Source organism: Microcystis protocystis FBCC-A270, assembly GCF_050500235.1.
Classification (GTDB): domain Bacteria; phylum Cyanobacteriota; class Cyanobacteriia; order Cyanobacteriales; family Microcystaceae; genus Microcystis; species Microcystis ichthyoblabe_A.
Genome location: NZ_CP191407.1, coordinates 745,187 through 973,465 on the forward strand (window position 1 = coordinate 745,187; position 228,279 = coordinate 973,465).

216 protein-coding genes, 4 tRNA genes, 26 pseudogenes and 1 riboswitch (2 of these 247 only partly in view) are annotated in these 228,279 nt (G+C 42.6%); of the genes and pseudogenes, 135 read left to right on the forward strand and 111 right to left on the reverse strand.

The window, feature by feature from the left end; genetic code table 11:
- The 8 genes and pseudogenes from ACQY1X_RS03490 to ACQY1X_RS03525 form a co-directional block, all read left to right on the forward strand.
- Positions 1-85: the end of a DUF4164 domain-containing protein gene (locus tag ACQY1X_RS03490; RefSeq protein WP_430013987.1), read on the forward strand. Its footprint begins 194 nt before the window's first position; only the last 85 of its 279 coding nucleotides appear in the window; the start codon falls outside the window, past its left edge; its stop codon occupies positions 83-85.
- An 86-nt stretch (positions 86-171) separates the two neighbouring features.
- A complete protein-coding gene (locus tag ACQY1X_RS03495; RefSeq protein ID WP_193977215.1) occupies positions 172-516 on the forward strand; it encodes a DUF4164 domain-containing protein in 345 nt (114 codons plus the stop codon).
- Positions 517-602: 86 nt separating this feature from the next.
- The gene (locus ACQY1X_RS03500) at positions 603-989 is read left to right on the forward strand and encodes a DUF4164 domain-containing protein (RefSeq protein WP_430013988.1); all 387 of its coding nucleotides are present in this window, start codon (positions 603-605) and stop codon (positions 987-989) included.
- An 85-nt stretch (positions 990-1,074) separates the two neighbouring features.
- Positions 1,075-1,440, forward strand: a complete 366-nt coding sequence (locus ACQY1X_RS03505; RefSeq protein WP_430015401.1) for a DUF4164 domain-containing protein — start codon at positions 1,075-1,077, stop codon at positions 1,438-1,440.
- Between the two features lie 86 nt (positions 1,441-1,526).
- Complete coding sequence (locus ACQY1X_RS03510) at positions 1,527-1,967, forward strand: DUF4164 family protein (RefSeq protein WP_193977213.1); 441 nt, start codon at positions 1,527-1,529, stop codon at positions 1,965-1,967.
- 135 nt (positions 1,968-2,102) lie between these two features.
- The gene (locus ACQY1X_RS03515) at positions 2,103-2,627 is read left to right on the forward strand and encodes a type IV pilin protein (RefSeq protein WP_430015402.1); all 525 of its coding nucleotides are present in this window, start codon (positions 2,103-2,105) and stop codon (positions 2,625-2,627) included.
- A 723-nt stretch (positions 2,628-3,350) separates the two neighbouring features.
- Positions 3,351-4,442: pseudogene (locus tag ACQY1X_RS03520) on the forward strand (ISAs1 family transposase).
- Between the two features lie 343 nt (positions 4,443-4,785).
- Positions 4,786-6,225: a tetratricopeptide repeat protein gene (locus ACQY1X_RS03525; RefSeq protein WP_430013991.1), complete on the forward strand. Its 1,440-nt coding sequence runs from the start codon at positions 4,786-4,788 to the stop codon at positions 6,223-6,225.
- Between the two features lie 156 nt (positions 6,226-6,381).
- Here the strand turns inward: ACQY1X_RS03525 and ACQY1X_RS03530 are convergent, their stop codons facing one another.
- The 3 genes from ACQY1X_RS03530 to ACQY1X_RS03540 form a co-directional block, all read right to left on the reverse strand.
- Positions 6,382-6,822 carry a DUF4164 domain-containing protein gene (locus ACQY1X_RS03530; protein WP_430013992.1) on the reverse strand — a complete coding sequence of 147 codons (441 nt, stop codon included), beginning with the start codon at positions 6,820-6,822 and terminating at the stop codon, positions 6,382-6,384.
- A gap of 215 nt (positions 6,823-7,037) precedes the next feature.
- On the reverse strand, positions 7,038-7,628 hold the full coding sequence (locus ACQY1X_RS03535) for a PAP/fibrillin family protein (RefSeq protein ID WP_002736482.1): 591 nt from the start codon (positions 7,626-7,628) through the stop codon (positions 7,038-7,040).
- A gap of 179 nt (positions 7,629-7,807) precedes the next feature.
- Positions 7,808-8,371 (reverse strand): phycobilisome family protein, encoded by a 564-nt coding sequence (locus ACQY1X_RS03540; RefSeq protein WP_002737222.1) that lies wholly within the window; start codon positions 8,369-8,371, stop codon positions 7,808-7,810.
- A gap of 149 nt (positions 8,372-8,520) precedes the next feature.
- Here ACQY1X_RS03540 and rseP point away from each other — a divergent pair, with 149 nt between their 5' ends.
- The 3 genes from rseP (at position 8,521) to ACQY1X_RS03555 (ending at position 10,952) form a co-directional block, all read left to right on the forward strand.
- Positions 8,521-9,612, forward strand: a complete 1,092-nt coding sequence (gene rseP, locus ACQY1X_RS03545) for an RIP metalloprotease RseP (RefSeq protein ID WP_002736295.1) — start codon at positions 8,521-8,523, stop codon at positions 9,610-9,612.
- The gene (gene nth / locus ACQY1X_RS03550) at positions 9,612-10,268 is read left to right on the forward strand and encodes an endonuclease III (protein ID WP_430015723.1); all 657 of its coding nucleotides are present in this window, start codon (positions 9,612-9,614) and stop codon (positions 10,266-10,268) included. Before rseP ends, nth begins: the two co-directional genes overlap by 1 nt.
- Positions 10,269-10,343: 75 nt before the next feature.
- Positions 10,344-10,952: a rhomboid family intramembrane serine protease gene (locus ACQY1X_RS03555; protein WP_430013993.1), complete on the forward strand. Its 609-nt coding sequence runs from the start codon at positions 10,344-10,346 to the stop codon at positions 10,950-10,952.
- On the opposite strand, the gene ACQY1X_RS03560 is transcribed toward ACQY1X_RS03555, so the two are convergent.
- Positions 10,949-11,275: a hypothetical protein gene (locus ACQY1X_RS03560; protein ID WP_002735315.1), complete on the reverse strand. Its 327-nt coding sequence runs from the start codon at positions 11,273-11,275 to the stop codon at positions 10,949-10,951. The genes ACQY1X_RS03555 and ACQY1X_RS03560 overlap by 4 nt on opposite strands.
- Positions 11,276-11,435: 160 nt before the next feature.
- On the opposite strand from ACQY1X_RS03560, the gene ACQY1X_RS03565 reads away from it, so the two are divergent.
- The gene (locus ACQY1X_RS03565) at positions 11,436-11,978 is read left to right on the forward strand and encodes an NADPH-dependent FMN reductase (RefSeq protein ID WP_002792588.1); all 543 of its coding nucleotides are present in this window, start codon (positions 11,436-11,438) and stop codon (positions 11,976-11,978) included.
- Here ACQY1X_RS03565 and folB read toward each other — a convergent pair.
- On the reverse strand, positions 11,965-12,321 hold the full coding sequence (gene folB, locus ACQY1X_RS03570; protein ID WP_002735328.1) for a dihydroneopterin aldolase: 357 nt from the start codon (positions 12,319-12,321) through the stop codon (positions 11,965-11,967). The two genes, ACQY1X_RS03565 and folB, sit on opposite strands and share 14 nt — an antisense overlap.
- 159 nt (positions 12,322-12,480) lie before the next feature.
- Here folB and ACQY1X_RS03575 point away from each other — a divergent pair, with 159 nt between their 5' ends.
- The 8 genes from ACQY1X_RS03575 to ACQY1X_RS03610 all read left to right on the forward strand — a co-directional run bounded on the left by ACQY1X_RS03575 (position 12,481) and on the right by ACQY1X_RS03610 (position 19,266).
- A complete protein-coding gene (locus ACQY1X_RS03575; RefSeq protein WP_002735442.1) occupies positions 12,481-13,401 on the forward strand; it encodes a glycosyltransferase family 2 protein in 921 nt (306 codons plus the stop codon).
- 14 nt (positions 13,402-13,415) lie between these two features.
- Positions 13,416-14,375: a GDP-mannose 4,6-dehydratase gene (locus tag ACQY1X_RS03580; RefSeq protein ID WP_430013994.1), complete on the forward strand. Its 960-nt coding sequence runs from the start codon at positions 13,416-13,418 to the stop codon at positions 14,373-14,375.
- Positions 14,376-14,377: 2 nt separating this feature from the next.
- On the forward strand, positions 14,378-15,187 hold the full coding sequence (locus ACQY1X_RS03585) for a glycosyltransferase family 4 protein (protein WP_430013995.1): 810 nt from the start codon (positions 14,378-14,380) through the stop codon (positions 15,185-15,187).
- Between the two features lie 29 nt (positions 15,188-15,216).
- On the forward strand, positions 15,217-16,194 hold the full coding sequence (locus ACQY1X_RS03590) for a glycosyltransferase family 2 protein (RefSeq protein ID WP_430013996.1): 978 nt from the start codon (positions 15,217-15,219) through the stop codon (positions 16,192-16,194).
- A 33-nt stretch (positions 16,195-16,227) separates the two neighbouring features.
- Positions 16,228-16,782: a phycobiliprotein lyase gene (locus ACQY1X_RS03595; RefSeq protein WP_430013997.1), complete on the forward strand. Its 555-nt coding sequence runs from the start codon at positions 16,228-16,230 to the stop codon at positions 16,780-16,782.
- Positions 16,783-16,868: 86 nt separating this feature from the next.
- Positions 16,869-17,261 (forward strand): heavy metal-responsive transcriptional regulator, encoded by a 393-nt coding sequence (locus tag ACQY1X_RS03600; protein WP_430013998.1) that lies wholly within the window; start codon positions 16,869-16,871, stop codon positions 17,259-17,261.
- Between the two features lie 5 nt (positions 17,262-17,266).
- A complete protein-coding gene (locus ACQY1X_RS03605; RefSeq protein WP_004160032.1) occupies positions 17,267-18,487 on the forward strand; it encodes a hypothetical protein in 1,221 nt (406 codons plus the stop codon).
- Positions 18,484-19,266, forward strand: a complete 783-nt coding sequence (locus ACQY1X_RS03610; protein WP_002738026.1) for a hypothetical protein — start codon at positions 18,484-18,486, stop codon at positions 19,264-19,266. Before ACQY1X_RS03605 ends, ACQY1X_RS03610 begins: the two co-directional genes overlap by 4 nt.
- A gap of 161 nt (positions 19,267-19,427) precedes the next feature.
- Here ACQY1X_RS03610 and metK read toward each other — a convergent pair whose 3' ends face one another.
- Entirely contained in the window at positions 19,428-20,678 is a 1,251-nt protein-coding gene (gene metK, locus ACQY1X_RS03615; protein ID WP_002736829.1) for a methionine adenosyltransferase, read from the reverse strand.
- A 325-nt stretch (positions 20,679-21,003) separates the two neighbouring features.
- On the opposite strand from metK, the gene pcrA reads away from it, so the two are divergent.
- The 6 genes from pcrA to ACQY1X_RS03645 all read left to right on the forward strand — a co-directional run bounded on the left by pcrA (position 21,004) and on the right by ACQY1X_RS03645 (position 26,181).
- A complete protein-coding gene (gene pcrA / locus ACQY1X_RS03620) occupies positions 21,004-23,325 on the forward strand; it encodes a DNA helicase PcrA (protein ID WP_430013999.1) in 2,322 nt (773 codons plus the stop codon).
- Positions 23,326-23,702: 377 nt separating this feature from the next.
- Entirely contained in the window at positions 23,703-24,137 is a 435-nt protein-coding gene (locus ACQY1X_RS03625; RefSeq protein WP_024969366.1) for a CAAD domain-containing protein, read from the forward strand.
- An 891-nt stretch (positions 24,138-25,028) separates the two neighbouring features.
- Positions 25,029-25,262 (forward strand): hypothetical protein, encoded by a 234-nt coding sequence (locus ACQY1X_RS03630; protein ID WP_002737131.1) that lies wholly within the window; start codon positions 25,029-25,031, stop codon positions 25,260-25,262.
- A gap of 117 nt (positions 25,263-25,379) precedes the next feature.
- On the forward strand, positions 25,380-25,583 hold the full coding sequence (locus ACQY1X_RS03635) for a type II toxin-antitoxin system HicB family antitoxin (RefSeq protein ID WP_002737783.1): 204 nt from the start codon (positions 25,380-25,382) through the stop codon (positions 25,581-25,583).
- Positions 25,580-25,786, forward strand: a complete 207-nt coding sequence (locus ACQY1X_RS03640; protein ID WP_002737289.1) for a type II toxin-antitoxin system HicA family toxin — start codon at positions 25,580-25,582, stop codon at positions 25,784-25,786. Before ACQY1X_RS03635 ends, ACQY1X_RS03640 begins: the two co-directional genes overlap by 4 nt.
- Before the next feature lie 107 nt (positions 25,787-25,893).
- Complete coding sequence (locus ACQY1X_RS03645; protein WP_430014000.1) at positions 25,894-26,181, forward strand: shikimate dehydrogenase; 288 nt, start codon at positions 25,894-25,896, stop codon at positions 26,179-26,181.
- 174 nt (positions 26,182-26,355) lie between these two features.
- On the opposite strand, the gene ACQY1X_RS03650 is transcribed toward ACQY1X_RS03645, so the two are convergent.
- The 5 genes and pseudogenes from ACQY1X_RS03650 to ACQY1X_RS03670 all read right to left on the reverse strand — a co-directional run bounded on the left by ACQY1X_RS03650 (position 26,356) and on the right by ACQY1X_RS03670 (position 31,493).
- Positions 26,356-26,448, reverse strand: coding sequence for a PEP-CTERM sorting domain-containing protein (locus tag ACQY1X_RS03650; protein WP_157404800.1), 93 nt, complete (start codon positions 26,446-26,448; stop codon positions 26,356-26,358).
- A 27-nt stretch (positions 26,449-26,475) separates the two neighbouring features.
- Positions 26,476-26,934 (reverse strand): annotated as a pseudogene (locus tag ACQY1X_RS03655) (choice-of-anchor R domain-containing protein); the annotation flags it as partial.
- 622 nt (positions 26,935-27,556) lie between these two features.
- Positions 27,557-29,182 carry a chaperonin GroEL gene (groL, locus tag ACQY1X_RS03660; protein WP_002755764.1) on the reverse strand — a complete coding sequence of 542 codons (1,626 nt, stop codon included), beginning with the start codon at positions 29,180-29,182 and terminating at the stop codon, positions 27,557-27,559.
- 46 nt (positions 29,183-29,228) lie between these two features.
- Positions 29,229-29,540 (reverse strand): co-chaperone GroES, encoded by a 312-nt coding sequence (groES, locus tag ACQY1X_RS03665; protein WP_002737272.1) that lies wholly within the window; start codon positions 29,538-29,540, stop codon positions 29,229-29,231.
- A 684-nt stretch (positions 29,541-30,224) separates the two neighbouring features.
- Positions 30,225-31,493: a DNA methyltransferase gene (locus ACQY1X_RS03670; protein WP_430014002.1), complete on the reverse strand. Its 1,269-nt coding sequence runs from the start codon at positions 31,491-31,493 to the stop codon at positions 30,225-30,227.
- Between the two features lie 182 nt (positions 31,494-31,675).
- Between ACQY1X_RS03670 and ACQY1X_RS03675 the strand changes: the two genes are divergently transcribed.
- The 3 genes from ACQY1X_RS03675 (at position 31,676) to ACQY1X_RS03685 (ending at position 34,395) form a co-directional block, all read left to right on the forward strand.
- Positions 31,676-32,947 carry a dihydroorotase gene (locus tag ACQY1X_RS03675; RefSeq protein ID WP_430015403.1) on the forward strand — a complete coding sequence of 424 codons (1,272 nt, stop codon included), beginning with the start codon at positions 31,676-31,678 and terminating at the stop codon, positions 32,945-32,947.
- 84 nt (positions 32,948-33,031) lie between these two features.
- A complete protein-coding gene (locus ACQY1X_RS03680; RefSeq protein WP_002735327.1) occupies positions 33,032-34,204 on the forward strand; it encodes a DNA-methyltransferase in 1,173 nt (390 codons plus the stop codon).
- A gap of 14 nt (positions 34,205-34,218) precedes the next feature.
- Positions 34,219-34,395 (forward strand): hypothetical protein, encoded by a 177-nt coding sequence (locus tag ACQY1X_RS03685; RefSeq protein ID WP_002735115.1) that lies wholly within the window; start codon positions 34,219-34,221, stop codon positions 34,393-34,395.
- Between the two features lie 314 nt (positions 34,396-34,709).
- Here the strand turns inward: ACQY1X_RS03685 and ACQY1X_RS03690 are convergent, their stop codons facing one another.
- Positions 34,710-34,922 carry a DUF2839 domain-containing protein gene (locus ACQY1X_RS03690; protein WP_002737353.1) on the reverse strand — a complete coding sequence of 71 codons (213 nt, stop codon included), beginning with the start codon at positions 34,920-34,922 and terminating at the stop codon, positions 34,710-34,712.
- A gap of 156 nt (positions 34,923-35,078) precedes the next feature.
- Here ACQY1X_RS03690 and ACQY1X_RS03695 point away from each other — a divergent pair, with 156 nt between their 5' ends.
- From ACQY1X_RS03695 to ACQY1X_RS03715, 5 genes are all read left to right on the forward strand, one after another.
- On the forward strand, positions 35,079-36,314 hold the full coding sequence (locus tag ACQY1X_RS03695; RefSeq protein ID WP_430015404.1) for an LL-diaminopimelate aminotransferase: 1,236 nt from the start codon (positions 35,079-35,081) through the stop codon (positions 36,312-36,314).
- A 95-nt stretch (positions 36,315-36,409) separates the two neighbouring features.
- Positions 36,410-37,246: a metallophosphoesterase gene (locus ACQY1X_RS03700; protein ID WP_002735891.1), complete on the forward strand. Its 837-nt coding sequence runs from the start codon at positions 36,410-36,412 to the stop codon at positions 37,244-37,246.
- Between the two features lie 454 nt (positions 37,247-37,700).
- On the forward strand, positions 37,701-39,530 hold the full coding sequence (locus ACQY1X_RS03705) for a tetratricopeptide repeat protein (protein WP_430015405.1): 1,830 nt from the start codon (positions 37,701-37,703) through the stop codon (positions 39,528-39,530).
- Complete coding sequence (locus ACQY1X_RS03710) at positions 39,530-40,627, forward strand: glycosyltransferase family 4 protein (RefSeq protein ID WP_430015406.1); 1,098 nt, start codon at positions 39,530-39,532, stop codon at positions 40,625-40,627. The genes ACQY1X_RS03705 and ACQY1X_RS03710 overlap by 1 nt, the downstream gene beginning before the upstream one ends.
- Positions 40,628-40,846: 219 nt before the next feature.
- Positions 40,847-40,933 (forward strand) — tRNA-Ser (locus ACQY1X_RS03715).
- A gap of 128 nt (positions 40,934-41,061) precedes the next feature.
- On the opposite strand, the gene mfd is transcribed toward ACQY1X_RS03715, so the two are convergent.
- Positions 41,062-44,571: a transcription-repair coupling factor gene (mfd, locus tag ACQY1X_RS03720; RefSeq protein WP_430015407.1), complete on the reverse strand. Its 3,510-nt coding sequence runs from the start codon at positions 44,569-44,571 to the stop codon at positions 41,062-41,064.
- Positions 44,572-45,170: 599 nt separating this feature from the next.
- On the opposite strand from mfd, the gene ACQY1X_RS03725 reads away from it, so the two are divergent.
- From ACQY1X_RS03725 to ACQY1X_RS03740, 4 genes and pseudogenes are all read left to right on the forward strand, one after another.
- Complete coding sequence (locus ACQY1X_RS03725; RefSeq protein ID WP_430014009.1) at positions 45,171-46,094, forward strand: metal ABC transporter solute-binding protein, Zn/Mn family; 924 nt, start codon at positions 45,171-45,173, stop codon at positions 46,092-46,094.
- A 10-nt stretch (positions 46,095-46,104) separates the two neighbouring features.
- On the forward strand, positions 46,105-46,800 hold the full coding sequence (locus tag ACQY1X_RS03730) for a metal ABC transporter ATP-binding protein (RefSeq protein ID WP_288103463.1): 696 nt from the start codon (positions 46,105-46,107) through the stop codon (positions 46,798-46,800).
- 145 nt (positions 46,801-46,945) lie between these two features.
- Positions 46,946-47,044, forward strand: a pseudogene (locus ACQY1X_RS03735) (DUF29 family protein); the annotation flags it as partial.
- Between the two features lie 189 nt (positions 47,045-47,233).
- The gene (locus tag ACQY1X_RS03740) at positions 47,234-47,833 is read left to right on the forward strand and encodes a hypothetical protein (RefSeq protein WP_242034505.1); all 600 of its coding nucleotides are present in this window, start codon (positions 47,234-47,236) and stop codon (positions 47,831-47,833) included.
- Positions 47,834-47,941: 108 nt separating this feature from the next.
- On the opposite strand, the gene ACQY1X_RS03745 is transcribed toward ACQY1X_RS03740, so the two are convergent.
- Together ACQY1X_RS03745 and ACQY1X_RS03750 are read right to left on the reverse strand one after the other, a co-directional pair.
- Positions 47,942-48,358 carry a type II toxin-antitoxin system VapC family toxin gene (locus tag ACQY1X_RS03745; protein ID WP_430015408.1) on the reverse strand — a complete coding sequence of 139 codons (417 nt, stop codon included), beginning with the start codon at positions 48,356-48,358 and terminating at the stop codon, positions 47,942-47,944.
- Positions 48,348-48,581, reverse strand: a complete 234-nt coding sequence (locus ACQY1X_RS03750; protein WP_004163555.1) for a hypothetical protein — start codon at positions 48,579-48,581, stop codon at positions 48,348-48,350. The genes ACQY1X_RS03745 and ACQY1X_RS03750 overlap by 11 nt, the downstream gene beginning before the upstream one ends.
- Positions 48,582-48,799: 218 nt before the next feature.
- Between ACQY1X_RS03750 and ACQY1X_RS03755 the strand changes: the two genes are divergently transcribed.
- Both ACQY1X_RS03755 and ACQY1X_RS03760 read left to right on the forward strand, forming a co-directional pair.
- On the forward strand, positions 48,800-49,000 hold the full coding sequence (locus ACQY1X_RS03755) for a type II toxin-antitoxin system HicB family antitoxin (RefSeq protein ID WP_002735173.1): 201 nt from the start codon (positions 48,800-48,802) through the stop codon (positions 48,998-49,000).
- Positions 48,997-49,206 (forward strand): annotated as a pseudogene (locus tag ACQY1X_RS03760) (type II toxin-antitoxin system HicA family toxin). The gene ACQY1X_RS03755 and the pseudogene ACQY1X_RS03760 overlap by 4 nt, the downstream one beginning before the upstream one ends.
- A gap of 62 nt (positions 49,207-49,268) precedes the next feature.
- On the opposite strand, the gene ACQY1X_RS03765 reads toward ACQY1X_RS03760, so the two are convergent.
- Positions 49,269-49,568 carry a hemolysin XhlA family protein gene (locus tag ACQY1X_RS03765; protein WP_002755782.1) on the reverse strand — a complete coding sequence of 100 codons (300 nt, stop codon included), beginning with the start codon at positions 49,566-49,568 and terminating at the stop codon, positions 49,269-49,271.
- 326 nt (positions 49,569-49,894) lie between these two features.
- On the opposite strand from ACQY1X_RS03765, the gene ACQY1X_RS03770 reads away from it, so the two are divergent.
- The 3 genes from ACQY1X_RS03770 (at position 49,895) to ACQY1X_RS03780 (ending at position 50,911) form a co-directional block, all read left to right on the forward strand.
- Positions 49,895-50,101, forward strand: a complete 207-nt coding sequence (locus ACQY1X_RS03770) for a hypothetical protein (RefSeq protein WP_002736760.1) — start codon at positions 49,895-49,897, stop codon at positions 50,099-50,101.
- 253 nt (positions 50,102-50,354) lie between these two features.
- Positions 50,355-50,597 (forward strand): AbrB/MazE/SpoVT family DNA-binding domain-containing protein, encoded by a 243-nt coding sequence (locus ACQY1X_RS03775; RefSeq protein ID WP_002736094.1) that lies wholly within the window; start codon positions 50,355-50,357, stop codon positions 50,595-50,597.
- Positions 50,591-50,911, forward strand: coding sequence for a type II toxin-antitoxin system PemK/MazF family toxin (locus ACQY1X_RS03780; protein ID WP_002735990.1), 321 nt, complete (start codon positions 50,591-50,593; stop codon positions 50,909-50,911). The genes ACQY1X_RS03775 and ACQY1X_RS03780 overlap by 7 nt, the downstream gene beginning before the upstream one ends.
- Here ACQY1X_RS03780 and ACQY1X_RS03785 read toward each other — a convergent pair.
- Positions 50,905-51,093: a hypothetical protein gene (locus tag ACQY1X_RS03785; RefSeq protein WP_130756655.1), complete on the reverse strand. Its 189-nt coding sequence runs from the start codon at positions 51,091-51,093 to the stop codon at positions 50,905-50,907. The genes ACQY1X_RS03780 and ACQY1X_RS03785 overlap by 7 nt on opposite strands.
- A gap of 39 nt (positions 51,094-51,132) precedes the next feature.
- On the reverse strand, positions 51,133-51,345 hold the full coding sequence (locus tag ACQY1X_RS03790; RefSeq protein WP_002736586.1) for a type II toxin-antitoxin system VapC family toxin: 213 nt from the start codon (positions 51,343-51,345) through the stop codon (positions 51,133-51,135).
- A gap of 441 nt (positions 51,346-51,786) precedes the next feature.
- On the opposite strand from ACQY1X_RS03790, the gene ACQY1X_RS03795 reads away from it, so the two are divergent.
- Positions 51,787-52,029 carry a DUF2283 domain-containing protein gene (locus ACQY1X_RS03795; protein ID WP_002775710.1) on the forward strand — a complete coding sequence of 81 codons (243 nt, stop codon included), beginning with the start codon at positions 51,787-51,789 and terminating at the stop codon, positions 52,027-52,029.
- A gap of 113 nt (positions 52,030-52,142) precedes the next feature.
- Here the strand turns inward: ACQY1X_RS03795 and ACQY1X_RS03800 are convergent, their stop codons facing one another.
- Positions 52,143-52,343, reverse strand: coding sequence for a hypothetical protein (locus ACQY1X_RS03800; RefSeq protein ID WP_149986406.1), 201 nt, complete (start codon positions 52,341-52,343; stop codon positions 52,143-52,145).
- Between the two features lie 115 nt (positions 52,344-52,458).
- Here ACQY1X_RS03800 and ACQY1X_RS03805 point away from each other — a divergent pair, with 115 nt between their 5' ends.
- The 3 genes and pseudogenes from ACQY1X_RS03805 to ACQY1X_RS03815 all read left to right on the forward strand — a co-directional run bounded on the left by ACQY1X_RS03805 (position 52,459) and on the right by ACQY1X_RS03815 (position 55,835).
- Positions 52,459-52,899 carry a DUF29 domain-containing protein gene (locus tag ACQY1X_RS03805; protein ID WP_430015409.1) on the forward strand — a complete coding sequence of 147 codons (441 nt, stop codon included), beginning with the start codon at positions 52,459-52,461 and terminating at the stop codon, positions 52,897-52,899.
- A 404-nt stretch (positions 52,900-53,303) separates the two neighbouring features.
- Positions 53,304-53,417 (forward strand): annotated as a pseudogene (locus tag ACQY1X_RS03810) (DUF4277 domain-containing protein); the annotation flags it as partial.
- 246 nt (positions 53,418-53,663) lie between these two features.
- The gene (locus tag ACQY1X_RS03815; protein ID WP_430014012.1) at positions 53,664-55,835 is read left to right on the forward strand and encodes an EF-hand domain-containing protein; all 2,172 of its coding nucleotides are present in this window, start codon (positions 53,664-53,666) and stop codon (positions 55,833-55,835) included.
- 264 nt (positions 55,836-56,099) lie between these two features.
- Here the strand turns inward: ACQY1X_RS03815 and ACQY1X_RS03820 are convergent, their stop codons facing one another.
- Entirely contained in the window at positions 56,100-57,035 is a 936-nt protein-coding gene (locus ACQY1X_RS03820) for an NAD-dependent epimerase/dehydratase family protein (RefSeq protein WP_016514465.1), read from the reverse strand.
- 220 nt (positions 57,036-57,255) lie between these two features.
- Between ACQY1X_RS03820 and ACQY1X_RS03825 the strand changes: the two genes are divergently transcribed.
- Positions 57,256-57,693: a DUF29 domain-containing protein gene (locus ACQY1X_RS03825; RefSeq protein ID WP_430015410.1), complete on the forward strand. Its 438-nt coding sequence runs from the start codon at positions 57,256-57,258 to the stop codon at positions 57,691-57,693.
- A 113-nt stretch (positions 57,694-57,806) separates the two neighbouring features.
- Positions 57,807-58,274, forward strand: a complete 468-nt coding sequence (locus ACQY1X_RS03830; protein WP_002736517.1) for a DUF29 domain-containing protein — start codon at positions 57,807-57,809, stop codon at positions 58,272-58,274.
- Here ACQY1X_RS03830 and ACQY1X_RS03835 read toward each other — a convergent pair.
- Positions 58,271-59,059, reverse strand: a complete 789-nt coding sequence (locus tag ACQY1X_RS03835) for a hypothetical protein (RefSeq protein ID WP_430015411.1) — start codon at positions 59,057-59,059, stop codon at positions 58,271-58,273. The two genes, ACQY1X_RS03830 and ACQY1X_RS03835, sit on opposite strands and share 4 nt — an antisense overlap.
- A 409-nt stretch (positions 59,060-59,468) precedes the next feature.
- Positions 59,469-59,729 (reverse strand): annotated as a pseudogene (locus tag ACQY1X_RS03840) (IS4 family transposase); the annotation flags it as partial.
- 173 nt (positions 59,730-59,902) lie between these two features.
- Between ACQY1X_RS03840 and ACQY1X_RS03845 the strand changes: the two are divergent.
- The 3 genes and pseudogenes from ACQY1X_RS03845 to ACQY1X_RS03855 all read left to right on the forward strand — a co-directional run.
- Positions 59,903-60,199, forward strand: a pseudogene (locus ACQY1X_RS03845) (transposase family protein); the annotation flags it as partial.
- Positions 60,200-60,355: 156 nt separating this feature from the next.
- Positions 60,356-61,570, forward strand: a complete 1,215-nt coding sequence (locus tag ACQY1X_RS03850) for an ISL3 family transposase (protein WP_193979949.1) — start codon at positions 60,356-60,358, stop codon at positions 61,568-61,570.
- Positions 61,571-61,596: 26 nt separating this feature from the next.
- Positions 61,597-62,547: pseudogene (locus tag ACQY1X_RS03855) on the forward strand (ISL3 family transposase); the annotation flags it as partial.
- 29 nt (positions 62,548-62,576) lie between these two features.
- Here ACQY1X_RS03855 and ACQY1X_RS03860 read toward each other — a convergent pair.
- The 6 genes and pseudogenes from ACQY1X_RS03860 to ACQY1X_RS03885 form a co-directional block, all read right to left on the reverse strand.
- A pseudogene (locus tag ACQY1X_RS03860) lies at positions 62,577-63,737 on the reverse strand (IS4-like element ISMae7 family transposase); the annotation flags it as partial.
- Positions 63,738-64,133: 396 nt separating this feature from the next.
- Positions 64,134-65,147: pseudogene (locus ACQY1X_RS03865) on the reverse strand (ISAs1 family transposase).
- Entirely contained in the window at positions 65,125-65,886 is a 762-nt protein-coding gene (locus ACQY1X_RS03870; protein ID WP_430014720.1) for an ISKra4 family transposase, read from the reverse strand. The pseudogene ACQY1X_RS03865 and the gene ACQY1X_RS03870 overlap by 23 nt, the downstream one beginning before the upstream one ends.
- 80 nt (positions 65,887-65,966) lie before the next feature.
- Positions 65,967-66,176 (reverse strand): hypothetical protein, encoded by a 210-nt coding sequence (locus ACQY1X_RS03875; RefSeq protein ID WP_002734616.1) that lies wholly within the window; start codon positions 66,174-66,176, stop codon positions 65,967-65,969.
- A gap of 41 nt (positions 66,177-66,217) precedes the next feature.
- Positions 66,218-66,412 (reverse strand): annotated as a pseudogene (locus ACQY1X_RS03880) (transposase family protein); the annotation flags it as partial.
- A gap of 144 nt (positions 66,413-66,556) precedes the next feature.
- A pseudogene (locus tag ACQY1X_RS03885) lies at positions 66,557-67,189 on the reverse strand (ATP-binding protein); the annotation flags it as partial.
- Between ACQY1X_RS03885 and ACQY1X_RS03890 the strand changes: the two are divergent.
- Positions 67,172-67,390, forward strand: coding sequence for a hypothetical protein (locus tag ACQY1X_RS03890; RefSeq protein WP_430014014.1), 219 nt, complete (start codon positions 67,172-67,174; stop codon positions 67,388-67,390). The pseudogene ACQY1X_RS03885 and the gene ACQY1X_RS03890 sit on opposite strands and share 18 nt — an antisense overlap.
- Here ACQY1X_RS03890 and ACQY1X_RS03895 read toward each other — a convergent pair.
- Positions 67,330-67,623 (reverse strand): annotated as a pseudogene (locus ACQY1X_RS03895) (ATP-binding protein); the annotation flags it as partial. The gene ACQY1X_RS03890 and the pseudogene ACQY1X_RS03895 overlap by 61 nt on opposite strands.
- A 125-nt stretch (positions 67,624-67,748) precedes the next feature.
- Between ACQY1X_RS03895 and ACQY1X_RS03900 the strand changes: the two are divergent.
- Positions 67,749-68,606, forward strand: a complete 858-nt coding sequence (locus ACQY1X_RS03900; RefSeq protein ID WP_002732125.1) for an IS5-like element ISMae4 family transposase — start codon at positions 67,749-67,751, stop codon at positions 68,604-68,606.
- A gap of 487 nt (positions 68,607-69,093) precedes the next feature.
- Positions 69,094-70,308, forward strand: a pseudogene (locus ACQY1X_RS03905) (ISL3 family transposase).
- On the opposite strand, the gene ACQY1X_RS03910 reads toward ACQY1X_RS03905, so the two are convergent.
- The 3 genes from ACQY1X_RS03910 to ACQY1X_RS03920 all read right to left on the reverse strand — a co-directional run bounded on the left by ACQY1X_RS03910 (position 70,242) and on the right by ACQY1X_RS03920 (position 71,711).
- Positions 70,242-70,643: a hypothetical protein gene (locus ACQY1X_RS03910; protein WP_430014015.1), complete on the reverse strand. Its 402-nt coding sequence runs from the start codon at positions 70,641-70,643 to the stop codon at positions 70,242-70,244. The pseudogene ACQY1X_RS03905 and the gene ACQY1X_RS03910 overlap by 67 nt on opposite strands.
- A 97-nt stretch (positions 70,644-70,740) precedes the next feature.
- Positions 70,741-70,992, reverse strand: coding sequence for a BolA family protein (locus ACQY1X_RS03915; protein WP_002737239.1), 252 nt, complete (start codon positions 70,990-70,992; stop codon positions 70,741-70,743).
- Between the two features lie 71 nt (positions 70,993-71,063).
- On the reverse strand, positions 71,064-71,711 hold the full coding sequence (locus ACQY1X_RS03920; RefSeq protein WP_042790659.1) for a hypothetical protein: 648 nt from the start codon (positions 71,709-71,711) through the stop codon (positions 71,064-71,066).
- Positions 71,712-71,942: 231 nt separating this feature from the next.
- On the opposite strand from ACQY1X_RS03920, the gene ACQY1X_RS03925 reads away from it, so the two are divergent.
- Positions 71,943-72,524 carry a Uma2 family endonuclease gene (locus tag ACQY1X_RS03925; protein ID WP_069475487.1) on the forward strand — a complete coding sequence of 194 codons (582 nt, stop codon included), beginning with the start codon at positions 71,943-71,945 and terminating at the stop codon, positions 72,522-72,524.
- Positions 72,525-72,827: 303 nt separating this feature from the next.
- Here ACQY1X_RS03925 and ACQY1X_RS03930 read toward each other — a convergent pair.
- Positions 72,828-73,292, reverse strand: a pseudogene (locus ACQY1X_RS03930) (IS4 family transposase); the annotation flags it as partial.
- An 81-nt stretch (positions 73,293-73,373) separates the two neighbouring features.
- Here ACQY1X_RS03930 and ACQY1X_RS03935 point away from each other — a divergent pair.
- Positions 73,374-74,372, forward strand: coding sequence for an IS630-like element ISMae24 family transposase (locus tag ACQY1X_RS03935; protein WP_052275630.1), 999 nt, complete (start codon positions 73,374-73,376; stop codon positions 74,370-74,372).
- Here ACQY1X_RS03935 and ACQY1X_RS03940 read toward each other — a convergent pair.
- The 4 genes and pseudogenes from ACQY1X_RS03940 to cbiE all read right to left on the reverse strand — a co-directional run.
- Positions 74,352-74,552: pseudogene (locus ACQY1X_RS03940) on the reverse strand (IS4 family transposase); the annotation flags it as partial. The gene ACQY1X_RS03935 and the pseudogene ACQY1X_RS03940 overlap by 21 nt on opposite strands.
- A 3-nt stretch (positions 74,553-74,555) precedes the next feature.
- On the reverse strand, positions 74,556-75,599 hold the full coding sequence (locus tag ACQY1X_RS03945) for an IS630 family transposase (protein WP_069474877.1): 1,044 nt from the start codon (positions 75,597-75,599) through the stop codon (positions 74,556-74,558).
- A gap of 90 nt (positions 75,600-75,689) precedes the next feature.
- A pseudogene (locus tag ACQY1X_RS03950) lies at positions 75,690-76,463 on the reverse strand (IS4-like element ISMae7 family transposase); the annotation flags it as partial.
- A gap of 472 nt (positions 76,464-76,935) precedes the next feature.
- Positions 76,936-78,204, reverse strand: coding sequence for a precorrin-6y C5,15-methyltransferase (decarboxylating) subunit CbiE (gene cbiE / locus ACQY1X_RS03955; protein ID WP_430014016.1), 1,269 nt, complete (start codon positions 78,202-78,204; stop codon positions 76,936-76,938).
- 63 nt (positions 78,205-78,267) lie between these two features.
- Here cbiE and ACQY1X_RS03960 point away from each other — a divergent pair.
- Positions 78,268-78,537, forward strand: a pseudogene (locus tag ACQY1X_RS03960) (DUF3782 domain-containing protein); the annotation flags it as partial.
- A gap of 8 nt (positions 78,538-78,545) precedes the next feature.
- Here ACQY1X_RS03960 and ACQY1X_RS03965 read toward each other — a convergent pair.
- A complete protein-coding gene (locus ACQY1X_RS03965) occupies positions 78,546-79,532 on the reverse strand; it encodes an IS30-like element ISMae39 family transposase (RefSeq protein ID WP_430012831.1) in 987 nt (328 codons plus the stop codon).
- 90 nt (positions 79,533-79,622) lie between these two features.
- Here ACQY1X_RS03965 and ACQY1X_RS03970 point away from each other — a divergent pair.
- The 7 genes and pseudogenes from ACQY1X_RS03970 to ACQY1X_RS04000 form a co-directional block, all read left to right on the forward strand.
- Positions 79,623-79,955 (forward strand): annotated as a pseudogene (locus tag ACQY1X_RS03970) (DUF3782 domain-containing protein); the annotation flags it as partial.
- 57 nt (positions 79,956-80,012) lie between these two features.
- Positions 80,013-80,648, forward strand: a complete 636-nt coding sequence (locus ACQY1X_RS03975) for a DUF3782 domain-containing protein (protein ID WP_430014017.1) — start codon at positions 80,013-80,015, stop codon at positions 80,646-80,648.
- Positions 80,619-80,777, forward strand: a riboswitch (cobalamin riboswitch). (Overlaps the previous gene by 30 nt.)
- A 57-nt stretch (positions 80,778-80,834) precedes the next feature.
- Positions 80,835-82,259: a precorrin-3B synthase gene (cobG, locus tag ACQY1X_RS03980; protein ID WP_430015412.1), complete on the forward strand. Its 1,425-nt coding sequence runs from the start codon at positions 80,835-80,837 to the stop codon at positions 82,257-82,259.
- A 1-nt stretch (position 82,260) separates the two neighbouring features.
- Positions 82,261-82,887 carry a precorrin-8X methylmutase gene (locus tag ACQY1X_RS03985; RefSeq protein WP_024969884.1) on the forward strand — a complete coding sequence of 209 codons (627 nt, stop codon included), beginning with the start codon at positions 82,261-82,263 and terminating at the stop codon, positions 82,885-82,887.
- A complete protein-coding gene (gene cobI / locus ACQY1X_RS03990; protein ID WP_002755704.1) occupies positions 82,884-83,588 on the forward strand; it encodes a precorrin-2 C(20)-methyltransferase in 705 nt (234 codons plus the stop codon). Before ACQY1X_RS03985 ends, cobI begins: the two co-directional genes overlap by 4 nt.
- A 259-nt stretch (positions 83,589-83,847) precedes the next feature.
- Positions 83,848-84,705, forward strand: coding sequence for an IS5-like element ISMae4 family transposase (locus ACQY1X_RS03995; protein ID WP_430015724.1), 858 nt, complete (start codon positions 83,848-83,850; stop codon positions 84,703-84,705).
- Between the two features lie 237 nt (positions 84,706-84,942).
- A pseudogene (locus tag ACQY1X_RS04000) lies at positions 84,943-85,038 on the forward strand (P-loop NTPase fold protein); the annotation flags it as partial.
- A gap of 229 nt (positions 85,039-85,267) precedes the next feature.
- Here ACQY1X_RS04000 and ACQY1X_RS04005 read toward each other — a convergent pair.
- Positions 85,268-85,834 (reverse strand): Uma2 family endonuclease, encoded by a 567-nt coding sequence (locus ACQY1X_RS04005; protein ID WP_002737616.1) that lies wholly within the window; start codon positions 85,832-85,834, stop codon positions 85,268-85,270.
- A 26-nt stretch (positions 85,835-85,860) separates the two neighbouring features.
- Complete coding sequence (locus tag ACQY1X_RS04010; RefSeq protein WP_430015413.1) at positions 85,861-86,451, reverse strand: Uma2 family endonuclease; 591 nt, start codon at positions 86,449-86,451, stop codon at positions 85,861-85,863.
- 292 nt (positions 86,452-86,743) lie between these two features.
- Here ACQY1X_RS04010 and ACQY1X_RS04015 point away from each other — a divergent pair, with 292 nt between their 5' ends.
- From ACQY1X_RS04015 to ACQY1X_RS04035, 5 genes are all read left to right on the forward strand, one after another.
- Positions 86,744-88,663, forward strand: coding sequence for a long-chain fatty acid--CoA ligase (locus ACQY1X_RS04015; RefSeq protein ID WP_002737027.1), 1,920 nt, complete (start codon positions 86,744-86,746; stop codon positions 88,661-88,663).
- A 61-nt stretch (positions 88,664-88,724) separates the two neighbouring features.
- Complete coding sequence (locus ACQY1X_RS04020; protein WP_430015414.1) at positions 88,725-89,174, forward strand: YlqD family protein; 450 nt, start codon at positions 88,725-88,727, stop codon at positions 89,172-89,174.
- Positions 89,175-89,421: 247 nt separating this feature from the next.
- The gene (locus tag ACQY1X_RS04025; protein ID WP_002737389.1) at positions 89,422-90,786 is read left to right on the forward strand and encodes a DUF3370 domain-containing protein; all 1,365 of its coding nucleotides are present in this window, start codon (positions 89,422-89,424) and stop codon (positions 90,784-90,786) included.
- Between the two features lie 226 nt (positions 90,787-91,012).
- Complete coding sequence (locus tag ACQY1X_RS04030; protein WP_123230979.1) at positions 91,013-91,903, forward strand: hypothetical protein; 891 nt, start codon at positions 91,013-91,015, stop codon at positions 91,901-91,903.
- A gap of 18 nt (positions 91,904-91,921) precedes the next feature.
- Positions 91,922-93,364: a family 10 glycosylhydrolase gene (locus ACQY1X_RS04035; protein ID WP_430014024.1), complete on the forward strand. Its 1,443-nt coding sequence runs from the start codon at positions 91,922-91,924 to the stop codon at positions 93,362-93,364.
- Between the two features lie 12 nt (positions 93,365-93,376).
- Here ACQY1X_RS04035 and ACQY1X_RS04040 read toward each other — a convergent pair whose 3' ends face one another.
- The gene (locus ACQY1X_RS04040; protein WP_430014025.1) at positions 93,377-95,578 is read right to left on the reverse strand and encodes a GumC family protein; all 2,202 of its coding nucleotides are present in this window, start codon (positions 95,576-95,578) and stop codon (positions 93,377-93,379) included.
- 113 nt (positions 95,579-95,691) lie between these two features.
- A complete protein-coding gene (locus ACQY1X_RS04045) occupies positions 95,692-96,909 on the reverse strand; it encodes a polysaccharide biosynthesis/export family protein (protein WP_002773033.1) in 1,218 nt (405 codons plus the stop codon).
- Positions 96,910-97,011: 102 nt separating this feature from the next.
- Between ACQY1X_RS04045 and ACQY1X_RS04050 the strand changes: the two genes are divergently transcribed.
- Complete coding sequence (locus tag ACQY1X_RS04050; protein ID WP_430014026.1) at positions 97,012-98,199, forward strand: RNA-guided endonuclease InsQ/TnpB family protein; 1,188 nt, start codon at positions 97,012-97,014, stop codon at positions 98,197-98,199.
- A gap of 162 nt (positions 98,200-98,361) precedes the next feature.
- Here ACQY1X_RS04050 and ACQY1X_RS04055 read toward each other — a convergent pair whose 3' ends face one another.
- The 3 genes from ACQY1X_RS04055 to ACQY1X_RS04065 are packed head-to-tail and all read right to left on the reverse strand — an operon-like array spanning position 98,362 to position 101,183.
- Positions 98,362-99,108, reverse strand: a complete 747-nt coding sequence (locus tag ACQY1X_RS04055; protein ID WP_002735329.1) for a cyanoexosortase B system-associated protein — start codon at positions 99,106-99,108, stop codon at positions 98,362-98,364.
- Complete coding sequence (crtB, locus tag ACQY1X_RS04060) at positions 99,101-100,006, reverse strand: cyanoexosortase B (protein WP_430015725.1); 906 nt, start codon at positions 100,004-100,006, stop codon at positions 99,101-99,103. The genes ACQY1X_RS04055 and crtB (ACQY1X_RS04060) overlap by 8 nt, the downstream gene beginning before the upstream one ends.
- 37 nt (positions 100,007-100,043) lie before the next feature.
- Positions 100,044-101,183 carry a DegT/DnrJ/EryC1/StrS family aminotransferase gene (locus ACQY1X_RS04065; RefSeq protein ID WP_430015415.1) on the reverse strand — a complete coding sequence of 380 codons (1,140 nt, stop codon included), beginning with the start codon at positions 101,181-101,183 and terminating at the stop codon, positions 100,044-100,046.
- Positions 101,184-101,332: 149 nt separating this feature from the next.
- Between ACQY1X_RS04065 and ACQY1X_RS04070 the strand changes: the two genes are divergently transcribed.
- The gene (locus ACQY1X_RS04070; protein WP_430015416.1) at positions 101,333-101,947 is read left to right on the forward strand and encodes a molybdenum cofactor guanylyltransferase; all 615 of its coding nucleotides are present in this window, start codon (positions 101,333-101,335) and stop codon (positions 101,945-101,947) included.
- Here ACQY1X_RS04070 and ACQY1X_RS04075 read toward each other — a convergent pair.
- On the reverse strand, positions 101,900-103,165 hold the full coding sequence (locus ACQY1X_RS04075) for a J domain-containing protein (protein WP_002773039.1): 1,266 nt from the start codon (positions 103,163-103,165) through the stop codon (positions 101,900-101,902). The two genes, ACQY1X_RS04070 and ACQY1X_RS04075, sit on opposite strands and share 48 nt — an antisense overlap.
- Positions 103,166-103,270: 105 nt before the next feature.
- Here ACQY1X_RS04075 and ACQY1X_RS04080 point away from each other — a divergent pair, with 105 nt between their 5' ends.
- The gene (locus ACQY1X_RS04080) at positions 103,271-103,822 is read left to right on the forward strand and encodes a transcriptional repressor (protein WP_002737956.1); all 552 of its coding nucleotides are present in this window, start codon (positions 103,271-103,273) and stop codon (positions 103,820-103,822) included.
- Between the two features lie 4 nt (positions 103,823-103,826).
- Here the strand turns inward: ACQY1X_RS04080 and ACQY1X_RS04085 are convergent, their stop codons facing one another.
- Entirely contained in the window at positions 103,827-104,249 is a 423-nt protein-coding gene (locus ACQY1X_RS04085) for a SufE family protein (protein WP_069475603.1), read from the reverse strand.
- 329 nt (positions 104,250-104,578) lie between these two features.
- Between ACQY1X_RS04085 and ACQY1X_RS04090 the strand changes: the two genes are divergently transcribed.
- A complete protein-coding gene (locus tag ACQY1X_RS04090) occupies positions 104,579-105,343 on the forward strand; it encodes a DUF3782 domain-containing protein (protein WP_287232694.1) in 765 nt (254 codons plus the stop codon).
- Positions 105,344-105,575: 232 nt separating this feature from the next.
- On the opposite strand, the gene ACQY1X_RS04095 is transcribed toward ACQY1X_RS04090, so the two are convergent.
- Entirely contained in the window at positions 105,576-105,803 is a 228-nt protein-coding gene (locus ACQY1X_RS04095; RefSeq protein ID WP_002737694.1) for a DNA-directed RNA polymerase subunit omega, read from the reverse strand.
- A gap of 1,058 nt (positions 105,804-106,861) precedes the next feature.
- On the opposite strand from ACQY1X_RS04095, the gene ACQY1X_RS04100 reads away from it, so the two are divergent.
- Both ACQY1X_RS04100 and ACQY1X_RS04105 read left to right on the forward strand, forming a co-directional pair.
- Positions 106,862-108,307, forward strand: coding sequence for an Ig-like domain-containing protein (locus ACQY1X_RS04100; protein ID WP_002735311.1), 1,446 nt, complete (start codon positions 106,862-106,864; stop codon positions 108,305-108,307).
- A gap of 208 nt (positions 108,308-108,515) precedes the next feature.
- The gene (locus ACQY1X_RS04105) at positions 108,516-110,753 is read left to right on the forward strand and encodes an FUSC family protein (protein ID WP_430015417.1); all 2,238 of its coding nucleotides are present in this window, start codon (positions 108,516-108,518) and stop codon (positions 110,751-110,753) included.
- A 29-nt stretch (positions 110,754-110,782) separates the two neighbouring features.
- On the opposite strand, the gene ACQY1X_RS04110 is transcribed toward ACQY1X_RS04105, so the two are convergent.
- The 7 genes from ACQY1X_RS04110 to ACQY1X_RS04140 form a co-directional block, all read right to left on the reverse strand.
- Positions 110,783-112,855: an AAA family ATPase gene (locus ACQY1X_RS04110; protein WP_430015418.1), complete on the reverse strand. Its 2,073-nt coding sequence runs from the start codon at positions 112,853-112,855 to the stop codon at positions 110,783-110,785.
- Between the two features lie 72 nt (positions 112,856-112,927).
- Positions 112,928-113,104 (reverse strand): hypothetical protein, encoded by a 177-nt coding sequence (locus tag ACQY1X_RS04115; RefSeq protein ID WP_002737666.1) that lies wholly within the window; start codon positions 113,102-113,104, stop codon positions 112,928-112,930.
- 101 nt (positions 113,105-113,205) lie between these two features.
- Positions 113,206-113,796 (reverse strand): 3-isopropylmalate dehydratase small subunit, encoded by a 591-nt coding sequence (gene leuD, locus ACQY1X_RS04120; RefSeq protein ID WP_002773071.1) that lies wholly within the window; start codon positions 113,794-113,796, stop codon positions 113,206-113,208.
- Between the two features lie 104 nt (positions 113,797-113,900).
- Complete coding sequence (locus ACQY1X_RS04125; RefSeq protein WP_002735100.1) at positions 113,901-114,338, reverse strand: class I SAM-dependent methyltransferase; 438 nt, start codon at positions 114,336-114,338, stop codon at positions 113,901-113,903.
- 5 nt (positions 114,339-114,343) lie between these two features.
- Positions 114,344-114,895, reverse strand: a complete 552-nt coding sequence (cobU, locus tag ACQY1X_RS04130; protein ID WP_430015419.1) for a bifunctional adenosylcobinamide kinase/adenosylcobinamide-phosphate guanylyltransferase — start codon at positions 114,893-114,895, stop codon at positions 114,344-114,346.
- Between the two features lie 48 nt (positions 114,896-114,943).
- A complete protein-coding gene (locus tag ACQY1X_RS04135; RefSeq protein ID WP_016514790.1) occupies positions 114,944-115,321 on the reverse strand; it encodes a phosphomannose isomerase type II C-terminal cupin domain in 378 nt (125 codons plus the stop codon).
- A 204-nt stretch (positions 115,322-115,525) separates the two neighbouring features.
- Complete coding sequence (locus tag ACQY1X_RS04140; RefSeq protein WP_287232684.1) at positions 115,526-116,809, reverse strand: flotillin family protein; 1,284 nt, start codon at positions 116,807-116,809, stop codon at positions 115,526-115,528.
- A 125-nt stretch (positions 116,810-116,934) separates the two neighbouring features.
- Here ACQY1X_RS04140 and ACQY1X_RS04145 point away from each other — a divergent pair, with 125 nt between their 5' ends.
- Complete coding sequence (locus ACQY1X_RS04145) at positions 116,935-118,449, forward strand: SagB/ThcOx family dehydrogenase (protein ID WP_430014034.1); 1,515 nt, start codon at positions 116,935-116,937, stop codon at positions 118,447-118,449.
- An 81-nt stretch (positions 118,450-118,530) separates the two neighbouring features.
- On the opposite strand, the gene dndE is transcribed toward ACQY1X_RS04145, so the two are convergent.
- Positions 118,531-118,929: a DNA sulfur modification protein DndE gene (gene dndE / locus ACQY1X_RS04150; protein WP_002735106.1), complete on the reverse strand. Its 399-nt coding sequence runs from the start codon at positions 118,927-118,929 to the stop codon at positions 118,531-118,533.
- A 214-nt stretch (positions 118,930-119,143) separates the two neighbouring features.
- The gene (locus ACQY1X_RS04155) at positions 119,144-119,401 is read right to left on the reverse strand and encodes a chlororespiratory reduction protein 7 (RefSeq protein WP_430014035.1); all 258 of its coding nucleotides are present in this window, start codon (positions 119,399-119,401) and stop codon (positions 119,144-119,146) included.
- Positions 119,402-119,431: 30 nt separating this feature from the next.
- On the opposite strand from ACQY1X_RS04155, the gene ACQY1X_RS04160 reads away from it, so the two are divergent.
- The 4 genes from ACQY1X_RS04160 (at position 119,432) to ACQY1X_RS04175 (ending at position 122,912) form a co-directional block, all read left to right on the forward strand.
- Positions 119,432-120,907, forward strand: a complete 1,476-nt coding sequence (locus ACQY1X_RS04160) for a protein adenylyltransferase SelO (protein ID WP_430015420.1) — start codon at positions 119,432-119,434, stop codon at positions 120,905-120,907.
- 587 nt (positions 120,908-121,494) lie between these two features.
- Complete coding sequence (locus ACQY1X_RS04165) at positions 121,495-122,118, forward strand: sulfotransferase family 2 domain-containing protein (protein ID WP_430014037.1); 624 nt, start codon at positions 121,495-121,497, stop codon at positions 122,116-122,118.
- Positions 122,119-122,328: 210 nt separating this feature from the next.
- The gene (locus ACQY1X_RS04170; RefSeq protein ID WP_430015421.1) at positions 122,329-122,604 is read left to right on the forward strand and encodes a hypothetical protein; all 276 of its coding nucleotides are present in this window, start codon (positions 122,329-122,331) and stop codon (positions 122,602-122,604) included.
- Entirely contained in the window at positions 122,601-122,912 is a 312-nt protein-coding gene (locus ACQY1X_RS04175; RefSeq protein WP_430015422.1) for a clan AA aspartic protease, read from the forward strand. Before ACQY1X_RS04170 ends, ACQY1X_RS04175 begins: the two co-directional genes overlap by 4 nt.
- Before the next feature lie 148 nt (positions 122,913-123,060).
- On the opposite strand, the gene ACQY1X_RS04180 is transcribed toward ACQY1X_RS04175, so the two are convergent.
- The 4 genes from ACQY1X_RS04180 to ACQY1X_RS04195 all read right to left on the reverse strand — a co-directional run bounded on the left by ACQY1X_RS04180 (position 123,061) and on the right by ACQY1X_RS04195 (position 127,150).
- On the reverse strand, positions 123,061-123,369 hold the full coding sequence (locus ACQY1X_RS04180) for a hypothetical protein (protein ID WP_430015423.1): 309 nt from the start codon (positions 123,367-123,369) through the stop codon (positions 123,061-123,063).
- A gap of 80 nt (positions 123,370-123,449) precedes the next feature.
- Positions 123,450-125,111: a metallophosphoesterase gene (locus tag ACQY1X_RS04185; RefSeq protein WP_430015424.1), complete on the reverse strand. Its 1,662-nt coding sequence runs from the start codon at positions 125,109-125,111 to the stop codon at positions 123,450-123,452.
- A 76-nt stretch (positions 125,112-125,187) separates the two neighbouring features.
- Positions 125,188-126,930, reverse strand: coding sequence for an ABC transporter ATP-binding protein (locus tag ACQY1X_RS04190; protein ID WP_430014041.1), 1,743 nt, complete (start codon positions 126,928-126,930; stop codon positions 125,188-125,190).
- 85 nt (positions 126,931-127,015) lie between these two features.
- Positions 127,016-127,150: a hypothetical protein gene (locus ACQY1X_RS04195; protein WP_016514848.1), complete on the reverse strand. Its 135-nt coding sequence runs from the start codon at positions 127,148-127,150 to the stop codon at positions 127,016-127,018.
- Positions 127,151-127,959: 809 nt separating this feature from the next.
- On the opposite strand from ACQY1X_RS04195, the gene ACQY1X_RS04200 reads away from it, so the two are divergent.
- The 4 genes from ACQY1X_RS04200 to ACQY1X_RS04215 all read left to right on the forward strand — a co-directional run bounded on the left by ACQY1X_RS04200 (position 127,960) and on the right by ACQY1X_RS04215 (position 133,439).
- Positions 127,960-129,282 (forward strand): CmpA/NrtA family ABC transporter substrate-binding protein, encoded by a 1,323-nt coding sequence (locus ACQY1X_RS04200; RefSeq protein WP_430015425.1) that lies wholly within the window; start codon positions 127,960-127,962, stop codon positions 129,280-129,282.
- A 146-nt stretch (positions 129,283-129,428) separates the two neighbouring features.
- Positions 129,429-130,256 (forward strand): nitrate ABC transporter permease, encoded by an 828-nt coding sequence (gene ntrB / locus ACQY1X_RS04205; RefSeq protein WP_194017859.1) that lies wholly within the window; start codon positions 129,429-129,431, stop codon positions 130,254-130,256.
- 131 nt (positions 130,257-130,387) lie between these two features.
- On the forward strand, positions 130,388-132,394 hold the full coding sequence (locus tag ACQY1X_RS04210) for a nitrate ABC transporter ATP-binding protein (protein ID WP_430015426.1): 2,007 nt from the start codon (positions 130,388-130,390) through the stop codon (positions 132,392-132,394).
- Between the two features lie 46 nt (positions 132,395-132,440).
- Positions 132,441-133,439, forward strand: a complete 999-nt coding sequence (locus ACQY1X_RS04215; protein WP_430014045.1) for an ABC transporter ATP-binding protein — start codon at positions 132,441-132,443, stop codon at positions 133,437-133,439.
- A gap of 277 nt (positions 133,440-133,716) precedes the next feature.
- Here ACQY1X_RS04215 and ACQY1X_RS04220 read toward each other — a convergent pair whose 3' ends face one another.
- A complete protein-coding gene (locus tag ACQY1X_RS04220) occupies positions 133,717-134,343 on the reverse strand; it encodes a DUF2301 domain-containing membrane protein (RefSeq protein WP_004159461.1) in 627 nt (208 codons plus the stop codon).
- Positions 134,344-134,491: 148 nt separating this feature from the next.
- Between ACQY1X_RS04220 and thiO the strand changes: the two genes are divergently transcribed.
- The gene (gene thiO / locus ACQY1X_RS04225) at positions 134,492-136,468 is read left to right on the forward strand and encodes a glycine oxidase ThiO (RefSeq protein WP_430015427.1); all 1,977 of its coding nucleotides are present in this window, start codon (positions 134,492-134,494) and stop codon (positions 136,466-136,468) included.
- A gap of 80 nt (positions 136,469-136,548) precedes the next feature.
- Here the strand turns inward: thiO and ACQY1X_RS04230 are convergent, their stop codons facing one another.
- Positions 136,549-138,084 carry a TolC family protein gene (locus ACQY1X_RS04230; RefSeq protein ID WP_430014047.1) on the reverse strand — a complete coding sequence of 512 codons (1,536 nt, stop codon included), beginning with the start codon at positions 138,082-138,084 and terminating at the stop codon, positions 136,549-136,551.
- A 202-nt stretch (positions 138,085-138,286) separates the two neighbouring features.
- On the opposite strand from ACQY1X_RS04230, the gene ACQY1X_RS04235 reads away from it, so the two are divergent.
- On the forward strand, positions 138,287-138,511 hold the full coding sequence (locus ACQY1X_RS04235) for an addiction module antidote protein (protein ID WP_430014048.1): 225 nt from the start codon (positions 138,287-138,289) through the stop codon (positions 138,509-138,511).
- A 178-nt stretch (positions 138,512-138,689) separates the two neighbouring features.
- Here the strand turns inward: ACQY1X_RS04235 and lpxD are convergent, their stop codons facing one another.
- Positions 138,690-139,721, reverse strand: coding sequence for a UDP-3-O-(3-hydroxymyristoyl)glucosamine N-acyltransferase (lpxD, locus tag ACQY1X_RS04240; protein WP_430014049.1), 1,032 nt, complete (start codon positions 139,719-139,721; stop codon positions 138,690-138,692).
- A 191-nt stretch (positions 139,722-139,912) separates the two neighbouring features.
- Positions 139,913-140,797, reverse strand: coding sequence for an all3515 family Zur-repressed PEP-CTERM protein (locus tag ACQY1X_RS04245; protein ID WP_287232655.1), 885 nt, complete (start codon positions 140,795-140,797; stop codon positions 139,913-139,915).
- A 310-nt stretch (positions 140,798-141,107) separates the two neighbouring features.
- Here ACQY1X_RS04245 and ACQY1X_RS04250 point away from each other — a divergent pair, with 310 nt between their 5' ends.
- The 3 genes from ACQY1X_RS04250 (at position 141,108) to plsY (ending at position 143,663) form a co-directional block, all read left to right on the forward strand.
- A complete protein-coding gene (locus ACQY1X_RS04250) occupies positions 141,108-142,133 on the forward strand; it encodes an ABC transporter ATP-binding protein (protein ID WP_272104228.1) in 1,026 nt (341 codons plus the stop codon).
- 82 nt (positions 142,134-142,215) lie between these two features.
- A complete protein-coding gene (fabG, locus tag ACQY1X_RS04255; protein ID WP_430015428.1) occupies positions 142,216-142,911 on the forward strand; it encodes a 3-oxoacyl-ACP reductase FabG in 696 nt (231 codons plus the stop codon).
- Positions 142,912-142,979: 68 nt separating this feature from the next.
- A complete protein-coding gene (gene plsY / locus ACQY1X_RS04260; protein WP_002736324.1) occupies positions 142,980-143,663 on the forward strand; it encodes a glycerol-3-phosphate 1-O-acyltransferase PlsY in 684 nt (227 codons plus the stop codon).
- 452 nt (positions 143,664-144,115) lie between these two features.
- On the opposite strand, the gene ACQY1X_RS04265 is transcribed toward plsY, so the two are convergent.
- Positions 144,116-145,621 (reverse strand): hypothetical protein, encoded by a 1,506-nt coding sequence (locus ACQY1X_RS04265; protein WP_430015429.1) that lies wholly within the window; start codon positions 145,619-145,621, stop codon positions 144,116-144,118.
- A gap of 127 nt (positions 145,622-145,748) precedes the next feature.
- Here ACQY1X_RS04265 and ACQY1X_RS04270 point away from each other — a divergent pair.
- A tRNA-Glu gene (locus tag ACQY1X_RS04270) sits at positions 145,749-145,821 on the forward strand.
- Between the two features lie 18 nt (positions 145,822-145,839).
- Here the strand turns inward: ACQY1X_RS04270 and ACQY1X_RS04275 are convergent.
- Entirely contained in the window at positions 145,840-147,189 is a 1,350-nt protein-coding gene (locus ACQY1X_RS04275; RefSeq protein ID WP_430014051.1) for a sensor histidine kinase, read from the reverse strand.
- A gap of 320 nt (positions 147,190-147,509) precedes the next feature.
- Between ACQY1X_RS04275 and ACQY1X_RS04280 the strand changes: the two genes are divergently transcribed.
- The 4 genes from ACQY1X_RS04280 (at position 147,510) to ACQY1X_RS04295 (ending at position 149,508) form a co-directional block, all read left to right on the forward strand.
- A complete protein-coding gene (locus ACQY1X_RS04280) occupies positions 147,510-147,983 on the forward strand; it encodes an EVE domain-containing protein (protein ID WP_430014052.1) in 474 nt (157 codons plus the stop codon).
- Positions 147,984-147,986: 3 nt separating this feature from the next.
- Positions 147,987-148,841 carry a prohibitin family protein gene (locus ACQY1X_RS04285; protein WP_002736027.1) on the forward strand — a complete coding sequence of 285 codons (855 nt, stop codon included), beginning with the start codon at positions 147,987-147,989 and terminating at the stop codon, positions 148,839-148,841.
- Between the two features lie 174 nt (positions 148,842-149,015).
- Positions 149,016-149,207: a transposase gene (locus tag ACQY1X_RS04290; protein WP_223210997.1), complete on the forward strand. Its 192-nt coding sequence runs from the start codon at positions 149,016-149,018 to the stop codon at positions 149,205-149,207.
- 229 nt (positions 149,208-149,436) lie between these two features.
- Positions 149,437-149,508, forward strand: a tRNA-Gly gene (locus ACQY1X_RS04295).
- A 206-nt stretch (positions 149,509-149,714) separates the two neighbouring features.
- Here ACQY1X_RS04295 and ACQY1X_RS04300 read toward each other — a convergent pair.
- Both ACQY1X_RS04300 and ACQY1X_RS04305 read right to left on the reverse strand, forming a co-directional pair.
- Positions 149,715-150,302 (reverse strand): annotated as a pseudogene (locus ACQY1X_RS04300) (IS200/IS605 family accessory protein TnpB-related protein); the annotation flags it as partial.
- 230 nt (positions 150,303-150,532) lie between these two features.
- Positions 150,533-150,700 (reverse strand): annotated as a pseudogene (locus ACQY1X_RS04305) (enediyne biosynthesis protein UnbU); the annotation flags it as partial.
- Here ACQY1X_RS04305 and ACQY1X_RS04310 point away from each other — a divergent pair.
- On the forward strand, positions 150,699-151,343 hold the full coding sequence (locus ACQY1X_RS04310) for a Uma2 family endonuclease (RefSeq protein ID WP_130756845.1): 645 nt from the start codon (positions 150,699-150,701) through the stop codon (positions 151,341-151,343). The pseudogene ACQY1X_RS04305 and the gene ACQY1X_RS04310 overlap by 2 nt on opposite strands.
- Before the next feature lie 505 nt (positions 151,344-151,848).
- Positions 151,849-152,541, forward strand: coding sequence for a pirin family protein (locus ACQY1X_RS04315; protein ID WP_002737203.1), 693 nt, complete (start codon positions 151,849-151,851; stop codon positions 152,539-152,541).
- A gap of 60 nt (positions 152,542-152,601) precedes the next feature.
- Here the strand turns inward: ACQY1X_RS04315 and ACQY1X_RS04320 are convergent, their stop codons facing one another.
- From ACQY1X_RS04320 to ACQY1X_RS04340, 5 genes are all read right to left on the reverse strand, one after another.
- A complete protein-coding gene (locus ACQY1X_RS04320; protein ID WP_002737723.1) occupies positions 152,602-152,844 on the reverse strand; it encodes a hypothetical protein in 243 nt (80 codons plus the stop codon).
- A 243-nt stretch (positions 152,845-153,087) separates the two neighbouring features.
- Positions 153,088-153,648 carry a hypothetical protein gene (locus tag ACQY1X_RS04325; RefSeq protein ID WP_016516133.1) on the reverse strand — a complete coding sequence of 187 codons (561 nt, stop codon included), beginning with the start codon at positions 153,646-153,648 and terminating at the stop codon, positions 153,088-153,090.
- Between the two features lie 38 nt (positions 153,649-153,686).
- Positions 153,687-154,478, reverse strand: coding sequence for a peptidoglycan recognition protein family protein (locus ACQY1X_RS04330; protein ID WP_430014054.1), 792 nt, complete (start codon positions 154,476-154,478; stop codon positions 153,687-153,689).
- Between the two features lie 68 nt (positions 154,479-154,546).
- Positions 154,547-154,969, reverse strand: coding sequence for a hypothetical protein (locus ACQY1X_RS04335; protein ID WP_002792669.1), 423 nt, complete (start codon positions 154,967-154,969; stop codon positions 154,547-154,549).
- Positions 154,970-155,137: 168 nt separating this feature from the next.
- Positions 155,138-155,842 (reverse strand): phage tail tip lysozyme, encoded by a 705-nt coding sequence (locus ACQY1X_RS04340; RefSeq protein ID WP_430014055.1) that lies wholly within the window; start codon positions 155,840-155,842, stop codon positions 155,138-155,140.
- Positions 155,843-156,413: 571 nt separating this feature from the next.
- On the opposite strand from ACQY1X_RS04340, the gene ACQY1X_RS04345 reads away from it, so the two are divergent.
- Complete coding sequence (locus ACQY1X_RS04345) at positions 156,414-156,890, forward strand: hypothetical protein (RefSeq protein ID WP_002792671.1); 477 nt, start codon at positions 156,414-156,416, stop codon at positions 156,888-156,890.
- 63 nt (positions 156,891-156,953) lie between these two features.
- Here ACQY1X_RS04345 and crtB (ACQY1X_RS04350) read toward each other — a convergent pair whose 3' ends face one another.
- Together crtB (ACQY1X_RS04350) and pds are read right to left on the reverse strand one after the other, a co-directional pair.
- Complete coding sequence (gene crtB / locus ACQY1X_RS04350; RefSeq protein WP_002755588.1) at positions 156,954-157,886, reverse strand: 15-cis-phytoene synthase CrtB; 933 nt, start codon at positions 157,884-157,886, stop codon at positions 156,954-156,956.
- A 105-nt stretch (positions 157,887-157,991) separates the two neighbouring features.
- On the reverse strand, positions 157,992-159,422 hold the full coding sequence (pds, locus tag ACQY1X_RS04355) for a 15-cis-phytoene desaturase (RefSeq protein ID WP_430015430.1): 1,431 nt from the start codon (positions 159,420-159,422) through the stop codon (positions 157,992-157,994).
- Positions 159,423-159,696: 274 nt separating this feature from the next.
- On the opposite strand from pds, the gene ACQY1X_RS04360 reads away from it, so the two are divergent.
- A complete protein-coding gene (locus tag ACQY1X_RS04360) occupies positions 159,697-162,477 on the forward strand; it encodes a cation-translocating P-type ATPase (protein ID WP_430015431.1) in 2,781 nt (926 codons plus the stop codon).
- Between the two features lie 4 nt (positions 162,478-162,481).
- On the forward strand, positions 162,482-164,281 hold the full coding sequence (locus ACQY1X_RS04365; protein ID WP_430015432.1) for an SLC13 family permease: 1,800 nt from the start codon (positions 162,482-162,484) through the stop codon (positions 164,279-164,281).
- Between the two features lie 55 nt (positions 164,282-164,336).
- Here ACQY1X_RS04365 and ACQY1X_RS04370 read toward each other — a convergent pair whose 3' ends face one another.
- From ACQY1X_RS04370 to ACQY1X_RS04380, 3 genes are all read right to left on the reverse strand, one after another.
- On the reverse strand, positions 164,337-164,873 hold the full coding sequence (locus ACQY1X_RS04370) for a tetratricopeptide repeat protein (RefSeq protein ID WP_002735092.1): 537 nt from the start codon (positions 164,871-164,873) through the stop codon (positions 164,337-164,339).
- A 189-nt stretch (positions 164,874-165,062) separates the two neighbouring features.
- Positions 165,063-165,845: a transporter substrate-binding domain-containing protein gene (locus ACQY1X_RS04375; RefSeq protein WP_193979102.1), complete on the reverse strand. Its 783-nt coding sequence runs from the start codon at positions 165,843-165,845 to the stop codon at positions 165,063-165,065.
- A complete protein-coding gene (locus ACQY1X_RS04380) occupies positions 165,842-165,922 on the reverse strand; it encodes a hypothetical protein (RefSeq protein ID WP_223210873.1) in 81 nt (26 codons plus the stop codon). Before ACQY1X_RS04380 ends, ACQY1X_RS04375 begins: the two co-directional genes overlap by 4 nt.
- Before the next feature lie 345 nt (positions 165,923-166,267).
- Between ACQY1X_RS04380 and ACQY1X_RS04385 the strand changes: the two genes are divergently transcribed.
- On the forward strand, positions 166,268-169,195 hold the full coding sequence (locus tag ACQY1X_RS04385) for a DEAD/DEAH box helicase (RefSeq protein WP_430015433.1): 2,928 nt from the start codon (positions 166,268-166,270) through the stop codon (positions 169,193-169,195).
- Positions 169,196-169,209: 14 nt separating this feature from the next.
- Here ACQY1X_RS04385 and ACQY1X_RS04390 read toward each other — a convergent pair whose 3' ends face one another.
- A complete protein-coding gene (locus ACQY1X_RS04390; RefSeq protein WP_430015434.1) occupies positions 169,210-170,163 on the reverse strand; it encodes a tetratricopeptide repeat protein in 954 nt (317 codons plus the stop codon).
- 366 nt (positions 170,164-170,529) lie between these two features.
- On the opposite strand from ACQY1X_RS04390, the gene ACQY1X_RS04395 reads away from it, so the two are divergent.
- Positions 170,530-171,039, forward strand: coding sequence for a YceD family protein (locus ACQY1X_RS04395; RefSeq protein ID WP_130757241.1), 510 nt, complete (start codon positions 170,530-170,532; stop codon positions 171,037-171,039).
- A 62-nt stretch (positions 171,040-171,101) separates the two neighbouring features.
- On the opposite strand, the gene ACQY1X_RS04400 is transcribed toward ACQY1X_RS04395, so the two are convergent.
- A complete protein-coding gene (locus ACQY1X_RS04400; protein ID WP_430015435.1) occupies positions 171,102-172,064 on the reverse strand; it encodes a glycosyltransferase family 9 protein in 963 nt (320 codons plus the stop codon).
- Positions 172,065-172,174: 110 nt separating this feature from the next.
- Positions 172,175-172,777 carry a M23 family metallopeptidase gene (locus tag ACQY1X_RS04405; RefSeq protein WP_002755577.1) on the reverse strand — a complete coding sequence of 201 codons (603 nt, stop codon included), beginning with the start codon at positions 172,775-172,777 and terminating at the stop codon, positions 172,175-172,177.
- A 180-nt stretch (positions 172,778-172,957) separates the two neighbouring features.
- On the opposite strand from ACQY1X_RS04405, the gene serS reads away from it, so the two are divergent.
- Complete coding sequence (serS, locus tag ACQY1X_RS04410) at positions 172,958-174,241, forward strand: serine--tRNA ligase (RefSeq protein WP_002792682.1); 1,284 nt, start codon at positions 172,958-172,960, stop codon at positions 174,239-174,241.
- A gap of 55 nt (positions 174,242-174,296) precedes the next feature.
- Here serS and ACQY1X_RS04415 read toward each other — a convergent pair whose 3' ends face one another.
- On the reverse strand, positions 174,297-175,457 hold the full coding sequence (locus ACQY1X_RS04415) for a 2,3-diketo-5-methylthiopentyl-1-phosphate enolase (RefSeq protein WP_430014060.1): 1,161 nt from the start codon (positions 175,455-175,457) through the stop codon (positions 174,297-174,299).
- A gap of 279 nt (positions 175,458-175,736) precedes the next feature.
- Between ACQY1X_RS04415 and ACQY1X_RS04420 the strand changes: the two genes are divergently transcribed.
- The 4 genes and pseudogenes from ACQY1X_RS04420 to ACQY1X_RS04435 all read left to right on the forward strand — a co-directional run.
- On the forward strand, positions 175,737-176,855 hold the full coding sequence (locus ACQY1X_RS04420) for a peptidylprolyl isomerase (RefSeq protein WP_002735469.1): 1,119 nt from the start codon (positions 175,737-175,739) through the stop codon (positions 176,853-176,855).
- A 541-nt stretch (positions 176,856-177,396) separates the two neighbouring features.
- Positions 177,397-178,989, forward strand: coding sequence for an ArnT family glycosyltransferase (locus tag ACQY1X_RS04425; protein ID WP_002792685.1), 1,593 nt, complete (start codon positions 177,397-177,399; stop codon positions 178,987-178,989).
- 109 nt (positions 178,990-179,098) lie between these two features.
- A complete protein-coding gene (locus tag ACQY1X_RS04430) occupies positions 179,099-179,563 on the forward strand; it encodes a DNA phosphorothioation-associated protein 4 (RefSeq protein ID WP_002738176.1) in 465 nt (154 codons plus the stop codon).
- 127 nt (positions 179,564-179,690) lie between these two features.
- Positions 179,691-180,114: pseudogene (locus tag ACQY1X_RS04435) on the forward strand (transposase); the annotation flags it as partial.
- A gap of 146 nt (positions 180,115-180,260) precedes the next feature.
- Here the strand turns inward: ACQY1X_RS04435 and ACQY1X_RS04440 are convergent.
- Positions 180,261-181,540: pseudogene (locus ACQY1X_RS04440) on the reverse strand (IS1634 family transposase); the annotation flags it as partial.
- A 138-nt stretch (positions 181,541-181,678) separates the two neighbouring features.
- Positions 181,679-182,073, reverse strand: a pseudogene (locus ACQY1X_RS04445) (DUF4277 domain-containing protein); the annotation flags it as partial.
- A gap of 640 nt (positions 182,074-182,713) precedes the next feature.
- Between ACQY1X_RS04445 and ACQY1X_RS04450 the strand changes: the two are divergent.
- Positions 182,714-183,334: a metalloprotease gene (locus tag ACQY1X_RS04450; protein ID WP_104396311.1), complete on the forward strand. Its 621-nt coding sequence runs from the start codon at positions 182,714-182,716 to the stop codon at positions 183,332-183,334.
- 51 nt (positions 183,335-183,385) lie between these two features.
- On the opposite strand, the gene ACQY1X_RS04455 is transcribed toward ACQY1X_RS04450, so the two are convergent.
- From ACQY1X_RS04455 to ACQY1X_RS04495, 9 genes are all read right to left on the reverse strand, one after another.
- On the reverse strand, positions 183,386-183,556 hold the full coding sequence (locus ACQY1X_RS04455; RefSeq protein ID WP_002776166.1) for a hypothetical protein: 171 nt from the start codon (positions 183,554-183,556) through the stop codon (positions 183,386-183,388).
- Positions 183,557-183,644: 88 nt separating this feature from the next.
- On the reverse strand, positions 183,645-184,373 hold the full coding sequence (locus ACQY1X_RS04460) for a Bax inhibitor-1/YccA family protein (protein ID WP_002776167.1): 729 nt from the start codon (positions 184,371-184,373) through the stop codon (positions 183,645-183,647).
- A gap of 413 nt (positions 184,374-184,786) precedes the next feature.
- Complete coding sequence (chlG, locus tag ACQY1X_RS04465; protein WP_287231484.1) at positions 184,787-185,767, reverse strand: chlorophyll synthase ChlG; 981 nt, start codon at positions 185,765-185,767, stop codon at positions 184,787-184,789.
- Positions 185,768-185,773: 6 nt separating this feature from the next.
- Positions 185,774-186,850 (reverse strand): Get3/ArsA fold putative tail anchor-mediating ATPase NosAFP, encoded by a 1,077-nt coding sequence (locus ACQY1X_RS04470; RefSeq protein ID WP_024970494.1) that lies wholly within the window; start codon positions 186,848-186,850, stop codon positions 185,774-185,776.
- A gap of 22 nt (positions 186,851-186,872) precedes the next feature.
- A complete protein-coding gene (petP, locus tag ACQY1X_RS04475) occupies positions 186,873-187,064 on the reverse strand; it encodes a cytochrome b6f subunit PetP (RefSeq protein ID WP_002742483.1) in 192 nt (63 codons plus the stop codon).
- A 200-nt stretch (positions 187,065-187,264) separates the two neighbouring features.
- Complete coding sequence (locus tag ACQY1X_RS04480; protein WP_002776171.1) at positions 187,265-187,597, reverse strand: hypothetical protein; 333 nt, start codon at positions 187,595-187,597, stop codon at positions 187,265-187,267.
- A 94-nt stretch (positions 187,598-187,691) separates the two neighbouring features.
- The gene (locus ACQY1X_RS04485) at positions 187,692-188,588 is read right to left on the reverse strand and encodes an ABC transporter permease (RefSeq protein ID WP_002733759.1); all 897 of its coding nucleotides are present in this window, start codon (positions 188,586-188,588) and stop codon (positions 187,692-187,694) included.
- Positions 188,589-188,814: 226 nt separating this feature from the next.
- Positions 188,815-189,447 (reverse strand): DUF305 domain-containing protein, encoded by a 633-nt coding sequence (locus tag ACQY1X_RS04490; RefSeq protein ID WP_149107200.1) that lies wholly within the window; start codon positions 189,445-189,447, stop codon positions 188,815-188,817.
- 222 nt (positions 189,448-189,669) lie between these two features.
- Positions 189,670-189,837, reverse strand: coding sequence for a hypothetical protein (locus ACQY1X_RS04495; RefSeq protein ID WP_154663928.1), 168 nt, complete (start codon positions 189,835-189,837; stop codon positions 189,670-189,672).
- A 102-nt stretch (positions 189,838-189,939) separates the two neighbouring features.
- Between ACQY1X_RS04495 and ACQY1X_RS04500 the strand changes: the two genes are divergently transcribed.
- The 3 genes from ACQY1X_RS04500 (at position 189,940) to ACQY1X_RS04510 (ending at position 192,288) form a co-directional block, all read left to right on the forward strand.
- Complete coding sequence (locus ACQY1X_RS04500) at positions 189,940-190,875, forward strand: PEP-CTERM sorting domain-containing protein (RefSeq protein WP_002802666.1); 936 nt, start codon at positions 189,940-189,942, stop codon at positions 190,873-190,875.
- 147 nt (positions 190,876-191,022) lie between these two features.
- On the forward strand, positions 191,023-191,232 hold the full coding sequence (locus ACQY1X_RS04505) for a hypothetical protein (RefSeq protein ID WP_430014062.1): 210 nt from the start codon (positions 191,023-191,025) through the stop codon (positions 191,230-191,232).
- 189 nt (positions 191,233-191,421) lie between these two features.
- Positions 191,422-192,288 (forward strand): Rpn family recombination-promoting nuclease/putative transposase, encoded by an 867-nt coding sequence (locus ACQY1X_RS04510; protein WP_430014063.1) that lies wholly within the window; start codon positions 191,422-191,424, stop codon positions 192,286-192,288.
- Positions 192,289-192,416: 128 nt separating this feature from the next.
- Here the strand turns inward: ACQY1X_RS04510 and ACQY1X_RS04515 are convergent.
- Positions 192,417-192,498: transfer RNA gene (locus ACQY1X_RS04515), tRNA-Leu, on the reverse strand.
- A gap of 54 nt (positions 192,499-192,552) precedes the next feature.
- A complete protein-coding gene (locus ACQY1X_RS04520; protein WP_430014064.1) occupies positions 192,553-193,233 on the reverse strand; it encodes a hypothetical protein in 681 nt (226 codons plus the stop codon).
- 123 nt (positions 193,234-193,356) lie between these two features.
- Here ACQY1X_RS04520 and ACQY1X_RS04525 point away from each other — a divergent pair, with 123 nt between their 5' ends.
- Positions 193,357-194,412 carry an ABC transporter ATP-binding protein gene (locus ACQY1X_RS04525; RefSeq protein WP_430014065.1) on the forward strand — a complete coding sequence of 352 codons (1,056 nt, stop codon included), beginning with the start codon at positions 193,357-193,359 and terminating at the stop codon, positions 194,410-194,412.
- Between the two features lie 198 nt (positions 194,413-194,610).
- Here the strand turns inward: ACQY1X_RS04525 and rimK are convergent, their stop codons facing one another.
- Entirely contained in the window at positions 194,611-195,516 is a 906-nt protein-coding gene (gene rimK, locus ACQY1X_RS04530; RefSeq protein ID WP_002734374.1) for a 30S ribosomal protein S6--L-glutamate ligase, read from the reverse strand.
- 478 nt (positions 195,517-195,994) lie between these two features.
- On the opposite strand from rimK, the gene rlmN reads away from it, so the two are divergent.
- From rlmN to ACQY1X_RS04575, 9 genes and pseudogenes are all read left to right on the forward strand, one after another.
- Positions 195,995-197,008, forward strand: a complete 1,014-nt coding sequence (gene rlmN, locus ACQY1X_RS04535; RefSeq protein WP_002733388.1) for a 23S rRNA (adenine(2503)-C(2))-methyltransferase RlmN — start codon at positions 195,995-195,997, stop codon at positions 197,006-197,008.
- A gap of 283 nt (positions 197,009-197,291) precedes the next feature.
- Positions 197,292-197,849: a hypothetical protein gene (locus tag ACQY1X_RS04540; protein WP_002734482.1), complete on the forward strand. Its 558-nt coding sequence runs from the start codon at positions 197,292-197,294 to the stop codon at positions 197,847-197,849.
- Between the two features lie 92 nt (positions 197,850-197,941).
- A pseudogene (locus tag ACQY1X_RS04545) lies at positions 197,942-198,106 on the forward strand (23S rRNA (adenine(2503)-C(2))-methyltransferase RlmN); the annotation flags it as partial.
- A 308-nt stretch (positions 198,107-198,414) separates the two neighbouring features.
- On the forward strand, positions 198,415-198,639 hold the full coding sequence (locus tag ACQY1X_RS04550; RefSeq protein ID WP_002732223.1) for a phycobilisome linker polypeptide: 225 nt from the start codon (positions 198,415-198,417) through the stop codon (positions 198,637-198,639).
- 287 nt (positions 198,640-198,926) lie between these two features.
- Positions 198,927-200,126 carry a ferredoxin--NADP reductase gene (gene petH, locus ACQY1X_RS04555; protein ID WP_002734368.1) on the forward strand — a complete coding sequence of 400 codons (1,200 nt, stop codon included), beginning with the start codon at positions 198,927-198,929 and terminating at the stop codon, positions 200,124-200,126.
- A 216-nt stretch (positions 200,127-200,342) separates the two neighbouring features.
- The gene (locus ACQY1X_RS04560; protein WP_430015436.1) at positions 200,343-201,185 is read left to right on the forward strand and encodes a ChaN family lipoprotein; all 843 of its coding nucleotides are present in this window, start codon (positions 200,343-200,345) and stop codon (positions 201,183-201,185) included.
- 92 nt (positions 201,186-201,277) lie between these two features.
- Entirely contained in the window at positions 201,278-202,153 is an 876-nt protein-coding gene (locus ACQY1X_RS04565; protein ID WP_430015437.1) for a 3'(2'),5'-bisphosphate nucleotidase CysQ family protein, read from the forward strand.
- Entirely contained in the window at positions 202,140-202,319 is a 180-nt protein-coding gene (locus tag ACQY1X_RS04570) for a hypothetical protein (protein ID WP_002776187.1), read from the forward strand. Before ACQY1X_RS04565 ends, ACQY1X_RS04570 begins: the two co-directional genes overlap by 14 nt.
- Before the next feature lie 45 nt (positions 202,320-202,364).
- A complete protein-coding gene (locus tag ACQY1X_RS04575) occupies positions 202,365-204,236 on the forward strand; it encodes a GTPase family protein (protein ID WP_430015438.1) in 1,872 nt (623 codons plus the stop codon).
- A gap of 244 nt (positions 204,237-204,480) precedes the next feature.
- Here the strand turns inward: ACQY1X_RS04575 and ACQY1X_RS04580 are convergent, their stop codons facing one another.
- The 6 genes from ACQY1X_RS04580 to ACQY1X_RS04605 form a co-directional block, all read right to left on the reverse strand.
- Positions 204,481-204,609, reverse strand: coding sequence for a hypothetical protein (locus ACQY1X_RS04580; protein ID WP_430015439.1), 129 nt, complete (start codon positions 204,607-204,609; stop codon positions 204,481-204,483).
- A gap of 99 nt (positions 204,610-204,708) precedes the next feature.
- A complete protein-coding gene (locus ACQY1X_RS04585) occupies positions 204,709-205,575 on the reverse strand; it encodes an alpha/beta fold hydrolase (RefSeq protein WP_430015440.1) in 867 nt (288 codons plus the stop codon).
- Between the two features lie 57 nt (positions 205,576-205,632).
- Entirely contained in the window at positions 205,633-206,454 is an 822-nt protein-coding gene (cysH, locus tag ACQY1X_RS04590; protein WP_016516985.1) for a phosphoadenosine phosphosulfate reductase, read from the reverse strand.
- Between the two features lie 242 nt (positions 206,455-206,696).
- Entirely contained in the window at positions 206,697-207,497 is an 801-nt protein-coding gene (locus ACQY1X_RS04595; RefSeq protein ID WP_430014070.1) for a tetratricopeptide repeat protein, read from the reverse strand.
- A gap of 42 nt (positions 207,498-207,539) precedes the next feature.
- Positions 207,540-208,073 (reverse strand): 5-(carboxyamino)imidazole ribonucleotide mutase, encoded by a 534-nt coding sequence (gene purE / locus ACQY1X_RS04600; protein WP_430014071.1) that lies wholly within the window; start codon positions 208,071-208,073, stop codon positions 207,540-207,542.
- Positions 208,074-208,097: 24 nt separating this feature from the next.
- Entirely contained in the window at positions 208,098-208,820 is a 723-nt protein-coding gene (locus ACQY1X_RS04605) for a Uma2 family endonuclease (protein ID WP_430014072.1), read from the reverse strand.
- A 332-nt stretch (positions 208,821-209,152) separates the two neighbouring features.
- On the opposite strand from ACQY1X_RS04605, the gene ACQY1X_RS04610 reads away from it, so the two are divergent.
- Together ACQY1X_RS04610 and ACQY1X_RS04615 are read left to right on the forward strand one after the other, a co-directional pair.
- Positions 209,153-210,946, forward strand: coding sequence for a fatty acyl-AMP ligase (locus tag ACQY1X_RS04610; protein ID WP_430014073.1), 1,794 nt, complete (start codon positions 209,153-209,155; stop codon positions 210,944-210,946).
- A 175-nt stretch (positions 210,947-211,121) separates the two neighbouring features.
- The gene (locus ACQY1X_RS04615; protein ID WP_002776225.1) at positions 211,122-211,334 is read left to right on the forward strand and encodes a type II toxin-antitoxin system HicB family antitoxin; all 213 of its coding nucleotides are present in this window, start codon (positions 211,122-211,124) and stop codon (positions 211,332-211,334) included.
- 283 nt (positions 211,335-211,617) lie between these two features.
- Here ACQY1X_RS04615 and lspA read toward each other — a convergent pair whose 3' ends face one another.
- From lspA to bioB, 3 genes are read right to left on the reverse strand one after another with little or no spacing between them, the layout of a single operon-like run.
- Positions 211,618-212,085: a signal peptidase II gene (gene lspA / locus ACQY1X_RS04620; protein WP_002776227.1), complete on the reverse strand. Its 468-nt coding sequence runs from the start codon at positions 212,083-212,085 to the stop codon at positions 211,618-211,620.
- Positions 212,086-212,096: 11 nt separating this feature from the next.
- Positions 212,097-212,747: a biotin transporter BioY gene (locus ACQY1X_RS04625; RefSeq protein ID WP_103111903.1), complete on the reverse strand. Its 651-nt coding sequence runs from the start codon at positions 212,745-212,747 to the stop codon at positions 212,097-212,099.
- On the reverse strand, positions 212,719-213,813 hold the full coding sequence (bioB, locus tag ACQY1X_RS04630) for a biotin synthase BioB (RefSeq protein ID WP_430014074.1): 1,095 nt from the start codon (positions 213,811-213,813) through the stop codon (positions 212,719-212,721). Before bioB ends, ACQY1X_RS04625 begins: the two co-directional genes overlap by 29 nt.
- 133 nt (positions 213,814-213,946) lie before the next feature.
- On the opposite strand from bioB, the gene rfbC reads away from it, so the two are divergent.
- The 6 genes from rfbC to uvrC all read left to right on the forward strand — a co-directional run bounded on the left by rfbC (position 213,947) and on the right by uvrC (position 220,084).
- The gene (gene rfbC / locus ACQY1X_RS04635; RefSeq protein ID WP_002732824.1) at positions 213,947-214,492 is read left to right on the forward strand and encodes a dTDP-4-dehydrorhamnose 3,5-epimerase; all 546 of its coding nucleotides are present in this window, start codon (positions 213,947-213,949) and stop codon (positions 214,490-214,492) included.
- Between the two features lie 5 nt (positions 214,493-214,497).
- Positions 214,498-215,373 (forward strand): dTDP-4-dehydrorhamnose reductase, encoded by an 876-nt coding sequence (gene rfbD / locus ACQY1X_RS04640; RefSeq protein WP_430014075.1) that lies wholly within the window; start codon positions 214,498-214,500, stop codon positions 215,371-215,373.
- Between the two features lie 4 nt (positions 215,374-215,377).
- A complete protein-coding gene (locus ACQY1X_RS04645) occupies positions 215,378-216,451 on the forward strand; it encodes a glucose-1-phosphate thymidylyltransferase (protein WP_024968657.1) in 1,074 nt (357 codons plus the stop codon).
- Positions 216,452-216,698: 247 nt separating this feature from the next.
- On the forward strand, positions 216,699-217,784 hold the full coding sequence (gene leuB / locus ACQY1X_RS04650) for a 3-isopropylmalate dehydrogenase (protein ID WP_430014076.1): 1,086 nt from the start codon (positions 216,699-216,701) through the stop codon (positions 217,782-217,784).
- A 79-nt stretch (positions 217,785-217,863) separates the two neighbouring features.
- Positions 217,864-218,124, forward strand: a complete 261-nt coding sequence (locus ACQY1X_RS04655; protein WP_002734814.1) for a hypothetical protein — start codon at positions 217,864-217,866, stop codon at positions 218,122-218,124.
- A gap of 82 nt (positions 218,125-218,206) precedes the next feature.
- Positions 218,207-220,084 carry an excinuclease ABC subunit UvrC gene (uvrC, locus tag ACQY1X_RS04660; protein WP_430015441.1) on the forward strand — a complete coding sequence of 626 codons (1,878 nt, stop codon included), beginning with the start codon at positions 218,207-218,209 and terminating at the stop codon, positions 220,082-220,084.
- Between the two features lie 100 nt (positions 220,085-220,184).
- Here the strand turns inward: uvrC and ACQY1X_RS04665 are convergent, their stop codons facing one another.
- Complete coding sequence (locus tag ACQY1X_RS04665) at positions 220,185-220,469, reverse strand: hypothetical protein (RefSeq protein WP_043995575.1); 285 nt, start codon at positions 220,467-220,469, stop codon at positions 220,185-220,187.
- Positions 220,459-220,755, reverse strand: a complete 297-nt coding sequence (locus ACQY1X_RS04670; RefSeq protein WP_002784536.1) for a BrnT family toxin — start codon at positions 220,753-220,755, stop codon at positions 220,459-220,461. Before ACQY1X_RS04670 ends, ACQY1X_RS04665 begins: the two co-directional genes overlap by 11 nt.
- A gap of 384 nt (positions 220,756-221,139) precedes the next feature.
- Between ACQY1X_RS04670 and ACQY1X_RS04675 the strand changes: the two genes are divergently transcribed.
- The 4 genes from ACQY1X_RS04675 to ACQY1X_RS04690 all read left to right on the forward strand — a co-directional run bounded on the left by ACQY1X_RS04675 (position 221,140) and on the right by ACQY1X_RS04690 (position 224,563).
- On the forward strand, positions 221,140-222,732 hold the full coding sequence (locus ACQY1X_RS04675) for a hypothetical protein (RefSeq protein ID WP_430014078.1): 1,593 nt from the start codon (positions 221,140-221,142) through the stop codon (positions 222,730-222,732).
- A 247-nt stretch (positions 222,733-222,979) separates the two neighbouring features.
- Entirely contained in the window at positions 222,980-223,618 is a 639-nt protein-coding gene (locus ACQY1X_RS04680; RefSeq protein WP_103111894.1) for a DUF2834 domain-containing protein, read from the forward strand.
- A 130-nt stretch (positions 223,619-223,748) separates the two neighbouring features.
- Entirely contained in the window at positions 223,749-224,042 is a 294-nt protein-coding gene (locus ACQY1X_RS04685) for a hypothetical protein (RefSeq protein WP_002752383.1), read from the forward strand.
- A 2-nt stretch (positions 224,043-224,044) separates the two neighbouring features.
- Positions 224,045-224,563, forward strand: a complete 519-nt coding sequence (locus ACQY1X_RS04690) for a low molecular weight protein-tyrosine-phosphatase (protein ID WP_430015726.1) — start codon at positions 224,045-224,047, stop codon at positions 224,561-224,563.
- A 14-nt stretch (positions 224,564-224,577) separates the two neighbouring features.
- Here ACQY1X_RS04690 and ACQY1X_RS04695 read toward each other — a convergent pair whose 3' ends face one another.
- Positions 224,578-225,234 carry a response regulator transcription factor gene (locus ACQY1X_RS04695; RefSeq protein WP_159249237.1) on the reverse strand — a complete coding sequence of 219 codons (657 nt, stop codon included), beginning with the start codon at positions 225,232-225,234 and terminating at the stop codon, positions 224,578-224,580.
- Positions 225,235-225,448: 214 nt separating this feature from the next.
- Between ACQY1X_RS04695 and ACQY1X_RS04700 the strand changes: the two genes are divergently transcribed.
- Together ACQY1X_RS04700 and ACQY1X_RS04705 are read left to right on the forward strand one after the other, a co-directional pair.
- Positions 225,449-226,564, forward strand: coding sequence for a branched-chain amino acid ABC transporter permease (locus tag ACQY1X_RS04700; RefSeq protein WP_002732580.1), 1,116 nt, complete (start codon positions 225,449-225,451; stop codon positions 226,562-226,564).
- Positions 226,565-226,661: 97 nt separating this feature from the next.
- Positions 226,662-227,414 (forward strand): ABC transporter ATP-binding protein, encoded by a 753-nt coding sequence (locus ACQY1X_RS04705; protein WP_069474538.1) that lies wholly within the window; start codon positions 226,662-226,664, stop codon positions 227,412-227,414.
- Here the strand turns inward: ACQY1X_RS04705 and hisH are convergent.
- Both hisH and ACQY1X_RS04715 read right to left on the reverse strand, forming a co-directional pair.
- Positions 227,403-228,041: an imidazole glycerol phosphate synthase subunit HisH gene (hisH, locus tag ACQY1X_RS04710; RefSeq protein ID WP_272103525.1), complete on the reverse strand. Its 639-nt coding sequence runs from the start codon at positions 228,039-228,041 to the stop codon at positions 227,403-227,405. The two genes, ACQY1X_RS04705 and hisH, sit on opposite strands and share 12 nt — an antisense overlap.
- Before the next feature lie 214 nt (positions 228,042-228,255).
- Positions 228,256-228,279: the 3' end of a thioredoxin domain-containing protein gene (locus ACQY1X_RS04715; protein WP_430014079.1), read on the reverse strand. 2,055 nt of this gene lie beyond the right edge of the window; only the last 24 of its 2,079 coding nucleotides appear in the window; the start codon falls outside the window, past its right edge — the gene reads right to left on this strand; its stop codon occupies positions 228,256-228,258.

Below are 228,279 nucleotides of genomic sequence, written 5' to 3' on the forward strand. Positions count from 1 at the left end.
TACCAACCGGGGGATTCTCATCGCTTTGGTGGTGGCCGTCTTGGGAGGTGCTGCTAAACTTTTTGGTTTTTTCCCCAATCCCTAGAACTGGCTCCTAGGCAAGGCTACGAGCTTTATAATCATAATAAATGGCCGCTCAAAAAACCCGAAAACGCCATAGGAGTTTAGCAAATGTCTAACGAAACTGTAACTTATTCCCTAGAAGCTGTCCTAACTAGGATTGAGAGTAAAATCGACTCCCTGGAAAAACGGATGGATGAGAAAATCGACTCCCTAGAAAAACGGATGGATGAGAGATTTGACAAGGTAGAGGACCGGCTAACCAAAGTAGAAATCGGACAGGCCGAACTCAAAGCCGAGTTAAAAGGAGATATTAAAGTATTAGACGAGAAAATCGAGGGATTAACTACACGGGTTGGTTATCAGGAATTTACCAACCGGGGGATTCTGATAGCTTTGGTGGTGGCCGTCCTGGGAGGTGCTGCTAAACTTTTTGGTTTTTTCCCCAATCCCTAGAACTGGCTCCTAGGCAAGGCTACGAGCTTTATAATCATAATAAATGGCCGCTCAAAAAACCCGAAAACGCCATAGGAGTTTAGCAAATGTCTAACGAAACTGTAACTTATTCCCTAGAAGCTGTCCTAACTAGGATTGAGAGTAAAATCGACTCCCTGGAAAAACGGATGGATGAGAAAATCGACTCCCTGGAAAAACGGATGGATGGGAGATTTGACAAAGTAGATGAGAGATTTGACAAAGTAGATGAGAGATTTGACAAGGTAGAGGACCGGCTAACCAAAGTAGAAATCGGACAGGCCGAACTCAAAGCAGAGTTAAAAGGAGATATTAAAGTATTAGACGAGAAAATCGAGGGATTAACTACACGGGTTGGTTATCAGGAATTTACCAACCGGGGGATTCTGATAGCTTTGGTGGTGGCCGTCTTGGGAGGTGCTGCTAAACTTTTTGGTTTTTTCCCCAATCCCTAGAACTGGCTCCTAGGCAAGGCTAGAGGCCTTATGATCATAATAAATGGCCGCTCAAAAACCCGAAAACCCCATAGGAGTTTAGCAAATGTCTAACGAAACTGTAACTTATTCCCTAGAAGCTGTCCTAACTAGGATTGAGAGTAAAATCGACTCCCTGGAAAAACGGATGGATGAGAAAATCGACTCCCTGGAAAAACGGATGGATGGGAGATTTGACAAAGTAGATGAGAGATTTGACAAGGTAGAGGACCGGCTAACCAAAGTAGAAATCGGACAGGCCGAACTCAAAGCCGAGTTAAAAGGCGATATTAAAGTATTAGACGAGAAAATCGAGGGATTAACTACACGGGTTGGTTATCAGGAATTTACCAACCGGGGGATTCTGATAGCTTTGGTGGTTGCCGTCCTGGGAGGTGCTGCTAAACTTTTTGGTTTTTTCCCCAATCCCTAGAACTGGCTACTAGGCAAGGCTAGAGGCCTTATGATCATAATAAATGGCCACTCAAAAACCCGAAAACCCCATAGGAGTATAGCAAAATGTCTAACGAAACTGTGACTTATTCCCTAGAAGCTGTCCTAACTAGGATTGAGAGTAAAATCGACTCCCTGGAAAAACGGATGGATGAGAAAATCGACTCCCTAGAAAAACGGATGGATGGGAGATTTGACAAAGTAGATGAGAGATTTGACAAAGTAGATGAGAGATTTGACAAAGTAGAGGACCGGCTAACCAAAGTAGAAATCGGACAGGCCGAACTCAAAGCAGAGTTAAAAGGCGATATTAAGGTATTAGACGAGAAAATCGAGGGGTTAAAGGGAGAGTTAAAAGGCGATATTAAAGTATTAGACGAGAAAATCGAGGGGTTAACGGCACGGGTTGGTTATCAGGAATTTACCAACCGGGGGATTCTGATAGCTTTGGTGGTTGCCGTCCTGGGAGGTGCCGCTAAACTTTTTGGTTTTTTCCCCAATCCCTAGAACTGGCTCCCAGAAACGACACCAACCCACTTCCCCAAATTCCCAAAAAAATTTTTTCCGACAGTGATAGGTTTTCTCAAACAAGTGGGTAAGTTGTTTATAGAGAACAAAAAACACCCACTCAAGGAGATAGCCATGAACTCTACCTTCAAATCCAAACTCATCCAAACTCTCAACAAAAAGAACGCTAACAAAGGTTTCACCCTCATCGAACTCCTAGTTGTTGTCATCATCATCGGTGTACTCTCCGCTATCGGTCTCCCTGCTCTTCTCAATCAGGTAGGCAAAGCCAGACAAGCTGAAGCTCTCACCAACCTCAGTACCATTAACCACGTTCAACAAGCCTTCCGCTTGGAAAATGGTCGATTCGGTGTTTACTCGAAAACTCCTGCTAATCGTACATTGCCTGTTACTTTACAGGAGCAAAACTACGATTTCCCTGACACCACTCTTAACTCCGATGTCAGTCGCGGAGCCAGAAATAACGCCGACGCCAAAGCTCTTTATACTAATGACGTCCTTGAATACTCGGCTTCTGTTGGTCAAAACGCCGATGGTGTTTTCACTTCACTTATTTGTGAATCCGCCTCCAGTAGTGCTGAGGCTGACGCTGGAGATCTTGGTGGAACTACATGCACTACTGGCAATAAAGTCGATTAGATATTTTTTCCAGATTGCTTAAAAGCTGTCTGGCATAATAACCAAAATTTGATACTTAGCGCAAGGTGGCGGGGAGATCTTCTCTTGAAACCTTTCGCTTTTGATTATTTTGGGGAGAGGATTTTTGGGTCTTCTGGACATTGGGTGAAAAATGTTTCTGTCACCTTTGGACGAACCCAGTTTGTGCCTACATTGTGGAAAAAATCCGTTACTGTAGGGACGCAAGGAACCTGCGCCCTCCGATAGATAAAATTTGCTTATCATCGAAAGTACGGGATACCCTGATTATTGACCTTTATTTCAAGCTAAGTAGGTAGGCGTTAAAAATTATCAGATGCCCCCCTTATCAAGGCTGTCCTTTAGTCACATCTTTCTTAACATTTCAAACCTTTGTAGCACAAGGCTTTCAAGACTCGGTTAACAATTTGTAATATTCCTTGTTGACACCCTTACAAAACAAAGAAAAAACTGAAATCAAGTCAGGATAAGGGTTGGAGTGCTTACTGCAAAAATTGTTAAGAAAGATCCCTATAAGGGATAGCTTATCAAGGGGGGACTAAGGGGGGATCCGCACCCCCCTTATCAAGGGGGTATTAAGGGGGGACTAAGGGGGGATCAAGGGGGGACTAAGGGTAGGGCTGTTTCATTCTCCCATCAGAATATCAAAAGTAAAAGCGATCACTATCAGGTAAAATGAGGAGTGACCGCCAACCTTTCAAATATATGTTGAGCTTAATAGAAAAACTAAAACAAGTCAAGGACTTTCGGAAAGATAAAGGAAAAAGACACCCTTTATGGATAGTATTAGTAGTAATAATACTGGGAACAATGCTAGGATACTCAGGTTATAGAGAGCTAGGAGAGTTTGCTAAAAATAATCGGCACAGGCTGAGTAAAGAATTTAACATAATTCCAGAAAGAGTCCCATCCTATTCAACAATTATAAGGGTAATGATGGGAGTTGAGTGGCAGAGTTTGTTAAAAATATTTAATGAATAGGCATTACAAGAATATGGACAAAGAGATGATATAAATTGGCTAGATATAGATGGAAAAAGTCTCAAAAACACCCTAAAGAATCCTAACAATGAACAACAAAATTTTATTATGTTTGTCTCATTGTTTAGTCAAGAAAGTGGATTAGTATTACACTTAAAAAGAATTGAAAACAAAAAAGGGTCTGAAATCGACGAAGGTCAAGCTATAATTGAGAATTGCTCTCTCCAAAATAAAGTTTTTACTGGCGATGCTTTACACTGTCAGAAAAAAACAATCAGCTTAATAGCCAAGAGTAAAAATGATTATGTTATCACCGTTAAAGGAAATCAGAAAAATCTTTATCAGCGAATACAAGACCTGAGTAATTCCTCAAAGCCAGAAAGTTGCTTTCTTGAACAAGATAATAGTCATGGACGAAAAATATCAAGAAAAATAGAAGTTTTTAAAGTTAGAAAAAATGAAAGACAAGGGTTTGAAAATCTGCGAAGAGTTATTAAAGTAGAAAGAAAGGGTAGTCGCGGGGATAAAACCTATGAAGAAACAGCTTACTATATCAGTAGCCTAACCGAATCCGCTCAAGTATTTGCTAAAATTATTCGAGGACACTGGAAAATAGAAAATCAGTTACATTGGGTAAAAGATGTAATTTTTGAGGAAGATAAAAGCGAGATAAGTGATTTTCAAGCGGCAAGCAATTGGTCAATTCTCACAACCATAGGATTGAATCTTTTCAGAGGTTTGGGTTTTCTCTCAATAACAGAGGGACAGAGGTGGTTAGCTGAACGTTGGGAAAAACTGATAGTTTTATCGACGTAAGAAGCAGAAAAATTAGCTAAATTAACAGGATGTACTCTCAGACAATTTCAAGAGAGATAGGCTTTTAGTGGCTTGGGAACAGGCTTTATCAATCTATTCATAATAAATATTGGCAGAAGATTAAAGATTAGTTATTATGACTAACTCTTCTGATTAGAAAAAGATAAACTTGAGAATCCTCGATCAAATTTATTGACTCAAAATCAGCTATACTTAATTTAAATGAATCAACCCTACCCTTGATAAGGGGGGTGCGGATCACTCCTTGATCCGTAGGGTTGATTCATGAATCAACCCTACCTAATGGGGGTATCTGACAGTTTTTAACAGCTATCCACTTATTATGAATAATGAAACATCTTCAATTACCGACCAAAATGAAAGAGAATACGAAGGTTTAATCGTGTCTCTAGAGGCAAATCAAGAGAGATTAAATATATTAATTTGTGTGTGTGATCAGGAAAAATTGCGAGAAGAAATCATTGATCGCTATAGCAAAGAATTAGAACCAGTAATCCCTTGTTATCGGATTGATTTAGATCAAAAAGAACCGAATTTAAGAGCAGCAATTGCTAGTTTAGTCTCCAGAAAACCAGAGTTATTACAAAGCAAAAATGCCGTGATCACAACCACAGGAGTGGAAAAATTACACTCGATCGAATGGCAACGGGAAAAATCGGAACTAGATAAATTTTTTGGTTATCTGCAATGGACAAGGGAAGGACTGCGAGAATTTCCCTATTCTATCGTTCTTTGGGTAACAAGCACAGTGGAGGTAAATTTACGCAAAAAGTCCCCCGATTTTTGGAGTTGGAGAAAAGGAGTTTTTCGCTTTATTTCTCCTCCAAGTAACTTTTTACCTTGTCAGGAATTTTTACCAATTTTACAATCTTTTGACGAAATTACTATAGATAAAGATATTCCTTTAATCTCTAAGGAAGACTTGTTAGAACTAATCGAGCAAATCGAGGTAAATAAAGGCAAAAAAGAGCCAAGACTAGCGAGTTTATATGCCAGTTTAGCTAAGATTTATAACCTTCGTTTATTAAATCTGCCATTGTCAGATTATCGTCAGGAACAACAGCTTGCGATCGAGTATTATCAAAAGGCGATCGATTTACAAAAAGAGTTAAATCTAGAACTTGATTTAGTTGCGAGTCTCGACTCATTAGCAGGTATTTACTATTTTCTAGGAGAATACCAAAAAGCGATCGAGTTTTATCAACAGTCCTTAGCAATCTTTCAGAAAAGCGGAGATCGCTGGAGAGAAGCAGATTCTTACAATAATTTAGGCAATGCTTATCATTCCCTAGGAGAATACCAAAAAGCGATCGAGTTTTATCAACATTCCTTAGCAATCTTTCAGGAAATTGATGATATAAGGGGAGTAGCGTATTGTTACAATAATTTGGGCAATATTTACAATTACCTAGGAGAATACCAAAAAGCGATCGAGTTTCATCAACAGTCTTTAGCGATCAAACGGGAAATCTCTGATATAACAGGAGAAGCTTATTCCTATCTAGGTTTGGGGAATGTTTACGATTCCCTAGGAGAATACCAAAAAGCGATCGAGTTTTATCAAAAGTCCTTAGAAATCTTTCAGGAAATGGAGTATATCATAGGAGAACCAAAGACTCTGTTGAATCTGGGACTTACCTACTATAAACTCAAACGTATATCGGAAGCGAAAGAAGCAATTCTTCAAGCGCGGAAATTATTTCAAGCATTGGGGTTAGCAGGATATGTTCAATATTGTGATCAGGCAATTCGGCAATTATAAACCCGAAAATATCCCTTAATCGTTGCTTTCTTTCTGGGGGTGGTTAAGTTTCCTTTAGTTGTAAATGGGTTAGACATCCCTTATTTTTAACCTGAGTTTTACATCTGCTAATTTCCCCTCATAACTACCCTAAAGTGAGAAATTATAGTAATATTTCTAAGGATTACCAGAAAAGAAAGAGCGCCACGCTGCCGTTCCGATCGCTCCTCCTAAAAGAATAATTAACGTCCAAACTTGATTTTTTTGGGTTCCTTCCACCTTTTCTAGTCTTCTATCCATCCCATCGACTTTCTCAGTTAGTTTTACTTGTCCTAACTCTAGCTTAGTTAGCCGTTCGTCGATCTTATCAAATTTCTGGTTAAAATCCTTCTGTAGGCTGTCAAATTTCTGGTTAACATCTTGTTGCAAGGTGTCGATTTTTTGGTTAAAATCCTTCTGTAGGCTGTCAAATTTCTGGTTAACTTCCTGTTGCAAGGTGTCGATTTTTTGGGTGACATCTCTTTGTAGGGTATCGATTTTTTGGTTAACCTCCTTGATGCTGTCTTTGATTTCCTTGAGTACAGATTCAAGACTATAAGTAACGGTTTCGTTAGACATTTTGGTAACATACTTGGGAGTAATGATAGTACAATAATTTGATTTTAATCCTAAATCTGGTTATTAAAAACTGATTACCTATTGCCTAGTATTTAGTCTTATGGTAATAAGTAGCTGGTTATAATTAAATTAAAAATGGATTTTAGGTTCGATCCCCCCTTAATCCCCCCTTGATAAGGGGGGAGCTGACAACTTTTAACGCCTACCTACTTAAGTTAGGTTTTTTCCTTAGCCAGAATAAAGACGCTGCCCTCGCTGCCGCGGCCGATGCGGAGATCTTCATCGAGATAGGTGATATCGAGCCAACCTTTTTGTTCGCGATTATTGAAGGAAAAATCGAGGGGAGGAAATTTTTTGCCACTTTCGATCGCTTCGATAAATTCTTGGGGAGAATGATAATTGAGAAAACGTTGCAGACCGAGGATCGAGCGCTCAAATTTGACCATAACCCGACGCTCGGAGGTGGGTTCAAAGGTAGCGGCGACGATCACTGCTCCTTCTAACCAAGGTACGCCCGTAATTTCAGCAATATTGTAGAGTTTGGCCTTGTTCAGGTCAAGATATTGATAAATTTGACCCAATTGAAAAAAAGGTAGGCGATCTAGTCCCAGAATGTCGCGGCTGCTGGTGAATAGTAAACGCCAATTGCCCCCTAATAGTTGTTTAACTTCGAGGGGATGAGGATGGGGATTGTGGTCCTCCAATTGTTCGATCGCCGCTAAAATCCGCACGCGGTCGCTTTCCGTGGCCAGGAGTCCGCGATTTCTACCAGCTATCAATTCTAGTAATTTCGCTTTGGCATCCATAGAATCTCCCTCATTTTATAAAGTACCTCGACCCGCCAGGCACTCGATCGAGGTTTTTGGTGGCCCGAAGAGGCCTACCCGCGCCGATGATTTCATGGGTTCAACGGAGTTTTAACCTCGGTGAGCGGCATTTTTAACTGTTGGCCTCACTATTTTAACACGGATTAAATGCCTCGGTTTTAAAACTTTTTCATAACCGCAATTAAGTGATCAAAATAGGGAGTAATTGCGGTTTTTTCTGAGTCGCTAAAATAATCTAAACTGTATTGTTTTAAGGCTTCTAACCCCGAAATCATCGCCCCTAATGGTACTTGTAATTCTTGGTAAAGAAGACGCATATTTTCCAATCCCTCGGCGCTGGTGTAGGGAATCTGCTGTCCGGCGACACCGTAGGTAATACAACGTAAAAAGTTCCAGAAATCACGCCAACAAGCTTCGGCACGGTGGGGTGGATGAAGATCGCCTCCGGGTTGAAAAATGGTGGGAAATTGGTTTAATACAGTCTGACGAGCGTTATCGACGATGCTATTAGCATTATCCCGCAGTTTTCGAGCTTGCTGACTAGAAACCAGTAAATCAGGCTCTAAATTGACGATAGTATCTAAATCACTATCATCGAGATAGCGAGTTTGATCATCCGCTTGTTGCCAAACAGCGATCGCTGCTTGCTGATAGGGCCAATTAGCGAAACTGATGATTTTCGCTTTTGGGATTAATTGCTGGGCGCGCTCACTCAAAGGCATCGATCGCTCTCCGTTGGGTCAGATTAGGCGGTTAAGATCACTTTTAGCATAAATGATCGAAAAATTAGCGATAACTAAAGATTTTTTGCAATCTGCTTGGGAGGATCGCTTACAATAAACAAAAGCTAAGTCATTATATTTTGATCATCATGTCAGTTTTAATAGCGATCGGTGTACTTGCCCTATTAATTGTCGTTCACGAATTAGGTCATTTTGCCGCTGCTCGTTGGCAATCTATCCATGTTAGTCGCTTTTCCATCGGTTTTGGTCCAGCTTTAGCTAAATATCAAGGTAAAGAAACAGAATACGCTCTCCGCGCCATTCCTTTAGGGGGTTACGTTGGTTTTCCCGATGACGATCCCGATAGTCAAATTCCCAATAACGATCCTGATTTATTACGCAATCGTCCTGTTTTCGATCGAGCTATCGTCATTAGTGCCGGGGTAATTGCTAATTTAATTTTTGCCTATTTTTTGCTTGTTACCCAAGTCGCTACGGTGGGTTTTCCCCAAATTAACTATCAAGAAGGGGTAATTATTCCAGAGGTTTTCACCTCGGAAAATTCCGTCGCTAAACAAGCGGGAATACAAGCAGGGGATATCGTACTTGCTATCAATGATCAGCCCCTTGGTGCTTCTCAGAATGCCATTATTGACTTCCGTGACATTATTCAATCTTCCCCCGATCAACCCCTAAAATTAACCATCAAACGCCCCACAGAAACTCTCGATTTAATTGTTACTCCGGAATTGGGAAGTGATGGTCAGGGTAAAATTGGGGTGAGATTGGCTCCTAACGGTGAAGAAACTCGCCTGAAAGCCGATAGTTTTGGTCAAGCTTTTAGCTTGGGTGCGGGTGAATTTCAACGATTAACCCTATTAACCGTGCAAGGTTTTGGGCAGTTAGTTAGTAACTTTAAAGACAGTGTTCAACAGGTAGCAGGACCGGTTAAAATTGTCGAATATGGAGCAGCAATCGCTCGTAATGATGCGGGTAATCTTTTTCAATTTGCCGCCCTAATTAGTATTAACTTAGCGGTGATTAATATTCTGCCTTTACCTGCTCTTGATGGTGGTCAGTTGGTATTTTTATTAATCGAGGCTTTAGTAGGTAAACCTCTCCCAACTAAACTGCAAGATAACATCATGCAAACAGGTCTAGTTTTACTCTTAGGATTAGGAGTTTTCTTAATCGTGCGCGACACGGCTAACCTAGCAGTTTTTCAGGATTTATTCCAGTGATGGCCCCTCGAAAAAAAACTAAGCTTCAACTGCGCGCCCTAGAGATTTTAAGCAACTTAAAGCAATTATATCCAGAGGCAACCTGTAGCTTAAATTATCAAACTCCCGTGCAGTTATTGGTGGCAGTTATTCTCTCGGCACAATGCACTGATGAGCGTGTAAATAAGGTAACTCCTGCTTTATTCGCCCGTTTTCCCGATGCTAAATCCTTAGCTTTTGCCGAGCGAGAGGAGTTAGAAACCCTGATTCGTTCCACGGGATTCTATCGCAATAAAGCTAAAAATATTCAGGGTGCTTGTCAAAAAATCCTCAAAGATTTTCAGGGGGAAGTACCCAAGACAATGGCGGAATTATTAACTTTACCCGGGGTAGCTAGAAAAACCGCTAATGTGGTACTTGCTCACGCTTACGGGATTATTGAGGGGGTGACAGTAGATACCCACGTTAAGCGCTTAAGTAATCGTTTGGGTTTAACTACTAATAACGATCCGGTGAAAATTGAACGGGATTTAATGGCTTTACTACCTCAACCGGATTGGGAAACTTTTTCTATTAGTATTATTTACCACGGCCGGGCAGTTTGTAAAGCGAGAAATCCCGCTTGTTTTTCCTGTCAATTAGCCTCTCTTTGTCCCACAGCAAACAGTAAACAGTAAACAGTAAACTCACACCTGATAACTGGTAACTGAATCACTGATAACTGATAACTGATAACTGATCTGGGGGCTATAATGGGAAAAAATAGCTCATCCATCAATCTTATGAGTCAAGGATCACGGCAAGAAATAAAAACCCAAGCAATAATCCTCGCTACCTTTGTGGCGATTTTTTGGCTGTTAGAGATTTTAGATCAATTTGTTTTTCGGGGCAGTTTAGACAATTTCGGGATTATGCCCCATCAAGTCATCGGATTGCGGGGTATTCTCTTTGCACCTTTCCTACACGGTAACTTTCCCCATCTTATTGCTAATACGGTTCCTTTTCTGATTCTCGGTTGGTTGGTGATGTTACAGGAAACCAGTGACTTTTTTATTGTGACTGGGTTAACTATGCTGGTGGGGGGGTTAGGAGTCTGGTTATTTGCTGCTCCGGGATCCATCCATATCGGGGCAAGTATCTTGATTTTTGGCTATTTAGGTTTTTTATTACTGCGGGGCTATTTCCAGAGAAATATTCCTTCTATACTCTTGTCAATTCTAGTCTTTTTACTCTACGGTGGCACAATTTGGGGCGTTTTGCCTTCCCGTCCGGGGATTTCTTGGCAAGGACATTTATTTGGCTTTCTAGGCGGGGTTTTAGCCGCCAAATTAATCGCCACCGAAAAGAAACATTATTCCTAAATGGGGGAACCTTCTATCTCGCTACATACTTCGTAAAAATCGGTGACAGGCGGTTTTGCAAATAGAGGAGCCATGGATTTCAGCAATAATTCATGGTCTTCGCTTTTATTTGCCTCCATATCATCGATTTTATCCCAGATGATTACGGCAATTCCTTCATCGGTTCCGGGTTTTTGCAACAGAAAAGCCCCCTGGAATCCCGTAGAATAGGTGGAAACGGCTTTTTCGTAGAGTTTTTGGGCCTCGGAAAAACACCCTGGTTTAAATTCACCAATAGCCACATAGGCATATTTATGTTTGAGAAAATCGAGAAATTCTGGCATGGCAATGAGGGGAAATGGAATAAATCTTTCTTTCTATTCTCATTAAAACTTAGATCGATCGCTCTCCCCGCCCCATCGACATATTTTTTTAACTAAGCTTCCCCAATTGTCTCTTTTTTTGTTAGCTTATATGTAGTCGTTATGAGTTTGTATAAGTTCTATGATCAAAATCGTTGGTATTAATGGCAGTTTACGCAGCGGATCCTATAGTGCGATGGCGTTAGAAGTTGCTATCAGTCGAGTACAGGGGTTAGGGGTAGAAACGGAGATAATTGACCTGAGAAAACTCTCTTTACCCTTCTGTAACGGGGGAGATGACTATTCTGACTATCCCGATGTGGCCAAAATGCAGCAAACGGTTAAATCGGCAGCGGGATTAATTTTGGCGACACCGGAATATCATGGCAGTGTCAGTGGTGTGATGAAGAATGCCTTAGATTTAATGAGTTTTGAGGAGTTATCGGGAAAGGTTGCCGGGTTAATCAGTGTTTTAGGCGGCCAATCCAATAGTAACGCCCTCAATGATTTAAGAATCATTCTCCGTTGGGTTCATGCTTGGGTAATTCCCGAACAAATTAGCTTAGGACAAGCGTGGAAAGTCTTCAACGAAGAAGGAAAAATCCTTGACGAGAAGCTTTCCCAACGTTTTGACGCTTTTGCTGAAAGTTTAGTCGATAATACGCGTAAACTCAAAGGGATCTAGTAATATCGATGGTGATTTTACCGGTGAAATGGGGAATTGGGGCGGCGGGTTTCGATAATTGTACTCTTACCTGTCGCACTCGATCGAGTTGTAGAATATCCTCAGCGATGACTGTGGCCAATTTTTCCACTAGGGCAAATTTGCCGGTTTCAATCTGGTGTTTGACAATTTCGATCGCCTGTCGATAATCTAGGGTATCTTCAATTGCGTCACTTTTGCCAGCAATGCTGATATCAACTTCGAGGGATAAATCTACCTCAAACCATTGACCTAAAACCTGTTCTTCAGCCAGATATCCTGTGTAACCGTAGGCACGAATTCCTGTAACGTGAATAGTATCCATAGATAGTTAAATTAAAAAACTGGTAGCGTTGGTCACAAATTGACGAGAAACTCTATAAGTAAAAAGCAATCTCGGAGTCTCGGAGTCTCCTCAAGCATTTTTACATTTTTGCAAAGGAATGTTAAGTTTTAGGGTATTGAATGAGTAACCTTGATAGCCATGGCTCCTAAAATAGCAGGGATTATCTGTACCCACAACCGCGATCACTACCTAGAAGGAGCGATCGATAGTCTTTTGGCGCAAACCTGCCCAGATTGTGAGATTTTAGTGGTTGATAACGCATCTACCGATAAAACCCGTCAAGTGGCCGAGTCGCGTCTGGGAGATGGGCGGCTAAAATATGTTTACGAACCTATTTTAGGGCTATCTACCGCCAGAAATCGCGGAGCGAAGGAAACTAGAGCGCCGATTTTAGCTTATTTGGATGACGATGCGATCGCTAGTCCTCAATGGTTGCAAATTCTGTTAAATGCCTACGAAAATAACGAAAAACTGGCAGTAGCAGGGGGAAAAGTCACTCTTATTTGGCCGCAAGGCTACAGTCAACCCAATTGGTTATCCGATCAGTTAGCAGGGGGTTTAGGGGCTTTCGATTTGGGCGACAATGTGGTATATATCAGCCAAGCGAATTTAACTCCGCGAGGGGTTAATTACTCAATTCGGCGAGATTTCTTGGGTAAGATTGGCGGTTTTGACCCTAATTTGGGAAGAATTGGCAAAAAACTTCTCTCTAACGAAGAATTATACACTACAGAACTGGCACTGGCCCAGGGATGGCAAGTGGGCTATTTTCCCGCAGCATTGGTGGAACACAATGTGGCCCCAGAAAGAATCAATCGTCAATGGTTTATGAGTCGCAGTTGGTGGCAAGGCATCAGCGAACACTACCGGGAAGAAGTGGCAGGAAGGACGGGATTGGCTCAATTTGGGCGAGGAGGTGAGCGTTTGGTGAGAGGATTGGTTAAATCTGTCAAATTTATCAATGATCCTGCTAAAAGCTTTGATAATCTGCTCTATGCCTATGGACAAATCGGTTATTTAAGCGAAGCCACCAAGGCCATGTTAACCCCTCAAAAGTAAATTATTGTAAATAAATGGGTAAAAAAGCCTTAATTTGTGGTATATCAGGGCAGGATGGAGCCTACCTAGCCGAATTACTGTTAAAAGCAGGCTATACGGTTTCTGGCACCTCCCGGGATGCTCAGATGTCCTCTTTTAGTAACCTGAAACGTTTGGGAATCAAGGAACAGGTAAAACTAGAATCAATGTCACTGAATGACTTTCGCAGTGTCCTACAGGTGTTAATTAAAATTCAGCCGGATGAGGTCTATAATTTGGCTGGACAAAGTTCTGTGGGTTTATCTTTTGAGCAGCCAGTGGAAACCTTAGAAAGTATTGCCACTGGAACCTTAAATCTCTTAGAAGCAATTCGATTTACCAGAGCAAAAATTAAATTATATAATGCCGGATCGAGTGAATGTTTCGGGGATATCGGCGATAATTCTGCCGACGAAAATACCCCTTTTCGTCCTCGCAGTCCCTACGCTGTGGCCAAATCGGCGGCTTTTTGGGAAGTGGCTAATTATCGAGAAGCCTACGGAATTTTTGCCTGTTCAGGCATACTTTTTAATCATGAATCTCCCCTGCGTCCCGAGCGCTTTGTTACCCAAAAAATTATCGCTGCCGTGGCTAGAATTGCTTGGGGAAGTACCGAGACTTTACACTTAGGAAATATGGATATTCAAAGGGATTGGGGTTGGGCGCCAGAGTACGTTGAAGCGATGTATTTAATGCTGCAACAGGAGCAACCCGATGATTACGTCATTGCCACGGGAGAAAGTTCAAAACTGGAGGATTTTGTCGCCACAGCTTTTGCTACTGTTGGTTTAAATTGGCAAGATCATGTAATTTCCGATCGAAGTTTATTAAGACCAACAGATTTAGCCATTAGTCGCGGTAATCCCCGCAAAGCTAAGGAGAAATTAGGTTGGCAAGCACGATACAAAATGACCGATATTGTCCGCATGATGGTAGAAAATCGTTTAGAGAAATAGCTATGAATATCTTAATGATTAGTTCCACCTTTCTCTATCCACCTAGCAAAGGAGGAACTCAGGGCAGAACTTTTAATTTACTCAAGTATCTCAGCAAAAATCATGATATTACTGTCATCGTTCAGTCTAATGCTGATGTTAGGGATGAGGAGGTAGATAAGTTAGGTAAATTTGTTAGTGAATTGGTAGTTTTTACCCGTCCTCGATATGCCAAAACTGGAATAATTGCTAAACTCCAAAGATTAGCTCAATTGCTGCAACAAGAGATGCAAAACTGGATAGATAGGGCAGTTAAGAGTCAAAAATTCTCAGTAATTACCAGTGAACATAGTGTTAATGAAATTTATATTCGTCCCCAAGGACAAATTACTTACCCCGATACTACTTTAACTCTAGTCGGTGGTAATCCATCCCTAGAAGTGCAAGAATTAACTAAGTTAAAAGGAGTAATTGTAACGAGACAAGTACCATTAATGACCACCTATCTTTATCAGGCAACTGTGGTGGTTATTCCCCTAAGAACAGGTTTTGGAATGAATTTCAAAACCCTAGAGTTCATGGCTTCTGGGGTGCCAGTGGTAGCCAGCGATCGAGGTTTAGAAGGATTAACAGTGGCAGTAAATAATGTTCCTTTAGCAGCCTTAATGGCTAATAGTATTGAGCAATATTGTACGGCGATTAGCAGTCTTTTTAAATCGGCAGAGTTGCGAGAAAAATTATCTAGAAATGCTCGCAAATTAATCGAATATAACTATACTTGGCAGCAAGCAGCAGGTAAGTACGAACAAGTTTTGACTGCTGACATTTGTTAGGTAATTTCTCTAGTTTTTTGTCAATTAATATGCTATCAAATCAAATACCAGTGAGAATATCTGTTGTTGTCCCTCTGTATAACGAACAAGAAAATATCGACGCTCTCTTTCGGCGACTTTTAGCGGTTTTAGAGGCACTAAATACCAGTTATGAGGTCATTTGCGTTAATGATGGTAGTCGTGACAATACTCTCAAAAATCTCGTGGAATATCATCAACTTTACCCACAAATTAAAGTGGTTAATTTATCGCGTAATTTTGGTAAAGATACCGCCATGTCAGCAGGAATTGATTATAGTCAAGGAATGGCAGTTATTCCTATTGATGCTGATTTACAAGATCCGCCAGAATTAATTGCCGAAATGATCGAAAAATGGCACGAGGGTTATGATGTGGTTTATGCGTCCCGTCGGGTTAGAATTGGCGAAAGTTGGTTGAAACGTTTCACCGCAGAAGGTTTCTATCAAGTCATAAATAAATTAAGTCGGGTTTCTATTCCTCCTAATACTGGAGATTTCCGTTTAATTGATCGCCGAGTGGTAGAATCAATTAAAAAGATGCCCGAACGTCAAAGATTTATGAAAGGAATATTTGCTTGGGTGGGATATAAACAGACATCAATTTTATTTGATCGAGAACCCCGGTATCAAGGACAAACTAAATGGAATTACTGGAAATTATGGAATTTTGCCATTGATGGTATTACTTCTTTTAGTTTTTTACCTCTGAAAGTCTGGACTTATGTAGGATTGATCATTGCACTTGTTAGTCTTGTTTATGCTAGTTTTTTAATCCTCAGAACTATTATCTTCGGAATCGATGTACCCGGATACGCTTCTCTGATGGTTGCTGTCTTATTTTTAGGAGGAATTCAATTACTCACCCTTGGTATTATTGGCGAATATATTGGCAGGGTTTATGAGGAAGTAAAGGGTAGGCCACTTTATCTGGTTCGAGATTGTTATGGTTTTGAAAATAGGGAACAAATTAGTGATAAAATAACTTAAAATTAAGATACTGACAAGAGGAGAATTAAATCTATGAATACCGAAGTTTTTCAGCAATTTTTTGCCTATTGTGTCGGTAGTTGGCAAACTGAAAGAACCTATCATTATCTAGCTGCTCAAGAAGTGGAACGTTCCCGCACTGAATTTCTCATCCAACCCCTCACCAGGGAGATTAAACAGAAAGTTCTGACAGATAATCACTATGCTGATATTGCTGATTTAGAAACTATCCCCGGGTTTAATTTAGGTTTCTATACCATCTCGGAAAAAGGGGAAGAAGTACGACAAAATCTTAATCTTTTATTTGTGGTTAAAGCAGAAAATAATGGTTATTTAGAAGGGGATTATCTTCGTGATCGCGCCTACGAAGAAGCAAGACCAATTATCTCCGCTTTTCGCTTTGATTCCACCACCAGAGAGTTATTAATGACCACCAATTATACTCGCAGTGTTTCCGTGGATTCAATTACTTTAATCAATCCAGACCTGCGAATTCGCAAAATTATTAACTATCAATGTCCCCAGGAGGGGGAACCCTTGGAAAAAGTTCTCTTGGTCGGTTTTGGAGTTGAGTGTAAAGTCAGTTAAAAAAATATTTCTTCTCCCCCCCCTTGATTCTCCAGTCAAGGGGAGATTTTATCATGGAGAAACGATAGGATTAAGGAGCAAAAATAATGCTCAAAATCGGTCAACTTTCCCTAGAAAGTGGTGTTTCGGTTAAAACAATCCGTTATTACGAGGAATTAGGACTAATTCAGTCCCCTGAGAGGACAGAGGGACAATTTCGCCTATTTACTTCCGATACTGTCCATCGCTTGCTATTTGTCAAGAGATTGCAATCCTTGGGTTTAAGTCTGCAAGAGATCCGCGAATGTTTAGTAATTCATGACCAGGGCGAGTTACCCTGTGGAGATATTCAGGAAAAATTAATTAAACATATTGCTGAGATCGATAAACAAGTGGAACAATTGCTTTTATTGCGTCAACAATTAACCGAAACCCTGCAAGGATGGACGGATACACCAGCAAAAGACGATCAATTTATTTGCCCTAATCTCAAGGTTTAACTATCATGAAAAAGTTAATTTTATTGGTAACTGTAGCACTGATTTCTACTCCTGTCATTGCTCAACATTTACATCTTGATTCACCTCAAACTCAGAATTTACAAGCAATTTCTGACAATATACCAGCTTGGATGTATAACAAGCAACGTAATCATATTTATCCCCAAAGAGGGGTTTATAATAATGCAATTTATAATGTCAGAGATTTAGCTTTAGACTTAAATGCGATCGCTGTTGGTCATGCCTTTGCTTACGAAGATATCGTAACGGGAAAAGCGAAAGATTTAGAAACTAAGACATACCAAAAAATTAATTGGGTTTTAAAAAATCCGCCTAAATTTATGCCCGACGAGGGTAATATTTCCCCAACTTTTGGCAGAAAATACGGTGTTTTAGAACAGGTTTTCGAGTGGGCGCATATTTTCCATGCTCAAACCGTTGATGTTTTAGCCAGCAGCAAATTAACCAACGAGGAAAAAGAAGCAGAAATTGAAAAATTATATCAATTTTACTTGACAAAAGTTCCCTATGCTATTACTGGATTACCGATGAATATGGGTTATCTGGATTCCCAACCCTATTCTAAAGCTTTTCGCCAGAAATATCCGAAAGTTAATGGCTTATTTTGGGGCTACCATTGGCTACAAGGAACCATGTATGACTTGCTTTATGAGAAAACTTTAGAGGAACAAAAACAGGCTTATAAACAGGTGGGTAAACAATACCATAGTCAGGAATTGTATCGCACTGATCGAGCTTTTATGCCCATGTTTGCCGAACTTAGTCCCAAGTTTGCCCGACGTTTTCCCGCAATATCTAACACCTTCGATAACCTGCATATGTTACACGATATGGTTAATGATATTCTGGCATCAGATTGGCTAACTCCCCAACAAAAAGACGAACAAATTACCCGCGCTATTTGGTTAGTAATGGCTGCTAATCATCGGGAAATGGAAGCAGGAAAAAATTATGGTGGTGAAGGACTACATGATCATCGTTTTGAGTCAGGAATTCCGGGTATGGGATTAATGCCAGCAGATATTTCTCACGAAGGTCATAATCACGAAAATCCTGATAATTCTGAGAAAAAACCTGATGATTCTCAAGTAGATGAGGGAGGAGATCACCAACACCATAACCACGAAAATCACTCCCCAGAAAACCCTCCTAATACGGAGAAAAAACCTGACCACAGCAATGCTCAAGAGGAACCGACAAAATGAGAAGATTTTTATTGATTGCCGTGGGTTTAGTTGCCAGTTTTACTAATCCAGTTTTTGCCAACGATCATAATAATCTGGATTCTGGTCGTCCCCTTTCTTTTGATGATGCTGAAAGTATGGGTTTTGGGGAACAATCGATAGAATTTGGTACTGGGTTAGTCTTTCCTGAAAACAGCAATGTCGGTGGTGAATTTGATCTTGAATACCTCAATGGTATTATTCGTAATGGTCATATTATTATCGGTATTGATCCACAAGTGGGAGGACGAGTTAATAGTGATGACACGGATTTTGATGTGGGGAATTTATCCGTAGGTTTTTTCTATAATTTCAATCGCGAATACGATAATGTTCCTGCTTTTGCTATTCGTACCGATGTGGGATTACCGACGGGAAATAATGCTAGTGGATTAGATTTTCGTCTGCGGGGAATTGCCAGTAAAACTCTCGGTCAATTCGATCGCTTGCATCTTAATCTCGATTTAAACATAAAAACTGACCCCGATAATGGCGATCGATCTTTTTTACCCGCTGCAATTCTCGGTTATTCGCGACCGATTGGTTATCCGAAACGCTTCGATCAAACTTTTCTAGCAGAATTGGGCGTAATTACCAGCGATAATAGTAATGGTGGAGTTTTAATTCGCACTGGAATGGGAATTCGTCAGCAAATTAATCGTCAAGGTGTGATCGATTTCGGTATCGAGGGAGATATTGCCACTAATAGCCATGATCAAAGTCAATTAAAGCTAAAAATTGGTTATTCTTTCAGATTTTAGCCTAGCAAACTGAAGATTAATCTTCAGGTTAGAAAATCTGATTATTTATTCCCGCTTTTGCCTCTTCTCATAAGTAGCCTATACTCAACGAATTTAGTATAAAAAAGGAATAGAGCCTTAAACTCTACTCCTCAATCAAAAATTGCAGTTAATTTCTAACCCTATACTACCACAGAAGTCAAAGCTTCTTTGAGGATAGCGGCTTTATCGGTCTTTTCCCAGGGTAAATCGAGATCATTGCGACCAAAATGACCATAAGCGGCCACATCTTGGTAAAAACGCTCGCCTCTTTCACTGGGTAAACCGCGCAGGTTAAAGGTTTGGATAATACCGGCCGGACGGAGTTCAAAGTATTTATTGATTAAGTCCAGAATCACATCATCAGCGACTTTGCCAGTGCCAAAGGTTTCCACGAAGAGACTCACCGGACGAGCTACCCCAATCGCATAACCCACTTGAATCTCGCACTTATCGGCCAAACCAGCAGCGACGATATTTTTGGCCACATAACGGCAAGCATAGGCCGCAGAGCGATCGACTTTGGTAGGATCCTTACCGGAGAAAGCGCCGCCACCGTGACGAGAATAGCCACCGTAGGTATCGACGATAATTTTCCGTCCCGTTAATCCCGCGTCGCCTTGGGGTCCACCAATGACGAATTTTCCGGTGGGATTAACCAGATAACGGGTGTTGGCATCGGGTTTAATCTCTAAATCGCTGAAAACTGGCTCTACTACCGCTTTCCAGAGATCACTTTTAATCTTTTGTTGGACGAGATCATTATCAGTGATATCGCCGATAGTAGCATCGTGTTGGGTAGAAACAAGGATAGTATCGATACCCACGGGACGACCATTTTCATAAATGACCGATACTTGCGTTTTACCGTCGGGACGCAGATAGGACAGTTCACCGGTTTTTCTGACTGCCGCTAGACGGCGAGCGATGCGGTGGGCTAAACTAATCGGTAAGGGCATAAATTCGGGGGTTTCATTGCAAGCGAAACCGAAGACAATACCCTGGTCTCCCGCACCAATTTTATCGAGTTCATCATTGCTGAGAAGTTCGCGATTTTCCTGAGCAGCCGTGACCCCCTGGGAAATATCGGGAGATTGTTCGTCTAGAGCGACTAAAACGGTGCAACTATTCGAGGAAAATCCGTTATCGGCGTTGATATAGCCAATTTCAGCGATTTTCTTGCGAACTAAATCGACGAAATGAACCTGTGCTTTCGAGGTGATTTCACCAGTAATCAAGACTAACCCTGTATTGACAACCACTTCAGCCGCTACACGGCTGTGGTCATCTTGGGATAACAGAGCATCGAGAATGGTATCAGAAATCTGGTCACAAATTTTATCGGGATGTCCCTCTGTAACCGATTCGGAGGTGAACAAATAACGTTTAGACAAGTGATGTCCCTCACATGGTAGTACATTTGAACGCAAAAAGATTCCAAGAAATCTTTGATAATACAGTGTAACAGGGAATTTGTAGAGATCAAGTATTTTCAATAAGAAACCGCCCGAACATTGTCCGGACGGAGTGTGGTGTGAGGAGTGAACGGAAACTTTCGTCTCCGCTAATTCCATTGTAGAGGACAACTTAGAATCTTGAACGACTTGAAACAAACTGGCCCAAAAAATTTTTATCTCTCGAAGGGGTTGACTAATGAGCGATACCTGTCTCGATGATGTAGCCTGAGTAATAGAGGTCGCAGAGCTATATGCCAAGATTATGACAGTCACAGCCGATTATTTAGAACAACTCAATCCTTCTCAGCGCATTGCTGTGGAGCATTTTTGCGGCCCCTTGTTGGTGGTTGCTGGAGCAGGATCGGGAAAAACTAGCACTTTAACCTATCGTATCGCCCATTTGATCCGTCATCACGGGGTCGATCCGGAAAATATTCTCGCGGTCACTTTTACCAATAAGGCGGCCCGGGAAATGAAAACGAGAATTGAAAAAACTTTTGCTCAACAAAAAGCACAGGAAAAATACGGTCAAAGATTAGAACTTTTGGAAGAATACGAACAGAAAAAACTCTTTTCTCAAGTTTATCGGAATTATACTAAAAAACTCTGGATTGGAACTTTTCACAGTCTTTGCGGTCGAATTTTGCGCTATGACATTAATAAATATCAGGATGAATATGGTCATAGTTGGCAAAGGAATTTCTCAATTATGGACGAATCTGATGCCCAAAGTTTGGTAAAAAATATCGTCACTAAACAAATGAATTTAGACGATAAAAAATTTGACGCTCGCAATCTACGTTATGCGATTAGTAATGCCAAAAATTTAGGTTTAACACCCACAGATTACGCCAGAGAAAACCCTCATTTTCGGGGAAAGGTCATTTCTGAGGTTTATCAGGCTTATCAGATGCAATTGGCACAAAATAACGCCCTAGATTTTGATGATTTGATACTGGTTCCAGTTCGTCTTTTTCAGCAAAATGAATCTATTCTCGGTTATTGGCACACGCAATTTAAGCATATTTTAGTCGATGAATACCAGGATACTAACCGGATTCAGTACGAGTTAATTAGGCTTTTGTCCACCAATGGTGAAACGAAAAAAAGTGAGTGGAATTGGACGGATCGATCAATTTTTGTGGTGGGTGATGCCGACCAATCTATCTATAGTTTTCGGATGGCGGATTTTACTATTCTGCTCAATTTTCAAGCGGACTTTGGCGATGGTTTACCCGATGATGATACTCGCACGATGGTGAAATTACAGGAAAACTATCGTTCACGGGAGAATATTCTACAAGCGGCTAATAAATTAATTGAAAAGAATAGTCAAAGAATCGATAAAGTCCTTGTTCCCACTAGAGAAGGGGGCGAGATTATCTATGTTTTTAAAGCCAGGGATGAACAGGAAGAAGCGGCTTTTGTTATCGATAAAATTCGAGAATTTACCCAAGAAAATCCCGAATTAAATTGGGGTAGTTTTGCCATTCTCTACCGAATTAATGCCCAATCTCGTCCCTTTGAAGATGGGTTAATTCGCAATAATATTCCCTATAATATTGTCGGGGGATTTAAATTTTATGATCGACAGGAGATTAAAGATGCGATCGCTTATTTACGAGTGATTGCCAATCCTGCTGATACCGTTAGTTTACTGAGAATTATTAACACTCCCCGACGCGGTATCGGTAAAACCACAATCGATAATTTGCTCAAAGCTGCCCAAGAATTAGGAGTACCTTTATGGGAAATTATCAGCGATGAAACTTCCGTTAATACTCTCGCCGGTCGTGGGACTAAAAGCATCAATAAATTAGCTAAAATTATCCAAAACCTGCAAGAAAAAATCACCGATTTATCTGCTAGTGAAATCCTAGATAAAATCATGGAAGATTCGGGATATATTGATGAATTAAAACAGCAGGGAACCGAGGAAGCTGATACCCGGATCGAGAATATTCAAGAATTGTATAGCGCTGTGGTACAATTCCAAGAGGAAAACGAAGAAACCAATCTCCAGGAATTTCTCGCTAGTGCTAGTTTAGCCTCGGATTTAGATAATCTTCAGGAAGGTCAAGAAAAAGTCTCGTTAATGACCCTTCATTCGGCCAAAGGTTTAGAGTTTCCTGTCGTCTTTTTAGTCGGTTTAGAACAGGGCATTTTTCCCCATAATCGTAGTTTAAACGATCCCATTGCCCTTGAGGAAGAACGCCGTTTGTGTTATGTGGGGGTGACTCGGGCCAAGGAACAATTATTTTTAACCTACGCAAAAGAAAGATACGTCTGGGGGAATAAAGAGATGAAGGTAGCTTCCCAATTTTTGCAGGAATTGCCCCCAGAATTGCTCACAAGCAACCTGAAACCGAAAAAGACCCCAAAAGTGGTTCCTATGGAAAAAACTGTCTCTGATCAAAGAAAATGGCAGGTAGGCGATCGAGTGTTACACTCTACTTTTGGAGAAGGAGAAGTGACCCATATCCTCGGTACGGGCAAAAAAATGAGTCTAGCGGTCAAATTTTCGGGTTTAGGTCAGAAAATCATCGATCCTCGCACCGCACCCATGCAACTTATCCAGGAATAGGTAATCATCTGTAGGGTGGGTTAGGCGAAAAATAAGTTATAATCTCACTAAAAATTGAGTATTCGCCGTAACCCACCGGCTTTTTACTACCTATTTCCTCACTGATAACTGATTACTGTTCACTGATAACTGACATCCCCCCGATTCCTCAACTCCGATCGCTACCTGCTGTTAGAATAGAGAATTGCGGTCAGACTAACGATAAAATTGAGAAGCTAAATCCTTGATTCTTAATAGTTGTTGAGAAACTTTCCGCCTACTATCGCAATTATCCGATAATATGGGCAACAGCGAGTTAGTCTATTCAGTCTGTTAAAATTGACCCCCGTTGGTCGTATTCGCGCACTGTCTAACCTTTATGATGAGGATCAGTTAATATGGAATCAATGCAACCCACCGAAACACAAAATCCGATTAGAACAGATTTACCCGGGTCTCTGAGCAAACCCAGCAGCAGCAGCACCGAACAGATTTGGTCTGAATATGTAGAACCAGTGTGGGATTCGGTAATGTCCTATCTGGCTAATGTCCCCGATTATATCGGTAGTTTCTTCTCTGGATACAAAAAACCTTTAATCGTTCTGGGGGCAATTTTAGCGAGTTTTGTCACCGTGAAAGTTACCCTAGCGGTTTTAGATGCGATCGATGATATTCCCCTCCTTGCTCCTATCCTACAATTAGTTGGGATCGTTTACACTGGTTGGTTTGTCTGGCGCTATCTGCTCAAAGATGAAAATCGTCGCGAGTTATTAGCCGAAATTGATGCACTAAAAGCGCAGGTTTTTGGCAGTCACAATAACACTTTATCTTAAATGTCGGGGTGAAGACCCTCGGTTTTACCGACGGGATGAAACCCCGACCAGTATAGAAACAGCGAAGCACAACTAAAACTCTGCTGTTTTAAGATAATTTGTGCTAAAGTGAAAGCAAGCGGAAAGTCAGATGTGTAGTCGTGGCACGCGAACTGACCGTTGTAAAAAGGCTAGTGTCACCAACTCAAAAAGGTTGACCCAATACCTCACTGCCCTCTAACAAAAAATATGGCATAGGTGGGAGATAAAAATAATCAAATAGGGTAGGGCATACCCGAATTTAAGCTTGGGGAGTAGTCCACAAGAGTGCTTGCCTTATAGGTGTAGTCGGACTAGACATGAAAATGTAAGACCAAAATTAGCATTGCTAGTAGAGGCAAGATTCAGCCCAAGAATCCCTCGGTTTTACCGATGGGAGTGTCAAAGAATCAAGCATAGATAACCAAGGAGTTGAGCGGAAACACTCAACTCTTTTGTTTTTGCACAAGAGCTTATACTATAGCGTTTTTCAGTCTAGTGAGGTACAAAAGTTATGGGTTTTAGGCAAAAGGCAAGAGGCAAAAAGCAATAGGGAGAATAAATAATCAGTTTTTAATAGCCCGATTTAGTATTAGCCACTTTCTCAGGAAATTCAGTTACTTTTGCTTTGATCTATTGATTATTAGTCGAAATATCCACCAACGGCGGGGGCAGTGGGTTTTTCTTTGTTATAAGAGAGAGGAAACGGCAACGATTATCAGCCTACAATAGTACTAGGCGATCGAATGTTCCCCAAAATTCAGATGAGTCAATTAAAATCAATTTCTGGGAAAAGGTTTGCCAAAATTTGAGAACCTCATTGAAAATTCAAGGTAGCCATCACATTTACTGTATTACTCGTTAAGACTGTCTATGAACCATCGTCAACAATTAATTCAAGAACTCGAACAAGCACCTGATGATCTAATAGAAACCGTGTTAGATTTTTTACATCGAGTTCAGGCAACAGGCAACAATCATCCTCTGGCCAAGTTTTCAGGCATTTTAAGCGATTCAGAGGCACAAGAACTACAACAAGCCATTAAAACAGAATGTCGTCAGTTGGTAAGGATTGCATCACCTACAAAAACAGCCTACAATATTTAGACTAAATCCAGTTATTGAAGACTGATTATTTACACAACCCCGTAGAAATGTTAGATTTTAGGGGTGGTGATAATTTATCTATCTATCCCTCCCATTGATCGATCTAGGAGATAAGCAATGAAAATGAAAGTTATCGTTCACGAGGCGGAGGAAGGTGGCTTCTGGGGGGAAGTCCCGGCACTCCCCGGCTGTGCCACCCAAGCAGAAACTTTCGAGGAACTACTAGAGAATTTACACGAGGCGATCGAAGGTTGTCTATCCATAGATGTGGAATCCTTGCCGACCGATCCGAAAACTCGGATTCTAGAGATAGCGATATGAAATCGATTTCTGGGAAAAAGTTCGCCAAAATTTTAGAGCGTCACGGATGGGAATTATTGAGAATTCAAGGTAGCCATCACATTTACTGTCAGCCAGATAATCCCACCCGTATCTCTGTGCCGATTCACGGAAATCAGGATTTAAAAATCGGATTACTCAAGCATTTTTTGAAACAAGCGGGACTTTCTGAAGAAGATATTTGATCAATGCGATCGCTGTAATTCCGTCACTCCCGAAAGATCGCAGAATTACCAATAACGATTATCAGCCTACAATACCACTAGGCGATCGAATATTCCCCGAAATTCAGATGAGTCAATCCCCCGTCACCAATTCCCTAGAAATTATCCTGACAAATATCACGGAAAAATTAGACTCTTTACAGAAAGATTTCACCGATCTAAAAGTAGATATGGCCGAGGTGAAAACCGAACTCAAAAGTATTGATAGGCGATTGGAAAAAGTAGAGGGAACACAGGACGCTTTAATTCAGGATGTATCGGACCTTAAGGGAGCAAAATCGTTGATTATTCCCGTGGTAGTGGCAGTATTAACCAGTATTCTGACTTTACTGGTGCGATCGATCCCTAATCCTTAAAAGTTTCCCCGTTTGTATAGTAAATTCGTAGGTCGGGTTGAGGCAACGAAACCCGACATAAATCCTCGGTGGTTGGGTTTCACTCTGTTCAACCTAACCTACAGCTTAAAAGCTTCCCCCCTGCCCCCCCCGACATCGGGGGGGTTAGGGTAGGTTGATTCATGAATCAACCTACTATCCTTCGTTCCGACGACCTTTAACCCCCAGTAAACCCAATCCGAACAGGGACAACGCCGCGATCGCACTAGGTTCGGGCGTGCTGGCCACTGGGCCGGTTATCTCGGTTGCGTTGATCTGGAAACTGTTGAGAACGGAACTGTTACTGAAACTCCCTCCACTGTTCTCACTAAACCGGTTTCCCGATAGCGTCGCGATGCCCGTCGGGGTTATACCCGGATTAGAAGCGCGCCAGCTGAAACTTCCACTGGTGCTGGTAACGTATAACCAGTATTTAGTACCGGCGGTAAACGTGAGGGGGCCAGTGGGAGTGAAGGTGTAGTTAAAGGTTCCCAATCCTTGAGGGGTGGGATTGGTGAAAGTGGCGAGGACGGTACTGCCCGGATCGCTACCCCCGACATCATTGCGGATCTGGACGAGGGGAGCCTCTCCACTCTCGTAGTTCTGGAGTCGCAGGATGGCGTTGTCGAGGCTGTAATTGTTACCCGCAGGCAGGGTGAAGGCGAGCGCTTTTAAGATGCCGGTGTCAATCCGAGTCTGATTATTATCATTCGTTTGTGGGAGATTCCCGATCAGAACCGCCGCGCGGACAGGGTTTACCCCCCCCCATTAGTACAAGTGAACTACTAATTCCCGCTAACACCAAAGACATAGGTAAGGTTTTCATGATCTCTAAAAAAGTTCAGAAAGATTGCCTTAATTATATGGCAGCCGTCTCTTCTGTACGACCATTGATTATTTATAGTTATCATTTATCGTCTGGTATGATATTTAATCCTATAGGGTGTTGACAAAATGGCTAGAAAGTGGTAAGCAACATCGGGCAGTTTCTGGTCGTGCCAAGTGCGATTCCTTTAGGGAAAGGGTAATAGATCCTCGGTGGTTGGGTTTCACTCCGTATTAACCCGAAGTGATGTTTTTTTATCAAAAAAAACTCGATCGCAATTAAGCGATCGAGTCGAGAAAAAACAGACTAATTAGGGCTTGCTGAATAAAGGTGAAATGTAGGCAAGGTAAGGGTTTTGTGGCTTTTCTCGCGAAACAGGTGCAAGATTTTGAGAGAATCGTGCTTCAAAACCTTGCGTCTTCATCGGCCCGCGTCCTGTAGGGGCGAAGCATTCGGATAAAAAATCTACGGTTTCACCGATAGGTTATTGCCCGAATGCTTCGCCCGTACTTTTTCAGCAAACCCTAATTATTAATAGTCGAAGTCACCACCGCCGGCGGGAGGAGCGGATTTTTCTTTTTCCGGTTTATCCACAACAATACACTCGGTAGTTAAAACCATACCGGCGATAGAAGCGGCATTTTGTAGGGCAGAACGAGTCACTTTCGCGGGGTCAACGATACCCGCCTCAAACATATCGGAGAACTCACCGGTAGCGGCATTATAACCGACATTAAAGGGCTTCTCTTTCACCCGTTCGGCAATAACTGCACCGTTTTGGCCGGCATTTTCAGCGATCCGTTTTAAGGGGGCAGCAATGGCGCGAGAAACGATTAAAGCACCGGTTAATTCTTCATGCTGGAGGGTTTCTTTGGCCCAGGTTTCCAATTGGGGAGCCAAGTGAGCTAAAGTAGTACCACCCCCGGGGACGATACCTTCTTCTACGGCTGCTTTAGTGGCGTTAATTGCGTCTTCTAGGCGCAATTTGCGGTCTTTCATTTCCGTTTCCGTAGCGGCACCGACTTTAATCACTGCCACACCCCCGGCTAATTTAGCCAGACGTTCTTGCAGTTTTTCTTTATCGTAGGAAGAATCAGTTTCCTCGATTTGACGGCGAATTTGCTCACAACGGGTTTTCACTGCCACGTCGTTGCCTTCGGCGACGATGGTGGTGGTATCTTTGTTCATGGTGATACGACGGGCCGTACCTAAGCTGTCAATTTTGGTGGTTTCCAGTTTTAAACCCGCATCTTCGCTGATTACTTGACCACCGGTTAAGACGGCGATATCTTCTAACATCGCTTTTCTGCGATCGCCAAATCCAGGAGCTTTCACCGCAGTGACGTTAAGAACACCGCGCAGACGGTTAACCACTAGGGTTGCCAAAGCTTCTTTTTCGATGTCTTCGGCGATAATTACTAGGGGTTTGCCTTGACGGGCCACTTGTTCGAGAATAGGAACCAAATCCTGTACTAAACCGATTTTTTTGTCGGTAATCAGAATAGCGGGATCCTCAAAAACGCATTCCATGCGCTCGGTGTCGGTGACAAAGTAGGGAGAGATATAACCTTTGTCAAAACGCATCCCTTCGGTGATTTCTAGTTCGGTGGTCATCGATTTCCCTTCTTCTAGGGAAATTACGCCTTCTTTGCCGACTTTATCCATGGCCGAGGCGATCATTTGACCGACTTCATCATCGTTACCGGCAGAGATAGCGCCCACTTGTGCGATCGCTTTGGAATCTTCTACGGGTTTCGCGTGTTTGGCGATTTGACTGACGAGGAAATCGGCAGCTTTATCGATCCCTTTTTTCAGAGAAATCGGGTTAGCACCGGCGGCGACGTTGCGTAAACCTTCTTTAACGATAGCGTGAGCGAGAACGGTGGCGGTAGTAGTACCATCACCCGCTACATCGTTGGTTTTTGAGGCGGCTTGGCGAATTAAAGCCACACCGGTGTTCTCGATATGGTCTTCCAGTTCGATTTCTTTAGCGATGGTGATGCCATCATTGACGATTTGGGGTGCGCCAAATTTCTTTTCGAGGACGACGTTACGACCTTTGGGACCAAGGGTGACGGCTACCGCTTCGGCCAGAAGATCCATGCCTTTTTCTAAGGCGCGACGAGCATCTTCGTTGTAGATAATAGATTTAGCCATAATGTATCGTTATTCGTGCAAAATAGGGGTTTTCAAGGGTAAATGATTAGGAAACGGCGGCGAGAATGTCTTTTTCGGAGAGGAGAACGAATTCTTCGCCACCAAGTTTGATATCGGTTCCGGCATATTTGGAGTAGAGAACTTTGTCACCCACACCTACTTCTACAGGGGTACGGCTACCGTCATCGTTGCGTTTGCCGGGGCCGACGGCCACGACTTCCCCGATTTGGGGTTTTTCTTTAGCGGCGTCGGGAAGGAAAATACCACCGGCGGTTTTTTCTTCGCTGGGACTAACTTTGACGAAAACTCGATCGCCTAGGGGTTTAACAGTAGTTACGTTGATGCTGACTGCAGCCATGGAATATCCTCCGTTTCTTTTGTATTTGGGTAAGTGTCTTTTCCAGATTAGCACTCTTACCTTCCGAGTGCTAATTTACCGAAATACGAGGCCCCCTGACAACTGCTCGATCGGTACGGGTTTCCGAACTATGGTGTTAAGCTAGGGTTTGCGGCAAAAAGTTTGTTGGTGGGTTTAGGAGTCGGTGGTCGGGAGAATTAAGAATAAGCATTAATCGATTAAATGCTTCATTTAGGCATTTTATGCAGTTTTATGTCTATTTTTGTCATTTTTGAACTCTCAAGAATTAATTATGCAAGAACTCTATTATCAAAGCGCAAGTCCCTAAATGTTTACCCAAGCTGCAATCGCCGAACCTCAAGGGCGATCGCTATCTCAACGATCGAAGCCTGTTGTTTACATAAGTAGTCGTGCAAAATTAATTTCCTAGTCGAGACAGGAGACGGGAGACGGGATAAAGCTATTAGGGATCGGATTTGAGTTTTCAGTTCTCTGTTTGCTCACCACCACAGAAGTCTGACGGAGTAGTGGCTTAGATGTGTAATTAATTGTGCTTAGATACATAGTTTTTTACACATAATATAGGGGTTCTCGTACCTGTACGGCACACTTAAAGTTTTGCTGATTAAGCTTTTCAAGATCGAGAATGTACCTTTTGTGAATGGGAAACGCTATAAACTAGACCTACCTTTTCTCTAAGATTAGTAAATATTCGGATTTCATGCCATCAGGATTTTTATTCTTGCGAGATTTGAATAACTGTCTGGTTTTAATTCTATCCTCAAAGACGGTATTAAAAATAAAGCCATTTTCCTGAAAATATTCCCCTAATATTCGCCAAGTTTCTACTTCCACTCCATCCACTTTCGGATTACCCACAAAAATGCAAGCTTTCCCAGCTTGTTTTAATTTTCTGGTGGCATTTTCTAAAGCGTTGATGGTGTGACAAAAATAGGAATCGAGTATTTTATGTAAATTCTCTTTCTCTAAACTTGATCTCACTCGATTTAAGGTTTCAGTTTCGATTAATCTGGTAGCCTGTCGGTAGGGAATTTCTAGCTTAGAGATTTTTTGCACTTCTTTTTCTGTATATCCTAACCAATATAAATCTAGTTTTGCTGTTCTGATATATTCCTGTGCTTGCAGATAGGGGGGGGAACTAATTAAACAATCTAACTCTAGATTTTGCTCGATCTCAAAAGTGGCACTATCTACTCCTCCATAAAAAAGCACCTGATTATAATTGCGCCAAGTTACGGTAATATATTGATTGACGCTAGTTAAAGTTTCAAAACTCATCTCTTTAATCGTTCGTTTTAATTCCTCTTGCCAATCTCTTTGTAATAGTTCTTGTATATCTGATTTTTTGTATTTCGATTGAAATAATTTTGGTTTCGTATGTTCTGCATAGGAAAACTGTTTACTAACTTTCACTAAAACCGCTTGAATGATCTGGGAATACAAATCAGTTTCTAGATTTTTTTGACCTGCCCAAAGTTTCTGTAAAACTACTAAAATATCCTCTGGATACCAATAGTTTAAATTTGACCACTGAGGGATAAATTTATCCTTGCTGGCAAAAACTTCTAAGATTTTTTTATCTAACTCTGAGTAACTCAATGGTTCTTGGTGTTCTGTGATCTTAATCGGGATAATATGGTTTAAAAGATAATTCAGGTCAGTTAAAACTGCATTTCTTTGACAAAGTTTAGCCTCTAAACCCACCGTACCTGAACCCGCAAAAGGATCGATAATCCAATCATCCTTTTTACTGTAATTATCAAGGCAAAATCTCACCACTTGGGGAATAAATTTGGCAGGATAATAATAGATGCTGTGGGTTAGATAACTGGTGCTGGTGATTTCTGGCACTAAATCTCGAAAAGAAACTAATCGCGGGGTTCCCTGATTAATTTCTTCTAAATTATTAGAATCGAAAAGTTCTAGTTGCATGATTCGGCTATCAATTCTCCCTAGGGTAGGCCAGCCAATTAAAATAAAGATTAAAACCGTAGTCGATCAATATTCTAACTTATCGTCCCCCAACCTAACCGACAACTCAGCTTTTTTGCTTTTTACTTTTTACTTAACGTGATATACTGCCAAAGGAAAAAATGACGTTTTAATTAGTCTGCGTGAATAGCCAATCCTCGACAATTATAGAACAGGTTAGAGTCCTTGACCCCCTGACACAAACCGATCGCATTGCCGATGTCTGGATTGAGGAGGGGGTAATTAAAGCGATCGAATCCCAGCTTCCCCCAAGAGAAAATAGTAACTATATTTCTGGTCAAAACTGTATTTTTGCTCCCGGATTAGTCGATCTCTACAGTCATTCCGGGGAACCCGGCCACGAGGACAGAGAAACCCTCGCATCTTTGCTCAAAGCGGCCACGGCCGGAGGCTGCACCCGGGTGGCAATTCTCCCCAATACTCTCCCCCCTCTCGATCACCCCGCACTCATTAGCACATTACAGGAAAAAAGTCAAGGGTTTTTTGACTCAAAATCGACTCGTCTGCATTTTTGGGCAAGTCTCACCCTAGGAAGACAAGGGCAAAAAATGACCGAATTAGCCGATTTAATGCCTGTAGCGGTGGGTTTTACCGATAATCGCAGTCTAGAAGATTTGGGACTGTTGCGGCACTTATTGGAATACCTAAAACCCTTCGGTCAAAATATCGCCCTTTCCCCCGTAAATCAGCAATTAAAGGGTAATGGAGTCATGCGCGAGGGAGAAACCTCGATTCGCTTCGGTTTACCCGGAGATCCTGCTATTTCTGAAACCACTGCTTTAGCCACAATTTTAGAAATCGTCGGCGAAATTAATACACCTGTTCACATCATGCGAATTTCTACCCGTCGAGGAGTGGAATTAATTCGCGAGGCAAAAATGCGGGGATTGCCGATAACCGCTAGTGTGACGTGGTTGCATCTCCTCTTAAATACAGGATCGATCGCCAGCTACCATCCCAGTTTACACCTCGCTCCACCCTTGGGCAACGAAAGCGATCGCAAGGCGTTAATTGCGGCAATTAAAGAGGGAATTATCGACGCAATCGCGATCGATCATCGTCCCTATACCTACGAAGAAAAAACCGTCTCTTTTGCAGAAGCACCCCCCGGCGCGATCGGGTTAGAATTAGCTTTACCGCTACTCTGGGAAAAATTAGTAATAACCGGGCAATTATCAGCTTTACAATTATGGCAAGCGCTTAGTCTCAATCCCTGTCATTGTTTACAACAAAAACCGGCATCTCTCAACCCGGGTAATCCCGCGGAAGCAATTCTTTTTCATCCCCAAGCAAGCTGGAAAGTAACGGCAAATAATCTTCACTCCCTCAGTCATAATACTTTCTGGTTAAATCAAACAATTACGGGAAAAGTCTTAGAAATGTGGAATTTTTAAAGGGTGGCCAATTTCTATCTTGAGACTCTCCTAGTTTTTTGGATAATGATCAGCTAGAATTCTAGAGAGAACTAGAGTAATGACATGGAAAAAGAACTGGTATCGGACAAGCGCGGTTATCTGCTTCGCACGGTGGCAGAAGCTAAAGAAATTGTCCTTAATTGGTTGCGGGAAATAAATTTAGTTAATGCGATTAAATTAGGTTTACCAGAAGTGGATGACAGATATCATATTTGGCGAGTTCCTCTATGTAATGACCAGAAAAAAACCGTTGGGGAAGTGGTGATCGATGCCTACACCACCGAAATTTTAGCCGATAGGACAACCCGGACTGAAATTATTATCGCTCGTCTGTTAAAACAGGATGAATCTAAATTAGAAACCCCCAAGAAAACTAAAAAAGAATATAAGCTTTCCTCTCTGAGAAATACCATCGGATTTGGTGATTGTAGCGAACTTTTGGAGGAAATGCCCGCAGAAAGTGTTGATTTAATCTTTACCTCACCACCCTATTTTAATGCTCGTCCAGAATATTCGGAATTTGAAGAATACGAAAGCTATCTATTGAAGCTGCGACAGGTGATCAGAAAATGTCATCGAGTTTTGAGTGAAGGACGTTTTTTTGTCATTAATATTTCTCCCGTGCTATTGCGTCGTGCTTCGCGTAATCAAGCTTCTAAACGTATTGCTGTTCCCTTTGATTTGCATCGAATTTTTATTGAAGAAGGTTACGATTTTATTGATGATATTATTTGGCTAAAACCAGAGGGAGCAGGGTGGGCAACTGGTAGAGGGCGCAGATTTGCCGCCGATCGAAACCCTCTCCAATACAAAACCGTGCCGGTGACTGAATACGTTTTAGTCTATCGTAAACACACAGATTTACTAATCGATTGGCATATTCGCAATCATCCCGATCAAGAAGTAGTAAAAGCCTCAAAAATTGCCGATGGTTATGAACGCACTAATGTTTGGAAGATTAACCCAGTCACTAACTCAAAACATCCCGCCGCTTTTCCCGTAGAATTGGCAGAAAAAGTGATTAATTATTACTCTTTTAAAGGTGATGTGGTTTTAGATCCCTTTGCTGGTTCAGGAACCGTGGGACTAGCGGCCGCTTCTTTAGATAGACGTTTTGTTTTATTCGAGAGTAATTTTAATTATATTGAACTGATAAGAAAGCTAATTACTGAAGGCAATCCGACTGATTTAGACTCAATTATTTGGCTTAATTGTCCGCTAGAAAACCAACAATAAGCAAGATAAACCCCATGACAGCCAGTAAAAGTCACGCTTATTTTACTCCCAAAGACTATCTAGAAATAGAGAAAATTAGCCCCATTAAACCAGAATATATGCGAGGGCAAATCTTGGCAATGGCTGGGACAAGTAAAGCCCATGTTATCATCACAGGTAATCTTTCAGCCCAATTAATTAGGGCTTGCTGAAAAAGTTTTTCGTGGGGGTAGGGTGTGGGGTGTGGGGTGTGGGGTTTTACCTATTTTCAGGGCGTTCGGCGAAGCTCAGTCGAGCCGTGGTCAATTACCTAATTTTCAGAAAAAAAGTACCTGAATTTTCCCCCCAATCACTCCAAAGGTCGGCACTTTTTGAGGGAAAAAAAGTCTAAAAGCGTTATCCAACAAGGTTTTTAGATTTATTCAGCAAACCCTAATTAACCGTAACCTTTCAGGGGGGAACAGAAGCGCTGTATTGGCTAAAAAAAGAAAAAGCTACCACCATCAAAGCGCAAGTCCCTAACCAGTTATTGGACATTCCACCAACCGAAAGCTGGCCCGACAAAGCGAATAACCACCCAAACCCCGGCTAAAACTCCTATACCAATCCAGGCACCCCTAGTGGTTAACTTGTAAGCTTGGGCTGCTTGACTTTTGGTAATTGGTAGCCAAGGCAGGATATTTTCTTCCTGTCCATACTTATCACCCAGGGCCGATTGACGACGTTTTGATTCACCCATACTAATGTCAGTTATTAAGAGGTTTTTCTCTGATTGTATATCGAAAGACAACAGGCCACACCCAATCCTAGTCCATCAAGGAGGGCGATCGAAACTAACGGCCGATGACCGACTATTATAGAATTAAAGGTTGCGACTGAAACGAGAATAATAATTATGGCAACCATTAACAGTAATTACTTAAAACTAAAAGCGGGTTATCTTTTCCCGGAAATTGCCCGACGAGTCCAAGCTTTTGCGGCAGCCAATCCCGATGCTAATATTATCCGTCTGGGGATTGGGGATGTCACCGAACCTTTGCCCCTAGCTTGTCGCGAGGCCATGATCAAAGCAGTGGAGGAAATGGGCGATCGCTCTAGCTTTAAGGGTTACGGGCCTGAACAGGGTTATGCTTGGTTAAGGGAGAAAATCGCCGTCCATGATTTTCAGGCTCGCGGTTGTGAGATAAGTGCCGATGAAATCTTTATTTCCGACGGTTCTAAGTGCGATACGGGCAATATTCTCGATATTTTTGGGGATAATAACTCGATCGCCGTGACCGACCCAGTATATCCCGTTTACGTCGATACTAACGTTATGGCCGGACACACGGGAGAGGTCAACGAACGCGGCGAATACGAGGGCTTGATTTATCTGCCAATTACCGCCGAAAATAACTTTACTGCCCAGATTCCGACGGAAAAAGTCGATTTAATCTATCTCTGTTTTCCCAACAATCCCACCGGGGCCACAGCTACCAAAGAACACTTGACAGCTTGGGTTAATTATGCTAGGGCCAACGGATCGATTATCTTTTTTGATGCAGCCTACGAGGCCTTTATCACCGATGCCAGTTTACCCCATTCCATCTACGAAATCGAGGGAGCGCGGCAATGTGCGATCGAATTTCGCTCTTTTTCTAAAAATGCTGGTTTTACCGGGACTCGTTGCGCTTTAACTGTGGTTCCCCAAAGTCTTATGGCCAAAGCGGCCGACGGCAGCGATGTGCAACTCTGGAAACTGTGGAATCGTCGGCAATCGACCAAATTTAACGGCGTTTCCTACATTGTCCAACGGGGGGCCGAGGCGGTTTATTCCCCAAAAGGACAGGCACAAGTAGAAGAACTTGTCAAGTTTTATTTACAAAATGCAACAATTATCCGAGAAAAATTAACTGCTGCCGGTTTAGAAGTCCATGGTGGCGTAAATGCGCCCTACGTTTGGGTAAAAACGCCCCAGGGTCTATCAAGTTGGGATTTCTTCGATAAACTGCTACATACCTGTAATGTGGTGGGGACTCCTGGATCTGGCTTTGGGGCTGCCGGAGAGGGTTATTTCCGGCTATCGGCTTTTAATAGTCGTGCCAATGTCGAGGCCGCTATGGAGAGAATTATCAGTAAATTTCCAGGCTAATCCTCAAGAGAGGGATGTTTGCGGAAGCGTCCCCCAGCAACCCCATCGGCAAATAATTGATAGACTGGTAACTACTCACCGACAACGGCTCACCGATGCGACCCTTTTGGTTAGAATCCTTACAGGTAGAAAGATTAACGATCGCAATTGCTGGCCTACCGGCACATCTGCAAGGGATCAAGTTGGTGCAGTGGTCAGATCTGCACTGCGATGAAGAGCATTTGCCTGAAGCTGTCCTGCAAGAAGCGATCGCCATTACTAATCAGGAAAAACCCGATCTCATCTTCCTGACGGGGGACTTTATTACCTATAGTCCCCAGCCAATTTTTGCCCTAGTCGAGAGCATAAAAGCTCTCAAAAGTCAAGGGGGTATTTATGCTTGTTTAGGAAATCATGACAGTTATCTTCCGCAAGCAAGGGAAACGGTCAGATCAGCCTTAACTAGCGTGGGAATTCGGGTACTCTGGAATGAAATCGTCACACCCTACGGCGAAAATTTTCCCATCGTCGGATTGGCCGATTATTGGTCTGGGGAATTTTTACCGCAAATCCTCGAGCAAATTTCCCCCGATATACCCAGACTCGTCCTTTCCCACAATCCCGATACAGCCATGATTTTAAAGGATTGGCGCGTGGATTTGCAGTTATCCGGTCATACCCACGGAGGTCAAGTGACTATACCGGGTATCGGTTCCCTACCGATAATTTTAGAGGAACTTAGGCGATCACTACCCGAACCCTATCGTCCATGGGTTCCCCTTTATCGGGAGTTTAGCAAAGTAGTCCGATACTGGCAATGGTCCGAGGGATTTCATCGAGTCGGGGACAATCAATTATATGTGAATCGAGGCTTAGGAACCTATTTCCCCGGTCGTCTTTTTTGTCCCCCCGAAGTGACAGTAATCACTTTGGTCAACAGGAGTCAGTCTTGAATCAGTTATCAGTTATCAGTTATCAGATTTAAGTTTTAAGTTTTAAGTTTTAAGTGTGCAGCATTAAATCAGCTGTTGACTATCTAAATTACTCGTTAAGACTATCGGTTAATTTTTTTTCCAAAAAGCTTGACAAAACCTCACGACTTGACAGATAATTTCTTATATAATGGGAATCCGTGCCAGCCTGCGACCCCCTCTTTTCAAGTCAAATAAAGCCCAAAAAAATTAACCCCAAAAAGTAGTCGGTGAACTGAAAACTCACATCTGATAACTGATAAGCTGCTGACTATATAAATTACTCGTTAAGACTGTACTGGAGTGCCGGAGTAGGGAGAGGAAGTTTGAGCATTTGTACTAAAATTTCCCCTACGCAGTTTAAATTCAGTACAGCTTAGAAGCTTACTACTGTCTTTTCACTGATTACTGTTTACTGATAACTGAAAAAACACTTATGACAGAAAATAGAGATAACTTCAACGAAACTTATAATGCACTAATTGAGCGCATTGTCAATCTAACTTTAGAAGGAAAAATTAGAGCTAAATCACAGGTTTATAACCTTTTGTCCGAGGGAGTAAAAAATGGCACAGGAGAAATTTTTGAGCGTTGTTTAACTGAAAAAATTATCATTACTCGCTCACAGTTAGAAACAAAAATTAAAGCGACTAGGGTTTTGCGGGCCCTGGAAACGATCGAAAGTGAATGGGAAAAATATCAAAAAACCAATCAGCAAAATTCTCTCACTGCAGCGGCGATCGATAATCTGGTAAAAATCGATCGAGAGGATCGTTTACTAACTTTAGTGAATTTAATTGATCCCAATCAAAGTAATGCTTTAACCCTAGAACAATTACAACAGTTAGCCAAGCATTTACAGGCAGTTTCTCACCAGCGGGGAGAAGCGGATTTATGGCAAATTGCCACGGGGATTAATCTGGGGTTAAATACTTGGTCAAATTTATCGAATGATCTCACCAGTTGGCTCTACGAACAAAATCGCCATCTTGGTTTTACTAATGATAATGAGCGAGTGACTCCCTGGCAAATTTGGGCAAGTAAAGTTAATCCCTCTTGGTTAAAACGAGTCTTAGAAAGTTTAGCTAATCAACAAGCTTTTGATTCTCTCACCCAGGATTTAACTTTAACCGATTGGGTAGAAACTGCCATTGTTTTTCAATATATCCAAAGGGGACTAATTAACTTTTTTGATCAGCGTATCTATAGCGAAAAACTGGGAGCAAAATTATCTATTTCTACCTTTCTCACCTTTGCTTTAATTTGGTCGCTGTTAACCAATAGTTTCGAGCAAGTTAGTAAAAATTCTCTCTATAGTCGCGGCTGTTTTCAGATGGCTTTACAAATTCTGAGAACCTTTGCTCAACGGGATTATTTTCCTTTATACGGAGGAATTTTCGCATCCTTTTCTGGCAGTTATCTCAAGGAGGCCTTAGATTATTTATCAATTCCTCTGCGTTATGTGGAAGGTACGGGAGAAAAGGCGAGAATTTTAACTTTAATTGCCTATTCTAATCGCATTCGCGGCGACTATCTACAGGCTAGAGAATGTCATCAACAAGCTTTAGAAATTGCTCGTCAACAACAGGACTCTGCTTGTGAAATAGCTAATTTAAACCATTTATCGCGTCTCAATGCTATCCAAAAAAACTATACAGAAGCGATTAATTTAAGTCAGAGAGCTTTAATTTTAAGTCGTCAACAGGGTAATAGTTTAGGACAGGCTAACGCTTTAGCTAATTTGGGTTATAGTCAGGTACAGGAAGCACAACAGTTAGAGAGATATGATCCCGAAATTTATCAAACTTCGATCGAGTATTTAAAACAGGGATTAAAGTTAGCGGAAAGTCTCCAAGATTGGCAGAGTAAATCCCTTTGTTGTAGCAGTTTAGGTTTAGCATATCTTGTCCTCGAAAGAACCCAAGATGCGATTAATATTCTCCTACAAGGATTAGAATCTGCCAAATACTACGGAGATGTATATCTGCAAGGTTTATTACTAACTTATTTAGGCGAAGCTTACTATCAAGACAAGAATTTTGAACAGGCAATTTATATGGGTTCTCTAGGAATGTATTGGCTACACGAAATCGGTGCAGTGGAATGGCGACAAGCTGCTAGTCTATTAACAGTTATTCGCGGCAAAAATATCGCAGCTTTTGAGCAGACTTTCAGTCAGGAACGTTCCTCCCTGATTAAATCTATTGGACTGGAAGGCTACCAATATATCTCAGAAATCCTCAGCAAATATCAACAGGGTAATTAGTGAATACAAAGCATAACCTATTAATTAATCTCTCGGTACTTTTTCCCCAACCCACGGGAATCAGTACCTACATTCTTAACCTCTTACCCTACCTGAAAAATTTAGAACCAACCCTACTAACAGCTAATAGTTATCCCGACTTTAACTGTTATTCTATCCCCAAAGGTCTCGGCCCTGATCGAGGAGCGAAAGGTCATTTAAAACGCTTACTCTGGACTCAGTGGCAGTTACCGTCAATTTACCGACAATTAAAGGCCAATTTACTCTTTTCTCCCCTCCCAGAAGCGCCGATAAATTCTCCCTGTCGCTTAGTCGTCATGGTCCACGATTTAATTCCCCTACGGTTTCCCAGTTTTACTTCCCCCTTAACCCAATATTTCCGTTATTATGTGCCGCAGGTATTACAACAGGCAAAACATATTATCTGTAACTCTCAGGCAACGGCCAAAGATATCACTGAATATTATCAAATTCCCGCCGATAAAATTACTTCAATTCCCCTAGCCTACGATCATCATCACTTTCGTCCTATGGAAGATAATAAGCCAGAACATCCCTATTTTCTCTATCTGGGTCGTCCCAATCCCTATAAAAATTTACCGCGTTTAATCGCCGCTTTTGCCCAACTGCCCCCAGATTTAAGCGATTATCATCTTTGGATTGCCGGCAGCTTCGATCGCCGTTATACCCCGAATTTACAACAACAAGCGCGGGAATTAGCAGTCAGCGATCGCATTAAATTTCTCGACTATATCCCCTACGATCACCTACCCAAAGTTATCAGTCAAGCCACTGCTTTAGTCTTCCCTAGTCTCTGGGAAGGCTTTGGATTGCCCGTTTTAGAGGCTATGGCCTGCGGTACACCCGTCATTACCTCAAATTTGTCATCTTTGCCCGAAGTCACGGCAACAGCGGCAATTTTAATCGATCCCTATCGAGTCGAGTCCATAGCCGATGCCCTAAAAATTATCGCTCAAGATCGACAATTACAGTCAAAATTAAGTCATCTAGGCAAAAAACGGGCCGATGAGTTTAGTTGGCAAAAAACTGGTCTAGCTACAGCCGCAATCTTAAATCAATATCTAGGGTATGCTTAGGGACTTGCGTGGGAATAATATCCCAATTGATCGGAGGGCGCAAGCTTTGCGCCCCTACAGTAACGGATTTTGTCCACAATGTAGGGGCGAACTGCGTTCGCCCAAAAGGTACATTATCAAAGCGCAAGTCCCTAACCTGATCGGTCATCGTCGGAAAAAGAAAAATAATTTGACAGATCGGCAGCATTTGCTGTAGGATGGATGATCGTGACCTAAATTGGAGAGATGGCCGAGCGGTTGAAGGCGCAGCACTGGAAATGCTGTTTAGGGGTAACTTTAACGAGGGTTCGAATCCCTCTCTCTCCGTCCCCAAAGCACCTCCTAGATATGAGGTGCTTTTTATAGCAGTTAGAGTATAGGAGTCAGGAGATTACTCTTATTGATTATCTTTTCCCCATCACCCACTCTCCTATACTTTTTAAACAGGATTTAGTCTAATTCCTCGTCGGTAAACCATCTTTACACTTAGCTAACCACTCCAATAAACTATCTAACTGCTGTGGTGGTTTTACCGCTCCTAAACCCCTGACTGTCACCTGTTTGGGACTATAAACAAAGCGTGATTGTATATGTTGGGGTAGGTGTTCTTGTAATAATTTCCACGCCGGTTCCTCCATGGGAGTTTCTAGGATAATATGCTGTTTTCCATCGGGTTTAATGCGCGAAAAACCGAGGGATTTAGCCAGATGTTTTAACTCAATTACCTTAAATAATTGTGCCACTGGGGAAGGAATTGCCCCGTATCTATCCACTAAATCCGCAGCAATTTGTCCTAAAGTTTTCTGAGAATTAGCAGTGGCGATCGCCCGATAGACATCCATTTTCTGCTCCGGATCGGATATATAATCGTTAGGAATAAATGCCGTCAATTTCAGATCGATTTGGGTATCCTCCACTTGGGGAATTTCTTGACCTTGAATTTCCCGCAAAGCTTCCTGTAACATTTCCATATATAGATCAAAACCAATCGCTTCCATTTGTCCCGATTGTTCCGCACCCAATAAGTTACCAGCGCCGCGAATTTCCAGATCTCTAGTCGCTAATTGATACCCCGATCCTAACTGGGTAAATTCTTGAATTGCCTTTAATCTTTCCCGAGCAGTTTCTGTTAGTTCTCCCTTAGCTGGATAAAGTAACCAAGCGTGCGCTTGTACTCCCGATCGCCCCACCCGTCCCCGCAGTTGATAGAGTTGCGCTAAACCGAATTTTTGGGCATCTTCAATGATAATCGTGTTAACTCTGGGAATATCTAACCCCGACTCCACAATAGTCGTACAGACTAAGATATCCGCTTCCCCATTATTAAATGCTAACATGGTGGTCTCTAATTCGGACTCATCCATACGACCGTGACCAATGGAAATTCTAGCACCCGGAATCATCCCTTGAATTGCTGCCGCTTTTTCTTCAATTCCCTCGATTCTGGGTACTACATAAAAAATCTGTCCCCCCCGATCCAATTCATTGCGAATTGCCGTTCTAATCACATCAGAATTATAACTAGAAAGGTGGGTTTGGATGGGACGACGAGAGGGGGGAGGTGTGGTAATTAAACTCATTTCTCGCACCCCAGAAAGGGACATATAAAGAGTCCGGGGAATCGGTGTTGCCGTCAAGGTTAACACATCAATATTACTTTTAAAAGCCTTAATTTTTTCCTTTTGATTGACACCAAAACGCTGTTCTTCATCGATCACCAATAATCCTAAATCTTTAAACTCCACCGCTTTACTTAATAACAACTGCGTCCCCACCACTATATCCAATTCCCCCGTTTTCAAGCGCTGGACGATATCTTTTTTCTCGGAATTGGTGCGAAAACGATTTAATAAACCCACATTAATAGGATAGGGAGCAAAACGTTCTTTCAGGGTGTGATAATGTTGTTGGGTTAAAATCGTTGTTGGTGCTAATAAAGCCACCTGTTTATGACCCGTGGTGACAGCTTTAAAAATAGCACGAATCGCCACTTCTGTCTTACCAAAACCCACATCCCCACAGACTAAGCGATCCATCGGGCGATCGCTTTCTAAATCCCGTTTCACATCCTGTATCGCTTTCAGTTGATCAGCAGTGGGTTGGTAGGGAAAAGAATCCTCTAACTCCCGCTGCCAGGGATTATCCATCGGATAGGCAAAACCCGATTTTTGGGCGCGTTGGGCGTAAATATTGATTAAATCAACCGCTAACTTCTTAACTGACTTCCTGACGCGAGCTTTCGTCGCTTCCCACGCTTTGCCAGAGATTTTATGTAATTCAGGCTCTTGATTACCTGTATGACGATAACGGGAGAGATTATCAACAGAATCGGCAGGAACCCGCAATAATCCATCAGCATACTTAATAACTAGATAATCTCGACCTTGCACTACTCCGCTAATTGTGCTTTCCTGCTTTTCTAGTTTGATAAACTGTCCGATGCCATGGTGTTTATGTACTACAAAATCGAGGGGACGGAGTTTATTCACATCCACCTGTACCGAGGCTGCTTGCCGACGTTTGCGGACGTAACCGGCAGTATTTAAAAGATGTTGCCCGAAGAACTCTCGATCAGTAACGACGACTATGCGATAGGTGGGGAGGATAAAACCTTCTAATTCAGCTAATCCTGAGTATTTTAGGGCTGTAGCGGTGTTTTGAATTATTAACCGCTCGATCGCCCCAAAATCAAGGGGATTGGGGATAAATTGGGCCGGACAGTCGTGTTCCTGTAATAACGAGACTGTACGGGAGGGTTGGGCAGATATTAACCATGTAGCGTACTTATTTACTTTAATACCGCTATAAATCTCTCTTTTTCCCCGTAAAATTTCCGCTAGTTTGGCGAATTGTCCCGGAGTGGTGGGAATCGGACGACTGGAGAGATTAAGGCTATTTTCGGAGAGGTGATCGTCTATTTCTGAGAGGTAGAGATGGGGAAATTTGACCGATATTTGCAGAGATTCGCCAAAAGAACGGTGAATTTTCGGTAAAGCTGGTTCTATCTCTTGCCAGCGTTCCCCAATATATTCTATCCAGCGATCGCTTCTAGCTTGACAGCTTTCCAGTTCATCAAAGGCAATAAGAGTATTTTCGGGGAGATAATCCAATAAAGAGGCAGGTTGACGGAAGGACAAGCCTAAAAATCGCTCAATTCCCTCTGGATAAATGCCATTAGCCAATTTTTCTCGCTCTTCAGCCTCCAAATAATCGGCCACTGTGGGGGGAAGAGAAGGGGCAATGATCGCTGCGAAGCTAGTGGGAGTAAGAAGCAGATTGGGGATAGAATCGAGGGATCTTTGGGTGGCAGGGTCAAATTCTCGCAATTTTTCCAATTCATCGCCGAAAAATTCTAACCTGACCGGTAATTCGGCCGAAACTGGGAAAATATCAACGATATCGCCGCGACGACTCCATTGCCCTTCGGTTTCTACCAGTGAAACCCGTTCATATCCTAATCTAGCTAGGGTTAGATCGAGGTTTTTGGCTTCTATAACCCTTCCTACCGCAAAATTATCGCTATACTGCTCGAAAACCTCTCTAGGGGGTAAATGGGGCTGCAGGGCCTTTTCGGTGGTAACGATCGCAATTCCGGCCTCTTGATGACTGATTAGAGCTTGTCCTGAGCTACGTCGAAGGGCCGATAATACCTGCATCTGTCCCCAAATCATCTCGGATTCCCGATTAAATCTCTCGTAGGGGCAAGCTTCCGAGGTGGGATAAAAGAAAACACCTTTCCACGTCATCGCTTCTAATTGTGCCGCCCAACGTGCCGCTTCCTCCAGATTGGCACAAATAATTAAAAGATTTTTTCCTTGACAACGGGCGAAAGCTGTGCTGATTAATCCTTTCGGTAAGCGGGCAAGGCCAGTTAGGGTTAAATTGCCGTTTTTCTCCAGTTTTTGGATAAGTTCGGCAGTTAATGGCGATTTTTCAATGTTGCGGATAACGGAGGCAAAAGTCATTTTTTAGTGATCGGCACTCGGTTTTTGGTTAGGGTTTGCGGCAAAAAGTTTTTCGTGGGGGTAGGGTGTGGGGTGTAGGGTTTTACCGATTTTGAGGGGGTCAATTACCTAATTTTCAGGGAAAAAGTCCCTGAATTTTCCCCCCGATCACTCCCATGTCCGGTACTTTTTGATTTCCCAAAAAGTCTAAAAGTCTTACCCAACACGGTTTTTAGATTTATTCAGCAAGCTCTAGTTAAGCTCTCCTGAATTTATACTGCCTATTGGGAGTTCTAGTACAAATGCTCAGGCTTCCTCTCCCAACTCCGGCACTCCGGTGCAGTCTTAACGAGTATCAGTTTCCAGTTTACCCACTACTTTTTGGGGTTAATTTTTTTGGGCTTTATTTGACTTGACCAGAGGGGGGTCGCAGGCGCACGGATTTTCCATTATCTATATAATATCATGTCAAGCGTTAGTTAGCAAGAGAAAATTTTTAATTGGGAGCGAAAGATCGAAGGACAAAAAACCAGTACATCTATACCGAAATATTTTCAGAATGATAACGATTCTCACCGACTGTGATAAGATCAGAATCATAATCAGACTCAGTTAATCCGATGGGTAAAAAATTCCAGTTAACAGCGATCGCTTTAACCCTGACTATAGCCAGCTTAACAGCTTGTAGTGGTCCCTCGGTCAAGGAAGAGGAAGCAAAGACACCCTTACAGGTGACAGTGAGTATCGTACCGCAGGAATATTTTGTCAAACGTATCGGCGGTGATAGAGTCAGTGTTAATGCCATGATTCAACCCGGGACAGATCCCCACACCTATGAACCAAAACCCGAACAATTAAAAACCACAGCCCGATCGCAAGCCTATTTTAAAATTGGTGTATCCTTAGAAGATGCCTGGAAAGATCGCTTAAAGAGTGTTAACCAACAGATGTTAATCGTCGATACCAGTCAAGGGGTAGATAAAATCCCTTTGACAGCAGAACATGATCACGATCACGATCACGCTAAGGAAAAAAAACATCAAGCTGGAAAAAACACCCTAGATCCCCATATTTGGTTATCACCAAAACGAGTCAAAGCACAAGCAAAGACTATTTATCAAACCCTAGCACAACTCGATCCGGGTCAGGAAGCTATCTATCGAGCTAACTTGGAAAAATTCAGTCAGGAATTAGACGCATTAGATCAAGAAATTCGGCAAAACTTGGCAGGGATTAAAAACAAAAAATTTATGGTATTTCATCCCGAATGGGGCTATTTTGCCCAAGATTACGGTTTAGAGATGATTGCGATCGAAATCGACGGTAATGAACCCAGTGCTGCCCAGTTAAGTCAACTAATCAAACAGGCCAAAAAAGAGAATATTAAAGTTATTTTTACTCAACCAGAATTTAGTCAGAAAAGTGCCGAAACTATTGCTAGGGAAATTGGGGGACAGGTAATCCCTATCAGTGCCTTTGCTCAAAATTGGAGTGAAAACCTGCGACAAGTTTCCCAAAAAATGGCCACAGTTTTAAATCAGTAATTGTTTGTATATGTCAACGATCATTACCATTAATAATCTCTGGGCCGGCTACGAACAGGAACCCATCCTCGAAGATATTAATTTAACCATTGAAGAATTGGATTTCCTGGGAATTATCGGCCCGAATGGAGGAGGAAAAACTACCCTCCTTAAGGTTTTACTGGGATTAATTAAACCTTGGCGGGGAGAAGTCAGTATTTTGGGGCAAACTGTCCAAAAAGGTCGGGAATTAGTCGGTTATGTGCCGCAGTTTGTCGAATGCGATCGCTCATTTCCCATCACTGTGGGTGAGGTGGTGAAAATGGGGAGATTGAGCAGCAAAAAACTCTGGCAAGGCTATAGTAAAAAAGATGAGTTAAGGGTAGATAAAGCTTTAGATAGTGTGGGAATGTTAGCGTTGAAAAAAAGGTCGATTGCTGAACTTTCGGGGGGACAGCGCCAACGGGTTTATATCGCTCGCGCTTTAGCGGTAGAACCCCGTCTCTTGATTTTAGATGAACCCACTGCTAGTGTCGATCCCCAAATGCGTGCTAGTATTTTTTCCCTGTTGCAAGAATTGAATGAGTGGATGACCATTTTAATTATTTCCCATGATCTGGGAACCCTATCTACCTATGTTAAATCGATCGGTTGTCTCAATCGTCGTCTCTATTATCACGGCCAAAAATCTCTCACTACCGCTATGTTAGAACAAGTGTATTGTTAAAAGGTTTCTCCCTTTCTACTGTCAAAACCCTTGACAAATCCTCGCACTTGACATATGCTTATATATATATAATGGGAATCCGTGCCTGCCTGCGAACCCTCTTTTTTTAGGTTAGATAAGCGTCAAGAAAATAAAAACCTAATACCTGACTAGGGCTAAAGACTTATACGAACAGGACTATCTTGCTTGGTTAGAAGAAACGGCCAAACAACTGCGACAAAGACAGACAGATGTATTGGATTGGGGAACCAACAGAGACAAAAATTATTATTATTAGTTGTAAATTTCATTATGACTAGGCTCAATGTAATCGCTGTTATTTTGTTGATTAAACTTTAAAATTGTCATTGCTGGAACGCCAAGGGCGATCGCACTGCAAGGTCAGAGATCCGTCTATGTTGTAAAATTGATCTGTAAAAGGATGTAAAATCTGATGAACTTAAAACCCAAAATCAAATCAAAATTACTACTACAAACAAGTTATTTGTCTAAGTTATCCGTTCTGATGGTCATAGGTTTTTGTTACGCTATAATTGCCGTCAAAATCTTAGTGTATGATAAAGCTAGTGTCTACGCATTGCCAATCACGATAGATTTAAAGGAAAATAACAAGAAACAAAACACATCAGAAAGACCTCGGTTAGTCTTAACAAGGAATAATAGGGTTGCAGAATATGAAGGTGTCTTAATTGCACCAGGCAACGGACAACAAAATTATGATGTTGTTGATATAGATACTAGAGATTTCACAGAAGGAGGAACTTTAAGAATAGATGTTCAAGTTGGTTCTGGTAAAAGTAATGCGTCTTTTGACATTTTTCCCCAAGATGCGGTTGTCCCTATTGCTGGAAGGCCAACAGAAAGTATTGCCGGTTCTTATGATGTTTCGAGAAATTCAGGTACATCACTAACTTATCAATTTGATAGAGGTGAAATTTTCCAATTTGGGGCGACTGGTAATTGGTTTAGTGAAAAAGGCAGTCGTAATAGTTATAGGATGAAAGCTTATGTTATTCCTAAACAACGTTATTAAGATATTAACGTAGTGCGATCGCCGATCTTGTAGTCCGATCGCTTTTTGGGGAGGAGAAGGGGCGATCGTTTTTTTTGGGATGAGAAGGGGCGATCGCCTGCCCTGAGATTAATCTCTCAACAAAGCTCGAAAACCAGCTTGCTGAAAATGAATATCCGTTGTTAATGCTTCCGTTATTCTACGCTCTTCCATTACAATAAAAGAAATACAGTCAACAATTCCCCAATTTTTATCGTTTCTTTGACAATATAGTTGAAAAGCTTTTTGATAAAGAATTTCCGATAAGGGAATAACTGTCACTGTTCTGTCCTTTTCTAATGAGGACAATAATTTAATTGACTTAGAGCGATATTTTTGTTTAGATAAAGCATTGCCAATCTCTAAAATAATGGCTCTGGTTGTAACTAAAGGTGTTTTTGAAGCTTTTAATTGTTGGGCAATGGCAAGTGCTTTATGATGATAATCATCCATAGATGAAGATAAAGCGATCGCATAACTTGTATCGAGAAATTTCTCAGGGTTCATGCTCTTTTTCTTCACCATATAAATATTTATCTAGATTTTCTGACCAATCAGAGGGGCCGTCTAGTTGTAATGATTCTGCTGTCTCTAAAAAAGAAGTGAGTTCATTATTTTCATCCGATAAGTTATCAACAATAATGCGGACACGAGTATTAGCCTTCAATCTAACGGGTTGCTCTGGATGAAAGACCTTTCCGTCAAATAATGCGTCAATAGAATTAAGCATGATCTGTTGGTGAAATGATTTTTGCTTGAAATATCTATATTATAAATGTAACACACCAAATTGATTGTTATTCGCTGTCATCTTGTTGATTAAACTTTAAAGCTGCCGCTTGGGATAGGAAGGCAAAGGGCGATCGCTTTTTGATGAGGAGGAGGGGCGATCACATATCGTATTTTTCTATTATCATAGTAAAATCAGGCAAATATTTTGAAAATAACATGAAAATTAAAGCTCTAATCTGGCAAGAAGATGGTATTTGGTGCGGTTCCGTACCGGCATTGCCAGGCTGTCATACCTGGGGAGAAAGCTACGAACAATTATTAGAAATGTTGCAAGATGCAGTTCAAGGATGGCTTGAAGTTGCAAGTCAAGAAACAGAAATTGAAGCAGAAAAAGAGCTAGTCGAATTATCATTATGAAATCTATTTCTGGCCAAGCCCTTTGTAAAATTATCGAACGTTATGGTTAGCAGTTAAAACGCATTAGTAGTAGTCATCATATTTATACAAAACAGGGAATGAAAGTTATTTTATCCGTTCCTGTTCATGGCAATAAAGATTTACCAATTGGTACTCTTAAGAGTATTTTGAAAGATGCTGATCTGACCGAAGATGACTTGAGATAACGGTGATCGCTGTTTTCTTGTTGATTAAATCTTAAAAACGCGATCAGGTTTTCTTTTGAAATCTAGGGTAAAGCTGTTAAAACAAAACGGATAGACGTTGCCACTACCGCCGTAAACAAAATCCCAATCAAAGCCCAAACCTGATTGCCCTGATTGCTTTCTACCTTTTCTATCTGTAATTCCATTTTATCGAATCGCTTATCCATTGAATCCAATCGTTTCTCTACATTATCAACTTTGGTTTCTACAGTAGCCAATCGAATCTGTACTTGATTCACATCTTTAGAAATTGTATCTAGCTTCTGATTCATTTCTGCTAGAACTTCGCGCAAATCTGTTTCGATGATAGTCGGTGTTGGCATAACTCATCTTGTTAATCAGGCTGACACACTCATTTTAATCTATTTTTTTGCTGAGAGAACGGCCTCTTCTCAAAATATAGCAATTCTCATTTTAAGGTTTCATGACATTAAAACCCTTGCACCTAGAGGGGTTAATAATTCTTAACGAATCTCTAGATCGCTGAAACAACGCAAAATCGTTTCAAAATGAGAATAGCTGGTACGAATTGCGGTGCAGACAATACCTTACTCAAAAAACCCTGCGCTACTATTAGAACTAGAGGCGATCATTTTAAGGGCAACTGAGCCACCGTATAATGTTCAAATTCATACTGGAGTCCTAACCCATGCAAGTGAAACTTTCGGAGCAAATCTCGTCTGCGGATGCGGAAAATATTTTAAAGTGCTTACCAGACTGGATTCAGGATGCCCTGATTGCTCGCGCTACTGAAATTGATTATCCCGTTGAAGCAATCCTTGAGATGGCGATCGCCAGTTTTCTAGACACAGAGGCATTAAGTTTTGCCGACTGTAAGCCAGGGCGAGGTCAATAAGTGCGATCGCTCTTGTAGTAACGCACTAAATTGATTGTTATTCACCGTAATTATCTGATTTTTTGGATTTTTATTAATGCGATCGCCGAGCTTGTAGCTGATCTTGTAGTGCGATCATTTTTTGATGATGGGGAGGGGCGATGGTTTTTGGGAGGAGCAATTTTTGGGGAATGGCGATTTTGAGGAGGAGGGGCGATCGCTCCCTAATCAGTATAAGTTGATATAATTATCGTATGTTTATCTGGTCGTCAAAATGTTGCTAAAAATCGTACAAATCGGTAATTCTCAAGCAATTACAATTCCTCAAGCAATCATGGAACAGTGTGAACTTCTGGACGAAGTTGAGGCGATAGTTGATGGAAAAAGAATTATTCTGAGTGCTAAAAAGAAGGTAAGGGAAGGCTGGGCTGAGTTATTTGATGATGCTCCTATTGAAGCCGAGTTACAGGATTGGTTAGGGGTGGAAAACGAGTTTGAGCGGCAAAATCAATGGTAGAAAGATTTAGCATCCTGTTGGTGGCACTCGATCCAACTAGGGGGTCTGAACTGCAAAAAACTCGACCTTGTGTTGTTGTTTCTCCTAGTGAAATTAATGCTCGATTAAGAACAGTCGTTATTGCACCAATCACCAGTACTGTCAAAAATTACCCAACAAGAATCCCCATTGATCAAGAAAATGTGCGCGGCAGTATTGCTTTAGATCAAATTAGGGCGATTGACAAAACCCGAATTGTTGCCACAATTGGCAGTCTTGACGAACGGGTAGCAATGGTAGTGGCTGATCGATTGGTTGAATTTTTTCACTACTGATTGTCACCGAATTTGTTCGGTTTTAGTATCGCTTTTTTATAAAACAGGGAGAGGTGATCGCTTTTTAGAGTAAGGGTGAAAGGGCGATCGCTTTTGGGAGGAGCAATTTTTTGGGAATGGCTATCGCTGTTGGGTGATGAGGAGAGGCGATCGTTTTTGGGTGATGTGGGAATGGCGATCACTTTTGGGTGATGTGGAAATGGCGATCGCCTGCCCTGAGATTAATCTCTCAACAAAGCTCGAAAACCAGCTTGCTGAAAATGAATATCCGTTGTTAATGCTTCCGTTATTCTACGCTCTTCCATTACAATAAAAGAAATACAGTCAACAATTCCCCAATTTTTATCGTTTCTTTGACAATATAGATGATAATCGTCCGTAGATGAAGATAAAGCGATCGCATAACTTGTATCGAGAAATTTCTCAGGGTTCATGCTCTTTTTCTTCGCCATATAAAATATGGCTCTTCGGGACTTGGTATGGTTCGATAGGGGGGCATAAATCGACTCAATCCTTATCTGGCAAGAGATTTAATTGATTAGTTCGCTCCAGATCGCCAACAATTGACAAAAATTGCGGCAATGTCTGTCTCTATAAAGGTTTCATTCCTTATAACCCCGTCCATTGCATAAGACAAACCGAAGAACCCGAAATCCTCGTGAACTTTATTTTAAGTCACCATGCCGAATAAAAAATTATTCAACGCCAAATCTCTTTAAAAATATTGCAGGACATCCTCAATTATCCTGAGCAAATTTTAGAAGAAGATGGACTCAAAGTTTATCAAGGTACGTTTGTCGCCATTAACAATAAAACTTATCTTCTGAGAATTTACATTAATGACTTAGTTGAGCCTCAAAAAATTGTTACACTATATGTTACCAGTAAACTTAGAAAATATAGGCAGCTATCAAATGAAAGCTAAATATGATGCTGAAGTTGACGTTTTAACAATTACCTGGCATGACACACCCGTAGAAGAAAGTGAGGCAATCAGTCCGGGGGTTATTCTTGACTATGATCAAGCAGGTAATGTAATCGGGATTGAAATTCTTAATGCTTCTCGAAAAATCGAGAATTTTTCTCCGAATGTGCAGGTAGCTATTTCTTCTCGATAAAGGTGATCGCTGATCCTGTAGTGCGATCGCTGATCTGTAGGTTGGGTTGAGGTAACGAAACCCAACATTACCTTTATTTCTTACCTGAATTTTTTGGGTTTTACTTCTACATTTTATTCCATACCAATATCACTATCAAAGATCAGCTTTTCTGAAGCTCCCCACATCTGATCATAAATTCCTTCTTCAACATAACGGTGAAAACTGGAATATTGCCAATCTTTCGGAGCGTTTACTAATCCATGATGCACGGTATTCGAGATGATTAACAAAATCTCAATAAAAAACCCTTGACAAATCCTCGCACTTGACATACACTTATATATAGAATGGAAATCCGTGCCTGCCTGCGAACCCTCTTTTTTTAGGTTAGATAAGCGTCAAGAAAATAAAAACCTAATACCTGACCAGTGCTAAAGAGGATAGGGTATGACAAATAAAGACTTATACGAACAAGACTATCCTGCTTGGTTAGAAGAAACGGCCAAACAACTGCGACAAAGACAGACAGATGTATTAGATTGGGAACATCTCGAAGAAGAAATCGAAGCATTGGGGAACCAACAGAGACATAAAGTAGATAGTTATCTCCTAAAATTACTCATTCATCTGCTTCTTTACCAATACTGGCCGGAGGAACGAGAAAGATGTGCGCGGGGATGGCAGGACGAAATCGGTAACTTTCGGGTGGAATTAGAACTTTTATTGGAGTCGAAAACCCTTTATAACTATTTTTTAACCAGAATCGCCGTTATTTACCCCAAAGCAGTGAAGCGAGTCCGACAAAAAAGCCAATTACTGGCCGCTATCTTTGCCGAAAGCTGTCCCTATAGTCCCGAACAAATCCTCGATTCCGATTTTTTCCCCTGAAATGCCGGCAGATTTCCTCAAAAAACCCTTGACAAATCCCCGCCCTTGACAGATACTTATATATAGAATGGGAATCCGTACCTGCCTGCGAACCCTCTTTTTTTAGGTCAAATAATGCGATTAAATTTATTTCTGCTCCCTGGGGTTGAACTCTAGCTTCAGCAGTTTTAGGAGATGGGAAATATGGCAGCTTGGATTATCACTATTGTGAGCATAAAATCTTCCTATTTGTAGCCCACATTCCGCACCCTCAACTGTCGCATAAGCTGTCCCCCTCCAGAGACTTGAGTAAAAATAGTTAGCTGGTGAAGGTTTTCTCGGTGGCCGCTAGGGGGAGTATGGAGACCCCTAATTATGAAAAAATAGGAATTATTGGAAAACTTGGGCGAGTGGACTGTTCGACCATGAATCAATCAACAGAAATTGAAGTCAAAAATCTAGACCATCTGGGATTAGTAGCCGGAATTATCGATGAAATAGGAATTGTGGAAGGAACCACAAAGGACACAAAGATTGATAGATCCTATGTAAGTTAAACTGATCACACAGAACCTAGAAGAGCCTGAAATTTTTGGCTGAGTTGGCGGCAGCTTGCCGCCAACTCACTCCTCTAGATAAGTATTTTGACTCACGCTCCTTCCTCTTTTAAGACGTTGTCACACTTAGGGTGCGGAATGTGGATTTATTTTTGCACAAATTCCCGAATGATCGATTGGAAACTTGGATATTAATTTAGCAAAACGACTTGACTCAGATGTATATATATGTTTGCACAAATTCCCGAACGCTCGATGCACTATTTGCGATGGGTTCTGACCATCGCTTGGTTAATTCTGATATTTTCTCTATTTTTTGACCCGATTTCGGCAAAATTAACCGATCCTAACAATCTTTCTAGTCCCCTGAGAGTGGATCCCGATCTGTGCATTAAAGTCCAGGGGGTTTGCCTACCCCAATCCTCCTATCAGTTAGGTGCGCCGATTTTTTGGGGAATAGTGGTTCCTAGTGGTGTTTTTATCTTATTAGTATTAGGTCACGAACTCTGGCGGCGTATCTGTCCTTTATCCTTTCTTTCTCAAATACCGCGTGCTTTGGGTAAACAGCGTCAGAAAAAACAGACCGATAAATCGGGAAAAGTCCGCTCTGAAATCTATAAAGTGCCGAAAAACTCTTGGTTAGCTCGGAATTATCTCTATCTACAATTAAGTCTGTTATTTTTGGGTTTATGCGGACGGATTCTTTTTTATAATTCCGATCGCTTAGTCTTGGGTAGCTTTTTAATCTTTACTATTCTAGCGGCGATCTTTGTGGGTTACTGGTATGGGGGCAAATCTTGGTGTAACTATTTCTGTCCCATGAGTCCAGTTGAAAGGATTTATGGTGAACCTAGGGGTTTGCTGAATAGTACCGCTCACGAAGACAGTCGCAGTGGGATTACTCAATCTATGTGTCGTATTGTCCGAGAAGATGGTAGCGAACAAAGTGCCTGTGTTGCCTGTCAAAGTCCCTGTATCGATATCGATGCGGAAAGATCCTATTGGGATGGGATTAATAACAGCGATCGCCAATGGCTTTATTACGGTTATTTTGGCTTAGTTTTTGGCTATTTTATCTATTATTATCTCTATGCTGGCAATTGGGACTATTATTTCTCTGGAGCTTGGGCGCACGACGAAAATCAGCTAGAATCCCTCTTTAAACCGGGTTTTTATCTTGCGGGTAATCAGATTCCGATTCCGAAGCTGGTAGCTGTTCCCTTAACTTTGGCAATCTGCACTTTTTTGGGTTATTTTCTCGGTAAAAAAGTTGAAAATGCCTATAAAGTCTATAGAATCCGTAAAAAGTCGCCCTTACCAACCGAAATTATCCGTCATCGAGTCTTTACTTTCGGAACTTTTCTGATTTTCAATTTCTTCTTTATTTTCGGTGGTCGTCCTTTTATTAATCTTTTGCCAAAATTTTGGCATTATTTCGCTAGTATTTTAGCGGCTGTTTTGAGTAGTTTATGGTTATATCGCACTTGGATAAGGGATCCGAGTCGTTACCAACGGGAAGGACTCGCAGGAAAATTGCGTAAACAGTTGCGTAAACTGAATCTCGATACGGCTAAATATCTCGATCGGCGATCGCTGGAAACTTTGGACGCAGATGAGGTGTATGTGTTGGCCAAGATACTGCCGGATTTCACGCACCAGAAGTGTTTAAAAGCCTATAAAGCCGTGTTAAAAGAGGCTTTGGAGGAGGGATATAGTGACTTCGGACACAGCCTCGAAATCCTGCAACAAATGCGCTTAGAGTTGACGATTACTGAGGCAGAACATCAGGCGATTTTAACAGAGTTGGGTGTGGAATCGGCCGAACTTCTCGATCCGGAAAAGCAGTATAGTCGCGAGGATTGGTTACGTTTGCAGAGTTATCGCGATGCTTTGTCAGAAAGTCTCTTGGTGACTTGGAAAAAAGACCCCGATCGCCAGGTGGGTTCGGAATTGCTGGAAGTGTTAACCGGTAAGAGTTCCAGGGAGGCGATCGAGCATTTATTAACGGAATTGCCGGCCGCAGAAACCGAAACTGTCGAGTCTTTGCGTCGCCAGTACAGAGTTACTGGTCAGGAGGAGGAAACGATTCTCCATCGTCCTCCGGCCGATCAATTATGGCAAAATATCGCCCGCGCTTTTCAGGTTTTCGATCGTCTATCTTTTAGTAGTGACAGCGATCGTGATCAACAGGAAAGAATTTTATTGGAAAGATTCCAGCTATTCGATAGTGATAGCTCTGGACAAATTAGCCTTGAGGAGTTAAAAGCTTGTCTTCAGGCGATCGAACCGGGGGTGACAGACAAGGAAATCGAAGCTATGTTACAGCAGGCCGATACTGGTCGCGATAATCAGATTAGTTTTCAGGAATTTCGCGATCTACTGCACCAATTCCACAAATAAACTGTCTGCAACTATTGCGTCGGTCATGAATTCCAAGACATTAGCGCAAGTCCCTAACATCTCGAACAGCAATTCTCATTTTGAAAGGATTTTGCGTTGTTTCAGCGATCTAGAGATTCGTTAAGAATTATTAACCCCTCTAGGTGCAAGGGTTTTAATGTCATGAAACCTTAAAATGAGAATTGCTGATAATATGCCATCTGGCTGGTCTGATTCTTCTACAGAGCGATTTTCTGGCTGGGATATTATTCCCACGCAAGTCCCTTATTGGTTGGCCAAGATCTGGTCATCGATCGCCAAGTCTATTTCTTGCCGATCGCGACCGGAAGCGAGATAATCATTCTGGAAGGAGTCTGTTAAACCACTGACGAGATCATATTCAGGCTGCCAGTTTAACTCCCGGGTAGCCTTATTAATATCAGCGTAAAAATGTTGAACCCGCAGGGGGAAAGGTTTCTTTTTGCCGAAGTCAAATTTTTTGGGGTTATAGTTAACAATCTCGATTTCCTCGGCATTTTTCCCCATGGCTGCCGCGCAAGCTTTTGCTAAACCGTTAAAAGTTACATAGCGATCGCCGGAAATATTATACACTTGACCGATAGCCTGAGAATTACCCAATACTGCGGCCATGGCTTGGGCCAGATCGGCAACGTGACCAAATTGGGTAAAATGTTCCCCATGACCAGGTATAGGAATAGGACGATTACGAACCAAACGGTCAAAAAACCAAGCTTCTAGGTCATTATAGTTGCGCGGTCCGTAGATATAGACTGGACGGATGGAAGTCCAGGGTAAACCCATCTCGCTTAAATAGTTTTCTGTCTCGTGTTTTCCCTTGTGGCGACTTTTGGGATCTAGTTTATCCCCTTCTTTATGGGGCATTTGGTCGGATTTTAGATAAACCCCCGCCGAGCTAACATAGACAAAATGCCCAATTCTGTCTCTAAATATCTCGACGAGGGGCTGAGTATCACTTAATTCTCTGCCATTATTGTCGAAAATTGCCTCAAAACTCTCATTTTTAAGCTTTTCTTTCAGTTGCCCTGGGTCAGTGCGATCGCCATGAATCTGTCGTACTCCAGCAACCGGGGCGGGTTTATTGCCACGATTGAATAATACTACCTCATGACCCTGTTCTACTAACACTTTAGTCAGGGAAACGCCGATAAATCGGGTTCCACCCATAATTAAAATTTTCATAAGATGATGGCATAGATATCAAGGTTATATTATCCCTCGATCGGTGCAGTTTGTGGCTTGTTAGTTGTTGGGTTTTCGGGGCTATAATACTAAATCGGTTGAGGAGAGGCACTGTTGCGATAGGGACAATAGTTAATCAGTCTTTAATAACCGGATTTAGTCTGAATTGGCCAAGTTTCGCTAAAATGAAGGCAATTAGTCAACAGAGGAGGTCAAAATTATGACTTTAGCCAAGGTAAAAAATCTCTATGATCAAGATTTTGCTTTGTGGATAGAGAAAACGGTTAAGCAATTAAAATCTGGGGATTTATCTCAGGTTGATTTGGAGAATTTGATTGAGGAGGTGGAGTCTTTGGGAAGACGAGATAAAAGGGAACTTAAAAACCGTTTAATTACATTATTTGAACACGGTTTAAAACGGCGTTATCTTCCTTTGTCTGACTGTTATCGAGGTTGGGAAGTAACAATTAAACGCTGTCAATCGAAGTTAAAAGATATCCTTAAAGATTCCCCTAGTTTATGCAGTTTTTTAACCGATATTTGTGATGATTGTTATCAGGAAGCGGTGGAGAATATGCGAATTAAATATGATGCTATTTTTTCCGATATTTCTCCTTTTTCTAAGGATATTGATAGTTTATTAAACCATAGGTTTTGAGAAAGTTAAACTCTGATGCTAAATCCGTTAAGCGCAATAAATAATCAGTCTTTAATAACCAGATTTAGTGTGATTTTCAAGAAATGAATTTAAGTTTAACAGGGGAAAAAATTATGACTTTAGCCAAGGTAAAAAATCTGTATGATCAAGATTTTGCTTTGTGGATAGAGAAGACGGTTAAGCAATTAAAATCTGGGGATTTATCTCAGGTTGATTTGGAGAATTTGATTGAGGAGGTGGAATCTTTGGGGAAAAGTCAACGCAAAGCGGTCGATAATTTTTTAACTCGTTTATTAGAACATTTATTAAAACGTTGTTATGTGGTTCTTCCCGATTGTTATCGAGGGTGGGAAATTGAAATTAGAAATTTTCGCAAGGAGTTGAAGAAGGAATTTAAGTATTCTCCTAGTTTGAAAAGGTTTATGATAGAGATTTTAGAAGAATGTTATCGAGAAGCTTTAGAAGCGATGAAAGAGGATTATCCAGACTCTAATTTTCCCGATGTTTGTCCCTTTGCTGAGGATATTGATGGCTTATTAAATAATAAGTTTTGGCAGGATGAAAAATATGCTAACTCCTAATCTTTCGGAGGAATTGCCATCACTTGATTATTATTAACCACAACCAATTTACCGCCCAATTTTTCGATATTTTCCTTAGCTAACCTGCGGGTTTCTTCGTCTTGGCTACTTATCCAGACTAACATCCAAGCACCGACTCTAGGGGCGCGACTATCGGGATTAGTTTCTAAAAATTTTACTGTTCCCCTAGCGGATTTTTCGATAAATTCATTACCGGCAATTTTCGCCCAATCGGCGGCCATTTGATTAGATTTTTTTGCCGCAGTAATATCACCTAAAAATAATAGTTCATCCACTCCTTTATATAACCAAACAAAATAGGCATCGGTGACATCAGGACTGAGTTTTGCTAAACCTTTATTCATAATCTCAACGGTTCTTTCGGGTTTGCCAGCATTGACAGAAGAAGCGACGGACATCATCAAATAGGCGCGGACAAATTTTGGGTCATTTTTGGTGACAATCTCCATAAAATCGGGACTTAAACCGTAGCCAGTTTCCCTACGAGCATCCCCATCGCCATAGTATTGAATAAACTGTAACATTGCCCAATTGGCTAACATATTATCAAAGCCAAAAGCTGGCATATTTTTCAATAACTCAACCTGAGCATTTTCTAGGCGAGATTCTTGACTATAATTTCTCTCTAATAATTTTTCTTTGGTCAAGGTTTTCACCTTTTCCTGTTGCATTTCCACCATAGCCATGATTAGTCCACCGATAACGGCGACTAAACCCAGAGTTTTAAGTAAGGATAGATTGAGAGATGTTTTTGCGCCTAGCATAAGTAAGTAGTCGTGCAAAATAAATTTCCTAGTGAAGAAAGGCAAAAGGCAAAAGGCAAAAGGCAAAAGGCAAGAGGTGGTTAGATGTGTGTAATTAATTTTGCTTAGGTACTTAGCTGGTTATAATTAAATTAAAAATGGATTTTAGGGCTCTCCCAGCTTTGGTGGGTAAAATGTATTCTAAGATACATTTCTCCTAGCGAGGGGGTGGAACGAACCACAAAGACACAAAGGACACAAAGATCGATCGATCCTATGTCAATTAAACTTATCACACAGAACCTAGAAGAGCCATTTTAGGTTCGATCCCCCTTTGATCCCCCCTTAGTCCCCCCTTGATAAGGCTATCCATTAGTCACATCTTTCTTAACATAAAATTTGACAAAAAGAGAAAAGTGTGCAAGATGGCTCAAGGGGGTTCTATGGGGGGACTAATTTGATGAGATAGTTTCCAAGTCTGGCTGATATCATGTAACCTTCGCAGTCCCAACCAAATAGTTTTAACACCTGGTTCACCGTCACCTTTTCTACCTAAAAACCCCCCAAGAGAAGCAATCATTCTGACCGCTTCTCGAAAGGAGGGCGGCTTTTCAGGTGGCGGACTCTTTTTATGAATAGTGGCACACAAAGATTGCCATTCATGTTCTTCCAAAAAACTTTCAGGCTCTTCGGGAATTGTTATGCAAATAATTAACTTAAAATAAAATTCGATGAGAGTACCTAAGCTCAAAAGTAGCTGAAATCCATACAGGGAAGGACTTAAGGCACAAACAGGTTAATGCCAAAAGATAGACAATTGAGTTAAGATTTGATATAATTGCCAAAAACGAGATTATTTTACTTATGATACTTGACAAATTTTTGAACCTACAAGGAACCTGTATTCAAGGCTATCGACACCTAGAAAATATCGGTATAGTTTGACCAGTCGAATCGAAAAATCAAAAAGCAATCTGTCCTCGTTGTGGGTTAGAGAGCGATAAACTCCACCAAAATCATCGACATTTAGTCAAAGATTTACCAATCTCAGGTCAACCAGTGTACCTACAAGTTAATCGTCGTCAATTTAAGTGCGGTAATTGTCAGAAACCCTTTAGCGAAGAGTTAGATTTTGTGGCTCTTCGGGAATTGTTATGCAAATAATTAACTTAAAATAAAATTCGATGAGAGCAACTACGCTCAAAAGTAGCTGAAATTCATACAGGAAAGGACTTAAGGCACAAATAGGTTAATACCAAAAGATAGACAATCGAGTTAAGATTTGATATAATAGCCAAAAACGAGATTATTTTACTTATGATACTTGACAAATTTTTGAACCTACAAGGAACCTGTATTCAAGGCTATCGACACCTAGAAAATATAGGTATAGTTTTCCAAATCGAATCGAAAAATAAAAAAGCAGCCTGTCCTCGTTGTGGGTTAGAGAGCGATAAACTTCACCAAAATCATCGACATTTAGTCAAAGATTTACCGCTCTCAGGTCAACCAGTGTACCTACAAGTTAATCGTCGTCAATTTAAGTGCGGTAATTGTCAGAAACCCTTTAGCGAAGAGTTAGATTTTGTCGCCAAGAAACGAACCTATACGAAAAGACTAGCCGAGAATATACTCGAACAATTAAAAGAAGGAGATATTTTAAATGTTAGCCGAAGAAATGACGTAACGGAAGAAGAGATTCAAAGAATGATAGAGGACATAGCTGAAGAAATTACAGAGACAGACCTATCGAAATTAAAAAGACTAGGAATTGATGAAATCGCTCTAGTCAAAGGACAAAAAAATTACTGTGCGGTTTTAGTAAATTTAGATACGGGAAAACTAATAGCTATTCTAGAGAAGCGAACACAAGAAGAATTGAGGGAAACGCTTACGGGGTGGGGAAAAGAGGTGTTAGAGCAAATTGAAGAAGTCAGCATAGACCTTTGGTTGCCCTATAAAAATTTGGTGAAAGAATTGATGCCATCGGCCGAGGTAGTCGCCGATAGATTCCATGTAATGAAACAAATTAATCAAGAGTTAGACGAACAAAGAAAAGCAGAAAAAAGAGCCGTAGAAGCGCAGAGAAATAAAAAACAGAAAGCGGAAAAAGAAGCGAAGCTAGAAGTTTTAAAGCGAAGTAAATATAGCTTGTTAAAAAATGAAAAAGATTTAACGGAAACCCAAAAAATCAAACTAGAAGCTATCAAAGAAAATTTCCCAAATTTGAAAAAGATGCACGAGTTAAAGGAAGAATTTAGAAAGATTTATGAAACCTCAGAGAATCCGACAGAAGGACTGCTATCCATCTCGGACTGGTTGGCAAAATCCTCCAGTGTTTTTACCAAGAGTTGTCAAACAATCCGAAACTGGTTTGGAGAAATCATTAGTTATTTCGAGCGAAGGACAACTAATGGGGTGGTCGAGGGAATCAACAATAAACTTAAACTAATAAAACGGAGAGGCTATGGCTTTAGAAACTTTCGGAATTTTTGGGTTAGAAGTATGTTGTCTTGGCATCTTGTCTGTTGATTTAGCATAAAGGGTAACGAAGAGCCGATTTTGTCGCCAAGAAACGAACCTATACGAAAAGACTAGCCGAGAATATACTCGAACAATTAAAAGAAGGAGATATTTTAAATGTTAGCCGAAGAAATGACGTAACGGAAGAAGAGATTCAAAGAATGATAGAGGACATCGCCGAAGAAATTACAGAGCCAGACCTATCGGAATTAAAAAGACTAGGAATTGATGAAATCGCTCTAGTCAAAGGGCAAAAAAATTACTGTGCAGTTTTAGTAAATTTAGATACGGGAAAACTAATAGCTATTCTAGAGAAGCGAACACAAGAAGAATTGAGGAAAACGCTGACAGGCTGGGGAAAAGAGGTGTTAGAGCAAATTGAAGAAGTCAGCATAGATTTTTGGTTGCCCTATAAAAATTTGGTGAAAGAATTGATGCCATCGGCCGAGGTAGTCGCCGATAGATTTCATGTAATGAAACAAATTAATCAAGAGTTAGACGAACAGAGAAGAGCGGAAAAAAGAGCCGTAGAAGCGCAGAAAAATAAAAAACAGAAAACGGAAAAAGAAGCAAAGCTAGAAGTTTTAAAGCGAAGTAAATATAGTCTGTTAAAAAATGAAGAAGATTTAACGGAAACTCAAAAAATCAAACTAGAAGCTATCAAAGAAAAATTCCCAAATTTGAAAAAGATGCAGGAATTAAAGGAAGAATTTAGAAAGATTTATGAAACCTCAGAGAATCCGACAGAGGGAATGCTATCCATCTCGGAATGGTTGGCAAAATCCTCCAGTGTTTTTACTAAGAGTTGTCAAACAATCCGAAACTGGTTTGGAGAAATCATTAGTTATTTCGAGCGAAGGACAACGAATGGGATGGTCGAGGGAATCAACAATAAACTTAAACTAATAAAACGGAGAGCCTATGGCTTTAGAAACTTTCGGAATTTTTGGGTTAGAAGTATGTTGTCTTGGCATCTTGTATGTTGATTTAGCATAAAGAGTAACGAAGAGCCAACTTCACAACTCTCCTCTCCGTGTAAGCGTGCTTGATAGGTTAACCAGAGTAATCTCCAAGCTACAATTGAATAGGTAGCTAAGGCCATCTCAATTCTACGACCCGTTTCTAATTGCAGTTTTTCTAATCCACAACCACTTTTTAAAACAAAATGATAGCGTTCTATCAACCAGCGATAACTGTACCAGCGCACACAGGTTATCGCTGATTCAAAGCTACTAATGTCTAGGCTAGTTAAGAGGAGCCAACTGATAGGATTAACTCCAGGACGCGGATTTTCTTCTTCAGCTAAAATTACCTGTAATTTGACCGGTTGACGAGGGTTCGCTTTCGAGTGATGCTTAGGTACTTGTATTTCAAAACTGGCAAATCTAACTGTTAGTTTAGCTAGTCTAGCCTCGTGATTAGGATTGCGTTTTACTTGCACATCTAGGCTACCACAGGCTTTTATTTCTCTGATGGATTGATGTAAATATTTAGGCTCTGGATGCCCTGACTTTTGCTTGTCTTCGAGATAGTTAACTTTTCGGTTATGAGTTCCTCGGATTAATAAATGAGAGTTAGGACTTCTTGATTGGGCAAATAAATCAAATATGTCTGCCTCACAATCTCCGATTGTTACTACTTGAATTTCTTCGGGTATTTGTTGTTGTGTTTCTGACAAAGAATCTAACCATCTTTGACTTTCTTTTTCTTCGGTTTCTCTTTTTTTGCGTTGCTTGGCAATCCCTAAATTCTTTTCTTCTCTTGCCCAGACATATTGATTAATCAGTCCTAAAGGTATTCCTTGCGGTGACACTCCTAAGGTGGTATGAACTTTGAGACCAAAGGATTTTTTATAATCTAGATAACCCATTCCTTTTTTGGCTTTTTGCGTCGTAAAGTCTAAACTTGTTGTGTCTTGCACTGCCAAAACTATTGGATGTTCTTTGATTCTTTCTACTGTACTTTTGGCTTGGGCGGCAATTATATCTGAGGGGTGAAAATAGGGGGAATTCCAAAAGTCGTAGGTGGCACTCGCTGCGGCTAGATTTCCCGAAGCTTGTGGCACACTTGTACTAGATTGGCTGGCCAAGTTTTCTACGATACTGATTAACCTTTTCTTTCTTCTGGTGTCCCCTAGGTCTGCATACTGTAATTCTTGGGCTGCCCATTTCTCCATTTTTTTGCTTACCTCCACCTTAATTCCTTCTTTCAAAACTATACCTATCAATCGTTTCCCCTTTTTTTAAGATTCTTCTCTTTTTGTTAAGAAAGATCTGACTAATGGATAGCTTGATAAGGGGGGTGCGGCTCCCCCCTTAATACCCCCTTGATAAAGGTAGGGTTGATTCATTTAAATTAAGTATAGCTGATTTTGAGTCAATAAATTTGATCGAGGATTCTCAAGTTTATCTTTTTCTAATCAAAAGAGTTAGTCATAATAACTAATCTTTAATCTTCTGCCAATATTTATTATGAATAGATTGATAAAGCCTGTTCCCAAGCCACTAAAAGCCTATCTCTCTTGAAATTGTCTGAGAGTACATCCTGTTAATTTAGCTAATTTTTCTGCTTCTTACGTCGATAAAACTATCAGTTTTTCCCAACGTTCAGCTAACCATCTCTGTCCCTCTGTTATTGAGAGAAAACCCAAACCTCTGAAAAGATTCAATCCTATGGTTGTGAGAATTGACCAATTGCTTGCCGCTTGAAAATCACTTATCTCGCTTTTATCTTCCTCAAAAATTACATCTTTTACCCAATGTAACTGATTTTCTATTTTCCAGTGTCCTCGAATAATTTTAGCAAATACTTGAGCGGATTCGGTTAGGCTACTGATATAGTAAGCTGTTTCTTCATAGGTTTTATCCCCGCGACTACCCTTTCTTTCTACTTTAATAACTCTTCGCAGATTTTCAAACCCTTGTCTTTCATTTTTTCTAACTTTAAAAACTTCTATTTTTCTTGATATTTTTCGTCCATGACTATTATCTTGTTCAAGAAAGCAACTTTCTGGCTTTGAGGAATTACTCAGGTCTTGTATTCGCTGATAAAGATTTTTCTGATTTCCTTTAACGGTGATAACATAATCATTTTTACTCTTGGCTATTAAGCTGATTGTTTTTTTCTAACAGTGTAAAGCATCGCCAGTAAAAACCTTATTTTGGAGAGAGCAATGCTTGATTATAGCTTGCCCTTCGTCGATTTCAGACCCTTTTTTGTTTTCGATTCTTTTTAAGTGTAATACTAATCCACTTTCTTGACTAAACAATGAGACAAACATGATGAAATTTTGTTGTTCATTATTAGGATTCTTTAGGGTGTTTTTGAGACTTTTTCCATCCATCCCTAGCCAATTTATATCATCTCTTTGTCCATATTCTTGTAATGCCCATTCGTTAAATATTTTTAACAAACTCTGCCAGTCAACTCCCATCATTACCCTTCTAATTGTTGAATAGGATGGGACTCTTTCTGGAATTATGTTAAATTCTTTACTCAGCCTGTGCCGATTATTTTTAGCAAACTCTCCGGGAGCATCCCAGTTTTGCAATGAGTAAAAATACTCAGGCAATATCGCCGTTGAGATAAGCACAACGTAGCTTCAAATACTGAGGAACATTCTCTGCTTTCCATTGTGCTCCCACAATTTTCATTCTTGCACCTATTTGCTTAATCTTTGACTCTACACTTCCAGAACCGATGCAAATCCCTTGTGATTGATAGAGTTCGTAATTGGGTATTCTTTCTCGATGTTTATCGACATATTTGGTGAAATTTATAGCCTGTTTCTTTTTGCATCCCTCTAATTCCTCTAAAACTCTTTTCACCTCTCCTTTCCATAAATTCTCTTTGATTCTATTCAGACGCTGGTTTGACCCGCCTATTTTATTCATATTCTCTACTAAATGATACCAATCCAATATTTCTCTCCTTTTAACACCGATTTTCTCCATCAGATTCCACACCCCATCATGACCATCTCCTAAACAGGTGACTACCTCTGTTAAGGGCTGACGGTTCACCCATTCCAGTAATTCTTCATTTTGCTGAAAAAATCCCGCACATTCTTGACCATGCAGACTTACTGCTTTGTAATCTCGACCTTGACTCGGTTGTCCTTTGGGCGTTCTGATTCTGACTTTTCCGACCTCTACACTCAATGCTTCTACCGGACTCTTTGCTTCTGCTTCCTCAAATTTATATCTTTGTACAAGCCTCTGTTGACTACTGCCTGAAACTGCCATTCCTGTCGCCATTTTGATATCTTTTTCCGCATCTTCAAAAGAGACTTTAGCCACTGCTCCTAAGCAACATTTCTCCAGCATGGGACTTAATCGATTATTCTTGCTTAATCCTAGTTTATCGGCTTGTTTCTCGCTTATCTTGACTTTCCCTATGATACTGCTTACGCTTTTGGTTCGCCCTGCTTGGGTTCCTGTTGCTGATTCAAAAAAAAATTGCCTATGGCAGGACCCAATGTAGTCAGCCAATGGTCTCGCAGGGCGGTTTCAATGCCCTCAAAGCTACGTAGTTGTTCTTCTGGGGTATTATCGACTAGAATTTGAGCAATGGCTTTTAAATGTTGATCTAGTTGTTCTTTTTGGTCTGTATTCATGATTCTACCGTTTAATTGTTTCTCTTTATTTTGCCTTAGCTAACGTTTTTAGTCTCTAAGCATTTATACTTATTGCAAAATTGGGATGCTCCCAACTCTCCTAGCTCTCTATAACCTGAGTATCCTAGCATTGTTCCCAGTATTATTACTACTAATACTATCCATAAATGGTGTCTTTTTCCTTTATCTTTCCGAAAGTCCTTGACTTGTTTTAGTTTTTCTATTAAGCTCAACATATATTTGAAAGGTTGGCGGTCACTCCTCATTTTACCTGACTGTGATCGCTTTTACTTTTGATATTCTGATGGGAGAATGAAACAGTCCTAGGGATCAAGGGGGGATCCATCTTCAATTTAATTATAACTACTTACTTATCCCATTCAAATTGTTCCTCTTTTTTTCATTAACTCAACCACAATCGGATGCACGTTATACCAGAGATCGCCATTGCGGTATTCCAAAATATATAAACCATGCAGCAGATCTAGAAAATTTTGATCCTTGAGATCCTTCGGTTTTAACTTTTCATAAACAGTTTTAATAATTTCCTCATCTGCTGTACCGATACTTTCAGCAAAATCCAGACTAAGTTCTGTGATTGATTGTTCTAAAACAGCTTGATCAATTTTTAGGGTATTATCATCAGGATAACGACGAACTGATCGCAAACAAACCCGACAGCAATCATTAGTAATGCGAATTAATTCTCGTAACACTCCCCCACTATAAAGACAAATTTTTTCGAGGGTGTCAGGATCGATTAAAGCGGGATCGATGCGCTTAGTGATAATCTCGGTTAAAGTAGCAATAATTTGCGGATCGGGTATAGCATTAGGTGAATTAATGTCTCCCTGTTTAAAGAGTTTATATACAGGCATTTGTACAATCTGATCATTAGTTTCTGTTTGGAGAGTTGCCTTTAAAGCTACCTCTCTTAAAGCAGCGATCGGAATAGTCATAATAATCCGAAAACTGGGCAACATAATCGCTTTAATATGGGATTGAAAAATATCCGGCTCTTCTCGACTTTGTGTGATAATTTTTGCTTATGGAATCGTGAAATGTTGACTGAGAAGGACTTTTACGACTATTTTGCCGAAGAAACTATCAGTATAGGCTTCGTTTCCACACATAAACCAGAAGAGCCAATATCCCTTACCTGTGCTAAGTCAATTTTATCAATGTCATCAACAATTACTAAGATTTTTTTCTGACTTTGGGACTCGATCACACTAGCTATAATGTTAATTTGGGCAACTAAATCGTTAATTATCCGCTCATACTTTTGTTTGATTTCCTCGCGAATAGTCGAATTAATCTTGAGAATGCCTTTAATGTGAGCTAGTAAAGAAGAAAAGTTAAAACCTGTTTCGAGAGTGGCATCTGCTTGATTGGTTTCCGTGCGAATTTGTTCAGCAAACCATTGATAAAAGCTTTTTTTAATAGAATAGACCTCTTGCATAATTTTTTTATGGTATAATATAAGGTTTTGCTTTTTTCTCAATTCTTAGATTGAAGTGGAAAAAAGAATAAAATGTGATCTTAGGTCAGGAAATCATCTATAATTTTGCTATGTTTATTAGCAAAATTATGGATTATCAAAACTTATCAGATGAACAATTCAAACGCCGTTTCGGTGTGTACAAACAAACATATAGAAAGATGGTAGAATCAGTAAAAAGTGTTGAAGCCGACTCTAATTCACCATCTAAAAGGGGACCGAAACCTAAACTATCTATAGAAGAACAAGTTTTAGTAACGTTAGAATATTGGCGAGAATATAGAACATATTTTCACATTGGTACAAGCTGGGAACTATCAGAATCAACTATATGTCGGATTGTAAATAAGACGGAAAAAATGCTTTTACAATCGGGAAACTTCCGTTTAAAAGGAAAAAAAGCTTTACTCAATCAAGCAGAGATACCGGTCATAACGGTAATGGATGTAACGGAAACTCCCATTGAACGCCCCCAAAAGAAACAGAAAGATTTTTTTTCGGGTAAAAGAGGTTATCATACTTTAAAATCCCAATTAGTAGCTGATCAAAATACAGAGGAAATTATCTGTGTCTTCTGTGGGAAAGGTAGAGGTCATGATTTTAGTTTATTTAAAAAAAGTCGAGTTCGTTTTCATCCTTTAACTACCAGCATAGAAGACAGTGGTTATCAGGGAATAGCTGCATACCATAGTAATAGTTATACACCGAAAAAGAAATCGAAAAATAGAAAATTAACAGAGTTAGAAAAAGAGTATAACAAGGCTTTAGCCAAAGAAAGGATTATCATTGAACATATAAATAGGAAACTCAAAATCTTTAAAATCTTATCCTGTAAATATCGGAATCGTCGTCGAAGATATAGTTTAAGAGTTAACTTGTTGGCGGCTATTTATAACTGTGAGTTAGGGATAGGTATAGCAGCTTCTTAAAAGTTGCCTAAAGATTAATCAAGTCAAGGAGAATTTATTCTCAATTTTTATAATTGAGATAGTTTGTGCCGCTTAAATAAAGAGGTTTTGATAACCAAATTAAAGCAGCTCTAAAGAGTTTTGAGTTAAAAGTTAAACTTCAAGTTTTCATTCAGGACGAATGTACTGATTAACTAATTTTTTGGGGAAAATTAGTTAACCCATCATTATAACATATAATTAATTTGCAAGAGTTCTAATCTTTAATAGTTAAATTTTGGGCTTCCGCTTCTGACATCATCTGAACGGCGATCGAGAATAAAATATGGCTCTTCGGGAATTGTTATGCAAATAATTAACTTAAAATAAAATTCGATGAGAGTACCTAAGCTCAAAAGTAGCTGAAATCCATACAGGGAAGGACTTAAGGCACAAACAGGTTAATGCCAAAAGATAGACAATTGAGTTAAGATTTGATATAATTGCCAAAAACGAGATTATTTTACTTATGATACTTGACAAATTTTTGAACCTACAAGGAACCTGTATTCAAGGCTATCGACACCTAGAAAATATCGGTATAGTTTGACCAGTCGAATCGAAAAATCAAAAAGCAGCCTGTCCTCGTTGTGGGTTAGAGAGCGATAAACTTCACCAAAATCATCGACATTTAGTCAAAGATTTACCGCTCTCAGGTCAACCAGTGTACCTACAAGTTAATCGTCGTCAATTTAAGTGCGGTAATTGTCAGAAACCCTTTAGCGAAGAGTTAGATTTTGTCGCCAAGAAACGAACCTATACGAAAAGACTAGCCGAGAATATACTCGAACAATTAAAAGAAGGAGATATTTTAAATGTTAGCCGAAGAAATGACGTAACGGAAGAAGAGATTCAAAGAATGATAGAGGACATAGCTGAAGAAATTACAGAGACAGACCTATCGAAATTAAAAAGACTAGGAATTGATGAAATCGCTCTAGTCAAAGGACAAAAAAATTACTGTGCGGTTTTAGTAAATTTAGATACGGGAAAACTAATAGCTATTCTAGAGAAGCGAACACAAGAAGAATTGAGGGAAACGCTTACAGGGTGGGGAAAAGAGGTGTTAGAGCAAATTGAAGAAGTCAGCATAGACCTTTGGTTGCCCTATAAAAATTTGGTGAAAGAATTGATGCCATCGGCCGAGGTAGTCGCCGATAGATTCCATGTAATGAAACAAATTAATCAAGAGTTAGACGAACAAAGAAAAGCAGAAAAAAGAGCCGTAGAAGCGCAGAGAAATAAAAAACAGAAAGCGGAAAAAGAAGCGAAGCTAGAAGTTTTAAAGCGAAGTAAATATAGCTTGTTAAAAAATGAAAAAGATTTAACGGAAACCCAAAAAATCAAACTAGAAGCTATCAAAGAAAATTTCCCAAATTTGAAAAAGATGCACGAGTTAAAGGAAGAATTTAGAAAGATTTATGAAACCTCAGAGAATCCGACAGAAGGACTGCTATCCATCTCGGACTGGTTGGCAAAATCCTCCAGTGTTTTTACCAAGAGTTGTCAAACAATCCGAAACTGGTTTGGAGAAATCATTAGTTATTTCGAGCGAAGGACAACTAATGGGGTGGTCGAGGGAATCAACAATAAACTTAAACTAATAAAACGGAGAGCCTATGGCTTTAGAAACTTTCGGAATTTTTGGGTTAGAAGTATGTTGTCTTGGCATCTTGTATGTTGATTTAGCATAAAGAGTAACGAAGAGCCAAAAATATTAACATGATTTACGTCTGACATTTCGATCATGTCTGAGATCGAGAAGAAAACAACAAAACAGCGATCATCTAACTTTCTTTTAAATTCATAGAGTAGGGTTGACTTACCACAACCCCGATGTCCTGCTAGAATAATTTTTCCGTCTTCCGAAGGACTATCTTCTATCAATTGTTCTAATTCTTCGATAATTTCTGTGCCGTATTTAACAGCAAAACGCTGTAATTCTTTATCCGATCGCAGGGGTAAAAGTTCCAAATTGCGATAGGCTTCTCGAAAGGGTTCTAGTAAAGGACTAACCATGAGTAATTAAATTAGACTGTGTGTTGTGAAGATAATTAGCCACAAAGAAAACCAGAAAAAAACTAACTAATAACTGATAACTGATAACTGATAACTGTTATTTTTCTGCTGCCCAACTGTCGGGAGTGTAGGTTTTTAATGCCAAAGCATGGATGGCTTCGGTAGCCAGTGCCGATTGTAAAGCGCCATAAACCATTTGATGCTGTTTAACGCGGGTTTTGCCAGCAAATTCGCCAGAAATAACCACCGCTTCCAAATGATCGCCACCTCCCGTCAAATCCCGAATCATCACTTGTGCATCGGGGATTTGTTCTTGAATCATCGCTTCTACTTGGCGAAAGTCAACCATCTTAACTCCTCAAAACAATTAAAGATACTCTGATCCCATTGTTACCGAAAGCTCGTCAATGGGGATAAAATTTACTGCTGTGGGGGGGGATTGCTAGGAGTTGCGGAGGTGGGAGTCGGTGCAGAGATGGGTGTACTGACAAATCCCATCTCGTAGAGTTGTTGATAGCTTTTTTGTCCTAATTCACTGGTGGGGTTTTGGGATTGAATCACCTGAATTAACAAAGGAACCGCCAATTCTGGCTGATTTTGCGCCCTATGAACTAAAGCAAGCTGATAGGTGGCTTCATCCCGCAGTTGTCCGGTGTTTAAAGCACTTTGACGCTGAGAATCGAATACTTTCGGGTCAATTCCTGAGAAACTATTAGCTAATTGCAGATGATAGTTAGATAGTTGGTTAAAAATCCGACGCGCTTGATTGAGTTTATCCACAGCGACATCGTATTTAGCGGCATTAATAGCAGTGTTCGCTTCTTCCACTAAACGTTGTCCCCCCTGAAGACTCAGAACACTATCGGCTTGATTTAAGGGTTTTAATTCGTTAGGATCGCTGGCAGGAGTGTTAGAGTCGGGGGTTTGTGCTTGTCCGTCAGGTGCGATCGCAATCACTAAACCGATCGCCAGACTGAACAGATAAATTAAACTATAAGGCTGTTTTCGCTTAACCATAAAATTTCTCGACTTAATGTTCCAGATGGGAACGGCTATTTTTTTTAACATCGACAACTGACCTATAGTAGCTTTTTTGGGGCAGTTTCGATCCGACCCCAGCTTTCTAGACGTTAGCTCTAGCGGTTTTGTCGCCATGGCAAGTGCTGTTTTTTCCCGAAAAATCAGTACAAGTCCCCAAAAAGTTAGTTTATTCCTCCCGATTAATGGTTTAAATACCGATAATTCACCCGTTGGAAGGCTGTCCAGATAGAATAAAGAGAAAGTAGGAGTTTAGTTAAAATGTCTTTATCACTGATTACGCGTAAGTTTACGGTGGAAGAATACGAAAAAATGGCAACCGAGGGAATAATCAAACCCGATGAAAAAGTGGAATTAATTCGAGGAGAAATTATCAAAATGTCACCGATGGGAACCCGTCATGCTTCTAGTGTAGATAGATTAATACAATTATTCTATCAAAAATTAGGACAGAAAATTATTCTCAGGGTGCAAAATCCGATTAGATTAAATAATAATTCTCAACCAGAACCAGATTTAAGTTTACTAATACCTCGATCGGATTTTTATGTTGCTGCCTATCCTTGTCCTCAAGATATCTATTTAATTATTGAAGTTTCTGATTCTACCATCGATTATGATCGCTATACTAAAATCCCTCTTTATGCAGAGGCAAATATTCAAGAAGTTTGGATCGTTAATCTCAAGGAAGAATGTTTAGAAGTTTATCGCCATCCGCTGCAGGGTAGTTATCAAGCTATTCAGAAATATTATCGAGGTGAAAGTATTTTTATTGAATCCTTTCCAATAATAGAGTTAACTTTAATTGAAATACTTGGTAATAAAAGTGAGATCAAGGGGTAAACTTAGATATCGTCAGGATTAATGCCTAATTCCCGCAGTTTATTCGCTAATCGTTCCGCTCGTTGTTTTCCTGATTATAGCTAGTGAAAGCTTGTCCATCGGGATAAAAAAGCAACATTTCTGGTTCCCCTAACTGAAATTGAATTTATTAATTGATTTTTTTAAAATGGTAAGTAGCTGGTTTTAATTAAATTAAAAATGGATTTTGGGTTCGATCCCCCCAACCCCCCTTGATAAGCTATCCATTAGTCACATCTTTCTTAACATAAAATTTGACAAAAAGAGAAAAGTGTGCAAGATGGCTCAAGGGGGTTCTATGGGGGGACTAATTTGATGAGATAGTTTCCAAGTCTGGCTGATATCATGTAACCTTCGCAGTCCCAACCAAATAGTTTTAACACCTGGTTCACCGTCACCTTTTCTACCTAAAAACCCCCCAAGAGAAGCAATCATTCTGACCGCTTCTCGAAAGGAGGGCGGCTTTTCAGGTGGCGGACTCTTTTTATGAATAGTGGCACACAAAGATTGCCATTCATGTTCTTCCAAAAAACTTTCACAACTCTCCTCTCCGTGTAAGCGTGCTTGATAGGTTAACCAGAGTAATCTCCAAGCTACAATTGAATAGGTAGCTAAGGCCATCTCAATTCTACGACCCGTTTCTAATTGCAGTTTTTCTAATCCACAACCACTTTTTAAAACAAAATGATAGCGTTCTATTAACCAGCGATAACTATACCAGCGCACACAGGTTATCGCTGATTCAAAGCTAAGTAGTCATGCAAAATTAATTACCCAAATAAAAAATTAAGAAGTATAATACATAAAAAAACGAAGCAGCAGGAAAATACAATGAGATTGATTAGAGACCTAAACCCCGAGAGCCAGAAAATGCTAGAGAGAATTTATCGAGCTAGTAAACATCATCAAGTAAGAGAGCGAGCGAAATGTATACTCTTAAGTTTTCAGGGAACCACGATAGAAGAATTGAGCGGAATATTTGGAGTTACGAGAAAGACCATCTATAATTGGTTGACGGCCTGGGAAGATAGAAAACTAATTGGTTTCTATAATCGTCGAGGAAGAGGGAGAAAACCTAAATTGACAGAAGCACAAGGTCAACAAGTTATTGACTGGGTAAAAGAAGAACCGAAAAGCTTAAAAAAAATCCAGATAAAAATTGTAGAAGAATGGAAATTAACCGTAAGCAAAGACACGATAAAAAGACTCATAAAAAAAATCAACATGAGGTGGAAAAGGGTGAGAAGAGGGGTCGCCAAAACCCCTGATGAGTGGGAGCTTGAGGTCAAACTACCTATTTTAGAAGAACTAAAAAAACAGGAAAAAAGAGGAGAGATTGAGATAGGATATTTGGATGAAATGGGATGGGATTCAAAGCCTTGTATTCCTTACGCTTGGCAAGAAGAAAAAACCACGATAAAGTTACCACCAATTGAAGGTAAAAGACTAAATATTTTAGGAATAATGAAACGAGATAATCAATTATTTTATGAGACACAGGTCGGAACGGTTACTAGCGAGATAGTTATTAATTTTCTGGATAAATATTGCCAAAATATACAGAAAAAAACTGTCATAATAATTGACCAAGCTTCCATTCATACCAGCGAGGCATTTATGGAGAAACTTGAGGAATGGGAAAAGAAAAATTTGAAAATATTTTGGTTGCCCACTTATTCACCTCATTTAAATTTAATTGAAATATTATGGAGATTTTTAAAATATGAATGGATTGAATTTAGCGCCTATAAAGACCGAAAGAGCCTCCTCGCTTACGTTAAAAAAGTGCTGGACAATTTTGGAGGCGAGTATGTAATTAATTTTGCCTAGGTACTTACTAATGTCTAGGCTAGTTAAGAGGAGCCAACTGATAGGATTAACTCCAGGACGCGGATTTTCTTCTTCAGCTAAAATTACCTGTAATTTGACCGGTTGACGAGGGTTCGCTTTCGAGTGATGCTTAGGTACTTGTATTTCAAAACTGGCAAATCTAACTGTTAGTTTAGCTATACTTTAGACGTTCATAATCTGAGATTTATTAAACTTCTGAAATCGTAGAGTCAGCAAGGAATCCAGTTCTTTTTTATGTTTCAGATGGGCATCATTCAGACATTCATAAATGGCTGAAGAAAAGTCAGAAAAGTTTTCATAATATTTACCATGTAAACATTTCTTTTTGACAAATTTCCACAGCCTTTCAATTAAATTTAGATTAGGCGAATAAGACGGCAGATAGAGTAGCTCTATTGACAAAGAAAGAGCCAATTCTTCAACAATTTTACATTTCTGATAGCGGGCATTATCTAAGACTAGAGTGATGGGAATCATTAGTCCTAAAGCAGCTATTTTTTCAAGAAGTTCACAGACTTGAGTTGCCGTAATATAAGTGTCATTAGTAACTAGAATAACTTCATGAGTTATTGCATTTAATGCTCCTAAAACATTGAAGCGTTTACGCCCGCTCGGTGACTTAACAAAAAGTCTCTCAAAACACCAAACAAAACCGAGAAATGCTCCCATGACGAAGTGAGCGGCATCAACAAAAAAAACAGCCCTTTTTCCTTCTTTAGCCTCATTTAGTCTGGGTTCTAGCTTTTTTTCTTTGTAGTCTTCTTGTTCATCTGGGTCAGCTTTAGAAGGAAGAGAACCTATTTTTAAACATTTCATTCCCAAGGATTTTAAGAATTTCCTCACTTGGGTAGGACTTCGTTTTATCCCTGTCAATTCTTCTATTCTATATACAGCTTCATTTATTGTGGCTGGTGGATTTTTCTCGAAATATTTTTTGAGTGTTTCTCTTTGAGACTCTAATTCACTTTTAGGGCGATAGAAGTTGATTTCTTTTAATTTTTCTATTCCGCCCTCTTGATAATCTCGAAGATAGGTTAATAAGGTATTTGGCGAGATTCCTGCTAACTGACAAATTTTTTTGTGCGGTATCTTTTGGCTTTTTAACCAGAGAACTTCCATCTTCAGTTGAACCCGGGGATGAGGATGATGAAATCTTTCATAATACAGTGAGTTCTTTTCTTCTTCCGTGAATTCTAGGTTAATCATGTTTTTAATGAGTGCTTTGCTTCTAATTATGACTCTTGAACTATATTATTGTCTTTGAGTAAAAAATGCAAGTTATAACCGTGCAAAGTATAGTCTAGCCTCGTGATTAGGATTGCGTTTTACTTGCACATCTAGGCTACCACAGGCTTTTATTTCTCTGATGGATTGATGTAAATATTTAGGCTCTGGATGCCCTGACTTTTGCTTGTCTTCGAGATAGTTAACTTTTCGGTTATGAGTTCCTCGGATTAATAAATGAGAGTTAGGACTTCTTGATTGGGCAAATAAATCAAATATGTCTGCCTCACAATCTCCGATTGTTACTACTTGAATTTCTTCGGGTATTTGTTGTTGTGTTTCTGACAAAGAATCTAACCATCTTTGACTTTCTTTTTCTTCGGTTTCTCTTTTTTTGCGTTGCTTGGCAATCCCTAAATTCTTTTCTTCTCTTGCCCAGACATATTGATTAATCAGTCCTAAAGCTATTCCTTGCGGTGACACTCCTAAGGTGGTATGAACTTTGAGACCAAAGGATTTTTTATAATCTAGATAACCCATTCCTTTTTTGGCTTTTTGCGTCGTAAAGTCTAAACTTGTTGTGTCTTGCACTGCCAAAACTATTGGATGTTCTTTGATTCTTTCTACTGTACTTTTGGCTTGGGCGGCAATTATATCTGAGGGGTGAAAATAGGGGGAATTCCAAAAGTCGTAGGTGGCACTCGCTGCGGCTAGATTTCCCGAAGCTTGTGGCACACTTGTACTAGGTTGGCTGGCCAAGTTTTCTACGATACTGATTAACCTTTTCTTTCTTCTGGTGTCCCCTAGGTCTGCATACTGTAATTCTTGGGCTGCCCATTTCTCCATTTTTTTGCTTACCTCCACCTTAATTCCTTCTTTCAAAACTATACCTATCAATCGTTTCCCCTTTTTTTAAGTTTCTTCTCTTTTTGTTAAGAAAGATCTGACTAATGGATAGCTTATTAAGGGGGGCTTTGATCCCTCCTTATTAAGGGGGATCTGACAATTTTTAACACCTAACTAGGGTCTGCTGAAAAAGTTTGTTGGTGGGGGCAGGGTGTGGGGTGTGGGGTGTGGGGTGTAGGGTTTTACCGATTTTGAGGTAGTCAGTTACCTAATTTTCAGGGAAAAAGTACCTGAATTTTACCCCCGATCCCTCCAATGGTCGGCACTTTTTGAGGGAAAAAAAGTCTAAAAGCCTTATCCAACAAGGTTTTTAGATTTATTCAGCAAGCCCTAACTAATTAGAAAGAAAAAGAATACCCAAAAAGTTCTATCTACAACTTTTGCAAGAGGGATCAAGGAGAAAATCAAGGATTTACAATCTCGGTTTCAGAACAGTCCACTGGGTTACGGGGGCCATGGCTTTCCAACCTAAAAACTTGCCGACCGGTTCGGCTTTTTCAATGCCAATTCGCAGCAGTTCCCCTCCTAATTTACTATGCCATTGCAAGAGAACTAATTCGCTTTCAATTGTAACAGTATTGGCAACAAGACGACCCCCGGGGCGCAGGGCTAACCAACAGGTTTCCAATAGGTGGGGTGTGGTGATACCGCCACCAATAAAAATAGCGTCCGGTTGCGGTAAATCTTCCAGGGCGCTCGGTGCGATTCCGGCGACGATTTGCAGGTGAGGCGTTCCCAGGGCGGCGGCATTATCGGCAATGTATTGTAATCTGGTGGGATGATGTTCGATCGCAATAGCCTGGCAACGGCGATCGCTACGCAGCCACTCAATGGCAATGGAACCACAACCCGCCCCCACATCCCAGAGCAATTGCCCAGGCAGGGGAACCAATCTACTCAGCGTGATAGCACGAACTTCTCTTTTTGTCAACTGTCCGTCGTGATGGTAAGCAGAATCCGGCAGTCCTGGAAGGCGCGGCGCCAGGGTGGGGAGATGGGAGGAAATGCAGCTAATGGCGATGACATTTAAATCTGCCAGATCTGTAAACTCCCAATCGTTGGCAATGCCTTGAATGTGGCGTTCTCGGGTTCCCCCTAGATGTTCTAAAACGGTGATGGAACTTTCGCCAAAACCTCCCTCCCTGAGCAGCCGAGCAGCGATTGCGGGAGTCTGAGCATCAGCGCTCAGTACCAGCAGTTTAGCGCCGGGATAAAGCACCCCATTCAACCAAGCCGGGGGCCGACCGCACAAACTCAAAGTTTCCACTTCACTCAGGGACCAACCCAAACGACTACAGGCAAGACTAAAGCTAGAAGGAGAGGGAATAATCGTCATTTCCTCCAGGGGAATCTGGCGGGTGAGGGTGACACCAATTCCGTAGCACATGGGATCACCACTGGCCAAAACACAGACAGATTGACCACGACGGCGGATAATCTCGTTAATGGAGTCTTGAATGGGAGAAGTCCAGAGCAGTTTTTGCCGTTGATCCTCTGGGGGTAACATTGCCAGATGACGTTCACCACCGACAATAACTGATGCTAAAGAAAGCAGACTTCGCCCCACTGAACTTAACCCTTCTAAGCCATCTTCACCAATTCCTATGATCGATAGCCATTTCGACTGACAATTGCGATCCGCCATATTAAAAAAAATCGCTACTATTTCATTATCTGCCATCAGGCTCCATCCTTCAAACAAGATATAATCGGGTTAGTGTCAAGTTAATTCAGAGGAAAAATTATGACCACCACCGCCGATGATGTTTGGAGATTATTAGCCGAATTAGTAGAAGCTCAAAAAGAGACAGAAAGATGCTTTCAAGAAACCGAGCGACGCTTTCAAGAAACCGAGCGGATTCTCAAAGAACAATCTTTAAAAACCGATCGCCAAATTACCAGAGTCAGTCAAGAAATTGGTAATCTTGGCGGTAAATGGGGACGTTTTGTCGAAAATATGGTAGCCCCCGCTTGTGAGACTTTATTTTTAAATCGTCAGATTCCCGTACATCAAGGGCCAATTCAAGTCTGAATTGCATCACTGTCTGATCTACCTTTATAGAATACCTCATTCGGGGTACGATAGTCAAGACATTTTCGAGGACGATTGTTAATCAAGTTTACGGCTCTTTCCACCTCCTCTGGCTTAACGATTTTAAAATTCGTTCCCTTAGGGAAAAATTGTCTTAACAGTCCATTGGTATGCTCGTTTAATCCCCTCTCCCACGAATGATAAGGAGTAGCAAAATAAAAATCTGCTCCTAGTTTCTGACTCAACTCTTGATGTCCACAAAATTCTTTAACCTTGTCACAAGTAAAGGTTTTTCTTTTGTCAGGGTGAATCTCTTGAAAAAGTTTTTCTGTGACTCTATTGATTTCCGATGCGGTTTTGTTTTTGGCTAATCCTGCTACTAAAAATTTCGAGGCTTTATCTACATGAGTAACGAGAACTCCTAGATGATTGCCTCCAATCATTGTGTCACTTTCCCAATGACCGATTTCAGTTTTCTGGTCAGCAATTACTGGTCGCTCGCTGATATCTACACGCCCTGGAATCCCTCCACGCTTACTTTTTGCTCCGCCTCGACTCTTTCTTTGACAAAGCCCCCGGCGTAAATATTTCTGGTACTCTCCACATCCGTGATAGTTCTGATAGATCATTTGATAGATGGTTTCGTGACTGAGAGATTCTTGACTGGCTCTTTTCAGACGACCTGCTATTTGTTCGGGACTATGATAATCTTTCAATCCTTCTTTGACCAACTCTAAGGCTGACTCGCTGACATTTTTAAAGGGTTGTTTGGCATTTTTTCGCCTTGTCTCGCTTTCAGCTTGTGCTGTGTCAGGTAGATAGCAGCCAAGAGAACTTTGATTCCTTTTTAATTCCCGTGATATTGTGCTTTGATGACATCCGAGCCAGACGGCCATTTGCCGTTGAGATAAATTTCCCTCCTGACTAAGTTGGTAGAGCAAGTTTCTTTGTTCTATGTTAAGATGTTGGTGGCTCATTTTGGGTCTGATTTGTTTTTGTTAATGATCAGACAGTACCTGATGAGCCTTTCTTTGTCAACTCTTGAGGTTGATGCGTTTCATTTTTGAATTGGCGAAGTTAGTCAAAGAGTCAGAAAACGTCTCGACGGTAAAACCCTAGAAATTGATGTGTTAGTAACTAATGAGAATCATGTACTGGTAGTGGAAGTCAAAAGTAGTTTAAGTGTAGATGATGTCAAAGAATTAATCAAGAATCTAACAGAATTTAGGCAATTTTTTCCCGAATATAACCACAAACAATTATATGGGGCAGTAGCAGGCATTGAAATCGAAGAGGGAGCGGATAAATATGCCTATCGTCAAGGTTTATTTGTCTTGGCACAAAGGGGTGAAAATGTAGCAATTCTTAACGATACTGAGTTTCAACCGAAAACGTGGTAGGGGCTTTAAAAACAAGATATAATCAGGTTATTGTCAAGTTAATTTAGAGGAAAAATTATGACCACCACCGCCGATGATGTTTGGAGATTATTAGCCGAATTAGTAGAAGCTCAAAAAGAGACAGAAAGATGCTTTCAAGAAACCGAGCGACGCTTTCAAGAAACCGAGCGTGTTCTCAAAGAACAATCTTTAGAAACGGAGCGGATTCTCAAAGAACAATCTTTAAAAACCGATCGCCAAATTACTAGACTCAGTCAAGAAATTGGTAATCTTGGAGGTAAATGGGGACGTTTTGTCGAAAATATGGTAGCCCCCGCTTGTGAGACTTTATTTTTAAATCGTCAGATTCCCGTACATCAAGTTAGTCAAAGAGTCAGAAAACGTCTCGATGGTAAAACCCTAGAAATTGATGTGTTAGTAACTAATGAAAATCATGTGCTAGTAGTGGAAGTTAAAAGTAGTTTAAGTGTAGATGATGTCAAAGAATTAATCAATAATCTAACAGAATTTAGGCAATTTTTTCCCGAATATAACCACAAACAATTATATGGGGCAGTAGCAGGCATTGAAATCGAAGAGGGAGCGGATAAATATGCTTATCGTCAAGGTTTATTTGTCTTAGCACAAAGGGGGGAAAATGTAGCGATTCTTAACGATACTGATTTTCAACCAAAAACGTGGTATGATCCTTAAACTTGTCTTTGGGAAAGTCCAGTGCAATTCTGGTACTGTGCCGCAGCTGTAATCAAGTAAAAAGTAAAAAGAGTACATCTTCCCTTTTTCCTTGCGAGTCAGAATACCAATTACAAGCTTTTGATTGGTAGTATAGAAAACTAATTTTCTAACTACTTCTCTGCGTCGCATGGAGAACAAACAACGGTGAATTGGTTAGTTAAAGCAAATGCTTGTCCCGGTTTATTTTATGGCACTGCTGCCCAAGATGGGTTTTTAATTCGTCTCCGCACCCCCGGTGGATGGCTCAATTCTCCACAGGGAAAAGCGATCGCCACTTGGCTCGAACAATGGCAGAGTACAATACAAGTTACCAATCGGGCAAATCTGCAAATTCGCGGACTGCAAAAATCCCCCAGTTTAGAAGAATTTCAAACCCTGCAAAAATTAGGGTTAGCTGCCCATAACCCCAGTATCGATCATCTGCGTAATATCATGTCCAGTCCCACGGCTGGAATTGACTGCCAAGAATTGATCGATACTCGTCCATTAGTCCAAGAATTAGATAATTTTATCCAAAATTATCCATCAATTGCCCAACTAAGTCCTAAATTTAGTATCGGGATCGATGGCGGTGGTGCAGTGGGAATTGGCACTGGTTCAACTATGGCTTGGCAACACCGCTATAATGAGATTCAGCTATCGGCAATTACCGTCAAAAATCCGACAAATTTAACTTCTCTTGTTTGCTTTCGATTAGCACTTGGAGGAGATAAACAATTATATGACACGGACTTATTAATTGAGCCAGAAAACTGTTTAGCTGTGGTCAAAGCTCTAGTAAAGGTTTATGTCAATTATGTTCAACAAACCCCCAATATCAAGGGGAAAAAACCTCGGATGAAACACCTAATCAAAGATTGGGGATTGACAAAATATCTCGAACAAGTTAACTCCCGATTACATCGGACTTCTACCGGCATAATACAAGGGCAAGAATACCAGCAGGCTGCCCATTCTACTCAACCCTATTTTCATCTAGGAATTCATCCTCAAAAGCAACCCAGATTGTCTTATGTTGGCCTATCATTAAGATTAGGACAATTGACGGCTAATCAACTATGGGGATTAGCGGCACTATCAGAAACTTTTGGCAGTGGTCAGTTACGATTAACCCCTTGGCAGACTGTTATATTACCCGATATTCCCGATGAAAAAGTGTCAGAATTGTTGCCAAAACTGGCATCACTAGGATTATCCGCTTCTCCCGGATGGGATGCGGGGATAGTTGCCTGTAGCGGTAAACCGGGTTGTACAGCAGCAGCTACTGCAACTCAAATTCATGCTTCTCTCCTGGCAGATTATTTGCAGGAACACTTAACCTGCAATTCTCCTGTTAATATTCACTTGACGGGTTGTGCTAAATCCTGCGCTCAACCGGGTCCTGCGGAAATTACCCTTTTAGGAACTACCATCGAGGAAAATGGCCAAATAATGGAAGCTTATCAAGTCTATGTGGGTGATAGTCAAAAATTCTTAGAAGCACCCATATTTGAGGGAGAATTTACCAAGATTCCCCCGCTCATAGTCCAAATTTTAAGCTCCCAAAAATCAAAAAATTTAGATGAATAGAATGGAATACATTAAGAATGGTGAGGAAATTTACCGCAAATCTTTTGCTATTATTCGGGCTGAAACTAACTGGAAAAATCTCCCCGATGATTTAGCTTCTGTGGCGGTTCGTCTAATTCATTCCTGCGGGATGACAGACATAACAGAAGATTTAGAAGCATCACCAGACGCGGTTAAAATCGGACGAAATGCTCTCGCTGGGGGTGCAGCAATTCTCTGTGATTCTCAAATGGTCGCTAATGGCATTACCAAAGCCCGTTTACCTAAAAATAATCCGATTATTTGTACCCTCAATTATCCAGAAGTGACCGAGTTAGCACGACAAATTAATAATACCCGCTCCGCTGCCGCTTTAGAACTTTGGCAACCTCATTTAGCTGGAGCAGTGGTAGCCATTGGTAATGCACCAACCGCACTTTTTCACCTACTAGAATTGCTCGATCAAAATGTAGCTAAACCGGCTTTGATTTTAGGCTTTCCCGTGGGATTTGTAGGAGCGGCAGAGTCGAAAACAGAATTAGCAACTAATAGTCGTGGCGTGCCATTTATTACCCTACACGGACGTAGAGGCGGCAGCGCAATCGCAGCAGCAGCAGTCAATGCTTTAGCAAAAGAGAACGAATTATGAATAAATTAGGCAAACTTTATGGATTAGGAATCGGTCCCGGTGATCCCGAATTGTTGACGCTAAAAGCACACCGGATTCTCACAACTGTTCCGGTAATTGCCTATCCTACCTTAGAAAGTGGCAAAGTTTTGGCACGGGCAATTGTGTCGGATTTTATCCGTCCCGAGCAGATAGAAATTCCCATGCCTTTACCTTTTAGTGTCGAGCGCAGTTCTCAACCTCATTATGATATTGCCGCCGAAAATATCGCCGAACAGTTAAACTTAGGCCGAGATGTGGCAGTTTTATGTGTGGGCGATCCGATGTTGTATGGCACATTTATGTATATCTTTAATCGCTTGTGCGATCGCTTTTCCATTGAAGTCGTGCCGGGTATTTCTTCAGTGATGGCAAGTGCAGCAATGCTGGGTGTACCTATCACTTATCGAAATGACGTATTTAGTATCATGCCCGCTACTTTAGAGGCGGAAATATTGCGGGATCGCCTAGCATTTATCGATGCAGCAGCGATTATTAAATTAGGCAGACATTTCGCTAAAGTTCGTGATATTCTCGAGGAATTAGGATTATTAGAACGCGCCCTCTACATCGAACGAGCAACCTTACCCAATCAGCAAATTATTCCGATTACCGAAATCGATCCAGAGGCTGTCACCTACTGGTCATTAATTCTGATTCCTAGTAAAACTAAACTCCAATAATTCTATAGACATAGTTAAATCTTCTATCCCCTACCTGACAAAACCTATCGGGTTTAGATGATAGGAAGAATTTCATGAAGATTTTGCTAAAATTGTCGATGCCTATATTGGGAATGATCGAGTATATGTATTTATTAGACCTCTTGCATAATTTTTTTATGGTATAATATAAGGTTTTGCTTTTTTCTCAATTCTTAGATTGAAGTGGAAAAAAGAATAAAATGTGATCTTAGGTCAGGAAATCATCTATAATTTTGCTATGTTTATTAGCAAAATTATGGATTATCAAAACTTATCAGATGAACAATTCAAACGCCGTTTCGGTGTGTACAAACAAACATATAGAAAGATGGTAGAATCAGTAAAAAGTGTTGAAGCCGACTCTAATTCACCATCTAAAAGGGGACCGAAACCTAAACTATCTATAGAAGAACAAGTTTTAGTAACGTTAGAATATTGGCGAGAATATAGAACATATTTTCACATTGGTACAAGCTGGGAACTATCAGAATCAACTATATGTCGGATTGTAAATAAGACGGAAAAAATGCTTTTACAATCGGGAAACTTCCGTTTAAAAGGAAAAAAAGCTTTACTCAATCAAGCAGAGATACCGGTCGTAACGGTAATGGATGTAACGGAAACTCCCATTGAACGCCCCCAAAAGAAACAGAAAGATTTTTTTTCGGGTAAAAGAGGTTATCATACTTTAAAATCCCAATTAGTAGCTGATCAAAATACCGAGGAAATTATCTGTGTCTTTTGTGGGAAAGGTAGAGGTCATGATTTTAGTTTATTTAAAAAAAGTCGAGTTCGTTTTCATCCTTTAACTACCAGCATAGAAGACAGTGGTTATCAGGGAATAGCTGCATACCATAGTAATAGTTATACACCGAAAAAGAAACCGAAAAATAGAAAATTAACAGAGTTAGAAAAAGAGTATAACAAGGCTTTAGCCAAAGAAAGGATTATCATTGAACCTATAAATAGGAAACTCAAAATCTTTAAAATCTTATCCTGTAAATATCGGAATCGTCGTCGAAGATATAGTTTAAGAGTTAACTTGTTGGCGGCTATTTATAACTGTGAGTTAGGGATAGGTATAGCAGCTTCTTAAAAGTTGCCTAAAGATTAATCAAGTCAAGGAGAATTTATTCTCAATTTTTATAATTGAGATAGTTTGTGCCGCTTAAATAAAGAGGTTTTGATAACCAAATTAAAGCAGCTCTAAAGAGTTTTGAGTTAAAAGTTAAACTTCAAGTTTTCATTCAGGACGAATGTACTGATTAACTAATTTTTTGGGGAAAATTAGTTAACCCATCATTATAACATATAATTAATTTGCAAGAGTTCTATTGACGATTTAGATCGCTGTAAACATCCAAAATCAGCAGAGTTGATGCAAGCGATTAACTTGATGATTGCTGATGATCCGTCAGTGGTGTTGATTTTCTGACAGGGGGACAAGCGAGCTAGAAAATTTGCCAACAAAGGCTTCTGGCTTCTCTCGCTAGAAATAGATCGAGCGATTCTAGGCAAAAAGCTAACGAAAGAATTAGGGATAGGAGCGAGCTTACTAGGAATCATTATTAATAAGTGAGAGATGGTGCGGCGAACTTTTTCGAGCTAAAATCATGAAAAGTTTACGATATATGGATTTCAGCTTTCTTGTCCCCCTGTCAGGTTTCTAGGGTGATATCCTCGTATAAATCCCGAAAAGATGCCGTCAGATTAATACTCTGTAAACTAAAACTTTCTTGCTGATAGGTTTGCAGAATCCATAAACCCTGTTCACCCCGTCGAAAAGTTTCCACTCGTTGGTGTTTACTATTCACTAAGACATATTCCTCTAAACTTTCTAGAGTTTGATAATCATTAAATTTATCCCCCCTGTCAAAAGCTTCTGTAGAATCGGAGAGAACTTCGATAATCAATTTAGGAAAACTTTTGTAGGTAGCAGTTTCTCTATCTCTGTCATCGCAGGTGACAAGAATATCGGGATAATAAAAGTGATTGCGTTTCTCTAATCTGACTTTCACATCGGCAAAATAAACCCGACAATCGGAACCCCGCAAATGATTACGAATGATAAAAGTTAAATTGAGTCCGATAATATTATGAGTATCCGTCGTTCCTGCCATGTCGTAAATTTGCCCATCGATATATTCATGTTTAATGGGACTTTTTTCTTCAAACTGAAGATATTCTTCTGGAGTGAGATTATTATAGTTAGATAGAGCAATCATGGGTTTAATCGTTGAAGGAGATTTTCTTAAGGACTTTCGGGAGTATCATTAACCGTTTCTAGGGTGATATCCTCGTATAAATCCCGAAAAGATGCCGTCAGATTAATACTCTGTAAACTAAAACTTTCTTGCTGATAGGTTTGCAGAATCCATAAACCCTGTTCACCCCGTCGAAAAGTTTCCACTCGTTGGTGTTTACTATTCACTAAGACATATTCCTCTAAACTTTCTAGAGTTTGATAATCATTAAATTTATCCCCCCTGTCAAAAGCTTCTGTAGAATCGGAGAGAACTTCGATAATCAATTTAGGAAAACTTTTGTAGGTAGCAGTTTCCCTATCTCTGTCATCGCAGGTGACAAGAATATCAGGATAATAAAAGTGATTGCGTTTCTCTAATCTGACTTTCACATCGGCAAAATAAACCCGACAATCGGAACCTCGCAAATGATTACGAACAATTGTGTATATATTCCCCCCAACAATATTATGAGTATCCGTCGTCCCTGCCATGTCGTAAATTTGTCCATCGATATATTCGTGTTTAATGGGACTTTTTTCTTCAAACTGAAGATATTCTTCTGGAGTGAGATTATTATATTTAGATAGAGCAATCATCGTTTTTTCTGCTAGTTACAACTATATTAAGTACCTAAGCAAAATTAATTATACATCTAAGCCGTTAGCCTTTTCCGTAATCAGTAAGCAGTATTAAGTAACAGTAACATTCCCTGATTACTGTTCACCGTTCACCGATAACTGAAAAGTCTCCTCTCTCCGAGTCTCAACTAGGAAATTAACTTTGCAGGATTAGATACCTGTTGAAATACTGTCTAGGGGAACCGGCAAAAAGAGCCTCGAATGGTTAATCTATATGTTATTACTCTTGTAACCCTCTATAACTACTGCTATGACAACCCTAATTGACTATTCAAATATTCAATCTTTACCCGAAGTTTGGTCAATAGTTGCCCAACGTTTCCCCAATATTATCGCTCTGCACGATCCCCACAGTAAACCGGAAGTAATTCTCACCTATCGGGAACTTTATCAACAAATTCAGCAATTTGCCGCCGCTTTGCAAGCATTAGGAGTCACAGAAACCGAAAATGTCGCTTTATTTGCCGATAATAGTCCCCGGTGGTTTATTGCCGACCAAGGTTCCATGGCAGCCGGGGCCGCCAACGCGGTACGATCTGCTCAAGCAGATGCAGAGGAATTAGCCTATATTCTGGCCGATAGTGACAGTCAGACGCTGATTGTCGAAAATAACAAAACTTTAGGCAAATTGCTGGCGAAAATCCCTGAATTGCCCCTAAAATTAATCGTGCTGCTCACCGACGAAGACCCCGCTACTGGGGCGATTTCCGTGCAGACCTTAAATTTCAAGCAACTAATGGCGATCGGGGCTGAGAACACCCTTAAACCCATCACCAAGAGCGAAAATGATCTGGCTACCCTCATCTACACATCGGGAACGACGGGACAACCAAAAGGGGTGATGTTAAGTCACGGTAATCTGCTGCATCAGGTACGCAACTTAAACGCTATCTTTCAACCGGATCCTGGCGATCGAGTTTTAAGTATACTACCTTCATGGCACTCCTACGAGCGCAGTTGTGAGTATTTCAGTCTAGCTCAAGGTTGCACCCAGATTTATACCAGTATTCGCACTTTTAAGCAGGATTTAAAGCAATTTAGTCCGCAATTAATGGTGGGAGTTCCCCGTCTTTGGGAATCTCTTTACGAGGGTATCCAAAAGCAATTTAGCGAACAATCGGCCACAAAACAGAAATTAGTGCGATTTTTGCTAGAAAAGTCGGAAAATTACGTTATTGCTAAACGTATCGCCGATAATCTCAGTCTTGATCACCTTCACGCTTCCGGGATCGAAAGACTAAAAGCAAGAATTCAATCCCTCTTACTCTATCCCCTCCATGCCATCGGTGACAAGCTAGTTTATGGCAAAATTCGCCAAGCAGTGGGAAATAAAGTTAAAATCTTGGTTAGTGGCGGTGGTTCCTTAGCTAGACATCTAGATACTTTCTATGAGATTGCGGGAATCCCGATTTTAGTTGGTTATGGACTGACAGAAACTTCTCCCGTCGCTACCGTCCGTCGTATCGATCATAACCTGCGCGGGTCTGCCGGTCGTCCCGTCTTTCAGACAGAAATCTGTATTGTCGATTTACACAGCAAAGAAGTCCTACCCACAGAAAAACACGGTTTAGTCTTGATTCGTGGTCCGCAGGTGATGCAGGGATACTATAAAAAACCCGAAGCAACCGAAAAAGCGATTTCTCCCGATGGTTGGTTTGATAGCGGTGATATTGGTTGGTTAACCGCTGCCGGGGATTTAGTCTTAACCGGACGGGCCAAAGATACAATTGTTTTGAGCAATGGTGAAAATATCGAACCGCAACCGATTGAAGATGCTTGTTTACGCAGTCCCTTTATCTCCCAAATTATGCTAGTGGGACAGGATCAAAAAGCTTTGGGGGCTTTGATCGTGCCTAATCTTGATATACTGGCTAATTGGGCCCAAGAACAGAAACTATCCTTAAATTTACCCGATCCTCACAGCGATCGCTCCACGATTCTTTCTAGCGATCTCTACAGCAAAAAAGTCTTAGATCTCTACCAACAAGAATTAAAGCGCGAGGTGAGAAATCGGCCCGGTTATCGTACCGATGACCAGATTAAAACCTTTGAGTTAATTTTAGAGCCTTTTTCCCTAGAAAACGGCATGATGACCCAAACTTTAAAGATTAAACGACCGGTAGTAACGCAACGCTATCGCGATATGATTAACGAGATGTTTGCCAAGTAAATATTTCCGGCAAATATTCCCTAAACCCTTGACAAAAAAACCTTTTTAGGATAAGCAAATCATGGATGACGCACAAACCAGTTTATTACTGAAGCGCCCGGTGACAATTAAAGTCATCGTGACTCCGCGCTGGAAAGAAGAAGCACAACAGCAATTACAAGCACAAATGGTGCAAATTGATGCACAAATTCAACAATTAGAAACCCAAGGCCAAAGAGCGATCGCAGAAATTCAGCGTCAGAGTCTGATCCCCTTACCCCCCGAGGCTGCCCAACAGATTGACAATATTCAAATCCAAGTCAATCAACAGAAAAGTGAGTTTCTCGAACAAAAAAACCAGTATCTGCAACAACTGCAACAGGTACAACTGTTGGAACTCAATCAAGAAGTCGCCCAAGCACAACTAGAAAGCTTTTTCCGCGTCGAAAAAGGCGATAACTTAGTGGCCAAAATGAATGTGGAACTCGTCCTTAGAGATGGCATCGTCGAAGAAATTCGCGGCGAAATTTAAAGCTAGGGTGAGCAGTTACGGGTCATTGTCAACTTAACCCTTAAAATCGGCAATAGCAAGGGGTATTCTCCCTTGCTCACCCAGAAAACCGTCCCTAGTTCACATCACCCCTGACAGGACTTGATCAGACCTTAAAAATATATTAAGATTCTTTATCGATCGCCCGGACACACTCGCTTATATTGTCGTATAACTTCAGCTCTCCATCGACTCACCCTGAATTAGATCCTATAAATATGGAATCTCTATGCTTTCTTTCTTACCCACTATTCTTTTAGCTCAGTCCGCCTCGGTTCTGCCCCAGATAGAGAGGAAATTAATCACCCAATATCAGGAAGTGCGTCAGTTGCCCGGTCAACTAAATGACGTTCTAGTTTTTAATAGCAATAGTCCCGAAGTGGTAGAAAAAGAGGGAATTCTCCTCTCCACTTTCCCCGGTAAAGGAAAACGTTTTCCCATAGCCCATCTCAATCATCCCCTACAAGGACGTTTTGACGTTTTCACCCACCACATCGCTCGTCAAACCGATCCCATCCGCGACCTACACCAGGGACTGATCGTTACTAATCCCACCTCCAAAAACCTCGTTATCCGCATCCTGCAAGGAGTCAGTTACGTCACCTCCGCCGATGCCCCTTTTGTCGATTTACCCTCTCTGGTGGAAGATCCCAACGGCCGGGTTTTTTCTGGTCCCGGTTCCCGTTTAGCCAGCGATATCATGCGTCGTCGCCATGATACCCAATTTCCCACCCAGATCGTCATTCCCCCCGGCGAAAGTCGGATGCTCTTGGATCTAGTTATCCCCAGAAGCAGCGCTCGCTCGACTCTGCTGCGTCTCTACAGCGATGGCCCTATCTATATGGCTAATTTAGCCCTCTACGAAGTTCCCCAAAAAGTCAAAATCGAAGATCGGGAAATAGAAACCTTTCGTCCCCCTATCCTAGAGGAATGGCGTACCCTATTAGTTAGAGGTGATTTAGCCGCTCCTCGCGATTTTCCCCCCACTCCCCCTGATCAGTGGTCTCCCGGAAGAAGAAATTTTTATGGTCGCGTGGCCGGAATTTCTGTCGGTTCGGAATGGGCAACCCGCATTGTCGATCCCAAAGGGGGAATTAATCTCACCATTCCTCAACCCGGTCAAGCTTTTGCCTATCCTTTAAGTACGGTGACAGCAGCTACTTTCGGAACCAGACAAATTCAAAGCGCCCCCATGTTAGTGCGTTATCCCGATACGGCTTTCAAAGCTCACGGTAACTACGGTGTTCACTACTATCTGACTTTACCTCTATATAACAACACTAGCAAAACCCAGGTGGTGGCTTTGACTATTCAAACCCCAATTAAAGAAGATAATTATCTCGATCGCTTGCTATTTGTTGAACCCGTCCAGGGACCGGTATTTTTCCGGGGTGCAGTGCGCGTTACCTATCGTAACGAACTGGGACGCACCGAGGAACGTTTTTTCCATCTCGTTCAACGGGAAGGACAACAGGGAGAAGCTTTAGTACAGATAGAACTTCCCCCCGGCGCCCGACGCGACGTTAATCTCGATTTTCTCTATCCCCCCGATGCCACCCCCCCCCAAGTTTTGAGCGTTAAAACGTTGAAATAGATAGTTTTTCTCGAAAAGTTAACGGCTGATTGTCGGTAAAAATAAGTAAGATAAGTAGGTGGGTATTAAAAACTTTCAGATGCCCCCCTTATTAAGGGGGATCCCCCCGCCTTCGGCTTCCCCCCTTATCAAGGGGGGCTAGGGGGGATCGAACCTAAAATCCGTTTTTAATTTAATTATAACCAGCTACTTACACTGATATTAATCTCTCTCTGGGAATTAGCCGATGGATATTAGCAAAACTTGCTTTATTTGCTGCTTATTATCTCAATTTTTGGGCAATGCAGCCGCGAGTTTAGCCGTGACTAAACTCGATTTTGATACCAGTCAACCCCTAAGAAATCAAGTGATTAAATCGGGGAAAATTAAGGTACAAGTTAGCTATCAACCCATCGACCTAAACGAGAAAATTGATGACAATTCTGATCTTAATAATGTTTCTTATCAAATCTTTTATAACGAGCAACTTTATCAGCAAAATAGCGGGTATAGTGCCTTTGGATCTGGCTATGTGGAATTAAGAGATTTAGATAATAATGGCATCGATGAGATTATCGTCTCCACCTATAGCGGCGGCGCTCACTGCTGCACATCTTTGGTAATTTATACTTGGCAAAAAGATAGATTTATTAGAGAAGAAACGGGATTTTTAGATGGTAGTGGTGGTTCTTTTGAAGATTTAGATGGAGATAATAATTATGAATTTATTACCGTTGATAATTCTTTTTTATATGCTTTTAGTTCCTACGCTGCCTCTTTTCCTCCCTCCAAAATTTATACTTTTCAACAGGGTAAATTAGCAGATGTCACTAGAAAATATCCCCAAGAATTAAGAAAAACTTTAGCAGCAATGCTGAAAGCTTTTCAGTTAGCTAAAAAAGAAAAAGGCGAAGTTAATGGCATTTTGGCTGGTTATGTGGCACAGAAAATTATACTAGGAGAATACGAAGAAGCTTGGCAATTTCTTCTCACTAATTATGATAAACACTCCGATTGGGGTCTCGATATCCATGGCGAAAATACAGTGATCGGAAAATATCCAGACTTTCCCACTGCTCTGAGCGCTTTTCTCCTGAAAAATGGCTATTTATCTGAAAATAAAAACAATAAAAAATAGCAAACGCTGTGAACAACTATGTTAAAGAAAGTTAATTATCTGCGATCGCTATCTTGTTTCCTCGCTACAATCCTCTGGATTAGTCCTCTAGGGATTAACTCTAGTCTCGCTGTCAATGATAATTGTCAACTGTCCGAATCAGAAATCCAACAACAAGAAAATCTCCGTCAAACCTCGCCCCAAGAATATAACATCTTAGTACAGAAATATGCTGAACAATTGCGCTTTTGCCGTTCCCGACACTGGTTACAGGAACAGGCGATCTGGTTACGTCTCTACTCCTGTGATAGCCGTCCCGGATCGATGGAAAGTATCCTCGATCGCATCGTGGCCAAAGGTTATAATACAGTTTATGTGGAAGTTTTTGCCGATGGTCAAGTCTTATTACCTCCTAACAATAATCCCACCGTTTGGGATAGCGTCATTAAAAATCCCAGTGCCGGAAATGTCGATTTATTAGCACAGGCAATCGAACAGGGACATAAACGCGGTTTAAAGGTTTATGCTTGGTTATTTAGCCTCAATTTTGGCTATGCTTATAGCTTAAAACCCTATCGACAGGAGGTATTAGCACGCAATGGTAAAGGACAAGATAGCACCTCTTTTGTCGATGATCAATCCCAAACTTTTGTCGATCCCTACAGCAATCAAGCGCGACAGGATTATTTAATTCTCCTAGAAGCCATTTTACAACGTCGTCCCGATGGAGTTTTATTTGATTATATTCGCTATCCCAGAGGAACGGGAGTCGATTCCGTTGCTGATGATGTCAAAGATTTATGGATTTTTAGTCCGGCATCCCGACAAGCTTTAATTAATCGAGGATTGAATAATAAGGGCAAATTTTTAATCGATCGCTATCTGACTCGTGGCAAAATTTCCCCTGATGATATCGTCGAAGCCGATCGGCTTTATCCCCAAGAAACTGCCCCTCTCTGGCAAGGAAGAATACCTTTAGAAGAGGAGATGAAACAATCAGTTAAAAGTCGTTTTGATCGCCTCAAATTAGAACTTTGGTTCCTAGCGGTTGCCCATGCTGCCCAGGGTGTCATTGATTATATTAGTTATTTTTCTGCCCTGGTGGAACGTCAGGGAATTCCCGCCGGAGCAGTGTTTTTTCCCGATGGGAATCGTCTTGTGGGTAATCAAGGTTTTGATTCCCGTTTACAAGCTTGGGATAGTTTTCCCGCTTCCCTAGAATGGCATCCCATGTCCTACGCTAATTGTAACGATACTACCTGTGTAGTTAATCAGATCAAAAGAGTAGTAGAAAGCAGGGGAAATCAAACTCCTGTTATCCCAGCTTTAGCCGGTTTATGGGGACAACCCTATAACAATCGTCCCTCCTTAGAAGTGCAAATGGCAGCGATTCGCCTAGCTTTTCCCACCATAGATAGTATCAGTCATTTTGCTTTTTCTTGGCAAGAACCACAATTCGATCGAGCCCGAAGATTTTGTTAAATGTAACCCGATTTATACCTCCACCTTCACTTCCTCTGTCTCTGTTTGTCCTCGTGTTGGGGGAACTATCAAAGGCGGCAGTCCTGGTTCGGCGGTGTTGAGAGTCGGTGTAATATCGACGTAGTTAATCACCGCCCCTAAAATTTTCACTTCCGCTTCTGTTAACTGGTCAGTTGCTTCACTCAAGAGACTAGAACGAGTTATGGGCGGGCGCGTTACCAGAATAATCCCGTCCGCTAGTTCTTCTAAGAGCAGCGCATCATTACAGCTAGACAGAGAAGGAGTATCGACAATCACCAGATCGAAACGGCCGCTAGAATCTTTGAGAATCAATTGTAATTCGCTCGATTCAATGATAGCTGCCGCTTGTTTTTGCGGACCGGGACTAGGCAAAATGGAAAGGTTTTCTATATTTGGGGCCAGCCGGATCGATTTACTTTTTGCCCCGTAGTAAAGTAGGGGTTCTCGGAAAGAATTGGGATCGGGAGTGACTCCGATTTCTTCGGACTTAGAAGGACTTCTCAGATCTCCTTCGACTAACAGAGTCCGTCGGCCCGCTAAAGCCGCGGCGATGGCCAGATTATAGGCAGTGGCGGTTTTCCCCTCTCCGCCAGTAATACTGGTGACAACAACCACTTTCACCTTTTCGCTGCCGCCAACAAGTCGCAGGGTACTGCGTAAACGTTCGTAGTAGGGGAGATAATTGGCATTAGCATCGGCGAGAATCGGATCGATTTCCTCGCCCTCTAAATTCCGGACAATGGGCAATTGTCCCAAGAGTAGTATATCCTGACTAACCAAAGCTTCCCGCAATTCTTGGGGACTGTGCAGGCGATCATCGATCACTGCTAACAGCAGGATCACACCCAATCCGGCTAAAGTTCCCAAACCAGCACCCGCCAAGAGAATCAAGAGACGATTCTTGCGGTTAAACACCTGTTCGATCGGTTCAGCGACCGGCGGTTGGGCGACGGTGAGACTACCCACGGTTTCCGCTTCTGCGGCCTGAGCATCCACCAGCGCATTGAGAATATTCTCGTAGATACCCCTTTGAAAGGCGACGGCTTGGGTTAAACGAGCTTGCTGTAGCTGTTTATCGGGGAATTTCTCGTATTGGGAGCGTAATTGCTGTTCCTGAGTCACTAAGGATTCTAATTGTTTCATCAAACCCTCGCGCTGAGTTTGCAGGGCGACTAATTGACCCGCTAGTTGTTGACGGGCGGCATCGAGATTACTTTGCTGACGGATGCGATTGCTGGGAAGAGAGGTCAGGACACCATCTTTTCCGATCACCTCGGCGGCTCTTTTTTGTAAGAGAGATTCGTTAACTTCCTGTTGCTTGCGTAATTTAACTACGGCGGGATGTTCGGGACGTAAATCCTTCTCTAGTCGCTCCAATTGGGCCTCTGTGTCCAAGATCTGCGCTCGGATACTGGCAATAATCGGGTCGGCACTAAGGGCTGAGGAGGTGTAGGCCTGATCGGGGGTTAAATCGAGTTGTTTACTCAGACTATCAATTTGTCCTTGAATGCCTTGCAGTCCTAGACGAATTTCTCGCTGTTGCTGTTGACTACTGGTGATAGCGGCGAATAAACTCCCATCTTGAATGGCCAGTAAATCTGAACCCTGGCTACTAATGTAGCGATAAAATTTTTCTTCGGCTCTGGTTAAATCTTTTTGGACTTCGTTAAGCCGGACACCGAGAGCTTCTATGCGGGCGCGTAACTGGGAAGTATTAATCCAGCGGCTGTATTCCACCATTTCCTTCATCAAGGTTTCGAGAATTAACTCCGCCTTGGCCTGGGAGTCGGCCGTTAACTCTAAAAGTATCTCTTGGGGTTGATCGCTATTATTTTTTCCCTCCGCTTCACCCGGGAAGGTGATTTTTAAATCTTGATCGCGAATTTTAACGAGCTGTTCTTGATTAAATTGCAATTTTTTGGCTGTATTGATCAATACCCGGGGAGATAACAGTAAATCGCGATCGATAGCCCGTCCTTGTTCTTGCAGTTGGGTTCCCGTACTGGTAAAAGCCGGCGGCGGTACCCGATAGGCTAGTTGTCCCACCGCCCGATAAAAGGTGGGGGGTTTCTCTGGATCGGGGAGGAGAGCAAAGATCGCAGAACCACCTAAACAGACGAGGAAAACGAATATTCCCACAAATTTGTTCTGATCTAGCGAGATGAGAAATCGTTTAACAATTGGTAGAGCCATAGCTTTTTAATATATTCCCAGATTTTTTACATTTTAGCGGTCAAGAGTTATTCTCGTCCTTGAAATCCTAGCTTATGAAGTTGTGTTAAGGAGTGAAGGGAGCAAGTTGCACCTCAATTATTGAAGTTATTGAATTGATTGCCAAAGTCGAGAATTGTATTGGTAAAACTGGAAATATCCCGAATGGGTTGGGTAATGATATTAAAAGCGGCGAAAATTTCCCCTAATAGGGTGCGGGTGACGATAATTACGTCTTGATCTTCTAAGGGAATATTTTGGGAGATATCTCCCCTAACTGCCGCTATCGGACTCAAAGTTTGACTAACAATTCCCCCTTTGGCACTGTCAAAACGTAGCAGGGACACTTCATTGACATTAATCCGCAGGCGATCAGAAACCGGTAAACTAGCCACCACATCGAGGAAGGTACTGCCATTAGGAATCGAAACATTTCTCAGGGAAATTCCCGAAGGAATTGAGGGAGCTAAAACCCTGACGGTGATATTCTGCTGGGCGAGGGTGGTTCTAGCCACCAATGTGCGATTATATCCCGTTTCTTGGCCCACTTCTAACTTGGAAACAACCACGGCATCACCTCCTTGCAGACGCAGATCTGGCAAGCGTTCCCCCTTAATCAAGGGAGTATAAAGGTCAAGTTTCTCCTCTAACACTGTACCATCGACTAAAACCCGACGGACAAGGATCGAACGCAGATCGGCTCTGGGAGTGCCACCACCCGCTGCCAAAATTACCTGTACTAGGGAAGTATTAGGAGCAATACTATAAAACCCCGGTCGCTGGACCTCTCCCAGAATGGTCAACTGGACGGGACGGGCAGTGGTTAGAACAGCAATGACTTCTGGTTCCTCCCGCAAGTATTTTCGCCCCAATTCGAGGCGGATTTTAGTTTGCACTTCGTCTAAAGTCAAGCCGAGTACCGGAATGCGGCCTAAAATCGGCACTAGAAAATTCCCATCGGGATCCACCGGACTTGCGGAATTAAATTCGGGAAAATCAGGAACCGAGACAGTAATTTGATCGCCTATATCGAGTCGATAGGTCTGAATTTGTCGGGATTGGGGATTATTGGGAGAGTAAACCGGTGGACTGTAGCCAGCGGGGGGAATCGTGTTTTCAGGAAAGGTGGGATTAGGCGGTTCGGGGGGCAAAAATTCTAACCCAGATCCGGGTTGAGTCTGGGGAATGGACAAAGGACCCTGGGCCTTGAGGCTCTCGGAGGGAATTACCCATAAGAACCCTGTCAGACTAAACCCTGATAAGGCTATGGCCCCGGTTCTGAATAAACCAACTGGCAAAAACTTGTTGAGCATTGGTGGAATCATCGAAAATTTGGGTCTGAAACCCCGCCGTTTTACGGCGGCTTTACCGTTAAATACTAGCGCATTTAGACGATATATTCTAGAATGTGAGGCATGGAAAAAGCCTATTCGTTTCGATTTTACCCCACACCAACACAAGAGTCGCTATTGCGGCGCACATTGGGCTGTGTAAGATTAGTTTACAATAAAGCTCTCCACGAACGAACACAAGCATGGTATGAAAGACAAGAAAGAGTAGGATATGCTGAAACTTCTTCAATGCTAACCGATTGGAAAAAACAAGAAGAATTAGAGTTTTTAAACGAAGTTAGCTGTGTACCTTTACAACAAGGGTTAAGACATTTACAAACAGCTTTTACTAACTTCTTTGCTGGTCGTACTAAGTATCCTAACTTTAAGAAAAAACATCAAGGAGGAAGTGCCGAATTTACCAAGTCTGCTTTTAAATTTAAAGACAGACAAATCTATTTAGCTAAATGCACAGAACCTTTACCTATTCGATGGTCAAGACAAATACCAGACGGATGTGAACCAAGCACAGTAACAGTCAGATTACATCCTTCTGGACGTTGGCATATTTCAATTAGATTTGATGACCCAACGATTAAGCCTTTACCAGTAACAGATAAAGCCATCGGAATTGACTTAGGAATTAGTAGCCTCGTGATTACCAGCGATGGTGACAAAGTATCTAATCCTAAGCATTTTAAAAAGTATTATCGGAGACTGCGAAGAGCATCTAAAAATCTTTCTAGAAAACAGAAAGACTCAAAAAATCGGGAAAAAGCGAGAATCAAAGTAGCAAGGATTCACGCTCAAATCACCGATAGCAGAAAAGACCATTTACACAAGCTAACCACTCAATTAGTTCGTGAAAACCAAACGATTGTGGTTGAGAATTTAGCCGTCAAGAATATGGTCAAAAACCCGAAATTATCTCAGGCAATATCTGACGTTAGCTGGGGTGAAATCACTCGACAATTAGCCTATAAATGCCGTTGGTATGGGAGAAATTACATCGAAATAGATAGATGGTTTCCTAGTTCTAAAAGGTGTAGTAATTGTGGGCATATTGCTGAGAAAATGCCGTTAAATGTTCGAGAGTGGGACTGTCCAGACTGTGGGACACACCATGACCGAGATATTAACGCCAGTAAAAATATTTTGGCCGCAGGGCTTGCGGTGTCAGTCTGTAGAGCGACCATAAGACCAGAACAGAGTAAATCTGTTAAGGCAGGTGCGGAACCCCGCAAGGGAAAGAAGCAGAAACCTAAATCGTGAGGTTTGGGAATCACCGTCCGTTTACGGCGGTGAGGATGTCAAACAGATATATCAATTTATTTTCTGAGAGTTATCTAGTGGGAGAGGAACAAAGAAGCTATTAAGGACTAGAAAAGTGCCTTGAGCTAGTTTTTTTTAAACAGATAGTTGGGAGCAGAAAAACTACTTTTCTTTTTTGGTCTCAGGCAGAGAAGTTAATTGACTTAAGACATTTTGTTCTAAGTAACTCTGCACTTCCGTGGCGAGATTGAGAGCAAAGGGAGTGAGAGTTTGCAGTTCTTTCATCGGTTCTAAGGGAATCAGCAAGGAAACGGCTATCCAGGGTACTCTTTGTCTTTTTAATTGCGCCCATTGGTCAAGCCAATACCACACCGAGGGATCGTAATGACCACCACCTAGCCAAGCATACCATTGCACCACGGCAAAAGTGCTTTGTGTCCAAGCCCGATAGAATCGAGCCGTGGCCTTTCCTCCTGACTGGGTGGGAATTGATAGCTCGGTTGTTTCCCCCTGATTCCAACGACTAATAGAACTTATATCTGACCATTCTACTCCCGGTTGACTTTTATAGTAAACCTGTGGCTTTAAAAGCACGGTGATCCTCTTGCCATCAGGACTTTCCACCACTTGTACCGACCATTTTCCCTCAGCGATTTCAGCTTGGCTCCGGTCGGTGGTTTTCAGGTCAGAGAAATTGATTCCCGATTCTTGTAGGGCCAGCATTTTCTGAATATTACCGATTCTCGGTTGATCCAGCCAAGACCACTGGCCAGAAATTAAATTGGGTAAGATACCCCCTAAAATCAAAATCAGCAGCAAGCACAACAGCAGTAAATAATTACCCGGTAGCTTTTTTTTGATTTTATCTAACACTAAACTTACCTCGTCCGGAATTTTTCGACTAATCATCCTGGTTAACTTCCTCTTGAGCCAGGGACTGTTTCCTGACTACCTCGCGATACTGCATGATTTGGAAGACCAAAAAGATCAGTAACAACATCAAGACGGAGTATAAATCGCCCCCCCAGCCATCGTGGAATAATGTAAAGTTTTCCTCCTGTCCTGTGCCGTGAAACCAAGCTAAAAGCGCGTTACGAATGATGTTAGCTCCGACACTAATTCCAAAGGCACTGAGGAGCATAAAGCAGGTTTTACGGCCGTTTTTGATGGTATCAGTCCAATGGAGCAGCAGCAGCGTGACGTAAAGACTGGTGAATAACATTTTCAGCCCCGCACAGTAGGGAGCGACTTCCACCATCCTACCTTCTACCGCTATATAGACACCGTCAACGGAGACATCTAGGCCCGCTTGCTGGAGAATAAAACCAGAGCAAGCAGCAATAAAAACCTGTAGGGGTAGAGTATAAGGAGCGATCAGGTATGGTATAGGATTAGGAGTCGCTAAAGCCGTTAAAAGTAGAGGAAATCCCTGTAATTTAAAACCTTCCCTTCCTTTTAACCAGAGACAGATTCCCGCTAAAATAATCGGAAAAGACATACTAACCCAAAGGGAGGAACCGAGGAGATACAAAATCGCTCCTAGGGTTAACAAAAACGCTCCGAGGGGGTGGGAGCGATCTTCGAGGCGTTGCCATTTTTTGCGATTCTGCCAGACAATATAGGCGGCGTAGGGAAGGCCGATCAAGCCGTGGCTAAAGTATTCGTGTTCGATGCCGATCGATTTATTCAGCCAACCATCGTACCAGTGAAAGATCACCGGACCATAGATAACCGCCAAGAAACCGATCATCAGCCAAGATTGCCGATTTTTCTGGGAGACGGTGAATAAGGAAGGACTAATACCCATCTGACGGAGCGATTTAGTGACAAATTCTGAATTTATGTTACCCGATGATCGCAGTGATTTGTTCAACCACGGTTTCAATTTGCTCCTCGCTGATGCCGGGGTACATGGGGAGAGAGACAATTTCTTCACAGAGAATCTCTGAATTAGGAAAGTCTCCCTGTTGATAACCCAGGTAGCGATAGGCCGGTTGTAGATGACAAGGAATCGGATAATGAATGCCAGTTTGAATACCGACGGCAGTTAATTGTTCTTGTAGTTGTTGGCGATCAACGGGACAATGGGGGAGGAGGCGAATAACGTAGAGATGATAGACATGACCAGTCTCGGTTTCGTCTCTTATGGGTAAAATGCCCTTATCGGCTAAAGGAGCCAACAGCCGATCATATTGTCTTGCCGCTCGCTGACGGGTCTGATTCCAGCCTTCCAGATGGGGTAATTTAATGTTTAAAATGGCGGCTTGTATGCTATCCAAACGGCTATTAGTGCCGATATCGGTGTGGAAATACTTGCTTGGTGCGCCATAATTTCTTAAACTGCGGGCTTTTTGGCTAATTTCAGGATCATTGCTCACTAACATTCCGCCATTGCCAAAAGCGCCTAAATTTTTACTGGGATAAAAACTAAACCCCGCCGCCACACCGACGCTGCCGGCGCGATAACCTTCTCTACTGGCTAAATGGGCCTGGGCTGCATCTTCAAAGATGGTCAGACTATGGCTGCGGGCAAAATCCTCTAATTGTTGGGGTGATACCATCTGTCCGTACAGGTGTACGGGTAGAATGGCGCGGGTGTTGGGGGTAATTTTTTGGGCGGCCGCCGCAAGGTCAATTAGGGCTGTATCGAGGTGACAATCAACTAAAATCGGTTTGGCCCCCGCTTGAATAACACCCATGAGGGTGGCGACAAAGGTATTAGCGGGGACTAGGACTTCATCCCCGGCACCGATGCCGTAAGCTTGTAAAGCCAGGGCAAGAGCAGCAGTGCCAGAAGCTACTCCCACAGCATACTCGACTCCGCAAGCTTGGGCGAAGGCGGTTTCAAATTCGGCTAAAGCTTGGCCTAAAACAAAATCTCCCCGGTCGATAACTGTTTGGATTGCCTTGGTAATTTTTGCTTGTAGGGGCTGATTTTGCCAAGTTAAATCAACAAAGGGAACTTTGATTAAATGGGAATTCATCTATTGCTTATTTAGGGAGACATTATTAATTGTCAAGAGACTAGCATAGGTTTGAGCAAGTTGCCTAGATTTGTAGGTTCTCTTGTTCTTTCTGTCTTTTTCTTTGTGTTTTTTGTGCCTCTGTGGTTTATCCTTTAAAACTGGTTATTATGAGTTATTTTCCCGCTTTAACGGCGTTAATTCTGGCTGGTGGTCAAAGTTCCCGCATGGGACGAGATAAAGCTTTGTTATCTTTTCAGGGTGTCTCTTTTCTAGAGAATACTTGTTTAATTGCCCAAGATTGTGCAGTACAAGTGTCTGTGATTACGCCTTGGCCGGAACGTTATGAACTGATCATTCCCCAATACTGCCAAATAATCAAGGAACCTCTCCCCACTAGGGGGCCTTTATTGGCCTTTGCCTTGGGATTAACTTTTGTATCAACCGATTGGGTTTTATTACTCCCTTGCGATTTACCTTTACTCAGGTCTTCAATTATTCAAGAATGGTCAAGATTATTAGCCACTGTACCAGAAAATGCTATGGCTTCGGTTCCTCGGTGCGGCAATCGTTGGGAGCCTCTCTGTGCTTTTTATCATCGTCGTTGTTTAGCATCTTTGCAGACTTATATTAAGCAGGGAGACACTTCTTTTCAAAAATGGTTAAATGTCGCTGTGGTGGAGGAATTAATTATCGATAATTCCGAGATTTTATTTAACTGTAATACCCCAGAAGATTTAGAGATAATAATAAACTACCCAGATATTAACCGTAAGAAAACCTAGCACAAAAGGGAGTAAAAGTAAAGATATCGGCGAAGAAATATTGGATAAATGGCGATAACCATAGTAGAGAATTCCGGTTAGATAACCGCCAGTTACACCGATAATTGCGCCGATAATATCGCCATTTATGGATAAATAGGAAGTGAGCCAAATGACGAGGGAAAAGGGCAAAATTATTAAGCCACCTAAAAATATATCACCGACGATACTACCATATTTATTACTTAATTTTCTGCCCAAACAACTAGATAAAGTCAGAATAATAAAAGGAAATACTGCCCAGCCTAATAACAGTAAAAACTCGGATTTAACTGTCCAGTTTTGCCAAGTCAAAGCGATAAAAAAACTGCTGATTATTGCCGCAAATACCCCTGTAGCCAAAGCCTGATTACGGTTAAGCTTTAAAAAAGACTGTGCTAGACCGGTCTTGGGTTTGAGCAAAGATAAAAAAGATATTTTCAGCAAATTAAAAACAATAAAAAGAGTTTTTGACCACTTGATTGATTGCCGTTGTCGATAACTTTTATGAGAGTCTCTTAACTTATTAGCAATGGCATGATAGCGGCGAAAATTTCCCTGTTGCTTAAATTTCTTAGCTGCTATTTGGAAATCTTTTCGTGCTGCTGGCAGTTCCGAGAGTTCCTCTAGAGCCAATCCTCTTTGATAATAGAATTGGGGATTATTTGGGTCAATGGCGATTGCTTTGCCATAAGCTTCTAGGGAGGATTGGGTGTAACCGAGTCGTTGACGGGATAAACCGAGGTAATAGTAAGCTTGGGAACAATCGGGTTTTAACTGCAAAACTTGCCGACAATCGCTTAAAACTTGCCTATCCTGCTGATTATGGTAGTAAACTTCCGCCCGCTGCAGATAGGCCTGCCAAAATTGCGGATTAATTGCGATCGCTTGCTGGTAAAATGCGATCGCTAGTTGATAATTTTTCTCTTGAGCGTAGTGCCATCCCTGTTGATAAAAATCCTCGGCACTACGGTTAAAAGTGGGTATTTCTGGGGATAAACTGCGATCATACTCTTTTCTTTTGTCTTTATCGCTCAAAACCCGATAAGCTTGTTCAATTTCGCGAAATTTTGTCACTGCCTCTGGATCATTGGGATTATAATCGGGGTGATATTGCCGGGCCAGACGACGAAAAGCGGCTTTTATCTGATTATTACTGGCATTACGGGGAATTTGGAGGATTTCATAGTAATTTTTCATACTTGAATGGGGGTTGAATTTTCAACTACTGAAAACTGTTGCCAATGGCTCGCCGAAACGACTATCATTGTCAATTAAATAGCTTTTATTGAGAGTCGATCGCTTATGTCTGCCTACACTGCCTCCTCCCTGAAAGCGGAACTCAATGCACGGGGGTGGCGCTTAACTCCCCAGCGAGAGAAAATTCTGCACGTTTTCCAGAATTTACCGAAAGGCAATCATCTCAGTGCCGAAGAATTGCAGGAATTACTGGACAAACGGGGGGAAGGAATTAGTTTATCGACGATTTACCGCAGTGTTAAACTAATGTCGCGGATGGGAATTTTGCGGGAGTTGGAATTGGCCGAGGGTCATAAACACTACGAACTCAATCAACCCTATCCCCACCACCATCATCATTTGGTCTGTATTCAGTGTAATAAAACCATCGAATTTAACAATGATTCCATTCTCAAACACAGTCTCAAACAGTGTGAGAAAGAGGGTTTTCAGTTAATTGACTGTCAGCTAACGGTGATGGCCATCTGTCCGGAAGCTTTGCGGATGGGTTGGCCGTCGGGAATACCGAGTAATTGGGGTTGCACCCGTTCGCTGGTGGATACTCGTTTCCAAAACTGCGAGATTCCCGAATCAAAGGAACCGGAACCAGAAAACTAGACATCTAAGCGGACATTCCCAACTGAAAACCGAGAGCTTTTTTCTGCATTAATTGGAAAATATTATAAAATCCGTTGGCGCGGGAAGGGGTAAGACTGACTTTTAAACCGGTTTCTTCGATAAAATCCGGGGTGACTTGCAGGATTTCCGAGGGAGTCAGTCCATTTAACCCCTCGATTAACAAAGCAACTAAACCTTTGACTAATTGCGCGTCGGAATCGCCTTTGTACCAAACTTGGCCATTTTCGAGGTCGGCAGTGATATAAACTTGGGATACACAGCCCTGGACTTTATTAGTGGGTATTTTGGCAGATTCTGGTATTGGTTCTAGTTTTTTAGCAAAAGCTAGTAATTGTTCGTATTTTTGCTTAGGATCGGTACGACGTTTGAGGCGTTCGACGATGCGATCGAGATTAGACGGGAGCATATTGCGAGTTAAAATAGGAAAAAATTAGCCAATAGCTTTTTTATATTAGCATTCTTGCGGAAGTTGCGCGCTGTGGTTATCGCTGCCAGGACTACCTTGGTCAGAGCGCATTGATGCTATCTGCTAGAATTGGCATCAATCAAACGCCACGCTTGCAGGGGTATTCATCCGACATTTTAGGTAAATTCCAGAAAAAAAACCACCCTAAACCCCACATTTGTCAAGTGTTTTACATAATTTTAATATTTCTTGCCGTTTTGCTCTCTCGCTCTCGTCCGGCTTCTCGACGGAATCGCTAAAATGATCAGGGGTGTTTTAGAGGCAAGTCTATGAGTGAACCAGTAACTCTTGAGGATATTTACCAGCTATTCCGCGCTTCCGCTGAGGAATATGATCGCCGGGCTGCCCAATCCAAGGCGGAATATGATCGCCGGGCTGAGGAATATGATCGCCGGGCTGCCCAATCCAAGGCGGAATATGATCGCCGGGCTGAGGAATATGATCGCCTGGTTGCCCAATCCAAGGCGGAATATGATCGCCTGGTTGCCCAATCCAAGGCGGAATATGATCGCCATAGAGTCGAAATAGAGAACCTCCTGGCCGAATCTAAACTAGAAAGCGATCGCTCGATGACAGAACTGAAACGCACCGTAGAACGAACCAGCAAAGCGGTAGATAGTCTGACCACTCGCTGGGGTCGATTTGTGGAAGAGTTGGTAGAACCCGCGGTTTTACGGCTTTTTCAGGAAAAAGGCATTGATATTAAAGAAGTTTATCCCCGCGCTAGAGTCAAACGTCAGGGCATCGCCATGGAAATTGATATCCTAGGGGTGGATGATACCGATCTCGTGGTGGTGGAATGTAAATCGAGATTATCTCAAGATGATGTAGATGAATTTATTGAAAAATTGACTCGTTTTAAAATCGCTTTTCCCCATTATCAAAACTATCGAGCCTACGGTGCAGTGGCAGGAATTGAAATCAACGAGGGAATCGATCGCTATGCTTATAAAAAAGGTCTATTTGTGATTAAACCCTCCGGGGATACGGTGGCTATTATTAATGATGCCGACTTTCAACCGAATACTTGGTAATTTCCCTAGTCAAAACAATCGCTATGGTTAACCTTTCCTACAATAAAAATCGCCTTCTTCCCAGTATCGAGAGGAAAGTGCGATCGCCGCTCAAGAACGTTTGATCGCCGCTCAAGCAGGTTTAGCCAAACAGGAAGCGGAACAAAAAGCCCAACGACTAGCGGAAAGACTAAGAGCGCTGGGTATCAACCCCGATGAAGTTTAGGGGTTGCTCCCCAGCAATTTTAGGGGATTAATCGCGTAATAATTCCGGTTCGGTTAATTCGTCGGTCATTTCCATCAGGGCCCGTTGGACGGGTTTAATCATCGGGTCGTCGATATTTTCTACGGTATCGTAGCGGACCCGCTTGGCCCGTCTAGCGACCTGCACGACGATCGAGTAACGATTGCTGGCCACATTCATCAGTTTATCGGTGAGATAAATCATCTCGGAGGAGTCGAATTTAAACCGTTTGGACATAGTTATATTTAGCCTTCTCTGGTGAATTTGGCAGTTGTCACTGATAATAGGTTAGTGATCAGTTTTATTACTCACTCCACCTTACCACATTTTGTCAACCTTAAGGATAGAGTCCTATTCCATCTAGATTGGATTTTGTCAACTACTTTTTACAAAACTTAAATCAATTTTATACAAGTTTAAAAATATACAAATAAAGAGATAATTTTTGAAATAAATAAACCCAAAAAAGGGACACCATTGCCGGGGCTGTAAATACACTTGAACACATAACTTCCCCCTCGATTTAGCTTCCGGTGATGCTATTCCCATGGCCTTGACAGTGCCGGCGATCGATGGTTAAAAATAAACAGATGCTGGATCCCCATCCAACATCCGCGTTCTAACTCTGCACACATTTTGCTAAGTCCTCATGATAAGTTAAAAAACGCTTCCTTTTTGGGGGCGTTTTTATTTATTCGATTGAAAAAACCGATGACAATCATTACTAAAGCTGATAAGAAAGTGGGGTGTGGGGTGTGGGGTGTGGGGTGTGGGGTGTAGGGTGTGGGGAGTTTTCTCAGTGAACTGATAACTGATAACTGATAACTGACTTCTAACCCAATTTTGGACAAAGATAAGTAAAAATTATTTATTGACCGTAAAAACTTGAGAATATTTAAATTAACATTCCGCAATATTTATAAATTCTTAAGAATTAATTGAGAAAGATTTTTATTTAACAACGATGTTATGCTGGTTACAGCGATTTGATAGAATTTCAGAATGGGTTGTTCTGTGCTTTTTTAGCCAGCAATGGTTGAAACCCTTGTCAAACCTAGAAGGTGATCCTAATTAAAACGGGTAAATCAGTCAATTTCACCCACAACGATGATCTTTTTTTTATGTAGTTTTATTGCAAAAAAAAAGTTTTTTTGACAAAAAGCACAAAGTATGATACAGGCGCAAGGTGTTTCTGGTGGCGAGTAATTATTGTAGAGGGGGGAGATGGGAGAATAAATAAAAGCAATCTCCTGACGACCGACGACCGACTACTGATAACTGATAACTGATAACTGATGAAAAGATTAGCTTGGTTTGATCGCTTAGTTTTAGCGAGTATTTTGGCTTTAATTGCCGCGATATCGTCGATTTTGATCCAGGGAAATCAAGTCCCGACCCGAGGGGAGAATTTTAGCTGGCAAGGGCGAAAAATCGGCGTTAGGGACAATTATTTTACTTTAAGTTTTAATCGACCGATTGACCGTTCCGATATAGAAACCAGCTTGGTGATCAATCCTCCCTTACCGGGTAAAATTAGCTGGGCCGGAGATCGCTTGACCTATACTTTGACGGAATTGCCCATCTACGGCAAGAAATATCAAGTAAAGTTACCCATTGCCCAAGGTGAGGACTTTATCGGCGAATTTTACAGCCACGATCGAGCTTTTGCCTATATTGGAGTCAACCAAGAGGAAAGAGGCCGTTTAATCGTCTGTAATATCATTCAGGGGGCAAATAAGGTCACAGAACTGAAAAAAACCATCCTTACCCCTGGGGATCTAGTGGTCACGGATTTTCAAATCTATCCGAGGGGGGATAGAATTTTATTCTCGGCCTTTGATCGCTCTGACTTAGGACGAGATACCCCAAAACAGCAACTTTACACAATTACCACGGGTTTAAATCATGACGAAAATAGTCAAAATTTGCCTAGTGGTCGTATAGAAAGGTTTTTAGATGCGAAAACCTATCAAAATCTGCGATTTAATCTCTCAGATAACGGCAAAACCCTAATCGTGCAGAGAATCAATCACGGGAATCCGGGGGATGCCAGTTTATGGGTAATCAGCGATGATGGACAATCGCGACCGTTAGGAATACAAGGGGATATTTTTTTACTATCTCCCGACGGTAAAAAAGCGGTTGTCAGTCAAACGGGAGGGGTAGCGGTGATTCCTTTGGATGTGCAAGGGGGAAAACCGCAATTTTTGCCCACCTACGAGAAAATACTCGCTTTTTCCCGGGATGGTCGCCAAAAACTCATGGTGAAATCGGAACCAGATAATCAGCGATCGCTATTTTTGCTCAATGATCAGGGAGAGTCAAGACTACTATTAAGAACAGCTAATCCGATTATTAGCTGTGAATTTGAACCGCGACAGGAAAAAACCCTTTACTGTCTGAAAAGCGATCTGGTTATGGGCAGCGATGGCAAGGTGAAAGAAGAACCATTTTTAGCGATTATTGAGCTAAAAACGGGTAAAATGATCCCCCTGCTGGCCTTACCTAATTATCGTGACGTGCAGATGAGTATGTCTCCCGATGGCGTGGCTTTATTATTTGATCAGTTAGCAACCATACCTTTTGGAGTCGGAAATGATTTAGTCACTGGGGAGGGGTCGAGTATTGCCGATGGTCGTCTCTGGTTATTACCGCTTCCTGATCAGTTCAGTCCCAATAGCATCCCGAAAATTTTACCTCAAGAACTCAACCCTGGTTTTAAACCCCGTTGGCTGCCCTAACACAGCAGAATTAAGGAGTTAGGAGTCAGTCCCGATGAAAAAATTTTCACCCCCACAGATGAAAGAGGTTTCCTTCCCTACACCCCACACCCTACACCCTCTTTCAAGTCAGGAGACAGGAGAGAAATCTTTCCCTAATCAGGTGACTCGGAGAATGCTGACTCCCGAAAACGAAAACCTCATACCTCACCATTAAGATAAGTGCTATATGCTACTTCAGCGATTTGCTTTTTTATTGCGTCCCAGTGGCGATATCGAGATCGAGCGGGGGATTCGGACTTTATTAGCCATCACAGTGCCGATTATTATCGGTGATATTTTAGATCGGTCAGAATTGGGGTTAATGGTCGGTTTAGCGGCTCAAATCTTGATTTTAGCGGATGTGGGGGGACTTTACTGCCTGAGAGCGAAAACCCTAGTCGCTACGACTATCGGGATGGCTCTAGCTTTGATTATCGGCACATTAGCCAGTGCTTGGCTAGGATTGACCGTAGTGATAGTTTTTTGCGGGTTGTTTCTAGCGGGTTATTTGACGGTTTACGGGGAAAATGGGGCGTTAGCTGGGGTAGTAATCAGTTTATTGCTGCTTTTGGCCGTTTCTTTGCCATCGGGAGATATGATCGTCGCTTTACAACGGGCCGGAATTGCTGTGTTGGGAGGGGGATGGACAATTTTTTTAGCCCTGTTTATCTGGCCTTTTCGTCCTAATCAGCCTTTACGTCAGGTAACAGCGGAAAATTTTCAGGGTATCGCCACCTATCTCCGTTCTTTGCCTTTACACTCTTGTTCTAATGCTAATGAGGAGCCATATTTTGACCAAATTCGCCAACTGTTGCTCCGTTCGAGGAAAACTGTCACCTTGACGCGTCGGGGACGTTGGGGAAAGAATGAGCTGCGGGAATTGTTAATCGTCTTGATTGAAGATAGCGATCGCATTAATACCAGCTTGATTGCGCTGCGAGAATTGCTTCATCTTCATCCCTTGCCACAACTGACCACGGTGGGTATTTTATTAGAAGATATTCTCGTGCAAGTGGCGGAAATTAGCGAAGATATTGCTGGGTTAATTTTGGGTAGAAATAAACAACCGGATTGTGAGCGCTTGCAGCTATTACTCAAGGCGATCGAGCAGCAAAAAAACCTGCAAGCTAAAGTTTTAGAAAATGCCCAGGATGATTATAGCAGTTATGTGGCAATTTCCCAATTAAATAATCGTTTAAAAAAATTATTTAAACAGCTAAAAATAGCCAGTGAAACAGCGCAACATTTGCGGCAAAGCGAGAACTTTTCCGATAAAAAAAATCCCTGGCATCGGAACTTTGAAGGGATAGAAAAAGAGTACGGTCAAGAAAAAGCTTGGTGGGAACCATTAAAATCTAATTTTAATCTAGAATCGCCCCTATTTCGCCATGGTTTACGCTTAGGTTTGGGAAGTGCGCTAGGAGTTTTGATTTACAATAAGCTAGGAATTACCCATAGTTTTTGGATTGGTTTAACCTTAGTTATTGTGTTAAAACCAGATTTTAGCTTGACTTTTCAACGCTTTTTTAATCGGGTGTTTGGCACGATTTTAGGCTCGTTTTTTGTTTTGGCATTGTTGCCAATTATAGATAATTCGATCTGGTTAGAAACTATTGGGGTGATTTCTATAGCGATCGCTTTAGCTTTAGTGCGATTTCACTATAGTTTGGCAGTATTTTTTATCACAATTTTTGCTTTAATCATCAGTCGTCTGGATGCCAGCAATGACGGGATTAATTTAGAGTATATCAGAATAGTTTATACTTTAATTGGTAGTGCTTTAGCCTTTGTACTTTCCTTCGGTTTTTTACGGGTTAATGAAGATGAACGTTTTTCCCTCGCTGCCATTAAAGCATTAGAAGCTAATCAAATATATTTTCAGTCAGTTATGGCAGTTTATTTAGGAGAATCATCCTATCAAACTGCAATTTTATCTTCCCATCGCAATAAAGCTCGACGAGCAAATACAACTATGCAAACAGCACTACAAAGATTAATTGATGATCCTAGCACACCCTTTCCACAAATGGAACCGGCAATCACTTTAAGTAATTATATTCCTCGTTTTGGTCGCGGGGTGACAGTTTTATTGACGGAATTGGAACAATATCGCGGTAGTCCTCCCCATCCTAATCTAAGTCTGTTCACGCAACAAATAACCCAAGCTTTGACGCAATTAACCCAAGCTTTGCAAGCAAATAATCCTCCTTCTCCCTTACCTCCCCTCGAAGATACTTTAGAAAATATCCTCGATCATTTGCAAGAATTGCGAGAGGAAAGGTTAGTGGAAATTGGCCATCAAAAAGAGGGAACTAATCTCCAGAAATATTTAGGGGATTATAATATTGTCACCACGGAACTTGTGGAATTATCCAGTCGCGTTGGGGTAATGAACACAGCAATTGATCGTTTTATTAGAAGTTAAAATTTAGTTATAACAACAGAATTTAGTAGTCAGGAGGAAAATCGATTAACTTCGATAATTTCCGTATATTCAAAATTATTAGGACTGCGTTTCACCAGAGAATAATTAACACCATGAAGATTAATTAAATCCTCTTGACAATCTGCTTTCGGAGAATTATAAACTAACACATATTCTCTACCAATATAGGGAGAAATCTCGGTTTCTACTTCTCCTCTCCATTGAGTTTTTGTCACTAAAACAACTAACTGATTGGCTAATTTAGGAATAGCGATCGCCACTTGCCGACGATAGATATGATCAAGACTACCAAAAGGGGAATCCATCACCAGAGGAAAAGTGCTGCTATCAATTCCCATCAAAGTATTTTTCTGACTCCATTCTCGCACTCGATCGATAATTCCCCCGATAAAAGATAAACTAAGAATCTGATTTTCTCCAGTAGAAGCTGCCACGGGAATTGCGAATCCTGTGGTATTTTCTAATAGTCTTACCTCGTAATCGGGACTAATACGGGGAATATAGGGAGTAAAAGAAATTGAGCTAAAGATTTCCTGTACCCGTTTTTCTAAGGACAAACGAAACTGATTTTCTAATCTCTGTCTTACCTCACTAATGCGATTAATTGCCTCTTGAGTCACTAAAATACGTCGTTGTCCTAAATTAGATTTTTCCTCTTTTTGTTGCTGTTTTTGTACCTGCTTTTGCAGGGATTCTAACTCTTTTTCATAGATATCTAGTTGATTTTTATTGCTGCCCTGTTCCAAGCGTAAATCTTTTAGGGAATCCTCAATCGCATCTAAGCGAGATTGCAGATTTTTAATATCTTCATCGGGATAATGGCGAAATTTATCCCGCACTTCATCTAATTCTGATTCTACTAAAGATAATTCTAAGCGCCACTGGTGAATATTAGCTTGATAATTATCCACTTCTTGCCAAAAATCTAAGACTTTTTTATCCATTTCTTTGACTGTGGAAGATAAGCGAATGGCTGCTTCTTCTACATCGGCCATTCCTGCTTTATTCATCCAATCTTGTACCTGTAAATAAGCTTGGCTATTTTCCTGTAATTCCTGACCACAAATACATTTTTTTCCCTCTAATAATTGTTGGACAAATTGCTGTTTGATACCACTGGGTAATTCCCCTTGTTGTCGTAGGCGATCGATTAATTGCTGAAAATTTTGATTAATTTCTTTTAAAAAGACTTGATAAGCTTGCTGAGAAATTAATTTCTTTAACTTATCCTTAGTTCTGACTAAATCTTGCCGCAGATTTCTTTCCTGTTGTTCTAATTTTTCTTTTAACTGTTTTAATTCCTCGGCACCACTTAACTCTAGTAAGCGATTAGTCACGGCTTTTTTTAATTCTTCTTGCTGGGATAACTGGCTAATAATATCTTGCTGACGCTGTTTTAATTTCTCGAAATCCTGCTCAATTTTACTTTCCTGTTTTAATAACTTTTTTAAATCCGATTCCCCTAAATCTTTAAGCTCATCTTGTAAAGATTTCTTAGCTTTTTTTAAATGCTCGATCGCTCGATCTAATACTTTAACTCCCAATAATTCTTTTGTATCTTCGGCGATTTTACCTTGGCTGCTACTACGAAATTGATGATCGATATATTCCCCATCAAAAAAGAAATAACGGTGTAAACTTTCGGGTAAAATTTGATTAATAATATCCTCCGCTGGTTGATTGGGTGTGTACCAATTACCATCATCACCAGCGTAGAGCATATATAAACTATTTGAACCGTATTTAATCTTACTATTTACATCTTGGTAGGCGAAAAATTTTCGTTTTACCTGATAGCGTTTATTTTCATGTTCAAAGTTTACTTCCGCGGAACATTCTATGGAGGTTCCCGTTGTTACTTCGGTAATTGCCCGTTTATTAACTAATAACTCTGGTTCGGCAAAAGCTGCTGTAAATTTTTCATAAAGAACCCAGGTACAAGCATTTAAAATTGTTGTTTTTCCTGCCCCATTATTGCCATAAATTACCGTCGTATTGCGAGAACTCGCCGCTAAATGTATCTCAGGAGTCTTACCATAAAATTGTCGAAAATTACATAACTTTATTGATAGTAGTTTCATATTTATATGGAGGGGATGATGGGGAAGTTTTTTCAGTAAACCGATAACTGATAACTGATAACTGATAACTGATTATTGAATTACTTCTTTAATAATTGTTAAAACATCATCATTGATATTGCGAGGATTGCGCTGGTATAACTTATCTCTTTCCAATTTTAAAACGCGATCGATGATTTTTCGCACATCTTCGGGAGCGTTTAAAATCGGTTCTTGGATATTTTGGAGATTATTATCAGGATTAGTCATAGGGCAGATTTTTTAATATTTACAGCTGCTGCATTTCCAACAAAATCCCTGCCGGGGTACGTTAATCTATTGCTAACGCACCCTCAGCCTAGATTGTTTCCCTAGACGAAACTTAAATAGGGTAACTTTTGCGCGGTAGATTGAATCAGATCGAGATTTTGTAACAGCTGTCTGCAGGTATCCCAACCCCCTTCTATTAACATCTGTCGGGAACCTTCATTCATAGACACGGTAGCGACAAAATCCCCCCATTCCACTGTCATGGTTGTCAAGGAAAGATCGACGGGAATTTCGGGATTAGCGGCAATTAAATCCTGTAAATGGGTGATGGTTTTTGCCTCAGCAGTGACACAGGGAACCCCATTAGCGATACAATTGCCAAAAAATATTTCGGCGAAACTTTCCCCGATAATTGCTTGAATTCCCCAACGTAAAATCGCTTGCGGTGCGTGTTCCCGAGAAGAGCCACAACCAAAATTACCATTGACTACCAGAATTTTCGCCCCTTGGTACTGGGGTAGATCGAAAGGATGACTCCCCTGTAAAGCGGCTCGATCATCGGCGAACACTTGTTCGCCTAAACCTTCAAAGGTGATACAACGCAAAAAACGAGCCGGAATAATGCGATCGGTGTCAATATCGTTGCCTCGCAAGGGTAAAGCTCGTCCAGAGATGGTTTTAACTTGACTCATGATCTTTTTCTAACTTTTACTAGCAGTGATAAAAAAGGTGGTTGCATCTTGCCATACCCCCTGATCGGTGGCATTTTTCTCGATTTCTCGGCGATAATTGTTCACTAGAGTCGCAATTTCGGCAGCCGATAGGCGATCAAACCGCCTTTTTTTAACCATTGATACCATTTTGCCAGCACTTGCGGGATATCGGGGAAAAGTGCAATCGCCAGAGAACAGGTAATCAGATCGAAACTAGACTCGGCAAAGTCAATGGCAGCTATATCAGCGTTAATTAGGTCAATATTCTCGATATTTAATGCTTCTAGCTTTTTTTCGGCTCTGGCAATCATTTCCGGCGTGAAATCAACCCCGATGACACTTTTTACTTTTGGGGCAATTGCGACCGCTATAAATCCCGTTCCCACGTCTAGCACAGATTGGCTTTTTTGTAAATAGAGATAATTTACTAATTTAAGGGCGCGAGCTTGCGTAAAATCGTTATCGTAATCGTGACGAAGGGCATAAAAATCAATTACTTGACGCTGATAATCGTTGCTCAACTTCTCTATTGCCCAATTATCGACAAAGACTGACCCAATTGACTTAAATTAAGAGCATGGCCCCCGGTAACTAGATAAACCGCGTCTGCTATTGTGCCAATTCTACGACAGAGATCGCCTAAACGATCGCGAAACAGACGACCGAGGGGATAAGCGGGAACCACACCCCAACCGGTTTCTTCCGCTACCAGAATAACATCAACCGCCGCATTTTTGAGGGAAGACAAGAATTGATCGCTAATTTCTAACCATTCAGCTGCCGACATTTCTAAACAATTGGCTACCCAAGTACCGAGGGAATCGATCAATAAACAGTGAGTAAATGGGCTATTATCAATAGTTTCGCTCAATTGTCGGGGAATTTCTTGGGTTTGCCATTGGGGGGAACGTCGCTGCCGGTGTCTTTCAATGCGATCGCACCATTCTTGATCTTTTTCATCCACCGAGGAGGTGGCGATATAAATAACGGGTTTTTGGCTGATTTTGGCTAAATATTCGGCCCATTCACTTTTCCCAGAACGGGCAGCCCCTGTAACTAGGATAATTTTTTCATCCACGATCGAGATTTTAGCAAATAACTAAAGTATATACGGAAGAAAACTGTCCTATTCTGCATCATCAAAACGGTGAATATCATCATCTCCTAAATATTCGCCATTTTGCACCTCAATCATCACCAGAGGAATAGAACCGGGGTTTTCCACCCGATGACGGGTATTCATGGGAACGTATGTAGATTCTTTTTGTTTGAGGAGAGTTTCTTTTTCATCACAGATTACCCGCGCTGTACCGGAGACGACAATCCAGTGTTCACTGCGATGGTAGTGCATTTGGGTACTCATGTGATGGCCGGGTTTAATGACAATGCGATTGATGCGATACCGGGAACCTTCCTCCAATACCGTCACTGTTCCCCAGGGGGGAGTCCGCGTCATTTCTAGGTCTTGGGGAGAAGGGGAGGGATCATTAATTAAGTCATCCATGGTGGTGGTCTCCAAACTTGATTAACATTCTAGTGGACAATCTCTGGTTTGCAGCTATTAGCTAAAGGTGTGTGGGGTGTGGGGTGTGGGGTGTGGGGTGTGGGGTGATGGGGTGATGGGGAGAATAAATAAAATAATCTATTGAATCCTGTCTCGGAGTCTCCTGTCTCGGAGTCTCCTGTCTCCTGATAACTGATAACTGATTCAAGAGGGCAATTGTTTAAAATCAAAATTTGTGTCTTTACCCTTGACAGATGGCTCGGTTTGTGCTAAGCGATTAGCCATTTGTACCAGATCCACCCCGGTAGCTTGACGCAATTGTTCGGCAAAGGCAGTCATTTTGGGGACAAGATTACTATCACCCCCGTCCACTACCGTCACCGTTTGCACCTGCACTTCTGGGACACTAGCGACCATTAATTTCAGCAATAACTCCAGTTTTTGGTATAAAAAGATGTTTTTAGCGTTATTTCCCGCTCCTTGCCAAGAAGCCGCCAGTTTTTTGGTTCCTTCCGCTTGCGCTTTCCCCTGTTCGATAATTTTGGCTGCTTCCCCCCGGGCTTTTGCGATCGCTTGTTGACATTCCGCTGCAGCGGGGGCGATCACATCTGCTTGTAATTGCTGTTTCACCTGCTTAATTCGGGCAGTTTGTACCGCCACTTCTGCCTGTACTTTAGCTAAATCGGACATAACCACCGATTCTACCTCGGCAATCATGGCGCCGCGCTTAGTTTGAGTGTCGCGCACCCGTTTTTCTGCGTCAGCTTTGGCTATTTCTAAATCTTTTTGGATACGACGCAAAGCGGTTAGACGTAGATTCTCGGAATCCTTGATAATCGATGTTTTTCTGGCTTTTGCTTCTGCTATCCGGGCATCTCTCTGTAATTCGGCTTTTTGCTTCCGTCCGATCGAATCGAGATAACGCACCTCATCGGAAATATTCTGGATCTGCAAACTATCCAAAACTAAACCCAATTTTTCCAGATCCTGTTCCGCTTCTTCTAGGAGACTTTTAGCGAAAGCAATCTGATCGGAGTTTGCTTGTTCTGGGGTTAAATTCGCCAGGACACCGCGCAAATTGCCCTCTAGGGTTTCTTTAGCCAATTGTTCGATTTCCTTGCGTTTCTTGCCCAATAAACGCTCGATCGCATTGTGAATAATCGGTTCCTCCCCAGCAATTTTAATATTCGCCACCCCGGTGACGATCAACGGCACACCGCCCTTAGAATAGGCATTAACCACCCTGAGATCGATGATCATGTTGGTCAAGTCCATTCGATACACTTGTTCTAGCATCGGTAAACGAATACTGCTGCCCCCTTTTACCAAACGATAACCGATGGTTTTGCCCGTGGCCGTGGGACGACGACTACCGGCAAAAATTAAAACTTCACTCGGTTGACAGATGTGGTAATAGTTACGGATGACTAATAAACCCGCACCTGTCCCTAAACCGAAAACTCCCAGTAAAACAGCGATAATTTCCATAGATTTTATGTGGGTGAAATTGGTGATTATCTTTACTTTTAGCCAATCGACTCTCTGGCTGGTTGATTTTTTGGGGGTCATCGATATTAAACTAAAAAGTAAAGCTTAGACAGCCTATCTTTATCATGCCAGATCAGCCAATCTCGATCGCCCAATACTACCACGAGCGGACCAAATACGACCCCCAGACGATCGCTTCAAAAAGTAAAGGTCTTGATTGGAGTCAACAACCCTATCCTTTCAAAGAATACAAAATCGGTCAGACTTTCGATCTCAAACCCTACCTCTCCCGTCAAATAGTTCCCCAGAAAGGAGACTTTTGGCGACGTATATCGCGAATTTTGGGCTGTAGCTATGGATTAACTGCCAAAATCGCCACTATGGGTAGTCCCTTGTACCTGCGTTCTGCACCCTCTGCTGGTGGATTATACCCCGCCGAGGTCTATCTGATCTCCCGTGGCACGGAATTTTTACCCGCCGGTCTCTACAGTTATCAAGGTCAAAGTCACTCGCTGCTTTTATTCTGGGAAAGTGATGTCTGGACGAACCTACAATCTGCTTGTTTCTGGAATCCTGTTTTAGAAAATACCGATATCGCTTTAGTTACCAGTGCCATTTTTTATCGATCCGCTTGGCGCTACGAGGATCGAGCCTATCGGCGTATTTTCCTCGATACAGGGCATTTATTGGGCAATATTGAGCTATCAGCCTCGATTAATGACTATCGCGCTCATTTAATCGGTGGTTTTAACGATAGTCAGATGAATGAATTGCTTTATCTTGATTCCGAGAAAGAAAGTGTCATGACGGTGATTCCTTTGGCAGATCTGCTCAATATCCGGCAAAATCTCCCCCCTAGTACCACGGCACTCCCTTCGACAACCACGACTCTTTATCCCAAAATTGCCGAGGGGGAATTATTAAACTCTCTACACCAAGCCACTATCATAGCCACAGATGAGAAGATAGAAGCAAATATTACCCCGTCTAATTGGGAAGATAAATATAATTTTCCTTTTTGTCTAAAAGTTTCGGTGACATCTCGTCCCGTCAATTGGGGGGAAGATTTAATCGATCTGGAAAGTACGATGCTTAAACGCAGATCTACCCGCGCTTATAGTGGTGCTAGTCTCAGTTTAGACGAATTGCGAGCGCTGCTGCATTTTACCTATCAACCCCAAGATTATGCCGACCAAAATCTCGATCCCAATCCCGATTATTTTGCTCTGGATTTATTGGAAACTTTTATCGCTGTTTCGGCAGTAACTGGATTAGAGGAAGGCTGTTATTATTATGCTCCTAAAGCCCAAGAATTGCGGCAAATTCGCTTTAAAAATTTCCGGCAAGAGTTACATTATCTCTGTTTAGGTCAGGATTTGGGACGAGATGCGGCTGCTGCGGTTTTTCATACGGCGGATCTGTCAAAAGCAGTGGCTAAATATGGCGATCGAGTCTATCGTTATCTTCATGCAGATGCGGGTCATTTGGGACAGAGATTAAATTTAGCAGCTATTCATCTGGGGTTAGGGGTTAGTGGTATCGGTGGTTTTTTTGATGATCAAGTTAATGAAGTGTTAGGAATTCCCTCCGATGAAGCAGTTATCTATATCACTACTTTAGGCCGACCAAAAGTTTTTTAAGGTGAGTTTAAACCATTATAAGGATTAAGTATAAACCACAGAGGCACAAAGAACACAGAGAGGAAGATAGATGATTATTGTTTAGGATTCTCTCAGATTTTCCCTCTCTAATTCGATTAAATTATCGATTTTCTTTAGCTTGGCATCCCCAGCAAGATAACCGATCCCGCGATGTAAATGTAAGCGAAATTGTTGAGTTAGAGTTTCTTTATCGGTTCCTAATCCGTCTTGATGACAACGTTGTTTGAGGGCAATTAAGAAAATATCGGCCATTTCTCCCCCGAATACTTTCCAAGATAATTCTACATTGCTATCGGCAGGAATAGGAACGGGAGAGGGGAGACTCGGTTCAGCAAGGGAACGACAAAAAGCCCAACGACAGAGGATATTCCATTGGTCAATTTTGGTGTAGCGTTTTAATTTTATGAGGCTATCTTTGGCGGTTTGAGATAGTCGAAAACGTTCGATCGGTGATTCCATAATCTATAATTTTACCTCGCTCTGACTGATGATAGAATAGTTAGTCCTTCTCAATCCTGTTTAATAGGAGAGTGGAAAGTGCGGTCACTTCTCATTTTACAAAGACAGTGATCGCTTTTACTTTTGATATTCTGATGGGAGAATAAAACAGCCCTACTTGATAAAGGGAGTGTCTGACAGTTTTTAACACCTAACTACTTAATAATGGGTTTCCTTATTTTTCCAAACGGACCACATACCATTGTAGATAACCCCCCTCACCCAGGTCTAACTCGCAGTAATTATCGCGCAGATAGAGAGCTTTTTCCTCAAAACTAGAGAATTTTGCCAATTGTCGGGGACAAATCTCCGGTTTTGCGGCGATTAAATCTTTTAACTTATCGCGTAACTGGTCGGGAGTCTGGAATTGTTCAGGTTGATCGGCCTCAAGGACAAGAAAATAGTCCCCTTGATACATAATAGAATCGGGCATCGCTGTTTGATAGTCTCAGTAGAAAAATTTTTGGCTATCTTTATCACTTTATCGCCTCAACGCTCGATCGACACCACCACTATGACAGACCATCTCACCAATCCCTTTCTCAGTCTCCCTTCCGAAAGCGCCATGCAGGACTTGGGGGACCAATACTACGATCAAGTTGCGGCTGCGGATTTTCCCCGTCATATCCTTCGTTTTCGCAATGATGCTTTATTACCTTTGGTGGGAATTCAGCCAGAATTAACCTTAGATGAGCATTTTATCGAGGCTTTTGGTAAATTTCAAGCCCTGACCCCCTTTTTAGCCCTGCGTTACCATGGTTATCAATTTGGCGAGTATAATCCTTTTTTGGGAGATGGTCGCGGTTTTCTCTACGGTCAAGTTAGGGGTATTGATGGCAAATTATACGATTTTGGTACGAAAGGATCGGGACGGACCCCCTATTCCCGTCACGCGGACGGTAGGTTAACTCTCAAGGGTGGAGTTAGAGAAGTCTTAGCCGGGGAAGCTTTACGCGGTTTAGGGGTGAATACCTCTCGCTGTTTGAGTTTGGTGGAAACGGGGGAACCCCTCTGGCGTGGTGATGAACCTTCCCCGACGCGATCTTCGGTGATGATTCGAGTTAGTAATTCTCATATTCGTTTCGGGACTTTCGAGCGTTTATTTCATATTAAACGTGCCGATTTAATTAAAAGACTCCTCGATCATGTGATTATTTATTATTATCCTGAAATCGATCCCCAAGATAGCGATCGCTATTTAAAATTTTACGCCGCTTTGATTGAAAGAACCGCTAAATTAGCAGCCCAATGGATGGCCGCAGGTTTTTGTCATGGGGTTCTCAATACCGATAATATGTCAATTACGGGGGAAAGTTTTGATTATGGTCCCTACGCTTTTATTCCTTCCTATAACCCCCAATTTACGGCGGCCTATTTCGACTACGGTGGTCGTTATAGTTACGGTAATCAGCCTTTTATCTGTCGTTTAAATCTAGAGTTACTGCAATCTCCCCTGGCCATGGTTGTCTCCTTGTTAGAGTTAGATATGGCCTTGGCTAACTATGACCAGCGCTACAATTTTTATTATCAAAAAATGATGCTTAAAAAGTTAGGTTTTGAGGATATTTTTACTCCCGAATCCGCTTTACTGGTTAGCAAAACCGTGGAAATTCTCCAAGAAACAGGCCTCGGTTATCACGAATTTTTCTATCAATTAAGTGAACAATTTAATTACGGTTGGCGAGAAAATAGTTCTCTAATTCTTGAAAATATGGATTTACCAAAAGCTGATTGGCAACGTTGGCGAGAGTTATATAGTTTGGTCTTAAATCAATCACCCCCAGATTCCTTGTCTCAAATTGACGACACTTTAAAGCATTATAATCCTAAAACTGCTTTACTTAGACCGCTAATCGAATCGGTTTGGGAAGCAATTACCTCTAAAGACGATTGGCAACCTTTCCAGGAATTAGTGATAAAATTACAAAATAAACAGTAATTAAGTAATAAGTAGTGGTCAAAATTAATTTCTTGGTTAGAATAGGCAAGAGGTAGTTAAATATGTGTAATTAATTATCTCTAGCTACTTATTTAGGTCATTTCCTGAAATGCGTTGGACAAAAATTGACCAGACTTGGCGATCAATGTTTCCCTTCTAACCATTAAGAGTGCCAAAATAATAGTAAAATTTTGTGACAAAGTGCAGTCAGCTCTAAGAATCTTTGCTAGAATTCTAGAAGGCTTCTGTGATAAGTCTCCTTAAAAGAGATTGTTTGCAGTAAACTAATCTGGCTAACACGCTTTTGGGTGTGATATGGGGAAATTTTCTTGCGATTGCGCCCAAATGGAGTGATATACAGAAAGTTGACTCATATCGTTACTCTGGAGAGTGGGCTCTTCTCGACTTTGTGTGATAATTTTTGCTTATGAAATTGTGAAATGTTTACTGGGAAAGACTTTTAGGACTATTTTGTTAAATAAACTATCAGTATAGACCTCGTTTCCACACAGAAACCAGAAGAGCCGAGAGTGTTATACAGAAAGTTGACCTATAATATGTAGTTAGGCACGAGGAGAATAATACGCATGCTGATATCGAGAGAGTACAAGTTTATATTCGTCCATATTTATAAGAATGCTGGCACAAGTATTACAACGGTGCTACGACCATTTGCAATAAGTCCATGGCAGTGGAAAGCTTATAGGTTGATAAAAAAGGCGGGCTTTCCTTCTCCTTTCTTTGATCCTCATCCATTTCCTGCGCATGTCAAGGCATCCGAAATAAAAGAGAGTCTTGGAGCAGAGAAATTCAATGAGTATTTTTCATTTGCTGTAGTCAGAAACCCATGGGATTGGCAAGTTTCACTCTACAAATATGCGTTGAAATCAGAAACACATCATCAGCATGAGTTAACAAAAAATTTAGGTAGCTTTGAAGAATATATAAAATGGCGATGTGAAAATGAAGTTAGATATCAAAAAGATTTTATATATGAGAACAATGAGTTGCTTGTTGACTTTGTTGGGAGATATGAAAGCCTAGATAATGACTTCAACGAAATATGCTCTCGCATTGGAATCTCCGTCTCGTTACCAAAACTAAATGTATCAAATACAAAACCATATCAGAGTTACTATTCTGAGAAGAGTAAAGAACTTGTAAAGGAAGCATTTGAACCTGATATTAGGACATTTAATTATGAATTCTAAAAAAGTGCGATCGCCGATCTTGTAGGGTGCGTTTCCTAATCTGGCTCCCACTGCCCCACCGATCGATTTTGGGGAACGTACTCTGCCCATGGATTGAAGCTGTGAGTTTAAGTACGATGCCGCTCTGGTGGGACCAGTTGAGGAATGTTAGGGAAGATTCCCCATGTTTGATTAAAATAGAGGGGCAAAAGTCGCCCCAGGGTCGCTTCAATGACAGTTCGACAACCCCGCTACAGTAAAGAAGAATTTGCTCGACGTGGTAATGAGATTTATCAATCTCAGGTACGTCCCCAAGTCGAGGAGGGAAATCAGGGGAGAATTGTGGCGATCAACATTGAAACAGGGGCTTTTGAAGTAGCGGATGATTTGGTAAGCGCAGCGAAGCAACTTTCTGCACGAGTGCCTGATACTCAGACATGGTTTGTTCGCATTGGGCATTCAGCCGTCGATCACTTTGGCGCAAGGAGCCTGAGAACAAAGCCATGATGCAAGGTCGTGTAAATCAAGGGTGTGAGGCGACGTTTGCGATCGCAGTCAGAAACCATGAAACAACGCAGATAGTAGATGCTGTAATTGATACAGGATTTTCAGGTTTTCTCACCTTGCCGTCTGACATAATTGCTAGGTTAGGGTTTATTTGGGAGGGTCGAGATCTTGCGACATTAGGCGATGGGACTTTCTGCACGTTTGAAGTTTACATCGGGCTTGTGATCTGGGACGGGCAATATCGTGAGATTTACATCAACGAATCAGAGACGGTTCCGTTGATTGGGATGCAGCTATTACGAGGATAAGATTTGCGAATTCAGGCAATTGAGGGTGGTTTAGTTACGATCGAAGCGTTGAAGTAGAGTGCGATGCTGAAGGCACTGGGTAGCAGTACGCCATCGCTGCAGCAACGTGAAAGCTAGAATATATTAAGCCCTATACGCTAGATGTTGTCTATGACTGAACGACTTGAGCAGGCGATCGCCCAATTAAAAACCTTATCAACCGCTCAACTAAATCGGGAATTTTTTGGGTTAATACTGCTTGGGATTGAATTGTTCCTTCAATTTTAGCTGTGATAATTTTGACTTCCGTGATTTCTTTGTGTAGGTTAATAAATTGCTTGTTATTTTCTTCTCTCAGGGTTTCTAGTTGTTGGCGATTATCTTCCTTTAGCGTATCAATTTGCTCGCGGGTGTCTTCTCGCAAGGAACTTATTTGCTCACGGGTTTCTTCTCGTATTGTCGAGAGTAAGTCTTTCAATTATTGAATATCATTGCTGGTAACAGTAGTCATAGAATTAACCCCAAGAGAATCTATTTAACCGGCACTCTTTGATTTTATTATATTTCACCTACGCTAAAAAGATCAAATTCATCAAATTTAATTACCTCGGAGTCAGGATAACGGGTATCAAAACGATAACTGCTCACGGTTCCTTTTTCTGTATCTAAAATGCTAAAAACCGTCAGATCATTACTGGCAATATAGGGTAAAGGTTGATTAACCCAATCCACTAGAGGAGCAATATTCGGGATAATTGCTGGTAATCCATTGGGATTACCGATGGCCGCATAATTTCTATCGAGAGGTACAGGACGTTTTTTATCACCTAAATGAGCGCCATAACTATTACCAACGTTAGAAGATTCAAGAAAATTCATACCCTTAGGACTAAGAAAACGATTCCATAAATGAGAATGACCATAAAAAACCAAATTAACCTTGGCTGATTCTAATAAGGGAATGAGATCACGAATAATATAATCATTTTCTTGAGGATAATCATAACGTACTGATCTAACTGTTCCCGTGGCATCCCGTTGAATTGTCGGCACGGGATCGGTGTAGGGTGGAACGATATTTCCTCCTAGGGTATGGGGAGGATGATGAAACATAACTACCTTATATTTAGCCTCTTGAAATTCTCGACTATTTAACTCTTTTTCTAACCATTGATATTGAGGACTACCCTGAGCAATTGGCTCAAAAATATGCTGACCGTAACCCCAGCGATCTCGTCTATCTAAGTCTCTTTGATTTTCGTAATATCTTCCCCTTGCACTGGGTTCTAAATTGGGATTTCTCCAGATATTAGTAACATATAAAACCACTAAACGAATATCGCCAAAGGTCAGAGAATAATATTTATTTTGAGGCAAAGAAAAAATTTCTTCGTAGGTGTCTGTGTTAAAAGCATTATTTTTTAGCCAGTTTTCACTAATTGCTGCTGTATCCTCTGCTAGTTGTTTAGCAATAAATTGAGGAATAGCATCTTTAAACTGTTCATTTAAATCTCTAGAAGTAGAAAATCTGCCCATAACTTCATGATTACCAATAGCAGGAAATAAGGGAGCATTTTGAATAATTTCTCCCCCTTTATAAATAGTCTGAATACCATTCTTTGTCAGAGGATAATTAGCACGACCTTGTAAACAGGGAAAAAATGCCCCACCGCGACTATCATCAAACCATTCGGAAGCTCGATCGGGTATATTAACTAAATCTCCTGCTAAAAAAACTGCATCCACCTGTCCAATAGTTTCAATAACTTTTTGTAAATTAGCGGCAGTCATAGGCATTAATTGATGATCGGAAGTGAGCAGAATTTTGAGATTAGTTCCTTTTTTTGGTCTTGGGGTAAGAGTATAAATATCACTTCTAATCGCTTTATTTTCCTGAAAACTGGTGACTTGATAGGGAATCCTTTCCCCCGGATTTAAATCAGTAATTTCGGACTGATGTCGCCAAATTTCTCGATCGCTTAAAGATTGATAAGCTTCAAGGGTTCTCGATTGAGCATCTTCTCTAACTCTAGTTAATTTGCTAGTGCGAGCGGGGGCCATTTTTTCTAGTTTTTCCCCGTAGCGGACTTGATGACCAGTGCCAAAAAATTCCGTAAACCAAATCACTTGTATTGATGTTTCGGTGGGTAATTGTAAAAAAGGTTCGGTTAAAAGTTGCTCCTTGTTCATTGTCGCTAAAAGATAACTGCTGTGCTGCATTTAAACAGTCTTAAGGAATAATTGAGATAGTCCACAACTTCACCGGTAATAACTAGCAGATTCCCTATTTTATCGGCTAATCTAAAACCTTAGACTCTAACTGCTGCTGTTGCCAGAGATTTTGATAGACTCCGGGGACTGCGATTAACTCCTCGTGGGTTCCTATCTGGACAATTTCTCCGAGGTCCATGACAAAAATGCGATCAGCAGTGGCAGCGGCCAATAATTGATGGGAGATAAAAATCACGGTTTTTTGGCTTTCTTGGCTGAGATTTTCCAAAATAGCCGTGGCCGTTTGATTATCGACGCTAGATAGGGCATCATCAAGGATTAAAATCGGTGCTTGGATGGCTAAAGCACGCGCTAAAGAGGCCCGTTGACGTTGACCCCCGGAAAGAGTAATCCCACGTTCTCCCACTAAAGTTCCGTATTTTTGCGGGAAATTCTCGATTTCCTCCTCAATTCTCGCTTGTTTGGCCGCCGATTTCACTGCCGAAAAATTCAGCAGCGGATCGCCATAACGGATATTATCTTCGATGGTGGTACTAAATAAAAAACTTTCTTGGGGAACATAAGCGATCGCTTTTCGCAGATCTTCAAGAGCAATTTGAGTGACATCTTGATTATCAATAAATAACTGTCCTTCCGCAATATCCAAAAGACGGGGAATAGCGTTAGCAAGGGTAGATTTTCCCGACCTGATCGCACCGACTACCGCTACCATTTCCCCCGGATTAATGGTAAAAGAAAGAGATTTTAAGGCTGGTTCTTTAGCATCAGGATAGAAAAAAGTCAAGGCTTTGGCGGTAATTTTTCCTTGAATATTTTTTAGGTGAATACAATCGGCATTGTCTTTAATTTTAGCCTCAGCTAACAGGATAGTTTCTAGGCGATCAATACTCACTTCTCCCTGTTGGTAGGCCGTAATAGTGAAACCTAATAAAGCAGTGGGAAAAACTAATCTTTCCGCCAAAATTAACAGAGCAATAAAGTCCCCAATGGTGATATTATCCGATATAATTTGTCTAGTACCGAGGGCAAGCAACGCCAATAAACTCACATAGGATAAAGCTTCAATCAGGGGAAAAAGAAAATTACGAGTCTGGACTAAATCTAAATTAGCCTGTAATAATTTGCGATTTCTTTGTTTAAATGCTAGGCGCTCGTTACCTTCTTGGGCATAGATTTTAATCAGAGTAATACCACTCATATCCTCTTGAATTAAATCGCTCAGATGCGAGAGTTTTTCTTGTACTTTTTTCTGTTGTCGCTGCAGACGACCACTAAATAACTGCACAGCAATTAACATCAAAGGATAGACAGAAATGGCGGCGACTGAAAGGGGAATATGAATCGCTAACATTACGGGCAAAGTTAACCCATAGGCAAAAAAAGTATTAGCCAAACTGAGCAAAGCAAAACCCACCAGACGACGGATATTATCCACATCGCTAGTGGCACGGTTGATTAAATCTCCTGAAGTTTGCCGCGAAAAATAGGCAGGTTCAAGGGTTAATAAATGCTGAAAGATTTTTTGTTTAAGATCGAACTCTACCTGACGACCGATCCCGAATAATAGCACTCTGGAAATCATGCGGATAAACCACATAATCGAGGCTAAAGCGATAATAAAAATCACATAGTAAATGATTTTTTGGAAGTCAAAGGATTTACTTAAATCATCGATGCTATCCCGGATTAAAAGCGGTATATAAACACCCAAAAGATTAACAACAAGCAAAGCAACTACCCCCCAAGTTACTATTTGCCAATGGGGACGTAGATAATTTGCTAGTTTTTTAATGCGAGAATAAGCCATATTCAGTTATCAGTTATCAGTGAGCAGTTATCAGTTATCAGTTAGAACAGGGAACAGGTAAAAGGGGGAATAGCCCCCCAAGATTTTATTTTTTCTCCTTGTACTGATTTGGTGGCGGTTTAACATTAGAACCACCCGTGGGCGGTTTACCAGGGGGTTTATCAATTTTAGCTTGATAGCCGTCGTTTTTCTGAACCCGTCGTTCTTGTTTTTCGGACATTTAAGTTACCTCTGTTTGATGCTGCCAAAATTCAATCAGCTAAGACGTATTTAAACCGCTTATTCTTAGATTAGCCGAATCTCCCTCAATCCCTTTACTGTTGCCAGAGTGCAAGAGTGCCTCATCTCAACAAGCAATTTAAATACGCGGGCAGCTTATTACATTTTGGGCGCACGCAGTTCGATAAACTCACTGACCACGATTGGCCCCTACCATTGGCGCAATAATATTATTGTAGGGGCGAATTGCCTTCACCCTCTTTTAATAACTTCTGCTGCTCACCATAACTGGGAGAGATTCACAAATGTGAGATACACCCAACCAGTAATCATTGAACTGCAAACTCAAATCCGATAACTGAGTCAAGATGGCTAAAAATCCCCATCGCCCTACCATGCGTTTCAGACAAATTTTTATGCTTTTATTACATGACTGGCAATATTTTGTAACAATCTATACGAATTTTCCTGTTGAAGACTGTAAATTTAAGTTAATTGCTTCGGTAATAACCCTGAAATAAACTGATCTTTCTAGCCCAGATGACCAAAAACCGCCCCTATCTATCTATCGACTCCTCAAAACTGTTATGCTTCTAGAAAAAATCTCTTAGACAAAAACTACTGCTAAATCTCCCCAGATGGAGAAGCAAAAGCGATCGAGAGATAAAAATAGTCAAAGCCTCCTTACTGAATCAACAGTTACTTTCAAGAAATTTTCTCGGTTATCACCGCAGTCAGTTAGGGGAAATAATGAGAATTTTTCACCGTTTCATCACCTTTGTTTAGTTTCTAATCACGATTTTTTAGTCCATGAGTAAACTTTCTAGACGTAGATTTATCTTCACTGCCGGGGCAACTGCCGTAGGAACAGCAATTCTCCACGGTTGCGCCACTCCCAATAATACCGCGACCAGTCCCTCCCCGGCCGGCAGTCCTGCAGCTTCCCCCGTTGCCAGTGGAGAAACTCCCGAAGTCACCACCGCTAAACTAGGTTTTATTGCCCTCACCGACGCTGCCCCCTTGATTATCGCCAAGGAAAAAGGTTTATTCGCTAAACACGGGATGCCCGATGTGCAAGTGATGAAACAAGCTTCTTGGGCTGCAACCCGCGATAACCTCGAACTCGGTTCGGCGGGTAACGGTATCGACGGGTCCCACATCCTCAGCCCCATACCCTACCTAATGACCTTGGGCAAAATCACCAAACAGCCCGTACCAATGTATATTCTGGCGCGTTTGAATACCAACGGTCAAGCGATTTCCATTTCTAATGAATACATGGATCTAAAAGTTGCCCTCGATAGCGGTGTACTGAAAGAATCCTTCGCTAAAGCTAAATCTGCGGGCAAAGAAGTTAAAGCCGCCGTAACTTTCCCCGGTGGTACTCACGATCTCTGGATGCGCTATTGGTTAGCCGCCGGCGGCATCGATCCGAATAAAGATCTATCCCTAATTGTTGTTCCTCCACCACAAATGGTGGCTAACATGAAAGTCGGCACTATGCAAGCTTTCTGTGTGGGGGAACCTTGGAACGCCCAATTAGTTAACAAAAAACTCGGTTATTCGGCCCTGATTACTGGGGAACTGTGGAAGGATCACCCCGAAAAAGCCTTCGCTTTACGCGCCGATTGGGTGGATAAAAATCCCAAAGCGGCAAAAGCTTTAACTATGGCTGTTCTAGAAGCGCAGCAATGGTGCAACGATCCCGCTAATGTTAAGGAAATGTGCGAGATTATTTCAGGACGGGAATGGCTGAAAATTGACCCCGCCGATATCTTGGGCAGAATGCAGGGTAATATCGATTTCGGTGATGGTCGCAAAATCGAAAATAGCCCCGTAGCCATGAAATTCTGGGCTGATAACGCTTCCTATCCCTACAAGAGTCATGATACTTGGTTTGTGACTGAAGACATCCGTTGGGGCTATATTCCCGCCGATACGGACATCAAAGCTTTAGTTGATAAGGTTAACCGGGAAGATATCTGGAGAGAAGCCGCCACAGCCCTCAATGTTCCGGCTGATCAAATTCCCACCTCTACCTCTCGCGGTGTGGAAACTTTCTTTGATGGTGTTACTTTTGACCCCGAAAATCCCACCGCTTACCTGAAATCTCTCAAGATTAAAAAGGTTTAAATCAGTGGTTCAGTGATCGGTAATCAGTCAACAGTTAAAGATGATTTGCTGATAACTGGTAATTAATAACTGATAACTGATCACTGATGCTGATCACTGATAACTGAACCACTGATAACTGATAACTGAACCACTGATAACTGATTATGGCTGTTTCTATTTCTCGTCGTTCTCAAGGTCCGAAATGGGTAAAAGACCTCAAAAAAAAATTACCCAAACTAGCAACTTCGGCGATTGCTTTATTAATTTTCCTTCTCATCTGGCAAATACTCTGTTTTAGTCCCGATGCTCCCCTCCCTAGTCCCACTAAAGTGGTTAGCGATACCTGGGAATTAATTATTAATCCCTTTTTCAATAATGGTGGCACGGATGTGGGGTTATTCTGGCAAATTTTCGCCAGTTTACAACGGGTGGCCGTCGGTTTTACCCTTGCCGCTATTGTTGGCATCGCTGCGGGTATTTTAATCGGTAGCAGCGCCCTAGTTTATGATGCGATCGATCCGATTTTTCAAATCCTGCGTACCGTTCCCCCCCTAGCTTGGCTACCCATCTCCCTAGCGGCTTTTCGTAATAACGAACCTAGTGCCATATTTGTAATTTTTATTACAGCAATTTGGCCAATTATTATTAACACAGCCGTGGGAGTACAGCAGGTTCCCCAAGACTATAAAAACGTCTCTAGAGTGTTGAAATTATCCAAAGTTGAATATTTTTTCAATATTCTTTTTCCCGCCACCGTTCCCTACGTTTTCACGGGATTAAGAATCGGTATCGGTTTATCTTGGTTGGCGATTGTAGCGGCAGAAATGCTGATCGGTGGCGTGGGAATTGGCTTTTTTATCTGGGATGCTTGGAATAGTTCCATGATCAGTGAAATTATCCTCGCCCTGATTTATGTGGGTATTGTTGGTTTCCTACTCGATCGCCTCATGGCCTACATCGCTAAATTAGTTGTACCCGAAGAAAATAAATAGGGTTTGCTGAAAAATTTTTGGGTGGGGGCAGGGTGTGGGGAGCTTTTTAAGTAAACAGTAAACTAAAAACTCACATCTGATAACTGATAACTGATAACTGATAACTGATAACCGATAACTGATAACTGAAAATGTCTGCATTTATTGAAGTCGATCACATTGATAAGGTTTTCCCTCTCCCCGATGGCCGTCAATATATCGCCCTAAAAAATATCGATCTCAGCGTTACTCAAGGGGAATTTATCTCTTTAATCGGTCACTCCGGTTGCGGGAAATCCACCCTCTTAAATATGGTCGCTGGACTCGATCGCCCGACGGTGGGAGGGGTGATTTTAGAGGGAAAAGAAATTAAAGGTCCCGGTCCCGATCGCATGGTAGTCTTCCAGAATTATTCTCTGCTGCCCTGGTTAACCGTCCGGGAAAATATCGCCCTAGGAGTTAACCGCGTGCTGCGTCATCTACCGGCTGCTGAACGCAAAAGTGTCATCGAACATAGTATCGATATGGTACACCTGCGCCATGCCGCCAACAAACGACCGGGAGAATTATCGGGAGGCATGAAACAACGGGTAGCGATCGCCCGCGCTTTAGCCCTACGGCCAAAAGTCCTGCTACTTGATGAACCCTTTGGGGCGCTGGATGCGTTAACCAGAGGCAATTTACAGGAACGTTTGATGGAAATCGTCGAGGAAAGCCACGTTACCTGTATCATGGTCACGCACGATGTGGATGAAGCCCTATTACTATCCGATCGAGTGGTGATGTTAACCACCGGTCCAGAGGCCCATATCGGTCAGATTCTCGATGTTCCCATTCCCCGGCCCCGGCATCGTTTGGAAGTAGTTAACCATCCCAGTTACTACTCCCTCCGTAACGAGATCGTTTATTTCCTCAACCAACAGAAGCGATCGAAGAAAGTCGGCCAACCCACCGAACCAGTAACAGTGATCGGCCAAGCTACCAGATTGAAAACCAATCCCACCATCGGTTTTATCCCCCTCACCGATTGCGCTCCGATTATTATCGCCAAAGAGAAAGGTTTCTTCGCCGAGGAAGGATTAGAGGATGTTGTCCTGCAACGGGAACCCAACTGGAAAGCACTCGCCCAAGGAGTGGCCACCGGTCGTCTCGATGCGGCCCAGATGGTGGCGGGAATGCCCCTGAGCATGACCATTGGGGCTGGAAATAAGCCCTCTGTCCCCGTGATTAGTGCTTTGGTACTCAGTCGCAACGGTAACGCCATCACCCTCAGCAATAAATACAGGGAATTGGGGGTAGAAAAACTCGAGGACTTAAAGGAGGCCCTCCAGCAAAGTCCCGATAAAATCGCCACTTTCGGCATGGTTCACCCCGCTTCCATGCACAATCTACTGTTACGCTACTGGTTAGCTAGTGGCGGCATCGATCCCGATAGTGATGTCAATTTAGCCGTAATTCCGCCGCCTCAAATGGTTTCCCTACTAAAAGCGGGTAAGATCGACGGTTATTGTGTGGGGGAACCCTGGAACTCCTACGCCGTTCACGAAAAATTAGGCTACGTTATCGCCACCGATCTCGATATTTGGCCCGGACACCAGGAAAAAGTCCTCGGAGTCAAGGAAACTTGGGCAGCGAAACATCCCGAAACCCATATCGCCATGGTGAAAGCTTTAATTAAAGCCTGTGAATACTGCGATGATCAGCGTAATCGAGAACATATCGTTAATATTCTCAGTCAGCCCCAGTATGTGGGTGTGGATAGGGCAATTATCCGCCCCGGTTTCCTCGATGGTTACGATCGCGGTTTAGGAACTGCCCCCGAACCCCTATTCCGATTTAATCAGTTTTACGTCGATCAAGCTAACTGTCCAGGCCGCAGTGAGGCCCTATGGACCCTAACTCAGCTTGCTCGTTGGGGTTACGCACCGTTCCCCCGCAACTGGGTGGAAGTGATTGAACGCGTCCGTCGTCCCGATCTGTTTGGTGAAGCTTGCCGGTCCCTGGGCCTTCCCGATTTGGAACCCGATCGCCACAGTTTTGCCCTCTTTGATCGTCTTATTTTCAATCCTGACGATCCGATCGGCTATCTGGAACGTTTTTCGATCCGTCGCGATTATCGCGTCTCAGAAGTTCTCCTCGATGATCCCGTCGCTAATTAATGGTTGTGGTGGGCTTTGCCCACCTTAAAATAAATCTAGGACGAATATGCAAACTTTTACCGATAAGACCGTGAATTCCAGCACCACCACCCAGCCTTTTTTATTAGTTAGTAATGTTGCCAAAGAATACCCCTCTCCCGAAGGGGTTTACACCGTTTTAGACGGTGTGGAGCTGCAAGTCAATGAGGGGGAATTTGTCTGCATTATCGGTCACTCCGGCTGCGGTAAATCGACTCTTTTGAATATGGTGGCGGGGTTTTCTTCTCCTAGTCGTGGGCAAGTGCTGCTACAGGATAAAGAGGTTAAGGAACCAGGACCGGACCGGATGATGGTATTCCAAAATTATTCGCTTTTGCCCTGGAAAACTGCCTTTGAGAACGTTTATATCGGGGTTAGTTCGGTTTATCCCCAAAAATCTCACGCTGAGAAGGTGAGAATCGTGGAAGAAAATCTATCCTTAGTGGGATTGACAGAAGCAGCCCAGAAAAAACCCCCCCAATTATCGGGAGGCATGAAACAACGGGTTGCGATCGCCCGCGCCCTGGCCATTCGTCCCCAAGTCCTCATCCTCGATGAACCTTTTGGAGCCCTAGATGCGATTACTAAAGAAGAATTACAGGAAGAATTGCTGAAAATCTGGCAAGAACACCAGTTAACCGTGTTGATGATTACCCACGATATTGATGAGGCTTTGTTCTTGTGCGATCGCTTGGTGATGATGACCAACGGCCCAAGCGCTAAAATCGGGGAGGTGTTAAAGATGCCTTTTGCTCGTCCCCGGGTTCGTTCCCAAATTACTGAGGATCCCCGTTACTACGAACTTCGCAATGAAGCCCTCGATTTCCTCTACAATCGTTTTGCCCATTCGGAGGATCCCAACGAGGATGCCCCCGAACAACCCCGCACAGAAAATCTCGTGGGTAAAATTGTTACTGCTATTGGTGGCATAGCTTTACTCGCTTTTGTCGGTTTTAGCCTGATACAAATGTTCACTAGCAAGACTGCCAATACTACTAATCCGGCTACCATCGAGGCCCCCAGATAGGTAACAGTTATCAGTTATCAGTTATCAGTTATCAGATTTGAGTTTTAAGTGACAGTATTAAATATAAGTTTCTTACTATCTTTTCACTGATTACTGTTTACTGATTACTGACCAAGAATAAACCAGAAAGAGACAAAGAACAAAAAGCTGAAACCCGATCAGTTTAACTTATATAGTAGTGATCGATCTTTGTGTCCTTTGTGTCTGGAGTGGTTCGTTCCACTCACTTGCCCGCAAGACTATATCTTAGAATAGATTTTAATCTCTGGAGAGTTTATCAGTGATTAAGATGTTCAAAGACCGATTTATCACCGATATCGTTGGGGAGAGGTTGGCTTAATTTTCTCAGAGCAAAGATAACGAATAAAGTCGCCCAGAGAATTAATAGCCCCTTTTCCCAATTTAAGGGCAATATCCCCAAAAGATGACCGAGTAAAAGAGTGGGAACTAGAGGGGTTAAAAACTTGGTTTCTAGACGATTAAAACAAAAAGCTTCTTTGAAATAAATCCCCGTGAGACTAGCAAAAATAAAGCCGACACCGAATAAACTCACCGGATGGTTATAGACAAATTCTAGGGGAGAAAGGTGAGAATAGAGGCTGAAAATTAGGGAAGTAATCGCCCCGATTAGCCAAAAAAATTGCAGGAGACGATGGAGGGGAATTAAATATATATGGATAGTCAATAAACTGATGCCTAACCCCAGACAAAAACCCATGTATAAAAGGTTAGTCAGGGGCAGTAATTGCGGTCGGGTGAGAACTATAATTGTAGCGACAGCGAAACTAAAAGCCGCTAAATTTAAACCCAGACGGTAGAGACGCACCCCTAGGCGATCACTATCCGTAATCGTAAACTCTCCGAATTGACCTTGATAAACTCGATCGACAGCAGGGGAAGTCATAATGCTCTAAAGAAAAAGGGAAGCTTAGAAAAGATCGACTACAAATTATCTTAAGCTTAAATTATGCCAGTAGCCCCACTTCTCCCTCCTCTCGGCTGACTAATTGCGAGTTAGGATCAAGGTTACATTTCCTTTAGATTTTTAAGCCATGTCGTTGAACCAAGAATCCCTCGCTTTTAGCCATGGGAGGGTCAAGAACTCAACTAGCGAAATTTTGATCGTGGGCGGTGGTATCATCGGATTAGCGATCGCCGTCGATTTGCAATTGCGCGGGGCAAAAGTTACCCTCCTAGTTCGAGATATAGCTCAGGCCGCTAGTCGTGCGGCTGCGGGAATGTTGGCCCCCCATGCAGAAGGCATTCCCCCGGGCCCGTTTCTCGATCTTTGTCTGCGATCACGATGGCTATATCCAGAGTGGAGCCGCAAAATCGAGGATTTAACGGGGATAAACAGCGGTTACTATCCCTGTGGTATTCTTGCTCCCATTTACGAGCTAGAGCAGCCCGTTACTACCGAGGAAGTTAATAAAATTTGGTTAGACAGCAATGCAGTTCACCTCTACCAACCCGGATTAGGTAAAGATGTGATCGGTGGTTGGTGGTATCCCGACGATGGACAAGTGGATAACCGGCAGCTAGTGACTGCCCTGCAACAAGCGGCCGAAAATTTAGGGGTAGAAATTCGCCAAGGCATAGAAGTCCACGCGTTACAGCAAAAGCAGGGAAAAGTCAAGAGTATTTATACCTCAATTGGGGAATTAGAAGCAAAAATTTACATTTTAGCGGCGGGATCCTGGACGAGTCAACTTTTACCCCTCCCTATCCATCCCGTCAAAGGTCAAATGGCCGCAGTAAAAATGCCCCCTAACCAGACCTTAGCTAGGGTTTTATTCGGTCCGCAAACCTATCTAGTTCCCCGTCGCAATGGTCGTTTAATTATCGGGGCCACTTCCGAAAAAGTCGCCTGGCAAACGGGTAATACACCCCAAGGACTACAAACCCTTTTTGCACGCGCCACCCGTCTCTATCCCCCTTTAGCTGACTGGGAAATCGAGGAGATGTGGTGGGGATTCCGTCCGGGTACAGCGGATGAATTACCCATTTTAGGCCGCAGTAGCTGTGATAACCTGATTTTAGCCACCGGTCACTATCGCAATGGCATTTTACTAGCTCCTGTCACTGCTTCCTTAATCGCTGACCTGGTGATTAATGACAAAGTTAATCCCATTTTGACCCATTTTAGATGCGATCGCTTTAATCAACCATCACCCGTTACTATTCCACCTATGTCCTTAACTATTATTGAGAATAAACCCCAAGCGCTTTTATCGCCCCAAAATGATCGCCTCATTATTGCTGGGAAAACCTTTCACTCCCGCTTGATGACTGGGACTGGCAAATATGCCAATCTGACAACTATGCAGGAAAGTATTAGTGCCAGTGAATGTCAGATCGTCACCGTTGCCGTTAGACGAGTACAAACGAACGCACCCGGTCATGAGGGATTAGCAGAGGCGATCGATTGGTCTAAAATTTGGATGTTACCCAACACTGCCGGTTGTCAAACGGCCGAAGAAGCGATTCGGGTGGCCCGTTTAGGGCGAGAAATGGCCAAATTATTGGGACAGGAAGACAATAACTTTATTAAACTCGAAGTTATTCCCGATCCTAAATATTTATTACCCGATCCGATCGGAACTTTGCAAGCGGCCGAACAATTAGTTAAAGAAGGTTTTGCCGTACTGCCCTATATTAACGCCGATCCTCTCTTGGCCAAACGTTTAGAGGAAGCCGGCTGCGCCACGGTTATGCCCCTAGGATCGCCGATTGGGTCGGGACAGGGGCTGAAAAATGAGGCAAATATCGCGATTATCATCGAATCGTCCCAAATTCCCGTGGTGGTCGATGCCGGGATCGGTACACCCTCAGAAGCAGCCCGGGCCATGGAAATGGGGGCCGATGCTTTATTAATTAACAGTGCGATCGCTATGGCGGCCAATCCAGCTATGATGGCCCAAGCCATGGCAATGGCGGCAAAAGCGGGACGTTTAGCCTATTTAGCGGGAAGAATGCCGATTAAGTCATCTGCTAGTCCTAGTTCCCCCCTGACGGGAACGATCGCCTAACCCAGAAATCTATTGAAACGCGTTAAAATAGGGGAGATTTGGCCATCTCTCCCCACACCACACCTCGATAGATCGTACAATTAACGCACTTCAAACAAACGATTGTCCGGTAAATTACTAATCGATCGCTGGAGACTATTCAAGGATTTATTGTAATCAACGATCGCCTGCAGATAACGACTTCTGGCATCGGTTAAATCCCGTTGGGAGTTGATAACGTCCGTTTGGGTTCCCACACCCGCCTGAAAGCGTAAACGGGCTAATCGCAGACTTTCGGTGGCGGATTCAATGCTTTTTTGCGAAGTTTTGATGTTTTCTTGGTTAGAAATCAAACTATAGTAGGATTCCTCCACCTGAAGGCGGATTTCATTGCGACGGAGGGAAAATTCCGTATCGGCGCGATCGATATTTCTTTCCGCTTGACGAGCGCGAGCAAAAGCACGACCACCATCAAAGAAAGTCCAACGAATCCGGCCACCGACGCTAAAACCATCGCCAAAACCAGCTTCATCACTGAGATCGTTAAGGACATTATACTCGCCCAGAAGGTCCACTTGGGGAATCACCGCCGAAATAGCGATCGAGCGGTCTTCTGCGCTAATTTCCCTCTGTAAGAGTTGTTGTTCTAATTCCGCGCGATTTTTATAGGCCAAAACGATACTATCATTAAGACTTAAGCCCCAAGTTCCCGCCTCGCGAATCTCATCGGCAGCGGTTAACTCGATCTGCTGACCGACACTCAATATCTGTGCCAGTCGTCGTCTAGCGATGCGTTGGGTAGAAATCGCCCGGGTTAAGTCTTGGTTAGCGTTAGCGAGGTCAACTTCCGCCTGTAGGACAGCAAATCGGGTTCCTAGTCCCGCTTGCTCCAATAATTGAGCATCGCGTAAACTTTGACTAGCATCTTCGATCGCAGCTTGGGCGATCGCAACTTGGGCATCACCCCTCTGTAATTCATAATAGGCATCGGTGGCATCAAAACGAGTTTGTTCCGAGACTCGTTCCACCTCTAATTCCTGTTGCCGGATGACTTTTTCAGCCCTTTTGATCTGGGCTGTCCGTTCACCCCCTGTATAAACCCCATAGACGATGCGAACACTACCCTGAAAGTTGGTACTATCTTCGGGTGTAGTGGCTGGGATGCCCTGTTGACGAGCCAACTCATTCTGTCTTTGGGCAACTGCCGATTGATCTTGAGTGAGACTGGTTTCCGCTTGGGCCGTGGGTAATAAGGCCGCCTGTTGTTCCTTTAATTGGGCGCGAGCGATTTCCAAATTAATCCGCGATGTCTGTAAGGTCTGATTATTTTTTAAAGCTAATTCGATCGCTTGATTTAAGGTGATCGGTTGTACTACCCTAATATTCACCTCATCCGGTTTGGTGGGAAAAATCAGGGGATTGCCACTAGGATTAAGATAATTAGGGGCTTTGGGATCCGCTTCCGTGGTTGCTGGTGCCGCCGAGGGACCAGGTAATTGAGACACTGGATTGGCAGTAGGTCGGGGTTTCTTCAATAAATCGGCAGCGGACTGAGTTTGTGCCTTAACCGAGGATTCAGCCAAGAAAATCAACCCAAGCACCGCACTCACGGTAATACCATAACGCAAGAGCAACATGAGTATCTCGAAAGTAAACAGTAAACGATAAGAAGTAAACAAGCTCACACCACTATGTTGGCCGATTACTAATTACCGATAGTAACACGGGAGCATGAAAGCCACCCTCTTTTAAGCGCCGGCTAAAATTTAGATTCGATTGATTTTGAACGGGACATCAAAACAGCATTAGATTTAGCCCAATACTTATAGGAGGTTCTCTATGGCTACAATTCAGACTTATACTTGGGATGCAGCAGATCATTTGAAAACAAAAGAAGATATCGCTGCTTATCTGGAAGCTGCCCTCGAAGATGGCGATCCTAGCTTAGTAGTGGCAGCATTAGGCGATATTGCTCGTTCTCAAGGGATGACTCATATTGCTCGTGAGACGGGTTTGGGACGGGAGAGTCTCTATAAATCTTTGTCGAATCGGGGTAATCGGTGAGTTTGCTACAGTTCTTAAGGTTTTGCAAGCACTTGGGTTACGCCTGCAAGTTGTACCCATTATCGAAAAATCCCTAATCAATAATCCTACTGACTTGAAAGAGGGTGTGGGGTGTCGGAAGAATAAATAGAAATAATCTCCTGTCTCCTGTCTCCTGTTTCCTGTCTCCTGAATAGGGCTATTTTTTCAATTGCTTAACTGCTTGATAGATTTCGGGTAAACGCTTGTAAGCGGCTGCTACCTTGAGGAATAGTTTATGAGGCATAGCAGGAGAGCCAGAAACCACTTCTCCTGCACCGATATCGTTGTGAATGCCAGCCTGAGCGGTTGCGATCGCACCGTCCCCGATCGCTGCTTGATTGGCAATGCCCACCTGTCCTGCTAAAATAACCCGATTGCCCAATTTTACGCCTCCTGCCATGCCCACCTGTCCTGCTAGGGCGCAAGCTTGGCCAATTTGGCAATTATGGGCAATATGGACGAGATTATCGATCTTAGTCTGGCTACCGATGCGGGTTTCTCCCACTGCCGGACGATCCACGGCGCTATTACAGCCAATTTCTACGCCATCTTCTAAGACCACGATACCCGATTGTTCCATCTTAAACCAGCCTTCGGGAACCGGCACAAAACCGAAGCCCTCCGCACCAATAACAGCGCCACTGTGGATAACGCAATCATTGCCGATTTGTACCCGTTCGTGAATGGTACAGTTAGCGTGGAGAGTTGTGCGATCGCCAATATGTACCCCAGGGTAAACAACGGCGTTAGGATGAATGCACACCCCATCACCGAGGATGACATTCGCTTCTACCACAGCATGGGCCCCGATGGCAACTTTATGGCCGATTTTAGCCGATGGATGCACCACGGCGGTGGCGTGAATGTAGGGTTGGGGCTGAAAGGGTTGATAGAATAATTTGATGGCGTGGGCGAATAAAAGTCGGGGATTGGCACTAGCTAACCAAGGGATGCCGCGTTCGTCGGCCTGTTGTTGTAAATTGGCATCCAGGGGCAGAATTAGGGCAGTAGCCTCAGTTTTGGCGACAAAGGCAGCAAATTTTCCCCCTTCGATATAGCTAATCGTATCGACTAGGGCGGTTTCGATGGGAGTTATGGCTTTAATTTGGGGATTTCTGTCGGGATAGGCAGTTAAACTGTGAGCAGAGACTAAAGGGCTTAATTTTTGGGCAATTTCACTAAATCTCATAAATATATACTGCGATCGAGATAGGGCTTATCCTAGGATAGTTTAAAACTATACTGATAATCTTGTCGTTATTATAGTCAAAAAAGTTGCTAGTTTTTTAGGGAATAATTCCTGTTTTCCATTTCAACAAAGCCGATGTCGATCTGGAGCGGTTTTGGGGATAATTTTGCTCTCTCCAAAACCGATTGGTTTTAGTTTTTACTCCTCGATCGAGTTAATACAATTGACCCGAACAGTATTAAGGCGATCAGAGTTGATGGTTCGGGAACTGTTTGAAAATCTAGGTTGAAAATTCCTGACTCTCCCCAAGAAAAGCTAAGATCTACCAGCTTAAAACTGGCTGAATATTTTCCAGGTCGAGAGGCAAGAAACTTCGGTAAAAAGGAGAAGTTATCACCAGTACCGATCGCATAGATATCGCCAGCATTAGCTAAAATTGTCTGTCCTAAAGAGTTAGCTACTGTTAATCCATCACTAATCTCTAACAGTTGTAAGGATAGGTTGGCATTACCTAAAGACCGATTCCACCGTCCCCCAGAACTGTTAAAAAGAGCTTGTTCTCCCAAGTCAGAGGAATTATTAATAGTTGCCACTGATTGCATCAGTAGATTGCTATATTCCTCCCCAGTGGCAGCACTAACAAAACTATTCTGAAAAATTCCTTTTCCCGCAATTAAGGAGAGAGGAGGCAATCCTGTAGAAGTCTCAGGAATGCGATTATTGCTGTTAGTAGGATTAACTACTGGATTACTAGACGGTCCGGAATAACTGTAAGTGCCGATACCGTGAAAATGAGGGGTTCCCTCTCGGTGAGCAACCAGAAGAGTTAACCGGTTATAGTTAGGATTGGCTAATCCCTCATAGATGCCCCGAGTTAAGGTGATTTGATTATCCACCCCGATATAAAATTCGGGCAAACTCTGACCAATGGCAGGCTCTTCAGCCTTAGCCACAGTTACCAGGGCGAAAGAAAGCGATAAAATGAAGCTAACGGCGATAAATGGAGATGTAGGGCTTTTTTTGCGGATTTTATTCGCATCACAAACTAATCCTACCCTAGAGACCTGTAGAACCATGATTTCTCTTATTAATTAGAATGATAATCATTATCAATTTAGCGAAAAACCCTTGTTCCGATTCACTTTTGCCAAAAAAGTTAATTTAAGTTAACGTGAACAATGCTGTCGGAATAAGTTGCCCGGGCCAACAGGCAACGGTGGAACAGCAGCAGGTTCTCTGGGAATGAGGCCAAATCCCGTCAAAGTTTATCTTGATCGGAAAAGATCAACAAGGCTGTGTTAGGTTTTGCAGTGGGGAATCTGGGTTAAAATAGACCGAGAAAGTTAACAAAAAAATTGTCTCGCTCAAGTGGGCGAAAATCAGCTTATGACCCTTGCGGTGGCGATCGAAAACTTAAAAAAATCCTACGGTCAGACAGCAGCGGTTAAAGATATCTCCTTTACCGTGGCAGCGGCAGAAATCTTCGGTTTACTCGGTCCCAATGGTGCGGGGAAAACCACCACGATTCGCTGTCTTTGTACCCTTGCTAAACCCGATGGCGGCAAAATCGAGGTGGGGGGTGTCGATGCCCTGAATAACCCCAAATCCGCCCGTAAACGCCTGGGTTACGTTGCCCAAGAAGTCGCCCTCGATAAAATGCTCACCGGCCGGGAACTGTTGCAACTACAAGCGGCTCTCTATCACATTCCCGCTCAAAAGTCAAGAGATCGAATTAAAGAATTAATAAATCTTTTAGGATTAGAGGAATACGCGGACAAAAAAACGGGGACCTATTCCGGCGGCATCAAAAAACGGCTGGATTTAGCGGCGGGATTACTGCATCAGCCGGAGGTTTTGGTGCTGGATGAACCGACTGTGGGACTCGATATCGAAAGTCGTTTGATTGTCTGGGATTTTCTGCGACAATTGCGGGCGGCCGGAACCAGTGTATTAATTACCAGCCATTATCTCGAAGAAATTGACGCCTTGGCCGATAACTTGGCAATTATCGACAATGGTATCGTCATCGCTCGCGGTACCCCCTCACAACTGAAGGAGCAACTGGGTGGCGATCGCATTACCCTGAAAGTGCGAGAATTTTCCCCAGAGGAAGAAGCTTTCCAAGCGAAAGAATTATTATCCCGTCTGCCTTTTGTCGAAGAAGTAATCGTTAATACCGCCCAGGGTAACTCCCTGAATCTCATCGTCACGGCCAATAGCAATCCTTTAAGCAAAATTGAACAAACCCTAGCCGAATCGGGATTACCCGTGTTTAGCATGGCCCAATCCCGTCCTAGTCTCGATGATGTCTATCTAGCGGCCACCGGACGCACCCTGATGGATGCGGAAATTGCCGCCGCCAGCAGTCGCGACCTGAAGGCGGAGAAAAAACAAGCGATGAAGGAATCCTAGACCGGCGAGAAAGGCAGTAATATTGCCCAATTACCGGGTTAAATCATCTATAATTGGAGCGATCGACTATCTATCCATCAATATGAAAGATAAACGGGTATTGCTGACCGGCGGTACGGGGGGACTGGGTTTAGGAGTCACTCCGGCGGTTTTACACCATGGCGGTCATCTAACCATGACCTATCGGGAGGAAAGGGAGGTAGGTCGTCTGAAATCTCGGCTGAGTGCGGCGGAATTTGAGCGTATTCGCTTTGTCAGGGTGGATTTAACCCAAGAAACTGCCGTGGCTAGATTAATTGATGATCTCGGTCGGGTCGATGTTTTAATTCATCTAGTCGGGGGTTTTACCATGGGGGCGACGGAGGAGTTTAGCTATGAAGATTGGCTAAAAATGTTTGATTTAAACCTCCATAGCACTTTTTTACTGTGTAAACACTGTTTACGCTCGATGAAACTTCATAATTATCGTCGTATCGTCACTATCGGTTCTCGTGGTGCCGTACAACCGGGGGCAAATTTGGCCGCCTATTGTGCCTCGAAAGCGGCGGTAGTGGCTTTAACCCAAGCGATCGCAGAAGAAACCAAACAGACTAATATTACCGCTAACGTGGTTTTACCAAGTGTTATCGATACTCCGAGCAACCGGGAAGCGATGGGAGAGGCAAAGGCCAAGGACTGGGTAAGTCCCCAATCTCTAGCCGAGGTGATCTGTTTTCTAGCGGGGGAAGGGGCGAAAGACTTGCGCGGGGCGGCAATTCCCGTCTATGGTTCCCTGTGAGTGTTTTTTGTCTTCGGGCTGATACACTGATGACGGCGCTCGCTCTTGCTAAAAATTGGGTTTAATTTATGCTTATTCCGATTCTTATCAGTGTTACTATCTTACTTTTATCCTATCTGCTCGGTTCAATTCCCACGGGTTATTTAATCGGTAAATACAGCAAAGGTATCGATATTCGTGACTATGGTTCCGGTTCCACCGGGGCCACCAATGTGTTGAGAACTCTGGGAAAAACTGCCGGGGCGACGGTGTTATTAATTGATATGTTAAAAGGAATGGCGGCGGTAGCCCTGGCACGAGGACTATATTTTATTGATGTCAATCTTCTCCCAGAAAGTTGGTATTACTGGTTAATTATCGGGGCAGCATTGGGGGCAATCATCGGTCATAGTAAATCGATTTTCTTGAATTTTAGTGGTGGTAAATCCGTCGCCACCAGTTTAGGGGTTTTATTAGTGATGAATCCCCTAGTGGCTTGCGGAACTTTGGCGAGTTTTTTAGTTATTCTGGCACTTTTCCGGATTGTTTCTTTAGGTTCGATTATTGGGGCGCTGGTGGTCAATATTTTAATGATTGTTTTGGGTCAACCTCTCCCCTATATTTTATTTAGTTTGATGGGGGGAATCTATGTGATTGTTCGTCATCAGGGTAATATTAAAAGATTGTTGGCAGGCACAGAACCGAAAATAGGTCAGAAAGTACAGCCATCATCGGAATTAGGTTACAGCGTTTCTTCTACAGATGAAGTGTAACCTAATTTCCTATCGTCTCTAGACGACTGGCTCATGTTTCCCGTTCCCTAAAACCAGAGACTTCCTAACTCACCCTTAAGATAACTGGTACTAAATCCATTGAGTATAGGCTACATATCAGGACAGGCAATAGGCAATAGAAGCAATAAATAATTCTTTAAATAACCGGATTTAGCATCACCCTTAATTATTGTTTTCCTAAGCCTAGTTTTCTGGTTACTTTAAAGTTGGTTTCGGTGTTTGATAGGGTTTGGGACTAATCGAAGGGACTATCAAAAGCAATAAAACGGTGGTGCATTCCCATACGATAATATCGGTCAGTTGAGTGCCTTTTTTAACTAGCCATCTCTGCCGCTAGTTTAGAAAATTGGTATAAGTCCCTAAAGATAGTCTCAAGTTTCTCACAACAGAAAGACTACCCGATCAACTATACCCAAAATCGCTCGATCGATTTAGCGTTTGCGTTTGAGTAATTTAGAAATGCGTCGATCATACCGCAACCAACGCCAAATTTTAATAACCAATTCCTCTACCCATAAAATGATCGCATCTAATCCCTCTAAAATCCGTTCTAAGGGGTGTTTAACGTAGCCGACGGGGGTTGATTCGGTTTCTAACCATTCCTCGTTAATTGGTTGAATTATCTCCTTAGCATAGCGGGGATCTAATTGGGTGGCGGGGGGAGATTCTCTGGCAGTAATTTCAGCGGCGGCCGGGGGGATTTTTTGTAAAGATTTATTTTGTTTTTCTTGACTAAAAGCTTTTTTTGTGATATTAGGCTCGGCTGTGGTGACTGGGGACTGGGGAAGGGGATAAGCGGGATTAAGGCGGGGTTTTTCGGAGTCTTGGGGAGAAATAGCCAATATATCGGCGGATTCTAGCCAAGGTTGCTCGCTGACGGCGGAAAATGTCAGGGATTGGCGAGAGGCAAAGAAGTGATCGATCGCCGCTTGGATGAGTTTGCCGATCGTGAAGGGATCCGCTTGGGTTTGTTTTTCTAGCCAATCCTGGAGACGTTGCTTGAAGGTGATCAGCAGAGAATTAGGAAGACTTAGGGGATATTTTGCCGATAAAGCGGGGGAATCAGCACTATATTCTAAATTATTCTTCTCTTTTGCCCAGAAATGCTCGATCGCCGCATAAATTAACCAATAAAGTCGCCAGAGATAGGAGGAATTTTTCTCCAGATTCGGGGACTGGTTAACGAGATCGGAAGGTAGGTTAGAGGTGTGGCTAACACTGCTGGGGATTGCGGGGGAGATAGCGAGAAATTTAGCCTCGAAAATTGCTAATTTTTCGTCAATAACCTGTAAAATCGCTTGGGAATTTAAATTAGGCAGTGGTAAGGAGGGTGGTGTCGGGGTTTTGACGAGATGGGATTCTTGGAAGAGATTTATCGCGATCGCTATTTTTCCCTGTTGTTCCCAGCGTAGTAGGTTCCAAAACCAACGGATCGGAGGCAAGACAGGATTTTTATCGGTAAAATTTGGTAATAAAGGCGGATATTGACGATTTAATCGCTTAATTTTCCGTTTTTCGAGGGCGTAGTTAGCCAGTGCCGTCCTAATTTGTTTTTCTATTTGTCTTTGGGTTTGATTATCGGTGATTTTAACAGTCTGGTGATCGTTAGTGACGAAAACTAAAGCTTGATCCTCTAGATCGGCTGCTATGCCAATAAATGGCGTTTCTTGGTCGGATAAGCTCTGGAGAAATTCCGCGATCGCATCCGTCCCATCCTTGCCGGGGGGTGATAATTGTTTCTGGAGACTGTTCCCCAATTGATTAGCCGTCATCCGCAGGGATTGTATCAGTAAATAGACGGGATAGAGGGCTATTTGCAGGGCAATAGCGATCGCACTTTGACCGCGACGGGAAACGCGGCCGAGGTTATCTTTCAGACGGATCAAGCGACGGTTGATCAGGTTGAACAGTCGGCTTTTATAGGGATCGGCAGCCATGGATTTTGGGCGATAACATCTTCATTTAGACTATCCTATTGTGCAAGGGCGGGATAAAAAAATTTTTTGCTAAAACCCTTGACTCTAGGAAAGATTATTGTTATATTTAAAAAGGTCTGAAATCCAAGCCCCCATCGTCTAGTGGCCTAGGACACCTCCCTTTCACGGAGGCGACAGGGATTCGAATTCCCTTGGGGGTATAAAAAAAGTCAGAGGTGTTAAGCTTCTGACTTCTCGGTTTTTTTCTCCCGTTGATGGCTTTTCGGTAGGGTGACGGTGAAAATTGTTCCTCGATCGATCTGACTTTCGACGCTAATTTGTCCATGATGACTGAGGGTAATCGCTAAAGCGATCGCTAATCCTAATCCTGTTCCCCCGGAAGTGGCGGAATTTTGCCGTGCGGGATCGAGACGATAAAAGCGATTGAAAATATGGGACAAAGCAGCCTCGGGAATCCCGATTCCGTTATCTTTGACGCGCACCAGTAACACCGATTGTCGATCGCGTTTACTTTTCTCCAATTCCACTGCCACATTTTTAGGCTCAGATTCGGGCAAAAAAGCGTGTTTTAGGGCATTAGAAATTAAATTTGTGAATAAACGGGCCAATTGATCCCAATCTCCCTCCATAGTAAACATTTCATCGCTGTAGGAAAAATCCTCTTGGTCCGGTTCCACAATCGACAAAGAGAGGCAAATTCCCTGCTTATCGGCGATTAAACGCTGTTCTTCCACCACTTCCATCAATAAAGCATCCAAAGGTACAGCTTGCTCGATCGGTTGGACGATGCCACTATCAGAACGGGCTAAAAAAAGCAGATCATTGACTAAATTGCCCAATCTTTCCGTTAAACGCTCGATCACCCGCAAGCGTTGATCGCCAGTTTGGGGATAAGCGATCGCCATTTGCACGTTAGTTTGGATAGTGGCGATCGGATTGCGTAATTCATGGGAAGCATCGGCGGTAAATTGTTTTAAACTCTGATAGGACTCTTTTACCGGTTGAATGGCTAAACCGGACAAAAACCAACCAATCCCGGCGACACTGGCAATCATCAGGCAAATTCCGACGATTAAATCCAATAATAGCTGTCTAATTGGTTTTGTCACCTCAAACCAAGGATGACTTACCCGCAGATATCCCAAAACATAATGATCGATTTCCACCCTTTCGGTTATTTGTCGCAGCAGACGATCATCGGATAAGCGAATAGTTTCCCCCTGACGGTGGGGATGGAGGGGAATATCTAAGGATTCGGGCAGAGTTGACCAAACTAGATTACCTTGGGGATCGAACCATTCCAAATCTATATGATCGTCCTCCACGGATTTACCCTGACTGGGAAAACTTGCGAGGGGATCGACGCGATAACGTCCTTGGTTCGGGGGAATCGATTCGATCACGAGGGAACGATTTACCACCTCAATGATGTGTTTAAGGGTATCATCAATGCGATCCACTAGGGTATGCCGCACATAAAAATACATTCCCGTAGCGAGAAAAAGCAGTAGTATGGCAGTGACAACAGTGTACCATAAGGCTAAACGGCGGCGAGTGGCTTGGAACACCGATAATCTATTTATTGGCTAGAGATTTTTAGGGCAATGTATCTTATTTTACAGCTTATTTGAGCGATTTAATAGTGGAGAATAAATTATTTTTAGCCATAGGGAAAAACTGACGGTTGCCAAGAATAGCTAGACTTGAACGCTCATAGTCCTTAAAAATTGCCGCTAACAAAAGTATTTTTAGATACATTCTTCTCAATAATTGTTTGAGTAGAACTACAAAAGCAGCCAAAGTGAATTATATTTAACCCTATGGCAACAAGGCTGATAGGAACGGCTAAAAATATTTTTGAGCTTATTTGAATTAATAACAACTATAAATGATGAATTTAAATTACTGGTTAATGAAATCGGAACCCCATGTCTATAGTATCGGGGATTTTAAAAAAGATGGTCAAACTATTTGGGAGGGAGTGCGAAATTATCAGGCCCGCAATTTTCTCCGTCAGATGAAGCGGGGAGATTTAGCCTTTTTTTATCATTCTAATACGACCCCGCCGGGGATTGTCGGCTTGATGCGCGTAGTGGAAACCGATATGATCGATCCCACACAATTCGATCGCGATAGTCCCTACTATGATCCCAAATCCTCTCCAGATTCCCCACGCTGGTGGACGGTTAAAGTTGAGTTTGATCGCCTTTTTCCCCAAATGCTGCCCCTGGGAATTTTAAAACAAAATTTTACCGCCGATGAATTATTATTAGTAAGGACAGGAAATCGTCTGTCAGTGATGCCTGTCAATCAAGTGATCGCCACAAAAATTCTCGCTTTAGTCCCTCGTCAAGGAGTATAAACTATGAACCAAAAAGATGCTATTAATTTACTTTCCCTGATCGGGGGATTATTAGCTGCTATTGTCATTTTAGCGGCCTTTAATGCCTATGTGATTATCACCCCCGGACAAGCGGGGGTTTTAAGTGTTTTAGGAAAGGCTAAGGACGGGGTTTTATTGGAGGGATTGCACTTTAAACCTCCCTTTGTCTCTAGTGTCGATATCTACGATCTTACGGTGCAAAAATTTGAAGTTCCCGCCCAAAGTTCCACTAAAGATTTACAGGATTTATCTGCTAGTTTTGCGATTAATTTTCGTCTCGATCCGACGCAGGTAGTGGCGATTAGAAGAACCCAAGGCACGCTGCAAAATATTGTCGCTAAAATTATCGCCCCTCAAACCCAAGAATCCTTTAAAATTGCCGCCGCTAAAAGAACCGTAGAGGAAGCAATTACTCGACGCAGTGAGTTAAAAGAAGACTTTGATAATGCCCTATCGACTCGGTTAGAAAAGTATGGTATTCTAGTTTTAGATACCAGTGTGGTAGATTTGAATTTTTCTCCGGAATTTGCCCGGGCTGTCGAAGATAAACAAATCGCAGAACAACGCGCCCAAAGAGCCGTTTATATCACCCAAGAAGCGGAACAACAGGCCCAAGCAGAAGTTAATCGCGCTAAAGGGAAAGCTGAGGCACAAAGACTATTAGCAGAAACTTTAAAAGAACAGGGAGGAGGATTGGTTTTACAGAAAGAAGCGATCGAAGCTTGGCGCGAAGGTGGAGCGCAAATGCCCCGGGTTTTAGTCATGGATGGATCGGGAAAAAATAGCGTACCATTTTTATTTAATTATAGTGATTCTTTGTCAGAAAATACCCCCTAAATTCCTGTCCAAGCTCAGAGGCATTTTAAAAGAAACCTTGCCAACTTCTCAAAATTACCCGGTGATATTATCGACAAATGGCATTGAAAACAATCTCTAGCTCCTTGACTATTTGAGGATGAATAAATTGATGATAGTTCCCTGAATGTGATTAAACCGAGGCGCAGTGAATCGGTGCAATCTAAACAGAGAAAAGAACAGAATCAAGGGAAGATCCCTAGAAATAGTTTTCGGACTTTATTGGGGGACTTAGAGACGATTTACCTGAATATGGTAGAATGTGCGATTAGAGAGGGAAGTTATCGTTTTTCTAAGATAACTCGACCGACTTCTCCGCAACAGAAGGCGTTGATTGGTACCCAGTAACGGAGCATCAGAAATTGTCTTAACCCCTCCTACAGCAGAGGTTATGGTCTTTTGTCAAAGGGGAAGTCGAGTCTTCTGGTGGGACGGTGAATATTCTTGATCATCCGGGGGCGAGTCTATCGGGAAGCTTTACAGTTTAGCGTTTCTGGACAAACCGGCGCGATGATGAAAAACAGCCTAGAGCAGTTGCTCTCGTCGGGGGGTCAATGCTATGATTAGGAATAGTTTTGCGGGTATAGTTCAGTGGTAGAACGTCACCTTCCCAAGGTGAATGTCGCGCGTTCGAGTCGCGTTACCCGCTTCTGACGACAATTGTTACGACAACTAATTAGGGTTTGCTGAAAAAGTTTAGATCTTCTCGACTTTTTGTGATAATTTTTGCCTATGGAATCGTGAAATGTTTACTGGGAAAGACTTTTAGGACTATTTTGTTAAAGTAACTATAGTTAGTAAAAGTATAGTCAAATATAGACAGACTGAATTCCATTTCAGAAATTCCCTTCACTTTTACTTCGAGAGATTAATTCTCCTTGGGTGAACTACGCACCTCTCTATCCCATAGCGGTTAAACGCATTTGGGAATGCTTTTCGCAAAATGTTGTAGGAACCCATGACATCAGATTGAACCAGAATCCCCTTATCTGTACGATATAACCCTCGCGAAATTCAGTTTCCTGAAAACACTGGCTTTTCAGTTGTTTGTCCATACACTGGTAGCAGCTCTAAATTCAAAAAATTAGCAACGGAGGTATAGGATTCTTCTTGAATAATCACAGAGATTCCTACTAATTGACATTTATAACTAATCATCTCAATTAATCGAGCATGAGGAATGGTCACAAATTTTTGATTGTTGACTTTTCCTAAGTTCAATTCTTGTTTCCAACCGTCATTTTTCCCAATTACTAAAGTTGTTATCTCTTGGTCAACTAAGAGATTGACTAAATAACGACTAGCCTGATGAAGATAATCATCTACTTTCTGATTACGACAGCGAGTTAAACGGCGAATCCTCTGGGAACTTTGAAGATTGCCTTTTAACAGAGATTGTAACTTAGCCCGACGTTGGTTATAAAATTGATTCAGGCTTTTTAACTGACAGGGGGACAAGCGAGCTAGAAAACTTGCTAACAAAGGCTTCTGGCTTCTCTCACTAGAAATAGATCTAGCGATTCTAGGCAAAAAGCTAACGAAAGAACTAGGGATAGGAGCGAGCTTACTAGGAATTATTATTAATAAGTGAGAGATGGTGCGGCAAACTTTTTCGAGCTAAAACCATGAAAAGCTTACGATATATGGATTTCAGCCTTCTTGTCCCCCTGTCAGGCCGAAGATTGTTCAAATCCAAGGCCGGTATGACCTAAAATATTGAGAAAGGTAATCGCTATGGCAAAGCGTCGTAATCCTGCTAAACGATTAGGTTGATAGGAAACAGTAGAACGTTCTACTGAAGAGCTAAAATAGGGAAGGTTAAATAATTGAGTGGTTGTCATGGTTATTGTTGAAGATGAGTTAAAGAAAATTATCTTTCCCAAAAGTGATTTACTGAGTGATGAATCCCCTATGGAAACAGAGTTACATCTGCGTCAATTGATGCTTTTGATCCAATCACTAGAGTTATTATGGAAAGACCGCCAAGATTTCTATGCTTTTGGTAATCTGACTATTTATTACAGTCCCAATCAACGTAAATCAGAATATTTTAGGGGTCCTGATTTTTTTGTGGTTTTGGGAGTAGCAAGAAAACCGCGTAAAAGTTGGTTAGTGTGGGAAGAAGATGGCAAATATCCCCATGTCATCATCGATATTTTGTCTGATTCAACGGCAGAAACCGATCGAGGTCTCAAGAAAGAAATTTATCAGGAAACTTTCCGGACTCCTAACTATTTCTGGTTTGATCCCACCAGTTTAGAATTTAAGGGGTTTCAGTTGATGGCAGGAAAATACGAAGAAATTGCAGCGAATGAACAGGGTTGGTTATGGAGTCAACAGTTAGAATTATTTTTAGGGGTTCATGACAGCCAATTACGCTTTTTTACCCCTGAAGGTAAACTCGTTCCCACCCCGGAAGAAGTAGCGGAAAAGATGGCTCAAAAATTACAAGATTTAGGGATAGATTGGCGAGATTTGGTTTAAGTTTGACCTGAAATCTTGATCAAGCAAGCTGAACTGCAACTTATGAAGTAACCTGCCCAAATGCTATAGTTAGAGTTTTTTACCGCAATCATAAGCTGTTGACTATCTAAATAACTCTTTAAGACTGCCAGGGAGAGGGGGAAAGGAAGCAGGGAGAAGAAATTTGAGCATTTGTACTAAATCATTCAATACGCAATTTAATGCAGTACAGCTTAAACAAAAATCGAGCTATATTTGCCAATTCTCGAGATGATACTAAATCCGTTGCGTATAGCCTACTTATGAGAACAGGCAAAAGGGGTAATAAATAATCAGTCTTTAATAACCAGATTTAGTATGATTTGCTCTGCTCTAAGAAGTAACTACATTCTTCCTAAGCTCCCAATAGGAGGCTTTTGGTGCTAAAAAAGCAGCTAAAGTAACTATCTGAATTTTAAGTGCCTACTGCTCATTTTTGGCAAGATTTCATATACTAGGAATATAGAGATAAAAAAGAGGAAAACTGATGATTACTATACGCCAAGCGGAGGAAAGAGGCCACGCTAACTATGGTTGGTTGGATACCTATCATACTTTTTCTTTTGCCCAATATTATGATCCCCAACAGATTAATTTTAGGAGTCTCAGAGTTATTAATGAGGATAAAGTGATTGGGGGAAAAGGATTTCACACCCACGGACACCAGAATATGGAGATTTTAACCTATGTTTTGGCGGGAGAACTAGAACACCAAGACAGTCTCGGCACTGGTTCCGTGATTCGACACGGTGAAATTCAACGGATGAGCGCAGGAACGGGGATAAAACACAGTGAATTTAATCATTCTGCCACTAATCCCCTCCATCTTCTGCAAATTTGGATTATTCCCGACCAAAAAAATCTAGAACCCAGTTATGAACAAAAAGCGATCGAATTTTCTCCCCATACCCTACAATTAATCGCCTCTCCCACCGGTGCCGGTAACGCGGTTAAAGTCGATCAAGACGTTAATCTCTACGCAGGAATTCTGCCCCTAGGCCAGTCCCTGACTCATTCCTTAGCTTCCGGTCGTTATGGCTGGTTACAAGTGGCTAGAGGGCAAATAACCCTAAATGGCGTGCATTTACGAGCGGGGGATGGAGCGGCAATTAGCGAGGAAACTTCTTTGGCTATTCAATCTCTAGAAGACTCGGAAATTTTGCTTTTTGACCTAGGGTAGTGGGGTTGAGTGTTAGAAACCCTAGGGGCGAAGTTTTGCCGTCAATTCCCCGGCCGACTTTCAGCCATCAATACTGTCCACCACGCTGAGAAAATCGTTATGGATTAGCTCGGCGATAAAATTCTCTGGATCGGTGATAGGAACAGTAACGCCTTGGCTGGCCACCATCTGTGCAGCCATCCGAGTCATGAATTCCTGTCTTGTTTCCGTCATTCTCCCCTGACATTGTTGTAATTTTTCCACCAATTCCAGTGGGGAATCGGCCACCAGTTTATCTCCCTCGCGGGTGACATAAATTGTCATCTTTCCTACCTCCTAAATGATTGGGAACGAGAATTCGGCACTACTAAACCACTTCTGGAGTGGCTGATTTGAGATATGAATCTTCTTTTCTAGTATTTTTAAAACCTAGAGCCAAACTAACTTTTGCACGGGAACCTGCACAGTTGGCATTCATACCTTGATTCAGCAACGCCGATTTTTCATGGAGTAGTCTCCTTGTCGTCAGCTTGAAATTGAGGGGGGTTAGTACCCCCTTACAGAAATTCAATCAGATAGAAAACCCTGAAACTCCACCACCGCATTGCGTTTCAACCAAGGATTAATTTCCTTTCGTTTTACAGGTCCGTGATGGTTGACGGTAAACCGCAGAAGTCTGGCGCAATACTCGATAGCGAATTTGTGGTTGCTTTTCGAGACTTTGATAAACGTCTCGCAATCCGTCTTGCCAGAAGTATCTTTGAGCAACTTTTTCAAGCTAGGGTCAAAATCCATCGAATCGCCTGAGCATTGAAAAATTCCAGCTTCTTCCGAGCAAGGGGTGTTGGAGTCAGGATTCGTCGTGTCCCTTCCTTCGTTCCAGTTCCATGAACTCTCGAAGCCGCCAAGCACCCTCAGTACCTCCAGCATGACTGCCTTGCGGTGTAGGACACCTTGCCAAGGTCCGAGTTCTGGTTTGACGTTGGAGTAAATGTCGTGTTTATCATTCGGCGTGAAGATATCATCTGGAGCTTGCTTGGCCCAATCGATCAATTCATTCAGAAACGAATCAGGGGGTACTCCACGATTGAAGACTTGTTGTTTACAGGCGATAAATTTTCTAGTCATAAGTACCTCGATAGAATTAATTACACATCAAATTAAGCCTATAAACCTAAAGCTTTGCGAGTACGAGGTCCAACAATACCATCAGCAGTTAGTCCAACAGAACGTTGAAAAGCAATAACAGCTTGCTTGGTATTTTCTCCAAAATCTCCATCTATTGCCCCCGGAGAAAAGCTTTTATCTGTTAGTTTTTGTTGAAGTTCAATAACATCTTGACCAATTGAACCTAGTTTAAGTAAGGGTTCATCTTCTTCAACTGTGCTACCTAATTTATTAGCAACTTCCTGTCGTAAACGAGGTAATTGACTAAATAACCAATCCCCCGGACAATCAGTATTACTAAACTCTCGATGTCCTCGAATATTCTTGGGGCTAATGTTGCAAGAGCTAGATAAAGAAACGCATAATTCTACTAAACTATCCCACTGTTTTTGTCCCATGTGAAAAGTCATGAAGTTGCCTTCATTTTCAATTCCAGGACACTTATTACCGCCAGCAAGTCGGTTTCCGTCTTGGCGAGCATGGGCAGATTGAACGCACATTCCTTGTTTGACTGCATCAAGAGTTCCATGTCTTCCTTCTAGAAGAATTCCTCCAGTTGTATTCAGAAAATTATGTCCAGAATCACTCCAGCCTTTACTATCCATGTGAAATTTTTGAATATCACGAGCTAATTGTTTAGCTCCATCTATTGTTCCCTTTGAGGAATCGTTAGGGGGATTCTGATTATCGGTATGGTGAATCACGATAAATTTAGGCACTGTTTTATCAAAGGGACCGGCTGGTCTTGATCCCCATTCATTAGTTGTAATCACTTTGGCAGTAAAAGGCATTTTTTTGTTCTCCTTAGTTAGAGTAAGTTAAAATTAGAATAGTTTAGAGGATTGAAAAATAAACCTGTTTATGCTCCTCCACAACTATGCTGAGAATCTGGGAGCGTGAATGTTTTTTTGGTTCTGAGGTTAGTTACGGTATAAACTTTTCCTCGATTGTCACCAGGAGGGCAGTTTTTCGGAATTGAAATTAAACACAATTTTACTGGATCTCTGGGCTTGGAAGATTCGGCTTCAGGAACCGTGTCATAAGAAACCAGATAGATTCCGTTAGTAAATTCAATTGATGTTCCCGAACCCAAGATCGGTTTCTTGGTAACTGCATCTTGTAATCTAGTCATTACCTTAGAAACAAAAGTGTTGCTACACTGTCCTACTTTAGTAGGTGGAGGTGCAGCTTGTGATTTGAGGGAAAAGGTCGGAACACTCAAAAAAATGAGAATTGCCGTTAAAGGGAATGTTGATTTCACATCAGGGAACGTTAATTTCATATTATGGTAATAGTCTGACTTTTCGCTTATCAGGAGATGATTATAATAACTTTGTTAGAACTAGAGTTAATTTCTTAGTAAACTACACACTATTATTTCCCTCTCCTATAGTTTTGTCAGCAGAGCAAATCTAGAGAACTTCAAAAACCGAGCATCGCTTACTGATGACTATGTGAGTTCCTTTAAGATTTGTTTTGCGAACTTTTCGCGATTTCCCGCAATTCCGAATCGCTCATACTCTTTCATTCCTTGCATTGCTTGTGCTAGAGTTGTGGCAGAACGTAAAATCTGTCCAGCTTTTTTTTCTGTAGTATTTAATTCCTGAACGAAAAGATCGACTTGATTGTGAATGTCAGTAGCCACACTATTCGTGAATGCAGGTACAAGTTTCCGTCGGTCAAAACTCCATTGAGCTAATCCTAATCCCTTTGGTGGCAGGCCTTCCTCTGCGCGTGGATTAAACGAAGATTCTTGCTGCCAGCACCCTAAAATTGCTGCACATTGTACAGGAGAAAATCCATGACTTATCAGTTCATTGTGAATTATTCCTTTATTTCCTGAAAATGGTGAATTCCCCTGATCTGGGCCACCACTGGGGCGAGGGATAATATCTATTTCTGATAGTGGCACTTTCAAGAGTGCCGCCCAGGTATTTCGACCCACTATACCATCCTGTGTGAGAGAGTGTTTCCCTTGAAAACGCTTAACGGCTTCGTCAGTTTTCGGTCCAAACTTTCCATCTATTGATTCGTTTGCCGCTAAAGTTCCCCAATCTTTTAGGGTTTGTTGCAGCCGTTTGACTTCGTTAACGACTTCCGGTTTAGTATCGAAAATTCCATCATTGAGTTTGAGAATGATATGTTGATGTGTCATGAGAAATAAACTCCTTAAGAAAAGATTATTGAAAATTAGTATTGGGAGGAGGCGTTGCCGATTTTAACTATGAATTGTCCTCTAGGCAATTTTTAAAACCTCGGACTAAGCTAACTTGTGGATATGTGCCAAATTATAGCGTTTCCTGTTTGCAAGAGGTACATTATAGATGTTGAAAAGCTTACCCAGCAAAGGTTTAGCTGTGCCACACAGGTGTGAGAACCGCTATAGCGTTCTTCTGGAACTTTCGGAAATCCCTGACCGAATCTAGATTCTGAAACTCTTGCTTGACAAGTGATCGCTAACTTTTTTTCTAATAAAAACTCAAATTTCGGGTTTCTGTTAGTTAGCGATAGCTTGAAGGCTTACCCCATAAGAGAGCTAGAGTTTAGAGACTGTAAGACTTTTGCCAGACTCCCTCCAAGAGCGATAGTATTTATACCTCGGTTAAGCAACGCCATTATTATTATCGCCAAAATAAAAGGATAAATTTGTCAATCTTTGTAACGAAAAATCAAGAAAAATTGTTCTCACCGTATCGCCCTGAACCTTTGCGGAGAAATTTGTTACAATGAATACAAGGGGACTCCCTGCGCCAGATTCCATCCCTAGTAAAAAATTGACCAGGTGGGGAGCGGAAGCGAATAGTTCCGAGAGGATAGGCATTTGTCAGAGTTTCCCGCTTCCTTTAGTTTTAGGGGGAAAAGCCATGAAATCTGCCACATTATTATCGCCCGATCGACCGCTGCCGGAATTTCTCCGGTCAGCTATCCAAGACCGCTTTCCGGGGAAAGCGATCGATGATCTCAGCATCCGCTACTATGAAAGCGTCGAGGATGTGGGGTGCGAGTATTTTAACGATCGGGTATTGCCAGCCTGTAGCGATGAGCCTATTGTCCGCTATCTCGGCCCATTTATATCCTACGTCCGTCTAGGAGAAGCCCTGGTTTTGGATCGGCAAGATGGTCTTGTGGTTTACGAAACCGATCGAGATGTTCCCTGCACGGAAACCGGACCTTTCTGGTTGGTGACTCCTAAATCGCTCTGAAAAAGCAAACCCTAGTTAAGACTCGATGGGTGGAGTCGCCAAGCGACAAAACCCGTCGCATCTTTATAAGGCTTGCGATCGCAACCAAGCCACGGGTAAATAGAGCATTTTCTTGGCTAAAGGCACGAAGGCACGACGGGCGAAGACATCGTAATTATTTGCTTCAATTACGTCTAAAATGCCTTGATAAAGCAGTAAAGCCGCCCAAACCGGCCAACGGGAATCGGGATTAAGGGCGCGAATCCCCCTTTCGGCGGAATCGTAGTAATAACGGGCCCGCTCAATTTGGAAGCGCATTAACCCCTTCCAACGGTCATCATTAACCCCTTTGAGTAAATCATCTTCGCTGTAGTTAAAACGCTCTAAATCCTCTAAAGGTAGATAAATCCGCCCACGATGGACATCTTCCCCCACATCCCGCAAAATATTGGTTAATTGATTGGCAATACCGAGATCGATCGCTTCTTCTTGGGGAATATAAACGCTTTGATTGCGTCGCCAAGGGGCTGAGCGATCGCCATCCTCCAATCCTAAGACCGCGCTGGACATTAACCCCACCGTTCCCGCCACCCGATAGCAGTACAGTTTTAGTTCATCAAAGGTTTGATAACGACTGCGATAGAGATCCATCTGTTGCCCGGCGATCATATCCCGAAAGGGTTGGATATCCATGGGGAACTTTTCTAGAGTATCCACGAGAGCGACATCGGCATCCTCAAGGGCAACCCCAGAAAAGACAGTTTCTAGCTGTTTTTCCCATAAATCGAGGGTTTCAGGGGTAGTTAACCGGGCTTGGGGACCATCGACCAGTTCATCGGTACGACGACACCAGACATAAATTGCCCAGATCGCTTGACGTTTTGCTTTCGGCATCAGGAGAGTACCGAGATAAAACGTTTTGGAATACTTCTCTGTAATCCGGCGACAGAGTTCGTAGGACTCCGCAAGGGAGACGAGGGGTTTGGTGGGGTGGGTCGGTTTTGGCAATTGGAGCATTCTGCTGGGGCGGAATGATTGACTTAGATTAACGGCGAACTGTGGCTAATGATATAGCATTGTCTCACTCAAGGCCATTTTCGTCATTAGTCCCTAGCCAGAGAATTAACGAGCGCTGGACACTGGTGTGGATTGGGTTTTATTCGGGTTTAGGGGTGATGCGGGGTGATCTTTGCTGATCACTGCTGCCGCTAATTTCCCCGATAAAACCGCTCCTTCCATGCTTCCTAAATATTTTTGCATGGTATAGTCACCGGCGAGATAAAAATTCTCGATCGGAGTTTTCTGAGAAGGTCGATAAGCTTGTCGGCCAGGGGTGGCTTTATAAACTGATCGAGGAGTTTTCACCAGATGATATTTTAACAATTGACTGGGATTATCGCCAGTAAAATGTTGGGGAAAGAGTTTTTCTAGTTCTTTCATCGTGGCGGAGATAATTTCTTGATCGGATTTAGTAATCCAATCGTGAGCGGGAGCGAGAACTAATTCTAACATCGAGCGATCGGGGTTGGCGTATTCTTTACAGGTGTTGCTCATGTCAGCATAAACACTGAGTAAAGGTGAACGGGAGAATAATAAATGATCGATGTCGGTTAGTTTGCGATCAAACCAGAGGTGTAAATTAATGACGGGAACCCCTTCTAATCCTTCTAATTTTTGAAAGAATTTATCTTCTTGCCAAGGTTTAGGCAGTAAAACTTTTAAAGGATCTACAGGCATCGCCGAAACATAAAGATCGGCTTGAAAAAGATAATCTTCCCCACCATCTAAACCGCGCATTAAGAAGGCTTTAACTGTACCATCTTCATTTAAGAGAATCTCCTTTAAAGGAGCATTTAAGCGCACTTCGCCACCTCTAGCGGTGATGTAATCAACTAAAGGTTGGCAGAGTCTTTCCGTGGGTGAACCATCGAGAAAGGCCATTTTTGAGCCGTTTTTCTCCTGTAAAAATCGGTTTAATGCCGTTAGTAGAATCGTGGCGGAAATTTCGTTAGGATCGATAAAGTTTAGGGCTTTCGACATAGCGATAAACACTTCTTTTTCTACCCTAGGAGGGATGTTTTGTTTCTCTAGCCATTCTGACCAAGAATATTTATCCATCTCCTCAACGTAACTTTGTCCTTTAACAATGGCAGGGAGTAAACCGAGTCCAAATTTAATTTTTTCCTCCCAAGTTAACATATCATTATTGCGAAGAATGGCAACAATACCGTTAATTGGGGCGGGAATATCAGGGAAGTCAAACCGCGAATAGGTCCCTGGTTTTTCCGGCTGATTGAAGATCATCGAGTGTTCTTTCCACTGTAAACGATCTTCTATGCCTAATTCTTGGAATAATTGCAGCATATTGGGATAAGCGCCAAAGAAGATATGTAAACCGGTTTCGTACCAGTCACCATCGGCATCTTTCCAAGCGGCAATTTTTCCCCCTAATACATCGCGACGTTCCAGTACGATGGGCGTATGTCCCGCATCGACAAGGTATTTCGCACAAGATAATCCGGCTAGTCCCGCACCAGCGATCGCAACTCGCATCGTTTCCTATCTACTCTCTAATGTCTTGTCTTTATCACATTCGCCATTATACTTCACATTTCGTTACATTTTTTTTCAGATTATCGAGAAGGCAGGGGGCAGGAGGCGGCTTTGTTCTCCCCACACCCCACTTCCTTGATAACTGCTGACTGCTTACTGGTCACTGATAACTGATAACTGGTCACTGATAACTGATAACTGATATTGTGATATGTAATTAGCTTAATTCGCTTACCTTTTTAGTTTACGCGTACACCCTCTTCAATCGATCGCTATGACTTTTCCCACTACTTCACCTCAAGTCTCGGAGATAGAGAACAATCGTGCTTGGCATAATTTAACTGGCGAACAAACCCTAGAAATCCTGAGAACCAATGGGGAAACTGGCTTAAACGAGGCGGAAATTGTTAAAAGAAAGGATATTTTCGGGTTAAATGAACTAAAAGAAACGGGAGGACGCAGCCCGTTAATGATTCTCTGGGAACAGTTTACTAACATTATGTTAGTGATGCTGATTGCCGTGGCGGTGGTTTCGGCGGTTTTAGACCTGAAAAAAGCGGAATTTCCCAAAGATGCGATCGCTATTTTTATAATTGTTATTTTAAACGGTATTTTAGGATATTTACAGGAAAGTCGGGCAGAAAAGGCTTTAGCCGCCCTTAAGCAGTTATCCTCGCCGAAAGTCCGGGTTATTCGTAATGGTAGCACCTTTGAAGTGACGGCCAAGGAACTTGTCCCCGGGGATATCATGTTACTAGAAGCGGGGGTACAAATTGCCGCCGATGGCAGATTATTAGAAGCACAAAACCTGCAAATTCGCGAAGCTGCTCTGACGGGAGAAGCGGAATCGGTGAATAAACAAGCACAGAAGGTTTTACCGGAAGATGCCTCTTTAGGCGATCGCATTAACCTCGTCTATCAGGGTACAGAAGTAGTACAAGGACGGGGGAAAGTGGCGATTACCAAGACGGGAATGGATACGGAAATCGGGAAAATCGCCGCTTTGTTGCAAGGAGTAGAAAGTGAACCAACTCCCCTACAGCAGCGAATGTCGCAGTTAGGTAACGTTTTAGTGAGTAGTTCCCTAGCTTTAGTGGCTCTAGTCGTGCTTGGCGGTGTAATTCGCTTTGGTTGGCAGTTTTTTGAAACATTCCTCGAAACTTCCCTCAGTATGGCTGTGGCCGTTGTCCCCGAAGGTTTACCAGCAGTGGTAACGGTGACTTTGGCAATTGGAACCCAAAGAATGGTGAGAAGACAAGCTTTAATCCGTAAATTGCCGGCAGTGGAAACCTTAGGCTCGGTAACGACGATTTGCTCCGATAAAACCGGAACTTTAACTCAAAATAAAATGGTGGTGCAGAAAGTTAATACTTCCCACCATGTCATTACTGTCACAGGGGAAGGTTACGCGCCCATCGGTGAGTTTAATGGTGTTAGTGAAAGTGATCCCGAACTACAGGCAATTTTAACGGCTTGTGTGCTGTGTAATGATGCACTTTTGCAAAATAAAGCGCAAGAATGGTCAATTTTAGGCGATCCCACCGAAGGAGCTTTACTGACGTTAGCGGGTAAAGGAGGACTATATCGGGAAGCATTGGCACCAAAAAGCCCTCGTTTAGGCGAATTTCCCTTTTCTTCCGAACGAAAGAGAATGTCAGTAATCTGTGAGAATGCTCAGTTAGGTTTGGGGGATTCTGCCTATTTAATGTTTACCAAAGGCTCACCGGAATTAATTCTCGAACGCTGTTCTCTGATCCAAGTTGGGGCGGAAAGTCAACCCTTAACAGCTGAACAAAGAAGCCGTATTTTGGCACAAAATGACGAAATGGCGAGTAATGGCCTACGAGTCTTGGGTTTTTCCTATAAACCGATGACAGAAGTGCCGGAAGCGGAAAGAGAAGATAGTGAGGAACAATCCTTGGTTTGGTTGGGATTGGTGGGAATGCTCGATGCACCCCGCAAAGAAGTTAAAGAAGCGGTTGCCCTCTGTCGTCAAGCGGGAATTCGTCCGATTATGATTACCGGAGATCACCAATTAACGGCCAAGGCGATCGCATTTGAATTAGGCATTGCTGCCCCCGGAGAGCGAGTAATCACGGGTAAAGAATTAGAAAAAATGTCTCAGAATGATCTAGAGGCAGAGGTAGATGGTGTTAGCGTCTATGCTCGCGTTTCTCCCGAACACAAGCTTAGAATCGTCCAAGCTTTGCAAAAACGGGGCAAATTCGTCGCCATGACGGGGGATGGAGTCAATGATGCTCCGGCACTAAAACAAGCGGATATCGGTATCGCCATGGGGATTACGGGAACCGATGTCAGCAAAGAAGCCAGCGATATGATTTTGCTAGATGATAATTTTGCCACCATCGTCGCTGCCACCGAAGAGGGGCGCGTGGTTTACAGTAACATTCGGCGCTTTATTAAATATATTCTCGGCAGTAATATTGGCGAGGTTTTAACCATTGCAGCGGCTCCTCTGCTCGGTTTAGGCGGTGTACCCCTTTCTCCCTTGCAAATCCTCTGGATGAACCTTGTTACTGACGGTTTACCGGCGCTGGCTCTGGCAATGGAACCCGCCGAACCTAATGTGATGAAACGTCCACCTTTTAGCCCCCGGGAAAGCATTTTCGCTCGCGGGTTGGGTTGGTATATGATTCGCATCGGCATCGTCTTTGCCATTCTCACCATTATTATGATGTACTGGGCTTACCAATATACTCAGGCAACCCCCGAAATCGGAGATCCCGGACGCTGGAAAACCATGGTATTTACTACCCTCTGTTTAGCACAAATGGGTCATGCTTTGGCGGTGCGTTCCCATACCCAGTTAGCTGTGCAAATGAATCCCTTCTCTAATCCTTACATTATCGCCGCCGTGGGCTTGACAACGATCCTACAATTGTTGTTAATTTATGCTCCTCCTCTACAAAGCTTCTTCGGTACTCAATGGATTAGTGGCACAGAATTATTAGTCTGTTTTGGATTTAGTGCCTTAATGTTTGTTTGGATTGAGTTGGAGAAGTTATTTATTCGCTGGTTCATGACGAAAAAATAAATCAATGCCAACACCAATTATTCTGACTTTAACGGTTTTAGTCGTTGCTTTAGTCGCTTTCGTGGCGGAATGGCTACCGGTAGATTTAACCGCTTTATGCGTGGCGATTGTCCTGATTCTTTTGGGTTTAGTTACTCCCGAAGAAGGTATCGCCGGATTTAGTAATTCTGCCACGGTGACAGTGATGGCGATGTTTGTGCTTAGTGCCGGAATTACCCGCACGGGAGTGATTCAAGTAGTTCGCGATCGCTTGTTGGTTTGGGGGGGCAAAAGTCCCCACCAACAGGTATTTGTCCTAGGGGCATTGGTGGGGCCGATTAGTGCTTTTATTAATAACACGGCAGTGGTGGCGATCTTTTTACCTATCGTTGAAGATTGGTGTAAAAAACAAAAAATTTCCCCTTCTAAGTTATTAATTCCCCTTTCCTACGCCACGGTTTTAGCGGGGATGATTACCGTGGTGGGGACTTCTACTAACATTCTCGCTAGTGGTATTTCTGCCAAGCTGGGTTATGGGGAATTTAGTTTATTTCAGTTCACTGCTTTAGGATTAGTAACTTTTTTAGCAGGGTTGATTTATTTAACAATTTTTGCCCCGAAATTATTACCTGATCGCAAATCTTCCACGGGGGAATTTTTAGACGATGATTACGGTTCTAAAGTATATCTGAGTGAGGTAATTATTAGCCCTCGTTCTAATCTTATCGGTCAAACTTTATCTCAAAGTGGACTACAAAGAAAGTTTGATTTTGATGTGTTGGAATTAATCAGAAATAAGGTACATTTACCCCAACCTTTAGCCGATAAAGTTCTCAATGCTGGCGATATTTTAATCGTTCACAGTAGTCGGGAAGAACTATTAAAAATTAAGGATGAACGGGGTTTAGAAATCTTTGCTGATATCAAATTTCAACAAGAAGATATTGAATCGGCAATTACTACAGGTGAGGAAAAATTAGCTGAGGTTTTGATTCTCTCTAATTCCCGTTTAATTGGGACAACTTTAAAAGATTTGAAATTCCGTCAGCGTTATAATGCAACAGTTCTAGCGATTCGGCGTGGTTCGGAATTACTACAAGGAAGATTAGGAAAAATTCCTTTAAAGTTTGGCGATTTGCTCTTAGTTCAGGGACCTAAACAGAGTTTTATTGGTTTACAAACCACGCGAGAATTATTAGTCTTAGAAGAGAAAGAGATCGAATCATTGCGAAAGGATAAAGGCATTATTGCTTTAATGATTACTTTGTTGGTGATTATTATTGCTGCTTTTGATATTCAACCGATTCTCGTCACCAGTTTAGTTGGAGTGGTTGTAATGGTAATTACTGGCTGTCTAAAACCAGGGGAAGTCTATGGTTCCATTCGTTGGGATATTATCTTTTTATTAGCGGGTTTAATTCCCCTGGGTACTGCCATGGATAACTCAGGAACGACTAAATGGTTAGCAGATAATTTAGTAGCTATCGGCGGACATCTTTCGGGGTTTTGGATCTTAGTTTTCTTCTATCTAATTACCTCATTTTTAACTGAAATTCTCTCTAATAATGCTGCCGTCGTGTTAATGATTCCCGTCGCCGTGGAAGTGGCGAAAACTTTGGGTTTAAATCCTTTGGCTTTTATGTATGCTGTCACCTTTGCTGCTTCTAATAGTTATCTAACACCGATTGGCTATCAAACTAATACCATGGTTTATGCACCAGGCGGCTATAAATTCCTCGATTTTACCCGTTTGGGTGCGCCCCTAAATTTAATTTTGACGATTTTAACCCCTAGTTTAATTGTCTTGTTTTATGGCTTGAAATAAAGAAAGAGATCGAAGAATATTCGATCTCTAAAAAGAATTTGATCAGTAGTCAAAACTATTTCGATTCAGCGAAGCGTTTACGCAGGGATTCGGTGCGCTTTTTCGCCACGGTATTATTAGGATCAAATTTGAGAGTTTCTTCGTAGGTTTCGAGAGCTTTTTTGGCCATTTGTTTCTTTTCGTAAACATTGCCAAGATTATTGAGAGCGATCGAGTATTGAGGATAAAGTTTAATTGCCTCTTTGTAGTTACGAATCGCTAATTCCAATTGTTCTTGGGCAAAATAGGAAAAACCGATCGCATTATAGATTAGGGCTTGATTTTCTGGTTCGATGCTTTCTTCCTCAGAGATTTTTAAAGCCTTTTGTAGTAAACTCAAAGCTTGAACATAGAGTTTTTTATCCAGATAAAGACTCCCTAATTCATAGTATTCTTTAGCTGTACCTTTTTCTTTTTGCAATTTCTTTTGTAGCTTGTTAAAGGTTCCTTCCACTCGACGGGTTTTAAAGATTTGCACGATGACAAAAATTCCTAAACCAATCACGAAAATTAGCAATCCAGAAACGTAAATAAGCGGCAGGGTATCTTCCATAATTAGCGATCGAGCAATTAATATTTTTATACTTATTCAATCAGATTATAGCAGGATTTAGTCAGTTATCAGTGATCAGTGATCAGTTATCAGTGATCAGATTTGAGTTTTCAGTTCACTGATTACTGTTCATTGCTCACAGCAAAAAACTCCCATCTCCCCACACCCCGCACCCCACACCCCATCACCCTATCTCCCCATTTCCCGAATTCTCAGGGGTAAACCCCAATAGTTCAGCCGTTCTGCTAACCAACCGGTGGATTCTAGCCGCTCGATCGCTTGGTTGACGCGTTCTCGGAGACTTTGGTACTGTAAACCTTTAGGGAGAACGACTCCTAGAGCGATCGCACCCAACTCGATCGGTAATTGACGATAATTGGGGAATTGCTGCACCCAACCAGTTAAAAGGCTATTATCAGCCGCAAAAGCGTCTATTTCCCCGGTTTCCAGTAAATTTAAAGCTTCTTGATAGGAAGCAACCCCGCGCAGGATAGCGTTAGGCAAATTGGAACGCACAAGGGCGATTGTCGTCGATCCGTTGAGTACGGCGATTCTAGAGTTAGCTAAGTCTTCTAAACGATGCAATTGCGGGTTTTTCGTCACAAAACCGCTGCTATCGAGGTAATAAAAGGGGCTAAAATCCACTAAGCGCTGACGTGCAGGAGTAATCGCCACACGAGCGATCGCCAAATCCACCCGATCATCAATAACCACCTGTAAACGTTCTTGATTACTAACGGGTTTGAGAATAATAGCACTGTCAGAACCGAGAATTTCTGACGCTAGACGTTTAGCGATGTCGATTTCCAATCCTTGCAGATTCCCCTGAGAATCAAGGAAAGCGAGGGGAGGGAGATTATTTTTGACAGCGACAATTAATTTTCCCCGGCGTATAATTGTATCGAGATCGGCACTAAAACTTGGGGCTACACCTAAGAGCAAAAAACCAAGAATAAATAACAAATTTTTCATACTGTTTTACCTAAACTAACTCGATTTCTACCTTGATTTTTAGCGGCGAACATGGCATGATCAGCCCGCTCGATCACCGCCTCTAGATTATTATCTTTAGGGCTAAATGTTGCGAAACCGAGATCAAAGCAAAACTACTGCCAAAAAGAAAATCTAGTCTCAAAAATAAATGCAGGTAAAAATAATTGCCCAAATAGCCTAAAATAATTGATATAACCAACAGGGGCAATGATTTGTTACCCAATCTGGGCAGGTGCTTTAATGCCATGGCGAGCTAGTGGTGATAGAAAAAAAGTCATTCATTATAACCATTGTAAAGGTCAATCCGCCTCTAGTTTCTAGAAGTCTGCTTTTTTCGACTAGAATAAAAAAAGCCAGCCAGAATAGCCGCAATTTAAAAAATTTCTCCTCTTAGACTTGACGTGAAAGAGTCCCTCAACCCTACTTCTTTGGATCTCAAAACCATTTTTCCCTTTAAACTCGACGACTTCCAGCAATCGGCGATCGCTGCTCTCGCTGCCGGTAAATCAGTGGTTGTCTGTGCTCCCACCGGTTCCGGCAAAACCTTAATCGGAGAATACGCCATCTATCGCGCCCTAGAAAGGGGCAAACGGGTTTTCTACACCACTCCCCTGAAAGCTCTTTCTAACCAAAAATTCCGGGATTTTCAAGAAAAATTCGGTCGTACCCCCACCGATGGCGATGAGGATTCCCCGCTGCTCTTTGCGGAAGTGGGATTGATTACCGGCGATGTGGTGATTAATCCCTCCGCGTTAATTGTAGTCATGACTACAGAAATTTTTCGCAATATGCTCTATCAAACCCCAATCGGTGAGGTAGGCACTTCCCTAGAAAACGTGGAAACCCTAGTTCTCGATGAATGTCACTATATCAGCGATCGAGGTCGCGGCACCGTTTGGGAAGAATCAATTATCTACTGTCCCCCTAGTATCCAATTAGTCGCCCTCTCCGCCACCATCGGCAACCCCGGGGAACTCACCGACTGGATTAACTGGGTGCGGCAACTGCGTCAACCCAGCGACAATAAACAGACCTCCAGCTGCGAGCTAATTAACTCCGATTTTCGCCCCGTCCCCCTGCGCTTTTATTTCGCCAATAAAGAGGGATTATTCCCGCTGCTCGACCCAAAACAGAGCAAAGTTAACCCGAAACTACACTCAAAAGTCGGCCACGGCAAACCCCGACGCTTAAAACGAGAAGATTGTCCCACCATCGCCTCGATTGTCACCACGCTGCGGGACAAGGATATGCTCCCAGCTATTTACGTCATTTTCAGCCGCAAAGGTTGCGATCAGGCGATTAGAGAGCTAAAAAACCTCAATCTCGTTAATCCAGAAGAAGCTAGAGCCATTTACTACCGTTTACTCATTTTCTTCCTGGAAGATAATCCTAATCTGCAAGAACTCGCCCTTTCCTTCTTTGCCGTCGAAAATCCGCCTTTACACCAGAAATTACTGGCTTTTTTCGCTAATAACCCCCAGTCTGAAGATCAACTCCTCAGCCTCTTAACCGCCGACCCCGAGACGAAAAACCAACTGTTTGAATTCCTGGCTAGTGCTTCCCAATTGGTGCGGGCCGACCAAGTGGAACCCCTCACCCGGGGCTGTGGTGTTCACCATGCCGGGATTTTACCCCTCTGGAAAGAATTAGTCGAACAACTCTTTGAAGCTGGTTTAATTAAAGTGGTTTTTGCCACCGCTACCCTCTCGGCCGGGATTAATATGCCCGCTCGTACCACCGTTATCTCGGCCCTCTCCAAACGCACCGATGATGGCCACAGTATGCTGACTCCCTCGGAATTTGTCCAGATTGCTGGCCGGGCCGGTCGCCGGGGAATGGACGCGGTGGGCCATGTGGTGACAGTACAAACGCCCTTTGAAGGAGCAAAAGAAGCGGCTTTTCTGGCCATCGCTCAACCAGAACCCCTGCAAAGCTGTTTTGCGCCCAGTTACGGCATGGTCTTAAATCTCCTGCAAAAACACAGTCTAGAGGAGACCAAAGACCTCTTAGAGCGCAGTTTCGCCGAATATCTCGCTCGTTTGAAGTTAAGCCCCGAACGACAACAGATTACCGCCTTAACCACCGAATTGGCTAAGTTGGATATGGAATTAGCCGGGATCGAGCGGGAGCAGGTCTTTAGTTACGAAAAGCTACGGGAAAGACTGCGGGAAGAAGAAAGACTGTATAAAATCCTCGCTAGTCAGGCAGAGGCACAGAAAAGACAGGAAATACATCTAAAATTGCCGAATATTCCCGTCGGAACTATCCTCCATCTCAAGGGCAAACATATTAAGGTCCCCGTCCCCGTCCCCGCTATCTTTGTCAATACCCTGCACGGCGCTGGTCAAGTGCGAACTCTTGTTTGTTTAGGCAGTGATAATCGCTGGTATTTAGCCGCCTATGCCGATATTAGCGAGATAGATCGAGGTTTTATCACTCCTGCGGCATTAGGCGAACTGATACCCCCTTCCCTAGAAGCTGTTTCCCTAGGGGGTTGGCGCAAGGGTGAGGAAAATACTCAGGCGATCGCCGATTTAATCCCCCAACAAGTGCAGGGCATCCCACCAGTGGCGGAACTGGCAACACAATCACAAAAAATTGAAATTGTCAATAGTCAAATTGCCGCTCATCCCCTGCAAAAACGCAAAAATCCGGGGCGATTGATGAAACTATACTACGATCGAGAGATTGCTCGCGATAAGTTACACAAGACCCAGATTAAATACCAAAAACAACAATCGCGTAAATCCTACTACTGGGAAGAATTTCTGAATCTAATCGAGATTTTGCGAGAATTCCAAGCGTTAGAGGGTTATTTGCCCACTCCCCTCGGAGAAGCGGCGGCCACTATTCGCGGGGAAAATGAACTCTGGTTAGGATTAGCGATGATGTCCGGAGATTTGGACAGATTGACTCCTAGCCAACTAGCCGCCGCCATCAGCGCTATGATTACGGAACCCCCTCGCCCCGATACTTGGTGCAATTACCCGCCTGTGCCAGAAGTTATCGATATTTTGCGACAAGGAGAGGGAAATTCCCCCGGTTTGCGAGAAGTTCGCCGTTTACTCTATCAAGCTCAATCTCGCTACGATATCACTATTCCTGTCTGGTTAGAAACCCAACTGATGGGGATTGCCTCCCGTTGGGCCCAGGGGACATCCTGGCCGGAATTGTGCGAAAATACCAGTCTCGATGAGGGAGATCTAGTGCGATTATTACGACGCACCGTCGATGTTCTCTGGCAAATTCCCCAAATTCCCCGGGTTTCTCAAGTCCTTAAAGATAATGCCCGTCTCGCCGTCACAGCTATGAAGCGCTTTCCTTTGTAATATTGATCGCTCTTTTAAACAATGGGAGATGGTAGGGAAAGTAACTGTTGGTGGATCTGCTCGATGAGGGCGAGGATTTGCTGATAATTGTGGTGCAATCCCTGATGATAGAGGTGATTTGCTCCTTGATTTAAATCCGCTAAAGCTGATTGATAATAACCCAATTGATGCCGCAGTAATCCCCTTCTAATATAAGCATCGGCATAAAAAGGATCGATGGCAATCGCCTGATTTAAATGAGCGATCGAGCGTTCGTATTCACCTAATTGGTGAGCGGTACAAGCTAGATTATAGTAGGCTGAGGCGTTATTTTTATTTAACCGGAGAGCTTGAGTAAAATCCGCTTTAGCTGAGGTAAAATTTTGGAGGGCTAAATGAGATAAACCTCGATCATTATAAATAGTGGCTAAAGTGTCGGGTTGCCAGTTAGTAATTTGACGCAAGGATTGATTAAAATCGGCTAGGGCAAGGGGATAATTTTTCATGGCTGCCTGAACTAAACCCCGATTATAGTAGGCTTGATAATAGGTGGGTTTTAACTGGATAGTCTGGTTATAATCGGTCAGCGCCTGTGGATAATCTCCCAAACGATAAAAAGCTAAACCCCGATGGAAATAGGCTAGATAATTATCGGATTGCTGTTGTAAAGAGCGGGTGCAGTCCTGCCAAGCGTGGAGATAATCCTGCAAATAAATCTCAGTTAAACAGCGATTACTGTAGGCTAGGGCCAAGTTATTTTCCCGTTCGATCGACTGATTGAAATCCTGCAAAGCTTGCTGATAATTACCCGCCTCTAGTTGTTCAATTCCCGATCGCAACCAATAGGATAAATGTACTGATTGAGCCGCTTTTCCCGGCCGAGGCCATCCCCCCAGCACAAGCGAGCAGAGCAGTGCAACCATAACCAATCCACCGAGGCGAGGAAGAAAATTTTTCAAAACCGTTGACATAGGAGTATCTTTGTGCATATACTCCCAATTCTGAGGAAACTTTCTGGCTCGATCAACAGACAGCCTGTCAAACTAAATCCGTTGAATATAGACTACATATTAGGACAGGCAAAAGGCAAGAGGCAAGAGGCAAGAGGCAAGAGGCAAAAGGCAGCTTTGTTCTCCCCACACCCTACACCCCACACCCGTTCGGCTGAGCTCACGGCCGAAGCCCACACCCCACACCCTACACCCTACACCCCACACCCCAAAGTCTAGGACTGGTCTATGTCTCTAGAGGCGAGGGCTGCGATAAACTAATAAAAGAAAGATTGTCACCGAGCAATTATGGTGGCGTTACTCGCTAACGCAGTTGACACCCGATAAATGATACAGGAGTTATCTATGGAAACTATTTTTATCCCCCACCTCCTCAAATCTCCTGATCGACAAAGAGTGATCATCATCGATAATTTTATCCCCGATCTAGAAACCTTGACACCAGTGCGGGGGACCTTGCTGGTTAGACATGGGGGGAATTTTTTGGAAGTATCGGTGAAAGCAGAAACCATCGTCACCTTAACCTGCGATCGCTGTTTACAACAATATAATCATCGTCTGCAATTAAACACTTCCGAATTAATCTGGCTAGACAAAAATAAAGACTACGATAGCTCCTATCCTCTAGAGCGAGAAATAGCCTACGAAGACCTCTCGGAAACCCTCGATCCTAACGGGGATTTTGACCCGCAAATGTGGTTATACGAGCAGTTATGTCTAACTTTACCTCCCCGTCAACTCTGCGGAGCTAATTGTCAACCCCCCGATTTTCTCCTTCCGGAAAAGACTGCCATCGATGGTCGTTGGGCCTCCCTAGAATCCTTGAAAAGTCAGTTATCTCAATCGCAAAATTGAGCTTTGATGCTGATTTTTTTTCGGGTTTCGATCCCAGAGAAAAGCGATCAAAACCCGATTTTTTACTGGCCCCAAATCTTTTTCAGGACAGTTTCGGGGGTAATATCGGCGACTTTTCCCGTATTAGCCTCAATATATCGATGTAGCTCTCCCCCACTCGGTAAAACTCTCTTAGACAACGAAGGAACCAGCAGAGAGAGGGTATAGGTTCCCACGGCCACGGCTAACTGTAAAGGGACACTTTCGGTAGCTAATAATAAATTAGCACCGGCGATCATAGCCGCCATTTTACCGATATCGCCCGTTCTCGACACTTTTAAGTTATTATCCATGGCTTTGAGGGCTAAAACCCAAGCTTCATCCAATTCTCCCTGGATCGCGACAATTGGTAAATCCGGTTGTTGATGGCGAATGCCTTGGATAATTTCTAGCCAACTCTTCAGGGGATAAAGCGTTTCCAGTCCTTGGCTGATGCTCAGATCGCTACCGCCGGCGTAGAGGAGAATATAGCCGCTATCCTTGATATTGAGGCGTTGCTGCTCCATTTCGGCCCAATCGATATCATCGCGATTCAAGGTTAGTTTTAAAGGTGGACAGGGTGCGGCAATCTTTAACCCTTTGACCAGTGCGTGATAATTATCCGCTAGATAGCCTTCCGTTGGCTGGGGTACTTGTTGCGATAAGAACCAGCTGCCATTATTTTCATAGCCTATACGGTTAGGAACACCATTTAACCAGAGTAAAAGATTGATAGCAGGACGATTGGTGAGACTAATGGCGATTTCGTACTCCCGGTCCCGAATTACTCCCAAAATATTTAAATAATCCGCTAATCCGTACTGATCTCGATAGTCAAATAAAAGCACTTCCCTAACCTGGGGACAGAGACGATAGGCAGCCTTTGCCCTAGGTTCGACCAAAACATCGATGGTACCTTGGAGGTAAGTTTGCCGGAGAGTTTCTAGAGTGGGAAAAAACAGCAGTTGATTGCTAATTCCTCCCGGTACAAGGGTTAATATTCGCATTTTATCTGGATATACCTGAATCGATCAGCTTAATTTTAGCAGTGTCCCTCGTTATTCACTAAATCTGGGCAGCGATGTTTTTTCTCAACAGAATGCGATCGCAGATTCTCTTAACTATTACCCGAAGGATTAGAACCGTACATAGCATTTAAAACCAAAGCGGGGTCAACGTATTGATTGCCGTACATCAGTCCCCAGTGCAGGTGTGGTCCGGTGGTGCGTCCTGTCATTCCCACTCTAGCCATGCGGGCCCCTGCTGGTATATCCTGGCCGAGAGTAAGGACGATTCCTCCTGACCTGTCAATTAAAAAAGTACCACGGCTGTCGGATTGAACCGAACCCATGAGATGACAATAAATATGCGTCCATTGACCCGATTGCATCTTAATCATGGTGCCACAGCCTGTATGATCGGATAATTCGACGATTTTGCCAGTCCACCAATTGCGAATATAACTGCCCAAGGGTGCGGCCAGATCTAACCCGGCATGAAATTGTTGACTGCCATCCATGGGAGAGAAACGATAACCGAAACCGGAGGTGTAGGTTTGAAAGTTTTCCACGGGGAAGGAGGCCCCGGCCCAAGCATTTTGAGCTATGAGGGTGGGATTAGCTTTAACGGGGTGTAAACGGTCAAATCCTAGAGAAATTAACGTGACAAGACAGCTAATCGCTAAAAAACGCAGGAATTTAACAGGCAGATATTTGAGCATGAGACTTACTCCAGACACCACAATTAAATATACCGCTAATTTTACCGGCGGCTTTTAACCGATATTTTAGTTAAGTTTTGAGTTATTATTGAGCATTGGTTAGAGATTGACAACATTTCCCCTCGGGCTGCCGATTCTCCGACTCCCCCACTTAATTTTTACTTTTTACTGACTCGTACCATGTTAGACCTAAAGCAAATTAGAGAAAATCCAGAGGAAGTACAGAAACGCTTAGATAGTCGGGGAGGTAGTTATGATATTGCCCCTATTCTCCAGTTAAATCAACAACAGAAGGCTTTAGAGTTAGAACGCAGCAGTTTACAGGCCCGGGGTAACGAAATCGGTAAACTGGTAGGACAAAAAGTGAAAAGTGGCAGCGATGTCAACAGTCCCGAAATCTTGGCAATGAAAACAGAAGGAAACGAGATTAAAAGTAAACTAGCTCAATTAGAACCGCAGGAAAAAGAGATTAAAGCGGCCATTGACCAAAAAATCTTAGATTTACCCAATTTACCCAGTGAAACCACTCCCATCGGTAAGGATGAACGGGAAAATGTCGAAGTCAGACGCTGGGGAGAAGAATATAAACCCACCAACCCGAATATTTTGCCTCACTGGGAAATTGGGGAAAAATTGGGCATTTTAGACTTTGAACGGGCAGTAAAAATCGCCCAGAGTCGTTTTGTTAATCTTATCGCCCTCGGGGCAGCCCTAGAAAGAGCTTTAATTAATTTTATGCTCGATCGCCATATTGTCGCCGGTTATACAGAAGTTTTACCGCCAATTCTGATCAATAGTGACTCCCTGCGCGGGACGGGACAACTGCCAAAATTCGCGGAAGAAAGCTTTAAATGTCGAGATGATGAGCTTTGGTTAGCACCAACAGCAGAAGTACCCGTTACTAATCTCTATCGCGATGAAATCCTCTCATCGGAGCAATTACCGATCAAACACTGTGCCTATACTCCCTGTTTTCGTCGGGAAGCGGGCAGCTATGGCAAGGATACGAGGGGCTTGATCCGTTTGCATCAATTTAATAAGGTGGAAATGGTCAAAATCGTCCATCCTGACGCTTCTGCTCAGGAACATGAAAGTTTAGTCGCTAATGCAGAGGCAATCCTGCAAGCTTTACAGTTGCCCTATCGGGTGATTGAATTGTGTAGCGGTGACTTGGGTTTTTCGGCGGCCAAATGTTATGACTTAGAAGTGTGGCTACCTTCGGCTAATACCTATCGGGAAATTTCCAGTTGTTCTAATTTTAGAGACTTCCAGGCACGACGGGCAAATATTCGCTTTAAAGAAAAAGGGCAAAAAGGCACTAATTTTGTCCACACCCTCAACGGTTCGGGATTGGCGATCGGTCGTACTATGGCCGCTGTCCTAGAAAATTATCAACAGGCGGACGGGACAGTAAAAGTGCCGGAAGTGCTGCAACCCTATCTAAAACGGCAAGTTATTTGTTAAATTTTCTAAAAATGCTTGACAAAATACTTGTATAGTGCATTTGAAAAAGTTGCTCTTAACCCCACTCTAGAATTGCCTGTTTTAAGGCTCCTTCGGGCAAATTGGCGGGATCAAAAGACTCACCCGCTTCTATTCTGGCTAAAGCTTCAAAAAAAGCCCTGACACCACTGGCTGGTCCCGATGGGTGATCCATAATTCCGGTTCCCGCATTGAGGATAACATTACGTCCGTAATCCCCAAGGACCTGGGGAACAATACCGGGACGAATACCGGCCGAGGGAACCGGAAAAACGTTTCTATCGCGCAAAATATCGCGAATTTTGCCCTCCTCCTGGGGATCGAAGGGTAAACTACCGTAAGCGGCGGGATATAGCACCGCATCGGCTCCTGCGTGGGCCATCATCGTCCCCAAAACCACAGAATAGGCTAATCCCGTATCGCTACCGGCACACATCGCTCCAGCAAAGGCAGGATGGGCGAAAATGGGAACATCGATCGCCGGATCACTGGCTAAAGCTTCTAAAACGGAAAAACCGTAGGTAAGAACGTTTAATAACAGGGCATTAGCGCCATGTTTCACCAATAAACGGGCTTTTCTCTGCAATTCGTCCGCTTTTCCGGTGACATTAACCGCATAGAGAACATTTCTACCGGTTTGCTGCCGCACTTCCTCCAAAACCCGACGACAACAATCTAGGCGCTCGTGGGTGGGAGCTACGGGAAGATCCGCCATGATTTCATCATCTTTAATCACGTCTAAGCCAGCGAAAGCCACTTCTCGCAGGATATCGGCGTGATCTTGGGCCGATAGTCCTAAAGCGGGTTTAAAAATTGCCATAACTAGAGGTCGATCATAAACCCCCAAACGTTGCCTAATTCCTGTGATTCCTAACTTGGCTTTTGTGCCGTAGCTTTCGGGTAGGTACACCCCCACCACTTTTCCTGCTCCAGCCATGGAATATTTGCCGAAAATCATGGTTAAAAGACTGGCGATGTCATTTTCAACGTTTATCTGGGGAAAACGCACCCTAGCCACCTTATAACCGTCTGCTTCCTCCCTGATCTCCACCACTTCCGCTAGGTGTTGTTGCAGCTGCTTTTGACGATGACTGTGGCGCTCGCTCCAAGTGCCGGCGGTTTGACCGATAGCGATCGTTTTTGCCTGTTTTTCGGCATTAATAGCGGGAGGAAAGCGATAATCGACAATTATAGTCATAAAAGGTAAAAAAAGGGAGTGGGAATTATAAATTATAAATTATGAATTGGGGAAGAGGGGAGCTTTTTTTCAGTGTTGCCAAAGGCACGGCGTAGCCGTCCAGTAAACAGTGAACAGTAATCAGTGAAATGAAAACTCACATCTGATAACTGATAACCGATAACTGATAACTGATAACTGATAATGGCTTCGATCGGTTTTCTCAGCTATTGACAAGGGTTCCCCTAAAAGCCTACAAGTATTTTGGATAGGTATGGCCATTGAGGAACCGACCAAAATATGAAAATAAAGACAAGATTACGGGAATGGGGCAAATTTTTCTTAAAAAGCGGTGCTAGTATTGCCTTGGCACTACTTTTAATCTTAAGTCTGTTCACGGTTAAGGGGACTACTCCTGCTTTAGCTGTGCTTGCTCAGGGTGACGCGGTAACGGATCCCACTGCTATTTTACGCAATGCCTTACCCATAGATAATAAACCAATTCGTCAAGTGCAACAATCGATCGAAGATATTGCCAAACATCTGCGGGCCAAGCGTTGGAGTCCGATTAAAAAAGATGTCAAGGATGCCAATTATGCCCTTTCTACCAAAAGCAAGGCTATCTTAGATAGTGTTCCCGAAGCAAGTAAAAGCCAAGGGGAGGAATTAATCGAAAAACTGAAAACGGGAGTGGCAGCCCTCGATACGGCCGTAGAAGCAAAGGATAAAGAGGCAGTTTGGTCAACCAGACGAGAATTGCTCAATAATATCACCGCTTTAGAAGAATTAATGGTGGTGGGTTTTCCCTTTAACGTTCCCCCGGAATACGCTAACTTGCCGCAATTGCGAGGACGTGCCACCGTAGAGATGCAGACCACCAAAGGAGATTTAACCATCGTTGTGGATGGTTACAGCGCTCCGATTAATGGGGGTAACTTTCTGGATTTAGTCCAACGGGGTTTTTATGACGGTTTACCCTTCATTCGCAGCGAAGATAATTTCGTTGTCCAAACCGGGGATCCCGTCGGTGCAGAAGAGGGATTTATTGACCCGAAAACTAAGCAATATCGCTCTATTCCCTTAGAAATTTTGATTAAAGGGGAAGAAGAGCCAGTTTATGGCAATACTCTCGAAGAATTAGGGATTTACTTACCCAGTCTCGCCTTGCCTTTTAACGCTTTTGGTGCATTGGCCCTAGCGCGTCCGGATACCAATCCTAACGGAGGTTCCTCGCAATTCTTTTTCTTTAAATTCGATAATGAATTAACTCCTCCGGGGTTTAATCTCATGGATGGTCGTTATTCGGTTTTCGGCTATTTAGTCGAGGGAAAAGAGGTGTTAGAAGAACTTACCGATAAGGACAAGATTATCACCGCTAAAGTGGTTTATGGCTTAAATAATCTCGTCCAACCTAGCTAGGTTGGCGTTTTTAACTAGGTTTTGTCAAGGCAAAAAATTAGTCAACATAGGGGAAGCATCTCAGATTCTGGGCGCTTCCCCCGATACTCCTAGGATCGTTTCATTCTCTCATCGGAATAAATATCTGAAAGTTTTTCAAAACGTCGTGCTTTGTAGGTTGATTCATAAATCAACCTAACTATGAATCAACCCTTGATAAGGGGGGTACCTGACAACTTTTAACACCTACCTACTTAAGATTATTAATTCCGCAATCTATCGCCCTGATTATTATTGCTTTGATAGGGGCAAAAGTTATTTAATTAACATCAGTTTTATCTAAGTTCCCCTTTCCCTTAATCCTCGTTCATATCCCCAATCAGCAACGCCTAGGGAGAGTTTGCCGATAGCCAAGGGCTAAGAGATGACAGAGTTGGTGATATAGTAACTAAAGATCACATTTAAATCTAACCTTGCCATAGATGCACAAATCTCGAATCTGGCAACCCCAAAAATCTCCCGTCTCTAACATCAGTTTTAGCGATGAAATGAGGTAAGAATTTTGACCAAAATACTTAGCGATCGCATTGCCGTTTATCTGCTCATCGGTGGACTCCTGTTTAGAATCATCATCGCCCTGGGGCTTTATCCGGGGTACGATGAGGCCTATTATTACGTTTACAGCCATAATCTGGATTGGAGTTATTTCGATCATCCGCCAATAGTAGCGATTTCCACGGGTTTTGGGACTTGGATCACGGGATTAGTCAATCAATTTACCATTCGCTTCGGGACTCTCCTTTTCTATACTGGCAGCCTCTGCTTGCTATATCTGACAGCTTTAAAATTGTTCAGTCTGCCAGTCGCCAGAATGACTTTAGCGATCGCCACTCTCATCCCCATCTATGGGATTGTCTTCGGGATTCTTTCGCAGCCAGATAGTCCTTTAATCTTTTTTTGGTCATTAACAGTCTATTTAGCTGCCCAAGAATTCTGGCCAATTCGGGAAAAAAACTATCATCCTAGCTATCGTCTCGCTTATATTGGACTTGCCGTAGGATTGGCGGTTTTAAGTAAATATCACGGCTTTATTTTGGGCTTTGGTTTAGTTTTATTTTGTCTGACCACTCCCCGCTATTGGCCTGTATTTAGATCCCCTTGGTTGGGATTAGGATTTATTCTTTTTTTGATAACTTTATTGCCGATTATCTACTGGAATATTAACCATGATTGGATTTCCTTTCGCTTTCATTTAGAAGACCGTTTTTCTGGAGAACCCAAAACCTTTAATATTCTCGGTATTCTCTCGGTTATTGGCATTAGTATCGCCACGATGTTTCCTCCTTTTGGTCTGCCGATGTGGTGGGTGACATTTAAAAGCTTTGCTGAACAAATTCCTAACTTTCTCTCGAAAAAAAGATTTTTTCAGCGAGATGAAGAATCAATCAAAAAATGGTTAATTCTCTCGGTTTCTCTGCCTTTAATCCTGGGAATGCTTTATGTGGGTGCTTCCCACTATCTCGCCCCTAGTTGGATTTTACCCGGGTTCTGGTCCTGCACAATTTTATTAGGAGAAAAGGCCAATACTTGGCAGCAATCTTCTCGAATCTGGGTAAAAAGATGGTTATGGGGATCGGGAATTTTTATCGTTACTGTTTTATCTATAGCAATGCTTCACGTTACTTTTGGCACTTTCCAAAAACCTAGTCAATACGCAATTTTTGGGGGAATTATTGCCCCAGAACAGGACCCTTCTCGGGAAATTGTCGATATCGATCAACTGCGCCAAGGCTTTGCTAATTCGCCCGAATTATTAGCCCTCTTAAAAGATTCTAGCTTCGTTTTTACCCATAATTTTTATGTGACAGCATGGCTAGATATGGCTCTTTATCCCCTAGTTCCTATTCCCGTCACCTGTTTTAACAACGATCAAAGGGGTTATCAAATTTGGTTTAATCCTCAAGAATGGATCGGTAAAAATGGTTTATTAATTACTACAAATAGTTCTCTAGAAAGACCAGAAATAATCGATCGCTACCGTCCCTATTTCCAAGATATAACTAAAGTAGCTGTCATTCCGATCAAGCGAGGTGGTGTCGCCATCGAACAATTTCATGTTTACCAAGCTAAAGGACTAATTAAAACTTATCCTTAAAGCAGTTATCAGTTATTGGCGGATAGGGGATAGATAAAATAGTTCATAGATACTGATAATTTCTATCTCCTGAATTTTGTAAACTTTTTTACTTTTTACTTGGTAAATAATGTCCATTCATCGAGTGCGTATTGCTAGAGATAAAGGGGAATTTGTCCAGTCCTTAGTTAATTTTAATCAGGGAATTGGTCCTTTTCAGACCTATGCTGATGTCATCGCTTTTGCGGCGGCTTTAGGGGTAAGATATCAAGAGAGGGTGGCCATAGAAAATGTAGCGAAGGAACCCTCACCTATTAACCTAGAAATTTTTATTTCTCGTGGCTACGATACCCTAATCAAATTATTGGCAGTCAATGAATTGCAAGACACAAAAATTCTTTCTCCCCACGGGGTAGATTCGGAAGCTTTGCGAGTGACAATTTTCGAGGAATATGCCAACGCCGGTTTAGCAAGATTAGAACGAGAATTGCGCGGTGCGGTGGATTATACTGAAAGATTATTGTTAATTATCAGTCAAGAACGTTTTCGAGAAATTACTGCCACAACGGAATTCGATTTAGGCAGATTTTTGTAGTAGAAATCGCCAATTCAAAAATGAAACGCATCAACCTCAAGAGTTGTCAAAGAAAGGCTCATCAGGTACTGTCTGATCATTAACAAAAACAAATCAGACCCAAAAACGAAGCCCTCAACATCTTAACATAGAACAAAGAAACTTGCTCTACCAACTTAGTCAGGAGGGGAATTTATCTCAACGGCAAATGGCCGTCTGGCTCGGATGTCATCAAAGCACGACCAGAGCGAGAATTAAGAAGGAATCAAAGTTCCCTAGGCTGCTATCTACCTGACACAGCAGAAGCTGAAAGCGAGACGCGCACCAAAAATGCCAAACAACCCTTTAAAAATGTCAGCGAGTTAGCCTTAGAGTTGGTCAAAGAAGGATTGAAAGATTATCATAGTCCCGAACAAATAGCAGGTCGTCTGAAAAAAGCTGGTCAAGAATCGCTCAGTCATGAAACCATCTATCCCACATTCCGCACCCTAAGTGTCACAACGTCTCAAAAGAGGAAGGGGCGTGAGTCAAAATACTTATCTAGAGGAGTGAGTTGGCGGCAAGCTGCCGGCAACTAAGCCGAAAATTTCAGGGTTCCCCCAGTAATTCTCAATAAACAGTGCTTATTGAGAATTACTGGGCAATCAGACTTAACATCTAGGGGGAGATGTTCGAGTAGTGCTTAAGTTTTATTACCCCTTGAAGTCAATACCTCTCGTCAAGATAAGAGATAATATTCTTGGCAAGGTTTGGGAAAAAATCTCAAAATGTTGCGCCTCTCATCCGTTAAGTTGCTAATCTTTTGATTGTCTTGAATAGGTCGGAGATGAATCCCTTGAAAGTTCTGAAATATCCAGCGTAATGTTGGTCTGTCAGTTAACTTACCCAACTGATTTTTCAGTCCCGTCTCCTGCTGTTTTAAGTTCAGACGAAGTTGTCTTTGACCAATAGTATAAACCAGCAGGTACAAGCCCATGAGCATGGCCATGACCTCGATTCTATGGGGAGATTTGAGAAAGACACTGTGGGCAAAAAAGCAGGAGTCTTTGAGAAAAGAAAATCCTCTTTCTGGAGCTTGTTGCCCTTTATATTTTTTGAGTATATCCTCACTGCTCAATCGTTTTTTCTCCAATTCGTTAGTTGCTAAAACAAATTGTCCTGCTCGTTTCTTTAGCCTCTCAATGGCTGGCAAATTTAACTCTAATTCGGCTTGAACTTGATAGCTTTGAGAGGATAAATCGTCTTTTGATTTAAGTTTTGACTGCTGGGACTCAGGCGGAATGAGATTGACTTTAATCTCCGTTAACTGATGATATTTTAAGAAGTCAGATAATCCCTTGAATATCGCCAACGCCACCGCTCTATTCTCAAATTCTCTTCGGGATAGTTGGCGGATTTTTTCTTGGACAGAATTCTTTTCTTGCTCGATTTTTTTCTCTAATTTTTTCAAGTCTGATTCTTGTCTAGCTTGACTTTCAACTAGCAAACATCTTTGTTCTATCCCCCCATAGTTAGAGCTTGTTTCCCGCCAGGAATAACCCGGTATTTCTGAATCGGTTAACTCTTTTTCTGAGATGCTATCGACTAACTTTTGAGCCTCTTTAATGCTGAAGGGGACTCGAGACAACCAACGCATTTCTCTCATTAGTTTTAAATTCTCTTTGCTATAGAGGGCGCTATCGCCGACTATTAAACTGTCAAAGTCAACTTGTTTTTAAATTCTCGGGCGATTTGACCAAAAACCGCTTTGTCCGCTTCATTTCCGTCCCCTACTTTCAGGAATAAAGGTACATCTCCATCCCCACTTACGATTAAGTCAATCATAAATTATTTTAAGTCAGGTCTTCGGTCGCGGGAGTATCCGTAGGTAATTTTTATTGGCTTTTGTCTGGTTTCAATTTCTTCTCCCACTGCTCCTGATTTCAGGATTTCTACTGTTGGGTATTCCTTTTTATATTCTCCTTCTACTGATAGAGAAGTCGAATCTAAATGGGAATTCTGGCTCTTCTGGTTTCTGTGTGGAAACGAGGTCTATACTGATAGTTTCTTCGACAAAATAGTCCTAAAAGTGTTACCCGATAAGCATTTCACGATTCCATAAGCAAAAATTATCACACAAAGTCGAGAAGAGCCGAATTCTCGGTTGCTACACCAAATTTTTTCACGGCGGCTAAACTAATGAGTAGGAAAATGACCGAAACATTAAGTTGATAAAGTTTGTCCATTACTCGACCAATTTTATCATCATTTAATTGTTTGGGTTCGATGCCCTCTCCCAGCAGATGTTCGGTTGCTTTATCTTCAAAAAATTGAGGAAATAAATACAAGTCCCAGGAGACAAATCCCAATCCATTCAGGATAATTGCTTTGACGACTTGCCCCGCTGTGACAATTTCTCCTCGCTCAATTGAGACTTGTTCGTTGATAATTTCAACGATTCCTATTTCATCGATAATTCCGGCTACTAATCCCAGATGGTCTAGATTTTTGACTTCAATTTCTGTTGATTGATTCCTGGTCGAACAGTCCACTCGCCTCAGTTTTCCAACAATTCCTATTTTTTCATAATTAGGGCTTGCTGAATAAATCTAAAAACCTTGTTGGATAAGGCTTTTAGACTTTTTTTCCCTCAAAAAGTGCCGACCATTGGAGGGATCGGGGGTAAAATTCAGGTACTTTTTCCCTGAAAATTAGGTAACTGACTACCTCAAAATCGGTAAAACCCTACACCCCACACCCCACACCCTGCCCCCACCAACAAACTTTTTCAGCAGACCCTAATTAGGGGTTTCAAGACCCCCCTAGCTGGTGCCGAGAAAACCTTCACCAGCTAAGTATTTTTACTCAAGTCTCTGGAGGGGGATAGCTTATGTGACAGTTGAGGGTGCGGAATGTGGGATAAATATTTTACACAATTCATACCAGGTAAGCAACAGAGCTACGCCACTACTACCGAATCATTACCGAAAAACTTTTTCAGCAGACCCTAAGTGGTCGTGCCAAATTAATTTCCTAAACCTTGACCAGAAATTCTGTAAACTTCGATCAAAAGCTGCGTAAATTCTGTATTTTCTCTGGAAGTCTTAGATATAGCCTTTAGAATTGTAATCGTAGCGCTAGGCTAATTCAGATCAATTAAACTTTTTCCTCACTCCCGACTTTGTTAGTATCATGAAACCTAACTCTGGCCGTAAACGTTTATTATCCCTGATATCTGCTGTTTCCTGTAGTTCCCTCTTGATTTTATCCCCTCTAGCCCAGAGAGCGCAAGCAGACGATATTACGGATGCCCTAGAAGCGGTAATTGAATATACGGCTCAATTACACCAGATCAATTTTAAGTATTTGTTAAGTGATGGCCCGATAACCACTCCCTGCGGTGTAATTTCCCTAGCGGCTTTCTGCACTGTAGATAATACAGTTTACGTCAATCTCCAGCAAGTCACTCGCATTAGTGATAATCCCCTATTTCCCCTTTACGCCGTCGCTCACGAGGCTGCTCACGCTGTTCAGTGGAATCGGGGTATCGGTGGCATCGATGAAGGTGGAATGAGCATCGGCATTGAATTACAGGCCGATTGTCTAGCGGGAGATACCCTTTCCTGGTTATTTACCGAAGCAAGAAGTTTATCCAAACAGGATTATATAATAGCAGGAAAACTTCTAGCGGAAGCGGCCTCGGAAGTGGGCGATTTTGAAGCTCCCAATAACTCCCACGGCACACCACAACAGCGAGGTGATTCGGTCTTACAAGGATTCTACGGGGAAAATCATCAAGCCTGTATGCGTTAACTAACACTCAAGGCTCTATTTCCCCTAGAATGCTTAAAAAAGTTTAAAAAACTACTGTAACCCTAACCAAGATAGCAGACCTTGGCCAGTTAGATACTCGATCAACAAGGTGATCACAAAACCAATCATAGCGGCTCTACCGTTGAGGCGCTCGGCATAGTCATTAAAACCAAATTTGGGGTCTTCTAATTTGGGAGTTTGAGTCGGTTGTGGTTCAGGCATAATCTTTACAGTCCGTTTACATTTCTTTACTATTCTAGCGGAGTTAGAAGTTAGGTTGTAACTAATTTCTAACTCCTCCCTATTTGCCCTAATCCCGACCGTTAAGAGCGATTAAAAGGCGCAGAATAAAGATAAATAGGTTGATATAGGTCAAATACATCGATAAAGCAGCACTGAGATACTGTTCATCTCTGTAGGTACGGGGCAAGATGTAAAAGTCCACCACTGCCGAGCCAGCAAACAAGAAAACCCCGATGCCAGAAATAGCGATTTCTAACCAGGTGGGAGTACCGCCACCAAAGATAGAGAAAATTAGCTGACCAATGAGAACAATAAAAAGAGCGAGAATACCGATGCTAACGGTTTGAGTCAGCGCCAAACCATCTTTTTCCGACAGATTCGAGCCGATATTGCGTCCCAACACAAAAGCGAGGCCGCAACCGAGGGCAGCAATTGCCACTCCTCGCAAACCAACACCGGAAGTACCTAGGGCCACATAGACGATTCCACTGAGAGTATAGCCAGAAAGAAGACTATAGAGAGTCAGCAGGGGCAGAGCAGTGCTTTTATTGCCGCTTTCCGCACTACTACGCGCGACAAAAAATAAAATAATCTCGGCAACCAGGGCGACAAAGAAAGTCGGGAAGAAAATCTGGGGATAGGATTGGATCACACCTAAACCGCCATAGGTTCCCACCGCAGTTAAAATTAGACCACCACCGAGATAGGGCAGGGCCTTGGGGATAACATTGGGGCCGATAAGTGCTTGGCTTTTAGCCTCGCGTAAAGCTTGGCGAAAATTACTGGTATTACTCATGGTGATAGGGTGCGAGATACTTGTCTCAATCAATCTTGTTAAACAGGAACTATTCTTGATTAGTTCGTCAAGAATGGCGAATCGGAGGGAAGAAAAAAAGGTAAATTTTTCCCCCGGCATCGATTCCCTCTTAATTGTAACGAAAAGACTAGGGATCGAGCTAAGTAGGTAGGTATTAAAAATTGTCAGATACCCCCCTTATCAAGGGGGCGGGGGGGATCGACACCCCCCTTATCAAGGGGGGATCCCCCCGCCTATCGGCACCCCCCTTATCAAGGGGGGATTAAGGGGGGATCGAACCGAAAATCTATTTTCACCCCTCTTGACGGATCAAGTTACCGTAAACAGAAACCCAATTCAAGGCGATTATGTCCCATAAACTGGATATTTCCAGTTTTTATTAATTACAATCTTCAGAGTATCCCCTGACCTAAAGCCAAACCTGTCACCAACATTCCTAACACTAGGAAAGGCTGGGCGCTGGCTTGATATTTGACATCATTTTTGAGCGGATCCCGCAGAAAATACATATCTTGGAAAGTGATCTGAGGGATAATTAATAACAGTAAAATAGCGGCATAAAGATTCTGATGAATACTAATCAGATAGCCCGCAATTCCCGCTTGAAAAACATCGATCATAATCACACAAATCCAAGCTGCAGTGGTAATTCCAAACATAACTGGCAAGGATTTTAAGCCTAATTTTTCGTCACCTTCCACACTTTTAAAGTCGTTGACCACAGCAATGCCTAACCCCGCTAGACTATAAATAAGGGTTAAGATCATAATTGTCCAATTTAACTGACCAAAAAGGGCGTGACCTGCCCACCAAGGTAATGCTATATAACTAGCACCGAGGGCATAATTTCCCAGCCAACCATTTTGTTTTAATTTTAAGGGTGGCGCTGAATAAATATAGGCAATAAAAGAACCAAATAGGGTTAAACAGAGCATGATTGGGAAATCATGACCAGCCCAGCGATCGAGAAGATAAGATATTCCTAACCCAGCTGCTAATAAAACCAAAATCTGGCCGACCACTTGCGGAATAGAAATCACCCCCGAAGGAATCGGACGGTAGGGTTCATTAATTGCATCGATTTCTCGATCGTAAAAATCATTTAAAGTTTGGGTATAACCAGTCATCAATGGACCGGAAAGTAACATACAGGTGGCCGCTTTTAAGACATCTTCTAAAGACCAAGTATAATTACCCGATGAAGCAGCCCCACAGACAACCCCCCAAATTAGGGGAATCCAAGTGATCGGCTTCATCAATTGTAAGCGGATTTTCCAGAGGGAGGTTTCTGCCGATGAGGCCCCTTTCATGCCCAATAATTGGCGAGTTTTTGCGCCTCGATTATCCTTGTTTTCTATCTCGCTGTTCGACATAATCCCTTAAAAAGAAATAATTAAGTAACCTTCTTGGAATTTTGCCCCTTTTACCGATCTTCCGGTCAGAGGCGGTGGTACATCAATATTACGCCGTTGATCCCCGGCTTCGATGGTTAATTCTGGGCCCGATTGCGTCAGTTTTACCTGTTTTTTCTCGAATCCGGGTAAATAAACCTTGACCTGACCGGCTGCCGTATCGATTATTAACGGTTTGGGCGGCTGCACCGTGAGAAAATTGGGTAACTCGGCGATTAACTCCTGCCAATCTTCTCCTTGACGGTCGGGTAAAATCGCCGCCGGCAGCGGGGCAAAATCCTCGGTGGCACTCTGACAGCGATTAAAAATCACTCCCCCCACATTTAAACCGATTTGCTGCGCCCCACCCCAAAGATATTTGGCCTCTGCGATCGCAATTGGATCATCATTGGTGACTAGATAGGCTAAAACTCGCCGAGGATCGGCTAAAGCGGAACGTCCCTCGTCTAGAATGTTATTATCGACCTTCTTCCCTAAACCGTCGGGATTAAAGGAGAAATTCAGCACGGCGGCGGCGATTGGTTGGAAAAAGGGAGAAAGGGTGCGACCAATCTCAGAATCGCTGAAAACCTGGCGAAAACGCCGTGAATACCAGCTGCCCACCTCTGGAATCGCCAACATTCGCAGACTGTTGATATCTCCGCTGCCGTCGTAGATGATGACATCGTAATTTCCGCTTTTATCCTGTTCCCGCAGGAAATTTAAGGCTAGAGCTTGGTCCATTCCGGGTAAAACGCCCAACTCTTGACCATAAACATTTTTCAAGGTGGGAGAACGCAAATACTGCTTTTCCAATTCCTTGACTTCTTCCCAACTTTTTTCTAGTAAATGTGTACTACTAAGCTGCACAACCGAGAGATTGGGGGCAATTTCTGTAATGGAGGAGCTAGGGGAGGCCTTGAGGAGTAATCCCCAAGCAGGGCTAGGATCCTGACCGATCAAGAGAACTTTTGACCCCAGACCAGCCATTTTCTTTGCCGAAGCGATCGCTATTGTACTGCAACCGCTGCCCCCCTTGCCCAAAAAGGTCAAAATTAAGGACATAATTAGTTCCTAAGCGTTATATTTAGATGAGTTTGAGTTCATCTTCAAAAAACCAAGTAGCGGTCTTATCATCGAACTGGACAACAGCACCAACACCGCTGCCATCGGTCATCTTAAAATTTTTGATGACACCCACTTTACCCAATTTACCCGCTACATCCGAGTTAACGCGGTCTCTTAAGCGACAGACCTTGACTTTTTGCCCGATTTCCATTACTTCCACAGTTTTAATAAGACGATAATTCAATAAACCAATCCTAAGTTTAATATAAATTCGTGTAAGATAAACCCCCCAATGCTCTTCAGTTATCGGTCTTTCTCAGATCATCTGCACTTAGCGATCATATATACTAAGCAATAGGACAAAATCAACCTCCTGGTTAGGATGGGCAAAAGGCAAATCAAAAAGGGGTTTTATTTGGTTTCTGGGGCAGAATTTTGCAGATTTTCCAGTTGTTCTCTTTGCTTGCGTTTAAACTCCTCAGCCGCTTGGTTGATATTATTGCGAGTATCTTCCTGAAACTCCGATCCGTCCCGGCTACGGCGAAAATTACTATTATGAATCAAGTCTAAAGGATCAAAACCACCGAGAGCATCCCTGCCATCGGAACTACGTTCATTTTTTTGATAATCCGGCTGACTGGGGTTCAAGCTTTGAGCTAACACTTGCGGATTAAAATCAGCCCCGACTAATAGAATAGTAGCTAGAAATAAAGACGATTTGATTAACATTTTTTGAGTATTCATAATCTAACTAACTCCTCAGAAAATTATCTTGTTTTTGGTGGTGAGAAAGTTACAAGCTTTTCAGTGAACTGATAACTGATAACTGATAACTGATTTAAGCAAAACGACGACGAAGTAAGGGCTGAATTGCTAAAAGGATTAGCAGATCAAAAGCTGAGAGCAGGGCTAAAACTGTCAAGAAATTGAGGTCAAGCCAAGGGGTTTGTAAGACTATGCTATCAAAAGACCAGTGCTGATTGAAATAAATATAACGGATCGGTTCGATCGCATAGGTAAGAGGGTTGAGACTAGCGATTACTTTTAACCAATCTGCCATAAAGTTTAAGGGAGCGAGGGCGGTACTGGCAAATAAAAGCGGTAAATTGGTGACGAAAATGACGGCGATTAATTCGATATGTCCGGGGAGAGCAAAGGTTAAACTGAGACTTAAGGCAGTCATCCCCAAAACGATCAGAAACACAATCAAAGCGATCGCACCTAATCCGGCTAAACTGGGCAATCCTGCCCCTAAAAAGGCACTAGCGGCCACGATCGAGGCGGTTTGGATGAAACTGAGGGCGATAATATAGATGGTAGAAGCGGCCACGATCGAGTACCGAGTGGTTAAAGGTGCTACCAAGAGACGGTTAAGAAAGCCAAATTCTCGATCGAACATTACCGGCAAACCGGCATTTAAGGCCCCGGAAAAAGCGGTAAAGACAATCACTCCGGGGGCGAGAAATTTAGCATAACTGAGATCGTTGCCGAATAGTCCCTGGGGGGCATTATAAAATAAAGCTCCAAATAAAATCAGCCACATAAAGGGCTGAATTACCCCCGCGATTAGGGTTGAAGGACGACGTTTTAATTGGATGAACAGACGTTTAGTCATGGCCAGAGTTTCTTGCAGAAATTCCCCTAGCACATTTCCCCCATCGTCCACCGTTGCTGCTCTAGTCGTATTGGGGGCTAAACTAGCTTTTAAGGAAGAAGGTGTGATCGTTTGGCTCATGAAATATTTACCTCGAAAGGGAAGGGTTTAGGTAGAGATTTTGGGATTGTCACTCTCAATCCCCAGCAAGCTAACGGTTTTATTTTAAAGTGAACAGAAGGATATAGCAGTTATCTTTATTTTGAGGCGATAAGTCTCTGGTTTTAGGGGACACCAGAACTTCTGTATCAGTTAAGCGTACTTGCATTAGGGAACGCACCCGACAAAATCGCGATCGCAATACCAGCTAATGATGCATCCCACCCATTGGATTGCGATCACCAAACCAAGCCATCAACCAAGTTTGCATCTGCTGAATTTCCCGGCGCTGGCTAGTGGCAATGTTCTCAGCAAAAGGCCGGACAGCCTGATGCTTCACCAGATTATGATTCAGGAGCATTTGCGACATCATCACGGCTCCCATATGATGTTTAATCATATCTTGTAAAAAAGTTTGATCTAGGGCATCGCCCTGAAGTTGACTCAGATCGCGCATCATGGGAACGTAGGAGACGCTAATATTCCTTCCGGGATACCACTCGTTGAGCCAGTTTTTCATCTGAGCAATTTCAGCAGTTTGCACTTGAATGATCTTTTGAGCAAACTGCCTCATCTCAGGACGACTAGTGCGTGTCAGAATAACCTGGACGGTATCGATTGCCTCCTGATGGTGAGGAATCATTTGGGCAAGATAGTTAAACTCGCTACTGACCTGCATATGATCCATCATACCCATGCCGTTGGGAGAAAATTGAGCAGAGGCGGAATCTGGAGAATTTCCAGATGGACGTGTCATAAGTAAAGTTGAGGTTGCAGCCAACCCAAGAGCGGCAACCGCCCCCAGTACAATAATGGCTTTATTTTTCATGGGAGAAACCATTTACAAACCTCACTACAGTATAGCACCTGCCCAAAAGTAACCGGAACTATCTTGACCAAGAAATTGGCAGTCTAAAGGCTGAACTCACCCGCCGTCGTTAACTTCCGATAAGGCTCAGACAGTACCTGATGAGCCTTTCTTTGTCAACTCTTGAGGTCTTGAGGTAACATACACTTGAGGTTGATGCGTTTCATTTTTGAATTGGCGTTCTATAAAGGTAGATCAGACAGTGATGCAATTCAGACTTGAATTAGCCTTGCTTTTTTGTAATTCGGCAATCTGATAATCAATAATGCTTTGGGCAAATTTTTCTTGATCTTTGATGGAGTTTAAAATCTTTTTAAGGCGTTTTTCTGTTTCAGGCTGAACAGATAGATGAAAATCTAACATAAACTGTCTCATTACCACAAATCAAGCGGGATTTCATTCTAGCAAGCGTCAGCCCTGGGGGAGAAGAATGTAAATATTTATTAAATTGTAGCTTTTAATACAATGTGGGGGGGAAATGTGTATGTTGTATGTTACCTCAAGTGTATGTTGCCCTTTAAGCCCTATTCGTGTTTAATTCTAAAAATGAAAAATCCAATTTTAGCGGCGCTGAGTCAAAAATCTCTCTCAGTTGGTATTGTGGCATCAACCGTTTTCTTCGGCACTACTAGCCAAGCCTTGGCCAGCGTTCTGATTGCCGGAGCTCCCTATGATGCTAGTTTTCTCAACGACGTTCAAGCAAAAATTGCTGGAACTGGCCTGATTTCTGGGAGCGTAGATATACTGAATGTCAGTTCTTCTACCCCGACTCTCGCGCAATTACAGGCTTATGATGCCGTACTATTCTTTTCTGATTTCGGTTTTGCCGATCCAACCACTTTCGGTAACGTATTAGCAGATTACGTCGATGCGGGTGGTGGAGTAGTCCAAGCGACTTTTTCATTCTGGAGCGCTGGCGTAGACATTGGTGGTCGGTGGAGGGCGCAAAACTACGATGTTTGGCAACCAGGAGGACAGAACCAACGCAGAAATCTAACATTAGGAACAATTTACGATCCATCCAACCCGATCCTCGCAGGCGTTACCAGCTTCAATGGCGGATCAAGGAGTTTCTACAATACAGTGGGACCTCTCAACCCCGGTGCGGTAGCAGTGGCTGACTGGAGTAATGGTGCACCGCTAATCGCCGTCAATACCTCCACATTTGCGGGCAAAATAGCTGGGTTGAATTTTTATCCCCCATCAAGCGATGCTCTCTCCGGTCTCTGGGTCAGTAGTACCGATGGCGCACTGTTAATGGCCAATTCCCTGAACTTCGTCACCAAACAAGTTTCTGTTCCCGAACCCAATTCTCTTCTTGGACTGTTTGCTATCGGCACTCTTGGCGCAGCTTCAACCCTCAAACGCAAACTAAAATCATCCAAATCAGCCGAGAAGTAAACCACAAAAGTCGGCTAAATTGGCCACAAAATATCACAAACACCCCTTCATTCAGTCAGTGGAGGGGGTTTTGTTTTTTTGGTTTTTCGATGGGTAGCATCTCAGTCGTGAATTATGCTAGGATTAGCCCTAGAATGAGCAAAAATCATGACTACACAAGCAACAGTAATCCAAGGCACAGCCAGGGAAATTAGAGAAGCACTGGCGCTTATATCAGATGATGAAATTGTCCCCCTTATGGTGGGTCGTCCCAGCTTATCTATTATTGCCAGAAAATTACAGCACGAGGCCGCAACTCTTGGCATGACAGCTGCGGAACACGACGCACTCATGGCATCGTTAAAAGATGATTTGTGATACGGGTTGTTGTTGATACCAATATTCTTGTCAGTTTCGCCATCCGTCCGAACGAAAATTTTGAGCAAATGTTCGATTTTTTGGCGAGACAGGGCATTACCTTGATTTCCGATGATACAGTTTCCTCTCTCTTTTTTTGGGGGTTTTATGGGAAGATCGGGAAAGAGCTATGGTGCAATCCCGATCATAATGAAACGAGACTCGATATTTTACCGGCTTTTTCAACAATCCCCCTCCCTTCTCTTCGATTTACTGGAAAACCCGCCAGATAATGCCACCGAATACCGCTTTGACTCCGTAGCCGTCAAAGAACCCAAATTTGAGATCGATGGCGTATTCCTGCCACCCGATAATGATAGTAGCGGGGTGATCTATTTTTGCGAAGTGCAATTTCAAAAAGACGAACGACTGTATGAAAGGGTATTTGGTGAATCATTTTTGTATTTTTATCGTCAGCGAGAACGATTTACCGATTGGCAAATTGTTGTCATCTATCCCACCCGCAGCCTAGAACAAAGTAATGCCCATCCCTACCGGGCGCTGCTCAATTGTCCTCAGGTGCATCGAATTTATCTGAACGAATTAGGGGAAATTCAGCAGTTACCGTTAGGGGTTGCCTTGATGGTACTCACTACTGTGGAAGAAACCCAAGCACCAGAAAAAGCCCGCTATTTACTGGCACGAACCCAAGAGCAAATTGCAGATACAGAAGCCAGTCGCGCCATAATGGAAATGATTGCCACAATTATGGTCTATAAATTTACTAACTTGAGTCGGCAGGAGGTGGAAGCGATGCTAGGACTACAATTGGCAGATACAAGGGTATATCGTGAAGCCAAGGAAGAAGGACGACTGGAAGGACGACTGGAAGGACGACTGGAAGGGGAATCTGCCCTGATTTTGCGTCTGTTGCAACGTCGCTTTGGTGCGGTGGATGAGGTATTGGCTGCCCAGATTCAGGCTCTAGAAATCGAGCAATTAGAGTCCTTGGCTGAGGCTTTGTTGGATTTTACAACCTTAAACGACCTAGTGCTTTGGCTAAATCGCTACTCGTAACCGCTTAACTAAACTTAGTCAAACCTAAGCCACCTGAAAGGATGAGTTAGGAAATTTTGATGGCCAAATATCCATCCCTGACGATAGGTGACAAGGGCAATTCTTGTCAGAGGGCAGATAAAAGTTTATGCGGATGGCGAGACTCGAACTCGCAAGGCGTAAGCCACACGCCCCTCAAACGTGCGTGTCTACCAGTTCCACCACATCCGCTTGATTTTAGCTTAACCATTATAGCACAGAAAAAAAATAATCTGCAAGCAAATTTTAAAAATTACTGCCGCACAACTTTCGCGCCACCTGAGTTAGTACGGATAAACCTTTTAGGGAACCTTGAATCAAATGGAAGGCCGGGACAGGACGGATTAACATTTGTCGAGCTAGGGGCAATGGTAGCAGCTGACCTTGATTATCAATTGCCGGGGCTAAATCGGGTAAATCCTGTGTCACCTCGTCGCTAATCACGCGCACAATTGCCACTTTTTGCCCCCGTAAAGCCGCTAAAATCCTTGCTCCTTCCATATCTACCACCTCATAGCCCCCCTGTCCTAAACGTCGTTTTTCCTCGGATCGGCTAATCAGGCGATCGCTGGTTAAACCTTTAACGAGACTATATCCGGTTAATTGGGCGATTTCTGCGGTTATTTCTGGTTCGCACTGCCAATAACTCCCCGTTTCCGCGCCACAACCTTGATAGATTACCCCATCTCCGACCCGATAGCGATCGCTGAGACTGCCCGCTAATCCCAGTGTCACAATTTTTCCTGTAAACTTATTAAGAAATTCTAGAGATTGCCTAGAGACTGGGGAACTGTCGAGAAATTCTGGAGCGCCAAGGTTAATCGGGATAATTTGCGGGGCTAAATCGCCGATGTTCCTTAATCCTCGACGGATTGAGCTATGCTCGGCCCCCCGGGGAACGAGAATAATATCTTCAGGTGTGAGCATGAAATTTTTGAGAAAGTTTCCTAATTAGTCCATTGAGATGTTATAAATAATAGTAGTGAACTAATTAGGAATAATTCTTAAGTAAATAGCCCTGCCACTGACTGGGCGATTGTCTTTCTCACCATGAAAAAGTCTGTCATTCTGCGTTTATCCGAGGTTAACAAGCGTTTTCCCGCTTCTCCTACTCTAGCTGTCGATAATATCAGTTTTAGTTTAACAGAGGGCGAAATTCTCGGATTATTGGGTCCGTCGGGTTGCGGTAAAACCACTCTACTGCGGATGATTGCGGGATTTGAAAAACCATCTCAAGGAGTGATTGAATTGGGAGGGCGAATAGTTGCCGACGAAAAAACCTTTATTCCCCCAGAAAAACGCAATACGGGCATGGTTTTTCAGGATTACGCTCTTTTTCCCCATTTAACCATTGCTGACAATATCGCCTTCGGTTTAAAAAACTCTGGGGAGAAATTATCGAGCAGAGCCATTAACGCTAGGGTGGCGGAAACTTTGGATTTAGTCGGACTGCAAGGACTAGAAAAACGTTATCCCCATCAGCTATCAGGAGGACAACAGCAAAGAGTCGCCCTCGCCCGCGCTTTAGCCCCAAAACCCTCTTTAATCCTCTTAGATGAACCTTTAAGTAATCTCGATGTGCAGGTCCGGCAACGCTTACGACACGAGATCCGTCATATCCTGAAAGCGACTGGTATCTCAGCCATTTTTGTCACCCACGACCGGGAGGAAGCAATGGTGATCAGTGACACAATTGCGGTCATTTGTCAAGGAAAATTAGAACAAATTAACAATCCCGAAGAAATTTATAGTCATCCGGCCTCGCGATTCGTGGCTGAGTTTGTCACCCAAGCTAACTTTCTCCCCGCTAGACGGGAGGGGGAACAATGGCAAACCGAGATAGGAGTCTGGGAAATCCCTGATGGTCAAGATTTGGACAAAGGGGAATTGATGCTGAGAGAGGAAGATGTCAAAATTAAGCCGGATGAGACGGGAGAGCTAGTTATTTGCGATCGCCAATTTTTGGGGCGGGAATACCGTTATTGTCTGCTAACGGCTACCGGCAGCCAAATCCACGCTAGAACAACGATTAACACCCAATTAGACATCGGTACAAAGGTAAAACTATCGATTATTCCCGATAGCGTCCGTGTATTTGCCGACTGATAACTGATACTAAATCCTGTTTAAGGGGTGTGGGGTGTAGGGTGTGGGGTGTGGGGAGCTTTTTCAGTAAAAAGGCAGCTCCGAGCTTATCGCTTAATACTATTGACTGATAACTTACCCACTGATAACTTACCCACTGATAACTTACCCACTGATAACTTACCCACTGATAACTGATAACTGATGCAAGGCTGACGGCTAATATTGATATCGATCGCGATTTAGGACTAGGGTGGCATTTTTAGCGACAAAATCAATAATTTTTTTGGCCACATCCACACCAGTGGCCGCTTCTATTCCTTCCAAACCGGGAGAGGAATTGACCTCGATAACCACAGGCCCGTGATTAGACCGTAATAAGTCCACACCCGCAACCCGTAAACCCATGGCTTTAGTGGCCCGTATAGCCGTACTGCGTTCCTCTGGGGTTAATTTTATCTTTTCTGCTTTGCCACCGCGGTGAAGATTAGAACGAAAATCCCCTTCGGCCCCCTGTCGCTTCATCGAGGCTACCACTTTTCCATCGATGACAAAACAGCGCAGATCTGCCCCACTGGCCTCTTTAATATACTCTTGTACTAGAATATTAGCCTCTAGTTGCCGAAAAGCTTCAATAACTGACTTGGCTGCTTGGTCGGTTTCCGCTAAGACTACGCCAATACCTTGGGTTCCTTCTAATAATTTAATCACTAGAGGGGTGCCGCCGACGGTTTCGATTAAACCATCGATATCTTGAGTTGCGTGAGCAATTCCCGTCACCGGTAAACCTATCCCTTCCCTGGCCAGGATTTGCAGACAACGCAATTTATCCCGCGACCGGGAAATTGCTTGCGAGTCGTTGGCAGTAAAAACATTCATCACCTCGAATTGTCGGACTACTGCGGTTCCATAGAAGGTTTTTGAGGCGGCAATACGGGGGATAATCGCATCGAAACTCTCTAAGGGTTTACCGTTATAAACAACCGTGGGTTTATGGGAGGTGATGTTCATGTAACAGCGCAAATAATTGATCACTCGTACCTCATGGCCTTGAGCTTCTCCCGCTTCTTTCAGTCGCTTGGTGGAATAAAGAGAAGTATCTTGCGATAAAATAGCGATTTTCATAAATTTTCGCTTAAATATTGCTTTTACAACTGAATAGCTCCTTATTTCCCCATATTGACTTTTTTTGCTGGCAACTCATAAAATTTCTGTTCTCGATCGAAGTCCATCGATTATTATGGCGCTGACAGTTCCCTTTGAACAGTTAGATTAAATGAAAAGTAAAAAAGTCAAGCTTAAGACTAGATTTATTTTTGTCGTCAGGCTCAGTTTAAGTAGCTGGTTATAATTAAATTAAAAATGGATTTGAGGTTCGATCCCCCCTGCCCCCCTTGATAAGGGGGGTGCCGATAGGCGGGGGTATCTGAAAACTTTTAACACCTACCTACTTAAGTTATAGTTTTAAGTATTTAATTGACTAACAAAGACTAGAGAAGGAGCAAAGGGAAAAAATGTCAATTAATCAATACAATTTTGTTACGATTTTGCTACTAGGCATGAGCGATCGGTTAGAATGATAAGGTGATCAACGATAATAATTATGACTTTACTGGCGAAATCTTTAGAGGAACTGACCGACTGGGTAAAAGACCAGGGACAACCCGCTTATCGGGGGAAACAATTACACCAATGGCTATACGAAAAAGGGGTGCATTCTTTGGCGGATATTTCCGTATTCCCCCAAGAATGGCGCAGCAAGCTGGCGGATTATCCTATCGGTCGTTCCCTTATACATTATCGCAGTGTAGCACCCGATCGCACTCGTAAATATCTGCTAAAACTGGCGGATGGTTTAATTATCGAAGCGGTGGGAATTCCTAGTGAAAAAAGATTAACAGTCTGTGTTTCTTCCCAAGTGGGTTGTCCGATGGCCTGTGATTTTTGTGCCACGGGAAAAGGGGGTTTTACTCGTAATTTAAAAGCCTATGAAATCGTTGACCAAGTATTAACAGTACAGGAGGATTTTCAACAGCGAGTTAGTCATGTGGTATTTATGGGGATGGGGGAACCTTTATTAAATATCCCCGAAGTGGTGACAGCGATTCATTCCCTGAATCAAGATGTGGGGATCGGTCAGCGTTGTTTAACGATTTCTACCGTGGGATTACCCCATAAAATCAAGCAACTAGCCGAACATAATTTACAAGTAACTTTTGCTGTTAGTCTTCATGCTTCTAATCAACAAGTTCGAGCTAAATTAATCCCCAGTGCCGACCATTATCCCCTAACTAATCTGATCCAAGACTGTCAGGAATACGTTCAAATCACGGGACGAAGGGTGACATTTGAATACATTCTTTTAGCGGGAGTGAATGATTTACCCGAACACGCAAGGGAATTAGTTAAACTGGTGAAAGGTTTTCAATCTCACGTCAATTTAATCCCCTATAATCCTATTCAGGAGGTGGATTATCAACGGCCTGATGAAAAGAGAATTAAGGCTTTTAAAACTATTTTAGAACAGGAAAAAGTCGCCGTTACTGTCCGTTATTCGAGAGGTTTAGCGGCCAATGCAGCCTGTGGACAATTGCGATCGAGCATCATGGTCAAATAAACTTGATTTGTTCACTACTCTATCATCAGTTTTCTCTGTTATAATTAGAGTAACAGAGGAGTGTTGGTTGTGTTGTTTGTTAATAATTGTAAAATTTAATCAAGATCGGGATGGTTATCGGGCAACACCTCAACGGTGGGGGCAAGTAACTGTTAAGTGTGCTTCTTGAACTAGCGGTTTTGGTTATCCCGTTGCGGAATTTTTTCAGAGAAGTAGATTTTAGTACTTGTCAACCGCAGTAACTCGACTGTTGGTGATTTTTTCGAGTTCGGGGGTAAGGATCATGAAAAGTCAAATATTAGCAATTGCAGCTTTAGGAACTTTAGCGGTTTTTAATTGTTTTTCTGGGGTAGCTTATAGTCGACCGCTACTTGTCGGCCAAGAACCAACCACACCCACCTTGATCGTAATTGATGATGAGGAGATGGCACAACTTCCCGTGCCTGTTCGTCAAGGATTGGAACTGTATCTAGCGGGCAATACTGGTGGTGCAGTTGATGTGTGGGTAGATAGCATGATTAAATTCGCCAAGGATCATGAGGATTTTTTTGAATCGGCCGAACAAGCTAGAAGGGATGTCCAGATCTGGGAGGAATCCCGTTTACAAATGAAAAAAATTCTCAAACAATACACTCAAGCTAGTGGACCTTGTAAACAATCTATTTTCCTGCAAGAACTTATCTATCCCCAGAATAAGTTTTTAAGACGTTTTTTCTTGAAACTTCGCCACGAACAAGATTCTTTGTTTATAGAGTTTATCACTTTACAGACCCCTAAAGGAGTGTATATTACCCACTTTCACTTCAATCAAGACCTGCGAGAAATCATCGGGGATGATTAAGTAGTACGACATCAATCGACTACACTAGATCAAGGAGGTAGCGTTGCGACTTATCGGCAGGCTTATCTTTAAACAATTAACAGCGATCACTTAATCCCATTCAAGAGGTGGATTATCAGCGGCCTGATGAAAAAAGAATTAAGGCTTTTAAAACTATTTTAGAACAGGAAAAAGTCGCCGTTACTGTCCGTTATTCGAGAGGTTTAGCGACCGATGCGGCCTGTGGACAATTGCGATCGAGCGTTATGGTAGAATAAACAGGCGTAAATCGGCCATTAACTAGGGTTGGCTGAATACATCTAAAAACCTTGTTGGGTAAGACGTTTAGACTTTTGGAAAATCAAAAAGTGCCAGCCATTGGAGGGATCGGGGGGAAAATTCAGGGACTTTTTCCCTGAAAATTAGGTAATTTACCAGATGAAAATGGGTACAACCCTACACCCTACACCCTGCACCCCACACCCTGGCCCCACGAGAAACTTTTTGCCGCAAACCCTAACTAGATTGCTAGTCTCCCTGCTAGGCTAAACTAGAGAACTATAACATCAATGTCGGAGCCATTTCGATGCAAAGTCTCTCTAGTGCCAAAGAAAATCGCCTTTTTGTCTATGAAGTCGTCGGTTTGAGTCAAAATGACAATACTGATAACCTAGATTATTCTATCCGTAAGAGTGGCAGTGTCTTTTTAACCGTTCCCTATAGCCGCATGAATCAAGAAATGCGTCGGATTACCCGTTTAGGCGCTCGCATCGTCAGCATTAAACCCTTAAACGCTGCTGCGGCCGAGTAGTTCATAAAATAATTATTGCTAATATCTGTCCCCCGCTCTTGTCCTCATCAGGCCAACCAGGGGGATTTTTAGCATAAACGGGAAAAAGTAACATAAATCTTAATAAAAAGTAAAATGCTGCAAATGTGACAGATTTTAACCAGAGACTTAACCTATCCTATCCAAAAGGATAAAAGCGATGTCTGTGGTTTTTTTAAGATAACTCTCAATTAGGCCTAGGTGTAGTGTACCGATGGTAGGCTAAACTATGGAACGATTATCGTGACTTGAGTTGGGAGTTATATTTAATGTACAGTCCGAGTACACTAGCGGGAAACCGTTTATTTGTTTACGAAGTGGCGGGTCTCAATCAAAACGACAATACTGACAGCTTGGATTATTCAATCCGTCAGAGTGGAAGCGTGTTTTTCACGGTTCCCTACAGTCGCATGAATCAAGAAATGCGTCGGATTACCCGTTTAGGTGGTCGTATCGTCAGCATCAAACCCTTCAATGGGATTGCCCCCGTAGCAACTGTTTCTAGTGCCTCCACACCACAGCCAATCGCTCAATCATCGCCCGTCCCCGAACAGACCAAGAAAAAGGCCATGACTCAAGCGAAAGAAAAAACAGATATCCCCGTCAACATCTACCGTCCGAATCAACCCTTTATCGGCAAATGTATCGAGAATTATCCTCTCGTTGATGAGGGGGGTATCGGCATCGTACAACACGTCACCTTTGACCTTTCTGGGAGCAATTTACGCTATTTAGAAGGCCAAAGTATCGGTATTATCCCCCCGGGTACCGATGCTAATGGCAAACCTCATAAATTGAGACTCTATTCGATCGCCTCCACCCGTCATGGTGATAAATTAGACGATAAAACCGTATCCCTCTGCGTGCGTCAGTTGGAATACCAACACCCAGAAACCAAGGAAACCGTTTATGGGGTTTGTTCCACCCATCTCTGTAATGTAGGGGTGGGGGACGATGTGGCTATTACTGGTCCCGTGGGTAAGGAAATGCTGCTACCGGGTGATGAAGATGCCACTATCATTATGATGGCCACCGGGACGGGAATCGCTCCCTTCCGAGCTTTCCTCTGGCGGATGTTCAAGGAACAACACGAAGATTATAAATTCAAAGGTCTAGCTTGGTTGATTTTCGGAGTTCCCAAAACGGCCAATATTCTCTACCAAGAAGAATTAGAGAAAATCGCGGCGGAATTCCCCGATAACTTCCGTCTCACCTATGCCATCAGCCGGGAACAGCAAAATCCCCAGGGCGGCAGAATGTATATTCAACACCGGGTAGCCGAACACGCTGACGAAATCTGGAATCTACTCCAAAGTCCCAAAACCCACGCTTATATGTGCGGACTGAAAGGGATGGAAGATGGTATCGACGATGCTATCAGTGGTGCTGCTGCTAAAAATGGCGCTGATTGGTCTGTCTATCAGAAACAACTGAAAAAAGAACATCGCTGGCACGTAGAAACCTACTAAACCAGAAAGGTTCTCTGAAAATTTTTGGGGGTGGGCATTGCCCACCTTTTTTGTCTTGGCTTCGGTTAAGATAAGTAGCTGGTTATAATTAAATTAAAAATGGATTTTAGGTTCGATCCCCCCTACCCCCCTTAATAAGGGGGGTGCCGATAGCCGGGGGGATCTGAAAGTTTTTAATACCTATCTACTTAGGTTTTTTAAAAGACCTTTAAAAAGATGAAATTCTCTCGACGCTTTTTTCCCGTTTTCCTTGCCCTCTGCTTACTGTTTATTTTGCTGCCCCGGGCCTGGAGTTTTACTAATAGCCAAAAACAAATTCTGGCCGATTTAAAAACAGCCGAGATTATTTATCTGGGAGAAAGGCACGATAGTCAAGCCGACCATCAAGCCCAATTAGCTATTATCAAGTATTTACAGGCTAATAATCCCCAAATAGCGATCGCTTTCGAGATGTTTCAACGTCCTTACCAAATCTATTTGGATCAGTATTTAGCCGGCAAAATTAGCGAAAATCAGTTGAGAGAAAAAAGTGAATACGACCAACGTTGGGGATTTGATTGGGAATTTTACGCCCCGATCCTGCGCTTGGCCAAGGCGAAAAAACTACCATTGATCGCCCTAAATACACCCACGGAAATCACTAGAAAAGTGGCACGAGAGGGCTTAGAAAGCCTCTCCACCTCAGAAATGACCTACATTCCCCCTAAAAGCGAAATAAACCAGGATAACGAGGAGTACCGTCAACAGATCTTAGCCGTTTATCAGCAACACACGGGGGGCAAAAGTCAGGGATTCGATCGCTTTTTTCTGGCACAGGTCCTCTGGGATGAAACCATGGCCGATGCGATCGCTAAATTCTGGCAAGCTCATCCCGAATATCAGATCATCGTCCTAGCAGGAAAAGGTCATATTGCCTACGGTTACGGCATTCCCAGTCGAGTCCAAAGAAGATTAGGCGATCGCGTCATCCAGCGTTCGGTTTTCTTGGGAGACGCTCCCCAATCATCACCGGAAGAAACCAAAAAACCCGCCGATTATTTTTGGCAGGGGCAAAATTAAGTCAGTCAGGAGCTAGGAAGCAAGGGATGATAAGCTAAGAAGCCAGTCTTTTAATTTAGTAGATAATAAGTCTGAAAAACTGAGGCTATTTTATGATTAATTTAACCTGTCAAGATACCGAAACACTCGATCGCATTTTAGCTGTGACTCGTGCCGTCGGTTGGGGTGGTGCTAAAATCCTCCAATCCTACCACCGGGGTGAACAGGATTTAGCCGTCAACGAGGAAAAAAAAGGCGGACCGGTGACGGCGGCGGATTTAGCGGCGAATCACTATATTTTAGGGGAATTACAAGCAAATTTTTCTGATATCGACTTTGGTTATCTGAGCGAGGAAACCCATCAAGGCAATGAAGCTATCCCGAAAGATTGGGTATGGATTATCGATCCTTTGGACGGAACCCGCGATTTTATCGACAAAACGGGAGAATATGCCCTACATATCGCCTTATGTTATCAAGGAAGACCGATCATCGCCGTGGTTGCCCTACCGGATCAAGAAAAACTCTATTTTGCCCAAAAAGGAAAAGGTACTTTTCTAGAAACTAGCGACGGCAATATCACACCGGTAAAAGTTGCCAATAAAGATAAAATTACCGATCTCTATCTGGTAGTTAGTCGTACCCATCGCGACCAACGTTTTGATAATTTATTAAGTCAAATACCCTTCTTCGGTAAAAATTATGTGGGTAGTGTGGGCTGTAAAATTGCCACGATCCTCGAACAAAAATCCGATGTTTATATCTCCCTATCGGGGAAATCGGCGGCTAAAGACTGGGATTTTGCCGCCCCAGAGTTGATTTTAACGGAAGCAGGCGGCAAATTCTCCTATTTTGACGGTCAACCCGTGCGCTATAATCGCGGCGATGTGCGGCAATGGGGGGGGATCATGGCCAGTAATGGTCCTTGTCATCAACAACTTTGTCAGTTGTCCACAGCAATCCTCGCCCAAATTGATGCCACTGTCTAATTTCTGCTCTCTTATTCTTTGTGTGATCGGTTTAACTTATATAGGAGCGATCAATCTTTGTGTCCTTTGTGTCTTTGTGGTTCGTTCTAGTCCTTCGCCGGCGGTACTGTATCTTAGAATACATTTTACCCACCAAACCCAAGAGAGCTTAATTTCTGCCCCCTAACCGAGAATCAGAGATCGGTAGAATGGAAAAAAAACAGATCGAGCAATGTTACGGTTAAAAACTTGGCAAGGGTTGATTTTAGCAGTTCCGATCGCCGCCGTGGTCATCTTTCTGATCGTGGCCGCCAGTTTCCAGATCAATCAATGGGGTTTAAATTGGATTTGGGCAGTTTTTACCCTGATTTTTGTTGCTTGGCGCTTCCTGTTGGTCAAATGGACGCGCCCAGTGGTCGGGGAAATTGAAGCCACCATTGGGGAAGTTAAGGCAGAATTAACCCCTCCTGACGGTGATTCCGGGGGCAATGTCGAGGAAATTATCGAGAGGATTATCGTCGAGGCCCGCAATGATCGCCCGGTTTGGGAAGATTGGGCGACTTTTTGGCAACGCTGTCAGGATTTGGTCAGTGCCATCGCCCATATATATTACCCCGATGTCAAGTACCCCTTATTAAATATTTACATTCCCCAGGCCTACGGTTTAATTCGGGGAACCGTGGATGATAGCGATCGCTGGATGCAGAATCTTTCCCCGGCCTTGAATCAAATCACCATCGGCCAAGCCTATCAGGCCTACGAAGTTTATCAAAAATTGCAACCCTCGGCCCAGAAACTTTGGCAGGTCTGGAATTGGGCGCAATGGGTGATCAATCCCGCTGCGGCTGTGGCTAAAGTTGCCAGTCAAAAATACAGCGATCGAGCGGATCAGCAATTATTAGTCAATTTAGGGCAAGTTTTGCGGGAAAATGCCCTAAGAAACCTTTCTCGCCAAGCGGTGTTACTCTACAGTGGCGGCAATCTCGCCCCAACTCTCCCCACCAAGACGAAAATCGCCACTACTACTCTCAAGGAAATTCTCGCCCAAGCTGAACCAATCACGGAAATCGATCGCCAACCGGTTAATATTCTGCTGGTTGGACGCACCGGGGCCGGCAAAAGCAGTTTGATCAATACTCTCTTTCGGGCCGATTTAGCCCAAGTGGATCTATTGCCTAGTACCGATGCAATCCAATCCTACCATTGGCAAACCCCAGAAGGGGACGAGTTAATCCTCTGGGATACCCCAGGCTATGAACAGTCAAATCGGGCTGATTATCGGCAAAAAGTTCTTAATTATGCCAAAAACGCCGATTTATTAATTCTTGTCACCCCCGCCCTCGATCCCGCCCTGGCCATGGACGAGGCTTTTCTTAAAGATTTGCAACAAACTATTGACAATTTACCAGTTATAGTCTGTGTTTCTCAAGTCGATCGCCTGCGTCCGCTGCGAGAGTGGCAACCCCCCTATAATTGGCTGACCGGAGAAAGTCCTAAAGAAGTCAATATCCGCGAATGTTTGCAGTATCGGGCGGAATTATTCGAGGATCTATGCGATCGCATTTTGCCGATGGTCAGTCAACAGCCAGATAGAGAAGCTTGGGGGGATGAGGAGTTATCAATCGCTTTACTGGGGGCAATTTCGCCCGCAAAACAGTTGCGTTTAGCCCGTTTTTTAGCGGATTTAGAAACTCGAACCCTGGCAGCGGCGAAAATAATCGATCGCTATACTTTACAGATGGCCACGGGGCAAGGTTTAACGGCCCTATTAAAAAGTCCTATTCTAGGTTTTATCTCCACTTTAGCCACGGGAAGACCGACCTTAGCCTATCTTTTAGCTGAACAAATTCCTGTGGAACAATTACCAGTAGCGATCGGTAAATTACAGATGGCCTACGAGCTTTCTTCTCTCTTGAATACGGAGAATAAAAGTTTTGATTTATTGGCACTTTGGCCAATACTATTAGAAAATTATAGCACTGCTGACAAGGAAGCTTGGGCCTGGGGTCATGCTCTGGTAGAATATTGGACAAAGAACCTATCGATCGAACAGTTCCGGTCAAGTTATCAGGGGTATTTAGAAACGACAAAAACAGGCCTCTAACCAGATTAATTAAGCTAAAACTTTATTCCACTTTAAAAGTATAGGAGAGTGGGGAGGAGAGGTTTCTGGGGTTGAGATTTCTAGCCTTTGTACTAAAATTACTCAGTATGCGGTTTAAATGCAGTGCAGCTTATACTAAATCCGTTGAGTAACGCACAGAAAACGGGCTTCTCCGAGAAACCCGTTTTCTACTCATGCACTCATGCAAAAAGGGGAATAAATAATCAGTCTTTAATAACCAGATTTAGCATGACAAAGCATTAGCCTCGATTTCTAGATCACCCATCGATTTAACTCGCTCCCAATCGGTTAAATTATTAATATCTGGGGGATTATTTTCTATATTTATCCTTCCTAAAGCTGGTATTTCCATAGGCGGTGGCCAGTGCAGAACTACAGTGATATACTAAGGATAACTTGATCAATACTTTCTAGGGAAATTTTGCTATCAATTCCCAGAAAGTATCGAGGTTTAGGTTTTGCGTCCGAGAAAATTAATAATCTGGGGACTAATTTCTTTTGACCAATGTTCTTGGGGATAGTGTTTTGCTTCCGAGAGGGGGATTAATTCCACTCCTGATTTAGTAGCTAATTTTTCAACGGTGACAGAAGATAACCAAGGATCGGCCATTCCCCAGACAAAAAGGATAGGTTTTTCAAAGTTCTCTAAACCTGTCTCAATTTCTGCCATAGTTTTCGATAGGTTTAAATTGCGAATCGTGGCCAGTAAAGCGCGACCCACTGCCGAAGTTTTTAGATAAGGTTGACGGAAAATAGCCAGATCTGCATCACTAATCACAAAACCGCTACCAGTTTCTAAAGTACGATCGACTAATAAGGGGTCTTGAGTCGCCATATCTCCGAGGAAAGGTAGCCCCCATTGTTTCATTATCCAGGGTAATTTAACATCACTGGAGAGGGGAGTATTTAAAACGATCAAGCGCTCAATTTTATCGGGATTTTCTAGGGCGTATTGTAACCCGACGGAGGCTAAAAAACCCTGGACAATGAGGGAGATTTTCGGCAATTGGAGAGCTTGAATAAAATCGGCCAAGGCTTGACAAAAAGCGCTAGGTGTGTAGGCGAAATCTCTGGCATCGGGTTTAGCGGATAAACCGGAACCGATCCAATCGGGGGCAATGGCATTAATGTTATATTCTTCTAAACTGGTCAATAATTCTCGCCAAATATAGCCATGGGCGGGTAAACCATGGAGTAGGATCACGGGGGTTGTGTCCGGTTGTTGAGCGGGGTTAACCTGTCGATAGAACCACTTGAGAGGGCCGACTTCGAGAAAATTTTCTAAAATAGCCATGGTTAATGGGGGATTAATAATCATTAACCATTGTCTAACGTCTAGGAACCGATCGCACCGGCAAATTTCCCACCCCGGCAGTTATAGGGAGCTTGCGTCGAGACTTTGTGCTTCTCCGGGGGTTAAGGGTAAATGAAGACCGCATTCTTGTTTTAAACCCTTGAAACGGGTGTCTCGTTCGTTGCTATCATCGGCGGTTAAAGGCCGACTGGAGTGCCAATCGCCGACGGAGACATAACCCAGATCAAAATAGGGATGGTAGGGAAGATCGTATTTAGTCAGATAGTCGTAGATGGTTTTGGCATTCCAGTCAAGTATCGGTAATATTTTGTAACGTTCGCCCTGTTGATTGACCCATTGGAGAGTTTTGCGGTGGTCGGTTTGGTCGCGACGTAAACCTGCTAACCAAGCGGTGGCCTTTAATTCCTTCAGGGCCCGTTGCATCGGCTCCACCTTGCGGATTTTGTCGTAGAGATTGAGGGAGTCGAGATCGTTATTTGACCACAGTTTACCGTGGATTGCTTCCATGCGGGCGGGACTGAGGGGAGATTGATAAACTTTCAGGTTTAAATGGAGGCGTTGGCTTAAGTCTTCGGCAAATTGATAGGTTTCCGGAGGAAGATAGCCGGTATCGATCCAAATGATGGGAATATCGGGGATAATTGCGGTGACGAGGTGCAACATCACCGCCGCTTGAATGCCGAAACTGGTACTCATCACCAAACCTTCCCCAAAGGTGGCCGCAGCCCAAGCGACGATTTCTGCGGCGTTAGCGGAGTCAAAACGTTGATTAATTCTGGCGAGGTCGAGGGATAGAGGGGAGGAAAAAGACCGGTCGGCAGTGGCGATGAAGGCGGTTTCTAGGGCCTGTGGATGAGAATTAAGCAAGTGTAAATCTGGCATTCTGGCTAAGATTTAAGGTGTACAGTAGCGGCGGATACTGATAGAGTCCAATCTATCCCTGTAATTGGATTATAGCATTGGGCCATCGGCCCGTTCTAGCTATTCCTTTTCCTTTCCAGAGCCTGGTTATTCGATCGAGGATAATGGAACTATCAGGCCTCAATTGTATTTTAGTCGCTGATTTCAGGATAATTGGACTCTCAGCCCCGCTACTGCTAGAAAAGTTACTATTTAGTAATTTTTTACTTTAAGTTAAGAAACTTATCTAAGGCTAGAACCATATTCGGCGGCCAACGGCGCACGCTTTTTACCCAATCGAGGTCTTGATAGCGGGTATCCATACCGACGGCGGCTACCCAATTGCTTTCCGCTTCTCCCTGTTGTCCTTGGGTCCATAAAACGGCGCTTAAGGCGGCTCTGACATCGGGGAACATGGGGTATTTGCGGGCAATATTCCGCATTTTTTGGACTGCTTCGGGATATCTGCCCAATTCGTACAGGGCCAGGGCCAGATTAGCTTGCGCCCAGGCAAAATTCGGGGCCAGTTGAGTGGCTTGGCGATAGTCTTTGACGGCGGCTTCCCAGTCCCCTAAACCGCCTTCGGCGTTGCCGCGATTGTTATAGGCAAAGGCATCATTGGGGGCCAATTCTAAAACTTTATTATAATCGGCGATCGCTTCTTGATATTTGCCTTCTCCCTCTAAAGCGGTGCCGCGATTGAGGTAGGGATCGGGGGCATCGGGGGCAATGGCGATCGCTTGGTTAAAATCAGCGATCGCATCCTCTAATTTATTGAGACTAACTCTGGCATTGCCGCGATTACTCCAGACGGCGGGGTTAGTGGGGAATTTGGCGACTAATTGGGTCCAATAGTTTTCGGCCTGGGCGTAATCACCTTTTTCTGTGGCTTCTAGGGCTTTTTCGGCGATAACTTCCCCTTCTCTAATCTGTTCTTCGCTAATAGTCGGGCTATCGGCATAGGCCGCTATGGGTAGGGCAAAAAAGAGCAATAGACTCAATACACAAGCGGTGATCCAACGCATAATTACTTCATAATTTGTTACTTAATCTTTTCTCAATCTACCCTACTTAGGTGAACTCTGCCCTAGATAGTCTTGATAGCCTAGTCGTTGAAGATTGCTTTGTTTTTCGAGGACGGAATCGGTGAGGGATTGACGATAGGCGATAACTTGCTCTAAAAGATCAGCATTACCGATGGCGAGAATTTGAACCGCTAAAAGTCCAGCATTTTTGGCATTACCGATCGCCACCGTGGCCACGGGAATGCCTGCGGGCATCTGTACAATTGAATAGAGAGAGTCTAACCCTTGTAAAGTGCGCGTGACTACGGGAACTCCAATCACGGGTAAGGGGGTTAAAGATGCTACCATCCCGGGTAAATGGGCAGCACCACCCGCTCCAGCGATAATCACTTTTATTCCCCTCTTATGAGCGTTTTTGCCGTATTCAAACATTTTTTCGGGGGTACGATGGGCTGAGACGATGGCGACTTCGTGGCTAATCTGAAAAATCTCTAAAACTGCGATCGATTCTTTCATGGTGGGTAAGTCGGAATCACTGCCCATAATTACACCCACTAGGGGCGCTGCTGTCACCATAGTTACTAGAAAATAATATTTCCCCTAAATTGTATCGGGATCAATGCCTAATTCTCGCAATTTTTGGGCCAATTTTTCCTTAGCTTGTCGTTCCCTTTCTTTCTCTAAAAGAGCCTGTTCTTTCTCTAAAAGAGCCTGTTCTTTTGCCTGTCTTTGCTGTAACTCAGCTTCTTGAGGAGTGGGGACTAATTGACTATTGGCGGTAAAATAACGCAGTTTACGGTCAAATATCCCTAAATATAATCCTAACTGTTCACTCCAGAGATAACCCTGTTCATTGGGAGAAATGGCTTGATATTGTCCCTCAATTAGTCTAAATCCTTGCAATTCTAAACTATTGGGATCGAACCAAAAATAATTAGGAGTGCGAAAGGTATTTTGGTAGAGAATTTTCTTGTTATTGCGGTCAATATTGGCCGTAGAATCGGAAAGAATCTCGACAATTACATCGGGATATTTACCCTGTTCTCTCCAAACCACCCAACTTTTGCGGGGACGCTTTTCGGTATCTAAAACCACAAAAAAATCGGGACCCCAGAAATCACGTTTTTTTAGTTGTTCTTCGTTGTAGTAGATGGTTAGATTTCCCGAAGCGTAGTAATCACTCCTCTCGCGCCATAATAATTCTAGACAACTAAGGAGAATGATGATCTGTTGCAGGTGTAGATCACTTTCCAAGGGTGGTTCATCACTCCATAAATCTGTGTGGGGACAGGCAACTTCTGGGATTATGTCTAGGGCTGTCATGACTTTTTCCCGGTATTTTAGGATTGATTAATTATAGCTTTTTTCTCACAATTGCAGAGATAAGGCGGGGGGATTTTAACCAATAACTTAAGTAAGTAGGCGTTAAAAATCATCAGACACCCCCCTTATCAAGGGGGATCCCCCCGCCTTCGGCTTCCCCCCTTATCAAGGGGGGCTAGGGGGGATCGAACCTAAAATCCATTTTTAATTTAATTATAACCAGCTACTTAATCCTAGACCTTGACCGATCGCCTTTCGCACTTTATCCTAGCGCCATCGCCAAATATGTTAAAACTTCTATACAATGGCCCCCAATAAGTCCGATAACAACGATGACTGAAACCTTAATTCAACCTGCCACCCTAGTAGAACTCTTACATTACCGCGCCACGGCACAACCAGAGGGCCATGCCTACACTTTTCTTATTGATGGCAAAAAAGAAACCCCACTTTTAACCTACAGTGAACTCGATCGCCAAGCAAGAGCAATCGCCGCCTATTTGCAAAAATACCAGGCGCTGGGAGAACGGGCCCTGTTACTCTATCCTCAAAGTTTAGAAGTAGTGGCCGCTTTTTGTGGTTGTCTCTACGCGGGAGTGATTGCCATTCCCGTCCCCCCACCGGAATCAGGACGACTTAAGCGCACTTTGCCCCGTTTACGGGCAATTGTCAAGGATGCTAATGCCACCTTTGCCCTAGTTACCGAAAGTATTCTGACTCTTATTGAAGGTGTGAAGGAAGAATTCCCAGAATTCGACCAAATGAAGTGGATTACTACCGAAAGCATTGATATTTCCCTGGCAGACCAATGGCAAGATCCCCAGGTGGATAAATCGGCGCTTGCCTATCTGCAATATACCTCCGGTTCGACTAATATCCCCAAAGGGGTGATGCTAAGTCATTTTAACCTGATGCACCATTGCGGTTACTTGCAAAAAGCTTGTGGTTACGAACCGGATAGCGTTACCCTCACTTGGATGCCCTATTTTCACGATTACGGGTTAGTCGAGGGTATCACCGTCCCCCTCTACAACGGTACACCCTGCTATCTCATGTCTCCCTTTGCTTTTATTAAGCGTCCGATGCAGTGGTTAAAAAATATTACTAAGTACAAAGTTACTCATAGTCAGGCCCCCAACTTCGCCTATGATCTTTGTACTCGCAGGATTAAAGCTGCCGATTTAGCGGAATTAGACCTGAGCAGTTGGCAGGCCGCGGGAAATGCCGCCGAACCGATTAATCCGAAGGTCATGGCCAAATTTGTCGATACTTTTGCCGATTATGGCTTTTCTTGGCAAACTTTCGCCCCTGCCTACGGATTAGCTGAATATACCCTCTTGATTTCCAATAAACCCAAGGGAACCACCCCAATTATCACCGCTTTGGATGCAACCGCCTACGAACGCGGTAAAATTGTCCCTGTAGGCTCCGATCGAACCACGGGAGTTAGATCAGTCCCCAGTTGTGGTCGTCGCGTCTGTGATACCCGTATAGCTATGGTTAATCCCGATACTTTCACCCTTTGTGCAGCCGATGAAGTGGGCGAAATTTGGGCCAGTGACCCCAGTATGGCCGCTGGATATTGGCAACGGGAAGACGCAACCAAAGAAACTTTTCAAGCTTATCTTGCTGATACAGGAGAAGGACCGTTTTTACGCACGGGAGATTTAGGTTTTCTTCTCGATGGGGAATTACATATCACGGGACGGATTAAGGATTTAATTATTGTCCGTGGTAGTAATCATTATCCCCAAGATTTAGAATGGTCAGTACAGCATCTTAATGAGGTTTTTCGTCCCGATTATGGTGCCGCTTTTTCTATTGAAGATAACGGGGAAGAACAGTTAGTTATTGTCCAGGAATTAGAGCGTCGCAGCGGGGAATTAGATACGGCCAAATTAATCGCCGATATCCGTCAAGAAATCGCCGAAGAACACGAAATTATGACCCATGCCATTGTTTTAGCTAAATCGGGAACAATTCTCAAAACTGCCAGTGGCAAAATTCAACGCCGCGCTATTAAACAGAATTTTCTCAATGGGAATATGAGTATTATCGATGCTTGGTCAGAAAATCCTCAGTTAGTTAGTAAATTTGATCGCTCTATTTCTGAAACAGAAGCATAGTTTTTCGGGTGGGCAATTCTCACCCGATCGAGGTTAACTAATCGTGTTAGGATTAGGTTAAGGATTAAAGTTAGGGTAAACGCCCAAAATGTCACATTTACAAACACTTTATACCATGATGTTGAGAGAGCCGACTATTTTGCTTGTATATGTATTGGATGTATGAGTAAACAGGATGAAAATTCGTTATGAACTGATTATTTACTGGAGTAATGAGGATCAACTATTTATCGTTGAAGTTCCAGAACTGGCAGGATGTATGGCTGATGGAGAAACTTATCAAGAAGCTGTACAAAATGCTGAAATCATTATTCAACAATGGATTGAAACAGCACAGGAATTAGGCCGAGAAATTCCTGAACCTAAAGGACGTTTATTATTTGCTTGAACAAGCACAGGAATATGTAATACTAAATCCAGTTATTAAAAACTGATTATTTATTCCCCCTTTTGCATGAGTGCCTCTGCTGATATGTAGCTTATACTCAACGGATTTATTATGATTGGTACTCAACAGGAATTATCTGGATTTACAAAATATTTAAATGATCAGTATTCCAGGAATATAATACTAAATCACCAATTTTTTTTGAACAGAAAAAGTAAGGGCGAAGCATTCGGATAGGAAATCTACGGTTTCAGCGATAGGTTATCGCTCGAATGCTTCGCCCCTACGGGACCCTTGACTTGTGGGGAAAAGTCGAAATTAATAGGCAAATAATCCCGATGTTAATAAAGACATCAGCCAGATTAAAAACAGGAAAATTAATCAATCTAAAATCGAGAAAATCCACCACATAACCAAACAAAAAGCGATCGATGCCATTGCCGAAAGCCCCTGCTAAAATAAAACCGTAGGCTAATTGTTCCCAACGGCTTAAATGCGGTCCAAAGTAAGCAAAAGCCATTAATCCCAAACTAACTAATAAGGATAGCCATTTGAGCCAACCAACACCGCCCCGAAAAGCACTAAAAGCCGCCCCGGTATTAATCACAAATGTAAAATGAAAAACCCCCGGAATAACCGGAAAAGTATCACCGATTTGCTCAAAACTCTGCACGGTTATATACTTAGTTACTTGGTCTAAACTTAGACCAAGCACCGCCACTATCCAAAACCAGCGATTTTTTTTTAACATTGGCTCTGGCATCAATAAAATAATAATTTACGGAAGAAAAAGGCAATAATTACCACCACACAAATTACTACTAATTGCCCTAAAAATGGCCAGACTGAATAATTCATAAATAGGGTGGGCAAACTATCGGGAAAGGTGATTTGACTGGCTTGGGGCTGAAAAATCGACAATCCCAGCATATATAATAAACCGCACAGATGAATCACTAACAAACCGGCAAAGGCACTTAAAGCCAGAGTTTCTATCTTGGCACGCCAGCGAAAAGCCAGCCAACCACACAGCCATGCCCCCGGCATAAAGCCTAAAATATAGCCAAAACTGGCTTCTTTCAGATAACCCATTCCCCCACCCTGAGCAAACACCGGCAACCAAGTTAAACCGAGAAAAATATAGGCCACCTGGGCAAGAAGCCCGGCATTTTTGCCCCCCAGACAGCCCGTTAATAATACTGCCCCAATTTGGTAAGTTATGCCTAGTTTTTGCGAAGATAGACCCGCAGCTGACCAACTAGCTAGGCTTACTGGAACAAATGTACTAAAAATTGTCAGCAACAAACCAATCAAAGCCCAGATTAACTCATTGGGAACCGACGCGGAAGTGCGCCGCGGCGGAGATTCTCGTCCTCGACGTGATTTAGGTTGTCTGTTGGGGTTGGTATTCACCGGGGATGGGGGCTTCTCCTCCTATTAAACTAAGATCAGCCAACATCGCCTGATCCTGTTGGGGCGGTTGTCCTAGGGTGGTCAAATAATGCCCAATCAGCATAGCATTAATTCCCGATTTTAGCCCCAGATTTTGCAATTCTCCCATCACTGCCTCTCGTCCCCCGGCATAACGGAGAATTTGTTGGGGTAAGATAAACCGGAAAATGGCGATCGCTTTTAGGGCAGTCAAGGGATCCAGTTTGGGTAAATGACCTAAAGGGGTGCCACTTCTGGGGTTTAATAGGTTAATCGGCACTGATTCCACTTCTAATTCCGCCAGAGAAAAAGCTAAATCAATGCGATCAGTCCAACTTTCCCCCATACCGATAATTCCCCCCGTACAAGCCTGAATTCCCGCCGCTTTCAGGTTTTTTACCGTTTCTACCCGATCCTGCCAACTGTGGGTGGAGACCACGTTAGGATAAAAATTCTCGGAAGCTTCCAGATTGTGATTATAACGGGTAACTCCAGCTTCTTTTAAGGCCTGGGCTTGGGGGAGGGTTAACTCTCCCAAGGCGCAACAGGGTTTAATCTTGGCGGTTTCGATGATTTCTTGAACTGTGGCCAGTATTTCCTCGAATTCCTTGGATTTGGGGCTATTATACTTTAATCCCCGACCTTGACTAACTAAACAGAAGCGTTTGGCCCCCGCGTCGGCTGCCGCTTTCGCATGGCTGACGATTTCCTCGCGACTTTTTAAACCGTAGATAGGCGAATCTTGACCGGGATGGTGGACGGATTGGGAACAAAAACTGCAATTTTCCGAACAACTTCCCGATTTTATGTTGATAATGCTACATAAATCTACCGTATTACCACAACAGGCCTGACGAATGCGATCGGCAGCCTCACATAAGCTGAAAATATTTTCCTGACCTTCGATCGCAGTTAAAGCTAGGGCCTCTTGCTTACTGAGTCGATCGCCGGCGATAATCTGATTAGCCCTAGTCTGTAACCAGTTTTTTAAGGCTTCTCCCTCCATGGGGATAGATTGAGTAGCGGTGTGTGTAGAGACTTGTACCACGTCGTTTATGCTCTGACTAAGTTAGGCTCATCTTATCATTATTCAGTTACCGGGGAAAGATTAATAAAAAACTTTAGAAAAAAATGCCCTTTTGTGCTAGACTACCCGCAAAAGTTATCTTGTCTCCGATTTTATGAAAGTTATTCCGACGGAAATTCCTGATGTTTTAATCATTGAACCGCAAGTTTACGGAGACGATCGAGGTTTTTTCTTGGAGAGTTTTAATCAGAAAGATTTTCGAGAAAAAACTGGGGTTAATACCACTTTTGTCCAGGATAATCACTCTATGTCCCTAAAAAATGTCCTGCGAGGATTGCACTATCAAATCCCCAATCCCCAGGGTAAACTGGTGCGAGTGGTGAATGGTAGTGTTTTTGATGTGGCAGTGGATGCGCGTCAAAGTTCCCCCACTTTTGGGCAATGGGTAGGCTGTGTTTTAAGTGCGGAAAATAAACGGATTTTCTGGGTTCCCGAAGGTTTTGCCCATGGCTTTCTAGTTCTCTCCGATCGAGCAGAATTTCTCTACAAAACCACTAATTATTATTATCCAAAGTACGAAAAAACTATTTTATGGAATGATGCCGATTTAGGGATTGATTGGCCCCTAGAGACTCCGCCGATTCTCTCCCCTAAAGACCAAGCTGGACAACCCTTTAAATCCGTGGAAGTTTTCCCCTAAAGACGATGAAAAAAGTTTTACTAATTGGTGCTAAAGGTCAGGTAGGACAAGAGTTACAAGTAACTTTACCATCCTTGTGCGAAGTTATTAGTATCGGTCGAGAAGAACTAGATTTAACTAACTCGGAAAAAATCAGCCAGTTAATTAGGGAAATTCACCCCGATTATCTGGTTAATGCCGCCGCTTATACGGCAGTGGATAAAGCCGAAACCGAACCAGATTTAGCCTATTCTATCAATGCTATAGCTCCAAAAATCATGGCGGAATCTGCCGAGAAAATTAAAGCTAAATTTCTCCATATTTCCACCGATTATGTCTTTGATGGTCGGAAAAATACCCCCTATCTAGAAACCGATCTAACTAATCCTTTAGGGGTTTATGGACAATCAAAGTTAAGGGGAGAAGAGGAAATTAAAACTGTTAATTCTCAGGCAATTATCCTCCGGACTGCTTGGGTTTACGGCAGTTATGGCAAAAGTAATTTTGTCAAAACTATGCTGAGATTAGGCAAGGAAAGAGAGGAGTTAAAAGTAGTTGTTGATCAGGTGGGAAGTCCCACTTGGGCAAAAGATATCGCCACGGCCATTACTCACCTTCTAATTAATGTCGATAATCCCCCAGGAATCTATAATTTTACTAATAGCGGTGTCGCCAGTTGGTTTGATTTAACTAAAGCGATTTTTGAGGAGGCAAAAATAAGCGGTATTCCCTTAAAAATTCAGAGAGTAATTCCCATTACTACTGCTGAATATCCTACCCCAGCAGTGCGTCCGGCCTATTCGGTTCTTTCCAGTCAAAAAATCTCGCAACAATTGGATTATATTCCTCCCTATTGGCGAGATTCTCTCAAAGCTATGCTCAACCAACTATTTAATCTTTAAAACTATGAAAGCACTAATTTTATCCGGTGGTAAAGGTACGAGGTTACGTCCCCTAACTTATACTGGGGCAAAACAGTTAGTTCCCGTGGCCAATAAACCGATTTTATGGTATGGAATCGAATCAATTGTGGCCGCAGGAATTACCGATATTGGCATTATTATCAGTCCCGAAACTGGGGAAGAAATTCGTCAGACCACGGGCAATGGTGAACAGTTTGGCGCTAAGATAACTTATATTCGCCAAGATCAACCGGCAGGATTAGCTCACGCGGTCAAAACTGCCCAATCTTTCCTAGGAGATTCCCCCTTTATTATGTACTTGGGTGATAACCTAATTGAGGATGATTTATCGCCCTTTTTAGACTCTTTCCAAAAACAGTCCCTTGATGCTTTAATTCTGCTGCGAAAAGTCTCTAATCCTAGTGCTTTTGGGGTGGCAAAAGTAGATGAAACCGGCAAAGTTTTATACTTAGTCGAAAAACCCAAAGAACCCCCCTCAAATTTAGCTTTGGTGGGGATTTATTTTTTTGCCCCCACCATTCACCAAGCGATCGCATCTATTCAACCTTCGGGCCGGGGTGAGTTAGAAATTACCGACGCTATCCAAGAATTAATCAATCAAAATAAAGCAGTAGAAGCCAATAAACTACTGGGTTGGTGGTTAGATACGGGTAAAAAAGATGATTTATTAGAAGCAAATCGGATTATCCTCGATACCTGTCTAGAAATCGCTTTACAGGGAGAAATTGATGCTAATAGTCAGGTGATCGGACGGGTACAAATTGGTCAGGGTAGTAAAATTATTAATAGTACCATTCGCGGCCCTGTCATTATCGGAGAAAATTGTCACATTGAGAATTGTTTTATCGGTCCCTACAGCAGTATAGCTAATGGAGTAAAATTAATTGATGCCGACATAGAACACAGTGTTATTCTCAAAGATGCCACGATTATTGGCATTCATCAGCGCATAGTTGATAGTGTGATTGGACGACGGGCAAAATTAGAAATCGCACCCCAACGTCCAAAAGCTTTACGCTTTATGATTGGGGACGATTCCCATGTGGAATTAGTGTAGTTATTGGGGATTAACTGCCCCTTTAATTAGGGTTTGCGGCAAAAAGTTTTTCCTGGGTGTAGGGTGTAGGATTTTACCGATTTTCAGGGAAAAAGTCCCGGAATTTTCACCCCAATCACTGCAATCGCTGGCACTTTTTGATGGGAAAAAAGTCTAAAAACCTTATCCAACAAGGTTTTTAGATTTATTCAGCCAACCCTAACTATGTTATAATCAAGAGTCTGACCTATTTTACCGTTCTAGAACTATGACGCAACAGTATCGCATTACCCTACTACCCGGCGATGGCATCGGGCCGGAAATCCTCGCTGTCACCGTAGAGATACTGAAAGTCATCGCTAAAAAATTTGACCTCCAGTTTGACTTCCAAACCGCTTTAATTGGAGGGGCAGCCATTGATGAAACCGGCAGTCCCCTCCCCGAAGCAACCCTGAGCGCCTGTAAAAATAGTGATGCTGTTCTCTTGGCCGCTATCGGGGGTTATAAATGGGATAATTTGCCCCGGCAGCAAAGGCCGGAAACCGGATTATTAGGCTTAAGATCTGGTTTAGGTCTTTTTGCTAATTTACGTCCTGCCACCATTTTTCCGCAATTAATCGACGCTTCTAGTCTCAAACGGGAGATTATCGAGGGAGTGGATATCATGGTCGTCCGGGAATTGACCGGGGGTGTCTATTTCGGTCAACCGAAGGGGATTTTTGAGACGGAAACGGGAGAAAAATGCGGTGTAAATACCATGGTTTACTTGGAATCGGAGGTGGACCGCATCGCTAAGGTGGCCTTTGAAATTGCCCAAAAACGCGGCAAGAAACTCTGTTCCGTCGATAAAGCTAATGTTCTTGATGTTTCCCAACTCTGGCGCGACCGGATGACGAAAATCGCCGCTAATTATCCCGATGTGGAACTTTCCCATCTCTACGTCGATAACGCAGCCATGCAGTTAGTCCGGGCCCCCAAACAATTTGATACTATCGTCACGGGCAATTTATTCGGTGATATTCTCTCGGATGAAGCGGCCATGTTAACTGGTAGTATCGGAATGTTACCCTCCGCTAGTTTAGGGACTGCTGGGGTGGGAGTTTTTGAACCCGTCCACGGTTCGGCCCCGGATATCGCCGGCCAAGATAAGGCCAATCCGATCGCCCAGATTCTCAGTGCTGCTATGATGTTAAAATATGGGCTAAATCAGCCTTTAGCGGCAGCAGCGCTGGAAAAAGCCGTAGAAAAAGTCTTAGAGTTCGGTTATCGTACTGGAGATATTTTCTCAGAAGGTATGACCTTGGTGGGATGCCAAGCTATGGGCCAGGCCATCCTGAAAGTTTTAGAATCATAACAAAAGTGCCAAATTCCGAAATCGTCATATACCATTGATTTAATAAATACGTCAATTTAATCGTGGGGAGACGAGTGCTATGGTAGCCCTATCCGAGAAAACAGAACAACAGCGTGTCGATATGGAAATCCCAATTTTGTTAGATCCTACTGTCTTACGGGCAGCCAGACGCATTTATCGCATCTACTGTACCCTCAATAGCAGAGTTAGTAAACGTCCTTTTGGTGTCGCTATTAACCGCGACAATCATCGCGGCCAATTGATTTTTAACAATAAACCGATTCTTCTCCCCGGAGAGTGTTTCGTCCCGATTAAGCAAATCGAATCGGAAGCATATTAATTTTTGTGAAGATTTGCCCTAAATATCTTGCCAAACGTCAGCTAATACCCACTGGCGTGATTTTTTTGTCTAATATAAAAAGATGTTCGGGAATAATCTTAACTCTACCCTAATCCAAGACCTCGATCGCCTAGAAAATCGTCTTCGGGAAATCCCCCTCGAACCGGGGGTTTACTTCCTGCGCGACCAAAATGGCGAAATTCTTTACATCGGTAAATCCAAAAAACTCCGGTCTAGAGTCCGTTCCTATTTTCGTCCCAGTCAACCCCTCAGTCCCCGCATTGCTTTGATGGTGCGACAGGTGACAGAAATTGAATTTATCGTCACCGACACGGAAGCAGAATCCTTGGCCCTGGAAGCTAATCTAATTAAACAACATCAGCCCCATTTTAATACTCTCCTCAAGGACGATAAAAAATATCCATGCATTTGTATTACTTGGTCGGAAACCTACCCGCGCATTTTCATCACCCGCAAACGTAGCATAAATAACCAAAAAGACCGTTATTATGGTCCCTACGTCGATACTAGGCTGCTGCGCTACACTTTACACCTAATTAAACGCACTTTTCCCCTGCGTCAACGTCCCCAACCTCTGTTTAAAGACCGTCCCTGTTTAAATTATGATATCGGTCGTTGTCCGGGGGTTTGTCAAAAATTAATCAGTCCCCAAGATTATCGAGAAACCTTGCAGAAAGTGGCGATGATTTTTCAGGGAAGGACGGGGGAATTATTAGAGAAATTAGCAGCAAAGATGCTAGAAGCGTCGGAAAACCTAGATTTTGAAAAAGCGGCCACGATTAGGGATCAAATTCGCGGATTACAGGCCCTTAATACCGATCAAAAAGTCTCTTTACCTGATGATACCGTATCCCGGGACGCGATCGCTTTAGCTAAGGACGAGCAGCATTGTTGCATACAATTATTCCAAGTGCGTTCCGGTCGTTTGGTGGGACGTTTGGGATTTTTTGCCGATAGTCAGTCAGCAAACGAGGGAGAAATCCTGCAAAAAGTCCTGGAAGAACATTATTTATCGGTGGAAGGGGTGGAAATTCCCAGCGAAATCCTGTTACCCTGCGAATTACCGGAAGGTGAGGTGTTAGCGGGGTGGTTAAGGGAAAAAAAAGGTCGCAAAGTCGAGTTAACTGTCCCCCAACGGCAAAGTAAAGCGGATTTATTAGCTATGGTGGAGAAAAACGCTCTTTATGAGTTAGAAAAGACGAAAAGAAGCGCCGACCGAGATTTACAGTCTTTGCAGGATTTAGCGGTAATTCTCGATTTACCGGCACTGCCGCACCGCATCGAGGGTTATGATATTTCTCATATTCAGGGTTCTAATGCAGTCGCGTCGGGAGTGGTGTTTATCGATGGGGTGGCCGCTAATCAACATTATCGTCACTATAAAATCAAAAATCCCGAAGTTAAAATCGGCCATTCCGATGATTTTGCCAGTTTAGCAGAAGTAATTCGCCGGCGTTTTCGTCGTTATGCCGAAAATACCGATAATATTGCCGAAAGTGATGATTTTCCCGATTTGGTCATGATTGATGGGGGAAAAGGACAATTATCGGCCGTGGTGACAGTTTTAGGGGAGATGAATTTATTAGAACAGGTAAAAGTTGTTAGTTTAGCTAAACAGAGAGAGGAGATTTTTTTACCGGGGGAATCCTCTCCTTTAGAGACAGATAAGGAACAACCCGGAGTGCAATTATTGCGTCGAGTCAGGGATGAAGCGCACCGCTTTGCTGTTAGTTTTCACCGACAACAAAGGATGCAAAAAAGTCGCCGTTCCCGTCTGGATGAGATACCGGGGTTAGGTTTTAAGCGACAAAAAGATTTATTAGCTCATTTTCATTCTCTGGATTATATTCGCGAAGCTTCCCTAGAACAATTGCAACAGGTGACAGGAATTGGGGAACAATTAGCTAAGGAAATTTATAATTATTTTCATCCTAGGTAGGGATAAGCTGTTGAAGAATATCTAAGGGGGGTTATGATGAGAATATCTTCAATAAAACTCTATGTTCTACAAGCGATCGCACTACAACTGAAAACCTAGACTAACGCGGAGTAACTTCACTCAACGCTTCTTGCAGCACTTCATCACTTACACCATGACGCTTCAAACTAGCAACGAGAGCAGAAATTGTATCTCCCTCTAGACGCTCCAAATCCGCACGCAGCCCTTGTCCAATGTAAGCACGCATCAAAGGTTGATAACCTGAGAAACCAAGCAACGGTGCAACCCGCTTTAAATCTTCAATCACATCTTCGGGAATACGAATCGTGATTGTAGTCATAGGGCGATTTTTCTCCAGTCGTTTTTTTAATGCCTCAACTTTCATAATACTCACGTTCCTTGCGTGTGGCTTTGCGAGCCGAAATGATCCGAATGATGTCGTTTTCACGCTCAATATAGACGACGTACAGGAGATTCCACCGTCTATCTAACCCAATGATCGCATCTCGTGCCTCATCATTGCGACTTGCATCAACAACAACCAGCAGTGGATCGAAGAAGACTTCTGCTGCTTGCTGAAACGTAATACCGTCATGGTTGATCGGGTTAATCCTAGATTTCTCGTCATTCCAAACAAAAGTAATGCCACTGAGGACAAAATAGACATCCATACTTGTAGTATAGGCAGGATGTATTTACATTGTCAATACTTTATTAACACACCCTACGAGAGCAGCAATTATTATAGGTTGGGTTGACGCAAGGAAAAACACCCTACGAGGCTCTAGGCTTATTAACAGATAAAAATCAATTCAGGGTGATTTTATGCTAATCTGCAACTTACCGACTTATAATAAAAATGTTCTTGCCAAAGAAGTTGTAGCTAACTGCTTAACTGAATCTGCTAGGATGCTATTACAGAATAGAAGACTACATCTATTAATTGCTGAGGCAGAACTAAGTTTAACCGCTCCTTTTTTAACTACTTATATCGCTTTCAGGCAAAAAATTAGGCGTTTTCGGTTTACCATGGTCAAAGTGTGCTTTCTAGGCTAATGACTTTGACTAAAAACCCCGTGATCAGAAACCGTCGTTTTTCCCTACGCAATCTCTTTGAGACTTGCATGGCCCTATTGGTGTTATGCAATTATATTCTGGTTATTTTCGATTTAACCTATATTCCCCTGCGAGATTTTTGGTTACAGGGACGCTTGCAAATAACTTTATTAAGATTTAATGAACCAATACAACTCGGGCCGATTTCCTTTCAAGAATTACAAATACCTCCCGACAAACCCCTAAAAATTCCCTTTGTTAAAGGAATCGCTAATTATGATGTGGTGAAAGGAATTAAACCCTATCGCAGTACCAGTGAATATTTAGCTACGGTTGATAAACTCAATGAACTAATCAATCAAAAGGTCTTTAACCCAGAGTTTAATCTGCAAGAATATCGCCAAGAGATTGAGAAAATTTTAGCCAATTTACGCCAAAAAAGTGTCGATATGATCGATAATAATCCCTTTGCCTCGGCCGAGAAAACTGGGACTTTAGAAAAGATTAAAAATAAAATGCGCTTGCGGGTTTTTAAAACAGAAAATGTTTCCGCAAAAGCAGCCTTTCAGAAGTTTTGGACTTGGGATTATCTCAGTCAAAATGGCTGGGAAAAAGAGTTGAAATTTTTCAATCAAGAAATTCAACCTTTAATAGAAACTAATTATTTTCGTCCCCTGGGAGAAGATGGGAGACCGATAGATAACTTTGAGGCGATCGATTTTTTCTTTGGCACCATCTTTTTCTGGGAATTTATGATAAGAACTTGGTGGATTGCTCGCACTCATAAAGGCCTACGGTGGCGCGAGGCTATGTTATGGCGATGGTACGATATTTTTCTGTTTGTTCCTATCTGGAGATGGTTGCGATTTATTCCTACCGTTATTCGCCTAGATCAAGTTAAAATTATTAACTTAAGGGTGATTAAAGAACAGGCAGTTAAAGGCTTAGTTGCGCTAATTTCTAAAGATATTACTGAGATAATTGTCCTGAGAATTATTAATAAAATTCAGGAATATATTCGACAGGGACAAGTGGAGAAATTTCTCGAACGATCCCTCAATGGCGGATATAGCAATCTCAATGATACTAATGAAGTTATCGAAATTTTTCGTTTAGTAGTTAATAGCACCGTTGACAAGGTTTTACCGCAAGTTAAACCGGAGGCAGAAGCTTTAATTAAATACAATATCGAGAAAATTCTCAGTCAAACTCCCGCTTATCAAAGCTTATTGCGATTACCCGGCATGAAAGGGTTAAAAACTGACTTGAGCAATCGTCTATCTAGTCAATTGTATCAATCCTTTGTTAATATAGCTGAAAAGATTACCCAGGAAGACGAAGTTTTTGAGCGTTTATTGCAGCAATTAGTCCAGCGTTTCGGGCAATCTCTCGCCGAGGAATTACAATCCCGTCACAGTTTAGAAAGAATCGAGATGTTATTAATTATCTTCCTAGAAGAAGTGAAATTAAACTATGTACAAGAATTCTCGGATGAAGACTTAGAAACTATCCTCGAACAAACTCGCTTACTCCACTCCAAAAGTGCAGAAATTACCCCAGGAGAAACCATGAATCCTCGTCTTCTTCCCTAAAAATTAAGTAGCTGGTTATAATTAAATTAAAAATGGATTTTAGGTTCGATCCCCCCTGCCCCCCTTGATAAGGGGGGTGCCGATAGGCGGGGGGATCTCCCCTTAATAAGGGGGGCATCTGATAATTTTTAACGCCTACCTACTTAGCGATCATTGATTAGGTAATATCCCTTGATCTTTTGATCACTTTTCTAGTAAAATATCTGCTGAAACCCGCATTACTCAATTAACCTAATTATCTACTCCCATGTTAACAAAAATTATTCTCGGTTTACTTTGGTTAGGCTTCGGATTATACGCTTTTTTACTAGCACCACCCGATCAACCAGATACAATAAATTTAATTATCGATCTTTCCACTGGGAAATGGCAAAATATCAACCCGTTAATTATCGCTCTTTTTAACCTGATGGGAGTTTGGCCACTTATCTACACTAGCCTTTTAATTATCGATGGTCGTGACCAAAAAATCATCGCTTGGCCCTTTACTTTTGCCTCCTTTGCCGTGGGTGCTTTCGCTATTTTACCCTATCTAACTCTCCGTCAACCTAACAGCAATTTTACTGGTAAAAAAAATCTGGTCATTAAACTTTTAGACTCACCTTGGTTAGGAGTAATTGCCCTAATTACTGCGGCAATTTTAATCGCTTACGGATTAATTAACGGCAATTGGTCTGATTTTTGGCATCAGTGGCAAACTAGCCGTTTTATTCATGTTATGAGTTTAGATTTCTGTCTTTTAACCCTATTATGTCCAATTTTGCTGCAAGATGATCTAACCCGACGGGGATTAAAAAATCCTTTCCTGTTGCCGGTAATTTCCCTTTTGCCTCTAATCGGTCCGGCAATTTATTTAATTATTCGTCCTCGCTTAGGGGAGAATTAAGGGTAAATTGTCTTGAGCAAACTTAACTATTTCTTGACAAGAGAAGTTCATATTTAACAAAAATTATGCTGAGGTTCCCCTAAAATATGGGGAAAGAGATTAATGTCCAGATTAGAAGGAGTGTTTAACCTTGTTAGAGAGTCAAAAACCACCTCGGATTTACTGCTTTCAAGCTGATTATCTTGCCTCCCAACAATTTAACCCCCAAGAGATTCCCGCTTGGTTATCCTTAGAGGTAAACTGGCAGGGTTATAGAATTCATACCCTACCCTGGGTAGCAGACGTAGCTAGGATATTAGGATTATTAGCGATCGAAGATACTCCCCAAGGGTGGCAAGATTATTTAGAAAGCTTGGGATTAGCCAAAATTAGGTTAATGGACAGCGAGGAGTTTTTTGAGGATAAATCTTTATCGGGATGTTAGAAATGCCCTATAATTGGCAATTTAGTGATGATTCTACCAGTCAATTTATGCCCTATAAACTACTCTTCGTCTGTTTAGGAAATATCTGTCGTTCTCCCGCTGCCGAGAATATCATGACTTATCTGATTGAACAAGAAGGATTAAGTAATAAAATCCTCTGTGATTCTGCGGGGACTGCTGGTTATCATATCGGTTCTCCTCCCGATTCTCGCATGAATACGGCGGCCAAAAAACGCGGTATTCCTCTACAAGGGACAGCCAGACAATTTACCCGCCAGGATTTCGAGAATTTTGATCTAATCCTAGCCATGGATAAAGCCAATTATCAAGATATTTTATCCCTAGATCGGACAGGAAAATATCAAGAAAAGATCAAGTTAATGTGTGACTATGCTCGTTATCACCCAGAAAAAGAAGTTCCCGATCCCTACTACGGTGGTCGTGAAGGTTTTGACCGCGTAATCGAGCTACTTTTAGACTCCTGTGGCAGTCTTTTGGAGGAAGTAAAAAACAAAATTTAAGTTTTTTCTTTCAGCTAATCGATTAATCTATGTTCAAGGGAAAAACGAACCAGTTCGGCGCGATTGTTAGTAATTGTTTTTCTGAGTAAACTACTAACATATTTCTCGATCGTGCGAGAACTAAGATGCAGTTTTTGCCCAATTTCACTATTAGAAAGTCCCCGGGCTAAATGTTCTAACACTTCCCGCTCGCGATTAGTTAACTTAAAATCGTCCTGTAAAGAAGAAGTTAAAACATCCCTAGTTTTGGGGCTTTCTTCCGGTTTTAGTTTCTGATATTGACGTTCACTTTGCACCATTTGCGCTCGCTCTAAAAGATTGCGAATAACCGCTTTTAATTCCTCCATCTCAAAAGGTTTAGGAAGATAGATATCACAACCCACTTGATAACCGCGAATTCTTTCCTCCGTTGACCCTCTTTCGGTTAAAAAAATTACTGGTAATAACCTAAATTCTGGCTGTTGCCGCACCTTAGTCACCAAAGAATAACCGTCTAAACGCGGCATTTTGATATCCGATACCAAAAGATGGGGATGATAGGTATCCAATAAAGTCAAAGCTTCCAAACCATTACTCGCCGCTACCACACTATAACCTGCTAATTCTAAATAATCTTTGACCGCTAGGCGGATACCGGGGTCATCATCGGCAATTAGAATCAAAAGAGGCATAGAAATCAACAGGACAAGGTTTTTTCGTTATTAATAGCCTAGCACCCTCCGCTCGTCACAATTGTCCATCAAGCTACAGAGGCCGTTGTAACTGATATTATACTAGCAGTTAGCTATCAGCCTTTTCAGTAATCAGATGTGAGTTTTCAGCTTTTTTCTCCCCAACTCCGGCACTCCCCCACTCCCCCAACCCCTTTTTTACTTTTTACTTAAGATGACAGATTATTTAGTTTCCTTGACAATTTGGGCGGGTATTTACGCGATTTTTGCCCTCGGTTTAAATCTACAATGGGGATTTACTGGCTTAATTAACTTTGGTCACGTTGCTTTTGCCACTTTAGGGGCTTATGCCACGGTTTTATTAACTTTACAGGGTGTACCGATGATTTTTGCCGCCATTGTCGGGGCGCTCCTAGGGGCATTGTTGGGATTGGCGATCGGTTTTTCCACCCTGAGATTAAGAGCCGATTATCTAGCAATTGTCACCATCGGGGTGTCTGAGTTAATTCGTTTGCTGGTGCTTAACGAGGATTGGTTGACGAAAGGCAGTTTCGGACTACAACGTTATCCCCTACCTTTGGATATAAATCCCAGTTTTCCCGTCAAATTATTAATTATTGCCCTGTTTACCCTGCTTGCTATCTTTGCTCTCTGGCAATTGGGGCGCAATCTGCAACGACAATGGCGCGAAGCCGGGCAAATTAGCGGCAAAAGCTATCAACCGACGCAAAAGAGAGCTTTAATCTTTTGGGGGTTGTTAGGGGTGATAATACTGCTTTTTCTGTATATAAACGGCGTAATTGCCTTGAATGATTATAATTACAAAGCGGGGCTGATGGTGGTAGTTTTAGTCCTCCTCGCTCTCGTTTATACTGGCTTAGAATTACTTTTGCGATCGCCTTGGGGACGCATCCTCAAAGCTATCCGGGAAGATGAAGAAATTCCCCGGGCCTTGGGAAAAAATGTCTTTTGGTATAAGTTACAATCTTTGATGTTAGGCGGTGCGATCGCTGGTTTAGCCGGGGCTTTTTTAGCATGGCAATTAACCACTATTTACCCGACTAATTTTGAGCCGTTATTGACTTTTAACGCTTGGATTATTATCATTCTCGGTGGCTCTGGTAGCAATGCCGGCACCTTACTAGGAGCAGTAATTTTCTGGGCTTACGATTCCCTGACTCGCTTTATTCTGCCCCAATTAGATATTTTTAATGATAGCCAATTAGGGGCTTTACGGATTATGATTATCGGTCTGCTGCTCATGGTTTTAATGATCTGGCGCCCCCAGGGTATCCTCGGCAAAAAAGAGGAGTTAACTTTGGGAAAATAATTTCAGTTATCAGTTATCAGTTATCAGTTATCAGTTCATCGATTACTCTTCACTGAAAACACTTCCCACTTCATAATTCATAATTCATAATTTATATATGTTACTTTCTGCCAAAGGATTATCGAAAAGTTTTGGAGGCATTCGCGCCGTCAATAATGCTTATTTGGACGTGCCGCAGGGCAGCATTACCGGGTTAATCGGTCCTAATGGAGCCGGCAAAACCACACTTTTTAACCTTTTATCTAATTTTATTCGCCCGGATAAAGGAGAAGTTTTTCTTGATGGTCAGCCGATTCATCAGCTGCCTCCCTATCAAATTGCCCTGAAAGGATGTGTGAGAACTTTTCAAGTCGCCAGGGTATTATCCCGATTAACGGTGTTAGAAAATATGCTCTTAGCTAGTCCGGGACAAACGGGAGAAAATTTTCTCAAAGTCTGGTTTCAGGGGGCAAAAATTCGCCAACAGGAACAGGAAAATCGTGCCAAAGCTTTGGACATATTAGATTCGATCGGTCTAGGGGAAAAAGCGCACGATTATGCGGGGGCTTTATCGGGAGGACAGCGTAAATTATTAGAGATTGGCCGAGCGCTAATGACCGAGCCAAAATTAATTTTATTAGATGAACCGGCCGCTGGAGTTAATCCCACTTTAATCGGTCAAATCAGCGACCATATTATCGAATGGAATCGTCAGGGAATTACCTTTTTAATTATCGAGCATAATATGGATGTGATTATGTCCCTTTGTCACCACATTTGGGTATTAGCAGAAGGGACAAATTTAGCCGATGGTATTCCCAGTGAAATCCAAAAAAACGAGCGGGTTTTAAAGGCTTATTTAGGAGACTAAAGCTAATTTTTGCACCTGCTGAACAAAGTTAGCCAGAATTTTTAAGCCATTAGTCGAGGATTTTTCCGGGTGAAACTGCACCGCTACCAAACGCTCACGAGCGATCGCTGCCGTCACCGTTTGACTGCCGTGGGTGACGGTGGCGGCAGTTAGATGACTATCAAGGGGATCGACATAATAGGAATGGACAAAATAGACGTGAGGGTGCGGGGGTAATCCCTGCCAAAGAGCATGATCCGGCTGGGTGAAGTCTAATTGATTCCAACCCATGTGGGGAATGGTAATGCCCGGTTCCGAGCGAAAACGCCGCACTGTCCCCGGAATAACCCCTAAACCCGCCTCTTGTCCTTCCTCTGATGAGTCAAAGAGAATTTGTAACCCGAGACAGATACCGAGAAAGGGTTTACCGTTAGCGATCGCTGCTTTGATCGGTTTTTCGAGATGACGGCTGCGAATTTGCCGGACAGCAGGATCAAAAGAACCGACTCCGGGTAAGACAATAGCGTCAGCTTTTTCGAGATCGAGGGGAGAATCGGTAATTTTCGGCACTGCACCCACGGTTTCCAGTCCTTTACAGGCAGAGTGCAGATTTCCCATGTCATAATCGATGACAGCTATTAAGGTCATTGCTATATACTGATCAGGCGATGACCTTATTTTAGAGCAATCACGCCGCTAAATTAGGTCTTGACTCAAAAAGCAATTAAGGTCATTGTTATATACTGATCATCCGAAAGTTTCTAAAGCCATAGCCTCTCCGTTTTCTTAGTTGAAGTTGCCAACGAAAGCCAAACACCAGAGCCTATTTACTAGGAGAGCGGGAAGCAGAGAGAAAAAATCCCTAACCGAGCAGTATTGACGGACC

Excerpts from the sequence above, each read along its gene's own strand:
- ACQY1X_RS03555 (WP_430013993.1), top strand. The coding sequence starts at position 10,344 with ATGGGAAAAAATAGCTCATCCATCAATCTTATGAGTCAAGGATCACGG.
- plsY (WP_002736324.1), top strand. The coding sequence starts at position 142,980 with ATGCTTATTCCGATTCTTATCAGTGTTACTATCTTACTTTTATCCTAT.
- ACQY1X_RS04230 (WP_430014047.1), bottom strand. The coding sequence starts at position 138,084 with ATGTTGCTCTTGCGTTATGGTATTACCGTGAGTGCGGTGCTTGGGTTG.
- ACQY1X_RS03920 (WP_042790659.1), bottom strand. The coding sequence starts at position 71,711 with ATGTTAAAAAAAATAGCCGTTCCCATCTGGAACATTAAGTCGAGAAAT.
- ACQY1X_RS04170 (WP_430015421.1), top strand. The coding sequence starts at position 122,329 with ATGACAGTTCGACAACCCCGCTACAGTAAAGAAGAATTTGCTCGACGT.
- ACQY1X_RS04335 (WP_002792669.1), bottom strand. The coding sequence starts at position 154,969 with ATGAAATTAACGTTCCCTGATGTGAAATCAACATTCCCTTTAACGGCA.
- ACQY1X_RS04330 (WP_430014054.1), bottom strand. The coding sequence starts at position 154,478 with ATGCCTTTTACTGCCAAAGTGATTACAACTAATGAATGGGGATCAAGA.
- ACQY1X_RS04575 (WP_430015438.1), top strand. The coding sequence starts at position 202,365 with ATGTTACGGTTAAAAACTTGGCAAGGGTTGATTTTAGCAGTTCCGATC.
- ACQY1X_RS04065 (WP_430015415.1), bottom strand. The coding sequence starts at position 101,183 with ATGAATTCCCATTTAATCAAAGTTCCCTTTGTTGATTTAACTTGGCAA.
- ACQY1X_RS03770 (WP_002736760.1), top strand. The coding sequence starts at position 49,895 with ATGCAAGTGAAACTTTCGGAGCAAATCTCGTCTGCGGATGCGGAAAAT.
- leuB (WP_430014076.1), top strand. The coding sequence starts at position 216,699 with ATGACGCAACAGTATCGCATTACCCTACTACCCGGCGATGGCATCGGG.
- ACQY1X_RS04570 (WP_002776187.1), top strand. The coding sequence starts at position 202,140 with ATGCCACTGTCTAATTTCTGCTCTCTTATTCTTTGTGTGATCGGTTTA.
- ACQY1X_RS04705 (WP_069474538.1), top strand. The coding sequence starts at position 226,662 with ATGTTACTTTCTGCCAAAGGATTATCGAAAAGTTTTGGAGGCATTCGC.
- ACQY1X_RS04285 (WP_002736027.1), top strand. The coding sequence starts at position 147,987 with ATGAACCAAAAAGATGCTATTAATTTACTTTCCCTGATCGGGGGATTA.
- ACQY1X_RS03890 (WP_430014014.1), top strand. The coding sequence starts at position 67,172 with ATGGGATTGAAAAATATCCGGCTCTTCTCGACTTTGTGTGATAATTTT.
- ACQY1X_RS03730 (WP_288103463.1), top strand. The coding sequence starts at position 46,105 with ATGTCAACGATCATTACCATTAATAATCTCTGGGCCGGCTACGAACAG.
- ACQY1X_RS04115 (WP_002737666.1), bottom strand. The coding sequence starts at position 113,104 with ATGACTAATCCTGATAATAATCTCCAAAATATCCAAGAACCGATTTTA.
- serS (WP_002792682.1), top strand. The coding sequence starts at position 172,958 with ATGTTAGACCTAAAGCAAATTAGAGAAAATCCAGAGGAAGTACAGAAA.
- ACQY1X_RS03695 (WP_430015404.1), top strand. The coding sequence starts at position 35,079 with ATGGCAACCATTAACAGTAATTACTTAAAACTAAAAGCGGGTTATCTT.
- ACQY1X_RS04085 (WP_069475603.1), bottom strand. The coding sequence starts at position 104,249 with ATGCTCCCGTCTAATCTCGATCGCATCGTCGAACGCCTCAAACGTCGT.
- crtB (WP_002755588.1), bottom strand. The coding sequence starts at position 157,886 with ATGCTCCAATTGCCAAAACCGACCCACCCCACCAAACCCCTCGTCTCC.
- hisH (WP_272103525.1), bottom strand. The coding sequence starts at position 228,041 with ATGACCTTAATAGCTGTCATCGATTATGACATGGGAAATCTGCACTCT.
- ACQY1X_RS04595 (WP_430014070.1), bottom strand. The coding sequence starts at position 207,497 with ATGCGTTGGATCACCGCTTGTGTATTGAGTCTATTGCTCTTTTTTGCC.
- ACQY1X_RS03850 (WP_193979949.1), top strand. The coding sequence starts at position 60,356 with ATGATACTTGACAAATTTTTGAACCTACAAGGAACCTGTATTCAAGGC.
- ACQY1X_RS03740 (WP_242034505.1), top strand. The coding sequence starts at position 47,234 with ATGAACTTAAAACCCAAAATCAAATCAAAATTACTACTACAAACAAGT.
- chlG (WP_287231484.1), bottom strand. The coding sequence starts at position 185,767 with ATGTCGAACAGCGAGATAGAAAACAAGGATAATCGAGGCGCAAAAACT.
- ACQY1X_RS04540 (WP_002734482.1), top strand. The coding sequence starts at position 197,292 with ATGAAAAGTCAAATATTAGCAATTGCAGCTTTAGGAACTTTAGCGGTT.
- ACQY1X_RS03790 (WP_002736586.1), bottom strand. The coding sequence starts at position 51,345 with ATGAACCCTGAGAAATTTCTCGATACAAGTTATGCGATCGCTTTATCT.
- groL (WP_002755764.1), bottom strand. The coding sequence starts at position 29,182 with ATGGCTAAATCTATTATCTACAACGAAGATGCTCGTCGCGCCTTAGAA.
- ACQY1X_RS04360 (WP_430015431.1), top strand. The coding sequence starts at position 159,697 with ATGACTTTTCCCACTACTTCACCTCAAGTCTCGGAGATAGAGAACAAT.
- nth (WP_430015723.1), top strand. The coding sequence starts at position 9,612 with ATGGCCCCTCGAAAAAAAACTAAGCTTCAACTGCGCGCCCTAGAGATT.
- ACQY1X_RS04100 (WP_002735311.1), top strand. The coding sequence starts at position 106,862 with ATGAAAAGATTAGCTTGGTTTGATCGCTTAGTTTTAGCGAGTATTTTG.
- ACQY1X_RS03700 (WP_002735891.1), top strand. The coding sequence starts at position 36,410 with ATGCGACCCTTTTGGTTAGAATCCTTACAGGTAGAAAGATTAACGATC.
- ACQY1X_RS03535 (WP_002736482.1), bottom strand. The coding sequence starts at position 7,628 with ATGGATGCCAAAGCGAAATTACTAGAATTGATAGCTGGTAGAAATCGC.
- ACQY1X_RS04690 (WP_430015726.1), top strand. The coding sequence starts at position 224,045 with ATGCCCTATAATTGGCAATTTAGTGATGATTCTACCAGTCAATTTATG.
- ACQY1X_RS04165 (WP_430014037.1), top strand. The coding sequence starts at position 121,495 with ATGCTGATATCGAGAGAGTACAAGTTTATATTCGTCCATATTTATAAG.
- ACQY1X_RS03670 (WP_430014002.1), bottom strand. The coding sequence starts at position 31,493 with ATGCAACTAGAACTTTTCGATTCTAATAATTTAGAAGAAATTAATCAG.
- ACQY1X_RS04195 (WP_016514848.1), bottom strand. The coding sequence starts at position 127,150 with ATGTCCGAAAAACAAGAACGACGGGTTCAGAAAAACGACGGCTATCAA.
- cbiE (WP_430014016.1), bottom strand. The coding sequence starts at position 78,204 with ATGGCAGATAATGAAATAGTAGCGATTTTTTTTAATATGGCGGATCGC.
- folB (WP_002735328.1), bottom strand. The coding sequence starts at position 12,321 with ATGGATACTATTCACGTTACAGGAATTCGTGCCTACGGTTACACAGGA.
- ACQY1X_RS03795 (WP_002775710.1), top strand. The coding sequence starts at position 51,787 with ATGTTACCAGTAAACTTAGAAAATATAGGCAGCTATCAAATGAAAGCT.
- ACQY1X_RS04565 (WP_430015437.1), top strand. The coding sequence starts at position 201,278 with ATGATTAATTTAACCTGTCAAGATACCGAAACACTCGATCGCATTTTA.
- ACQY1X_RS03540 (WP_002737222.1), bottom strand. The coding sequence starts at position 8,371 with ATGCCTTTGAGTGAGCGCGCCCAGCAATTAATCCCAAAAGCGAAAATC.
- ACQY1X_RS04190 (WP_430014041.1), bottom strand. The coding sequence starts at position 126,930 with ATGGCTTATTCTCGCATTAAAAAACTAGCAAATTATCTACGTCCCCAT.
- ACQY1X_RS03915 (WP_002737239.1), bottom strand. The coding sequence starts at position 70,992 with ATGGTTGACTTTCGCCAAGTAGAAGCGATGATTCAAGAACAAATCCCC.
- ACQY1X_RS04200 (WP_430015425.1), top strand. The coding sequence starts at position 127,960 with ATGAGTAAACTTTCTAGACGTAGATTTATCTTCACTGCCGGGGCAACT.
- mfd (WP_430015407.1), bottom strand. The coding sequence starts at position 44,571 with ATGACTTTTGCCTCCGTTATCCGCAACATTGAAAAATCGCCATTAACT.
- ACQY1X_RS04175 (WP_430015422.1), top strand. The coding sequence starts at position 122,601 with ATGATGCAAGGTCGTGTAAATCAAGGGTGTGAGGCGACGTTTGCGATC.
- ACQY1X_RS04080 (WP_002737956.1), top strand. The coding sequence starts at position 103,271 with ATGTCTGCCTACACTGCCTCCTCCCTGAAAGCGGAACTCAATGCACGG.
- ACQY1X_RS03500 (WP_430013988.1), top strand. The coding sequence starts at position 603 with ATGTCTAACGAAACTGTAACTTATTCCCTAGAAGCTGTCCTAACTAGG.
- ACQY1X_RS04485 (WP_002733759.1), bottom strand. The coding sequence starts at position 188,588 with ATGAGCCAAACGATCACACCTTCTTCCTTAAAAGCTAGTTTAGCCCCC.
- ACQY1X_RS04560 (WP_430015436.1), top strand. The coding sequence starts at position 200,343 with ATGAAATTCTCTCGACGCTTTTTTCCCGTTTTCCTTGCCCTCTGCTTA.
- petP (WP_002742483.1), bottom strand. The coding sequence starts at position 187,064 with ATGGAAATCGGGCAAAAAGTCAAGGTCTGTCGCTTAAGAGACCGCGTT.
- ACQY1X_RS03705 (WP_430015405.1), top strand. The coding sequence starts at position 37,701 with ATGACAGAAAATAGAGATAACTTCAACGAAACTTATAATGCACTAATT.
- ACQY1X_RS04675 (WP_430014078.1), top strand. The coding sequence starts at position 221,140 with ATGACTTTGACTAAAAACCCCGTGATCAGAAACCGTCGTTTTTCCCTA.
- ACQY1X_RS03775 (WP_002736094.1), top strand. The coding sequence starts at position 50,355 with ATGTTGCTAAAAATCGTACAAATCGGTAATTCTCAAGCAATTACAATT.
- ACQY1X_RS04400 (WP_430015435.1), bottom strand. The coding sequence starts at position 172,064 with ATGCGAATATTAACCCTTGTACCGGGAGGAATTAGCAATCAACTGCTG.
- ACQY1X_RS04405 (WP_002755577.1), bottom strand. The coding sequence starts at position 172,777 with ATGCTCAAATATCTGCCTGTTAAATTCCTGCGTTTTTTAGCGATTAGC.
- ACQY1X_RS03870 (WP_430014720.1), bottom strand. The coding sequence starts at position 65,886 with ATGCTGGAGAAATGTTGCTTAGGAGCAGTGGCTAAAGTCTCTTTTGAA.
- rfbD (WP_430014075.1), top strand. The coding sequence starts at position 214,498 with ATGAAAAAAGTTTTACTAATTGGTGCTAAAGGTCAGGTAGGACAAGAG.
- ACQY1X_RS03800 (WP_149986406.1), bottom strand. The coding sequence starts at position 52,343 with ATGTCAAGTGCGAGGATTTGTCAAGGGTTTTTTATTGAGATTTTGTTA.
- ACQY1X_RS04185 (WP_430015424.1), bottom strand. The coding sequence starts at position 125,111 with ATGCAGCACAGCAGTTATCTTTTAGCGACAATGAACAAGGAGCAACTT.
- ACQY1X_RS04370 (WP_002735092.1), bottom strand. The coding sequence starts at position 164,873 with ATGGAAGATACCCTGCCGCTTATTTACGTTTCTGGATTGCTAATTTTC.
- ACQY1X_RS04210 (WP_430015426.1), top strand. The coding sequence starts at position 130,388 with ATGTCTGCATTTATTGAAGTCGATCACATTGATAAGGTTTTCCCTCTC.
- ACQY1X_RS04340 (WP_430014055.1), bottom strand. The coding sequence starts at position 155,842 with ATGACACATCAACATATCATTCTCAAACTCAATGATGGAATTTTCGAT.
- ACQY1X_RS03565 (WP_002792588.1), top strand. The coding sequence starts at position 11,436 with ATGATCAAAATCGTTGGTATTAATGGCAGTTTACGCAGCGGATCCTAT.
- ACQY1X_RS04610 (WP_430014073.1), top strand. The coding sequence starts at position 209,153 with ATGACTGAAACCTTAATTCAACCTGCCACCCTAGTAGAACTCTTACAT.
- ACQY1X_RS03680 (WP_002735327.1), top strand. The coding sequence starts at position 33,032 with ATGGAAAAAGAACTGGTATCGGACAAGCGCGGTTATCTGCTTCGCACG.
- ACQY1X_RS03515 (WP_430015402.1), top strand. The coding sequence starts at position 2,103 with ATGAACTCTACCTTCAAATCCAAACTCATCCAAACTCTCAACAAAAAG.
- ACQY1X_RS03595 (WP_430013997.1), top strand. The coding sequence starts at position 16,228 with ATGAATACCGAAGTTTTTCAGCAATTTTTTGCCTATTGTGTCGGTAGT.
- ACQY1X_RS04510 (WP_430014063.1), top strand. The coding sequence starts at position 191,422 with ATGAAACGAGACTCGATATTTTACCGGCTTTTTCAACAATCCCCCTCC.
- ACQY1X_RS03925 (WP_069475487.1), top strand. The coding sequence starts at position 71,943 with ATGTCTTTATCACTGATTACGCGTAAGTTTACGGTGGAAGAATACGAA.
- ACQY1X_RS04135 (WP_016514790.1), bottom strand. The coding sequence starts at position 115,321 with ATGGATGACTTAATTAATGATCCCTCCCCTTCTCCCCAAGACCTAGAA.
- ACQY1X_RS04670 (WP_002784536.1), bottom strand. The coding sequence starts at position 220,755 with ATGGATGTCTATTTTGTCCTCAGTGGCATTACTTTTGTTTGGAATGAC.
- ACQY1X_RS04050 (WP_430014026.1), top strand. The coding sequence starts at position 97,012 with ATGGAAAAAGCCTATTCGTTTCGATTTTACCCCACACCAACACAAGAG.
- ACQY1X_RS04310 (WP_130756845.1), top strand. The coding sequence starts at position 150,699 with ATGGTTATTGTTGAAGATGAGTTAAAGAAAATTATCTTTCCCAAAAGT.
- ACQY1X_RS03935 (WP_052275630.1), top strand. The coding sequence starts at position 73,374 with ATGAGATTGATTAGAGACCTAAACCCCGAGAGCCAGAAAATGCTAGAG.
- ACQY1X_RS04345 (WP_002792671.1), top strand. The coding sequence starts at position 156,414 with ATGAATACAAGGGGACTCCCTGCGCCAGATTCCATCCCTAGTAAAAAA.
- ACQY1X_RS04460 (WP_002776167.1), bottom strand. The coding sequence starts at position 184,373 with ATGAGTAATACCAGTAATTTTCGCCAAGCTTTACGCGAGGCTAAAAGC.
- crtB (WP_430015725.1), bottom strand. The coding sequence starts at position 100,006 with ATGGGTATTAGTCCTTCCTTATTCACCGTCTCCCAGAAAAATCGGCAA.
- ACQY1X_RS03640 (WP_002737289.1), top strand. The coding sequence starts at position 25,580 with ATGAAATCGATTTCTGGGAAAAAGTTCGCCAAAATTTTAGAGCGTCAC.
- ACQY1X_RS03900 (WP_002732125.1), top strand. The coding sequence starts at position 67,749 with ATGTTTATTAGCAAAATTATGGATTATCAAAACTTATCAGATGAACAA.
- ACQY1X_RS04090 (WP_287232694.1), top strand. The coding sequence starts at position 104,579 with ATGAGTGAACCAGTAACTCTTGAGGATATTTACCAGCTATTCCGCGCT.
- ACQY1X_RS04550 (WP_002732223.1), top strand. The coding sequence starts at position 198,415 with ATGCAAAGTCTCTCTAGTGCCAAAGAAAATCGCCTTTTTGTCTATGAA.
- thiO (WP_430015427.1), top strand. The coding sequence starts at position 134,492 with ATGTCGTTGAACCAAGAATCCCTCGCTTTTAGCCATGGGAGGGTCAAG.
- ACQY1X_RS04070 (WP_430015416.1), top strand. The coding sequence starts at position 101,333 with ATGAGTTATTTTCCCGCTTTAACGGCGTTAATTCTGGCTGGTGGTCAA.
- ACQY1X_RS04455 (WP_002776166.1), bottom strand. The coding sequence starts at position 183,556 with ATGCCTGAACCACAACCGACTCAAACTCCCAAATTAGAAGACCCCAAA.
- ACQY1X_RS03560 (WP_002735315.1), bottom strand. The coding sequence starts at position 11,275 with ATGCCAGAATTTCTCGATTTTCTCAAACATAAATATGCCTATGTGGCT.
- ACQY1X_RS03510 (WP_193977213.1), top strand. The coding sequence starts at position 1,527 with ATGTCTAACGAAACTGTGACTTATTCCCTAGAAGCTGTCCTAACTAGG.
- ACQY1X_RS04075 (WP_002773039.1), bottom strand. The coding sequence starts at position 103,165 with ATGAAAAATTACTATGAAATCCTCCAAATTCCCCGTAATGCCAGTAAT.
- ACQY1X_RS04480 (WP_002776171.1), bottom strand. The coding sequence starts at position 187,597 with ATGAATACTCAAAAAATGTTAATCAAATCGTCTTTATTTCTAGCTACT.
- ACQY1X_RS04395 (WP_130757241.1), top strand. The coding sequence starts at position 170,530 with ATGGAAACTATTTTTATCCCCCACCTCCTCAAATCTCCTGATCGACAA.
- ACQY1X_RS04140 (WP_287232684.1), bottom strand. The coding sequence starts at position 116,809 with ATGGAAATTATCGCTGTTTTACTGGGAGTTTTCGGTTTAGGGACAGGT.
- ACQY1X_RS04215 (WP_430014045.1), top strand. The coding sequence starts at position 132,441 with ATGCAAACTTTTACCGATAAGACCGTGAATTCCAGCACCACCACCCAG.
- ACQY1X_RS04015 (WP_002737027.1), top strand. The coding sequence starts at position 86,744 with ATGACAACCCTAATTGACTATTCAAATATTCAATCTTTACCCGAAGTT.
- ACQY1X_RS03745 (WP_430015408.1), bottom strand. The coding sequence starts at position 48,358 with ATGAACCCTGAGAAATTTCTCGATACAAGTTATGCGATCGCTTTATCT.
- ACQY1X_RS03910 (WP_430014015.1), bottom strand. The coding sequence starts at position 70,643 with ATGGTTAGTCCTTTACTAGAACCCTTTCGAGAAGCCTATCGCAATTTG.
- cobI (WP_002755704.1), top strand. The coding sequence starts at position 82,884 with ATGAATAAATTAGGCAAACTTTATGGATTAGGAATCGGTCCCGGTGAT.
- ACQY1X_RS04605 (WP_430014072.1), bottom strand. The coding sequence starts at position 208,820 with ATGACAGCCCTAGACATAATCCCAGAAGTTGCCTGTCCCCACACAGAT.
- ACQY1X_RS04280 (WP_430014052.1), top strand. The coding sequence starts at position 147,510 with ATGATGAATTTAAATTACTGGTTAATGAAATCGGAACCCCATGTCTAT.
- ACQY1X_RS04320 (WP_002737723.1), bottom strand. The coding sequence starts at position 152,844 with ATGACAATTTATGTCACCCGCGAGGGAGATAAACTGGTGGCCGATTCC.
- lspA (WP_002776227.1), bottom strand. The coding sequence starts at position 212,085 with ATGTTAAAAAAAAATCGCTGGTTTTGGATAGTGGCGGTGCTTGGTCTA.
- ACQY1X_RS03605 (WP_004160032.1), top strand. The coding sequence starts at position 17,267 with ATGAAAAAGTTAATTTTATTGGTAACTGTAGCACTGATTTCTACTCCT.
- ACQY1X_RS04500 (WP_002802666.1), top strand. The coding sequence starts at position 189,940 with ATGTGGGGGGGAAATGTGTATGTTGTATGTTACCTCAAGTGTATGTTG.
- ACQY1X_RS03765 (WP_002755782.1), bottom strand. The coding sequence starts at position 49,568 with ATGCCAACACCGACTATCATCGAAACAGATTTGCGCGAAGTTCTAGCA.
- ACQY1X_RS03975 (WP_430014017.1), top strand. The coding sequence starts at position 80,013 with ATGACCACCACCGCCGATGATGTTTGGAGATTATTAGCCGAATTAGTA.
- ACQY1X_RS04695 (WP_159249237.1), bottom strand. The coding sequence starts at position 225,234 with ATGCCTCTTTTGATTCTAATTGCCGATGATGACCCCGGTATCCGCCTA.
- ACQY1X_RS03815 (WP_430014012.1), top strand. The coding sequence starts at position 53,664 with ATGTTTGCACAAATTCCCGAACGCTCGATGCACTATTTGCGATGGGTT.
- ACQY1X_RS03630 (WP_002737131.1), top strand. The coding sequence starts at position 25,029 with ATGAACCATCGTCAACAATTAATTCAAGAACTCGAACAAGCACCTGAT.
- ACQY1X_RS03585 (WP_430013995.1), top strand. The coding sequence starts at position 14,378 with ATGAATATCTTAATGATTAGTTCCACCTTTCTCTATCCACCTAGCAAA.
- ACQY1X_RS03575 (WP_002735442.1), top strand. The coding sequence starts at position 12,481 with ATGGCTCCTAAAATAGCAGGGATTATCTGTACCCACAACCGCGATCAC.
- ACQY1X_RS04095 (WP_002737694.1), bottom strand. The coding sequence starts at position 105,803 with ATGTCCAAACGGTTTAAATTCGACTCCTCCGAGATGATTTATCTCACC.
- ACQY1X_RS04040 (WP_430014025.1), bottom strand. The coding sequence starts at position 95,578 with ATGGCTCTACCAATTGTTAAACGATTTCTCATCTCGCTAGATCAGAAC.
- ACQY1X_RS03945 (WP_069474877.1), bottom strand. The coding sequence starts at position 75,599 with ATGATTAACCTAGAATTCACGGAAGAAGAAAAGAACTCACTGTATTAT.
- ACQY1X_RS04030 (WP_123230979.1), top strand. The coding sequence starts at position 91,013 with ATGGATATTAGCAAAACTTGCTTTATTTGCTGCTTATTATCTCAATTT.
- ACQY1X_RS03805 (WP_430015409.1), top strand. The coding sequence starts at position 52,459 with ATGACAAATAAAGACTTATACGAACAAGACTATCCTGCTTGGTTAGAA.
- pcrA (WP_430013999.1), top strand. The coding sequence starts at position 21,004 with ATGACAGTCACAGCCGATTATTTAGAACAACTCAATCCTTCTCAGCGC.
- pds (WP_430015430.1), bottom strand. The coding sequence starts at position 159,422 with ATGCGAGTTGCGATCGCTGGTGCGGGACTAGCCGGATTATCTTGTGCG.
- rimK (WP_002734374.1), bottom strand. The coding sequence starts at position 195,516 with ATGAAAATCGCTATTTTATCGCAAGATACTTCTCTTTATTCCACCAAG.
- groES (WP_002737272.1), bottom strand. The coding sequence starts at position 29,540 with ATGGCTGCAGTCAGCATCAACGTAACTACTGTTAAACCCCTAGGCGAT.
- ACQY1X_RS03750 (WP_004163555.1), bottom strand. The coding sequence starts at position 48,581 with ATGCTTAATTCTATTGACGCATTATTTGACGGAAAGGTCTTTCATCCA.
- ACQY1X_RS04470 (WP_024970494.1), bottom strand. The coding sequence starts at position 186,850 with ATGTCCTTAATTTTGACCTTTTTGGGCAAGGGGGGCAGCGGTTGCAGT.
- ACQY1X_RS04315 (WP_002737203.1), top strand. The coding sequence starts at position 151,849 with ATGATTACTATACGCCAAGCGGAGGAAAGAGGCCACGCTAACTATGGT.
- ACQY1X_RS03995 (WP_430015724.1), top strand. The coding sequence starts at position 83,848 with ATGTTTATTAGCAAAATTATGGATTATCAAAACTTATCAGATGAACAA.
- ACQY1X_RS03580 (WP_430013994.1), top strand. The coding sequence starts at position 13,416 with ATGGGTAAAAAAGCCTTAATTTGTGGTATATCAGGGCAGGATGGAGCC.
- ACQY1X_RS03685 (WP_002735115.1), top strand. The coding sequence starts at position 34,219 with ATGACAGCCAGTAAAAGTCACGCTTATTTTACTCCCAAAGACTATCTA.
- ntrB (WP_194017859.1), top strand. The coding sequence starts at position 129,429 with ATGGCTGTTTCTATTTCTCGTCGTTCTCAAGGTCCGAAATGGGTAAAA.
- ACQY1X_RS03830 (WP_002736517.1), top strand. The coding sequence starts at position 57,807 with ATGACTTTAGCCAAGGTAAAAAATCTGTATGATCAAGATTTTGCTTTG.
- ACQY1X_RS04005 (WP_002737616.1), bottom strand. The coding sequence starts at position 85,834 with ATGATTGCTCTATCTAACTATAATAATCTCACTCCAGAAGAATATCTT.
- ACQY1X_RS03645 (WP_430014000.1), top strand. The coding sequence starts at position 25,894 with ATGAGTCAATCCCCCGTCACCAATTCCCTAGAAATTATCCTGACAAAT.
- rseP (WP_002736295.1), top strand. The coding sequence starts at position 8,521 with ATGTCAGTTTTAATAGCGATCGGTGTACTTGCCCTATTAATTGTCGTT.
- ACQY1X_RS03590 (WP_430013996.1), top strand. The coding sequence starts at position 15,217 with ATGCTATCAAATCAAATACCAGTGAGAATATCTGTTGTTGTCCCTCTG.
- ACQY1X_RS04495 (WP_154663928.1), bottom strand. The coding sequence starts at position 189,837 with ATGTTAGATTTTCATCTATCTGTTCAGCCTGAAACAGAAAAACGCCTT.
- ACQY1X_RS04450 (WP_104396311.1), top strand. The coding sequence starts at position 182,714 with ATGAAACCTAACTCTGGCCGTAAACGTTTATTATCCCTGATATCTGCT.
- ACQY1X_RS04580 (WP_430015439.1), bottom strand. The coding sequence starts at position 204,609 with ATGGAAATACCAGCTTTAGGAAGGATAAATATAGAAAATAATCCCCCA.
- ACQY1X_RS03635 (WP_002737783.1), top strand. The coding sequence starts at position 25,380 with ATGAAAATGAAAGTTATCGTTCACGAGGCGGAGGAAGGTGGCTTCTGG.
- ACQY1X_RS03755 (WP_002735173.1), top strand. The coding sequence starts at position 48,800 with ATGAAAATTAAAGCTCTAATCTGGCAAGAAGATGGTATTTGGTGCGGT.
- ACQY1X_RS04700 (WP_002732580.1), top strand. The coding sequence starts at position 225,449 with ATGACAGATTATTTAGTTTCCTTGACAATTTGGGCGGGTATTTACGCG.
- ACQY1X_RS04010 (WP_430015413.1), bottom strand. The coding sequence starts at position 86,451 with ATGATTGCTCTATCTAAATATAATAATCTCACTCCAGAAGAATATCTT.
- ACQY1X_RS04615 (WP_002776225.1), top strand. The coding sequence starts at position 211,122 with ATGAAAATTCGTTATGAACTGATTATTTACTGGAGTAATGAGGATCAA.
- ACQY1X_RS04420 (WP_002735469.1), top strand. The coding sequence starts at position 175,737 with ATGAAAATAAAGACAAGATTACGGGAATGGGGCAAATTTTTCTTAAAA.
- ACQY1X_RS03835 (WP_430015411.1), bottom strand. The coding sequence starts at position 59,059 with ATGCTAGGCGCAAAAACATCTCTCAATCTATCCTTACTTAAAACTCTG.
- cysH (WP_016516985.1), bottom strand. The coding sequence starts at position 206,454 with ATGCCAGATTTACACTTGCTTAATTCTCATCCACAGGCCCTAGAAACC.
- ACQY1X_RS04505 (WP_430014062.1), top strand. The coding sequence starts at position 191,023 with ATGACTACACAAGCAACAGTAATCCAAGGCACAGCCAGGGAAATTAGA.
- ACQY1X_RS03530 (WP_430013992.1), bottom strand. The coding sequence starts at position 6,822 with ATGTCTAACGAAACCGTTACTTATAGTCTTGAATCTGTACTCAAGGAA.
- fabG (WP_430015428.1), top strand. The coding sequence starts at position 142,216 with ATGAAAGATAAACGGGTATTGCTGACCGGCGGTACGGGGGGACTGGGT.
- ACQY1X_RS03525 (WP_430013991.1), top strand. The coding sequence starts at position 4,786 with ATGAATAATGAAACATCTTCAATTACCGACCAAAATGAAAGAGAATAC.
- ACQY1X_RS04110 (WP_430015418.1), bottom strand. The coding sequence starts at position 112,855 with ATGAAACTACTATCAATAAAGTTATGTAATTTTCGACAATTTTATGGT.
- ACQY1X_RS04145 (WP_430014034.1), top strand. The coding sequence starts at position 116,935 with ATGCCAGATCAGCCAATCTCGATCGCCCAATACTACCACGAGCGGACC.
- ACQY1X_RS04020 (WP_430015414.1), top strand. The coding sequence starts at position 88,725 with ATGGATGACGCACAAACCAGTTTATTACTGAAGCGCCCGGTGACAATT.
- uvrC (WP_430015441.1), top strand. The coding sequence starts at position 218,207 with ATGTTCGGGAATAATCTTAACTCTACCCTAATCCAAGACCTCGATCGC.
- petH (WP_002734368.1), top strand. The coding sequence starts at position 198,927 with ATGTACAGTCCGAGTACACTAGCGGGAAACCGTTTATTTGTTTACGAA.
- ACQY1X_RS03825 (WP_430015410.1), top strand. The coding sequence starts at position 57,256 with ATGACTTTAGCCAAGGTAAAAAATCTCTATGATCAAGATTTTGCTTTG.
- ACQY1X_RS04665 (WP_043995575.1), bottom strand. The coding sequence starts at position 220,469 with ATGAAAGTTGAGGCATTAAAAAAACGACTGGAGAAAAATCGCCCTATG.
- ACQY1X_RS04375 (WP_193979102.1), bottom strand. The coding sequence starts at position 165,845 with ATGAAAAATTTGTTATTTATTCTTGGTTTTTTGCTCTTAGGTGTAGCC.
- ACQY1X_RS04055 (WP_002735329.1), bottom strand. The coding sequence starts at position 99,108 with ATGATTAGTCGAAAAATTCCGGACGAGGTAAGTTTAGTGTTAGATAAA.
- ACQY1X_RS03495 (WP_193977215.1), top strand. The coding sequence starts at position 172 with ATGTCTAACGAAACTGTAACTTATTCCCTAGAAGCTGTCCTAACTAGG.
- ACQY1X_RS04680 (WP_103111894.1), top strand. The coding sequence starts at position 222,980 with ATGTTAACAAAAATTATTCTCGGTTTACTTTGGTTAGGCTTCGGATTA.
- ACQY1X_RS04365 (WP_430015432.1), top strand. The coding sequence starts at position 162,482 with ATGCCAACACCAATTATTCTGACTTTAACGGTTTTAGTCGTTGCTTTA.
- ACQY1X_RS04390 (WP_430015434.1), bottom strand. The coding sequence starts at position 170,163 with ATGCACAAAGATACTCCTATGTCAACGGTTTTGAAAAATTTTCTTCCT.
- ACQY1X_RS04430 (WP_002738176.1), top strand. The coding sequence starts at position 179,099 with ATGTCCATTCATCGAGTGCGTATTGCTAGAGATAAAGGGGAATTTGTC.
- ACQY1X_RS03610 (WP_002738026.1), top strand. The coding sequence starts at position 18,484 with ATGAGAAGATTTTTATTGATTGCCGTGGGTTTAGTTGCCAGTTTTACT.
- ACQY1X_RS04045 (WP_002773033.1), bottom strand. The coding sequence starts at position 96,909 with ATGCTCAACAAGTTTTTGCCAGTTGGTTTATTCAGAACCGGGGCCATA.
- ACQY1X_RS04585 (WP_430015440.1), bottom strand. The coding sequence starts at position 205,575 with ATGATTATTAATCCCCCATTAACCATGGCTATTTTAGAAAATTTTCTC.
- ACQY1X_RS04155 (WP_430014035.1), bottom strand. The coding sequence starts at position 119,401 with ATGCCCGATTCTATTATGTATCAAGGGGACTATTTTCTTGTCCTTGAG.
- ACQY1X_RS04645 (WP_024968657.1), top strand. The coding sequence starts at position 215,378 with ATGAAAGCACTAATTTTATCCGGTGGTAAAGGTACGAGGTTACGTCCC.
- ACQY1X_RS03625 (WP_024969366.1), top strand. The coding sequence starts at position 23,703 with ATGGAATCAATGCAACCCACCGAAACACAAAATCCGATTAGAACAGAT.
- ACQY1X_RS04655 (WP_002734814.1), top strand. The coding sequence starts at position 217,864 with ATGGTAGCCCTATCCGAGAAAACAGAACAACAGCGTGTCGATATGGAA.
- rlmN (WP_002733388.1), top strand. The coding sequence starts at position 195,995 with ATGACTTTACTGGCGAAATCTTTAGAGGAACTGACCGACTGGGTAAAA.
- ACQY1X_RS04265 (WP_430015429.1), bottom strand. The coding sequence starts at position 145,621 with ATGGCTGCCGATCCCTATAAAAGCCGACTGTTCAACCTGATCAACCGT.
- ACQY1X_RS04520 (WP_430014064.1), bottom strand. The coding sequence starts at position 193,233 with ATGCTCACACCTGAAGATATTATTCTCGTTCCCCGGGGGGCCGAGCAT.
- ACQY1X_RS03780 (WP_002735990.1), top strand. The coding sequence starts at position 50,591 with ATGGTAGAAAGATTTAGCATCCTGTTGGTGGCACTCGATCCAACTAGG.
- purE (WP_430014071.1), bottom strand. The coding sequence starts at position 208,073 with ATGGTGACAGCAGCGCCCCTAGTGGGTGTAATTATGGGCAGTGATTCC.
- ACQY1X_RS03505 (WP_430015401.1), top strand. The coding sequence starts at position 1,075 with ATGTCTAACGAAACTGTAACTTATTCCCTAGAAGCTGTCCTAACTAGG.
- ACQY1X_RS04105 (WP_430015417.1), top strand. The coding sequence starts at position 108,516 with ATGCTACTTCAGCGATTTGCTTTTTTATTGCGTCCCAGTGGCGATATC.
- ACQY1X_RS04250 (WP_272104228.1), top strand. The coding sequence starts at position 141,108 with ATGACCCTTGCGGTGGCGATCGAAAACTTAAAAAAATCCTACGGTCAG.
- ACQY1X_RS04025 (WP_002737389.1), top strand. The coding sequence starts at position 89,422 with ATGCTTTCTTTCTTACCCACTATTCTTTTAGCTCAGTCCGCCTCGGTT.
- ACQY1X_RS03690 (WP_002737353.1), bottom strand. The coding sequence starts at position 34,922 with ATGGGTGAATCAAAACGTCGTCAATCGGCCCTGGGTGATAAGTATGGA.
- lpxD (WP_430014049.1), bottom strand. The coding sequence starts at position 139,721 with ATGAGATTTAGTGAAATTGCCCAAAAATTAAGCCCTTTAGTCTCTGCT.
- ACQY1X_RS04490 (WP_149107200.1), bottom strand. The coding sequence starts at position 189,447 with ATGGTTTCTCCCATGAAAAATAAAGCCATTATTGTACTGGGGGCGGTT.
- ACQY1X_RS04325 (WP_016516133.1), bottom strand. The coding sequence starts at position 153,648 with ATGACTAGAAAATTTATCGCCTGTAAACAACAAGTCTTCAATCGTGGA.
- ACQY1X_RS04220 (WP_004159461.1), bottom strand. The coding sequence starts at position 134,343 with ATGACTTCCCCTGCTGTCGATCGAGTTTATCAAGGTCAATTCGGAGAG.
- ACQY1X_RS04245 (WP_287232655.1), bottom strand. The coding sequence starts at position 140,797 with ATGGTTCTACAGGTCTCTAGGGTAGGATTAGTTTGTGATGCGAATAAA.
- dndE (WP_002735106.1), bottom strand. The coding sequence starts at position 118,929 with ATGGAATCACCGATCGAACGTTTTCGACTATCTCAAACCGCCAAAGAT.
- ACQY1X_RS03875 (WP_002734616.1), bottom strand. The coding sequence starts at position 66,176 with ATGAATACAGACCAAAAAGAACAACTAGATCAACATTTAAAAGCCATT.
- ACQY1X_RS03600 (WP_430013998.1), top strand. The coding sequence starts at position 16,869 with ATGCTCAAAATCGGTCAACTTTCCCTAGAAAGTGGTGTTTCGGTTAAA.
- ACQY1X_RS03985 (WP_024969884.1), top strand. The coding sequence starts at position 82,261 with ATGGAATACATTAAGAATGGTGAGGAAATTTACCGCAAATCTTTTGCT.
- ACQY1X_RS04525 (WP_430014065.1), top strand. The coding sequence starts at position 193,357 with ATGAAAAAGTCTGTCATTCTGCGTTTATCCGAGGTTAACAAGCGTTTT.
- ACQY1X_RS04415 (WP_430014060.1), bottom strand. The coding sequence starts at position 175,457 with ATGACTATAATTGTCGATTATCGCTTTCCTCCCGCTATTAATGCCGAA.
- ACQY1X_RS03820 (WP_016514465.1), bottom strand. The coding sequence starts at position 57,035 with ATGAAAATTTTAATTATGGGTGGAACCCGATTTATCGGCGTTTCCCTG.
- ACQY1X_RS03725 (WP_430014009.1), top strand. The coding sequence starts at position 45,171 with ATGGGTAAAAAATTCCAGTTAACAGCGATCGCTTTAACCCTGACTATA.
- ACQY1X_RS04235 (WP_430014048.1), top strand. The coding sequence starts at position 138,287 with ATGGCTACAATTCAGACTTATACTTGGGATGCAGCAGATCATTTGAAA.
- ACQY1X_RS04035 (WP_430014024.1), top strand. The coding sequence starts at position 91,922 with ATGTTAAAGAAAGTTAATTATCTGCGATCGCTATCTTGTTTCCTCGCT.
- rfbC (WP_002732824.1), top strand. The coding sequence starts at position 213,947 with ATGAAAGTTATTCCGACGGAAATTCCTGATGTTTTAATCATTGAACCG.
- leuD (WP_002773071.1), bottom strand. The coding sequence starts at position 113,796 with ATGAGTCAAGTTAAAACCATCTCTGGACGAGCTTTACCCTTGCGAGGC.
- ACQY1X_RS03965 (WP_430012831.1), bottom strand. The coding sequence starts at position 79,532 with ATGAGCCACCAACATCTTAACATAGAACAAAGAAACTTGCTCTACCAA.